225 protein-coding genes, 4 tRNA genes and 1 pseudogene (2 of these 230 cut by a window edge) are annotated in these 230686 nt (G+C 34.0%); 106 read left to right on the top strand and 124 right to left on the bottom strand.

Annotated features, from left to right (window positions below; translation table 11 throughout):
- Together C4F50_RS23875 and C4F50_RS23870 are read left to right on the top strand one after the other, a co-directional pair.
- Window positions 1–1542, top strand: the 3' portion of a protein-coding gene (locus tag C4F50_RS23875) for an ABC transporter ATP-binding protein (RefSeq protein WP_194141140.1). Its footprint begins 288 nt before the window's first position; 1542 of the gene's 1830 nt are visible here — the last part of the coding sequence; the start codon falls outside the window, past its left edge; it ends in the stop codon at window positions 1540–1542.
- Window positions 1543–1657: 115 nt separating this feature from the next.
- Complete coding sequence (locus tag C4F50_RS23870) at window positions 1658–2359, top strand: DUF2971 domain-containing protein (RefSeq protein ID WP_194141139.1); 702 nt, start codon at window positions 1658–1660, stop codon at window positions 2357–2359.
- A 228-nt stretch (window positions 2360–2587) separates the two neighbouring features.
- On the opposite strand, the gene C4F50_RS23865 is transcribed toward C4F50_RS23870, so the two are convergent.
- Genes C4F50_RS23865 through C4F50_RS23840 form a run of 6 tightly spaced genes read right to left on the bottom strand, consistent with a single transcriptional unit; the run spans window position 2588 to window position 9442 of the window.
- Complete coding sequence (locus C4F50_RS23865; protein ID WP_194141138.1) at window positions 2588–3310, bottom strand: CREC-EF hand family protein; 723 nt, start codon at window positions 3308–3310, stop codon at window positions 2588–2590.
- Between the two features lie 22 nt (window positions 3311–3332).
- Entirely contained in the window at window positions 3333–3986 is a 654-nt protein-coding gene (locus C4F50_RS23860) for a hypothetical protein (RefSeq protein ID WP_194141137.1), read from the bottom strand.
- On the bottom strand, window positions 3983–4645 hold the full coding sequence (locus C4F50_RS23855; RefSeq protein WP_194141136.1) for a hypothetical protein: 663 nt from the start codon (window positions 4643–4645) through the stop codon (window positions 3983–3985). Before C4F50_RS23855 ends, C4F50_RS23860 begins: the two co-directional genes overlap by 4 nt.
- Window positions 4642–5283 (bottom strand): hypothetical protein, encoded by a 642-nt coding sequence (locus C4F50_RS23850; RefSeq protein WP_194141135.1) that lies wholly within the window; start codon window positions 5281–5283, stop codon window positions 4642–4644. The genes C4F50_RS23855 and C4F50_RS23850 overlap by 4 nt, the downstream gene beginning before the upstream one ends.
- Window positions 5280–7748 (bottom strand): TonB-dependent receptor, encoded by a 2469-nt coding sequence (locus tag C4F50_RS23845; protein ID WP_194141134.1) that lies wholly within the window; start codon window positions 7746–7748, stop codon window positions 5280–5282. Before C4F50_RS23845 ends, C4F50_RS23850 begins: the two co-directional genes overlap by 4 nt.
- Window positions 7749–7759: 11 nt before the next feature.
- Window positions 7760–9442: a M23 family metallopeptidase gene (locus C4F50_RS23840; RefSeq protein WP_194141133.1), complete on the bottom strand. Its 1683-nt coding sequence runs from the start codon at window positions 9440–9442 to the stop codon at window positions 7760–7762.
- A 180-nt stretch (window positions 9443–9622) separates the two neighbouring features.
- Here C4F50_RS23840 and C4F50_RS23835 point away from each other — a divergent pair, with 180 nt between their 5' ends.
- The 3 genes from C4F50_RS23835 (at window position 9623) to rny (ending at window position 11980) form a co-directional block, all read left to right on the top strand.
- Window positions 9623–9913 (top strand): hypothetical protein, encoded by a 291-nt coding sequence (locus tag C4F50_RS23835; RefSeq protein ID WP_194141132.1) that lies wholly within the window; start codon window positions 9623–9625, stop codon window positions 9911–9913.
- Between the two features lie 4 nt (window positions 9914–9917).
- Entirely contained in the window at window positions 9918–10211 is a 294-nt protein-coding gene (locus tag C4F50_RS23830) for a cell division protein ZapA (RefSeq protein WP_194141131.1), read from the top strand.
- Between the two features lie 209 nt (window positions 10212–10420).
- Window positions 10421–11980, top strand: coding sequence for a ribonuclease Y (gene rny, locus C4F50_RS23825; protein ID WP_194141130.1), 1560 nt, complete (start codon window positions 10421–10423; stop codon window positions 11978–11980).
- 85 nt (window positions 11981–12065) lie between these two features.
- Here rny and C4F50_RS23820 read toward each other — a convergent pair whose 3' ends face one another.
- From C4F50_RS23820 to C4F50_RS23805, 4 genes are all read right to left on the bottom strand, one after another.
- Window positions 12066–13586, bottom strand: a complete 1521-nt coding sequence (locus C4F50_RS23820; RefSeq protein ID WP_194141129.1) for a sensor histidine kinase — start codon at window positions 13584–13586, stop codon at window positions 12066–12068.
- A 149-nt stretch (window positions 13587–13735) separates the two neighbouring features.
- Complete coding sequence (xerD, locus tag C4F50_RS23815; RefSeq protein ID WP_194141128.1) at window positions 13736–14632, bottom strand: site-specific tyrosine recombinase XerD; 897 nt, start codon at window positions 14630–14632, stop codon at window positions 13736–13738.
- A gap of 81 nt (window positions 14633–14713) precedes the next feature.
- Window positions 14714–15295, bottom strand: coding sequence for a porin family protein (locus C4F50_RS23810; RefSeq protein ID WP_194141127.1), 582 nt, complete (start codon window positions 15293–15295; stop codon window positions 14714–14716).
- A gap of 302 nt (window positions 15296–15597) precedes the next feature.
- Complete coding sequence (locus C4F50_RS23805) at window positions 15598–16212, bottom strand: porin family protein (RefSeq protein ID WP_194141126.1); 615 nt, start codon at window positions 16210–16212, stop codon at window positions 15598–15600.
- Between the two features lie 279 nt (window positions 16213–16491).
- Between C4F50_RS23805 and C4F50_RS23800 the strand changes: the two genes are divergently transcribed.
- The 3 genes from C4F50_RS23800 (at window position 16492) to C4F50_RS23790 (ending at window position 20217) form a co-directional block, all read left to right on the top strand.
- Window positions 16492–17052, top strand: a complete 561-nt coding sequence (locus C4F50_RS23800) for a porin family protein (protein ID WP_194141125.1) — start codon at window positions 16492–16494, stop codon at window positions 17050–17052.
- Between the two features lie 190 nt (window positions 17053–17242).
- On the top strand, window positions 17243–17656 hold the full coding sequence (aroQ, locus tag C4F50_RS23795) for a type II 3-dehydroquinate dehydratase (protein WP_194141124.1): 414 nt from the start codon (window positions 17243–17245) through the stop codon (window positions 17654–17656).
- A 71-nt stretch (window positions 17657–17727) separates the two neighbouring features.
- Complete coding sequence (locus C4F50_RS23790; protein WP_194141123.1) at window positions 17728–20217, top strand: DUF5686 and carboxypeptidase regulatory-like domain-containing protein; 2490 nt, start codon at window positions 17728–17730, stop codon at window positions 20215–20217.
- Between the two features lie 316 nt (window positions 20218–20533).
- On the opposite strand, the gene C4F50_RS23785 is transcribed toward C4F50_RS23790, so the two are convergent.
- The 4 genes from C4F50_RS23785 to C4F50_RS23770 all read right to left on the bottom strand — a co-directional run bounded on the left by C4F50_RS23785 (window position 20534) and on the right by C4F50_RS23770 (window position 23938).
- Window positions 20534–21412, bottom strand: coding sequence for a cation diffusion facilitator family transporter (locus C4F50_RS23785; RefSeq protein WP_194141122.1), 879 nt, complete (start codon window positions 21410–21412; stop codon window positions 20534–20536).
- An 89-nt stretch (window positions 21413–21501) separates the two neighbouring features.
- On the bottom strand, window positions 21502–22815 hold the full coding sequence (murA, locus tag C4F50_RS23780) for a UDP-N-acetylglucosamine 1-carboxyvinyltransferase (RefSeq protein ID WP_111285804.1): 1314 nt from the start codon (window positions 22813–22815) through the stop codon (window positions 21502–21504).
- A 94-nt stretch (window positions 22816–22909) separates the two neighbouring features.
- Window positions 22910–23638, bottom strand: coding sequence for a DUF4290 domain-containing protein (locus C4F50_RS23775; RefSeq protein ID WP_194141121.1), 729 nt, complete (start codon window positions 23636–23638; stop codon window positions 22910–22912).
- Between the two features lie 3 nt (window positions 23639–23641).
- Window positions 23642–23938, bottom strand: coding sequence for a DUF493 family protein (locus C4F50_RS23770; protein ID WP_042567278.1), 297 nt, complete (start codon window positions 23936–23938; stop codon window positions 23642–23644).
- Between the two features lie 274 nt (window positions 23939–24212).
- Between C4F50_RS23770 and C4F50_RS23765 the strand changes: the two genes are divergently transcribed.
- The 6 genes from C4F50_RS23765 to C4F50_RS23740 all read left to right on the top strand — a co-directional run bounded on the left by C4F50_RS23765 (window position 24213) and on the right by C4F50_RS23740 (window position 30712).
- The gene (locus tag C4F50_RS23765; RefSeq protein WP_194141120.1) at window positions 24213–25127 is read left to right on the top strand and encodes an alpha/beta hydrolase family protein; all 915 of its coding nucleotides are present in this window, start codon (window positions 24213–24215) and stop codon (window positions 25125–25127) included.
- A gap of 1002 nt (window positions 25128–26129) precedes the next feature.
- Window positions 26130–26663: an AAA family ATPase gene (locus C4F50_RS23760; RefSeq protein ID WP_194141119.1), complete on the top strand. Its 534-nt coding sequence runs from the start codon at window positions 26130–26132 to the stop codon at window positions 26661–26663.
- Between the two features lie 64 nt (window positions 26664–26727).
- Complete coding sequence (locus tag C4F50_RS23755; RefSeq protein ID WP_194141118.1) at window positions 26728–28623, top strand: RecQ family ATP-dependent DNA helicase; 1896 nt, start codon at window positions 26728–26730, stop codon at window positions 28621–28623.
- Window positions 28623–29570 (top strand): methionyl-tRNA formyltransferase, encoded by a 948-nt coding sequence (fmt, locus tag C4F50_RS23750; protein WP_194141117.1) that lies wholly within the window; start codon window positions 28623–28625, stop codon window positions 29568–29570. Before C4F50_RS23755 ends, fmt begins: the two co-directional genes overlap by 1 nt.
- A gap of 180 nt (window positions 29571–29750) precedes the next feature.
- The gene (locus C4F50_RS23745; RefSeq protein WP_194141116.1) at window positions 29751–30023 is read left to right on the top strand and encodes an HU family DNA-binding protein; all 273 of its coding nucleotides are present in this window, start codon (window positions 29751–29753) and stop codon (window positions 30021–30023) included.
- A gap of 128 nt (window positions 30024–30151) precedes the next feature.
- Window positions 30152–30712 carry a YqgE/AlgH family protein gene (locus C4F50_RS23740; RefSeq protein ID WP_194141115.1) on the top strand — a complete coding sequence of 187 codons (561 nt, stop codon included), beginning with the start codon at window positions 30152–30154 and terminating at the stop codon, window positions 30710–30712.
- Here C4F50_RS23740 and C4F50_RS23735 read toward each other — a convergent pair.
- Together C4F50_RS23735 and C4F50_RS23730 are read right to left on the bottom strand one after the other, a co-directional pair.
- On the bottom strand, window positions 30709–31548 hold the full coding sequence (locus C4F50_RS23735; protein ID WP_194141114.1) for an aminotransferase class IV: 840 nt from the start codon (window positions 31546–31548) through the stop codon (window positions 30709–30711). The two genes, C4F50_RS23740 and C4F50_RS23735, sit on opposite strands and share 4 nt — an antisense overlap.
- A 54-nt stretch (window positions 31549–31602) precedes the next feature.
- Window positions 31603–31995, bottom strand: a complete 393-nt coding sequence (locus C4F50_RS23730) for an START-like domain-containing protein (RefSeq protein ID WP_095952184.1) — start codon at window positions 31993–31995, stop codon at window positions 31603–31605.
- Between the two features lie 151 nt (window positions 31996–32146).
- Between C4F50_RS23730 and C4F50_RS23725 the strand changes: the two genes are divergently transcribed.
- The 3 genes from C4F50_RS23725 to C4F50_RS23715 all read left to right on the top strand — a co-directional run bounded on the left by C4F50_RS23725 (window position 32147) and on the right by C4F50_RS23715 (window position 34082).
- Window positions 32147–32220 (top strand) — tRNA-Met (locus C4F50_RS23725).
- Between the two features lie 110 nt (window positions 32221–32330).
- On the top strand, window positions 32331–33560 hold the full coding sequence (locus C4F50_RS23720; RefSeq protein ID WP_194141113.1) for a tyrosine-type recombinase/integrase: 1230 nt from the start codon (window positions 32331–32333) through the stop codon (window positions 33558–33560).
- A 63-nt stretch (window positions 33561–33623) separates the two neighbouring features.
- Window positions 33624–34082, top strand: coding sequence for a hypothetical protein (locus C4F50_RS23715; protein ID WP_194141112.1), 459 nt, complete (start codon window positions 33624–33626; stop codon window positions 34080–34082).
- Between the two features lie 59 nt (window positions 34083–34141).
- Here the strand turns inward: C4F50_RS23715 and C4F50_RS23710 are convergent, their stop codons facing one another.
- The 13 genes from C4F50_RS23710 to C4F50_RS23650 form a co-directional block, all read right to left on the bottom strand.
- Complete coding sequence (locus C4F50_RS23710) at window positions 34142–34759, bottom strand: hypothetical protein (protein ID WP_194141111.1); 618 nt, start codon at window positions 34757–34759, stop codon at window positions 34142–34144.
- Between the two features lie 2 nt (window positions 34760–34761).
- Entirely contained in the window at window positions 34762–35238 is a 477-nt protein-coding gene (locus tag C4F50_RS23705; protein WP_194141110.1) for a M15 family metallopeptidase, read from the bottom strand.
- A 2-nt stretch (window positions 35239–35240) separates the two neighbouring features.
- Window positions 35241–35741 carry a phage holin family protein gene (locus C4F50_RS23700; protein ID WP_194141109.1) on the bottom strand — a complete coding sequence of 167 codons (501 nt, stop codon included), beginning with the start codon at window positions 35739–35741 and terminating at the stop codon, window positions 35241–35243.
- 78 nt (window positions 35742–35819) lie between these two features.
- On the bottom strand, window positions 35820–36257 hold the full coding sequence (locus C4F50_RS23695; RefSeq protein ID WP_194141108.1) for a hypothetical protein: 438 nt from the start codon (window positions 36255–36257) through the stop codon (window positions 35820–35822).
- Complete coding sequence (locus C4F50_RS23690; RefSeq protein WP_194141107.1) at window positions 36242–36658, bottom strand: hypothetical protein; 417 nt, start codon at window positions 36656–36658, stop codon at window positions 36242–36244. The genes C4F50_RS23695 and C4F50_RS23690 overlap by 16 nt, the downstream gene beginning before the upstream one ends.
- 31 nt (window positions 36659–36689) lie before the next feature.
- Window positions 36690–37472 (bottom strand): leucine-rich repeat protein, encoded by a 783-nt coding sequence (locus C4F50_RS23685; protein ID WP_194141106.1) that lies wholly within the window; start codon window positions 37470–37472, stop codon window positions 36690–36692.
- Between the two features lie 2 nt (window positions 37473–37474).
- Window positions 37475–38617 (bottom strand): hypothetical protein, encoded by a 1143-nt coding sequence (locus tag C4F50_RS23680; protein ID WP_194141105.1) that lies wholly within the window; start codon window positions 38615–38617, stop codon window positions 37475–37477.
- A complete protein-coding gene (locus tag C4F50_RS23675; protein ID WP_194141104.1) occupies window positions 38614–39135 on the bottom strand; it encodes a DUF6712 family protein in 522 nt (173 codons plus the stop codon). The genes C4F50_RS23680 and C4F50_RS23675 overlap by 4 nt, the downstream gene beginning before the upstream one ends.
- A gap of 7 nt (window positions 39136–39142) precedes the next feature.
- Window positions 39143–40462 (bottom strand): hypothetical protein, encoded by a 1320-nt coding sequence (locus tag C4F50_RS23670; RefSeq protein ID WP_194141103.1) that lies wholly within the window; start codon window positions 40460–40462, stop codon window positions 39143–39145.
- Between the two features lie 18 nt (window positions 40463–40480).
- Complete coding sequence (locus tag C4F50_RS23665; protein WP_194141102.1) at window positions 40481–41290, bottom strand: hypothetical protein; 810 nt, start codon at window positions 41288–41290, stop codon at window positions 40481–40483.
- A complete protein-coding gene (locus tag C4F50_RS23660) occupies window positions 41268–41864 on the bottom strand; it encodes a hypothetical protein (protein WP_194141101.1) in 597 nt (198 codons plus the stop codon). The genes C4F50_RS23665 and C4F50_RS23660 overlap by 23 nt, the downstream gene beginning before the upstream one ends.
- A gap of 45 nt (window positions 41865–41909) precedes the next feature.
- On the bottom strand, window positions 41910–42971 hold the full coding sequence (locus C4F50_RS23655; RefSeq protein WP_194141100.1) for a hypothetical protein: 1062 nt from the start codon (window positions 42969–42971) through the stop codon (window positions 41910–41912).
- Between the two features lie 3 nt (window positions 42972–42974).
- Complete coding sequence (locus tag C4F50_RS23650; protein WP_194141099.1) at window positions 42975–44207, bottom strand: hypothetical protein; 1233 nt, start codon at window positions 44205–44207, stop codon at window positions 42975–42977.
- A gap of 158 nt (window positions 44208–44365) precedes the next feature.
- On the opposite strand from C4F50_RS23650, the gene C4F50_RS23645 reads away from it, so the two are divergent.
- Window positions 44366–44575: a hypothetical protein gene (locus C4F50_RS23645; protein WP_194141098.1), complete on the top strand. Its 210-nt coding sequence runs from the start codon at window positions 44366–44368 to the stop codon at window positions 44573–44575.
- Between the two features lie 261 nt (window positions 44576–44836).
- Here C4F50_RS23645 and C4F50_RS23640 read toward each other — a convergent pair whose 3' ends face one another.
- The 9 genes from C4F50_RS23640 to C4F50_RS23600 all read right to left on the bottom strand — a co-directional run bounded on the left by C4F50_RS23640 (window position 44837) and on the right by C4F50_RS23600 (window position 54911).
- Window positions 44837–45103, bottom strand: coding sequence for a hypothetical protein (locus C4F50_RS23640; RefSeq protein ID WP_194141097.1), 267 nt, complete (start codon window positions 45101–45103; stop codon window positions 44837–44839).
- Window positions 45091–47922 carry a hypothetical protein gene (locus C4F50_RS23635; protein ID WP_194141096.1) on the bottom strand — a complete coding sequence of 944 codons (2832 nt, stop codon included), beginning with the start codon at window positions 47920–47922 and terminating at the stop codon, window positions 45091–45093. The genes C4F50_RS23640 and C4F50_RS23635 overlap by 13 nt, the downstream gene beginning before the upstream one ends.
- A gap of 1 nt (window position 47923) precedes the next feature.
- The gene (locus C4F50_RS23630) at window positions 47924–50455 is read right to left on the bottom strand and encodes a hypothetical protein (protein WP_194141095.1); all 2532 of its coding nucleotides are present in this window, start codon (window positions 50453–50455) and stop codon (window positions 47924–47926) included.
- Window positions 50452–51609 carry a hypothetical protein gene (locus tag C4F50_RS23625; RefSeq protein ID WP_194141094.1) on the bottom strand — a complete coding sequence of 386 codons (1158 nt, stop codon included), beginning with the start codon at window positions 51607–51609 and terminating at the stop codon, window positions 50452–50454. Before C4F50_RS23625 ends, C4F50_RS23630 begins: the two co-directional genes overlap by 4 nt.
- 103 nt (window positions 51610–51712) lie before the next feature.
- Window positions 51713–52171, bottom strand: a complete 459-nt coding sequence (locus C4F50_RS23620; protein ID WP_194141093.1) for a hypothetical protein — start codon at window positions 52169–52171, stop codon at window positions 51713–51715.
- Window positions 52172–52220: 49 nt separating this feature from the next.
- Complete coding sequence (locus C4F50_RS23615) at window positions 52221–52670, bottom strand: hypothetical protein (RefSeq protein WP_194141092.1); 450 nt, start codon at window positions 52668–52670, stop codon at window positions 52221–52223.
- Window positions 52639–53256, bottom strand: a complete 618-nt coding sequence (locus tag C4F50_RS23610) for a hypothetical protein (protein ID WP_194141091.1) — start codon at window positions 53254–53256, stop codon at window positions 52639–52641. Before C4F50_RS23610 ends, C4F50_RS23615 begins: the two co-directional genes overlap by 32 nt.
- Window positions 53232–54452, bottom strand: coding sequence for a terminase large subunit domain-containing protein (locus C4F50_RS23605; RefSeq protein WP_194141090.1), 1221 nt, complete (start codon window positions 54450–54452; stop codon window positions 53232–53234). The genes C4F50_RS23610 and C4F50_RS23605 overlap by 25 nt, the downstream gene beginning before the upstream one ends.
- On the bottom strand, window positions 54453–54911 hold the full coding sequence (locus C4F50_RS23600) for a DNA-packaging protein (protein WP_194141089.1): 459 nt from the start codon (window positions 54909–54911) through the stop codon (window positions 54453–54455).
- A 223-nt stretch (window positions 54912–55134) separates the two neighbouring features.
- Here C4F50_RS23600 and C4F50_RS23595 point away from each other — a divergent pair, with 223 nt between their 5' ends.
- The 3 genes from C4F50_RS23595 to C4F50_RS23585 all read left to right on the top strand — a co-directional run bounded on the left by C4F50_RS23595 (window position 55135) and on the right by C4F50_RS23585 (window position 56037).
- Entirely contained in the window at window positions 55135–55431 is a 297-nt protein-coding gene (locus C4F50_RS23595; RefSeq protein ID WP_194141088.1) for a hypothetical protein, read from the top strand.
- A 71-nt stretch (window positions 55432–55502) separates the two neighbouring features.
- A complete protein-coding gene (locus C4F50_RS23590) occupies window positions 55503–55739 on the top strand; it encodes a hypothetical protein (RefSeq protein ID WP_194141087.1) in 237 nt (78 codons plus the stop codon).
- 103 nt (window positions 55740–55842) lie between these two features.
- Window positions 55843–56037, top strand: a complete 195-nt coding sequence (locus tag C4F50_RS23585; RefSeq protein ID WP_194141086.1) for a hypothetical protein — start codon at window positions 55843–55845, stop codon at window positions 56035–56037.
- Here C4F50_RS23585 and C4F50_RS23580 read toward each other — a convergent pair.
- The 24 genes from C4F50_RS23580 to C4F50_RS23465 all read right to left on the bottom strand — a co-directional run bounded on the left by C4F50_RS23580 (window position 56034) and on the right by C4F50_RS23465 (window position 71243).
- Window positions 56034–56228, bottom strand: coding sequence for a hypothetical protein (locus C4F50_RS23580; RefSeq protein ID WP_194141085.1), 195 nt, complete (start codon window positions 56226–56228; stop codon window positions 56034–56036). The two genes, C4F50_RS23585 and C4F50_RS23580, sit on opposite strands and share 4 nt — an antisense overlap.
- 92 nt (window positions 56229–56320) lie before the next feature.
- Complete coding sequence (locus C4F50_RS23575) at window positions 56321–56986, bottom strand: hypothetical protein (protein WP_194141084.1); 666 nt, start codon at window positions 56984–56986, stop codon at window positions 56321–56323.
- A gap of 21 nt (window positions 56987–57007) precedes the next feature.
- Window positions 57008–57817 (bottom strand): hypothetical protein, encoded by an 810-nt coding sequence (locus C4F50_RS23570; RefSeq protein ID WP_194141083.1) that lies wholly within the window; start codon window positions 57815–57817, stop codon window positions 57008–57010.
- A gap of 84 nt (window positions 57818–57901) precedes the next feature.
- Window positions 57902–58192 carry a hypothetical protein gene (locus tag C4F50_RS23565; protein ID WP_194141082.1) on the bottom strand — a complete coding sequence of 97 codons (291 nt, stop codon included), beginning with the start codon at window positions 58190–58192 and terminating at the stop codon, window positions 57902–57904.
- Entirely contained in the window at window positions 58189–58419 is a 231-nt protein-coding gene (locus C4F50_RS23560; RefSeq protein ID WP_194141081.1) for a hypothetical protein, read from the bottom strand. Before C4F50_RS23560 ends, C4F50_RS23565 begins: the two co-directional genes overlap by 4 nt.
- Before the next feature lie 10 nt (window positions 58420–58429).
- A complete protein-coding gene (locus C4F50_RS23555; RefSeq protein WP_194141080.1) occupies window positions 58430–58732 on the bottom strand; it encodes a hypothetical protein in 303 nt (100 codons plus the stop codon).
- A gap of 345 nt (window positions 58733–59077) precedes the next feature.
- Complete coding sequence (locus C4F50_RS23550) at window positions 59078–59713, bottom strand: hypothetical protein (RefSeq protein WP_228012125.1); 636 nt, start codon at window positions 59711–59713, stop codon at window positions 59078–59080.
- Window positions 59706–61175 (bottom strand): DNA cytosine methyltransferase, encoded by a 1470-nt coding sequence (locus C4F50_RS23545; RefSeq protein WP_228012124.1) that lies wholly within the window; start codon window positions 61173–61175, stop codon window positions 59706–59708. The genes C4F50_RS23550 and C4F50_RS23545 overlap by 8 nt, the downstream gene beginning before the upstream one ends.
- A gap of 2 nt (window positions 61176–61177) precedes the next feature.
- Window positions 61178–63811, bottom strand: coding sequence for a DNA methyltransferase (locus C4F50_RS23540; protein ID WP_194141079.1), 2634 nt, complete (start codon window positions 63809–63811; stop codon window positions 61178–61180).
- Window positions 63812–63813: 2 nt separating this feature from the next.
- Window positions 63814–64011 (bottom strand): hypothetical protein, encoded by a 198-nt coding sequence (locus tag C4F50_RS23535; RefSeq protein WP_194141078.1) that lies wholly within the window; start codon window positions 64009–64011, stop codon window positions 63814–63816.
- Window positions 64012–64017: 6 nt separating this feature from the next.
- Entirely contained in the window at window positions 64018–64896 is an 879-nt protein-coding gene (locus C4F50_RS23530; RefSeq protein WP_194141077.1) for a P-loop NTPase family protein, read from the bottom strand.
- On the bottom strand, window positions 64850–65629 hold the full coding sequence (locus C4F50_RS23525; RefSeq protein ID WP_194141076.1) for a hypothetical protein: 780 nt from the start codon (window positions 65627–65629) through the stop codon (window positions 64850–64852). The genes C4F50_RS23530 and C4F50_RS23525 overlap by 47 nt, the downstream gene beginning before the upstream one ends.
- A 311-nt stretch (window positions 65630–65940) precedes the next feature.
- The gene (locus C4F50_RS23520; protein WP_194141075.1) at window positions 65941–66510 is read right to left on the bottom strand and encodes a hypothetical protein; all 570 of its coding nucleotides are present in this window, start codon (window positions 66508–66510) and stop codon (window positions 65941–65943) included.
- A gap of 15 nt (window positions 66511–66525) precedes the next feature.
- On the bottom strand, window positions 66526–66822 hold the full coding sequence (locus tag C4F50_RS23515; RefSeq protein ID WP_194141074.1) for an HNH endonuclease signature motif containing protein: 297 nt from the start codon (window positions 66820–66822) through the stop codon (window positions 66526–66528).
- Window positions 66822–67307, bottom strand: coding sequence for a hypothetical protein (locus tag C4F50_RS23510; protein WP_194141073.1), 486 nt, complete (start codon window positions 67305–67307; stop codon window positions 66822–66824). The genes C4F50_RS23515 and C4F50_RS23510 overlap by 1 nt, the downstream gene beginning before the upstream one ends.
- Window positions 67307–68017 carry a lambda exonuclease family protein gene (locus C4F50_RS23505; protein WP_194141072.1) on the bottom strand — a complete coding sequence of 237 codons (711 nt, stop codon included), beginning with the start codon at window positions 68015–68017 and terminating at the stop codon, window positions 67307–67309. The genes C4F50_RS23510 and C4F50_RS23505 overlap by 1 nt, the downstream gene beginning before the upstream one ends.
- Entirely contained in the window at window positions 68001–68423 is a 423-nt protein-coding gene (locus tag C4F50_RS23500) for a hypothetical protein (RefSeq protein ID WP_194141071.1), read from the bottom strand. The genes C4F50_RS23505 and C4F50_RS23500 overlap by 17 nt, the downstream gene beginning before the upstream one ends.
- 3 nt (window positions 68424–68426) lie before the next feature.
- Entirely contained in the window at window positions 68427–69530 is a 1104-nt protein-coding gene (locus C4F50_RS23495; protein ID WP_194141070.1) for a hypothetical protein, read from the bottom strand.
- Window positions 69514–69765, bottom strand: a complete 252-nt coding sequence (locus tag C4F50_RS23490; protein WP_194141069.1) for a hypothetical protein — start codon at window positions 69763–69765, stop codon at window positions 69514–69516. The genes C4F50_RS23495 and C4F50_RS23490 overlap by 17 nt, the downstream gene beginning before the upstream one ends.
- A 126-nt stretch (window positions 69766–69891) precedes the next feature.
- Window positions 69892–70278 carry a hypothetical protein gene (locus C4F50_RS23485; RefSeq protein WP_194141068.1) on the bottom strand — a complete coding sequence of 129 codons (387 nt, stop codon included), beginning with the start codon at window positions 70276–70278 and terminating at the stop codon, window positions 69892–69894.
- A 1-nt stretch (window position 70279) separates the two neighbouring features.
- A complete protein-coding gene (locus C4F50_RS23480) occupies window positions 70280–70459 on the bottom strand; it encodes a hypothetical protein (protein ID WP_194141067.1) in 180 nt (59 codons plus the stop codon).
- Window positions 70447–70749, bottom strand: coding sequence for a hypothetical protein (locus tag C4F50_RS23475; RefSeq protein WP_194141066.1), 303 nt, complete (start codon window positions 70747–70749; stop codon window positions 70447–70449). Before C4F50_RS23475 ends, C4F50_RS23480 begins: the two co-directional genes overlap by 13 nt.
- A 76-nt stretch (window positions 70750–70825) precedes the next feature.
- Window positions 70826–71044, bottom strand: a complete 219-nt coding sequence (locus C4F50_RS23470) for a hypothetical protein (RefSeq protein ID WP_194141065.1) — start codon at window positions 71042–71044, stop codon at window positions 70826–70828.
- A complete protein-coding gene (locus C4F50_RS23465) occupies window positions 71031–71243 on the bottom strand; it encodes a hypothetical protein (RefSeq protein ID WP_194141064.1) in 213 nt (70 codons plus the stop codon). Before C4F50_RS23465 ends, C4F50_RS23470 begins: the two co-directional genes overlap by 14 nt.
- 129 nt (window positions 71244–71372) lie before the next feature.
- Here C4F50_RS23465 and C4F50_RS23460 point away from each other — a divergent pair, with 129 nt between their 5' ends.
- The 6 genes from C4F50_RS23460 (at window position 71373) to C4F50_RS23440 (ending at window position 74585) form a co-directional block, all read left to right on the top strand.
- Window positions 71373–72092, top strand: coding sequence for an XRE family transcriptional regulator (locus C4F50_RS23460; protein ID WP_194141063.1), 720 nt, complete (start codon window positions 71373–71375; stop codon window positions 72090–72092).
- A gap of 2 nt (window positions 72093–72094) precedes the next feature.
- Window positions 72095–72493 carry a hypothetical protein gene (locus tag C4F50_RS23455; protein ID WP_194141062.1) on the top strand — a complete coding sequence of 133 codons (399 nt, stop codon included), beginning with the start codon at window positions 72095–72097 and terminating at the stop codon, window positions 72491–72493.
- Window positions 72493–72762: a helix-turn-helix domain-containing protein gene (locus C4F50_RS25940; RefSeq protein ID WP_431357482.1), complete on the top strand. Its 270-nt coding sequence runs from the start codon at window positions 72493–72495 to the stop codon at window positions 72760–72762. Before C4F50_RS23455 ends, C4F50_RS25940 begins: the two co-directional genes overlap by 1 nt.
- Window positions 72763–73078: 316 nt before the next feature.
- Window positions 73079–73330, top strand: coding sequence for a hypothetical protein (locus tag C4F50_RS23450; RefSeq protein ID WP_194141061.1), 252 nt, complete (start codon window positions 73079–73081; stop codon window positions 73328–73330).
- A gap of 7 nt (window positions 73331–73337) precedes the next feature.
- Window positions 73338–73733, top strand: a complete 396-nt coding sequence (locus tag C4F50_RS23445) for an ACT domain-containing protein (RefSeq protein ID WP_194141060.1) — start codon at window positions 73338–73340, stop codon at window positions 73731–73733.
- 126 nt (window positions 73734–73859) lie between these two features.
- Window positions 73860–74585 (top strand): type 1 glutamine amidotransferase, encoded by a 726-nt coding sequence (locus C4F50_RS23440; protein ID WP_194141059.1) that lies wholly within the window; start codon window positions 73860–73862, stop codon window positions 74583–74585.
- Window positions 74586–74758: 173 nt separating this feature from the next.
- Here the strand turns inward: C4F50_RS23440 and C4F50_RS23435 are convergent, their stop codons facing one another.
- The 3 genes from C4F50_RS23435 to C4F50_RS23425 form a co-directional block, all read right to left on the bottom strand.
- Complete coding sequence (locus C4F50_RS23435; protein WP_194141058.1) at window positions 74759–75355, bottom strand: 5'-methylthioadenosine/S-adenosylhomocysteine nucleosidase family protein; 597 nt, start codon at window positions 75353–75355, stop codon at window positions 74759–74761.
- 62 nt (window positions 75356–75417) lie between these two features.
- Entirely contained in the window at window positions 75418–76194 is a 777-nt protein-coding gene (locus C4F50_RS23430; protein WP_194141057.1) for a TIGR03915 family putative DNA repair protein, read from the bottom strand.
- 5 nt (window positions 76195–76199) lie between these two features.
- Window positions 76200–77459 carry a putative DNA modification/repair radical SAM protein gene (locus C4F50_RS23425; RefSeq protein ID WP_194141056.1) on the bottom strand — a complete coding sequence of 420 codons (1260 nt, stop codon included), beginning with the start codon at window positions 77457–77459 and terminating at the stop codon, window positions 76200–76202.
- Window positions 77460–77717: 258 nt separating this feature from the next.
- Between C4F50_RS23425 and C4F50_RS23420 the strand changes: the two genes are divergently transcribed.
- The 5 genes and pseudogenes from C4F50_RS23420 (at window position 77718) to C4F50_RS25930 (ending at window position 80075) form a co-directional block, all read left to right on the top strand.
- Window positions 77718–78281, top strand: a complete 564-nt coding sequence (locus C4F50_RS23420; RefSeq protein ID WP_194141055.1) for a DUF6642 family protein — start codon at window positions 77718–77720, stop codon at window positions 78279–78281.
- A 2-nt stretch (window positions 78282–78283) separates the two neighbouring features.
- Window positions 78284–79204, top strand: a complete 921-nt coding sequence (locus tag C4F50_RS23415; RefSeq protein WP_194141054.1) for a helix-turn-helix domain-containing protein — start codon at window positions 78284–78286, stop codon at window positions 79202–79204.
- 72 nt (window positions 79205–79276) lie between these two features.
- Window positions 79277–79477 carry a hypothetical protein gene (locus C4F50_RS23410; protein ID WP_194141053.1) on the top strand — a complete coding sequence of 67 codons (201 nt, stop codon included), beginning with the start codon at window positions 79277–79279 and terminating at the stop codon, window positions 79475–79477.
- Window positions 79478–79496: 19 nt separating this feature from the next.
- A pseudogene (locus C4F50_RS25935) lies at window positions 79497–79727 on the top strand (pentapeptide repeat-containing protein); the annotation flags it as partial.
- Window positions 79728–79730: 3 nt separating this feature from the next.
- Window positions 79731–80075, top strand: a complete 345-nt coding sequence (locus C4F50_RS25930) for a pentapeptide repeat-containing protein (protein WP_431357484.1) — start codon at window positions 79731–79733, stop codon at window positions 80073–80075.
- A gap of 147 nt (window positions 80076–80222) precedes the next feature.
- Here the strand turns inward: C4F50_RS25930 and C4F50_RS23400 are convergent, their stop codons facing one another.
- The 4 genes from C4F50_RS23400 to C4F50_RS23385 form a co-directional block, all read right to left on the bottom strand.
- Window positions 80223–81797, bottom strand: coding sequence for a DUF5123 domain-containing protein (locus C4F50_RS23400; RefSeq protein WP_194141051.1), 1575 nt, complete (start codon window positions 81795–81797; stop codon window positions 80223–80225).
- Between the two features lie 37 nt (window positions 81798–81834).
- Window positions 81835–83637, bottom strand: coding sequence for a RagB/SusD family nutrient uptake outer membrane protein (locus tag C4F50_RS23395; protein ID WP_194141050.1), 1803 nt, complete (start codon window positions 83635–83637; stop codon window positions 81835–81837).
- A gap of 17 nt (window positions 83638–83654) precedes the next feature.
- Window positions 83655–86897: a SusC/RagA family TonB-linked outer membrane protein gene (locus tag C4F50_RS23390; protein WP_194141049.1), complete on the bottom strand. Its 3243-nt coding sequence runs from the start codon at window positions 86895–86897 to the stop codon at window positions 83655–83657.
- 617 nt (window positions 86898–87514) lie between these two features.
- On the bottom strand, window positions 87515–88681 hold the full coding sequence (locus tag C4F50_RS23385; protein WP_194141048.1) for an MFS transporter: 1167 nt from the start codon (window positions 88679–88681) through the stop codon (window positions 87515–87517).
- 102 nt (window positions 88682–88783) lie between these two features.
- Between C4F50_RS23385 and C4F50_RS23380 the strand changes: the two genes are divergently transcribed.
- From C4F50_RS23380 to C4F50_RS23345, 8 genes are all read left to right on the top strand, one after another.
- Entirely contained in the window at window positions 88784–89617 is an 834-nt protein-coding gene (locus C4F50_RS23380) for an AraC family transcriptional regulator (RefSeq protein WP_194141047.1), read from the top strand.
- 69 nt (window positions 89618–89686) lie between these two features.
- A complete protein-coding gene (locus tag C4F50_RS23375; RefSeq protein ID WP_194141046.1) occupies window positions 89687–90052 on the top strand; it encodes a hypothetical protein in 366 nt (121 codons plus the stop codon).
- Between the two features lie 150 nt (window positions 90053–90202).
- The gene (locus tag C4F50_RS23370) at window positions 90203–90724 is read left to right on the top strand and encodes a DUF3347 domain-containing protein (protein WP_194141045.1); all 522 of its coding nucleotides are present in this window, start codon (window positions 90203–90205) and stop codon (window positions 90722–90724) included.
- A gap of 2 nt (window positions 90725–90726) precedes the next feature.
- Complete coding sequence (locus C4F50_RS23365; protein WP_194141044.1) at window positions 90727–91287, top strand: helix-turn-helix domain-containing protein; 561 nt, start codon at window positions 90727–90729, stop codon at window positions 91285–91287.
- Window positions 91288–91655: 368 nt separating this feature from the next.
- Window positions 91656–94190: a heavy metal translocating P-type ATPase gene (locus C4F50_RS23360; protein WP_194141043.1), complete on the top strand. Its 2535-nt coding sequence runs from the start codon at window positions 91656–91658 to the stop codon at window positions 94188–94190.
- A 3-nt stretch (window positions 94191–94193) separates the two neighbouring features.
- A complete protein-coding gene (locus tag C4F50_RS23355) occupies window positions 94194–96437 on the top strand; it encodes a multicopper oxidase family protein (protein ID WP_194141042.1) in 2244 nt (747 codons plus the stop codon).
- Window positions 96438–96527: 90 nt separating this feature from the next.
- Complete coding sequence (locus C4F50_RS23350; protein ID WP_194141041.1) at window positions 96528–97193, top strand: hypothetical protein; 666 nt, start codon at window positions 96528–96530, stop codon at window positions 97191–97193.
- 55 nt (window positions 97194–97248) lie between these two features.
- Entirely contained in the window at window positions 97249–97563 is a 315-nt protein-coding gene (locus C4F50_RS23345; protein ID WP_194141040.1) for a hypothetical protein, read from the top strand.
- 276 nt (window positions 97564–97839) lie between these two features.
- Here C4F50_RS23345 and C4F50_RS23340 read toward each other — a convergent pair whose 3' ends face one another.
- Window positions 97840–98292, bottom strand: a complete 453-nt coding sequence (locus C4F50_RS23340) for a DUF4442 domain-containing protein (RefSeq protein WP_194141039.1) — start codon at window positions 98290–98292, stop codon at window positions 97840–97842.
- A 230-nt stretch (window positions 98293–98522) separates the two neighbouring features.
- Between C4F50_RS23340 and C4F50_RS23335 the strand changes: the two genes are divergently transcribed.
- The 6 genes from C4F50_RS23335 (at window position 98523) to C4F50_RS23310 (ending at window position 103381) form a co-directional block, all read left to right on the top strand.
- Complete coding sequence (locus C4F50_RS23335; RefSeq protein ID WP_228012123.1) at window positions 98523–99002, top strand: DUF4870 domain-containing protein; 480 nt, start codon at window positions 98523–98525, stop codon at window positions 99000–99002.
- A gap of 122 nt (window positions 99003–99124) precedes the next feature.
- Window positions 99125–99457, top strand: a complete 333-nt coding sequence (locus C4F50_RS23330) for a PadR family transcriptional regulator (protein ID WP_017498072.1) — start codon at window positions 99125–99127, stop codon at window positions 99455–99457.
- A 3-nt stretch (window positions 99458–99460) separates the two neighbouring features.
- Window positions 99461–101188: a PspC domain-containing protein gene (locus C4F50_RS23325; RefSeq protein WP_194141038.1), complete on the top strand. Its 1728-nt coding sequence runs from the start codon at window positions 99461–99463 to the stop codon at window positions 101186–101188.
- 3 nt (window positions 101189–101191) lie between these two features.
- Window positions 101192–101926 (top strand): head GIN domain-containing protein, encoded by a 735-nt coding sequence (locus tag C4F50_RS23320; protein ID WP_194141037.1) that lies wholly within the window; start codon window positions 101192–101194, stop codon window positions 101924–101926.
- Window positions 101927–102010: 84 nt separating this feature from the next.
- Window positions 102011–102844 (top strand): GIN domain-containing protein, encoded by an 834-nt coding sequence (locus C4F50_RS23315; protein WP_228012122.1) that lies wholly within the window; start codon window positions 102011–102013, stop codon window positions 102842–102844.
- 27 nt (window positions 102845–102871) lie between these two features.
- Complete coding sequence (locus C4F50_RS23310; RefSeq protein ID WP_194141036.1) at window positions 102872–103381, top strand: DUF6756 family protein; 510 nt, start codon at window positions 102872–102874, stop codon at window positions 103379–103381.
- Window positions 103382–103615: 234 nt separating this feature from the next.
- Here C4F50_RS23310 and trxB read toward each other — a convergent pair whose 3' ends face one another.
- The gene (gene trxB / locus C4F50_RS23305; protein WP_194141035.1) at window positions 103616–104563 is read right to left on the bottom strand and encodes a thioredoxin-disulfide reductase; all 948 of its coding nucleotides are present in this window, start codon (window positions 104561–104563) and stop codon (window positions 103616–103618) included.
- Between the two features lie 251 nt (window positions 104564–104814).
- Between trxB and C4F50_RS23300 the strand changes: the two genes are divergently transcribed.
- Window positions 104815–105831 carry a cytochrome-c peroxidase gene (locus tag C4F50_RS23300; protein ID WP_194141034.1) on the top strand — a complete coding sequence of 339 codons (1017 nt, stop codon included), beginning with the start codon at window positions 104815–104817 and terminating at the stop codon, window positions 105829–105831.
- 144 nt (window positions 105832–105975) lie between these two features.
- Here C4F50_RS23300 and C4F50_RS23295 read toward each other — a convergent pair.
- A tRNA-Pro gene (locus C4F50_RS23295) sits at window positions 105976–106050 on the bottom strand.
- Window positions 106051–106234: 184 nt separating this feature from the next.
- On the opposite strand from C4F50_RS23295, the gene C4F50_RS23290 reads away from it, so the two are divergent.
- Genes C4F50_RS23290 through C4F50_RS23265 form a run of 6 tightly spaced genes read left to right on the top strand, consistent with a single transcriptional unit; the run spans window position 106235 to window position 112469 of the window.
- The gene (locus C4F50_RS23290) at window positions 106235–106834 is read left to right on the top strand and encodes a CDP-alcohol phosphatidyltransferase family protein (protein WP_194141033.1); all 600 of its coding nucleotides are present in this window, start codon (window positions 106235–106237) and stop codon (window positions 106832–106834) included.
- Window positions 106835–106840: 6 nt separating this feature from the next.
- Window positions 106841–107677: a phosphatidate cytidylyltransferase gene (locus C4F50_RS23285; protein WP_194141032.1), complete on the top strand. Its 837-nt coding sequence runs from the start codon at window positions 106841–106843 to the stop codon at window positions 107675–107677.
- A complete protein-coding gene (locus C4F50_RS23280) occupies window positions 107678–108721 on the top strand; it encodes a patatin-like phospholipase family protein (protein ID WP_194141031.1) in 1044 nt (347 codons plus the stop codon).
- Entirely contained in the window at window positions 108718–109470 is a 753-nt protein-coding gene (locus C4F50_RS23275; RefSeq protein WP_194141030.1) for an SDR family NAD(P)-dependent oxidoreductase, read from the top strand. The genes C4F50_RS23280 and C4F50_RS23275 overlap by 4 nt, the downstream gene beginning before the upstream one ends.
- A complete protein-coding gene (locus tag C4F50_RS23270) occupies window positions 109463–110752 on the top strand; it encodes a dual specificity protein phosphatase family protein (protein WP_194141029.1) in 1290 nt (429 codons plus the stop codon). Before C4F50_RS23275 ends, C4F50_RS23270 begins: the two co-directional genes overlap by 8 nt.
- Window positions 110753–110765: 13 nt before the next feature.
- Window positions 110766–112469, top strand: coding sequence for an alpha/beta fold hydrolase (locus tag C4F50_RS23265; RefSeq protein WP_194141028.1), 1704 nt, complete (start codon window positions 110766–110768; stop codon window positions 112467–112469).
- A 102-nt stretch (window positions 112470–112571) separates the two neighbouring features.
- Here the strand turns inward: C4F50_RS23265 and C4F50_RS23260 are convergent, their stop codons facing one another.
- The gene (locus C4F50_RS23260; protein ID WP_194141027.1) at window positions 112572–114734 is read right to left on the bottom strand and encodes a hypothetical protein; all 2163 of its coding nucleotides are present in this window, start codon (window positions 114732–114734) and stop codon (window positions 112572–112574) included.
- 200 nt (window positions 114735–114934) lie between these two features.
- Here C4F50_RS23260 and C4F50_RS23255 point away from each other — a divergent pair, with 200 nt between their 5' ends.
- The 8 genes from C4F50_RS23255 (at window position 114935) to C4F50_RS23220 (ending at window position 122512) form a co-directional block, all read left to right on the top strand.
- Entirely contained in the window at window positions 114935–115330 is a 396-nt protein-coding gene (locus C4F50_RS23255; RefSeq protein WP_194141026.1) for a septal ring lytic transglycosylase RlpA family protein, read from the top strand.
- Between the two features lie 230 nt (window positions 115331–115560).
- Window positions 115561–116328 carry a ParA family protein gene (locus tag C4F50_RS23250; protein ID WP_194141025.1) on the top strand — a complete coding sequence of 256 codons (768 nt, stop codon included), beginning with the start codon at window positions 115561–115563 and terminating at the stop codon, window positions 116326–116328.
- Window positions 116329–116333: 5 nt separating this feature from the next.
- Window positions 116334–117236: a ParB/RepB/Spo0J family partition protein gene (locus C4F50_RS23245; RefSeq protein ID WP_194141024.1), complete on the top strand. Its 903-nt coding sequence runs from the start codon at window positions 116334–116336 to the stop codon at window positions 117234–117236.
- Window positions 117236–117796, top strand: a complete 561-nt coding sequence (locus C4F50_RS23240) for a DUF5683 domain-containing protein (RefSeq protein ID WP_194141023.1) — start codon at window positions 117236–117238, stop codon at window positions 117794–117796. The genes C4F50_RS23245 and C4F50_RS23240 overlap by 1 nt, the downstream gene beginning before the upstream one ends.
- A gap of 41 nt (window positions 117797–117837) precedes the next feature.
- Complete coding sequence (gene dapB, locus C4F50_RS23235; RefSeq protein WP_194141022.1) at window positions 117838–118536, top strand: 4-hydroxy-tetrahydrodipicolinate reductase; 699 nt, start codon at window positions 117838–117840, stop codon at window positions 118534–118536.
- A 70-nt stretch (window positions 118537–118606) separates the two neighbouring features.
- Complete coding sequence (lepB, locus tag C4F50_RS23230) at window positions 118607–120160, top strand: signal peptidase I (RefSeq protein WP_194141021.1); 1554 nt, start codon at window positions 118607–118609, stop codon at window positions 120158–120160.
- 90 nt (window positions 120161–120250) lie between these two features.
- Window positions 120251–121807 (top strand): signal peptidase I, encoded by a 1557-nt coding sequence (gene lepB, locus C4F50_RS23225; protein WP_194141020.1) that lies wholly within the window; start codon window positions 120251–120253, stop codon window positions 121805–121807.
- Window positions 121808–121894: 87 nt separating this feature from the next.
- A complete protein-coding gene (locus tag C4F50_RS23220) occupies window positions 121895–122512 on the top strand; it encodes a WbqC family protein (protein ID WP_194141019.1) in 618 nt (205 codons plus the stop codon).
- Window positions 122513–122676: 164 nt separating this feature from the next.
- Here C4F50_RS23220 and C4F50_RS23215 read toward each other — a convergent pair whose 3' ends face one another.
- The 6 genes from C4F50_RS23215 to C4F50_RS23190 all read right to left on the bottom strand — a co-directional run bounded on the left by C4F50_RS23215 (window position 122677) and on the right by C4F50_RS23190 (window position 128982).
- Window positions 122677–123723 carry an endonuclease/exonuclease/phosphatase family protein gene (locus C4F50_RS23215; RefSeq protein ID WP_194141018.1) on the bottom strand — a complete coding sequence of 349 codons (1047 nt, stop codon included), beginning with the start codon at window positions 123721–123723 and terminating at the stop codon, window positions 122677–122679.
- A gap of 16 nt (window positions 123724–123739) precedes the next feature.
- Window positions 123740–124603, bottom strand: coding sequence for a rhomboid family intramembrane serine protease (locus C4F50_RS23210; protein WP_194141017.1), 864 nt, complete (start codon window positions 124601–124603; stop codon window positions 123740–123742).
- A gap of 45 nt (window positions 124604–124648) precedes the next feature.
- The gene (locus tag C4F50_RS23205; protein ID WP_194141016.1) at window positions 124649–125461 is read right to left on the bottom strand and encodes a rhomboid family intramembrane serine protease; all 813 of its coding nucleotides are present in this window, start codon (window positions 125459–125461) and stop codon (window positions 124649–124651) included.
- Entirely contained in the window at window positions 125458–127380 is a 1923-nt protein-coding gene (gene mutL, locus C4F50_RS23200; protein ID WP_194141015.1) for a DNA mismatch repair endonuclease MutL, read from the bottom strand. Before mutL ends, C4F50_RS23205 begins: the two co-directional genes overlap by 4 nt.
- 164 nt (window positions 127381–127544) lie before the next feature.
- Window positions 127545–128117 carry a 6,7-dimethyl-8-ribityllumazine synthase gene (gene ribH / locus C4F50_RS23195; protein ID WP_194141014.1) on the bottom strand — a complete coding sequence of 191 codons (573 nt, stop codon included), beginning with the start codon at window positions 128115–128117 and terminating at the stop codon, window positions 127545–127547.
- Window positions 128118–128202: 85 nt separating this feature from the next.
- Window positions 128203–128982: a tetratricopeptide repeat protein gene (locus C4F50_RS23190; protein WP_194141013.1), complete on the bottom strand. Its 780-nt coding sequence runs from the start codon at window positions 128980–128982 to the stop codon at window positions 128203–128205.
- Window positions 128983–129288: 306 nt separating this feature from the next.
- Here C4F50_RS23190 and recF point away from each other — a divergent pair, with 306 nt between their 5' ends.
- The 3 genes from recF to C4F50_RS23175 all read left to right on the top strand — a co-directional run bounded on the left by recF (window position 129289) and on the right by C4F50_RS23175 (window position 132365).
- Entirely contained in the window at window positions 129289–130368 is a 1080-nt protein-coding gene (gene recF / locus C4F50_RS23185; RefSeq protein ID WP_194141012.1) for a DNA replication/repair protein RecF, read from the top strand.
- A gap of 115 nt (window positions 130369–130483) precedes the next feature.
- The gene (locus C4F50_RS23180) at window positions 130484–131161 is read left to right on the top strand and encodes a DUF2461 domain-containing protein (RefSeq protein WP_194141011.1); all 678 of its coding nucleotides are present in this window, start codon (window positions 130484–130486) and stop codon (window positions 131159–131161) included.
- 148 nt (window positions 131162–131309) lie between these two features.
- The gene (locus tag C4F50_RS23175) at window positions 131310–132365 is read left to right on the top strand and encodes a glycosyltransferase (RefSeq protein ID WP_194141010.1); all 1056 of its coding nucleotides are present in this window, start codon (window positions 131310–131312) and stop codon (window positions 132363–132365) included.
- Between the two features lie 204 nt (window positions 132366–132569).
- Here C4F50_RS23175 and C4F50_RS23170 read toward each other — a convergent pair whose 3' ends face one another.
- Window positions 132570–133298, bottom strand: a complete 729-nt coding sequence (locus C4F50_RS23170) for a hypothetical protein (protein WP_194141009.1) — start codon at window positions 133296–133298, stop codon at window positions 132570–132572.
- 28 nt (window positions 133299–133326) lie between these two features.
- Window positions 133327–134157 carry a hypothetical protein gene (locus tag C4F50_RS23165; protein ID WP_194141008.1) on the bottom strand — a complete coding sequence of 277 codons (831 nt, stop codon included), beginning with the start codon at window positions 134155–134157 and terminating at the stop codon, window positions 133327–133329.
- Between the two features lie 168 nt (window positions 134158–134325).
- On the opposite strand from C4F50_RS23165, the gene C4F50_RS23160 reads away from it, so the two are divergent.
- The 9 genes from C4F50_RS23160 to C4F50_RS23120 all read left to right on the top strand — a co-directional run bounded on the left by C4F50_RS23160 (window position 134326) and on the right by C4F50_RS23120 (window position 141419).
- A complete protein-coding gene (locus C4F50_RS23160; RefSeq protein WP_194141007.1) occupies window positions 134326–135429 on the top strand; it encodes a pyridoxal phosphate-dependent aminotransferase in 1104 nt (367 codons plus the stop codon).
- Window positions 135430–135474: 45 nt separating this feature from the next.
- Window positions 135475–136488: a UDP-N-acetylmuramate dehydrogenase gene (gene murB / locus C4F50_RS23155; protein ID WP_194141006.1), complete on the top strand. Its 1014-nt coding sequence runs from the start codon at window positions 135475–135477 to the stop codon at window positions 136486–136488.
- Between the two features lie 54 nt (window positions 136489–136542).
- The gene (locus C4F50_RS23150; RefSeq protein WP_194141005.1) at window positions 136543–137052 is read left to right on the top strand and encodes a hypothetical protein; all 510 of its coding nucleotides are present in this window, start codon (window positions 136543–136545) and stop codon (window positions 137050–137052) included.
- 4 nt (window positions 137053–137056) lie between these two features.
- Window positions 137057–137515, top strand: coding sequence for a GNAT family N-acetyltransferase (locus C4F50_RS23145; RefSeq protein ID WP_194141004.1), 459 nt, complete (start codon window positions 137057–137059; stop codon window positions 137513–137515).
- A gap of 10 nt (window positions 137516–137525) precedes the next feature.
- The gene (locus C4F50_RS23140; RefSeq protein ID WP_194141256.1) at window positions 137526–138140 is read left to right on the top strand and encodes an FMN-binding negative transcriptional regulator; all 615 of its coding nucleotides are present in this window, start codon (window positions 137526–137528) and stop codon (window positions 138138–138140) included.
- Window positions 138141–138225: 85 nt separating this feature from the next.
- Window positions 138226–139332 carry a glycosyltransferase gene (locus C4F50_RS23135; protein ID WP_194141003.1) on the top strand — a complete coding sequence of 369 codons (1107 nt, stop codon included), beginning with the start codon at window positions 138226–138228 and terminating at the stop codon, window positions 139330–139332.
- Window positions 139323–139874, top strand: coding sequence for an RNA polymerase sigma factor (locus tag C4F50_RS23130; protein ID WP_194141002.1), 552 nt, complete (start codon window positions 139323–139325; stop codon window positions 139872–139874). Before C4F50_RS23135 ends, C4F50_RS23130 begins: the two co-directional genes overlap by 10 nt.
- A gap of 152 nt (window positions 139875–140026) precedes the next feature.
- The gene (locus tag C4F50_RS23125; RefSeq protein WP_194141001.1) at window positions 140027–140848 is read left to right on the top strand and encodes an energy transducer TonB; all 822 of its coding nucleotides are present in this window, start codon (window positions 140027–140029) and stop codon (window positions 140846–140848) included.
- 190 nt (window positions 140849–141038) lie between these two features.
- Window positions 141039–141419: a PH domain-containing protein gene (locus C4F50_RS23120; protein WP_194141000.1), complete on the top strand. Its 381-nt coding sequence runs from the start codon at window positions 141039–141041 to the stop codon at window positions 141417–141419.
- 59 nt (window positions 141420–141478) lie between these two features.
- Here the strand turns inward: C4F50_RS23120 and C4F50_RS23115 are convergent, their stop codons facing one another.
- Window positions 141479–142351 (bottom strand): M48 family metalloprotease, encoded by an 873-nt coding sequence (locus C4F50_RS23115; RefSeq protein WP_194140999.1) that lies wholly within the window; start codon window positions 142349–142351, stop codon window positions 141479–141481.
- 329 nt (window positions 142352–142680) lie between these two features.
- Here C4F50_RS23115 and lipA point away from each other — a divergent pair, with 329 nt between their 5' ends.
- From lipA to C4F50_RS23100, 3 genes are all read left to right on the top strand, one after another.
- Window positions 142681–143547 carry a lipoyl synthase gene (lipA, locus tag C4F50_RS23110; RefSeq protein ID WP_194140998.1) on the top strand — a complete coding sequence of 289 codons (867 nt, stop codon included), beginning with the start codon at window positions 142681–142683 and terminating at the stop codon, window positions 143545–143547.
- Between the two features lie 89 nt (window positions 143548–143636).
- Complete coding sequence (gap, locus tag C4F50_RS23105) at window positions 143637–144635, top strand: type I glyceraldehyde-3-phosphate dehydrogenase (protein ID WP_194140997.1); 999 nt, start codon at window positions 143637–143639, stop codon at window positions 144633–144635.
- A gap of 25 nt (window positions 144636–144660) precedes the next feature.
- A complete protein-coding gene (locus C4F50_RS23100; protein ID WP_194140996.1) occupies window positions 144661–146832 on the top strand; it encodes a tetratricopeptide repeat-containing hybrid sensor histidine kinase/response regulator in 2172 nt (723 codons plus the stop codon).
- Between the two features lie 24 nt (window positions 146833–146856).
- On the opposite strand, the gene lpxK is transcribed toward C4F50_RS23100, so the two are convergent.
- Window positions 146857–147876, bottom strand: coding sequence for a tetraacyldisaccharide 4'-kinase (gene lpxK, locus C4F50_RS23095; RefSeq protein WP_194140995.1), 1020 nt, complete (start codon window positions 147874–147876; stop codon window positions 146857–146859).
- A gap of 414 nt (window positions 147877–148290) precedes the next feature.
- On the opposite strand from lpxK, the gene C4F50_RS23090 reads away from it, so the two are divergent.
- From C4F50_RS23090 to rluF, 8 genes are all read left to right on the top strand, one after another.
- Complete coding sequence (locus C4F50_RS23090) at window positions 148291–148452, top strand: hypothetical protein (RefSeq protein ID WP_194140994.1); 162 nt, start codon at window positions 148291–148293, stop codon at window positions 148450–148452.
- Window positions 148453–148572: 120 nt separating this feature from the next.
- On the top strand, window positions 148573–151059 hold the full coding sequence (locus C4F50_RS23085; protein WP_194140993.1) for an erythromycin esterase family protein: 2487 nt from the start codon (window positions 148573–148575) through the stop codon (window positions 151057–151059).
- Entirely contained in the window at window positions 151046–152236 is a 1191-nt protein-coding gene (locus tag C4F50_RS23080) for a lanthionine synthetase LanC family protein (protein WP_194140992.1), read from the top strand. Before C4F50_RS23085 ends, C4F50_RS23080 begins: the two co-directional genes overlap by 14 nt.
- 70 nt (window positions 152237–152306) lie before the next feature.
- Window positions 152307–155186 carry a lantibiotic dehydratase gene (locus C4F50_RS23075; protein ID WP_194140991.1) on the top strand — a complete coding sequence of 960 codons (2880 nt, stop codon included), beginning with the start codon at window positions 152307–152309 and terminating at the stop codon, window positions 155184–155186.
- Between the two features lie 52 nt (window positions 155187–155238).
- Complete coding sequence (locus tag C4F50_RS23070; protein ID WP_194140990.1) at window positions 155239–156333, top strand: Nif3-like dinuclear metal center hexameric protein; 1095 nt, start codon at window positions 155239–155241, stop codon at window positions 156331–156333.
- A gap of 3 nt (window positions 156334–156336) precedes the next feature.
- Window positions 156337–157116 (top strand): zinc ribbon domain-containing protein, encoded by a 780-nt coding sequence (locus C4F50_RS23065; protein ID WP_194140989.1) that lies wholly within the window; start codon window positions 156337–156339, stop codon window positions 157114–157116.
- A 190-nt stretch (window positions 157117–157306) separates the two neighbouring features.
- On the top strand, window positions 157307–158170 hold the full coding sequence (locus C4F50_RS23060; RefSeq protein ID WP_194140988.1) for an alpha/beta fold hydrolase: 864 nt from the start codon (window positions 157307–157309) through the stop codon (window positions 158168–158170).
- A 116-nt stretch (window positions 158171–158286) separates the two neighbouring features.
- Window positions 158287–159096 (top strand): 23S rRNA pseudouridine(2604) synthase RluF, encoded by an 810-nt coding sequence (rluF, locus tag C4F50_RS23055; protein ID WP_194140987.1) that lies wholly within the window; start codon window positions 158287–158289, stop codon window positions 159094–159096.
- A gap of 49 nt (window positions 159097–159145) precedes the next feature.
- Here rluF and C4F50_RS23050 read toward each other — a convergent pair whose 3' ends face one another.
- The 15 genes from C4F50_RS23050 to C4F50_RS22980 form a co-directional block, all read right to left on the bottom strand.
- On the bottom strand, window positions 159146–159892 hold the full coding sequence (locus tag C4F50_RS23050; protein ID WP_194140986.1) for a LytR/AlgR family response regulator transcription factor: 747 nt from the start codon (window positions 159890–159892) through the stop codon (window positions 159146–159148).
- Window positions 159885–161666, bottom strand: coding sequence for a tetratricopeptide repeat-containing sensor histidine kinase (locus C4F50_RS23045; RefSeq protein ID WP_228012121.1), 1782 nt, complete (start codon window positions 161664–161666; stop codon window positions 159885–159887). The genes C4F50_RS23050 and C4F50_RS23045 overlap by 8 nt, the downstream gene beginning before the upstream one ends.
- A 60-nt stretch (window positions 161667–161726) precedes the next feature.
- Entirely contained in the window at window positions 161727–162233 is a 507-nt protein-coding gene (locus C4F50_RS23040; protein ID WP_194140985.1) for a hypothetical protein, read from the bottom strand.
- A gap of 252 nt (window positions 162234–162485) precedes the next feature.
- The gene (locus C4F50_RS23035; protein WP_194140984.1) at window positions 162486–163886 is read right to left on the bottom strand and encodes a DUF4153 domain-containing protein; all 1401 of its coding nucleotides are present in this window, start codon (window positions 163884–163886) and stop codon (window positions 162486–162488) included.
- Window positions 163887–163963: 77 nt separating this feature from the next.
- Window positions 163964–164254, bottom strand: coding sequence for a winged helix-turn-helix domain-containing protein (locus C4F50_RS23030; protein ID WP_194140983.1), 291 nt, complete (start codon window positions 164252–164254; stop codon window positions 163964–163966).
- Between the two features lie 6 nt (window positions 164255–164260).
- On the bottom strand, window positions 164261–164875 hold the full coding sequence (locus tag C4F50_RS23025) for a hypothetical protein (RefSeq protein WP_194140982.1): 615 nt from the start codon (window positions 164873–164875) through the stop codon (window positions 164261–164263).
- Between the two features lie 109 nt (window positions 164876–164984).
- Entirely contained in the window at window positions 164985–167711 is a 2727-nt protein-coding gene (locus tag C4F50_RS25865) for an outer membrane beta-barrel protein (protein WP_194140981.1), read from the bottom strand.
- Window positions 167712–168172: 461 nt separating this feature from the next.
- The gene (locus C4F50_RS23015; RefSeq protein WP_194140980.1) at window positions 168173–169099 is read right to left on the bottom strand and encodes a magnesium transporter CorA family protein; all 927 of its coding nucleotides are present in this window, start codon (window positions 169097–169099) and stop codon (window positions 168173–168175) included.
- A gap of 423 nt (window positions 169100–169522) precedes the next feature.
- A complete protein-coding gene (locus C4F50_RS23010; protein ID WP_194140979.1) occupies window positions 169523–170410 on the bottom strand; it encodes a bifunctional 5,10-methylenetetrahydrofolate dehydrogenase/5,10-methenyltetrahydrofolate cyclohydrolase in 888 nt (295 codons plus the stop codon).
- A gap of 136 nt (window positions 170411–170546) precedes the next feature.
- Window positions 170547–171911 carry a signal recognition particle protein gene (gene ffh, locus C4F50_RS23005; RefSeq protein ID WP_194140978.1) on the bottom strand — a complete coding sequence of 455 codons (1365 nt, stop codon included), beginning with the start codon at window positions 171909–171911 and terminating at the stop codon, window positions 170547–170549.
- Window positions 171912–172266: 355 nt separating this feature from the next.
- Complete coding sequence (locus C4F50_RS23000) at window positions 172267–173949, bottom strand: MBOAT family O-acyltransferase (protein ID WP_194140977.1); 1683 nt, start codon at window positions 173947–173949, stop codon at window positions 172267–172269.
- Between the two features lie 10 nt (window positions 173950–173959).
- Window positions 173960–175282 (bottom strand): GDSL-type esterase/lipase family protein, encoded by a 1323-nt coding sequence (locus C4F50_RS22995; RefSeq protein WP_228012120.1) that lies wholly within the window; start codon window positions 175280–175282, stop codon window positions 173960–173962.
- A gap of 89 nt (window positions 175283–175371) precedes the next feature.
- Window positions 175372–176850 (bottom strand): SGNH/GDSL hydrolase family protein, encoded by a 1479-nt coding sequence (locus C4F50_RS22990; protein WP_194140975.1) that lies wholly within the window; start codon window positions 176848–176850, stop codon window positions 175372–175374.
- Window positions 176851–177132: 282 nt separating this feature from the next.
- A complete protein-coding gene (locus C4F50_RS22985; protein WP_194140974.1) occupies window positions 177133–178557 on the bottom strand; it encodes an HmuY family protein in 1425 nt (474 codons plus the stop codon).
- A gap of 17 nt (window positions 178558–178574) precedes the next feature.
- Window positions 178575–180692: a TonB-dependent receptor plug domain-containing protein gene (locus C4F50_RS22980; RefSeq protein WP_194140973.1), complete on the bottom strand. Its 2118-nt coding sequence runs from the start codon at window positions 180690–180692 to the stop codon at window positions 178575–178577.
- A gap of 105 nt (window positions 180693–180797) precedes the next feature.
- On the opposite strand from C4F50_RS22980, the gene C4F50_RS22975 reads away from it, so the two are divergent.
- Window positions 180798–181700, top strand: coding sequence for a DUF6607 family protein (locus tag C4F50_RS22975; protein WP_194140972.1), 903 nt, complete (start codon window positions 180798–180800; stop codon window positions 181698–181700).
- A gap of 147 nt (window positions 181701–181847) precedes the next feature.
- On the opposite strand, the gene C4F50_RS22970 is transcribed toward C4F50_RS22975, so the two are convergent.
- The 4 genes from C4F50_RS22970 to argS form a co-directional block, all read right to left on the bottom strand.
- Complete coding sequence (locus C4F50_RS22970) at window positions 181848–182552, bottom strand: hypothetical protein (RefSeq protein WP_194140971.1); 705 nt, start codon at window positions 182550–182552, stop codon at window positions 181848–181850.
- A 413-nt stretch (window positions 182553–182965) separates the two neighbouring features.
- Window positions 182966–184423: a SusD/RagB family nutrient-binding outer membrane lipoprotein gene (locus tag C4F50_RS22965; protein ID WP_194140970.1), complete on the bottom strand. Its 1458-nt coding sequence runs from the start codon at window positions 184421–184423 to the stop codon at window positions 182966–182968.
- Between the two features lie 16 nt (window positions 184424–184439).
- A complete protein-coding gene (locus C4F50_RS22960) occupies window positions 184440–187601 on the bottom strand; it encodes a SusC/RagA family TonB-linked outer membrane protein (protein ID WP_194140969.1) in 3162 nt (1053 codons plus the stop codon).
- A 452-nt stretch (window positions 187602–188053) separates the two neighbouring features.
- Window positions 188054–189835 (bottom strand): arginine--tRNA ligase, encoded by a 1782-nt coding sequence (argS, locus tag C4F50_RS22955; protein ID WP_194140968.1) that lies wholly within the window; start codon window positions 189833–189835, stop codon window positions 188054–188056.
- A gap of 332 nt (window positions 189836–190167) precedes the next feature.
- Here argS and C4F50_RS22950 point away from each other — a divergent pair, with 332 nt between their 5' ends.
- The gene (locus C4F50_RS22950; protein WP_194140967.1) at window positions 190168–192585 is read left to right on the top strand and encodes a TonB-dependent receptor; all 2418 of its coding nucleotides are present in this window, start codon (window positions 190168–190170) and stop codon (window positions 192583–192585) included.
- Between the two features lie 84 nt (window positions 192586–192669).
- Here C4F50_RS22950 and C4F50_RS22945 read toward each other — a convergent pair whose 3' ends face one another.
- The 3 genes from C4F50_RS22945 to C4F50_RS22935 all read right to left on the bottom strand — a co-directional run bounded on the left by C4F50_RS22945 (window position 192670) and on the right by C4F50_RS22935 (window position 195411).
- Complete coding sequence (locus C4F50_RS22945; protein ID WP_194140966.1) at window positions 192670–193344, bottom strand: copper homeostasis protein CutC; 675 nt, start codon at window positions 193342–193344, stop codon at window positions 192670–192672.
- Window positions 193345–193422: 78 nt separating this feature from the next.
- On the bottom strand, window positions 193423–193746 hold the full coding sequence (locus C4F50_RS22940) for a GIY-YIG nuclease family protein (protein WP_194140965.1): 324 nt from the start codon (window positions 193744–193746) through the stop codon (window positions 193423–193425).
- A 657-nt stretch (window positions 193747–194403) separates the two neighbouring features.
- Complete coding sequence (locus C4F50_RS22935; RefSeq protein ID WP_194140964.1) at window positions 194404–195411, bottom strand: 3-oxoacyl-ACP synthase III family protein; 1008 nt, start codon at window positions 195409–195411, stop codon at window positions 194404–194406.
- Window positions 195412–195676: 265 nt separating this feature from the next.
- Between C4F50_RS22935 and C4F50_RS22930 the strand changes: the two genes are divergently transcribed.
- Entirely contained in the window at window positions 195677–198088 is a 2412-nt protein-coding gene (locus C4F50_RS22930; RefSeq protein ID WP_194140963.1) for a S9 family peptidase, read from the top strand.
- A gap of 54 nt (window positions 198089–198142) precedes the next feature.
- On the opposite strand, the gene C4F50_RS22925 is transcribed toward C4F50_RS22930, so the two are convergent.
- From C4F50_RS22925 to C4F50_RS22915, 3 genes are all read right to left on the bottom strand, one after another.
- Entirely contained in the window at window positions 198143–199093 is a 951-nt protein-coding gene (locus C4F50_RS22925; protein ID WP_194140962.1) for an ABC transporter ATP-binding protein, read from the bottom strand.
- A 106-nt stretch (window positions 199094–199199) separates the two neighbouring features.
- Window positions 199200–199895: a YiaD family glycine zipper/OmpA-like lipoprotein gene (locus C4F50_RS22920; protein ID WP_194140961.1), complete on the bottom strand. Its 696-nt coding sequence runs from the start codon at window positions 199893–199895 to the stop codon at window positions 199200–199202.
- 19 nt (window positions 199896–199914) lie between these two features.
- Window positions 199915–200415, bottom strand: coding sequence for a lipocalin family protein (locus C4F50_RS22915; protein WP_194140960.1), 501 nt, complete (start codon window positions 200413–200415; stop codon window positions 199915–199917).
- A gap of 203 nt (window positions 200416–200618) precedes the next feature.
- On the opposite strand from C4F50_RS22915, the gene htpG reads away from it, so the two are divergent.
- The 5 genes from htpG (at window position 200619) to C4F50_RS22890 (ending at window position 206727) form a co-directional block, all read left to right on the top strand.
- On the top strand, window positions 200619–202502 hold the full coding sequence (gene htpG / locus C4F50_RS22910; RefSeq protein WP_194140959.1) for a molecular chaperone HtpG: 1884 nt from the start codon (window positions 200619–200621) through the stop codon (window positions 202500–202502).
- 245 nt (window positions 202503–202747) lie between these two features.
- Complete coding sequence (locus C4F50_RS22905) at window positions 202748–203419, top strand: hypothetical protein (protein ID WP_194140958.1); 672 nt, start codon at window positions 202748–202750, stop codon at window positions 203417–203419.
- A 179-nt stretch (window positions 203420–203598) separates the two neighbouring features.
- Window positions 203599–204864 (top strand): patatin-like phospholipase family protein, encoded by a 1266-nt coding sequence (locus tag C4F50_RS22900; protein ID WP_194140957.1) that lies wholly within the window; start codon window positions 203599–203601, stop codon window positions 204862–204864.
- A 160-nt stretch (window positions 204865–205024) separates the two neighbouring features.
- A complete protein-coding gene (locus tag C4F50_RS22895; protein WP_194140956.1) occupies window positions 205025–205843 on the top strand; it encodes a hypothetical protein in 819 nt (272 codons plus the stop codon).
- Between the two features lie 131 nt (window positions 205844–205974).
- Window positions 205975–206727, top strand: coding sequence for a DUF4369 domain-containing protein (locus tag C4F50_RS22890; protein ID WP_194140955.1), 753 nt, complete (start codon window positions 205975–205977; stop codon window positions 206725–206727).
- 177 nt (window positions 206728–206904) lie between these two features.
- Here C4F50_RS22890 and C4F50_RS22885 read toward each other — a convergent pair whose 3' ends face one another.
- The 9 genes from C4F50_RS22885 to idi all read right to left on the bottom strand — a co-directional run bounded on the left by C4F50_RS22885 (window position 206905) and on the right by idi (window position 211015).
- A complete protein-coding gene (locus C4F50_RS22885; protein ID WP_194140954.1) occupies window positions 206905–207066 on the bottom strand; it encodes a hypothetical protein in 162 nt (53 codons plus the stop codon).
- Window positions 207067–207171: 105 nt separating this feature from the next.
- A complete protein-coding gene (locus tag C4F50_RS22880; protein ID WP_194140953.1) occupies window positions 207172–207627 on the bottom strand; it encodes a DUF5362 family protein in 456 nt (151 codons plus the stop codon).
- 279 nt (window positions 207628–207906) lie between these two features.
- Window positions 207907–207983: transfer RNA gene (locus C4F50_RS22875), tRNA-Thr, on the bottom strand.
- A 103-nt stretch (window positions 207984–208086) separates the two neighbouring features.
- Window positions 208087–208160, bottom strand: a tRNA-Thr gene (locus C4F50_RS22870).
- A 76-nt stretch (window positions 208161–208236) separates the two neighbouring features.
- Complete coding sequence (locus C4F50_RS22865; RefSeq protein WP_194140952.1) at window positions 208237–208503, bottom strand: hypothetical protein; 267 nt, start codon at window positions 208501–208503, stop codon at window positions 208237–208239.
- A 57-nt stretch (window positions 208504–208560) separates the two neighbouring features.
- The gene (locus tag C4F50_RS22860) at window positions 208561–209529 is read right to left on the bottom strand and encodes a type I phosphomannose isomerase catalytic subunit (RefSeq protein ID WP_194140951.1); all 969 of its coding nucleotides are present in this window, start codon (window positions 209527–209529) and stop codon (window positions 208561–208563) included.
- 62 nt (window positions 209530–209591) lie between these two features.
- Window positions 209592–210050: a peroxiredoxin gene (locus tag C4F50_RS22855; RefSeq protein WP_194140950.1), complete on the bottom strand. Its 459-nt coding sequence runs from the start codon at window positions 210048–210050 to the stop codon at window positions 209592–209594.
- A 3-nt stretch (window positions 210051–210053) separates the two neighbouring features.
- Entirely contained in the window at window positions 210054–210464 is a 411-nt protein-coding gene (locus C4F50_RS22850) for a 6-carboxytetrahydropterin synthase (protein WP_194140949.1), read from the bottom strand.
- Between the two features lie 23 nt (window positions 210465–210487).
- Window positions 210488–211015 carry an isopentenyl-diphosphate Delta-isomerase gene (gene idi, locus C4F50_RS22845; protein WP_194140948.1) on the bottom strand — a complete coding sequence of 176 codons (528 nt, stop codon included), beginning with the start codon at window positions 211013–211015 and terminating at the stop codon, window positions 210488–210490.
- 293 nt (window positions 211016–211308) lie between these two features.
- On the opposite strand from idi, the gene msrB reads away from it, so the two are divergent.
- Window positions 211309–211869 carry a peptide-methionine (R)-S-oxide reductase MsrB gene (gene msrB / locus C4F50_RS22840; protein ID WP_228012119.1) on the top strand — a complete coding sequence of 187 codons (561 nt, stop codon included), beginning with the start codon at window positions 211309–211311 and terminating at the stop codon, window positions 211867–211869.
- Between the two features lie 14 nt (window positions 211870–211883).
- Window positions 211884–212489, top strand: a complete 606-nt coding sequence (msrA, locus tag C4F50_RS22835; RefSeq protein ID WP_194140947.1) for a peptide-methionine (S)-S-oxide reductase MsrA — start codon at window positions 211884–211886, stop codon at window positions 212487–212489.
- Between the two features lie 80 nt (window positions 212490–212569).
- On the opposite strand, the gene C4F50_RS22830 is transcribed toward msrA, so the two are convergent.
- Window positions 212570–213007, bottom strand: coding sequence for an META domain-containing protein (locus tag C4F50_RS22830; RefSeq protein ID WP_194140946.1), 438 nt, complete (start codon window positions 213005–213007; stop codon window positions 212570–212572).
- Window positions 213008–213253: 246 nt separating this feature from the next.
- Between C4F50_RS22830 and C4F50_RS22825 the strand changes: the two genes are divergently transcribed.
- From C4F50_RS22825 to C4F50_RS22805, 5 genes are all read left to right on the top strand, one after another.
- The gene (locus tag C4F50_RS22825) at window positions 213254–214663 is read left to right on the top strand and encodes an aminopeptidase P N-terminal domain-containing protein (protein ID WP_194140945.1); all 1410 of its coding nucleotides are present in this window, start codon (window positions 213254–213256) and stop codon (window positions 214661–214663) included.
- Window positions 214664–214695: 32 nt separating this feature from the next.
- Window positions 214696–215256, top strand: coding sequence for a hypothetical protein (locus C4F50_RS22820; RefSeq protein WP_194140944.1), 561 nt, complete (start codon window positions 214696–214698; stop codon window positions 215254–215256).
- Window positions 215257–215436: 180 nt separating this feature from the next.
- Window positions 215437–215898: a DKNYY domain-containing protein gene (locus tag C4F50_RS22815; protein WP_194140943.1), complete on the top strand. Its 462-nt coding sequence runs from the start codon at window positions 215437–215439 to the stop codon at window positions 215896–215898.
- A 40-nt stretch (window positions 215899–215938) separates the two neighbouring features.
- Window positions 215939–216613, top strand: coding sequence for a hypothetical protein (locus C4F50_RS22810; RefSeq protein WP_194140942.1), 675 nt, complete (start codon window positions 215939–215941; stop codon window positions 216611–216613).
- A gap of 68 nt (window positions 216614–216681) precedes the next feature.
- Complete coding sequence (locus tag C4F50_RS22805; protein WP_194140941.1) at window positions 216682–217641, top strand: quinone oxidoreductase family protein; 960 nt, start codon at window positions 216682–216684, stop codon at window positions 217639–217641.
- A gap of 140 nt (window positions 217642–217781) precedes the next feature.
- Here the strand turns inward: C4F50_RS22805 and C4F50_RS22800 are convergent, their stop codons facing one another.
- The 3 genes from C4F50_RS22800 to C4F50_RS22790 all read right to left on the bottom strand — a co-directional run bounded on the left by C4F50_RS22800 (window position 217782) and on the right by C4F50_RS22790 (window position 221231).
- Entirely contained in the window at window positions 217782–218870 is a 1089-nt protein-coding gene (locus tag C4F50_RS22800) for a DUF6630 family protein (RefSeq protein WP_194140940.1), read from the bottom strand.
- A gap of 24 nt (window positions 218871–218894) precedes the next feature.
- Entirely contained in the window at window positions 218895–219596 is a 702-nt protein-coding gene (locus C4F50_RS22795) for an SMI1/KNR4 family protein (RefSeq protein ID WP_194140939.1), read from the bottom strand.
- Between the two features lie 75 nt (window positions 219597–219671).
- On the bottom strand, window positions 219672–221231 hold the full coding sequence (locus tag C4F50_RS22790) for an NAD(P)/FAD-dependent oxidoreductase (protein WP_194140938.1): 1560 nt from the start codon (window positions 221229–221231) through the stop codon (window positions 219672–219674).
- Between the two features lie 445 nt (window positions 221232–221676).
- On the opposite strand from C4F50_RS22790, the gene C4F50_RS22785 reads away from it, so the two are divergent.
- Complete coding sequence (locus tag C4F50_RS22785; protein ID WP_194140937.1) at window positions 221677–221916, top strand: hypothetical protein; 240 nt, start codon at window positions 221677–221679, stop codon at window positions 221914–221916.
- 69 nt (window positions 221917–221985) lie between these two features.
- Here the strand turns inward: C4F50_RS22785 and recQ are convergent, their stop codons facing one another.
- Window positions 221986–224181, bottom strand: coding sequence for a DNA helicase RecQ (gene recQ / locus C4F50_RS22780; protein ID WP_194140936.1), 2196 nt, complete (start codon window positions 224179–224181; stop codon window positions 221986–221988).
- A gap of 86 nt (window positions 224182–224267) precedes the next feature.
- Between recQ and C4F50_RS22775 the strand changes: the two genes are divergently transcribed.
- From C4F50_RS22775 to lptB, 4 genes are all read left to right on the top strand, one after another.
- Complete coding sequence (locus C4F50_RS22775) at window positions 224268–225233, top strand: KpsF/GutQ family sugar-phosphate isomerase (protein WP_194140935.1); 966 nt, start codon at window positions 224268–224270, stop codon at window positions 225231–225233.
- Window positions 225233–226048, top strand: a complete 816-nt coding sequence (gene tatC, locus C4F50_RS22770; protein ID WP_194140934.1) for a twin-arginine translocase subunit TatC — start codon at window positions 225233–225235, stop codon at window positions 226046–226048. Before C4F50_RS22775 ends, tatC begins: the two co-directional genes overlap by 1 nt.
- Window positions 226041–226391, top strand: coding sequence for a carboxymuconolactone decarboxylase family protein (locus tag C4F50_RS22765; protein ID WP_194140933.1), 351 nt, complete (start codon window positions 226041–226043; stop codon window positions 226389–226391). The genes tatC and C4F50_RS22765 overlap by 8 nt, the downstream gene beginning before the upstream one ends.
- Before the next feature lie 222 nt (window positions 226392–226613).
- Window positions 226614–227354 carry an LPS export ABC transporter ATP-binding protein gene (gene lptB, locus C4F50_RS22760; RefSeq protein ID WP_194140932.1) on the top strand — a complete coding sequence of 247 codons (741 nt, stop codon included), beginning with the start codon at window positions 226614–226616 and terminating at the stop codon, window positions 227352–227354.
- 310 nt (window positions 227355–227664) lie between these two features.
- Here lptB and C4F50_RS22755 read toward each other — a convergent pair whose 3' ends face one another.
- Both C4F50_RS22755 and C4F50_RS22750 read right to left on the bottom strand, forming a co-directional pair.
- Window positions 227665–228522 carry a glycoside hydrolase family 25 protein gene (locus C4F50_RS22755; RefSeq protein WP_194140931.1) on the bottom strand — a complete coding sequence of 286 codons (858 nt, stop codon included), beginning with the start codon at window positions 228520–228522 and terminating at the stop codon, window positions 227665–227667.
- Between the two features lie 10 nt (window positions 228523–228532).
- A complete protein-coding gene (locus C4F50_RS22750) occupies window positions 228533–229243 on the bottom strand; it encodes a CDP-alcohol phosphatidyltransferase family protein (RefSeq protein WP_194140930.1) in 711 nt (236 codons plus the stop codon).
- 191 nt (window positions 229244–229434) lie between these two features.
- Between C4F50_RS22750 and C4F50_RS22745 the strand changes: the two genes are divergently transcribed.
- Window positions 229435–230502 carry a putative type IX sorting system protein PorV2 gene (locus C4F50_RS22745; RefSeq protein WP_489114253.1) on the top strand — a complete coding sequence of 356 codons (1068 nt, stop codon included), beginning with the start codon at window positions 229435–229437 and terminating at the stop codon, window positions 230500–230502.
- A 37-nt stretch (window positions 230503–230539) separates the two neighbouring features.
- On the top strand, window positions 230540–230686 hold the start of the coding sequence (locus tag C4F50_RS22740; protein ID WP_194140929.1) for a lipoprotein N-acyltransferase Lnb domain-containing protein. The gene runs 990 nt beyond the window's last position; only the first 147 of its 1137 coding nucleotides appear in the window; it begins with the start codon at window positions 230540–230542; its stop codon lies off the right edge, out of view.

Here is a 230686-nt window from a genome sequence, read left to right as displayed (position 1 = left end):
ATTATTAGTATATTTTTACTAAAAAACCTGGTAGATTATCTGGCCATGTTTTTTATTAATTTTTTAAGAAACGGAGTTTTAAGAGACATGCGTAACGCCATGTATAAAAAAACGCTGGAATTGCCTTTAGCATTTTATTCCGAAAAAAGAAAAGGAGACGTAATTTCCAGAATTTCCGCAGACGTAAACGAGGTACAAACATCGTTTTTAGCTATTTTGGAGCTAATCGTAAAGGAACCATTAACGATAGTTTTTACAATTGCAGCGATGCTTTTCATTAGTCCAAAACTTACTTTGTTTGTATTTATTTTTATTCCGGTTTCAGGCTACATCATTTCTTTGATCGGAAAACAGCTTAAAAAACAATCTTCAAAAGCACAACAGGAACAAGGTCATTTTCTTTCTACGATTGAAGAAACCATTGGAGGATTAAAAGTGGTAAAAGGTTATAATTCTGAAAATTATTTCAATACCATTTTTCAGAATTCAACCGAAAGATTTTTTAAATTATCAAACAGTATTGGAAACCGTCAAAACTTAGCTTCACCAGCCAGTGAATTTATGGGAATTACGGTAATTGCCATTTTACTTTGGTACGGCGGTCAAATGGTTTTGATTGACAAAACTCTTGACGGCGCTTCTTTTATTGCCTATATGGGATTGGCTTACAATATTCTTACACCTGCAAAAGCAATCTCTAAAGCTTCTTATGGAGTAAAAAGAGGAAATGCAGCAGCAGAACGCGTCTTAGAAGTTCTAGAGCAGGAAAATCCGATTACGGATAAAGAAAAAGCAATTGAAAAAGACTCTTTTGATCACAATATCGACATTCAAAACATCAACTTTAAATATGAAGAAGAAAATGTTTTAAAAGATTTCTCTCTTCAAATTAAAAAAGGACAAACTGTGGCTTTGGTGGGGCAATCTGGAAGCGGAAAAAGTACAATTGCCAATTTATTGACTCGTTTTTATGATGTAAACGAAGGAACAATTTCTATTGACGGAATCAACATCAAGGACATGACGTTACATTCTCTTCGCGGCTTAATGGGATTGGTTACTCAAGATAGTATTTTGTTTAATGATACTATTAAAGCAAATATTTCTTTAGGAAAACTAGACGCAACAGACGACGAAATTATCGAAGCTTTGAAAATTGCAAATGCATACGAGTTCGTAAAAGATCTTCCGAAAGGAATTTATACTAATATCGGAGACAGCGGTAACAAACTTTCTGGCGGACAAAAGCAGCGTTTATCTATTGCGCGTGCGGTATTAAAAAACCCTCCAATTATGATTTTGGATGAAGCAACATCGGCATTGGATACAGAAAGCGAAAAATTTGTACAGGTTGCGCTTGACAACATGATGCAGAAGAGAACTTCAATCGTAATTGCACACCGACTTTCTACAATTCAAAAAGCAGATGTTATTGTGGTAATGCAAAAAGGAAAAATCGTAGAACAAGGAACCCACGACGAACTTATTGAACGCAACGGAATGTATAATAAATTGGTTACTATGCAGTCTTTTGAATCGTAAAAAACGAATCGAATCCTAAATATCGGCACAGATTAAGGAAATATTAAACTCTGTTTAATTTCTTTAATCTGTGTTTATTTTTTATAACTTTAGGTTCGTTATTAATCTTTCAGGAATGTATCTTAACAACCCTAATCTAAATCTTCCAGACGATCCCGATACCATTGTTTGGAAATATCTTGACTTGTCAAAATTTCTTGATTTATTACTTTCGAAGAAACTATTCATGTCCCGGTCTGATAAATTTGAGGATCAATACGAAGGTACATTCAGCGAACCGACTTACGAAGAGATCAAAAAATTGGCCGCGGATAATCCGGAGTTTTTACAATATTATAAAACGCAAAGAGAGCAGGTTGCCGTAAGCAGCTGGCACATTAACGAATATGAATCTTTTGCGATGTGGCAGATTTTTACACAAAACAGCGAAGGAATCGCTATTCAGTCTACTATCAGCAGATTACAGAAAGCCGTAAAACCCGAAAATAACTTTGATCAATATATAGGCGAAGTCAATTATATCGATTACAAGAAAGAATACATTCCGTTTGATGATTTGTTCTTTCCGTTTTTATTCAAACGAAAAAGTTTTCAATACGAGCGCGAAGTACGTATTCTCACGGATACTTCAAAAAGCAATTTAAAATTAAACGACGGTTTAAAAATCAATGTAGACATCAATCAGCTGATCGAAAAAATTTACATTCACCCTAAATCCGAAAACTGGTATAAAAAACTCGTCATCGAATTGGTACAACGTTTGGGCTTTGATTTTGAAATCGAAAAATCGGATTTGGAAAGTGATATTTTGATCTGAGGGTTTGAGGTTCTGAGGTTCTGAGGTACTGAGGTTCTGAGGTTCTGAGGTTCTGAGGTTCTGAGGCGCTAAGTTTTTAAGGTTCTCAGATAATGAGTCTGTTTAGCTGCCGATTAAAGATTTTTTTCATTCTAAAAATAATAAAGCCTGTTAAAAAAGTTTTTTTTTAACAGGCTTTACATTTATATCTAAAGTCTTAGCATCTCAGAACCTTAGCACCTTAGAACCTTAAATAGGTTTATAACTTTTAACTTCCCATTTTTTAGAAGCGAGATCAATATAATTGTAGTGTAAAACGTCATTTTTATCGAATTGACCGTTTTGGTTGGTATCTTCAATAGTTCTAAAATACAAACGGTTTTTAGATTCTACCAAACTCCAGTCAACTAATTCCTGAAGATCTGCTGAGACTTTTGTAAAATTCTCTCCACTGACATTACTTAAATACAACGTTTTAATATCACCCGTATCTATTTTTCCGTCTTTATTGGTATCAGAATCTGTCAGCGTGTACACCATCACTTTGTTCTGTGTTCTATCTGCAACGGTTTTTAAATAAGTTGCTGTTAAGATCAAAACAGGTTTATCTGAAAGCGGTTTTATAGAATCGGAATCTATTTTTTGGAATTTTAAATTATGAAGGTAACCTGTGATTTCATATTCGCCTAAATTCGAAATATTAAAACTCACATCGTTTACGCTCGACGAACCAAATCTTGATTTTGCCCCTCTTTCGTAAACTCTCAAATCTCCAACGGGATGAATCAGGTAATTGGTACCTTCCATCTGAATCGGCAGATCTGCAATTTCAATCTGTGAAGAATCAGCTTTTACAGAAACGTTAGTTTTGTTACTGGCATCATAAATTACTTTTGGTTTCTGAACTTCTTCACGACAGCTTACTGCCATAGCAATGGAAGCAAAAGCGATATATTTAAAATACTTTTTCATTTACATTAATTCTATTCGATTATCAAATATACTCTTTTTGGTTGTAATTTTCTTTTTTATTGAATTTTACTAGGGCGAAGATGTTAATTAAAACGATTCCTAAATAACCTAAAAACAAAATCAAGTTATTCTTAACTAATGCTATAATGTTTTCAAATTGTTTTTTTCTTTCTTCTTCCAAAAGATCTTCCTCACTCATATCCAAGTATTGAAGACCACATACAAAATTCTTAACTTTAGATTTTTTAGGTTTAGGCATCATTAGAACCAAAAAATCATCTTTGTACGGCATATAATATGGCATTTTTTCAAGTTCAAGAATTTCTAAAACCTTAACATAAACCTCGTACTTTGCTTTTTTATCCAAATGAATTTTAATTCCATTTACGGTATCATTCTCCTTATTTAATTTTCTTAACGCAAATTGAAGGTTTTTTATTTTTTTATGTTCTAAATTTAAAGAATTATTAAAGTCAATAATTCGATAATTTCTTTTGACTGCTAAAAACTTCTCGGTCATAACAGAATCTGGGGGACTATAAAACTTTATAGCTCCTTCAATTCTAAAAGCATTTACTTTATAAAAATGATACAAACAAAACAATGGAATTAAAACCAGCGAAATCATTCCCAGAACGTAAAAAATTCTTCTTCTTTTTGTTCTTTCTTTTGTCATAAATAGCGCTGTCTGTTGAATTTTACTAAAACGAAAACATTAAGAAGTACAAGCCCAACAAACCCTAAAGAAATAAACTTCCATTTTTCTTTAACAAAAGCAGCCTGAAATTGAAAGGCTTCATCTTCTTTCTTCTGTTTGGCTTTAAAATAAGCTTCTTGTCTCATTAATTCTCCTGTACCACAATTCATACGAACATATGTAGTATCTTTTTTAACTTTTTTTGGTGTGTTTCTGGCGGCAAAAATGTAAACATCATTTCCATCTATTCCCCAAACTGGAGCTTCCACTTCATTTAAAATATCTATAGTTTTAATAAAAGTCTCATAGTGCATTTTAGGACCATAATGTAATTTTACTCCATTAATAGTATCTCTAGCCTTTATTAAATTCTGCAAATACAGTCTTACATTTTTAAGCTGCTCTTTTGTTTTCGATTCATTTTCATTAAAATCAAAAACTTTATATTCTCTTAGAGACGCAAATTTATACTTGGCAAAATAATCTTTCTCATATGGCATACTAATATTAATACTTCCATAAACTTTGAAAGCATCCACTTTATAAAAATGATACAAACAAAACAAAGGAATCAAAACCAAAGAAATCATTCCCGGAACGTAAAAAATTCTTCTTCTTTTTGTTCTTTCTTTTGTCATAAATAACGATGTCTATTTAGTCTTACTAAAGCAAAAATATTCACAATAGAGAGACAGAAATAACCTAAAAATAAAATCCAGTTCTTTTTTAGCAAAGCGATATTGCGTTCTAGTTGTGCTTTTCGTTCTTGTTCTAAAAAATATTCCTTATTAACTGCTTCATAACCGCATGTTATTAAATGTATTTTTCCCGAATATGTTTTTTTGGGTTTGGTCCTACCCAAGATATACATATCGTTATCAAATTGCACCCAGTTGGCCTCGGTTTCTTCTAAAGCAATATTTATGATTTCAACATAAGTATCATAATCCACTTTTGCACCGACGTGAACTTTAGCACCATTAATCGTGTCGTATTTTTTATATAAATCCCGAACAAAAAAACGCAGTTCCTTTAATTGACTCTTTTCTTTAGATTTTTCACTATTAAATCGAAACAATTTATATTTCCGTATTTTTTCAATTCCCTCTTTTTTAATATCTCCTTCTTTGCTTGGAAATGAAACACTAATAGAGCTGTAAACCTTAAAAGCATCAATTTTATAAAAATGATACAAACAAAACAAAGGAATCAAAACCAGAGAAATCATTCCTGGCACGTAAAAAAGCCGCTTTCTTTTTTTTTGTTTTTCGATCATAATCTCGCGTTCAGCTTGATATTAAAAACCCTCGAAGTCATATAATTCGGAATTGCATATTGGCTTTTTGAGTAAACGTCGCGCACCCAAGTATTGGTAATCGCGTTTTGATTATTAAACAAATTAAAAATCTCAACACCTACTGCCAATTCTTTAAAGTTTTTAAGCCAATTGGCTTTTTTTGCCGTTCTGGTACTCGCGTCGATAAAGACTTTTGAAAAACCAATATCGGCACGACGGTAATCTTTTAATCGGTTTTGATACAAATAAGGATCAGAATAAGCTGGAGCCCCACCCGGAAGTCCGGTATTGTAAACTAAATTCAGATATACTTTTACACTCGGTATGTTGGGCATATAATCCTGAAACAACATTGCAAACTTCAAACGCTGATCTGTCGGTCTGGCGATATACCCTTTGTCTTCATAATTTTCTTCGGTTTTCAAATACCCAAAACTAACCCAAGATTCGGTTCCGGGAACAAATTCTCCGTTCAGTCTAAAATCCAAACCTTGCGCGTATGCTTTTGCATTATTATTGGCCATGTAACGAATTCGGACATTATCTATAGAATAGACATTAACATCAGAAAGCGATTTATAATAGATTTCGGTTACCCATTTAAACGGGCGGTTCCACATTTTGAAGTTATAATCATTTCCTAAAACCACATTTATAGATTGCTGCGCTTTTACATTTGGATTTACTTCTCCATCCAAATCCCGAAGTTCTCTATAAAACGGAGGCTGGTAATACAATCCGCCTGAAAGCCTAAAAACCACATCTTTCTCCCAATCTGGTTTAATGGCAAACTGTCCTCTCGGACTTACCACAGTTTGCATTTTTCCTTCTTCTGCCGCTCCAGAAACATTCCAGCTTTGAAAACGCACTCCCAAAGAATACCAAATCTGACTGGAACCTAAATCAGACTGTTTATTCCATTGTGCGTAACCTGAAAATCGATTGATAGTATTAAAATTTGCAGCACGAACATTTTGATACGGTAAAAGCGGTCCCGTATAAGGTTCGTAAGGCTGATTATTTTTAGGAATAATCACAATTGGCGGATTAATTGAAAATCCCGCCGAGTCGATTACCTCCCATTCTACCACGCGATCGCGAATAGATTCTCTAGTATATTTTAAACCAAATTCTAACTGGCTTTCTTTCCAATCCTTAAAACCTTTCAATTCGATATTAGCAATTAAAGCATCTAAATCGTTTCGAGCATGATTTAACTGCGAACCAATACCGCGGGTAAATTCTACATCTTCTATACTTGTTGCTTCGTCTGCATTGGCATTTCCGAGACGGTATTGCGCCAAGATATCAAAATGCTCTTTTTCTGTAGTATGAAATAAAGAAGTGATTAATTTTAAGGTAAGATCGGGAGCTGCTCTGTAAGTTGTTTTAAGGGCTCCAAAATAAGTGTCGTATTGGTCTTTTTCCTGTCCCTCATAATAAATCGCCAGTGCCATCGGCTGGTCAATTGTTCCGAATTTTGTTTCGCGCGTTAATGGCCCATACAAATATTTGTTCTGCGAAATATTGCCCAGAAAACTCATCTGCCATTTTTCAGAAATATCATAGTTGACACTTGTCTGAGCGTCTACAAAAGTCGGCGTATAATTAGTTTGTGTATCTTGACTGTTTACCAATAAGCTGTTATTTCTATAACGAACTCCGGTTACGGCAGACCATTTTTTGTTTTTTGAAACCAAATCTACAGAAGCGCTTGCTCCCAAAAAACTGGCTTCAAGTGAAGCTCCAAATTCTGTTGGTTTTCTATAGGTAATATCTAAAACAGACGATAATTTATCACCAAATTTTGCCTGAAAACCGCCTGCAGAAAAATCTACGTTCTGCACTAAATCGGTATTGGTAAAACTCAAGCCCTCCTGCTGGCCCGATCGAATTAAAAACGGACGATAAACTTCGACTTCATTTACATAGACTAAGTTTTCGTCATAATTTCCGCCTCGAACCATGTATTGTGTACTGAATTCGTTGTTCGAATTTACTCCCGGCAGGGTTTTTAAAATATTCTCTATTCCTGCATTGGCTCCCGGAATCCTTTTTATTGTTGCAGGATCTATAGTTGTAATACCCTGAACTCGTTTTTTATTGCGAGACGAAACAAAAACTTCCCCCATTTGTTCTTCAGAATTGTTCATTACAGGATTAAAAACAAAAATTTCGTTTGGTTTTAATGTCACTGTCAAACTCATCATTTTTAGAGAAACGTGCGTAAAAATCAAGGAAACTTTTTTGTTTGCCGGAACTTCAATTTCAAAAAAACCATCAGCATCAGACTGAACGGTTTTCCCCTGCAAAGATACGTTCACATTTGCAACAGTATGTTTTTCCGAATCGACGATGATACCTTTGATACGCGCGTTTTGAGCTAATGTGATACAGCTGAAAAATAAAAATAGAAAAGCGAATATAAACCTATTACAATTCAAGGATTTGGAATTTATTTTTGTTGACTTCTAAAAAAATGAGTTTCAAAGATAGCAGTATTTCCTACATTATCAACAACTTCTACTTTTAAAAAGTTTTCGCCTTCAGTCAAATATTGGTCATCAAAAGTGTGTGTAATTTTTCTGGTTTTATTTTCATACTCAAATAATACCCAGCTTCCGTTTAAATATCCGTTGTACGATTTTATTCCAGACAATGAATCTCCAATGGTAAGCTCAATTTTCTTTTGATCACTAATCCATTTGCCTTCAACTGGTTTTGCGATTTTTATAACTGGTGCAATGGTATCTAACACCAAACCGTATTGCCCCAATACTTTTGATTTTGCGGTAAAAACATCTCCTTTTCTCAAAGTTCCGTAATAACTAGTGCCTTTTCCGATATAAACTTTTTCTCTTAATGATTCTGGATAAAGTGTGTCTTTTATCGTAATGGTAAAATTAGAATGGACTGGAACGGTATCGTCGTGAATATAGATTTTATTATTTCTAACATCAAAATTCAAATTAAAATCTTCGTAAAAAGTTCCAGCTGGAAAAAACACCGACATATTTCCTTTTTCAAAATTAGAATCTTTATTGGCTTTTATAAAATATTTTGATGTGCTGGGTGCAGCTTCTACAATTGGTGTTGCGGCATCAAACTCCACAGGTACATTTATCGAATTTAAATTTCCGAAATAATCCGAAACCTCAATTCTGTAAGTAGATGCCAGATTCGGTTCTGCTTTTACAATACCGCGCAGCGAATCTGTTTTGATGATACTCAATGCAAAAGGCGTTTTCATAAAAAGCTTCTGCACACGCTGACTGCTTTTTTTATATCTGGCATAATCAATAAAAGCATTGATGTATCGCATTTCATCAAAAGAATAGGTATTAAACTGGTAATTGTAATTTTGATTTCCGTTTAAAAAAGTCGAAACATTAAAAACACCGTTTTTATTATGCGAAACATCATCGGTATCAACAGCGTTTATCCCAAAACCAATTTTACCATTAGCTTTAACTTTCGATGCCAGATAAGTTCCGTCTTTTTGAAGCGCAAGATTTAACATCAAGGGCTGCTTAGAGAGATTTACCGTAGCATTATCTATCGGATAAACATACAAACTGGAAATAGTTGGCTTTTTGGTATCTTTTAATTCTTTATCAAAACCAAAAAACATCGGATTTATAACAAACTCGGTTTTGGTATCACGAAATTCGAAATGAAGGTGAGGCCCTTCTGACGAACCCGTATTTCCAGAAAGTCCGATAATCTGGCCTTTAGTAACCGGCAGTTCATCTGGTTTTAGAAACATTTCAATCTCATAGGCTTTCTCTTTATAATGCGTATTTTTTACATAATCTAAAATTGGCCCGACTGGAGTCTGCAAATGTCCATAAACCGAGGTATAACCATTTGGGTGTGTGATGTAGATGCATTTTCCGTTTCCAAAAGTCGAAATTTTAATTCTTGAGACATAACCATCGGCAACTGCGTACACGTTTAAGCCTTCTCTTTGATTGGTTTTTAAATCAAAACCAGCATGAAAATGATTGGGTCTTAATTCTCCAAAATTGCCCGAAAGCTGCATCGGAATATCTAAGGGTGGTCTAAAATAATCTTTGGGATATTGCGTCTGGGCAAAAATAAAATTACAAATCAAAAGGGTAAGGACAGAAAATCTCATAAACAACATTTTTGCTAAGATAAAAAATTAACAGGGTAAAACCGAGTAATATTTACGTAAAAACACAATTAACTGAAATTCATTAAATTGATTATTTTTAACGCAAAAAAATAGAGAAAATATTGCATTAATAAAAAGGAATACTAACTTTGTATGATTAAGTAATGAAAAGGATTTATAATGAGTGTAATTGCCGAAATAATTGATACTCTTGAATATAAAGTCGAAAAGCTTTTTGAAAAATCAAAAAGTTTGGAGAACAACAATCAGGTATTACGATTAGAATTAGCCAAAGCTGCGCAAATTATCCAGAAACAATCTGAAGAAATGGAAGCTTTGAAGAAGCAATATGAGACACTTAAAATCGCTAATTCGTTACTTGGCAGCGACAACAACAAAAGAGAGACAAAGCTTAAAATAAATACATTAATTCGCGAAATTGATCACTGTATAGCACAACTATCAGATTAACAACATGGACGGAAAGCTAAGAATCAAAATATCAATCGCAGACCGCGTTTACCCGTTAACGGTTGAACCTGCTCAAGAAGAAGGACTTAGAAGTGCTTCTAAAAAAATTGATGTGATGATCAAACAATTCGAAGAGAATTATGCCGTTCGTGACAAACAAGATGTTTTAGCTATGTGCGCCTTGCAATTTGCATCACAAGTAGAACAAAAACAAATTGACAACGCAATCGATGGAGATGAAACTATTGAACGAATTAAAAAATTAAATCTGCTTTTAGATCAATATCTCGAAAATTAAACGTTCTTTACAGAAACTAAGATACTGCCTACATTAGTTCACAATTGGTAAACTCAACACTAACAATTTAGAATGAGCAAATCGTCGCTACTATAGTATGCCCTCCTTCTGGCTGGGAAACTTGAACAGTGAGTTAGCTCAAAACTTGTCTTTACGAGTTTATTCAAGCAATTAATGTAGGCTTTTTTTATATATAAACCCTAACAAACATGGACATCATAACGATCATTATTGGTATTGTAGGTATTGCAGCAGGTTTTGCAATAGCTAAAATTATCGAGAAAAGTAATATTTCAAACTTAATCAAAAACGCTAAAAAGGAAGCTGCATCTATTTTAAAAGACGCTAATCTGGAAGCTGAAAATATTAAAAAAGATAAAATTCTTCAAGCAAAAGAGCGTTTTATTGAACTAAAATCTGAACACGAACAAGTTATTTTGGCACGCGATAAGAAAGTTGCTGAAGTAGAAAAACGTGTACGCGATAAAGAATCTCAAGTTTCTAACGAATTATCAAAAGCTAAAAAAGTAAACGACGATTTTGAAGCTAAAACAGCTGAATACAATAATAAAATCGAAGTTTTAGATAAAAAACAAGCTGAAGTTGACAAACTTCACAAAAGCCAGTTACAACAATTAGAAGTAATCTCTGGTCTTTCTGCAGAAGAAGCTAAAGAACAATTGGTAGAAGGTTTAAAAGCTGAAGCTAAAACCAAAGCCATGTCTCACATTCAGGAAACTATTGAAGAGGCTAAACTTACGGCGCAACAGGAAGCTAAGAAAATCATCATTAACACCATTCAAAGAGTTGGAACAGAAGAAGCAGTTGAAAATTGCGTTTCTGTATTCAACATTGAATCTGACGATGTAAAAGGCCGTATTATTGGTCGTGAAGGACGTAATATTAGAGCTCTTGAAGCTGCAACTGGAGTTGAAATCATTGTTGATGATACACCAGAAGCAATTATCCTTTCTTGTTTTGATCCGGTTCGTAGAGAAATTGCTCGTTTGTCTTTACACAAATTGGTAACTGACGGACGTATCCACCCGGCAAGAATTGAAGAAGTTGTAGCCAAAACAACCAAACAAATTGACGACGAAATTATAGAGGTTGGTAAACGTACTGTTATTGACTTAGGAATTCACGGTTTACATCCTGAATTGATAAAAGTAGTAGGTAGAATGAAATACCGTTCTTCTTACGGACAAAATTTATTACAGCACTCTAGAGAAGTTTCTAAACTTTGCGGTATTATGGCTGCTGAATTAGGACTGAATGTAAAATTAGCCAAAAGAGCTGGTTTACTTCACGATATCGGAAAAGTGCCAGATACAGAAAGTGACCTGCCTCACGCACTTTTAGGAATGCAATGGGCTGAAAAGTATGGTGAGAAAGAAGAGGTTTGCAACGCAATTGGAGCACACCACGATGAGATTGAAATGAAATCGCTTTTATCACCAATTATCCAGGTTTGTGATGCTATTTCTGGAGCAAGACCAGGTGCTAGACGTCAGGTTTTAGACTCTTACATTCAGCGTTTAAAAGATCTAGAAGATGTAGCTTACGGATTCAGCGGTGTGAAAAATGCTTACGCTATTCAAGCAGGTAGAGAACTTCGTGTTATTGTAGAAAGCGAAAAAGTTTCTGATGATAATGCTGCAAACTTATCATTCGAAATTTCTCAAAAAATACAAACAGAAATGACGTATCCTGGACAGGTAAAAGTTACTGTAATCAGAGAAACAAGAGCAGTTAATATTGCCAAGTAATCTCCTCTAAACATAAAAAAGAAAGGCTGTCAATTGACAGCCTTTCTTTTTTATATAAATAATTCTTTTTCTCTATTTATGAAAGTTACATATCATTAAAAATAATTTTAAAACTAGTCCCTACCCCAACTTCGCTTTCAACTTCAACAGTACCTTTCATCGCCTCAATTTGATTTCTGGTAATATACAGCCCAATCCCGCGGGCTTCTTCATGCCTGTGAAACGTTTTATACATTCCGAAAAGCAGATCTCCATACGTTTTCAAATCAATCCCCAAACCATTATCTGTAATTTTGAGTGATTTATAGCCCTCGGGTTCAATCGCAAAATCAAAAGTTATGACAGGATCTCGATCCGGATGCGCATACTTAATTGCGTTGGTTGTAAAATTCAGCAAAACACTTTCTAGATAAGCCGGATTAAAATTAATAGTCAAATATTGAGGTACATTGTTTACAATAGTCACGTTTCGCTGTTTATCATAGCCTTTTATCACCAAAATAGTTTTTTCGATATACTCAGACAGCTTAAGTTGTTCTACAGCAATATTGATATTACTTTGTGTTTTGACAATTTGAGTTAAATTTGAAATAGTTTCATTTAAGTCATTAGAAACAGTTCTCAAATGTTCTAACATTTCGGGCAGTGTTTCTTTGTGTGCATCTGCATCAATAAAATCCAAAATAGACTTTATATTACCTGCCTGAGTATTCAAATTATGCGAGACAATATGCGAGAAATTAAGCAGGCGGCTGTTTTGATCACTGTACAATTTCATGGTCTTTAAAAGATCCAATTCTTTTTCTTTCTGCAGCGAAACATCGGTATGCGTACCAATAACACGCAATGGCTTTCCGTTTTCATCACGCTTGATTACTTTACCCCGATCTAATATCCATTTGTAATTACCGCTGGAAGTCATTACACGGTGGTAATTTTCGTAATACGGAATCTCATTATCAAAGTGTTCTTGTATATCAGAATAGTATTTTGGCAGATCATCTGGATGCACGATTTTATCCCAGCGCTCCGGATCGTCAAAAATATCAGTCGATTCTAATTCTAAAATCCTAAGCGATAATGACGAATAAAAAACACGGTTTGTTACCAGATCCCAATCCCATACGCCGGTGGTAGAGGCATCGAGCGCAAATTGAAATCGTTCTTCAGAAATACGGAGTTTTTCTTCTTTATCTTTCAGTTCGGTTATATCAGAAACATGTCCATAAAAAACAACATCACCTGTTGGAAGCGATTCTGTTTTAGAACAGACTCTAAACCAACGGATTCCCTTTTTGGGCAGCAATGCTCTAAATTCTATTTCCCAAGTTTTGATTTCTTTTCTGGCTTTAACCAAAGATTGAAAAAACAATTCACGATCCTGAGGTAAAATCCGATCGTAAATTATAAATTTAATATCGTCTCTAAATTCCTCAAGGGAGAGCTCAAATATTTCATCTACAGATTTACTAACAAGAGGAAAAGAATAATTATTATTGGGATCTATGACAAACTGAAAAAGTAAGTCAGGCATTTCGGCCAGCAGTTTTCGGTAAAATTTATTCACCTCTAAGCAATCATCATTTCCATACAGATCAAAATACATACGCCCCTTTTTTATTAGATAAATCTTAAAACTTTCCCTTAAAAAACAAACAAAACAAACGTGATAATCTTTATTTTATTCTAATTAAAACAAAAATTTAACACAATATATCAATTTTAGCAATAGTATTCTTGATTTACTTTGTAAATCTATCTTCTTGGATGAAAACTGTTCATAATTTCTTTTAAAAATCGACGATCCAGATGCACGTAGATTTCTGTTGTTGTAATTGACTCGTGTCCAAGCATTAATTGAATGGAACGCAAATCTGCTCCATTTTCTAATAAGTGAGTTGCAAAAGAATGTCGAAGTGTATGCGGGCTTATATTTTTTTTCAAACCAATTTTTACGGCTAAATCTTTTATAATAGTAAAAATCATGGCACGGGTCAATTGATTTCCTCTTCGGTTTAAAAACAAGGTATCTTCACATCCTTTTTTTACATTAACATTAGGTCTAATTTCATTTTTATACAATTCGATATATTTTTGCGTAAGCCTGCCTATCGGAACAAAACGTTCTTTATTTCCTTTTCCGGTAATTTTTATAAAACCTTCTTCAAAAAACAAATCCGAAATTTTAAGCGAAATCAATTCAGAAACACGTAGTCCGCATCCGTACAAAGTTTCCAACATAGCACGGTTTCTTTCGCCTTCGTTCGTACTTAAATCAATAGCTTCTATCAACGCATCAATTTCTTCTACAACCAAAGTATCAGGAAGTTTACGTCCTGTTTTTGGAGATTCTATCAGCTCCAGCGGATTATCGTTTCTATAATCCTCAAAAACAAGGTAATTAAAAAAACTTTTGAGTCCCGAAATTATTCTAGCCTGAGATCTTGGGTTTACTTCTTTGGATACTGTGTAAATAAATTCCTGAACCGTCTCGTCTGTTATTTTTACAGGCGAAACTTCTATTTGATTGGTTTCTAAAAAAAGACACAATCGCTCAATATCAAAACCATAGTTCTCGATTGTATTTTTTGACAAACCTCGCTCAATTCTCAAATAAGACTGATAATCTTTTATGTACCGACTCCAATTCATACTCACAAAGTAAATCATTTTTTGGAACAAAAAAACCTTCCTGAATTCAGGAAGGTTTTTTATATTTTCTTTTGATGAAAATTAAAATTTATATGCTACAAAAATTGCTAAATTACCATTTTTTGAGCTGTCTATATAATCCTCAAAATCCTCATCATCATTATTATTATCATAAATACCTGTAAGACCTACAGTGTAACGAACTCCAGCTGAGAAGTTATCAGTAAAATTATACCCTGCCCCAAAATTAAATCCAAAGTCGGTAGATTTGTAAAAATCTTTTGCATCCTCTCCATCAATTTTAGCAGATAATAAGAATCCAATTTGTGGACCAGCTTCAACTGTAAATTGTTTTGTGATATAGAATTTAGCTAATACAGGAATATTAAGATAATTAAGTTTAGCATCATATTTTCCTAAAACATCCTCAAATCGAGCACCTTGAGCAGAATATAAAACCTCAGGCTGAATTGCTAATCTTTCAATAACTTTAATTTCTGCAAAACCTCCAACATGAAAACCAATTAAAGATTTTGTATCGTCTTCATATTCTCCTGTCAATGTTGAAACGTTAAGGCCTCCTTTTACTCCAAATCTAGTTTGCTGCGCATTTGTAAATGCAAACGCCATTACTGCGATAGCAGTTAAAATTATTTTTTTCATTCTAATTTGTTTTAGGGTTAAAATTAATTTACCCTCAAATATAAACTTATACTTATTAAAAAAATATTTGCATTTTAACAAATAAAGTTGTAAATATTAGAAAACAAGTAGGTTGCACACATCTAACGTTAAATAATTAAAATAAAAAATGACCTTTGTAATTTAGAAAAGCTTTTGATTATTACGCTGATAAAAAAATAAAACGTACAATTGAATCCTATATTAAGTGCCATCTTTCATTACAAAAAAAGCCCTTCTAGCATGAGAAGGGCAATTAAAAAAAATTAACTTTAATATAATTCTTAGAATTTGTATGCTACTGATAAAGAGAAACCGCTGTTATGCAATTTAAAATCGTTTCCTTCCTCAGTTTTTGCAATATTTGACAATCCTAAATTATATCGTACACCAGCTGATATGTTTTTTGAAATATCATATCCTGCACCAAAGTTTAAACCAAAATCAACAGATTTAAAAATGTCTTTTACATCTTCTGTTTCAGATTCATTTAGGTATTCATATTTACATTTTGCTGACACTAAAAACCCGATTTGTGGACCAACTTCAATATTAAATTTTTCAGCTGCATAATACTTAAACATAACTGGAACATTGATATACGATAAATTGTATTTTTCATCATACGTATAAATATCGCTAGCATATCCATCTTCATATTTAGTCTTTGCACCTTGTAAAGAATATAGAATCTCTGGTTGAATAGCAAATTTTTCAGAAAATTTGATTTCTGCAAATCCCCCAGCATTAAAACCAACCTTTGATTTCCAATCAAATCCATTATCATCTCCAGTAAAATTTGATAAACTTACACTTCCTTTAACTCCAAATTTAACCTCTTGAGCATTTGCCCATCCGAATGTCAATACTGCAATAGCAGCTAAAATAATTTTTTTCATAGTTATGAATTTATTTGATTATAATTGGCTCAAAAGTAAAACTGTACTTGTTAAAAAATACCCCCTTAAAGATTAAAAAGTATTAAAATAAGCCAAATCAATTTTTACGCATAACTCATTATAAACCAGTAAAATAAAGGCTTTAGCGGTTTTCAGACCCTTTGAAAATGGGAATTTTAGTAATTATTTTTCATAAACTATAAAACAATAAAATCACTAATAAAGTAGTTTTGAATTGTAAATGACATTAAAAAATACCAAACTTTTAAAAACACTTTTATGAAAAAGATAATTTTAGCGGCTGTTCTGTTCATTGCAACATCAGCGGCAGTACAAGCACAATTTTTACAAGTCGGAGTTAAAGCTGGGGTGAACTTTGCAAGTCAGACAGGAGACGCTTACATGCAGGATGTAGCTTTTGATAAAGATGGAATTACAAGTTTTCATGCAGGATTGGTTGCAGAGCTAAAACTTTTAGACCGCTTTTCTGTACAGCCAGAACTTTTGTACTCTACACAAGGAGCAACCTATAAAAATGCTATAAACGAATTTAAAAACGAATTGGGTTATATCTCTATCCCTGTAATGGCTAAATTTTATTTAACTGATTCCTTTAGTCTTGAAGTTGGTCCGCAGGCTTCCTTCTTAGTAAGCGAAAGAAACGAATTTGATGTAAAAGACGCCGAAACTTTTGAATTTGGACTTAATGCAGGATTAGGATTTAAGATCACTAAAAACTTTTTTATTCAAGGACGTTACGGTTTAGGTTTGACAGAAGCATCAAAAAATGCAGATGTTAAAAACTCAACAGTACAATTATCGGCTGGATTCCTTTTCTAAGACAATATCACATACTTTTATAAAAACCGTTCTATTAATTGGAGCGGTTTTTTTATTTTTACACTTTAGTGAAATGATTTTCTAAAAAATGTAAGTCATTTCAAATTACCAATTCAACAAACATTTAGCTTAATTAAACTTATAGAGCTTAATGGTTTAAAAAACGAAACTCACCATACACCCTTTAATTATGAAAATCTGCATTATCAACGGTCCGAATTTGAATCTTTTAGGAAAAAGAGAACCCGAAGTTTACGGAAGCCAGACCTTTGAAGACTATTTTAAAATCCTTGAAGAGAAATTTCCAAACATTGAACTTTCTTATTACCAAAGTAATATCGAAGGAGAATTAATTGGAAAAATTCAGGAAGTAGGTTTTACTTTTGACGGCATTATTTTGAATGCCGGTGCTTATACGCATACTTCAATTGGTTTGGGAGATGCTATGAAAGCAGTAACAACTCCAGTTATAGAAGTTCATATTTCTAATACTTATGCACGAGAAAGTTTTAGACATCAATCTTATTTATCAGGCAATGCAAAAGGAGTTATTTTAGGATTTGGCTTAAAAAGCTACGAATTAGCCATCCAATCATTCTTATAAGATTTTTTTTAACAAATAATTAATAATCTCCGTTTTTCCATCCTGTATTTTTGTTAGAGAAAATGTACTTTATGAAAAACCACATACTATTTGCCTTTTTACTTTTTTCACTTTTTTGCAGCGCCCAAATCAAAGGAACTATTACAGATGAAAAAGGAAATCCGCTTCCCTTTGTTTCTGTCTATGAAGAAAACACATACCGAGGAACAACATCAAATGAACAAGGAAACTACCAGCTACAGGTAAAAGATATCGGAAAAAATAAAATTGTTTTTCAGTATTTAGGTTTTAAAACTCAAAAAATAACTGTTGCTGCAGATTCAAAAAGCATTGTTTTAGATGTTAAAATGACTGAAGAAAGCTTCTCTCTCAATGAAGTTGTAATCGATCCTAAAAGCAATCCGGCCAATGCTATTATAAAAAAGGCGATTGCCCATAAAAAAGAAAATTCTGAAAAGACAGCCCGTTTTACTGCCGATTTTTATTCGAAAGGAATTTTGAAAGTCAAAGATCTACCAAAAAAAATATTGGGACAAAAAGTAGATCTGGGTGAAGATATGGCATCCAATCTTGATTCTACCGGGACAGGGATTTTGTATCTTTCTGAAACCCTTTCGCAGATAGCGTATGAAAAGCCCAATAAGCTAAAAGAAAAAATAATTGCGTCTAAAATTTCTGGTAACAGCAAAGGCTACAGCTACAATACAGCGAGTTTGTCTACCTATGATTTTTACGAAAACAGTATAGAGTTTAATATTAATTTGATTTCGCCAATTGCAGATAATGCATTCAGTTATTATAAATACCAACTCGAAGGAAGTTTTTTTGACGATAATAAACACCAGATTAACAAAATAAAGGTTACGCCAAAAAGAGATAAGGAACCTGTTTTTGAAGGTTACATTTATATTGTTGATGACAGTTATGCCATTTATGCCTTAGATCTGGATATAAAAGGTTATCGAATGAAGAATGAGTTTACCGAATTAATGTCTATCACGCAAAGCTTTAGTTATAATCAGAAGAATAAAATTTGGGCAAAAAATGTACAGACCCTTTCTTTTAATGCCGGGGCTTTTGGTGTGAAATTTTCTGGTCAGTTTAATTATGTCTACTCCAATTATGAATTCCCAGATTCGTTTGCTAAAAAAACGTTCGGTAATGAAATTGTGGCTTTTGACTTGAATGCGAATAAAAAAGACGATGCGTTTTGGAATGAAATTCGCCCGATTCCGTTAACAATAGAAGAAAGTATTGATTACACCAAAAAGGACAGTCTTTTGACCATTAGAAAATCAAAAAAATATACGGATTCTATAGACGCCAAAAATAATAAATTTAAAATCTGGGACATACTTCGCGGTTATGACTACAAAAACACATTCGACAAATATTCTTTTAAGTACGACGGATTATTGAACATTACTTCGCTCAGCTTTAATACTGTGCAGGGCTTTAATTTAGATTCTGGTTTTTCTTTCAAAAAATGGAATGAAGAAAATGGAAAAAGCAGTTCAATAAGCACGACTTTTAACTATGGTTTTTCTGATGAGCGTTTTCGTGTTACAGGCGAATTCAGTCATCGATTTAACACTATTAATTACGCAACCATTTCTGCTTCGGGCGGAACAAAAACCGAACAATTTAATAGCGCCGAACCGATAACCAAGTTTGTTAATTCTATAAGTTCTTTATTTTTTAAAGACAATTATATGAAATTGTATAATCTGGAATTTGCCCAGATTAATTATGCGCAGGATGTTGCAAATGGCGTAAACCTAAATGCAAAAATAGCTTACGAACAAAGAAAGCCTCTTTTTAACACGACTGATTATTCTTTCTTTAAAAGAGATGATATTTATTCTTCTAATAATCCGCTGGCACCCAATGATTTTAGCACTCCTGCTTTTGAGCAGCATCATTTAATGAAAGCGAGTCTGGCTGCAAGAATCAATTTTGGCAACAAATACATTTCAAGACCAGACGGAAGATATAATTTTAAAGACGATAAATATCCGACTGTATTTCTGGCTTTTGAAAAAGCGTTTGCCGGAACTGAGAAAAAATATGAATTTGAAAGAATCGGCGCTGCTGTTCAGTATGATTTATCCCTTGGTAATAAAGGAATCTTAGGAATGAATCTTAGAGCTGGAAAATTCTTTAATGCCGAAAATATTTCTTTTATAGATTATAGGCATTTTAACGGAAACCAAACGCATATTGGCACAAGCGGCCGTTATTTGAATGTTTTTAATTTAATGCCGTATTACACCAACAGCACCAATGATCGTTATTTTGAACTGCATTCAGAGTACAACGACACTGGTTTTATCATGAATAAATTACCTCTTTTGAATCTTCTAAAATCAACAATGAATATTGGTTTTCATGCTCTCGCCCTGCCGGACAGAAATCCTTATACTGAATTTACTGTTGGGTTAGATAATCTTGGTTTTGGCAAGTTTAAATTGTTTCGAATTGATTATGTGCATTCTTACCAAAGCGGCATCGAGCAAAATGGTGTTGTATTTGGCTTGAAGATTTTGAATGTGTTAGATTAGGTACAAAGTGGCAAAGGTTCAAAGGGACAAAGGAACAAAAGCATACACTTTGAGAAGTTGCTGGGAAACTTGAACTGCCGATTACATTATTACAAAATTAGATTTCTAAAATTTCTTATTACCGTAGATTGCGTTAGGGATAGAAGCGATATCCTTTTTGTTTTTTCTTTAAAAACAAAAAGATACAGCGGATAGCCCGGCCGAAGGTAACGCCCATAAAAAAATCCATTTACTCGTTAAAGAATAAATGGATTTTTTAAATTTAATCTTGGAAGCAAAACCTTTGAATCTTTGCGACTCTGCTCCTTTGAACCTTTTAACAGTGATAATCATCTGGTTCGATATGAATCAAGACATTTCCCAACTGTGGGATTTCCTCTTTTAATGTATCCTGAAGTTTGTGTGATAAATCATGGCCTTCTTTTACCGAAATCTTAGCCGAAACAATGGCATGAAGATCGACATGATATTTCATTCCGGCTTTTCGAATATAACATTTTTCGGTACCGAGAATTCCTTCTACTTTTAAGGATTTTACCCGAATTTCTTCTACTAAATCATCATTCATATTTTCATCCATGATTTCGCCAAGCGCCGGTCTAAAGATTTTATAACTATTATATAAAATAAAACATGCGGCAAAAAGTGCTGCCCAATCATCTGCTGACTCGTAGCCTTTGCCCATAATGAGCGCGATAGAAATTCCGATAAAAGCGGCAACAGAAGTAATCGCGTCGCTGCGATGATGCCACGCATCTGCGGCAAGAGAAGAACTATTGGTTTGTTTACTGCGTTTCATTACAACTCTAAAAGAATATTCTTTCCAGATTATGATGGCACCTAAGACAAACAGAGTCCAAGATTTTGGTAAATCATGCGAAGTTTTAATGTTAGCAATACTTTCATATCCGATAATAGTTGCCGAAGTAATCAAAAATCCAACAACCAAAAACGTAATTAAGGGTTCTGCGCGGCCATGTCCGTACGGATGGTTTTCATCTGCAGGTTTATTAGAATATTTGATTCCAAACAATACGAGACAAGACGAAAAAATATCCGTCGTTGACTCGATTGCATCGGCAATCAAGGCATAAGAATTGCCAAAAAAACCTGCTAAACCTTTTATCAAGGCTAAGCAGGTATTTCCGGCTATACTAAAGTATGTAGCTTTTATAGCTTTTTGTTCGTTTGTCATGTAGTGACATTTATTTTTTTGCCACGAATTGCACGAATTACACCAATTTTTATTTAAAATAAATCGTGCAGTCGCGGCTTGCTTTCTTTTTACGCTCTCACGATTTTTGCTCCAATTGCTCTTAAGCGCTCGTCGATACGCTCGTATCCACGGTCGATTTGCTCGATATTTTGAATGGTGCTTGTTCCTTTTGCAGAAAGCGCAGCAATTAATAATGAGATCCCCGCACGAATATCTGGCGATGACATTGTAGTTGCTTTCAATTGAGATTCAAAATTATGCCCCATAACCACAGCTCTATGCGGATCACATAACATGATTTTTGCTCCCATATCGATTAATTTGTCTACGAAGAACAAACGGCTTTCGAACATTTTTTGGTGAATCAAAACATCTCCTTTTGCCTGCGTTGCCACAACCAAAACAATACTTAATAAGTCTGGAGTAAATCCTGGCCAAGGTGCATCTGCAATGGTTAAGATAGAACCGTCGATATCTGTTTTCACTTCATATCCGTCTTTGTGAGCAGGAATGTAAATATCGTCGTTGCGTTTTTCGATTGTAATACCTAGTTTTCTAAATGTATTTGGTATTAAACCTAAGTTTTCCCAGCTTACATTTTTGATTGTGATTTCGCTCTTTGTCATAGCCGCAAGACCAATCCAAGAACCAATTTCGATCATATCAGGCAGGATTGTATGCTCGCATCCGCCTAGGCTTTCAACACCTTCGATAGTCAATAAATTAGAACCAACTCCAGTGATTTTTGCTCCCATAGAGTTAAGCATTTTACATAACTGTTGTAAGTAAGGCTCGCAAGCTGCATTGTAAACTGTTGTTTGTCCTTTTGCTAAAACTGCAGCCATTACAATATTTGCAGTTCCAGTTACAGAAGCTTCGTCAAGAAGCATGTCTGTTCCTTGTAATCCTTCTTCTGGAGATTCTACACCGTAAAAGTGATCTTCTCTATTGTATCTGAATTTTGCTCCAAGGTTGATAAACCCTTCAAAATGTGTATCTAATCTACGGCGGCCAATTTTATCTCCTCCTGGTTTTGGAATATATCCTTTTCCGAAACGAGCCAAAAGCGGCCCAACAATCATAATAGAACCACGAAGTGCGCCTCCTTCTTTCTTGAAAGCTTCGGTTTCTAAATAACCAACATTAACCTCATCTGCTTGAAAAGTAATAGAACCTGGTTCGTTACGTTGAATTTTTACCCCTAAATTGCCCAGCAAAGTGATCAATTTATTGATGTCTATAATATCAGGAATGTTATTAATTTTTACTTTATCTCCTGTTAGCAGCACGGCACATAATATCTGTAATGCCTCGTTTTTTGCTCCTTGCGGTGTGATTTCTCCTTTTAGAGGTGTTCCTCCTTCGATTTTAAAAATTCCCATAGATCTTGTTTAGGTTCTAAGGTTCTTAGATTCTGAGGTTCTAAGCTAAAAAAATCTTAGCATCTTAGCTCCTTAGTCTCTTAGCACCTTTTTTTTATTTCTGATTATTGTTTTTTTGAAATGTCTTTTTTTGACCGCCTTTGTTGTTGTTATTGTTTTTGCTGTTTTGAATTTTTGGCGGACCAGCTGGAGCCGTTTTATTAGACATACGCTTATTGGTACGCATTAAATCGGTCGTATTTAAAAGCTCTTCTGTACTTTCTAATAAGTTTATTCTGCCTCCTGATAATTCAAATAAATGCTCAAAAATCACATCGTCTTTTACGGTGTCTTTGTTCCAGCTCAAAAATGATTTCTTCATGTGGTTGGCAATAACCAGCACTAATGCATTTTTCATTTCGCCGTCTTCCCATTTATTGGCAACATCAATCATGTATTTAATGTTGTTGCCATAAAATCTGTATTTTGGAAAGTTTTGCGGATAGTGCAAAACATCTGGTTTTAGCTCTAAAACTTCTCTTGACGGAATCGGATAAGGCGATTCTACGTTCAGTTTAAAATCAGACATAATAAAAAGCTGATCCCAAAGTTTATGCTGAAAATCTGGAACATCACGCAAATGAGGGTTCAGACTTCCCATTACCTGAATAATATATTTCGCTGCTTTGTTACGCATTTCGTCGTCTTCAATAGCAGTCGCCTGATCGATCAATTTTTGTAAATGACGACCATATTCTGGAATAATTAAGCGTTGTCTTTCAGAATTGTATTCTAAGTTGAATACTACATCACTCGCTGCTTCTCTTTTATATTTTTCGTTCATAAGTTATAATGAAACTATACCCTCTATTGTAGAAACTTCTTTGTATTTGCCAATAACATCGTCAGAGCTGTTCATGGTTACATCTACAGAAACGCTGGTAAATTTACCGGTTTTAGATTTTGTTGTTTTAATAACTGCTCCCATACTATCAAAAGCTTTTTCGACACGCTCTACATTATCTGCAACAGATGGCACAATAAATTTGTACAAGTATTCTGCCGGCCAAGTATTTGCGTTATCTAACTCAACCTTTAATCTTTCGTAAAATTCAGCGGTATTTTTTTCTTTATCGTTCTCCATTCGTAATTAAAAATAAACGCAAATATACGTTTTTGATTTCAGATATTAGATTTTAGATTTTAGATTTTTTCTATTGAAAAGACTACTGTTTTTTAGTCCCGAATTTCATTAATTTACGTGAGTCCTATTATTGCAAATCTCTTCATTAAATTTCATTAATTTTTGGTTGCTTTTAAAATTTAAATTCGTGAAAATTCGCGAAATTCGTGGCAAACCTTTATATTTGAAAATACTTCGAAGCGCTGCGCCTTTACGAGATTAAAAACACATTACAATGAAAAAAATCGTCTTCTTACTTTTTACATTCTTTACTTTTTACAATAGCCAAGCGCAAGAAGTTAAAACATTGACTTATTTCCAAAACGATACTTTAAAACTAGATTTAGATTTATACCTGCCTAAAGTAAAAGCGGGAGAAAAAATCCCGTTGATTATGTTTGCTTTTGGCGGCGGGTTTTCTGGCGGCGAACGTACCAGCGAAAAAGACTTTGGGAAATTTATGGCTGAGAATGGTTATGCCGTTGCGAGCATTTCGTACAGTTTGTATATGAAAGGAAAAGATTTTGGCTGTAAAGGAACTTTGACCGAAAAAATAAAAGCGATTCAAATTGGCGTGAGTGATATGTGGCAGGCTACCGGATTTTTAATTGAAAATGCTGCAAAATACAATTTAGACACTTCTAAGATTTTTATTTCGGGAATAAGTGCGGGAGCAGAAATTGGTTTTCATGCCTCTTTTTGGGATTATAAACTGATGAATTTATACAAAAGCAACATTCCCGAAAACTTCAGATACAAAGGTTTTATCGGCGGTTCTGGCGCAATTCAGGACATCAATTTGATTACGAAAGAAAAAGCGATTCCGATGTTATTAGCACACGGAAGTAATGACGATACGGTTCCGTACAATGCGGGTTCACATCGCTCCTGCCCGACTAATGCTTCCGGCTGGCTGATTCTTTTTGGATCGTATGCGGTTTACAATCAGATGAATGATTTACATAAAGATATTGAACTAATTACTTTCTGTGGTGGCGGACATGAATTTTCGGGTTATCTTTTTCATGACGGAAAACAATATGTTTTAGATTTTGTGAATGATGTTTTGAAAGGAAAAAAATTTCAATCGCATTTGATTGTTCCTTCGAAGAAAAGTGTTAAGTCTGACAAATATTTGTTTTGTGATTAATTTTTAAAAAATGAAAAACATAGCATTTACAGTCACTTTACTATTCCATTTTTTTATCATTTTCACCTTAAAACTGCTGGACAATTTTTTTCTAATATTTTCAATCATCATCACTTTCGTAATTATTGGATTTACAATCAAATTTTTTTTCAAAAAAACAAAAACTAATCTCCATAATATAGGATCAGGAATTTTTTATGGTTCAACAACATCTTTAATCCTTCTTATACTGTTCAGTATTTGGCTAAACAGTAATTTTCCTAGATAAAACAATATTCGTTTAAAAATTAATTTGACTAATCGTAATTAGCATATGGCTTTTGTAGTTTGGCTAAAGCCAGATCGCCAAAAAATCATTGAATTCGTTGGTTAAAACCAACGGCAATTGATACAGTCTGTAGAATAAATTTGCGCACTTAATTTTAAAACTGATCCTTAGAAATAAAATTTTTACAGACAATCTATTTACACAAAACAATTGATTATCATCTGTAGACTCAATTTTCGGACTCAATTTAAAACTGCTCCAGCGGAGCAAAATATTTATAGACAATCTATTTACACAATACAATTAATTATCATCTCTAGACTCAATTTTCGGACTCAAATTAAAACTGCTCCGGCGGAGCAAAATATTTATAGGAAACGTAATTCACAAAAAGAAAAAAGCTCCAGCGGAGCGGCATCTAAATTGTTCAAAATTTGTCACTCTGCTGGAGCTCTATATTAATGATGAATATTTTTTCTACAGATATTTCGTCCCGCTGGGACTTTCTTCTTTTTGATAATTACATTTTTCAAAATAACTCCAAAAACAAAACCATGACTCTTTTTAGCCCTGATGGGAGCGGAAATCCTTTTGCTTTTTCCTTTAAAAAGCAAAAGATTGGAGCGGACAGCAGGAACGTCTGCCTGCAAAAAATGCGAAATCATTCGCTTAAAGCAAATATTATTTTTTATATATTAATAAGTTTAGGTAAATTTGCGCTTTATTTTTAGAAAGTGCAAAAAGAAATTATAGTCCTGCTTGGTGGACCTGGAACTGGAAAATCGACTCTTATTAACGAATTGGTGGCTCGCGGTTATTGCTGCTATCCTGAAATTTCGAGACAGGTAACCATGAAAGCGCAGCAAGAAGGCATTGAACAATTGTTTTTGGAACAGCCTCTTTTGTTTAGCGAAATGTTATTGGAAGGCCGTATTGATCAATACAAAAATGCTCTTGTTGAGCCTGATAATATTGTTTTTATCGACAGGGGAATTCCTGATGTGGTCGCTTATATGGATTATATCGGCGATGAATATCCTGCACATTTTACCAAAGCTTGTGAGGATTATAAATATACGAAAACTTTTATTTTACCACCGTGGGAAGAAATTTACCAAAGTGATGCAGAACGGTACGAAAATTTTGAGCAGGCAGTCTTAATTCAGAAACATCTTATTGAGACTTATAAAAAATATGGTTACGAACTAATTGAAGTTCCAAAAGATACGGTTGAAAACAGAATTCTTTATATCTTAGATAAAATTTAGCAAGGGTTTTAAAGTTGCAAAACTAGAAGCTGATTTCTAAATTTTTAACTTTAAAACTTAAGCCATGCTTGGAGCGCAGGATATTCTTCTAAAATACTGGAAACACGACAGTTTTAGGCCGCTGCAAAAGGAAATTATAGATTCTGTTTTGGATGGGCAGGATACTTTTGCTGTACTTCCGACGGGCGGTGGAAAATCGATTTGTTTTCAGGTTCCTGCTATGATGCAGGACGGTATTTGTCTGGTAATTTCTCCGTTGATTGCTTTGATGAAAGATCAGGTAATGAACCTTCAGAAAAGAGAAATTAAAGCAATTGCACTTACGGGAGGTATTCATACCGAAGAAATTATCGATCTTTTGGATAATTGCCAATTCGGAAATTATAAGTTTTTATATCTTTCTCCAGAACGTCTGCAATCGGATTGGATTCTGGAGCGCATCAAAAATCTTCCTATAAATTTAATTGCAGTTGACGAGGCACATTGTGTTTCGCAATGGGGTCATGATTTTAGACCGGCGTATCTTAAAATTTCGGAGTTAAAAAAGTACTTTCCTAAAATTCCGTTTCTGGCTTTGACGGCTACAGCAACTCCAAGGGTTATTGAAGACATTCGAACACAGCTGGAATTAAAAAATCCGAATCATTTTCAACAGTCTTTTGAGCGAAAAAATATCGCTTATATGGTTTTCGAGGTTGAAGACAAACTGTATCGTGTAGAGCAGATTTTGAAAAAAAATCCGAAACCTTCTATTATCTATGTTCGAAACCGCAAATCGTGTTTGAATATTTCTTCTCAGTTACAATCTTTAGGTTTTACGGCGACATATTATCATGGTGGTCTTTCGGCAAAAGAAAAAGACAAAAACATGCAGTTGTGGATGTCGGAGCAAGCGCAGGTTATTGTTGCTACAAATGCTTTTGGAATGGGGATTGACAAAGACAATGTAAAAACGGTTATCCATACGCAGCTTCCTGAAAACTTAGAAAATTATTATCAAGAATCTGGAAGAGCGGGACGAAACGGCGCAAAAGCTTTTTCGGTTTTACTTTATAACAATTCTGATGCGATACAAACAGAACAGCAGTTTTTGAATATTCTTCCTGATAAGAAGTTTTTAAAAACCATGTACGTTAAATTGTGTAACTATTTTCAGATTGCGTACGGCGAAGGTTTAGACGATACTTTTTCTTTTAAATTGAATCATTTCTGCAATAAATATGATTTTCCGACTTTGAAGACGTATAATGCGCTGCAGTTTTTAAATCAGCAGGGGATTATTACGATGTCTCAGGAATTTTCGGAAAAAATCAGCATTCAATTCATAATAGAATCAAAAGAAGTGATTCGATACATGAGTTTAAATCCCAATGATGAAGAAATTCTACTGGCTATTTTAAGGACGTATCCAGGGGTTTATGAAGTGAAGGCCAATTTGAATCTGGGTTTGATTGCTAAAAAATCGAATCACACCGAGGAACAAGTGGTGGCGCTTCTTGAAAAATTAAAGGAAAAAGAGATTATAGAATATAAGTCTAAAAACAATGACGCTACTATATTGTTTAATGAAGTACGCGAAGACGACCATACCATAAACAGGGTTTCTAAATATTTAGAAAAACAAAATCAGGTTAAAAAAGAACAGCTTTTGTCTGTTCTGCATTATATAAAGGACCAAAAAAGCTGTAAAAACAGATTGGTTCTGGATTATTTTGGTGAAGAAACCACTGAGAATTGCGGCATTTGTTCGTACTGTATTACTCAAAAAGGAAAAATTACAGAAACAGATTCTATCGCAGACAAGATTTTATCTTTACTCAAAACTGCTTCTTTTACTTCGAGAGAAATTCAGAATCAAATTAAAATGGATGCCAATGATATTATTTTGGTACTGCAGGAATTACTAGAAAACAATCACATTATTATACAAGCAAATAATAAATACACTTTAAAATCATAATGGATAAATTGAGAATTATTTTTATGGGAACGCCAGAATTTGCGGTTGGCATTTTGGATACCATTATTAAAAACAACTATGATGTTGTCGGCGTAATTACTGCGGCGGATAAACCTGCAGGACGCGGACAAAAAATAAAATATTCGGCTGTAAAAGAGTATGCTTTGGCAAACAACTTAAACTTATTACAGCCAACCAATTTAAAGGATGAAAATTTCTTAGCAGAACTAAAAGCCTTAAACGCTAACCTGCAAATTGTGGTTGCATTTAGAATGCTGCCAAAAGCGGTTTGGGAAATGCCATCGTTAGGAACTTTTAATCTGCACGCTTCTTTACTGCCGCAGTACAGAGGAGCCGCCCCTATTAACTGGGCAATTATTAATGGTGAAACCAAAACCGGGGTTACTACTTTCTTTATTGATGACAAAATTGATACAGGAGCGATGATTTTAAATTCTAAAATTGCAATTGAACCTCAAGAAACAGCAGGGCAATTACACGATCGATTAATGGTTTTAGGAAGCGAAACAGTTATTGATACTTTGAAAGTGATTGCAAACGGAAATGTTGCAACAACTATACAAGAAGAGAATTCGGATATTAAAACAGCCTACAAATTAAACAAAGAAAACTGCAAAATCGACTGGACAAAATCTGGGACTGAAATTAATAATTTGATTCGAGGACTGAGCCCATATCCAGCTTCATGGTGCTTTTTGAAAGATCAAAATGAAGAGTTGAACATCAAAATTTATGAGGCTCAATTTATTTCTGACTGCCATGCTTATGAAGTAGGAAAAATAATAAGCAATAAAAAAGAAATCAAGATTGCAATAAAAGACGGGTTTATGCAGTTATTAAGTCTACAATTTCCTGGGAAAAAGAGAATGCTGGCGTCCGAATTGTTAAACGGAGTTAGTTTTTCTGAAGTTGCAAAAGTTCATTAAGGTCAGTAAAACAGGGGTTTGTACTTGCTTTTTATCGATGAACAACAGCTGTTATGAACAAAAAAAGCAAGTTATTAACAATTTTTACTAAAATTAACGAAAACGCTTGCACGCAACGGATTTCCTACTAAATTTGTGTATTAACAATTTTTTTTAACCAACAATTAATAACTAATTATTATGAACAAATCAGAATTAATCGATGCTATCGCTGCTGATGCAGGAATTACAAAAGCTGCGGCAAAATTAGCTTTAGAGTCATTTTTAGGGAACGTAGGAGCTACTTTGAAAAAAGGAGGAAGAGTTTCTTTAGTAGGTTTTGGATCATGGTCAGTATCATCTAGAGCAGCTAGAGACGGAAGAAACCCACAAACAGGAAAAACGATTAAAATTGCAGCTAAAAACGTTGTGAAATTTAAAGCTGGAGCTGAATTAGAAGGTGCAGTGAACTAAGTAAGAAAGTTCTCTAAACTAATAATATAATTAAAACCCTCCTTGTGGAGGGTTTTTTTATGCGGTTTAACGATTTTTTTTGTGATTTTAAAAATTTTATGATTAAATTTAATAAAAATTGTAGCCGTATGATTTCAGAAAAATTAAAAAAAGGACACCTGCTTATTGCCGAGCCTTCAATAATTGGAGATTTATCTTTTAACAGATCGGTAATTTTATTAGCAGACCATAACAAAGAAGGATCAATTGGTTTTATCATTAATAAGCCTTTAAAATACACTATTAATGATCTAATACCAGAAATTGATGCCAACTTTAAGATATATAACGGAGGTCCTGTCGAGCAGGACAACCTTTATTTCATTCACAATATTCCTGACTTAATCCCGAATAGTGTCGAGATTTCGAACGGAATTTATTGGGGCGGTGATTTTGAGTCTACCAAAGATTTAATAAACGACGGATCTATCAGCAAGAATAATATTCGTTTTTTCTTAGGTTATACGGGCTGGGACGAAAATCAGCTGGAAAGTGAAATGCAGGGCAACTCTTGGATAATTGCTGATAATAATTACAAAAACAAAATTATCGGAAAATCGACCACTCATTTCTGGAAAGAACAGATTATTGAGCTTGGCGGCGATTATCTTATTTGGTCAAATGCACCTGAAAATCCATATCTGAATTAATTTTCAGAAATGGATTCATTTAGTTTCTGCAATAATAAATGAGCCAGATTATTTGTAAATTCTTTTTTTCGATATTTGGTTATCGGCTGTATCCCCATGATTACATTGGTAAGAAATAATTCGTCTGCTTTTTGAAGATCAAACGGCGAAATTATTTCTTCGCATATTTCTATGCCTTCTATTTTCTTTGCCAAAGCCAATATCTGTTTACGCATAACTCCGTTAAGGCATCCTTCAGAGACTGGAGGAGTAACTAGTTTTTTACCTGTAACCATAAAGATGTTTCCTTGAATCCCTTCAATTACATTTTTACTGTCATTAAGTAAAATACAATTTGCAAGGGCGTTTTCATGGGCAAAAATACTTGCTGTAACATTAATCATCTTATTAGTCGTTTTAATAGACGATAATAATTGTTTTGTTACATAAAAGTCTTTATACAAATCAACTTCGTACTCGCCAGTATTTAAAGCATAAGACTTATTTTCGAGCGGCATCGCATTGATCAAATACGAAATTTCATTGGTCTGAGGCAGATACAAACCGCCGTCATTTCTAAAAACAGTTATTCTAGCTCTTGCAGAAGATGCAATACCTTGTTCGGTGACCAATTTAAGAATCTCTTCTTCAAGAAACTCCATTGTAAAATTCATCGGAATCTGCATACGCACTACACGCATAGAAGCCATGAGTCTAAAATAATGATCTTCAAGAAACAAGATTTTTCCGTTTATTATTTTTACAGTTTCAAAGACACCGTCACCATATAAGAAAGCACGATTTTGAGTTAATACATTATTGTCCTGCTGTGCTGTGTTTCCGTTAAAATTAATCATAAAAAAACCCTGAATTTTGTTCAGGGCAAATATAAGGCATAAAATAGACTTTTACTAAACAGATCCTATAAGATGTTTAAGATCTGAGATCTGATTCTCCCACAACTGTTTAGCCTCTCCTATTTCTTCTTTATCAGCAAAATCTACCACCATAAGCGATACGTCTTTTGTTAGTTCGTCCACTAAAATATGCAGTTCAAAAAAGTATTCAGTGTCTTTACTGCTGTCGTCTACCCATTTGAATTTTACTTTTTCTCCTGTTTTTTTTGAAGCCAAACGTGCTTTTTCCTGAGAGTCATTCCAGATGAAAGTAAAAAACTCTCCTCTTGAATTTACATTATCTGCGAACCATTCAGACAAACCTGATGGAGTTGATATATATTGATACAATAATTGCGGCGAAGAATTGATCGGAAACTCGATTTCGTAACGTATTTTTGAATCCATGTGCTACTTTTAATTTTTTTGGAAATATAAGAATATATGTCCAAAAACAAAGCATATTTAAAAATATTTTTTTTTCTTCATTTTATGCTTGCGAGCTTTAATATTATTTCTATCTTTGCACCCGCAATCAGGAATTCATGATAGCAGTCTTGGCGAGGTAGCTCAGTTGGTTAGAGCGCAGGATTCATAACCCTGAGGTCACGGGTTCAACTCCCGTCCTCGCTACAAGTTCCGAAACCCACTCCCAAAAGGGGTTTCGGACTTTTTTTAAAACTCTTACGGCTAGTAATTACAGTTAATCGACAACCCTTTCGACAACCCTAAGTAATTACAAAATGGCAAAAAATCTATCATTTAATTGCTCCTATTCTGAAATATGGGTGCATCCAAAAAACTGGAAAACATTAACATCACAGAAGTCTTTACAGCTTGACTGGCGTGTTGAATGTAAATTTTATGACCCTCTTTTCAAAGAAAAGTACCCAAAAGGCTTTCCATTTAGAAAAAAAGCAAATCGTTTCAAAACGCTGGAAGAACGTAAAGCAGTAATTGAAACTTGGTTGGAAGAAATTCCAAAACTACTCGAACAAAAAGGCTACAATCCAATTACCAGAAAATACATGATTGAGGAAAAGCCGGAACCAGTTCCAGAAGATCGATCGCTAACCGAGATTTGTCCTGAAACACCTTTTCTAATTGCATTGGATTTAGCTCATAAAAGTATTAAAGTTGCCGAAAGCACTTATAATGACATAAAATATATGCTTGGCAAATTTAAACCCGCTGCAGAACAATTAAGATTTGATGAATTAAAAATTAGCGAAGTAAAAAGAAAACACATTAGATTCACTTTAGATCATCTGGAAGAAACCGAGACAACTTTCTCAGCTCATAAGTTTAATAAGTATCGTGGTTATCTCTCTACATTATTTAAAGAACTTATCGAATATGAAGCGATAGAAAGCGATGTGGTTTTACAGATCAAAAAAAGAAATCATGAAACTAAAATCCGTGAAATTCTTTCATATCAAGACCGAAAGAAAGTCAACACTTATTTAAAAGAAAACTTTCCAGACTTCTGGAGATTTACAATTTTATTCTTTCATTCAGGAGGCAGGATAACAGAACTTTTAAATTTGAGAGCTGAAGATGTTTTTCTAAACGAACAAAAATACAGAGTACTTATTAAAAAAGGCGCTCAATATAAATGGACTGATAGAATTATAAAAGATGTTGCTCTAGATTGTTGGACAAAATCTTTGCATGGAGCAAAGAAAGGCGATTTTGTTTTCTCAGTAGGATTGAAACCTGGTCCAGATAAAATAAGACGCGAACAAATTAACCGTCGTTGGAAAACACATGTAAAAGACAAATTAAATATAACAGCCGATTTTTACGCATTAAAACACTTAAACTTAGACGAAACGACATCGCTTCTTTCAATGGCCGATGCAGCCAAAATGGCATCACACACTTCAACTGCAATGATTCAAAAACACTACGCAGTTGGCGAACAAGATCGCCAAAACGAAAGATTGCGAACTTTACAAAACAAATTTGCGTAAAAATACCTGATTGTATTTTAAATTAAATTTATATAATTACAGCTAATCTTAAAAATATAAATTATGTCATTTGAAGTTACATCACTAGAAGAAAAAGGTATTTATACTTTATACCCAATGTATGAGTCTTTAGTAAAAGATTTAGAAGCGAAAGAGTTTTTATCTGATGAAGATCAAATAAAACTTAAGCATTTCAAAAATAACATTGCTGCAATTGAGAATTATGTTTCAGACAAATTACAGGCAGGAATAAGATGGTCTTTAGCAACTTTATTTCAAGAAGCCGGTATGAATCCAACTTTAATTTTAGAGTTTTATCCTGGAACTAAGAGTTATAAAAAATATGGAAAAGAAACTGTTGTAAATGTTGAGTATACTGAAGAAGACTTAAGGCAAATATTTGAAAGCATACGCAATGGATCGCCGAGAGTTACAGGAACATTAAAATATAAATCAGTACCAAGTTTTCAACCTGACGAATTAAATACCGGTGATATTTTTGGAATCCAATTTGTTGGATAAAAAAAGCAGCTCATTTACTGAGCTGCTTTCCAAACTAACCAAACCAAATACAAATAAAACTATTTCTTTTTCTCTATCTTCATTATCTGACTTTCTCCACATTGATCGAAAGTTTTTACAGTAAATACTTTTTTACCAAATAACCTGGTCTTTATTCCTAAAAATTTCCATTGGTGGCGCTCCCAATAAGCAACAGCATCAGACTTATTTTCAAATTGGCGATCTTGCACAACTACTTTTATTTTTTGTCCATCAAAAGAAACAACACCGCTTGTAATTAAGCAATTAACTGAATCGGACCATGTTTGCTGTTTTGGAATACTATTTTTTATTGCATCGACCAAACCAGTAACATCAGTTTCTTTTTTTGTAGTGTCACGGAATTTGAATGCGTTCGAAACAATACTTTCAATTCTGTTCAACTTTACTCCAGACGCTTCTAATTTATTTTTTAAATCAGAATTACCATACTGCAGATATTCTTTTATTTCATCTGGAGTTAAAACCTGACTGGTAAACCTTAAACTATCTGACTTTCTCAGCTGGCTTATGTTTTCAGATTGCCGGATATTTTCTTCTTTTTGATGTTGATAATCTTTAAAAAACCAAACCGCGACACAAGCGACCAAGATTAACCAAAGTATTTTTAAGTTTTGAACAATTGCAGATACTTGCATATTTAAAGTATTATATAGTTGTTTTTATCACGCTTTTTATTTTGAAGAACTCTCCAATCTCCAAAACCTTTCTTTTCGAAGTGCGGCATATCTTTAAAAGTTTTCCAATCTCCTCCCCAATTCCAGCCGTGTTTTTTGAAAACTTCTACACATTCCATCCAATCAGCTTTTTTATCTCCATCCCAATCAGCTTTCACATCCCAAGATGCCGTTTTCTGGTCAATTATTAAAGCAATATCGACCGCAAACGCATAATTATGGATCGACTGACCGCCTTTTGCATTGGTAACAATTTTACCTGGTTTTGTTCTACCTTGAGCGTAAAGAGCATCCTGCTCAACAAAAGTTCTCAAACCTTGTGTAATTCTAACTTGCGCACGGCCAGTTAAAACTTCATTACATTCATTTATAATAATTGTAACTTCGTCTCGTACACTTGGATGCAACTCATCAATTCTTTGTGCTGTAACTTTATCCATGATTATATTTTGTTATCGTTATTGTTTTCTACTGGAAGAGGCTCTTCCACTTTCTTTAAAAAGGCATGAACAATGCTCATAAGTCCTTTTCGAATTGAATTCAGTAACATGGTTACTATATCAACATCTTTTGGTTCTTTTCCGGTCCGCATTACATAAAAAGAAGTTATGATCGAGATTGCTTCTGCAACTACTAGAACTTTCAAAATAGCATCAGGCAAAGCTTTCATGTCATACCCCAAACCTTTAGCAGCTAATGCAACAACCATTGGAATAAATAAACACATTGTTTTTGACATTATTCCCTCTAACAGCCTAGCCATTGTAATTTTTACTTTTAATCTAAACGATTTACCAATACCAAAAAACGTATCAATCAACATTAAAATCAAAAGTATATTCACGACTTCGGTATTTATGTTCAAAAACAAAAACGCTCCGTAAATCACTCCTTTTATCTCATTTCCGTACTTGGAAAGTAACTCGTAAAAACTATGTTCCATTTTTTTCATAGTTGAAATTATTAATTTATACACACTCATTTTAATTCGACTAAGTAGAGTTCATCATAATAGTAGGTTTTAATTTTGTTTATAATAAAATCGATCTTGATCGGTTATTGCTTCATCACAATGATTTTTACCAAGTATCTTATCTAAGAATCTACGAAACCAAGTATCTTTTTCGTAAATGTGAACCAAGCCAGTAATTGCTGAAATAGTTTGATACCATTTTCCGTATTTAATCCTGCCTTTAACTCTCAAAACATCATTTAAAAGTTCCCCCGCTCCAGCACATGCAATACCATCCAAAGCAAGCGTAACACTTCTGACTATCGGAATTAATTGTTTAGAAAAAGAATAATCTCCCTTTAAAATATGTTTAACAAAAGTGTACAGAATACCGATAATAGCGAACACAATAAAAATTATACCTCCAAAAATCAGTATAAAAATTTCTTTAATTAATTTCCAAGGTTCTTTAATTAATTTCCAAAGTTCTTTCATGATAGTACCCATTTTTCAGGCTTTAACCAAAAAACAGTTTTATCAGTCGAATTTCCATCTTCATCTGTTAGAAAATCATTTTTGACAAAATGCAGTAAGCCATGTGGTATTTTCGCCCACTCTCTTTCATTATGTGTTAACTCTACAATATGCCCGTTTTCTTCTTTGGTAAAAGATAGCCCCAGACTTTCCACATACATATCCAAAGCCTTAACATCTGCATTTGACAAAGTTTTTTCAAACTGCGTTCCGTACAGAGTCATCGCGTCGTTATCATCTATCAAATAGTTTTCTAACTGATAAACACGTCCATACGGATATGACTTGAAACTCACAACTTTTGTGAAAATTTTAGAATATTTAAAGCCCGTACGACCATCGCCGTACATGCCTTTTTCAGTTGACTTTATCATTTGATATGGTATTTAATGATTTTAAAATTATTTAAACGTATATTATTGTTGCTCCTCGGGTTCCAGATGCATAGACAAGGTCACCGTCTGGACTTCCTGAGTTAATTGTCTGCAAAGCCACTGGAACAGTTATTGTACATCCTGTTTTTATCGTATTAAAATTAGCATCGTTGTTTAATGTAATACCAAGTTGAGTCAATTGAGGCGCATAGAATTCTAACAAGCTTGAACAGTTTTGCATTAGCCTGTACCCGGTAACCGTTTTGCATTTCGGCATATAAATTCTTTGTAATGAAGTGCAATTTTCAAAAGTTCCAGTATTCCCTGTTGCGGAAGCTGAATTACAAGTCACTAATTCAGGAAAATTGAACTCAACAATTTTGCTGCAACTTCTAAAACAAGCCTCTCCAATAGTTGTTACTTTAGGAGTGACTATAGTGGTTATTTTACTACTTCCAAGAAAAGACGCGATCCCTAAAGTTATACAGTTCCTTAATTCTGAGATAGCAGCTAAATTAGTAGTGCCGAAAAAAGCATTATTTCCGATACCGGTTATTAAATAATCCGTATCATAATAATAGGTTATCGCAGTATTACCATTGAACGCGTTAACAGGAATTACATAAGAACCTCCAGTTATTGCAAACTGTATATCACTGCCTACTATAGAGAAAACTTTTATTCTATAAGCTGCAATACCCAATTTTGCCGCTACTAATGCTGGCGTATTTAATGTTGCAGACACTCCTCCAATAAAAGTATTCGCAATTGCTTTTACTTTTCCGAAATAATACTTTTTACTTGTAACTCCCATACTTAGACATTTACACTTACCGTGTTAGAATTTAATTTTCTGACAAACATTCCAAAAACCAAATCGGCTGTAGCAACTGTAGGAGTTGGCGGCGCAACCCAACTAAACGGACTTGTAATTGACCAAGTAACTGTTACGCCTGGGTAAACGATAAAAGGAAAATTCAACTGATTATTTAAAGTTGCTGGAACGGTAATAGTGCAGTTAGCGGTAAATAAAACTGTTTTTCCGCTCCAAGCGTTTAAAACATTACTATTTCCAATAATTTCAATTTGCTCATCGATAACTTGTTTTCCCGTAATCAAATCATTAATCTGTTTTTGCAATTTTCCAAAAGCAGAGAGAACAGTATCCGTTGCGGTTATAGCTGTACCCACAGTAAATGAAACACCAGTTAAAACATATGACATTACCAAAGACAATGTTGAATATTTATTTACAACGCCCTCGGAAATATTATCTGTAGTTAAATTTGGAATTTGACTAAAATTTATTTTTCCAAACGAATCCAAACCAGCATAACCATTTGGCTGGTTTTTATTTACTTTATCTTCTTTACCATCTCCAATTACAGGTGGTGTTGGTTCATTAACTTCAGAATCTGTTACCAAAACAAAAGTTGCATCAATTGTGTTGTCAGGTCTAGGGTCAGCTGTTGGACTGGAAATACTTTCAGCGCCAGGTATTCTAATAAATGTATTTAAGTTGGTAGCAACGACTCTATCTAAACGTTGTTTTCCTGTTGAAGCTAAAGGAAATGTTATTTCAATATCACCTGTATTAATGTACTGGACGTTATTAATCAACCATTCCCAACCAGCCAAAAATGTTTTTTTTAATCCAGCATTTGTAATTCCGTTTTCTTTTGTGATCTGGTTGTAATATGGAAGATCAGATTCGAAATTTAAACTATTCCTTGTATAAATAACTGGTAATAGCGCATTTTGCAATGCTGCCAGACTGCTAAAAACTACTCCATCAACAGAATAATTTGAAAAAATGTCTAATCCGGAAAGTTCGAAAGAAGTATCATAAACGTTTACAATCTTCAATTTCCCAGACACAACATGCGGCATAAAGTTTTTGAAGTATGGTATTCCGTTTAAGGAAAATTTCTCAGCACTTATATTTAAAATAATTATCATTGTATCACTTTGGTTTTTGAAGCATATTTATAACTTGGCATGCAGCTGTTTGAATCATTCCAACTTGGATAATCTGCTATATTTCTTTCAATGAATTTTACAACATCAATCATCATTAAATTAGCCTCTTCGCGTTTTTTATACCAAGCGTTTTTCTTATTATCATCTGTGATCGGCGTTGAGTTTGGCGTTGCTTTAACAACAAATCCATGAGAGGTTGAGACTTCCCCAGAGCTCATTTTAAATCTTGCATAACAGAAGTACGAAAGAACAGTTGAAATGCCTTGAAAACTGTAAGTTCTGCCATTAAAAGGATATTCGCCACCGTCAATAAGTTTCTTCCATGCTGGCTCATCTTTCTTTGAAAGCAGATCAAAATAAAAATCTTCTTGAACCTTTGGTTTAAAATCGAACTCTTGAGCTTCGTTTATAAAAGTTTCAAATTCTCTTGAATCGTAACCAATTGCAACTTGTAATTTTGCTGCAACTATATCTTTTGTAATTAATAGTATGGCCATAATTGTATTATTCTTGAATTACAGTACTTAAAAGCAATTTTGATGTCTCAATAGGATATCCAAAAACATGATGAAGTAAAGCAACTCCCTGCGTGAATGTGATTTGTTTTGATAAAACTGTTTTTTGAACATTCATAACTCCATTTACCTTGTCACTTGACGGAACAGGATCCGTTTCTTCATCATAATTAACTGTACCATCGTCCAACAAAGAATATTGCTTAATGGTCCAGTTATTAGTTGGATTGATGTCGTATTTGTAGTTTCTAAAAAGTTCTTTAAAAAGCATTTCCAATTTTTCTTGATCTTTTGAGATTAAAGAATTATAAATTGACTGCGCTTTTATTAAATCTTCTCCAGAAGTATTTCCAAGTTTTCCAGCGACATAATCGACAAGTTGCGGAGGAATGTTCTTAAATGCTTTTCTAATGTAGTTTGCAGATGAAGTTTCGAAATGTGCATACTTTTCAGCCTTAACATCATTTTTAATTGTATCAAAGCGAATGTTTCCGTTTTTGTTTTGCTCATCATCCCAATCATCCTCAATAAGCAATTTGGAACTTGAATTTTCAAATCCAGATAAAGCTTTTACATTTTTCTCAAATGCTTCTTCATCCTGTTTGCTTTCAAATTTTCTGTGTCTAATAAAAGTAGCATCCTCGAAACTTCGTTTTGAAGTTCCATTGTAGTACAATCCTAATTGGCTTTCTGTATCCGCAAACGTGTAAGCTCTCTCAATTAAACTTTTTGGATAAGTATATTTTTTAGATAATTTGAAGAATTTAATTTGCCCTTTATAGTTTTCCCAACCTCCCGCTGCATCAACTTGAGCTTGAATTACATCTGGTCTTGGGTTGTAGACGTCAAAAATGTCTATTTCTTCTTTCTTCAAAGACTTACCCCATCCTTTAGGAGAAACTAAAATCTTCCCGCTGAAATCGTTACTATCTTTTTTCCCAACTTTGCAAAGTGTGTAAGGAATAATTTTAAAACTATCCTTTTCATAATTGGCATTGTAGCCTACATTAATGAAAACACCTTGATGTCTTGAAACAACTTCTGAAATATCAAACAATAAATCGTTTGGATTCTGAGGATCGAACTCATCTTCTGATAAATTGATGTTTGACATATCAACTTCAAAGCCCCCGCCACCTAAAAAGCTCTCATACAACCAAGCACATTGAAAAGCTGTAGGCGAATTATCAATCAAGTTTTCTACAATAAGCGATTTGAGGTTATCTTCGCCATCGAAAATAACCCCTAATCTTTTGTTATAAATCTCAATTCTTTCTTGCTTGTATTGTTCTACAACTTTAGACTTCATAAGTTTTATTTTGCTTTATTATTGACCTTGTTCAGCTTCCTCTAAAGCGATTTGCGCTGCTTCCATAACTTCAAATGCAGCTTCTTTTTCTTCATCAGTTCCAGAAGCCTCTAATTCTTTAAACTTCAAAGATGCTGTATCGAAATCTTCTTTTAGTTCATCGATAGTTTTCACTTTTGGCTTTAGTGATAATTCTATGATAACTACTAATTCGTTTAACTGTTCTGGAGTTAACTCTTTAACTTTTTTAGAAACTCCGGTTACTGTTGTTGCTTTACTTTGGATATTTAATTTTCCTAATAAAGAGATAGCTTCCTCAACAGTTACTTTATGTTCTCCAATAACTACAGATTCAGAATCTTGATCTGATTTATTTTTAGAATTTCCAGCTTCATCTGTGTTATCGTTTTCTACATATTCTTCAAGCAACTGTTCTAAGTTTTCCGGAACAACTCTAAACAATGATCTTCTGTTTGGATTTTTAGCTAAAATTCTAATAGCATCATCATCCGTTAAGTTATGTTTGCTGTAAACATCAGATGTACCTGGTACAGGAATAATTACACCATCGTTTAATTCAAATTTTGATTTTTCTTTTACTAGTTCCATTTTGTCAGGATTAAAGTTTTTTAATTTAGAAATGTAGCCACCTATTTTAGATGGACAACTGGAGCAAGTCTCTCCAAATATTTTGAAGTGAAGCTCGAAAACATGCTTTAAAAAAGGGATGCCGTTTTTATCGTTTCCACTTAAAGTTTGATAATTTGCATCCCTTATTTCTTTTAATGTTTCCTTTTGCTCTTCACTAAGGAGTGACTGGCGCAACATACTCGTTTGTTTCAATCCAAGTTTCAATCGCTTCAATACCTCCAGTCATTTTAAATAATTTAATTGCTGTAGATTCTTCTTCGCCCTCTTTGGTTGCAACTGCAATTTTGGTAACTCCAGAATCCGCTGCAGAATTGTAGTTGTCTTCTGTGATCTCCATCCCACTTTCAAGGCCAGCGATCTCATAACTTAATTCTCCACTAATTCCAGTATCAATCTTTTTAGAAAGAGTTACCACTCTTGCACCGTCAACCAACTCTTGAACACGCTCTCTCTCATCTTCTCCTTTGTAAGTGACAGTAAATCTGTCAGTATGAATATATCCGTTACTAAAGTCTTTAATTGACAAAGCATGTTCGATAGAACTTACTTTTTTGCCTCCAGCTGGATAAATTTTAGCTCCTGTTTTCAACACTAAAGCTGTTACAACTGTACCTCTATGAGATTTTTGAGTTGCCTCAACATCGATATCATCGTGATTGATGTACCACTTTTTAGAAACTCCTTGTTTTGGTCTGTGTCCACACTTTACAGCAAAGGCACCAGCTAATTTTTCGTCGCAATTTTCTGCCATGATTATAAGTTTAAAAAGGGAGCTTTAAACTCCCTTTGATTAATATTAAATAGCTGCTCTAAATGCGTATGGATTAACCATTTTAAAGTCAACTAAGTAGTTTGCTTTAATGTAGAAGCTCTCATCATCTCCTCCAATATACTCAAGAGTAATATCTTCTAAAGATGCAGCATCATCAACTCCTACTTGCAAATGCTCTTTTTTAGTGAACAACGCAAAGTGAGGTAAATGAATATGTGGAGTAGTTCCAGTCACGAAATCGTTTCTTCTCCAACGATCATATTGAACAATCGGAGTTAAAGATTCTCCATCGATCATTGGGTCTGTAATACCTTTTTGAGTTAAATCAACATTGCTTTGAATGCCGTAACCATTAGCACGCTTAACCCATTTTTGATAATTTTTAAACAATCTATTTGAAGTTAAGATTGTATCTCCCTCAAAATCGTAAACATCATCAAGCAATGATTCGTATAAATCCAAAGCATAAGTCGCATCAAGATTTAACTGATCTGTCATAGCTCCAGTATTTTTTGTTAACGGAATAAAACTTCCAGAAAACTCAGGTAATGTTTTCAAATACTGTAAAGTTGGTAACAAACCTTTATCAATGATGTCGTAGAATTTTGTTTTTCCAGCTTCATCCGTAAGAATGTCTTGAGCTGCAATATCTTTATCGCCCATCAATACAATTCTAAGTAAATCGGCTTTCATTGCTTTAGTTACTAAATCCTCAATAAAAACAGCAAGCTCAGTTCCTGTAAGGTCTTTTCTTGCATATCCATTGTTAAGGCCCCATTGAACAAAAGAATCTTCAAATTCGGTGAAGCAATATTTAATTTTAACTTCGGCCATCTTTGGATTCCATTTTTGCGAGAACGCAGGAAACTTTGGCGAAATACCTGTACCGCCACATCCTTGGGATGCAACTGTAACATATTCAAAGTTCTTCATTGCTGCAACTTGCTTACCTCCTTTAATACCAGGAACTATTGTAAAGAATTCAGACGTATCTTGTTGGAATACATCATTTTTCACAATTTCTTTTAAGCTCTGAATGTAAATATCAGATGTCGCTAAGTCTGTAAAATCGGCTACTAATCCCATTTCTTATTTATTATTTCTTTTTTTAATTGCCTCACGTGTTTCACGGGCTGCATCCGCGTCATAGGTGCTGGTGCCTTTACCTCTGTTCCCTTGTTCTGCTGGAGGGGCTTCATACTTTGACTTAATTCCTTTACCTAACAGGCTAATTTTTTTGTCAAATTTTTCAAACTGATCTGCAATTAGATCAAATCCAGCTTCGTTGTCTTTTTGTGTTTTTGCATATTGCTTTTGAAAAACAGAGAAAGAATTAGCCAATCTGTTAATTGAATTCATCACTTCAGAATTACTAGGCTCTTCATCCCCTCCACCTTGTGGAGCGTCTTTTATTTCTGTAATTGCCCCATCAACAGTTACAATTGCACTTCCATCAGGAAGTAAATGTTCGTTGTCTTTGACTTTGCTTCCAGTATCATCGACTACTTGATCGCCAACTTTTGGCTCTTCAGCTTCGGTGACAACAGTTACGATTGAGCCATCAGCCAGCGTGATGTCTATATCGAATGTTTCACCCTCTTTTTTATTGCTGAATTTCTTTTTTAGGTTGTCTAAAAAGCTCATATTAAAATTTATTAAGGATTTACGATTAGAATAATTAGCATATCGGTCAAAGAAGTCTTGAATAATCGCTGGTTTTTTTGAAATTGTATCAAAAATTTTGGGGTTGTTGTCTAAAAAAGTAGTTACAACAACACCTAAGTCGTTAGGGTTTGAAGAAAAAAGAGAATCAGTTGCCGCAGGATCATCAACCAAATCAACTGCTTTGAATTTTTCTAGTTGATGTAATACTTTAACCTTGCCATTTACTGGTTTTTCATAAGTTTGAGAAAATATATGAATTGAATTTCCAAACATATCAGGATTAGTGTCTGCCATATGCATGATGTAATCAAACATTTTAACTCCTTTGCCCTCAACTTCTGTTTGTTTGGTTATTGAATCCAAATGTAAATCTGCATACACATTGCCATCTTGAATGTTAAAATTTCTGTAACGGCCAATGTACGTTCCAAAAGAAGTACTACACATATTAGGATGTCCGAATCTGGATTTTATTCCTCCATCAGATTCGTTTCCAGTTTTTACTAAATCATTTAAAAACAGCTCATCGAAATAACTATCATTTTGATTGTCTCCAAATTGTGCTATACAAGTATTTTTTAAAATTCCATTTTCCTTATCAACATTAATGTTTGTTGATGAGAAATTAGGGAGCGCTTTGAAATATTTAGAATTCATACAGTAACATTTTTTGTTACCGTAAAATTACTTTAAAAAACTGCATTGGTTAGGTAATAAAAATTACCTATCTTTGTTTTATGATAGTATTATACGTAATCGGAGCATTATTTTTATTGCTTGGTTGCTATCTCTGGATTAAACTTGTTTTTGTTTTGATGAACAAAATCTATCGATTTGCTTTTATAAAAAAGATAAGAGAAAATGCAAATCCATACATTCAGGAACAAAAAGCCAGAATGAAAAATGATAGAGATTATGAAGAATATCAAACTTGGATGAGAAAAAAAGGAGATGGATTTCCGCTTGAAAAAATCATTACAAGCGATGAAAAACAAGCAATTGCAAAACTTAAAAAGTACCTATGAGTTAGGTACTTTTTTTATTTTGATAATTTGGAAACTATTTTTTTTATCATCTCCCAATGTATTTTGAAATCGGCTGAACAAAAATGATAAGCATCCATTTTACTACTTCCATCATTAATATAAAAATGAAACTTTTCAAAAATTTCGAGATTACGAATCCAGTTAGGATTTATCAAACCTAGTTTTGTAAGTTCTTTAATTTCTTTTGTTTTATGTTTTAGTTTTACGTACAGCATATTACAAATATAGTAACAATAATTGTTACCAAAGTTTTTTTGGACATTTATAATTTTTACTTCTAACAGCAGTTGAAAGAGGGCAACCGCAACCGCCCTCTTTTTTACTGCAATACATGCCTTGGATTTCCGAAATTGAGTAATCAGGAAGTATCGCTGTGTGTAATCCGAACTTAGCTGCAGGACATTTAATACATATTTCTGCGCGTTCTTTCGCTAATTCTAAATTTGCCACATCATCTCCCTGAAGATAATTACTCCATCCATTTAATATATCATCTAACTTGCCCATAAGTCTGCTCCGTCTACTATTTTTGCGTAATCTTCTTGCTCATAATTTATATCTGTGACTGCCGTAAATACTTTAGGTTTTGGCAGATTAAGATTTGCTTCCGCTACTTTAGCTCCCAAAAGATCATAATCAATTCCCTGAGAATTATTTGTATTACTGTACATCTGAATAACTGATGATGGCAGGAACTGGCTTGAAAAATCTATTCCAGAATTTGCATTCATCATTCGCAACAATCCTTTATTGTTTTTAGTCGCTTCGGCAGTGATAACTGATTCTCCTTTTGATAACATCGCTGGAATACTGTCGCTGGTTCCGGTACCTGGTCCGTCCAGATCAACCGCACCTTTTGCAAGTTTAACATCTGTTTTTGTAGAATTGATCTTAGATATGTTTGCCAAACCTGCAGCGACTACCACTCCCGCAGCAACTGCTCCAAGTGCTGGCCCTACAATAGGAATCCCTGCTAAAGATTGGTAAGCTTTAACTGCTCCCAGATATGTATCGATTGTTGCTTGAGCTGTCGCTGCAACTTTACCCGCTGCAGTTTCTTTACCAAGTAAATCCGCTAAACTTCCAAATGTACTTGACGCTACTGCTAATTTTGCGTTGTAATAATTTGCATCTAACTGCTTCTTTAAAGCATCATATTTTTTATTTATGATAACAGTATCAGCTCCTGTTTTTTCTGCAGCCGCAACTTCTGCCGTTCTGGCTCTCTCAAGATTAGCAACTAAACTTTGATATTCATTTTCTACTTTGAGTGCTAGAATATCGGCTTCGTTCTGTTCGTCAATAGCTTTCTTATCTTTATCTTCCTGTGCTTTCTGATCAATTAAAGCCCTCTTTTCTTCATCAAACTTATCATCGATTGCTTTAATTTGAGCGTTGTATTCTTCAGCATTGATAACTCCCTCTTCTAACCGTTTAGTTTGAAACGCTGCCTCGGCTTCAGATATCCTATTTAAACGGTCAAGTTCCTGTGTTACTAACTCGTCAGTTAAGAACTTATTTGCATCTAATCTAGTTTTGTTGTTGTCTAAATAAGCTTGTAGTTCCTGATCGGCCAAAGCTATAACAACATTTGTTTGAGCTTTTAAATATTCATTCTTGATGTTGTTTTGATCTGTCAACAACTTAAGCTTATCGATCTCAGTTTTCTTAGATGCATCAAACTCTTTTTGTGCGATATCTAATTTCTTATCGCGAATCTGCTCTTCATACTTCAATCCCTCTGCTAGAGATTTTGCGCGATTTCCCTGTTGAGAAATAAACAAATCAAGTTCCGCTTTTGCCTTACGTGCTGCATCATCTAATATTTTTTGTCGAGCTTCCTCTGCTTTTTTTGCATCTTCAATTGCTTTCTTACGTGCTGCCTCTCTCGCGGCCTCTTGATCTTCCAACAACTTATTTTGTTTGTTGATGTTTTTTTCTTGGTTAGAGTAAAACTCATTTTCAATATCTGTACTTGCAAGAATAGCTTTCTTCAAATTATCGAAAAGCTCATCTGTATTATTGGTTTTACTTTCAACGAATTCTTTATATGCAAATCCTCTCTTTTGAAGTTCCGCAAATTCCGCAGCAGTCAACTTAGCTTCGTTTTTAATCTGCAAAAGGGCAAGTCTCATTTGTTCATCTGCATTTGCTTTTCGCTGTTGAAAATCTTCTTCCTCTAATTTAGACGCTCTTTGAAGTAATGACAATCTCTCCTCTTCTGATTTGGTTCTGTCTTTTGCCTGAATGTTTAAACGGTTAATCTCGGCTCTATTCTTAGCCGTTGCAATCTCCTGACCCTCCATAGCATCTTCCAAATCCTGTTGAGCTTTTTTAAGCTTAACGGCTTCATCATAAGCTTCTCCCATTGATTTACCCATGTCCTTAAAACCTTTGATTGGGTCAGCTAGAAAAGAACCAATCTTTTTTAGAGTTCCTCCCAGATCACTCAATCCAGTAACAAAAGACATTATACCTTGCTGAACTACTTTTATAACTGCTCCAAGTCCTGCCATCGCCTGTTCGACAAAATCTACCACAGGAGTAAAGGTTTTCAAATAAGAAATTAATAAGGCGATTGCAATAACAAGTAAACCAATACCAGTTGCAGCAATAGCTAATGCAAATATTCTCATCGCTCCGGTACCTAAGTTGGTTGCGATGGTCATAGCTTTTTGAGCTAATGTCATCGATTCTGTTCCATCGGCAGCGTTTCGCATGTTTTGCGCTGTCTCAACAATATCATCTTTGATTGGCTGAAATAACTTTGAGGTTTGTTTAAGCGCATCTCCAATAACTTTTAGTTCTCCTCCGAACAATCCACTTTCTGCTATTGCATCTTTAATGGCCGTTGTATAATCTCCAATACCAATTTTTTGCTTTTCGAGTTCTGAAACATTCTCTTTTATAAACTTATCATTCTCATCAATTCTGGCATTTATCTGCTCCAGCAATTTGAGTTGTTCCTCATCTGCTAAGTTTAATTCATTTCGAATTTTCTTTAACTCTTCATTATTCTTTTTTGCATCATTGATCGATTTGTTTTCTTGATCTAATGCTAAAGTGATCTTTTCATTTACAGAAAGAAACTCTCGATCTACACTAAGTAGATTAACCAACTGTTTTTGATTCTGATTATAATCAGAAGAAAGTCTCGCGATCTTTGCTGACAACTGGACATAAGTATCACTTGAAGTATCTCCGGCTTTTTTTAATGCAGCCTGAGCTTCTCTTGATTGGTCAAGTTCTTTTTTTAATTGAGATGATTTTGAAATGATCGCATCAACATCAATATCTAATTCTATTATTCTTCTTCTTTCTGCCATCTTAAAAATCTTCTATAACATTTACAAATTGTGATACTACATTATCTTTTGATAGGTTTACAATCCATTGAACTACTGTTGTTCCAAACAATCCGTTTCCTTTGTATGGAACGTCAACTATCATATACTTTTCTGAAACTTGAATAGTAGATGGCAATGAAAAGTTATACAGATCATAACTTCCAAAAGTGATTTCATTAGGAAGCGGTAAATCTGTATCAAAATCAATTCTAATTGTTCTTGTATTAGTACTCACATCAATTGAAATATTTTGCATGTGTGTAATTGTGATAAATGTCAACTCAGGTTCTGGAGGAGTAAATGTGCATGTAGAATTATTTTCAAACATCACATGATTAGATTGAATTGACTGACCAATCAACTCTAAATTAAAATCCCAGAATCCACCAGATAAAACCGTAATAGTAATGGTGTTTGTTGTTGGATTTACTATAGCATTGAAATATCTTTCTGGACCAAATTCAGGTGGCGGTACTATTCCAAAAGAATTTGGCTGTCCGACAACCATTATTGTTACAGGTAAATCAGCATCAGTTTCAAAATGAATAATTACATCGCAACCTGAAGTTTCAATACTTGTTATGGTAATGTAAGTACCTGGATTAGTTTCTGGCGGTGCCATCGTCTTACGATAATCAACTTCTATAATCTCACATTTGGTTGGTTTGTTTTTTATGAAGTTTACGATCTTATTTACAATGTAGTAACTGGCCAGCTTATCAATATAAATCAAGTTCTTAAATGTGAAGTTAGCAACGTCTCTTGTGGTAAGATTAAAATTTGCTTCCAATGTTTTTGATTTATCCAATAGACTTTCCATTTCTGAATAATTATCATAAATGATTTCTTGAAAGTTTAATCGATAATAATTTTCAATTTGAATTGTATTTATCGTTGTCTCAGTATTCAAACTTTCAGAACCGATTGCAATCGGACTACCAAATGAATGCTCTTTACTTCGCAGAAAATAATATCTCCCTGTCAGCTCTTTATAATCAACTGTGTTATCATCTTTAATTTCTTTATTCCAGAATTTATAAGTACGCAAAAGCAATCCAGCAACATAAACTTTAAGCCTCTCCGGGCTGTAAATTTTTGAAGTCAGGATTGGATTTTCTTCGGCAAGGTTTTCATTTTTAACAGTTATGAAACCATCGTTATAACTTGAGTTCTCTTCATTATATCGATACTTGAAAATATTCTTTTGAGCATAGTTAGAAAAGATGTATTTCTCATTTGCTTTTCCATTGAACTTTCCAGACCAATCTTCAACTACCTCACTTTGCACAATCTCTTTTATTGTTCTAAAATCGATGTTGTTTGAGTATTTATCTTTGAACATTGTAAGTCCGAAAGACTGCATGATCTCATTTATAAAGTCCTTTGCTTTGAAATCCAAAAGAGCTTCTTCAAAATTTGCATCATAACCGACTACATAATCTAAAGTGGTGATCATAGAACCAGTAAGAGGATTATTCACACCTCCACCAATGTAACCAGACAAAGGAGAACTGATGTAAAGCTTATCACCTACAGCAACATTTATATTTGCAGTAGTTACAGCAGTATCAAATGATCCTGTTTCTTTTACTTCATCCGTTGAACTTCTTAATGTCCAGTTTAGAAAACTTGAAGTTCCTGCATTGTTTGAAAAATTTCCCGATGCTTTAATTCTAAATACTCCTGTTTGTTTTATTACTGTATAAGAATTATTATTAGATGCATAAGCATTATCAAAAGCATTTGGGAATATAATGGAGTAATAGAAATGAACATACTCAATACCGGTTCCCGTTGGAACAGCACTTGAATTTTGTCCAATCTCAGAATTCTGTGATGTGATTAGATTTACAATCGGCTCTAATGTTGGAACTGGTTTTGGAAATGTCATCCAGTGATTTAAAAACTTTTCGGATGAGAAAACAGATCCTGTGTACGTAAATCCAGTATATTGAAAAACCCTATCCCACAAGTAACTTGTTCTTGCACTTGGAAGTTGATAATCTATATTTAAAGCTCCCGTTGATGTGATATTGTTACCGTTATAATCGGCTATCATATACATGTAATTTAAATCTCCAGCGAAAGAAGCAATAACATTATCTAAGTTTTTAACGTGATTCAACTCGGATATGCCAACATTTGTTAACGTTAACCCCTCAATTCCTTTATAAAAATCAATGTTACCATCGTAAACATAAATCTCATATCCTTTACCATCTGTCATTTGAGTTATATTGCCCCAGCCTTTGTAAATCAAACATTCTCCAGTTATGGAATCAAACAAATCGACCACTGCTCTTTCGTATGGTAAATTGGATTGATTGCCGACCAAACCAACTCTATCTAAGTTTCGCACATTCTCAGCGCATGGAAGAGCAATGAACTTATTTGTAAAATTGGTTTGACGACTTGAGAACTTTGCCAGGTCATTCACTTGTTTAGTTTGAGCTACTGGCTTAGCATCTGAAAGCTTTATCAACTTTCCGTTTATGTAAAGCATGTAACTCATAACGTTTGCATGTATCTGGTTGGTAAATCAAACTCTACATAATAGCTATAAAGTTTCTTCTTAGGTTCTTTAACTTGAAATGAAGATGTTTTTAAACGAACTTCCATCCAGTCGTTAAGATTCGCTTTTGAAAATCTTTCACCAGTAAATAAGTATATTTTAGGACTGTCAATAATTCCCTCAAAAATTAAACGGTCACGGTCAGACAATCTCTCGGCTGCACATCTTATTGTTTCATCTCCCGTTTTTCCTGTCTGTAAAGTTGGCGAAGAGGTGTCTTCTAAATTGTAAAAATCATTTTCGATCTCTGAGCCATACTTTGCAGTTCTAGTAATGAAGTGACGTTTATCCATTAACCAATAATTGAAACGGCCGTTCTTGTTTAAGAATTTAACGTACACTCCGCAGCGGGCCTCTTCTTTGTATAATGTCAAGTTCAGATTCTGATTAATAACACCGATAAAAAACTGAAGATTGTTTTCTCCATCTACTAATGGTAAGAAGTTCTCAATGTTGATATCTGTTCGTCCGTCCGATACATACAGAGAATTGAACTTCCCTTTTGATAAAAACTGATGATCTAATCCGTTTGAATTATTCTTTAAAACAAATGGTGATGTCGGATTATTTGGATTATAGAAAGTAAATTCAAAAGGATAACCGGACCAGTATCTCAAATAGCATGAATTGTTCGAACGATCTTCTACTGGAGATAGAATGGCCAATTGGTTAGGAACAAATAATATTTGATTTTTCTTATAGTCGGTTATCTGGTCAACTCCAACATAAAACTTCAAATCTCTTGATACTGCTTCACTTGTTGTATCAACAAAGTTTATCCTGATTATTACCGTACCCTCCAAATAAAACCCATCTGACACATCATAAGTAAATGTATCAGAGTTCGTTTCGTCTAAATTGTGAGCTGTATCATCAGAGAAGTTTTTTGTATTGATCTCTGCTGCAATGTATTCTTGAAAGTTGAAATAGAAAGTTCCGTTTGGATGTGGATAAAGCAGCACGTCAATTCCTAAACCAACAATTTGAGCTGTGGCAGGAGCAATTGGCGAATCAGAGCTAAACTGTACAATATGATTATTGTACGCAGTAAGCAACTTATCCGTTGGAATGTCTTTTGAAAATACTATAGCCATTGTTTGATTGTGTTAAAAATTGAATACAGAACAAAAAACGCAATCCACATAACTGCGTAAATGGTTAAAATCACTTTAATTATATTTCTTCTAAATGCTCTCATTATGCTACTTCTCTAAAAATCTCTAAAACATCTACTTGGATTCTACTCATGAACACTTCGCCTAATTCATCCAGCATCTTAGCCAAATCGTTTGCAAGGAAATCATCTACTACTTCAGTTATCACTTTACCTTTGTTGTGTTCATTCGGAACTGTGATTCCCTCAGTCGCTATTTTTCTAGCAACTAGAAAAACAAACCCTTTTTTATTCTCTGCAAAGTCAGCTGGTAAAATACCTTTCTTATCAACCCACTCACTTATTTCGTCAAACGTTCCAGTATCTGGATTGTACGGCGGGAACTTTCCAGAAGCGCGACCGTTCTCCATGTAGTAAGAATGATCTGCGCCCCACATTATCATTTTGGTTGGTGTCACTTCTGGTTCTAATGAATCAGCATATAACCCAGAAGCACGAAGACCTAACTCATCGTATTTTGCAATAAGCTTAACTCTAAGCATCTCTAAATACTTATTGTAAATTGCTTCGTTATCTCTAGTGTTAAAAGCATTACTCATAATCGATACTGAATTTTATCTTTAATCCGTCCATATTGGTATCATAGATGTTTGACACTTCAATTTCACTCCATGCTGAAATGGACCATCCGTCACATTCCAAAAAGGCATTATAGATTCTTTCGGATTCGGCTTCTAAATTCTTAATGTGAGTTTCATATTTGTATTCGTAAGTCGGGTCACTAAACTTAGACCTAACAAGCAACACCATCTCCCCACTATATCTATAAGAAGTTATTGCGCCGTGCTTATTGATTGTGAAACCTCGATCTTTCCATAAAAGCAATAAGTACTTTTGGCGATCAGCAAACGGCAGCTCTTCATCTTTTTGGTAATCTCCAAGATTCTGCCAATCATCCTTACCATACTTAAAGTTCCACTTAGGTTCAGTGGTTAACGCATTAAGCTGTTCAACTATCTCTTTTAAGTTTTCTACTAGCATTTTCTTGTAATGTTTTGTTTATATCATATCTCTTCTTGTCAATGCACAACTTGCGGAATATCTTAGCGTAAGCAATCCTTAACCAGTCATCGCTTTTTAACAGATCACCTTTCGTTAATACATCAAGTGTCAAACTATATCCGAACTCCTGAAGTTCCTCCGCACCCGCATTCTTCTCTTCATCCGTAAGATCATTTGACAGTTCTTGAAACTCGATCTTAATCATCTCCGATACTTGTTTTGCAATCCATCCATAAACCGCAAATGCATTGAACATTTCAAGTTTGATGAAGTCCTTTTCAGTTATGCCGAAAACGATCTTAAACACCTCAAACATATTCTCATCAACAATGGCCATTCGCAATTCAATGATATCTGACCAAGACAAAAACCAAAAGTTATCCTGCTTCGGTTTAACAACCTTACTTTTAAACACGCCTCTTAATCTAAGTTGGCTGTTCAGCTTCAAACAATCCAGAACAGTATAATTGACGAAATCCCGAACCTCCTTAGATAGTCCAGAATACTGCGTCAACATCAATCTGCTGCTAAATACTTTATCTATGCTAACTTGCTTGTACCCCATGAGCCTTGTACTTTGTTTGTTTGGTAATAAGCGAAATAACCTCCCGCCTCATTTATGTGATCGAATCCAGTTGTTTTGTCTGGTTCGCCGTTCTTATATGCTTGCTGCTCTAATGCCTCTGTATATACTGGACATGTGTTTGTATTAACATAATATGTCGGTTCGCCTTTAGCTGGTTTAAATCCAATATTAACCGCGTTCACACGATCTTTAACAAATGGATTCTTCGACAGTTTTCTAACAACAAACTTGTTATCTTTTAATATCTGGATATCCGACTTCCCACTTGACTTTCTATTATCTCCACTCGCATCAGGATATATGACAATGCTGTGGTTTGGGAACTTCTCTTTTATAAGTCCGCACATCTCAGGTGTGTCATATGCATTCACTATCTCAGCAACTGCCGTCTTCTTAGTTCCGTCGATAACATGAACAACAGCATTCATTTTAGTAATATTGAAGTCCATTCCGATATGAAGTATATCATTGCTCTGAATGGTCCTGTTTGAATGGTTTGCAACCCTATTGAAGTTTCGATAAACGGTACCGCTTGTTAGGTTTACAAACTCGCCATTCAAATAAGCTTCTAACTGCTCTTCGGTGTAACTCATCATTAGAGTACTGATATAGCTTTCCGATATAAACGGGTTATTCTTCGTTTGTGCTTTAATAAGCTTTTTGTTCTCATGTGGATTCTTAACAAAGAAGTCGTATAAGAACTTGAAGCCCTCAGGCGTTGAAACAAAGTCCAAACTATTTGAAGCACCATCCGGCAGCGGAACACTTAACCTTGCAACTACTTTAATAAACACATCTTTCATGTGTGTAGTCGATAAGATGTCAGCCTCATCAATCAAACTATATCCGACCTCATAACCGATTATAGTATCTGGATTATCCATTGATCTTAAAATGATCTTACCGAACTGAGTTATAAACTCATGATCAGTTTTGTTAAGAACGTATTGAACTCCAAAATCAGAAAGTAACTTCTCAAACTTTGGATAAGCGATATCTTTAATCAAACCATACGTAGGCAGATAGTAAGCAACATCGATTCCTGGATAAGCAAGCTTTTTTAAACAAGTCTTAATTGCTCCAGCTTGAGACTTACCTGATCTGAAACCGCCAACAATACCCGTATGAATGAAATTGCTTTCAATAAATTCGGCTTGATGTTCTAACAGTTCCATTTACTTCTTATTCTTGATTATTGTAAACTCTATCGGTTTAATCTCTGTATCGTACTTGATATCTTTTCTTTCGATCAATCCCAGATCGCGGGCAATTATATTCGGATTAAATGCACCAACTGCAGCGCCCTCAAATTTTTGGGTGTAAATTATTTCTTCCACGCGTGTAATGACTTCGAAAAAGTCTTTGTAAGGCTCTTTTGTTTTATAGTTAATCCACGTCTGATTATCGATGTCAAGGAAGATTCTTAAGCCTGTTAAAGTGTATGGCGTTTCCGTTGGTATTAAAACTTTTTGATTCTTTGCCCCTTTGTAATCTACCTTATTCCATTTGCGTTTGTCGGTGGCCTCAAAGTATTCAACACAAGAAAGCCAAAGCATTTCTGGAGATGAAAAAAGCTTTTCTCTACCGTGCTTTGATCTTAATTTCCACCATTGATTATTTTTCGTCGCTGCCATTAATAAGAGTTTTGATCACAACAAATATACAATTTATAGTAACAATATTTGTTACCGTAGAAATTAATAAAATCAATCATATCAGCATTTAATATTCAACACTATAACAATAATTGTTACCAATAAATAAAAAATAAATGTTAAAATTGTTTCACGTAACAAATATGTTACGTATCTTTGTAGGGTAGAATTGAAACAATTATTAACAATTAAAATTTAAACAATGAAAAAAAGAAAATTAAGCTGGGCGTTAAGGTTAGAGAACCTTATTAGAAAACCAAAAGAGATGTTAGAAGATTGGTTTATATACTGGGTTAAGTATTCAATCGATGAGGAGTTAAATAAAAACATTTTCATGTATGATGAAAGCAACGAAATCCTAGATTACTTCTCAACAACATCAGCCGGATACCAAGTTGGAATGATCATCTTGATGGAAAACAAAAAGTTCTTAATCGAAAGAATTGAAGTAGATAAGAAATGTATTCACTGGGATTTATACGGAAAGGTAATTAACTAAATTTAAAACGAGAGGTCGAAAGGCCTCTCTTAAAAAAACTTAAAAGCATTATGAAAAGATATACTAAAAGAATGATAAAAAAACTAATGAGTTTCCTTTTGCATGATTACTTAGTTTCTTTTGTCGAACAGGAAATGAGTTTTCAAATTCAATTTGTAGAAAATGGAAAAACAATCACAACACATCAAATGTATGTTGTTCCACAGATCGGATGCAAAGTAGATGTAAACGATAGATTGTTTTTGGTTAAAGATATTATCTATTCTCCCTACGGGTCAGCAAACAAAGTAATAGGCAAGTTTATTTAGGGCCTTAATAAAAAAACCTCTCAATTACGAGAGGTTTTACCTTTTGTAGAAAGGAAACTTAATTATTAAAATTAAATTTGCGGTAAATGTAATCATTAATCTTATGGAACCAATCGATAAAATTATAAAAGTATTAGAGGATTTCGGCATGTCTGGCGTTAAAGCAGCCGAAGCTATGGGCATCACTCACGCAACTTTCAGACAAAAGAAAAACGAAAATTCAATACGTCACACTTTCAATGAAAAGAATTATCAAGATTTAGTTTTGTTTATAAAAAACAAGGCTTCGGAACTTTAATCTTTTTTAATCGTCCAGCCAACTGTACTTTTACTACAGGCATCAAAAACAGCATGCTGATACTTTCGACATTCTTCAAGCGTTATTTCTCCTGCTAAAAGCTTTTTAATAGCCTCTTGATGTTCATCATTAGCTTTTTCTATCGCAGGATCTGTTTCAAAGATGGTGCTTGTATACTTATACTTTTCCATGATTTGCTTTTTGCAAATTTACATCAGGAATATTTTAAATCGAAAGAATGGCATGTTAATAATTGTAACAAAAATATTTTCAAGAAATCTATTTACGGATTAAGCTTATTTTGTTTAAAAATAACTTCAAAACGTTTATTTATTTTCAAATAATCATTCTCATTTTTCATGAGAGAAAAATCAGAAATAATTTTGTCCTTTACTTTCAAATCTACGTATGGAGTAATAATTTTAATTTTTCTATTAAAATCTCTAATCATATCGGCTTCAGCTTCTTTTTGACTATTAGAGAACTGTACAGCGATGAATAACATTCCAGATACAACACCTAACACTAAAGGAACAAATTTTGATTTTCCTATTATTTTAACATATTTTAGTTTTTGTTTGTTTGCTTCGGTAATTTCCCTTTCAACATCATCAACACTCTCGATATCAGTTGCTTCATCAGCAATTCTTTTTTCTAAATACCCTCCCAACATATAAGAATAAATACATGCAGCGGTCAGAAATAAAGTTGAAAAAAACATTATAAAAGACATTATTAATGCATCATGATTTCTAGGTCCATGTGCCACTGAAATTATCATCCGGTCGTATAACGATTGAGAGATATTTTTATAAATGTTTGGTATATATTCGTATAAATTCTGAATGGAGTACCATCCCACTCCAACAATTACGGATACTACAACTTTTGCAAAAATTTTACTTGGAGTAAGCTCGTTCTTAAAATCATTAGAAATAATTTTTTTCATACTTTTTTCTTATTTATTCACCTATACAATACCCGATGTTACTCCATTCATAAAAAATATTCCTAATTGAGTTAACTCATATTTGTATCCAGTAGAATCTAGTCTTATCATTCCTAATGACCCTAATTTTTTTATACTTACATCATAATTTTCAGAATAATAAGTAGCATCGATTCTGTGATTTTGGTTTATGTTTTTTAAAAGCTCTAATGTTTTTGTGTCAAAATTTTTATACAATTTCCTAAATTGTTCATAAACATCCTCAATTTTTTTTTCTTTTTCAAGTAGCAAGTTGTATTGATTATTTACAGCTGCGTAACTACTTGTTGCAGATTCCAAGCTCTTTGACATTTCAGAAATATTATTGATGTGTTTTAACTCTAACTGCTCATTAATACCTTCTGCCTTAATAGCTGCATCAATACTCTTTTCAAGTTTAGCTTCTAATGTAGCAATCCTTTTATCTAAAGTTTTCTTATTCTCTAAAGTAAAAATTTGTTTCTTATCAATTTGTCTAACAATATAAGGCTCTGCAATTTTATAATAAAAATCGGTCAATGCTCTAGAAATCCCTAACAGAATAAAAGTTAGCATTAAACTGAAAAGAGAAATGCCAGTAATTTTCCAGAACTCAGGCCAAAAACATATTTCAGAAAAATATTTACGAACGTAATTAATTTTCCATTCCATTGTTCTTTTCGCGTCGAAACTAAAAAAAGCAAAAACAATATCCCAATGCTTAATAAGCCATACACTTAACATTGTTCCTATAAAAGGATTTCTGATTTTACTTTTGTAATTAGACAGAAATGAATCAATATAATCAGTCATATATTTTTATGTTTTTATATTACAAACATAAAAAAAAGCCACTAATATAGCGGCTATCGTTTTTAAATAATCTTTGTTTAAATTTTAAAATTCAATTTTGTTTATCAATTTATTCGCTTCAATAACCAATGGAACATGCTGGCCTCCATACTTCTCAAACTCCTTGACAATTCTTTTTAAAACATCTAACATGTCCGGCGAAGCTTCAATCAATTTAAAATTAGCTGAAACAATCTGCTCCCGTTCTTCTTGATTCTCTTCGGTCGTATCTTCGTCATCTATACACATTGTACAAACAACATTTCCGTCTTGATCGTAAATTGAAGTATCAGACCAACTATGCTCTACTACTTCCCATTTTCTTAATTCATTCATACATTTATGGGTTTAGAAGTATAAGGCAAACCACATTGATTACAACACCATGTTTGGCCTATACTGGATTCACATTTACATTTTTGCGAAAAGTCATATTTAAACTGTTCCGCATATTCTTCCATTGCTTTTAGAACTCTGTCACGAAAAAAAACTGAACTATGATCAACAAATAAATCATCTAATCCCGGGCAATGCTTAATTAATATTTGTTTTGCTGCTTCCATTTTTTAGTTTTTATTTAATGCCTAGCCATTCCGCAAAAGTCAAAGAAGAATCCGAATGCAGATAATCTCTATATCTCTGCTTTGATCTTGGGTTTTTCGGTTTAGGCGGTTTATAATTAAAAGTTTCTAAGTACTCCACTTTCCAAGTTGGGTGGCACGGTAACGGCATTAGCTTTTTATCGTCGTAAAACACCACACCAATATAGTTTCCTTTATCTTCTGTGATTACTCCTTTACGATCTGCAACAGTTACCTCTCTAAACATCTCAGCTGGCACACTGTATCGGTTTCTTATATATTCGAATTCTTCCATTACTATATTTTTAGCTTATTATTTAAATATAATTCTGAGCATTTAGCGCAAAGGCACTCATACTTATCATGGTACTTATCTTCAATTACAATCCGGCTCAAGCATTCTTCACTCCATCGAAACACTATACTGCAGTTTATGCAGCTGTAAAGTTTAATCTCTACTTCTATTGCTGGAGCCGGATTTTTAAAAACAATCTTCATTTATTACTTTTCTATCCATTGCCTTTTCCTTTCTCCACAACATACAAAGCAATCGCAATAATTGCCAGCAGTCCAATTCCCATTCTAACCCATTCTCTTACTGTAATTCCTAAAAATGTTTTCATGATTAAAGTTGTTTAGATTATTTATTTGCTTCATAAAAAGCCCTTGCAAATCCTTGAGAACACATACTTCGAATATCAGTATCACACTTTATAAATTCCCGCGCCCAATGAAACTCTGGAATTAAATCGACTGCTGATTTGTGGAAGTAAACAAGACCAGGCTTTTTTCTTTTACCTCTGATATATAATTTGTCATTCTTTGGCACATCTTCCCAATTCTTATAAATGGTTTCAGGAATGTTGAAGTTTCCCCAAAGAGCTGTTTTCTTTGTCCACGGGCTGCCAAACTCCCACGGCTGGTAAATCATTACTGGAGCGCCGATCACATCTTTTAATTTTCCCGTGGCCGGATTCTCCATGTACCAGAACTTTAACTTGTGGCCGTCCTGTTCACATTCTTTTATTACTCGGAAGCAGTGATTAACTAAGAACATCCCTTTTTCGATATCCTTTTCTTTATCGAATCCAACAGCAATTGAGAAGTGAGTACAAACCGGATTGCAAAGCACTCCGTAAACATTCGGCGGCGGATGATAGTTCTCAACTCCAATTTCAATTCCAACTTTGATAACTTCGTAATCTGGGTCTAAATGATAAAACAAACTATCGCTGCCGATATCCGCACACAGATGTAAAATGATTTTCTTACTCATACTGCATTACTTTAGATTTTGATTTAATTCTTTTTCTTAATATAGAGTTGTAGTTTTCTCTAATAATTGCTTTGGCCTGCCAAACATCTACAGCATTTCCAATGTGTTTTTTTTGCTGTGTCTGGTTTCCAGTAAGAATATAATTCTCAGGAAAACCTTGTATTTTTTTCAGCTCTGCAATCTTCAACATTCTTATGTAAATTTTTTGAATGCCGTTTAAAATCATAAACTCTTTTAGCTCCTTTACAATTTCAGAATCACTCTCTTTTATAAAATCTTTTGGATAGCCTCTTTCGGTCTGTAAAAGATAAATTGGCTTTTTATCTAATCTTGCAATTACCGTAAAACATGACTCATCTAATGATTTTGCTGTTCGTCCAAACTGAGTGTCCATAAGCCAATCTAAACACATTAAATTATGTTTAGGCGTTGTTGTAACCGTATTTGCTGAACTATCAACACTCGAAGTTGTGAGTTTAGAATAATCGTATTGCATATAATGTAATGCAAATCTATCTTTAGTTGTCAAAGTGTTACATGAATCGCCTATTGAGTGAGATCCTCCATTGCCATAATATGAAGTAAGAAAGTGAACTTCTTTATTAATTTCCTTTTTTGCTCCCTCCAGAATTCTTTTGTATGTTTTGTCTGATTTTACTTTTGCAAAAATGCAATTGCCTTTATCTTTTAGATCAAGTATATCTCGAACTGGTTTTCTCTTTTGTAAAGGAAACAATGAATTTTTATCTGGTTTTTTACTATGTGTTTGATCTGGCCATGATATAGGTAAACCTATTCTTGAGAACTGTATAAATAATCTTTCTCTTGATTGGTACGAACCAAAATCAGCTGCATTTAAAATACGTTTATCATAATTGAATCCTAAGGATTTAATCTCGTCAACCCATCTCACATAATCGGTTCCAGCTGTTTTAGATACTGGTTTCCCATTCTCATCTAATGGCCCCCAAGACATAAACTCACGAACGTTTTCAACATAGAAGTAATCAGGTTTCAAAGCCTCCAAATACATTTCCATGTGTTCAGCCAAACTCCTACTATCTGCATCTCTTGGCAATCCTCCTTTAGCTCTACTGAAATTTATACACTCTAAGCTAGCCCAAAAGTTAATTAAGCATTCTGGGAAAAATTTTCTTAATTCTTCCACAAACATTTTAAGTTTGAATACAACTTTAAAATCTCTGATATCCTCAGTAAAATGCAACGTGTGTGGATGGTTCGCTGCATGGCTATCAATCGCCACTTGATCGTGATTAACACATGCAGCAACAAACATATTTGTTATGTTCGAAAAGTGTATTCCTGTTGAGGTACCACCAGCTCCACAAAAAGTATCAATCCAAAAAATTAATAACTCATCTCTTTTATAAGTTCGTTTCACATAATTAATAAACATTGCTATTTGTTCTCTGAACTCTTTTTCTTCTTTAAAATCTATCATGCTTATAATTCAAATAAAGTTGGAACATTGATTTTGTACTCGATACCTTTTAAATAGAAAAGACCATCATCATAATAACTTGGATTCAATTCCGCTGAAATTGCTTTTCTTCCCATCTCAAGAGCCTTGTATGCAGTAGAGAATAAACCTCCAAACGGATCATCAACAACATCTCCTTTCATGGTAAAGCGATTGATTAATCTTTCGATAATGTCTAACTGAAGCGGGCAGATATGCTTTTCTTTTTTTCGATTTGCTTGGTTAGCGTTAAGCGTATGCATTCGATTTACATCCGTCCAAACCATTTCATTTGATGAGGTTGGCGGGATTGTCATAAACAATCGGCTGAGCTTTCCTGCTTTATCCAAGTCGCTGCAAACTTTCAAATGCTCTTGAAAATTGTAAACATTAGATTTGTCAAACTCCCTCCAGCGATTAAAGATTGTTTTCATCTCAGCAGTAGAAAGTTCCTGAGAACTCATAAATCTATCTCCAGATGATTTCCAATAAGCATGAGCATCTAGCTGCCAATTGTCAACAGGATAAATCTCTTCAATTGGCGAAAAATGATCAGTCTCACACTTGACACAACAAACAACATCATCAATAACTTTGATCTCTTTTTTGTCTTTTAGATCAACAATCTTTTGACAAGTGTTACAATAAACCTCGTGTTCATTTTTAGCTTTAATAACTGGTTCATCGGCATAAGCGTTATTCATTTCCGTTGGGCGCTTTCTGAAAAGAAGAATGTACTCAGGAAGTCCAACCCCCATTTTTGTGGCATCTTTACACTGTTCCGACCAACCCAAACGATAGGTTTGATTATTCTCGCGAACAACATCGGTTGTCACTGTGATCTTTCCTACTAAGTAGAATCCATGTTTTACAAAGTGCGAAACTGTTTTACCAGAGAAATCATCTATTGTAGTGAATGAAGTTCCGTTTTGGTATGAATAACGGATCCTGTCTTTAACATGGATTGCAGCGATTTTGCCAGGTTTCAATGTTCTTAAAAGATGAGGTGTTAAATAGTCCATCTGTTTAAAGAACTCTTCATTTCCGTTGTTATGCCCGAAGTCATTATAATTGTCTGAATACTCATAATGATCTCCAAAAGGAATTGAAGTCAAAATCATGTCGGTTGAATCATCGGCCATGTTCTCATGTACATGAACTGTATCATCATTAAAAACAGTTGCGTTTCCAATTGTAGCGCTTCTTTTATTTTTGAATATTTGTCTTTTCATATCAGCTGTAATTTTGTCTGTGTTAAGTCCATATTCACGGACCAGATTTATCATTTCAGTTTGAAGTTCAATGTGCTTTCTCCATTTATCTTTTAAGGTTTTCAAAACCTCACGTTCGTTGTTTGTAAAGATTACCCAGACATTAACTTCTTTTTCTTGCTTGAATCGGTAGAGCCTGTGAATACCTTGTATGAAGTCGTTAAACTTATAATCGATTCCCACATAAATCATGTTATTGCAATCCTTTTGAAAGTTGCAGCCCGAACCCGCAATCTTTGGTTTGGTACTTAGAATCTGATACATTGAATGTTTAAAGTCAATCAGCAGTTTTTCTTTCTCACTGTTCTTCTGGCTTCCAGTGACTGTGCGTAAATCGATATGCTCATCTGATTTAAATCTCTTTTCAATAGCATCGCGTTCTTTATCGATATGGTGCCAAAGAATCCAGTTACTGTATGGAGCATTTTCTTTTACGATCTGGTAGGCTTTTTCAACTCTGATATCAATCGATTCGTTTTTCTCTTTTGAAGTATCAGGAAGACTTTTAGTAAGGTCTTTAAACATTACAATTTTGCCGTCTTTATTTGTAATAACTCCCTCCGGGCTGTTATCGATTTCAACTTCATGGAAGTTTAGTTTCGGAAGATTGTAACCAGTATCATCATATCCTAAATCCGATGGTTTATTTATGAAAACCGCCCAAGAAGAAACCCATTTCCAAAACTCCTCTTTCTTATTTTCGTAAAGAGTAAGATGTCCAGCTTTCGTTGAATCTCTTTGAAAGAATCTAGTAAGCGCATGACCGCGGTCAATTACCCCCAAGAAGTCTGCATAATTCAATATCTCAATAAAATCATTTGGAGTTGGTGTAGCCGTTGCAACGAATCTATAATTGATCGTTCCGAAATGCTTTAAAACATAATTCGTTGTTTCAGTTTTAAGATTTCTTAAAATACTTGCTTCATCGAATGAAACACCTCCAAAGTATTCTGGCTTGATATCTCCTTTGCGAACACGCTCGTAGTTGGTAACATAAATTGCATTCTGCAGTATATCTACTTCGTCAGTATCAGTAATGTATTTTATATCGAAACCAGTTTTTAAAAGATCGTTATCATCTCGGAACTCTCCAACTACTCCCAACGGCATGCAGATCAAAAAAGGCTTTCCAGTTATTTCAATAATCAACCTGGCAATTTCCAGCTGCATTAATGTTTTACCAAGTCCGAAACTTGCAAATATTGCTCTGCGACCTCCAGCAATTGACCAATGAATTATGTCTTTTTGATGAGGTAATGCAATTGGATTGATTCTGTTTTTGTCAATGTCTACTCCGTAACTCTCAGCGATTACAATTTTGTTTTCTAAAAATTCTGTATAGATCATCGTTATGATTTTAAATTTGGTTTAAAGAAGAAAGCATATTCTTCTCTCAAAAATTCGACTTCTTTAAAGGTTAATTTGTGACTTGTTTTGATGTTTCCGATGTCGTTTTGAGTAATTGTAACTTCATCGCCATTATCTCTAAAAATGAAATAGGTGCATTCTTTTGAAATCGCTTTCACTATGTAAACTGAATCATCCATGACATTCTATTTTCGGAAAGACTTCCCTTTGAACTCGATGATATTAAACATCTCATAAATCCTATCCCATACACGCCCGCCGTATTTTTCGCCCAGCTCATCGATCGCTGCTTGAAGATCATTTTCATATCCCTCTTTATAGTTACAGATCATATAAGTTTTAGAACCTAGGCGATATCTTTCTTCAAGAATCTCTTTGAAAATATTAACTTTTCCATAGTTGCTTGCGGTACGCTCTGTTTTCAAATCATCAAAACATACAGTACGATGCCACATTAATTTTTCAAACTCTTTTCTTAGAATGGCAGCATCATCTCCAGTACACTTTTCAAACATTGTTACCGCTTCGTTTGCTGAATAAGTTTTGAAACCTAACTTTGGAATGCCTTTAAAAATTTTCTCAAACACTTCCATCGTTGAGGTTTTCCCGTTTCCGTATGGACCAATAATCAAAATTCCTTTGTCAAAACTTGGTTCAGATAATGTTGATAGATTGTCACATTTGAAAAAGCGTTCATCTTTTGTGAAATAATAAATGAGAGGCTCAAGGTTTTTTATTGTATTCTCAACTTTAATAAAAGGTCTGTTTTTTACCAACGGGAAGTTCGATTTAAACAGATTAAACAACTGTCTTGCAGTGATTGAAAATTCAACTTTTGGTTTTGGTTTCAAAAGTTTCTCAAAGTAACTAAGTTCATATTCTAACTGCTCTGGAGTTTGGCCGACTTGTTTTTTTTCGTACACTTCAATCTCCTTTTTTTGAGTTTCAGTTAACTTGTCCTGAACTAAAGACTTCAAGTAAGAGTATTTATTTACTCCTATTGAAATGATTTCAATTTTATCTGTTTCTGTTGAATCCTCCTGTTGGTTTTTCTGGCGCTCCATGTTGATAATTGTTTTTTAATTCAAAGAATCCTTTCCATCCTTTAGCCATTGACTGGTTCATAATTAAAATTGCAGTTTCTTCCAGTCCATTTGAAAGATTTGTAAGCTCAGTTAGTGATGCTTGTTCACTTTCGATTGATTTGTAATTGAACTTATGTTCTTTTGCTTTGTAAGCTTTCCACAACTGCCATTGAACTTTAAACTTTTCCGTTTCAAAAGGAAGATCAACTTCTGATTTTTGAACTTTGGCTTTTGCTTTTTTTGGTTTTCCACTTTCAACTTCATATACAGTTCCAATTTCAATTATTTTTTTCGCGGGTTCTTTTTCTTCTTTAACTTCTTCTTCATATATATCTACATCTTCTTTTTCATCTACAAGCTTAAAGTAAGCTTGATTCGAGCTTGGCTCAAGCTTGAGATTGTTTTTAAGCAAATCTCTAAAGACAGGTTTATGCGGGTTGTAATTTTCAGTTAAAGTGCCGTAATTGACTTTTATAAAATCAATAAGTAAAATTTTATCCTTTAAAACATTTATAAGAGTTGCAAAGCTCTCTTCGAATTTTTTCAGATTGAACTCAAAGCCATTATCAAACTCAAATAAGTCTTCATCAATATCCCAAACCCCTGACTTATCGCAATGTGTCCATATGTAATACCAAGTTAGCTTCAAGCTTGGTTCAAGCTTGCGGAAAGCTTTAGGTAGTATTTCGTTGTCAATAAAACGCTTTGCCATTTATTTGATATTTACTTTGTTTTTATTACTCGGATTAAACCGATGATTTGAGTTTTTATGAACTCTTTCATGACAATATTCACAAAGAGTAACCAACCAACACAGATGATCTAGTTCTGCTCCTACAATTGATTTTCCATTTACATAGTAAGTAATGTGATGAGTTTCTAATCTTATAATTGAATTGCATTCAATGCACTTAAAATTATCCCTAAGCCTCACTTTACTTTTCACCTCTTCCCAGTAAGGATTTGATTTAAGTGATTTCCTGTAATTGGTTGGTCTGCCCTTTTTGTGATTTAGTCTTGACATTACTTTTTCGCTACTTTCTTATTTCCTTTTAGCTGCTCAAAGAATGCTTTATTTCTTTCACTTGAATTAAACAAATCAGCAAGTTGATGATCTGGTATTTTAGATATCTTAGCAAGCCTTAAAACCCCATCAAACAATGTGTAGTAGTAGTAATTTCCATTAAAGGCCACTTCGTAGGTAGTTGCTGCATCAAGATTTATCTCAGTAATACCTTTTCTTACTTCCTGAGAAAGAGCTTCTATTTTGCTAAAACAAGCACTTACCGTTTCTTTTGCTCTTTTCTCAGATTCTTTTGCAACTTCGGTCTCTCTAGCGCGTTCAAGATGCTGGCTTTGATAAACAGGAAGATTTTGCTCTAACTCTGTGATGTATTCAGTTCGAATATGATCTTTCTCATAATCATCAAGCAAGCGAATTGTTTCTACTTGCTTAGGCATTGCGATGAAGTTTTCGCTAATGAATTTTTGAACATCTTCTGGAGAACTGAATTCTCCTAATACCTCTGGCACTTCACTTGTTTTAGCAGTAAACTCAATTACAGCTGGTAAATAATTTTTTACGATTTCCATGATTAAAATATTTAGTTAAAATTGTGTGTTAAGTCCGTCTTTCTCTTGATGACATTCTCGACATAATATTGTGATGTTTCCGACATTCCAACATTGTTCTGATTGGCCATTCTCTTTTGCTTTTTTAACCGATATATCATGCGAACAATCTAACCTGGTTCCAGATGCGTTTTTCCCGCATTGCTCACAAAAATTATATCTGTGTTCATCAAATTGCTTTTCCAATGCAGCTGCTTTTGCAACTCTCATTTTAGCTTCAATCTGCGCTGTTGTGAATTTTTCTCCTGTTGAGGTTTTATAAAGATTTGCCATTACTTAAATTCTACATCAATTGGTTGTTCTAAATCTTCATTTGGCAATGGTATCTGATATTGAAACATCTCCCATGCAAGTTGGCGGCATGCCTCATGATATTCTTCTTGGCCGAAAGTGGTATTCTTTGTAGTTGATTTTGGTTTTCGAATTGTCTCATGGGTTATTGGGTTTATTGCAACTTCTCCCGTCGAATCATCTATAACTTCTTCAAAACTTAGATTTGATTTTAAGAACTCATGAACATCAGATTCTAAATAGATATCTCCCCATTCTTCGCGAAGTATGTTTTTCCAATGCTCGACAATTACACCCCAGTAATAGCGGTTTTGCTTATTGCTTCTTTTGTTGTAATGGCGCTCAATGGTTACAGTTACTTTTTTCCCCTCATAAACTCCAATTGCATCAATTATTAAGTTTCTATTTCCAACAAACTTTCCGTTTTCAACTTCAGTTGTAACCGCTATTTTTCTAGGTGTAGGCATTATTCAAATGATTTAAGTCTTAATCTTTTTCTCTTAATTGCTTCTGTTAGCCGTTTTTCTAATTTTGCAATGTCGATGTCATTTCTTGGAATTTCAAGAACAAAAAGGCGCTTGTTTTCATTCTTGAATCGGGGATCATAACTAATGAAATACCAACTTTTTCTGTTTGTGATATACATGCTGCCTTGAATCTGCCAGTAGTACTTTGTACATTCTTTTTTGAAGTTGGATAAGGTCAAGTGTTCTAGATAATACAGATGAGTTTTACTGTCTGGACATTTTGTTTCAACTCCTTTTCCATCTCCAATTAATCCATCTGGCGTGCATCCAACATCGTTAGTTAATGGAACATACTCCTGATCTTCTCCATAGTTGTAAACCTCAATTCCAAACTGCTGCATAAACTTTTCGACAGCCTCAATCTCAGTATCTTTGCCATGCTCAACAGATTTTGTTGCGAGCTGTTTGTTTTCATTTGTTGTGACAACTTCAAGAACTTTCTCAGTAACATAAGTTATGGCTCCATCGGGAAATCCCTCCTTATCTTCATATCCCATCAGCCTCACAAATTCAGAAGCGGTAAACTTTCCTTTTCGGAGTTCGAGCCATTCTTCCTCTTTACTTTTTTGATTCATTTTATTAAGAGCGGATTCATGTTCCGCTCTTAATTCATCTAAATCAATCCCTGCTAAACTATTCTTCGTTAGCATCAAAAATGTTTATGTTAAGCTCATCAACATCAAACAATGGAATTTCATTTCCTCCAGTTGTTTTACTGCTACCGGTACATTTAATACTTACACCTTGACCGATTTTAGTATTCATCAAAGCTTGAATTAAAACAGTTTGTCCAGCTAGAAACGCTTTTTCTCCATCATGCAGCTTTGCCATGAAGTAAGTTGCTCCTTTTGCATCAGTAGCTTCTTTGAATCCTAAGAAGAAACATTCTACAGCTTCGTTTTTTTTTGCAATCCATTCTGATTTTTCCATATAGGAAACTGTCAATTTTCTACTAACACCCGCTTCTTTCAATGCTCCAATAGCATTTGTTGACGGCATGATAAAAGTTACTTCTCCATTTTTTGGAAATAATTCCGGCTTTACATTTGATTCCATTTGTTATTTGATATTTAAAATTTGATTATTGAATGCGATAATTGTTTTGTTTAGTCCATCTCGTATTGAGAGAAGTTCTTTTGCAATGGCTTGATCTTTAATTTCTGGAAAGTCAGCAGTAAAAAGCAAACTCTCGATGTACTGCATTGCTTTCTCCTTGTCTGGCTTAAGCTCTTCAATTCTTTTCTTCTCAGCTTCTTCTTTCTCCTTAGCTTCTTTATCAGCTTTTTCTTTAGCAATTCTGTCAGCTTCTGCTTTTTCCTTTACAGCAACTTCTTCTTTGCGTTTTTTCTCAGCTTCATCAATTGCTTTTTGCTTTTCGTCAAGTTCTTTTTGCTTTTTAGCATTTTCATCAGCAACACGTTTGTTTTCGGCATCAATTGCTTTTTGCTTCTCCTCACGTTCTTTAGCTTCTTTTTTATCAGATTCCTCTTTTGCTTTTTTTTGGGCTTCAAACTCAGCTTTTTCTTTTGCTAGTTTCTCATAAGCAAGTCTTGCCTCTTCTTTTTCTGTTAGAGACTTTACTTTGTCATCTAATTGTTGTTTCAGCAATTGAACTTTTGAAGCAAACTGTAACTCGAACTCTTCAAATTCACTGACATCAGTATTGTTTATTGATTCGTTCATTTCGACTTTAAAACTTTTAATTTTATCGAATAGCAAGCTTTCAATTTGACCTTTTTGTAGTTGATAAAATGTTTCGATTTTATTTTGAATAGCTTCTTTTCTCTCTTTTTCAGCTTTCTCCTTTTCTTCACGTTCCTTTTCCTTTGCGGCTTCATAGCGACGAACCTCCATTTGCTGCTTTTCTTCGTGAGGAAGAGTAATATCAATCAGATTTTTAGTTTCAGTACTCACTTCATTACGGACAATTTTAAGTTTTGAAGCAATAAGTGTTTCTTGCTTTTCAATTGTCGTTCTAGCTGTCACATACGCTGTTCTGCTTTTTTTTGCCTCTTCGTAGGTTTTATTATCAGTGATCGCGACAAAAGGATTTTCTTCAACTACTGCTTCTTGTTTTGCTTTCCATCCCTGCAACTCTGGAAGCATTGAAGCTTTTACTGATTCCAATGAGATTATTTCAGTTTTTTTAACTTGATTTTTCATTTGAATATTTATTAAAATTTGATTTATGAATGAATTTGTAACTTTCGATTGTTTCTTCTGAGCAGAAGCGCTCACTTCTTTGATTTACATGCCCGAATGAGTTTTTTTGATCTGGAATTACATTTCCGTTTCTATCAATCAACTCTAAAGTGTGTAATCCTGAATCTCTAACAACTTTTACTCTAAGGAAAAAGCCTGTGTCCGTTTTGTATATTTGATTTATTTTAATTGTCATGATCTATAATTTAAAAACTGTGTAAACTGTAACCCCTCCGACAACAAAACCAATAACAAAAGCGATTATAAATGCTATAACAAATAGGTTAAACATTCTGTTACCTCTTTCTGTATCTAAGCCCATTTATTTGATTTTTTCAAGTGCCATCTTAACTCTTACGGCATCGCGTTGATTAACATTTTTTACTTTATTGAAAAGCCAGTCTTTAAAAAATGCTTTTCTAATATTTGATTCTATATCCATAAAATCAGGGTCTTTAGTTTGCTGAAAACGAAACCTAATTTTTTCACTTAAAAGAAAATTTGAAATCAATTCACTAAGCTTTTCTTTGTCTGAAACTAGCAAGCTGAAAAAAGGATACTTTTCATCGTTAAATACCTTATAGCAGTTGAAAACAAAATGATCTTTTAATCTGTCAAATGATAAAAAAAGTAGGTCTGGATTGTCCTCAGAAAGTTTTTTACTTGTACTGAGGACTTTATAAATCTGTGCTTCGATTGATAATGACATGTTAATAAGGATTAGAGGTTATAAATTGCAGATCGTTTTTAATTTCATCCGCGTTACTTGTTTGGAGTTTGGCAGCCAGATCAGATATCGAACTGCAGACTGTAAAATCTTCTGTTTTATCAAACAACAATCTCAATGCTTGGGCTAAAACTTTCTTTTCTTTTTTAGTTAGTGCATCCATGATTCGTATTGTTTAATGTTGAGATTAACAACCTCGTAAGTAGTTGTTTTTGGTTGTTGCTTTAAGAGTGAAAGTCTTTCATCGTTAACTGGAATCAATTCACTTCTAAGTTCATTTAGTTGTTGAGCAACTTTTGCATGTCTTACTTTCATCACTTCAACCATTGAAAGATTGGTTTCTTGAGAATAAAAGTTCAATAATCTTGAACAAACCCATTTAAGTTTTTCGAAAGCCTTAATTTTTTTATTGATTGTTACGGCTTTATCTGTAATTTCTTCTAACTTTGTCATTCTATTTGTTTATTTATGCCCTGCAAGGCGTTAATAAAATTTGATCTAAAACCGTTCATGTCCGTGAGCGGTTTTTTTATTTGGTCAAACAAGCAACTGCTTTTAATTTAAGTTCTGGTGTCATTTCGAATCTGCCCTTTCGGGTGGAGTTGGAAGCTCCCAAACTATCCAACTCCATTTCTAAGTAACTCTTACGGCTAGTAATTGAACTTAATCCTTGTTTAAAAAGCTCTTCTTGAATATTTAAGTCTTGAAGCTGGCTTTTTATAAATTGTATTTTATCAGCCTTGTTCATCTGTAAAAATTTCAGATTCTTTTAATCCAGTAAACTTTACAATTGCTTCAATAGATCTCTTTTTTGTAAGGTTCTCGTGAATTGGGGATGATAAAATCCATCTTCGCATTGTGTAATAAGATTTATCTAACTCTAAAGCTATTTTCATCTTAACCTCATCGGTTCCTAATTTTTCCTTTGCTGCTGTTGTTAGTTCCATTTTTATTGCTATTTTTGACTAGTCATTTTCTATACAGCAAATATACTTCCATTTGGAAGTAAAAAACAAATATTTGGAAGTAAAATTTACTTCCAAATGGTAATTTATATCGATTCTAAATAAATGATAATGCACAGCATAGGAGAAAGAATAAAACAAAGTATGGAAAATAAAGGCTTCACGCCGTACAAACTACATAAACTGACGTCGGTTTCGCAGTCAACCATTGGAAGAATATTAAAAAACGAAAACGAACCAAATAGAAGTACAATAGAAGCAATCAGTAAGGTTTTGGAAGTAAATCCAGATTGGATTACTACCGGAGAAGGTGTAAAAGCCAAAAAATATACTGAAAATGAAGAGGAGGTAATTAAGAATAAAAACGGTAATAAATTCCAAGAACTGCCGAACGGCAAATTTATAATGACAGTTCCATTAGTGCCAGTTAGAGCTTACGCACAATATATAAGCGAATGTTCTGAGGTCGAATTAATCGACGGATATAATGAAGTTAATTTTTATGTTGACAAATATGCACGTGGAAATTATGTTGCATTTGAAATAAAGGGCGATAGCATGGATAATGGCGGACTTTATGACAATCCAGAGGGATGTATAACTTTGTGCCGAGAATTAAGCAGAATGCATTGGGATTCTTTAAGAGATTCAAAATACGGCTGGGTTATTGTACATAAAGACACGATTATTTGCAAAGACATTGTAGATCAGGATTTGGAAAAAGGTACTATAACATGTCACTCCAGAAATAAAAGTCCAGAATATCAAGATTTCAAAATTGAATTAAATGATGTGCTGCAAATATTCAAAGTAATCAAACGAACTTTTTAACTATGAAAAAAACTATTTCCATTCTAGTTGTAACATTTATGCTTTTCTCCTGTTCAAAAAACAATGAGCAAATTGAAGTTGTAAAAAACGACTTAATTAAAAAAAATGTATCTGAAAAAGAACTTGCAGAATTTAAATTTGACATCATTGATATTTTAGGCCAAGATGCAAACAAAGTGATGCATAGAAAGTTTTCAAAGTCTTACCAAGATTATTTTGATATGAAAAGTCTTGATGCAGCAAAGAACGAACTCAATAAAATGGATACTCTAGTAAAAGGATTTCCGAAAATAAAAGATAAGAAGTTTTATAGAGTACATGCTTACAGGCTGGCTGGAGACACTGTAGCAAACAGCATATATTTTATCACAGATAAAAATAAAATTTACGGAATTAAGTAATGAATGAAACTGATCTTAAAATATTCGAACTAATAAAGTTGCTACAAAGTTTAGGAACTATAAAATATGAGTACGATTTTGCGGATTCAGTTGGAATTTTAAAACAAACTCTAACAAAAATAAAAATGGGCACCGCTCATTTCAGGACAGAACACATTAAAAGAATTTGTGAAGTTTTTAATGTCAACGCAAACTGGATTTTTGGTTTAGAAAACAAGGTATTTAACAGCTTGAAAACCCAGAAAAATAAGGAGTTTCAAGAGCAGTGATGCCGACAACCCTAAGAGACATTAAAATCTCAAAAAAAATATAAAATAAACAAACAATAATCGTAAAGATATTGCTTTTAAAGGTGTTTACAAGCCATAAGTGAAAGGGTGTTGATTTCATAACCCTGAGGTCACGGGTTCAACTCCCGTCCTCGCTACAAACGGCAAAACCCTTAAACATATAGTTTAAGGGTTTTTTATTTAAACTATTCTGTCTTACAGCAAATTAAAGCCTAAAAAAACTGATCATAAGACCATAGAATTTCTAAGGAAGGCAATAAAAAATTTATTAGATTTACGACTCTAAATAAACATTATGGACATAGTTAAATTTAAAATCACATCAAAAACGATAAAAGTAGAAGTACGCAATTCGAATAATTATGTTTTTAATTTTAATACAGCCTTAGAGATCGAAAAAGAAGACAAAGATGTTTTATTAAAACTATACAATGCTCTGGATCTTCTTTTTAAAAAAGAAACTCATCCCGAAATCAAAAACTACATTTCGCCAAACCAGACTAATATACTGGATCAGATTTCTGATATTGACAATTTAGAAAAATAATCCAAGAATGTCAGGCGAAAAAAATCTTGAAAAGATCTTAAAGAACCTAAATCCCGTATTAAATGACGGCCGATATGTTTACTGCTGCGTAAAAAGCACAGAAAACATTCCTTTCGCAGCTATTTTATTTCTTTTTAAAGAAACAGAAGGAATAACCGTTATCTTAAAAAAAGAAGATGCTGACCAATTAAATCTGGAGTATTCTTATATTGCTGCCTGGATTACTTTTAACGTTCATTCTTCTTTAGAAGCAGTAGGAATGACTGCTGCATTCTCGGCCATTCTTGGTCAAGAAAACATAAGCTGTAATGTTGTGGCAGGCTATTATCACGATCACATTTTTATCGACCAAAAAGATGCTCAAAAAGCAATGAAAGCCTTATCTCATTTTCAATCCAATTAATCCATTCAAAAAAAAAGCAAAAGCTGTTTTTACTGGACCACTTTTAATTCAAAAAACTGTATCATCCAAATCTTATTCGTTACTTTTATTTTTGTTTGAAATAAATTTCAAACAAAAAAAAGACGAATGAATGTACATATTATACAGCACGAAGATTTTGAAGCTCCTGGGGCTTATTTAGAATGGGCTGTTTCTAGAAAACATGCTGTTACATTTTCAAAAGTTTATCTCGGGCAGCCTTTACCGGAAACTGTTACCAACATCGATTTACTTCTGATTATGGGCGGCCCGCAAAGTCCTGACACGACTATAGAAGAGTGCCCTCATTTTGATGCAAAGGCCGAAATTGATTTAATTCAAAACGCTGTCAAAAACAACAAAGCTGTTATTGGTGTCTGCCTTGGTTCGCAGCTTATTGGCGAAGCTTTAGGAGCATCATTTGAAAATAGTCCTGAAAAAGAAATCGGCGTGTTTCCAATTCAACTAACCGCAGACGGAATTACAGATCCTAAAATAAATCATTTTGGATCAGAACTAGCAGTTGGTCATTGGCATAACGATATGCCGGGTCTGACAGCGAAAAGTAAAATTCTTGCCTCAAGCAAAGGCTGTCCGAGACAAATTATTTCTTATTCTGATTTAGTATACGGTTTTCAATGTCATATGGAGCTAAATCCCGAGGTAGCAGAATTATTAATTGCCATAGATGAGGAATTTTTATCAACTAACACAAAACATCAATTTGTACAAAATCCTGATACAATTCGAAGTTTTGATTTTACTGAAATGAATCGGAAATTATTTGATTTTTTGGATAAATTAGAAGCTGCTTATCAAGAAAAACAATCGTAAATCATCGGCCTAAATTTTAAAAAAAGAACACAAGATTTTTATACCTAAAACACTCCAAATGCAAAAGTTCGCAAGGCTGTATCCAATAAAGCTTTGTGAACTTTGGATTTATATAAATCTTAAAAATAAAAGTCTTATATCCTTTGCGTTTAAAAATTATTCGAAATGCATCTCTAAATATTTTCTTTACTGAGTCCTAAAATTTTCCCGTAGGCGATGGCTGCTTTATGAACCTGAACCAGCCAGTCTTCTGCAGCATTATCATCAGCACCATCTGAGACATATTTTAAGCATAAAAACGGAATATCTTCTTTCATAGCAATCATGGCCAAAGCATACGCCTCCATATCTACAACCGTATATGCCGGAGAACAATGTCCCATTTCAAAATTGTCCCCCGTTCCGCAGATTCCTTCCGGTAATCCATCCATAAGCAAACCGTATTCGATAATCGGAGGTAATCCAGAGAGCGGCGTTTCATATTGCGCGTAACCCAAGCCTCTCACATCCATATCTCTTTGTACAAATTTGGTACAGCAGATAACAGCACCTTTTTGGAAACAAGTACTTCCCGCCGATCCGAGATTTATAATTATAGAAGGTTTCTTTTTGTGAATTGCTTTAGACAATTCGTACGCCGCATTTACTTTACCAATTCCTGTTATTAGAGTATTATAATCTGAGAAAACTTCGGCTGCTTCAGATTCTAGAGCAAAAGTGAATAGTATATCTTGAACAGCAAAAGACGCTTGTGAATTGATTTTTATCATTGATCTTAAAAATTTGTTACAACAAAAATACACGGAATCGATAAAGGTTACCCCAAGTCACATTAGTTTTTTATGTTTGGAATTTTCTCCACCAAATTTTTCCAATATCGTTTTGGCATATGCTGTATGTGCAGTTTCATGTTTTTTCTGGATTCTATATTGACACTGCTGAAATAACGACGCCAGAGATCCTGAAAAAATCCTTCCTGTTCATCGGCTATTTCAGCCAAAATTTGAGAAGAATTGGATTTCGAATCAAATTGAAGCTGTACTGTTTCAACATTTTCAAGATCATAATAAACCCCGTATTTATGTTTGGCATCATAGATAAGCCAGCGCTGATCGGCATATCTTTTCTTAAAATGGTCTTTAATAAGCGGCAGCACATCACAATCAGGTTCGATTATCGCATAATACAATTGGTCTTTTGTCAATTGAAAACGAATAAAAGCTTTCATCCTATGACTTTCTCTATGCGTCAAATGCGCCGCTTTTCTAACAGCCAGAACTTCGTTATTACTCAAATCTCCTTCAACATTTCCTGAACTTGCAAAGACATATTTTACAAACTGAAACAAAATCTCATCCATTTTATTTATTTCAGATAAAAAGGCGTGATAAACCATTTCAAGTCCACTGGCTGATAATCGTTTTTTCAATCCGTCAAATACCCGTTTTGCTTTTTCTATATCTGTTGCAACCATATGTAAATTTGAAAAAAGCAAACTATTTGAAGCATCTTCTTTTGCAAAAACAACGTCAGTAAATTTATACTCATAAATTTCGAACACCGCTGTCAGCCAGCCTTCATAAGTCGAATCGTAAACTACTTGTGTCATTTTAATTAGAATAAAGCAAGCTGGTTGGAAAAATTATTCTGATACTTACTTTTCTGAAAATTGAGAATATGATTTTTAATTTGAACAGAAGTTAAATCTTTCTGCAGGGAAAAAGGCGAAGCAAAAGCTAAAAAATACTTAGCCCTGCTGTAAGCAATACCAAGTTTTTTTAAATCGTAAGGCTGGAGTTTTTTGAATTTTCTAGCTTCTACAATTTTTTTCGCACTCAAAAAACCGATTCCAGGAATCCGCTGAATCAATTCTAATTCTGCGAGATTAATATCAACTGGAAATTGATGCAGATTTCGGAGCGCCCAGCCTAGTTTCGGATCAATATCTAAATCCAGATTCGGATGATCGAATCCCACTATTTCATTCACATTAAATCCATAAAAACGAACCAGCCAATCGGCCTGATACAAACGGTTTTCCCGAATCATGGGCACCGGCGTTCCAATCGCAGGAAGTCTTTCGTCATAACTAATCGGCACATAACCCGAATAATAGACACGGCGCATGTTCATCTGCTCATAAAAATAATTCGCCATTCCCAGAATTTCGAGATCATTTTCTTTTGTGGCTCCAATTACCATTTGCGTGCTCTGGCCTGCTGGTGCAAAAAGCGGGGTTTTGTAATTTCTTTTCTTTTCTTCTTTATACTCCGAAATTCCATTTTTAAGATACACCATTGGTTTAATCACGTCTTTGTGGTTTTTATCGGGAGCAAGCAGCTTAAGACTTTGTTCTGTAGGCATTTCTACATTGACACTCAAACGATCGGCATACATTCCCGCCTGCTGTAACAATTCGTCGCTTGCTCCAGGAATCGCTTTTAGATGAATATAACCATTAAAATTTTCTTCTAATCTTAGTTTTTTGGCAATCCTCACCAAACGCTCCATGGTATAATCTGGATTATCAAAAATTCCCGAACTTAAAAATAGACCTTCAATATAATTTCTTCGATAAAAACCGATCGTTAAATCTACAACTTCTTGAACTGTAAAAGCAGCGCGTTTAACATCATTGCTTTTTCTGCTGACACAATAAGCGCAGTCAAAAATACAATGATTGGTCAGCAGGATTTTAAGCAGCGAAACGCAGCGTCCGTCCTCTGTGTAGGCGTGACAAATTCCGTGAGCCGAGGCATTGCCCAACCCTTTGTCTTTATTCTGCCGGTTACTATTACTAGATGAACAGGAAACATCATATTTTGCCGCATCTGCTAAAATCGCCAGCTTTTCCATTACTCTTTCGTGTACCATTTTGACTTTTTTATTTGTTTTTGGAAGTGGTATTCAATAGTACAAAATTAGGAATTCGAAATGCGGGAGCACTGAGTATCATTGTTCTAAATTGTATCAATTTTATTTAACCCTAAAAACGACTATGCAGATCAGATTTCAAGATCAAGATTAAAAACAAGTTAAATTCTGTTTTCTATACCTGAATTTAATTCAGAAAAAAATACTTTTGCCAAACTCAGAACTAAATAACTTTTAAAAAATCAGAAACAGAATTGCATGGAGAATGAAAAATTTATTTTCTGTCTTGAAGGCGTAAAAGACATCGACGATCATACCCCGACTCATGTGGTAAAATGCCTTGAAGAATTGGCAATTGATCAAGGTATTGCGAGCATTCATAAAACTTGTGATACTATTGAAGGTCTCGAAGAGAGTTTAAACGTTTTACTTTATGAAGATCATAATTTTAAAGATTATGAGATTATTTACCTCGCCATGCCCGGTCAGCAGAATAACATCTGCCTTCACGATTATTATTACAGTATTGAAGAAATAGCCGAACTTTTTGAAGGAAAAATGAAAGGGAAAATCATTCATTTTGCCAATCTCAAAGTTTTGGATTTAAACGAAGAAGAAGCACAATATTTTCTAGACATTACAGGCGCAAGAGCAATTTCTGGCTATGGTTCTACTTATAATAAAATTGCGAGCTGCAGTACAATTGATAAAGCTTTTTTCAGCCTGTACCAAGAAAATGACAATCTAATTGAAGTGGTTGAAGACTTATATACCAAGCACTATAATTTGTGTAAATTACTTGATTTTAGATTGTATTATTAAAGATGAACAATAAATCGGCAGAAAAAATAAAAACCTACAGCCCAACAGGTTTTCGAGAGAAATTTCTAGGAGAAGACAATCCTATTCATTTGCTTTTTAAATCCAACTCTGATCATTTTTTCTGTCTTGAAATTGAAGAAATAATGCAGATTCAGCATCCCGTTCCGCCTTCAAAACATTCTTGCCATACTTTAATTTTTATTTCTTCTGGCCGGCATACAATGAAATTAGGCTATCAGGAATACACCACTACCGACAATGAAATAATTATAGTGCCGGCAGGTCAGATTTTTTCTCTTGATAATGTCAACAACATTCACAAAGGTTATATCTGCCAGTTTCATCCCGACATCTTAATTCGAAAATATGGAAGCCGTGAATTGCTTAATGAATTTGATTTTTTGAAAATTTCCGGAAATCCTAAAATCAGTCTTGCTCCTGAAGATGTCAGCACTATTACAAACGTCTTAGAACGTTTAAAAAAAGAATACTCAGAAACTGCTTTTACCGATTTAAATATTGTGCAGTCGTATCTTATTAGTTTGTTTTATGAAATGAACAAAAATGCTGTCAAAATTCCTAAAGGCATTTCGGCTGCCGAAGTGATTACAGGAAAATTTAAGGAACTAATACACGATCATATCAAAAGCCAGCATCAAGTTAATTATTACGCCTCAATGCTCAATGTCACGCCCAATCATTTGAATAAATGCATAAAGACTGTGACTGGAAAGTCTGCCGTTAAGTGGATTGATGAGAACATATTATTGGAAGCTAAATATTTACTTTTCCAAACGACACTTTCTGTAGGCGAAATCGCTTCTCAGGTAGGACACGAGGATCATTCTTACTTTTCTCGATTCTTTAAAAAACACGAGGGGATTACACCACTACAATACCGAAAATTGATTGATAAGTCCTAATTATTGATTATGTAATCCTATTAATTAAGTGGTTCTTTTTTGGAAATTTGCTCCTTCTAAAAAAAGCAACTTATGATTTATGTTTTTAAAACCTCTGTTGATTCACCCGCCAAATTTGATTCAGCAAAAACTTTATTGGATAAATTACTGCCCCACGCAGAATGGAATTTTGATCTCGAAGACTGTGACAATATTTTAAGAATTGACAGTGATCTTGAAATTTCAGAATCGCTGCTCCAAAATGACATCTTTGATTGTGTCGAATTAGAATAAAACAACCTCAACTTATAATTTTAGAATGGAAACAGCGCTTCATCAAAATAAAACTTTTGACACTATCGATTACTCTGATCAAAGGTTGTCTGATACTGAATTTGTCAACTGTGAATTCATAAATTGTAATTTTTCTAAAAGCGATTTTACTTCCATTGATTTTCTGGACTGCAGTTTTAAGAACTGCAATCTTTCTTTGGCTGTTTTAAGAAATACAGGGCTGAAAAACATCAAATTTACAGACTGTAAACTTATGGGGTTGGATTTTAGTGCCTGCAACAGCTTTTTGTTTACAGTAAGTTTTCAAGACTGCATTTTAGATTATTCTACTTTTATTTACAAAAAACTAAAGAAAACTGTTTTTGCCGATTGTTCACTAAAAGATGTCGATTTCTCTAACACCGATTTATCTTTGGCGGTTTTTAAAAACTGTGATCTTTCCAGCGCTGCTTTTGTAGATTGTATATTAGAAAAAACAGATTTTAGAACTTCCAGAAACTATGCTTTTGATCCTTCTGAAAACAAAATTAAAGGCACTAAAGTTTCGCACGCTGCACTTGCAGGCTTACTTCAGAAATTTGATTTAGCGATTGAATAGTTTTTTTAGTGTTCAGTGTTTTAGTGATCAGTGAAAAATTAAATTGAATTGAGGATTGAACACTAAAAAATGGAACACTGCCTACTTAAAAAAAGAGGGACACAAAATAAATTGTATCCCTCTTTCCTATTTATTAACCATGAATTTTTATTTAATCCAGCGTGGATCTCCTACTTTATTATCTTTTAAAGTTTGATTTCCAATTGTAAAGTCTCCCGTTGCTGCATTTGTAAATTGTGGATCTAATGCCGTTCCAGAAGTATCCGATTTAAGTGGAGATACAGGACTCGCTTGATTAAGCGTAGTTGCATTGTGATAATTATTATTTGCGAAAGTAGGAGGCGCTGTAGCTGCCTGATTTGCATATCTAGCCACTGTTTCTGCAAATAACGAATTTCTAACAATAGTAGCATTTGACACAAAACGTACATAAAGTATTTGATAACCACTTGCCGCAACTGTATTAGTAACCTTATATAAAGTACAGCTATCTATCAATATGTTACTTGTAAGACCACTACCCGTTAAAGTTGGCGCTGCATCTAGTCTAATAAATGCTCTAGCTGCTGCACAGTTATTAAAGGTGCTTTTAGTTAAACTAATATCGTCGACAAAAGAAGTTCTAAAATCAATAAACTCTCCAGTATTAGCAGTAACCATATTAGTTACAATAGAATTTTCTATAGCTATAGATTCTATTTTAGCTATTACACCAGTTGTTGTATTAGCAAACGATCCTAGATAATCATGGATGTTACAACCGCTTACTAGTAATTTACCATAGTTACCATTTTGATTATATTTTGCAAGATCTGTCTGTGTGCTGCTTCCGTTTAACTCCAGATCAATTAACGATAAAGAAGTTGCGCCCGAATTCATTGTAAATCTAACATTCAATTTTGGTTTATCACCTGCACGTAATCCTCTTATAGTTATCGGTTTATCTAATATAATTTCACCAGTAAATGCTTTATATTCACCAGGCATTAAAACCAAAGTAGCATCAGCAGCGGCTGCAGCGACTTTTGCATTCAAATCATCTTCTGGTTTTACTAATATCCCATTTCCGATATCAATTCCAGTTTTAAATGATCTTTCTCCTCTTTTCTTAGTCCCATTATACAGTGTTACAGTATAATCTGTTTCTGACGTAAGTCCAGTTACTAAAGCAACTCCCGCTGTTTTTTCAGCAGGTGTAATTACATGAATTACATTTCCTGGATTTGCAACAATTTGAGTCACAGTGCTGTTTGGAGTCCATCTTACTGTTACTTGTTTTGCCTCGATATCAGCATCTGCAATAGGCAGCATGATTTGTTCTGACAATGTTGTGGCCGTTACAGTAGACCATTTAGAATCTTCTAAACCAGCAGCATTAACAGCTTTTACCCTGATAGAATATACCGTTTCTCCTTCTAATGCCACTTGAATTGGAAGCTGCGAAGCGGTAACATTTACTGTTTTATAAATAGTTTTGAATTCAGGATCGTCTGCACTAAATTCTACTACATAATGATCTGCATTTTCGTCGCTTTTAACCGTCCAATTTAATTCAACTGTAGTTTGATTTCTAATGGTAGCTTTAAGACCAATTGGAGAAAATTCTCTTGAATTTCCTATGCCGTTTAACAACTCTTCATTATAACTTTCGCAGCTTGAAACTGCAATTGCAAGTAATAACAGGGTTATTAATCCTCTAAATACATATTTTGTTTTCATCATAATAACTTATAATTTATTATTAATTTTTTGAAAGATTTTAATAACCGTAATCATTTTTCAATTGACCATTGCTTCCGTCAATAAACACTTGCCAGATTGGCCAGAATTGTCTGTTATCAGGATTAACCCCTGCTTTGTACAATGAGTTTATTTTGGCATCTGCTGCTGTTCCTGTCCATGTCCAAGCTACCTGCGTATAAGCTGCTCCTGGATTTGCAGTTTCCCCTCTATTCAATCCATAGATATCAATAGATACATTGTCTGCTTGAAATTTATAGTACAAAGCTGCCGGCACATCAGCATATTCTCCAGTACGAGCTGATAAATTTGCCATTTTTACTTTGGCTTCGTCTAATTTTACTTTCAATAAATTCCAACGAATTAAATTTTGTTTACGCTCCATTTCACCTGTAAACTCATATTTGTTTTCGTTAACAATAGCATTAAACATTGCTTCTTTACTAGTTAATGCATCTACATATGCATCTACTTTAACAGCTTGAGCTGCTGCAGGAAATGATCTTCTGCGGATTTGTTTTAAGTAAGGAGCTGCGGCAGAAGCGCCTTCTAATTCGTTTGCTGTTTCAGCAGCAATAAGAAGCACCTCAGCATAACGCATGTACATTTTATTCACTCCGTCATCATTAGTAGAAGTCACATAACGTTTCATCCATTCGTAACGGTATTTACCAAAATACCATGTGTCTAGTGAGCCTAACTCTTGTTTAGCGATATTATTGGTTGCAGCACCGTATTTATAAGGTACACAAGTAACATCTCTTCTGGTATCAACTTGATCATAATCGTAGAAAACAAATGGCAGCGGACCTGCTACACCGCCTCGGTTAGCTCCATTAGCTTGAAATTGATCCTGAGCTGCAGTATGTTTTACAGCAAAAGTAAACAACATTCTACCACGCCCATCAGCAAAAGGAAGTTCCCAAAGAGATTCTCCTCCTGCAGTTGTATTTTCCTCATTGTATTTTCTCCATAATCCTTCAAAAGTAGATTCTAAACGAGCAGAACCGCTTTGAATTACTTCACGAGATTCTCTTAATGCCAATGCATACATAGCAGCAACTGAAAGTTCTGGATCATTGCTTCTTCTTACTCCGTCAGGATATTGCTGAAAACCACTTGCAGCCAATGCCAGACGTGCTCTAAAAGCTTTTACAAAAGCTTTATTAACATGCTCAACTGTACTTGTATAAGCCGTTTCATTTGGCCATGCTACTAATGTTGATGCTTCTCCTAAATCTGCGATTAATTGTTTGTAAATAACATCTCTGCTTGATTTAGCCAGATATAAAGTTTCTGAAGTAATAGGTTCAAAACGAGCAGGAACATCTCCCCAAGTTTTAAGTAAATCGGCATAGTAAATAGCTCTTAATGTTAAAGCTTCACCTAATAGCTGCCCCATTTCTGTTCCCGGTGATGGATTCCCGTATTGACGTATACCTTTAATACAAATATTAGCACGCTCAATACCAGAGAACATCATAGAATACGCATTATTAGTTGTGTTCATCTCTGTATTGCTTGGCTTTGCATCGTAAACACATAAATCTGCTTTATCCCCAGCGGTCTGCGAAGTATTGTACCATTCTACATCTGTATTAAGTCCATAATATGGTAAAAATCTTCCTCTGTAAGAGTTTGTTTCAGCAAACGGCACTTTTATTCCATCAATAGCTCCTTTTGCAAGTCCTGCTGTAGAGAAAATCAAAGCAGCATCTAAAGTTGATTCTGCCTTAGTATCCAAATAGTCATCTTCAAATTGCTGGCAGGAACTAAATAGACCCGAAATAATCAATCCTGCTATTATTATTTTATGTTTCATTTTGTGATAATTTAAAATTAGAAATTAAGATTCATCCCAAAAACCATTTGTCTGCTTCTTGGATAAGGACTTGAATCAACCCCTGGTGTAAGCGGATTTTTTCTTCTTGTAGAAACCTCAGGGTCAGAACCCGAGTAGTTTGTCCAAACAAAAACATTGCTAGCCGTCAAGTAGAATCTCAATTTAGAAACTCCAAGTTTAGATGTAAACATCTGAGGTGCTGTATATCCTAACGTTAAAGTATTTAATCTTAAAAAAGATGCATCTTCAACTGCCCAATCCGTAAATATGGCGCTTCTCATGTATGGAGACCACATTGTTGTGTTAGCATTAAGAGCTGTTAATGCAGTAGGATCTGTTACTAATTGACCAGAAACCGGATCCAAATTCGTCCATCTCTTTCCGTCAGCCATAGTAGAGTTTAAGTTTTTGTACTCTCCAGAAGCTGTAGCAGTAGAAAACTCAATTTTATCCGCATTGTATATTTCATTACCTATACTCCAGTTAAAAGCAGCCATTAAATCAAATCCATATGCATTTCCGTTAATAACAAAACCACCTGTACTTTTAGGGTTAACATTTCCAATAATTGTTTTGTCTTTTAAGTCTACTACACCATCACCATTAACATCTTTTAATTTCATGTCTCCTGGTTTAAGTGCACTTCCGTCTCCAACCAAAGTAGTAGAAGTAGGAGTGACACCACTTTTTAATATATATTTCCCTCCAACATAATCAAAGTCTGAAACTTCATATCTTCCATCATTTTTATAACCGTACATAGTTCCCAAAGAAGAACCTACTTCTATCAGGTAATCGTCTCCAATTTGAGAAGAAGCCCAGCCTGTAGCCTGGCCAAAATTATTCATCACACCCAATGAGTTGATACGGTTTTTGTTTACTGACATATTGAAAGAAAAATTCAATCCGTATTTTTCTTTTTCAATTGCTACAACGTTTAAAGTAGCCTCAAAACCTGTGTTTTGTGTTTCTCCCATATTACGGTATTGAAAATCATATCCTGATCCTGGAACTGGGAAATTGATTAACAAATCGCTCGTAATATTTTTATAAACATCAAAATTACCACTCAAACGATTTTTGAAAAATCCAAAATCCAAACCAAAATTCTGAGTTACTGTTGTTTCCCATTTCAAATCAGGATTAGGCATTGTTTTAGAAGGTGCCCAAACACTTGTAACGCCATTAATCCATGCTGTTGATGTTGATTGAAAAATCTGAACCTGTTGTCCCACTGGAATGTTATTATTTCCTGCTTCACCATAACTGGCTCTCACCTTTAAAAGATCGATCCAAGTTTTATCTTTTAAGAAACTTTCTTCAGAAATTTTCCATCCTGCTGCAAATGCAGGGAAATACCCCCAGCGATTTTGTTCTAAGAATTTACTAGATCCATCTGCACGAAATGTCGCTGATAAGATGTAACGGTTTTTATAATCATAATTAGCACGTCCAAAAAATGACAATAATCTATCGTCTGGGCTGTAGTAATTGTCTACAGCTTGCGGTGTGCCTTGTGTTGTTAATGTTTTTGCTTTATTAAAATCAAAAAACGTAGGGTATCCATGAATAGTTGACGTTACAGTATTAGAACTGTAATCAATACTTTCCTGCCCAAGAAGAGCTGTTAAATGATGATCTTCACCCATTATCTTTTTGAAATCATAATTCAATGTATTAGCATTTCTAAAACGTCTTTCTTTAGCATCAGACATAATCATGGCTGGCATATCTTGTAATGTAGCCGCCGGAGCATTTGCTACATAATAAGTCGTTAGTCCGTAAAAACGATAGTCCTGCGTATTAAAATTATCAAGACCTAAATCTACTTTCAGTTTTAAATTATCCACAATCTCCCATCCAAAACTTCCTAACATATTAAAGTTTTTACGAAACTGCTGACGCTCGTTATCAGAAACAGATTTAAAAGGATTGATCAAAACATCTGTTCCATCTCCAACTACATCTCCAGAGGTTAAACCTGCAACCGGAAGCGGTGCATAACCCACGATAGTACGCATACGCGAATCTGCTGAAGATTTCTCATTTTGCTCATTTACACCACCGCCATCAATCTCTGTATCAGAGTAACGCATTGTAAAACCAAGATCAATTTTATTACTCACTTTACTTTTTAAAGACAAGGCAAGGTTATTTCTTTTATAATCTGAACCAATCATAATCGCTTTTTCATCATAATGTGCGTAGTTAAAATTATAACTAAGCTTATCGCTGCCCCCTCTAATACCTAAATCACGACTTTGCACCTCTCCTGTACGTCCAAAAATTTGCTTTTGCCAATTATCCCCTTTTACACCTTTGTACATATCTTGATCCTCCCAATTTCCAAAATACTTCGTATAGGAAGACGGATTAGAAGCTACTTTTGTTCCTGACTGAGATAGCAATGCATATTCGTACTGCCATTTAGTATAATCGTCTGGAGACAAAACATCAATTTCTTTAGCCATCGTTTTCATTCCGTAAAACATGTTAAAGCTTACAGCAATTTTACCGTCTTTACCACTCTTTGTAGTAATCAAAATTACCCCGTTTGCACCACGAGATCCGTAGATTGCAGTCGAAGCAGCATCTTTTAAAACAGTCATTGTTTCAATATCAGATGAAGAAATATCATTCATACTGTTTATTGGAAATCCATCTACAATAATTAAAGGCGAAGCATCCTGCGTAAGAGAACCGCCTCCACGAACTCTAATTTTAATATCCGCATCCGGCGAACCTTCTGATGCAGTTACCTGCACCCCTGCAATTCTACCTGTTAAAGCTTCTGCGACATTTGCCACAGGAACTTTTTTCAAGTCGGTACCAGAAATAGTAGAAACAGCTCCAGTTAAATCCGATTTTTTAGAAGTTCCGTATCCGATTACTACAACTTCATTTAAGCTGTTAGCATCTTCGGCCATAGTAGCATCCACCTTTGTTTTTCCAGATGCAGAAACCTCAACTGTTTTAAATCCTATGAAAGAAAAACTCAATACCGCTTTAGGATTGGTCAGTTTAATTTTATAATGACCATCAAAATCAGTAGAAGTTCCGTTTTTTGTTCCTTTCTCCAAGACATTCACGCCTGGCAGAGAAAGTCCTGCAGCATCTTTCACGGTTCCCTCTATAGTTGTGGTCTGTGCATGAGTCTGATTTGTCATCAATAAGCACAGTAAGAAAACAAGTACCGAGCAGAAATTGGCTCTTTTGTTTAATAATTCTTTAAAGTTCATGGTTGATTGTTTAAGTTATTAATTGAATTTTTGAGTTGGTTTAAGTGGTTTTTTGTAGTAATTTTTTAATCATATATATGCTCTAGTTATTAATTTTCATTTAACAATTACTAAAGATTTCGCTCCCTGCGAGAGTTTAAAACAGAATTTTTACGCCCTCTCTACTTAATCGATTTCGAAGAACGAAAAAAAAAGTTGTAATCGATTACACAAACATAGATATTTTTTTGAAACGAAAAATAAAAATTCACAAAAAATTCATAAAAAAAATTATATATCAAAAATTATATCGCTTTTTTATATGACATGTATAATTTATATACCTTTAAAATATTAAATATATTTTTATTATTCAATCATTTGATTCGATTTTTGCAAAAAAAACAATCGATTACATCAAGATACATTACGGAATTATTAGGTGTTATTTTTACACTTAAAAAACATATTTTGGAATACAAAAAGAATCAACAGCTCTTGAAACAGCCTTTATTTTAAAGCGTATTTTCTGACTAAGGCAAGCTTTTAGATCATTTAAGCAGTTATAGAAAAACGTGAAAACAAAAAAAAGCCCTTAAACAAAAGTTAAGGGCTTCAAAAATAGGAGCGGAATTTATTTAAAGCGGCTGCAACTTTACCTCTTTACGATGCAATTTCATTAATATCAAAGTGATAAGCATTCCGATAATAGACATAACTACTCCGATTAAGTTTGGAGATGCATAACTAAATCCTGCAGTCAAAGGCAGTCCGCCTAAAAAAGCACCTAGTGCATTCCCTATATTAAAACTCCCCTGTAGCGAAGCAGAAGCGATCATCTCTGCCCCTTTTGCGGTTCGTATCATCAGCATTTGAATTGGCGCAATTACCGAAAATGAAATTGCCCCAGTCAAAAAAGTTAAAAATAAGGATACATATTGATGTGAGGAGAAAAAATAAACCAAAACCAAATCGATCGACATTACTAGCAATAATGCTAAAGTCGTTGGTGCAGGAGAAAAACGATCTGCTAGTTTACCCCCAATAAAATTCCCAACTACCATTCCGAATCCAGCTAAAATCAAAATTGTCGAAACATCTTCTGGAGCAAATTTCGACACCTTTATTAACAAAGGTGCAATATAACTGATCCATGCAAACAAACCGCCAAATCCGATTGCTGTGATACCAATAATGAGCCAGGCTTCTGTTCTTTTAAAAAACTGCAGCTGTGTTTTCATGTTCACACTTTCTCCTTTTTCAAGATTCGGCATCCATAAATAAATGGCTAAAAGGGTCAGAAAGCCCACTATCGCAATTAGAACAAAAGTATAACGCCAAATAAAATGGTGTCCTATATAGGTGCCAATTGGCACTCCGATCAAGTTTGCAATTGTTAATCCCGCAAACATTATCGAAATAGCCTGCGCCTCTTTTCCTTTGTCTGCCAAACGGCTGGCAACTACTGCTCCTACCCCAAAGAATGCTCCGTGCGGCAATCCAGAAAGAAATCGCGAAGCAAATAAGATATTATAATCTGGAGCAATAATAGACAAGGCATTAAAAACAGCCAGCATCAAAGCCAGAATTAAAAGCATTTTTTTTGGCGCATAATTACGGCCTGCAATTACCAAAAGCGGTGCACCAATAACAACTCCAAGCGCATAAGCCGAAATTAAGTATCCAGCAACCGGAATCGTAACTTTCATATCTGAAGCAATGTCTGGTAACAATCCCATCATTACAAATTCTGTAATTCCAATAGTTAACCCTCCCAAAGAGAGCGCAATAAGACTTTTTTTCATTTGATTAAATAAGTAAGGAAATAATTTTCTACAGTGCAAATTTAAGATCGTTACTGCTTAAATTAATTGTATATTTACGACATAATATTGTAAATATATGTTATGCCTAAATTAAATCAATTTAAGACCTTAATGATTGATGAATTTGAAGAAGAAAAATTTCATCTGCCGCCACATTCGCATACCTATTATGAAATCATATATATAAAGAAAGGAAGCGGCATTCATCATATCAATAACAACCTGCTTCACTATAAAGCGGGAGACTTATTTGTAATATCCCCAGATGATGAACATTATTTTGACATCAAAAAAAGTACTCGCTTTATTTTTATCAAATTCACGGATAATTATTTCAACTCCAAACAAAACTTAACCTGCGACGAATTCCTTATTCATACGCCAGAAAGTTTTATGCGCGATAAAATCTTAAAAGAAACTGTTTTAAAATTTGATGAGCCATGCAGAACAATTCTAAAAAACACTGTCGAAAACATTACCACTTATGACCATTATATTGATGTTGACAATTCACCGATTGTCTTTTATCAAATTCTCTCGATTTTTGGGTTAATTAAAGAAACTATTCGTTGTATGAACATGCACATGACTTCTACGCATATAGACAATGAGCAGATTTCCAATTATATTCATCAAAACATTTATAATCCGAAGCTAATTCAAATCAAAATGATTTCGGCTCATTTTAATATTGCACAAACCTATTTCAGCGCTTATTTTAAAAGGATATTTGCAATTAGTTACAGGGAATACATTCATAACTTACGAATGACTTTGATCGAAAAAAGATTCCACAACAATCAATTACCGATTAAACAAATTGCTTTCGAATTTGGCTTTACCGATGAAAGTCATTTAACCAATTATTTCAAAAAACGTAAAAACATGAAACCAACCGATTTTAAAAAACTCTAGTTATCGAAATCTTAAAAAACATTTCTTCGTCTATTTTTTAACTAAATTTGTATTTCAAAAACATTTTCATTGGCAGTAAAAGTCCGTATAGCATTTATTATTCTAACTCTTGGTTTCTTTTTGATTCCGATTGATGGCTTCGCATGCGGCAATAGCACCCCAAAGACTTCTGAGAAAAAACAACATGAATGCTGTAAAAAAGAATGTTGCAAAGAATCTGCCTCTTCTAAAAAAAAGAAACACAATTGCGACGGAAAATGCAATCATACGAATTGTACCTCTTCCGTTTTTCAGTTTAATATTCCAGCTGCAAACATTTTTGATTTTGAAACCAGCATTTTTAATTTCTCGATAGAAAAACCTATTACCTATTATAATGAAACCAATCTTTCTGATGGTTTTACTTCTATTTGGTTACGTCCCAAAATAACGTAATTGTATTTGCAACAGCCATAAATGCATTCTGTTAAGAATACAATTTATAGTAATCGTACAAAAACTTCTGCCCTTGCGTCTTTGCGAGAGCTAAATATCAAATAAGATTAACTTTAAAGAAAACAATATTCTTTTTAAAATTTATACACAATGAAAAAATCAATCATAGCAATAGCAACAGTAATTACTTTATTATTTTCTGCAAACACTATTCAGGCAAATCCAATAGACACCACAAACGAAATTGCAGAAGCAAGTCAGCTTCAATCGGTTTACGATGCTTATTTTACAGTAAAAGATGCCCTTATTAAGAGTGACAGCAAATTAACTTCGGCGAAAGCAGCAGCTTTATTAACTGCAATCACAGCAGTAAAAATGGACAAGTTAAAAAGCAGCGAACATACTGTTTGGATGAAAGTGGTAAAAAAATTAACAGCAGATGCCAAAAGCATTTCATCAACTACAGATCTAAAAAAGCAGCGTGAGACTTTTAAATCGCTTTCTAAAAATACTTATGACCTTATAAAAGTATCCAATCCGGAACAGCCAGTTTACAAACAATATTGCCCAATGGCCGATGCTGATTGGTTAAGCAAAGAAAAAGCAGTTAAAAACCCTTATTACGGTTCGTCTATGCTGACTTGCGGGAATGTGGTAGAAACGATTAAATAAACATGAAGCTTTACATCAAAAATATGGTGTGCAGCCGATGCATAATGGTAGTGAAGTCTGAGCTGGATAAACTCGGACTTCAAACTACTGCCGTTGAATTGGGCGAAGTGGAATTGAAAAAAGAAATCAGCGACAGCGAAAAAGAAATTCTTTTGCAAAATCTACAGCTTTTAGGTTTTGATTTAATTGATGATAAAAAAAGCAAAACGATTGAAAAAATTAAAAACCTCATCGTTGATTTAGTGCATCATAAAAACAATGATCTTAAAATTAACCTTTCTGATTATCTAGCAGAAAACTTAAATCAGGATTATAACTCTCTTAGTAATCTTTTTTCTGAAATTGAAAATACAACAATCGAAAAGTACTTCATCAGCCAGAAAATTGAAAAAGTAAAAGAATTATTGGTGTACGATGAACATTCTTTAAGTGAAATTGCCGATATGTTAAATTACAGCAACGTCGCACATTTAAGCAATCAATTCAAAAAAATTACTGGTTTAACCCCTACTTCTTTCAAACAATCGAAAGATAAAAATCGTATTAAAATCGAGAATTTGTAGTTGTTTAACCGCAAAGGTCTGCGCAAGCTTCGCAAAGTTTGTATTAGCCGCAGATTAAAGGATAAGAGGTTTTAAAAAATCAGTATTTATCTTTTTAAGCTGTGGCTAACTTATTATAGAATTATTTCGCAATTTATTCAGAACATAGCCCAAGGTTGAAACCTTGGGCTATATTTTTAATCTAGGTTTAAAAAGCTCTTTTAGACAGAGCTTTGCGAACTTTTTTAATCTCAAAACAGAAAAAAAACTTTGCGTGCTTTGCGGTTAAAAAAAATTTAGTAAATCTTACAAATCATTCTCAAAATTCTACAAACCGTTGTAAATCTTACTTCGGAAATTTGCATTGTAATACACTAAAAACAAAAACAATGACTCATCAATATATAATTTCAGGAATGTCTTGTAATGGATGCCGAACCAAAGTCGAAAAAACGCTGAACTCAATCGAAGGAATTGAAGCCGAAGTAACTTTAAATCCGCCAACGGCCACAATTACAATGGAAAAACACGTGCCGACCGAGAAATTTCAGGAAGTTTTATCTGAAGCTGGAAATTATACTATTAAAATGGATTCTCCTAAAAACCATTCTGAAACAACAGCTAAATCTTGCTGTTCAGGTCACCAAAAAGAGGATCACAATCATCCTAAAACAGCAACTAAAAAAATACATCAGCACAGCGCAAATGGTATTTATTATTGCCCAATGCATTGTGAAGGTGACAAAACGTATAATAAACCCGGAGACTGCCCAGTTTGCGGAATGGATCTAGTGCCGCAGGCGGCTGTAAGTGCAACGCAATTTACCTGCCCAATGCATCCCGAAATTGTTTCAAGCGAGCCAGGCGACTGCCCGATTTGCGGAATGGATTTGGTCCCGATGCAGGCTTCTGAAAGTGAAGAAAGCAAAACTTATGCTGATTTATGGCGAAAAATGAAAATCGCGATAGTATTTACACTTCCGATTTTTATTATTTCAATGTCAGAAATGATTCCGAATAATCCACTCTATAATATAATGTCTATTGAAAAATGGAATTGGGTTCAGCTTTTATTTTCGATCCCTGTTTTGTTTTACGCCGGACGAATCTTTTTTGTACGTGCTTACAAATCGATTTTAACTTGGAATCTAAACATGTTTACGCTAATAGGAATCGGAACCAGCGTGGCTTTTATTTTCAGTTTGACAGGAATGTTCTTTCCAGATATCTTTCCAGCCGAATTCAAATCGCATCACGGAACCATTCATTTGTATTTTGAGGCTGCGACCGTAATTATCACTTTGGTTTTATTGGGACAATTATTAGAAGCCAAAGCCCACGGACAAACCAACGGAGCTATAAAAGAATTATTGAAATTAGCACCGACAGAAGCCACTTTGGTCGAAAATGGAGTTGACCAAACGATTTCGATCCACAACATTAAAAAAGGTGATTTACTTCGTGTCAAACCGGGAGAAAAAATTCCGGTTGACGGAAAAATTACATCGGGCGAAAGTACCCTAGACGAATCTATGATTACGGGAGAACCTATTCCTGTTGACAAAAAAGCGGGCGATGCGGTAATTTCGGGAACCATAAACGGCACTAAATCGTTTGTAATGTCAGCCGAAAAAGTAGGTTCAGAAACGATGCTGTCTCAGATTATTCAAATGGTAAATGATGCCAGCCGTTCCCGTGCTCCAATTCAGAAATTGGCTGACCGCGTTTCTAAATATTTTGTACCGACCGTAGTTTTAATTGCAGTGCTGACTTTTATTCTCTGGGCAAAATTGGGTCCCGAACCTGCCTATGTCTACGGATTAATTAATGCGATTGCGGTTTTAATTATTGCCTGCCCCTGCGCTTTAGGATTGGCAACTCCGATGTCTGTCATGGTTGGAGTTGGGAAAGGCGCACAGCAGGGAATCTTGATTAAAAATGCCGAAGCGCTGGAAAACATGAATAAAATTGATGTTTTAATTACAGATAAAACAGGAACAATTACAGAAGGAAAACCTTCTGTCGAAAAAATTTATGCACTTGCTAATGATGAAGATTTTCTGCTTCAAAATATTGCTTCACTAAATCAACATAGCGAACATCCTTTGGCACAGGCTGTCGTTACTTTCGCGAAAGCAAAAAACATTTTAGCAAAAGAAGTTAGCGGTTTTGAGACCCTTACGGGGAAAGGCGTTTTAGGAACAATAGAAAATAAAAAGATTGCTTTAGGAAATAAAAAATTAATGGATGAAATTGGCGCTGCAATCCCTGAAGATTTTGAAAATCGTGTTACAGCCGAACAAAATTTAGGCAAAACGGTTTCGTACATCGCCATTGATAAAACAGTTTTAGGTTATGTGACTATTACCGACGCAGTAAAAGAAAACAGCGCAAAAGCGATTAAAGAATTAATTGATCAAGGCGTTGAAGTAATCATGCTGACAGGAGATAATTACAACACCGCAAAAGCAGTAGCCGATCATTTGCATTTGAGTTCGTTCAAAGCCGATTGTCTTCCAGAAGATAAATTGAAAGAAATTGAACGTTTGCAAGCCGAAGGAAAAATAGTCGCTATGGCGGGTGATGGAATCAACGATGCTCCGGCTTTGGCGCAATCGAATATCGGAATTGCAATGGGAACCGGAACTGATGTTGCGATAGAAAGTGCCAAAATTACTTTGGTAAAAGGAGATTTAAACGGAATTGTAAAAGCCAAAAACCTCAGCCGTGCTGTAATGTCGAACATTAAACAAAATTTGTTTTTTGCATTTATCTACAATACTTTGGGAGTGCCGATTGCAGCAGGAATTTTATATCCGTTTTTTGGAATCTTGCTTTCGCCGATGCTTGCTGCGGTTGCGATGAGTTTGAGTTCTGTTTCAGTAATTGTTAATGCTTTAAGATTGCGAAATCTAAAATTGTAATTTATGTCGAAAATCAAATATATACTCTTAATTTTTTTAATTGCTTTTCAGCTAAAAGCCCAAAAAGTAGTTCGTTACGATTTGCATGTTCGCGATACCATTGTAAATTTTTCTGGTAAAGAGAAACGCGCTCTTACCGTAAATGGACAAATTCCGATGCCGACTTTGACTTTTACAGAAGGCGATATTGCAGAAATCTATGTGCATAATGAGCTTAAAAATGAAGATACAGCCTTACATTGGCACGGATTATTTCTTCCCAACAAAGAAGACGGAGTTCCGTATCTTACTCAGATGCCCATTAAACCTGGTACAACACATAAATATACTTTTCCTATTATTCAGAACGGGACGTACTGGTATCACAGCCATTCGGGTTTACAGGAACAGATTGGTTTGTACGGGCTTTTTATCATCAACAAGAAAAATGGCGATCCGACTTTTAGAAAAGGAATAGACGATTTACCGACTGTTCCAGTTATTTTAAGCGAATGGACCGATCTAAAACCAGAAAATATTCAGCGAATGCTGCACAATGCCAACGATTGGTTTGCCATCAAAAAAGGAACCACTCAAAGTTATGCCGAAGCTGTAAAACAAGGAAATTTTGCGACCAAAGTGACTAATGAATGGAAACGCATGAATGCCATGGATGTGAGTGATGTTTATTACGAAAAGTTTCTGCTAAACGGAAAAAACGAGCAGCAGCTTTCTGATTTTAAACCCGGCTCAAAAGTACGTTTACGAATTGCCAATGGGGGCGCTTCGAGCTATTTCTGGCTGACGTATGGCGGCGGAAAAATTACTGTTGTAGCCAGCGACGGAAATGACGTGGAACCTGTAGAAGTAGATCGTCTCATTATTGCGGTTTCTGAAACCTATGATGTGGTGGTTACCATTCCCGAAGACAATAAATCTTTTGCTTTTTTGGCAACAGCCGAAGACAGAACAGGATCTGCTTCTTTATTTCTAGGAAACGGCCCGAAACAGCCCGTTCGTCATCTTTCGAAATTAAAATATTTTGAAGGCATGAAAATGATGAACGATATGATGAAAATGAACGGCGAAATGAACGATATGGGCATGAACATGTCCTTGAATAAAATGGACATGAATGCTGTAATGTATCCTGAAATTTCTGGCGAAGATGAAAGTACAAAACCTGCAATGGATCATTCCAATCATACTATGGAAGGAATGAAAATGCAAAGTGACAGCACAGAAACTGCTGAAATTGTGACTTTGAATTATGGAATGCTAAAATCTCCAACCAAAACAACGCTTCCAAAAGACGCTCCTGTAAAAGAATTGCGTTTTGAATTATCTGGAAATATGAACCGATATGTTTGGAGTCTGGACAATAAAGTAGTTTCTGAAACCGATAAAATCTTGATTAAAAAAGGAGAAATTGTTCGCATTACCTTATATAATGGTTCGATGATGCGCCATCCGATGCATTTACACGGACATGATTTCAGGGTTTTAAACGAACACGGCGATTATTCTCCTCTAAAAAATGTTCTGGATATTATGCCAATGGAAACCGACACCATTGAATTTGAAGCCAATGCAGATGGCGACTGGTTTTTTCATTGTCATATTTTGTATCATATGATGGCAGGAATGGGAAGAATTTTTAGTTATGAAAATTCAGCGCCAAACCCATTAATTCATCATCCTGAAATGGCTTACAAAATGCTGAAAATGGACGATCGTATGTTTCATTTTATGGCGGAAAATGATTTTGCTTCTAACGGAAATGATGGTGAAGCCATGTACAGCAATACACGATGGAGCATCGGAACGGAATGGCGTTTGGGCTACAACGACAAACATGGTTATGAAACCGAAACCCATATTGGTCGTTATATCGGAAAAAATCAATGGTTAATGCCTTTTATTGGTTTTGACTGGCGTTATAGAAAAATGGGAATGGACGAACAGGAACAAAATGTTTTTGGGCAAAAAAACACAAAAGACAATCGTTCTGTTTTTAGTGCCGGACTTGAATACTCTTTACCAATGCTCATAAAAGCGCAAGTCGAAGTATACACCGATGGAAATGTTCGTCTGCAATTGGAGCGAAAAGATATTCCGCTTGCAAAACGCCTTCGTATGAATTTAATGTGGAATACGGATAAAGAATATATGGCAGGTTTGAAATATATTGTTGCTAGAAATTTTGGTATCACAACACATTACGACAGCGATATGGGAATTGGTTTTGGGGTGAATTTGAATTATTGATTATCTGAACCATATAAGTTATTTAAGTTCATTTTTTGAATAGATTCTTATAAGCCGAAATAAATTATATCTTAGCTCAATATTCTAAAAATGAAAAAACTGTATTTTCCTCTATTTCTTGTTTTATCTTTAATTATACTAAGCTGTGAGAAACGTATTGATGAATTGAAATTTGAAAAAAATGTGATGTATGAAATTTTTCCGGCAATGATGGATTCTGTTTGGGTAAATGCTGTGCTGACTTATGTCCCGCCTCCACCGCCGGGAGTAGATCCGTCAGAATATAAATTGAATAAGCGAAATGAATCCAATAAACGATTCAATAAAGAATTAGCAGAATTAAAAAAAAAGAAATTCCCTGTTGATCTTGTTTTATTTGATAAAGCGGTTATAATAGACAATTCTAAAGAACTTCAGCAACATTTTAAAGATGCTGCTATTTTAAAAAATAATACTGTCGATACAATCGAATACAACTTTGACCGAAAAAAATTGGATGCATACAAAGCCTTTCATCTCAAATATGTATCAAAAATTCCCAAAGGAGATCAAAGACAGCTTTACAACAATTGCTGCTATACTATTCGCGGCATGCTTGTATTGAGCCGAATTCAGTTTGACTCTGAAAAAAAGTACGGTGTCCTTAGTGTCGGAATCGAATGCGGTCCTATGTGCGGCTATGGTTATCGAATCTACATCAAAAAAGTAAAAGATAAATGGGTCATTGATCAAATTCAAGATGCTTGGATTGCTTAATGGCATTAATTTTGAAAAGACAAATCAAAACATTTTACATCCATTCCCAAACTTTATGAACCAGATTCTTTTTCTTTTATTCCTGGCTTTGCCAATCATTTTTCAAATTGTATTTGGCAGAAAAGCCATTGCAGAAAGTATTAAATTAACTCTTTTTAAGGTCTGTTTAATTAGTTATTTTTCTCAATTTATATTTTTTATCATTGCTTACAGCCTGCTTTCTAGTGGACTTCGTTCAGAATCAAACGGACAAATTCACTGCGGAATGCCATTTTTGGCTTTAATAGTTTTAGAATTTTTGATCGCTATTTTTATATTGGTCATTATTTTAATTCAATATTCGATTAAGAGAAATTATGATCTGGAATAATCTTAACGGCATGAAAATATTTTTGTTTAAAAACAACAAAAAAAGAAAAAGCAAAAAAAGAATCTTGCTGCAAAAAAACGACAGATAAAAAAGATAAAAAATCGTGCTGTGTTAAGAAATAAACAGTCGCAATACGTATTAAAATGCAAAAGGCCTCAAATATTTGAGGCCTTTTTTATGGTCTTCTTTCGCCATGAATTCCACGAATTTTCACTAATTAGAAATGCTTAATGCATTTGTAAAAAATAATTCGTGAATTCGTGGCTGATAAAAAACCTATTTCACGCGAATACTCCATTCAAAATCCATTTCAGAAACTTGGATTCCTTCTTCATTAGTTCCGATAGACTTCATCCAGAAAGTCTGCCCTTCTCCCGTTTCTATTGTTTTCTTGATAGCATCAGCAATTAAATGTCCGTCATTGCAGACAAATGTTATACGGCCTGTTGCTTTTTTGGTAAAGTTTCCTTTATTGTTGGCTACTAACATCGAAATCTTTCGACCACTTTGCTGAATCTGAGAAATTACTAAAGCGCCGGTTGTCAACTCGGCTGCCATTGCCTGAACCGCAAAATACATCGAATTAAACGGATTCTGATTGATCCATCTGTGTTTTACCGTAACGGTACAGCTGGTTGCATCTATAGCTTTTACACGGACCCCGCAAATGAATGCTGAAGGCAGTTTGAAAAAGACGAATTTATTGAATTTGGATACCGAAAGTGCCATATAATTTGTTTTTTATGTAAAAATACAAAAAAACTATGCACGCACAATATATTCTTTACATATCCTAAAAAGAGCAGTAAATACAATACTTCCAAATGATTTTCAAGCATTTAAAGATTATCTCCTAATTTTATAAATGTTAATATTATGTTAATATTAGGTACTATGCAAAACAAGATACTAGTTTTTAGATATATATTTGCATAAGAAATTACTATATACTTTTAATCATGGAAACAACAACCCCACTCATCATGGAAAAAACATCAGAAAGAAACACAGCAGCATTTACTCATTTGAGTACTTTAAGTCAATACATAATTCCATTTGGCAATTATATATTTCCAGTTATCATCTGGTCAAGCTACAAAGACAAATCAGAATTTGCCGATCATCACGGAAAACAAGCATTGAATTTTCAATTGAGTTTATTGCTTTACACTTTGATTTTAGCCTTAATTGCAATTCCGATTTTCATATCGCTAGTATTACAAAACATTCCAATGGAAGCTGTTTTTAACGACGACGATTTCTACATCAGAAATTTCAATTTTCAAGGAAACATCGGCTTATTAAGCATTGGGATAACGGCTGTTTTACTTTTTGGATTGTTAAAATTTGTTGAATTCTTTTTAGTGATTTATGCTTCGATAAAAGCTTCAAACGGAGAATTGTACAAATATCCGCTTACGATTCCTTTTATTAAGTAATCGCTCAAAGGTTAAAAGTTATACGAGCTAATTCTAATAGAATAAATTCGAAATCAATCATCATCATCATCATCATCAATCAAAAAACGAATCGTTCAATCAAAAAAAAACAAAATGAAATTATGAACATTGAAAACACAAAAGCACAGATGCGCAAAGGTGTTCTTGAGTTTTGCATCTTATCTGTATTGAAAGAAAAAGATGCCTATACCTCTGAAATATTAGACACTCTAAAAAACGCAAAATTACTAGTTGTAGAGGGAACTGTTTATCCGTTGTTAACTAGGCTGAAAAATGACGGTCTGCTAAATTATCGCTGGGAAGAATCGACCTCAGGGCCGCCGCGAAAATATTACGGACTCACCGAGATAGGACAAACTTTTTTAAACGAACTTAGCGGCACTTGGACAGAATTGTCTGACGCTGTAAAACTAATCACCAATCAAAATCAATAAGTCATGAACAAAACAGTAAATATTAACTTAGGCGGTATGTTTTTTCACATTGATGAAGATGCATATTTAAAATTGACACGCTATTTTGACGCTATTAAACGATCATTAAACAATTCTTCTGGACAAGATGAAATTATTAAAGACATCGAAATGCGTGTTTCTGAATTACTAACAGAGAAACAAAAAAGCGAGAAACATGTTGTTGGACTGAAAGATGTTGACGAAGTGATTGCAGTAATGGGACAACCAGAAGATTACAGAATTGAAGACGAAGAAAGCCAATCTTTTAATGATTACAGCGCTAGAAAACATAAAAAATTATACCGTGACAAAGAAAAAGGTATGATCGGCGGTGTTGCAACGGGTCTGGGACATTATTTTGGAATTGATGCCGTATGGATTAAAATCATTTTCTTAATTTTTGTTTTTGCAGGTTTTGGAACTGGAATTTTAGCTTATTTCGTTCTTTGGATCGTTACTCCAGAAGCCGTTACCACTTCTGAAAAACTAGAAATGACAGGCGAACCGGTTACCATTTCGAATATCGAAAAAAAAGTTCGTGAAGAAATAGATTCATTGTCTGATAAATTTAAAAATGCAGATTATGACAAAATGGGAAACCAAGTAAAGTCGGGAGCTGAGAGAATAAGTAGCTCATTTGGAGACTTTATCATGACCGTGTTTAAAATCTTCGCTAAATTTTTGGGTATAATTTTAATCATGTCTGGAATCTCAGTTTTGATTACGCTTTTAATCGGGGTTTTTACTCTTGGAACAAATTTTTTTATTGATTTACCGTGGCAGAATTTTGTTGAAGCCGGAAACTTTACAGAATATCCAATCTGGTCTTTTGGTTTATTAATGTTTTTTGCAGTTGGGATTCCGTTTTTCTTTATGACTTTGTTAGGTTTTAAATTGTTGTCTCCAGAGTTAAAATCAATCGGAAACATAACCAAATATACGCTGCTGGCAGTTTGGATTATCGCAATTGCAATTGCTATAAGTATTGTTGTTAAACAAGCTACAGAAATCTCATACGACAATAAAATAGTAGAGAAAAAAGCAGTGGCAATCACTCCAAAAGACACTTTGTTTGTAAAATTCACATACAGTGATTATTATGCAAAGAGCATAAAAAATTACAGAGAGTTTGAATTTGTACAAGATTCTGCAAACAACGAATTAATTTATTCTAATGATGTACGTTTACACGTTTTACATACAGACGAATCGGCTCCATTTGTTCAAGTAGAAAAAAGCGCCAGAGGAAATTCTTTTGCAAATGCTAAAAAAAGAGCAGAAAAAATCATTTATAAGTTTCAGATTAACGGAAATCATTTAATTTTGGATAACTTTTTTCTGACAGATGTAAAAAACAAATTTAGAGGACAGGAAGTAGACATTTATCTATATCTACCAGAAGGACAACTATTTAAACCAGATAGTTCTATAAAAGATTTTTACAAATATGACGATGATTTTTTTGACTTAAACGACGACGGAAATTTCAACTACAAAGTTGAAGGCGCTAAAGTAAGATGTTTAAATTGTCCTACAAATGATCGCCAAGATGAGGAGGACTATGACACTACTGAAGAAGTAAATACTATTGACAACGATACGGTAAAAGAAGTATCTATTAAAATAAACGGAAAAGAAGTCTTAAACGGCAAAAAAACCAAAGGAAGATTAACCACTGACAAAAACGGAGTAATAATTAAAATTAACTAAACCATGATCAAAATAATCATTCATATTACGAAATTTATAATTGCCACTGTTACCGCTTTATTATTTGCTTCTTGCAACTTTAATTTTAATGCTATCGAAGGAAGCGGCAATGTTACTACAGAAAAAAGAACCGTACAAGGTGATTTTAAAAATGTTAAAGTCAGCAATGCAATCGACTTGGTTATCGAGCAGTCTGATTCAAAAGAAATTATTGTTGAGGCTGATGATAATCTGCAAAATGAAATTATCACTAAGGTTGAAAACGGGACCCTTATTATAAAATGCAAATACAGCTCTTTTAGAAATGTTACCATGAAAAAAGTAACTGTAAAAATGCCTGTAATTGACAAACTAGAAGCTTCGAGTGCATCAACAATACAAAGCAAAAATGTAATTCAAGGAGAAAACATAGAGCTGGAAACATCAAGCGCAGCAACAATGGATATAGACATGGAATCTGATAATATCTCTCTAGAATCGTCAAGCGGCAGTTCGATCAGTATTGAAGGAAAAGCATTGAAAATTAAAACTGCAGCATCAAGCGGTGCCAATATTAATGCCGATAAACTACTTGCTAATGAAGTAGATGCAGAAGCATCAAGCGGCGGAAGCGTAAATGTACATTCGATCGTTAGTCTAAAAGCTAAAGCATCGAGCGGCGGCAGCGTCAACTACACCGGATCTCCTAAAACTGTCGAAAAAACAGCTCAATCTGGAGGAAACGTTAACAAAAGCTAAACCACTTATGTGTTAAATATAAAAGAAATCATTCATCAAAAGTGGATGATTTTTTTATATTTGTCAAAATCAAATCTAGAATTAATGAAAAAAAGTACAGCGCTGCTCCTATTATTATTTGTTACCACTCTAACTTTTGCACAAAAAAGAGAAAAAATTAAGGGTTCTAAAATTGTAACTACTTCTATTAAAGAGGTTGGCAGTTTTAACGCTATTGAAGTTGATGATAATATTGAAGTGTATTTGGAACGCGGAGAGAAAAACGAAATTAAAATTGAAGCCGATGACAATCTTCACGATATTATCGGAATGGACTTAAGAGAAAACACACTTCGTTTATACACCAACAAAGAGTCTAGTATTTTTAAGAAATTGTCGGTTCGTGTTACTTATACCAAATCGCTGAATAAAGTAATTGCCAAAAACGAAGCTATTGTATATGCTATTCAGGAATTACAATTGGATGATATTACAATGAATTGCGTTGATTATTCAAAATTATTTTTGAATGTAAATGCCAAAAAATTCAGCTTAATTGCAGACGACAAATCTAAAACAGAATTAAATCTAAAGGCCGACGACGGAAGTCTGCAGCTGAGTAAAAATGCTTCAGTAAAAACATTGGTTTCTGCTATAAAATTTAAATGTGACCTCTACCAAAAAGGAAATGCCGCAGTAGAAGGAATTGCAGAAAAAGCGGTAATTCGTTTAGATAACAATTCGGTTTTTACAGGGACAAAATTTACTTTGAAAGAAGCAAACGTGACAGCAGAAAGTAATGCTACAGCAAGCATTTTTGCCGAAATCGCGCTTTCGCTTGCAGTTGGAGACAAATCAGAAGTTACGCTTTTTGGAAATCCTAAAATTGAGCTGACCCGTTTTACCGAAGAAGCGAAGTTGTTTAAAAAGATTAAGTAATCTGAGGTACTTCTAAGTCGTTTTATAATGAATAAAGAAAGGCACTTGCTCCGAAAAAACCAAAATGGATTAAGGCCAAAAATTGCAGAAATTATTTCTGAGCAAATGATTCTGGAAAAAGATTTCAGACCATTATCCATAAAAGAAGATTGGAAACAAATCGAAGAGAATATTTATCAAAAGTTCTGTCATTATAATCGAATAAGATCTACTTGGCTTTGGAATACTTTTAAACTGGATACCTTTTCTGCATCAAATTTAAGCAGCAGACCAGAGACTTATCTTGATCAATTAATCGAGGAAAGCGAAACGGTTTGGTACATCGTCAGCGAAACTGTTAATGAAAAAAATAAGTTTTGGTTTTATGAAGGAAAAATAAAAACAATTCAGAAAATCATTGACGAAAGCTGGCTCTATGATCTTTATATTGTGTCTAAAAAATACGAATGGTTAATCGCAATAAATCATCACGACACTCTAATTGCCACAGGAAATGTAATGCCTGATAAATTGAGACAGCTTAAAGTGGCGTACTAGGGTATTGAGGTGCTAAGGTATTAAGGTGCTAAGTTGCTAAGATTCTAAGGTTTAAGCGACAAGCTTATAAAGATTGAATTCTCATCTCGAGAATATTGGCGTGATTTCTCCTTTGTCGAAATGACACAAAATCAGATCAAACTTCATTTTAGAAAATAACTGACATAAAAAAAGTCCCGTATTGTACGGGACTTTTTTTTATAATAATTCAGGTTTCAAACCTGAAACTAAAATTTACTCTTGAGAAGCCAGATATCTTTCAGCATCCAAAGCTGCCATACAGCCAGTTCCTGCGGCAGTAATAGCCTGACGGTATACATGGTCTGCAGCATCTCCTGCAACAAAAACTCCTTCAACATTTGTTTTTGAAGTTCCAGGAGTGTTTATAATATAACCTGTTTCGTCAAGCGTGATGTAATCTTTAAAGATATCCGTGTTTGGTTTATGTCCAATTGCTACGAAAAATCCAGTTGCAGGAATTTCGATAACTTCACCTGTAGTTTTGTTTAAAGCTTTAATAGCGTGAACAACATTGTTATCACCTAAAACCTCAATAGTATCGTGGTTCATTAAAATCTCGATATTTTCGGTTTTGCGAACACGTTCTTCCATAATTTTCGAAGCTCTAAATTTTTCGCTTCTAACCAGCATCGTTACTTTTTTACAAAGTTTAGATAAATAGTGTGCTTCTTCGCAAGCAGAATCTCCCGCCCCAACAATTACAACTTCTTGGTTACGGTAGAAAAATCCGTCGCAAACCGCGCAGGCAGAAACTCCCCCACCCATATTTAAATAATGCTGCTCTGATGGTAATCCTAAATATTTGGCCGAAGCACCTGTCGAAATAATAACAGTTTCGCAGTGTAATTCGATAGAATCGTTTATCCAAACTTTATGGATTCCTCCAGAAAAATCAACTTTTGTTGCCCAGCCATCACGAATATCAGCGCCAAAACGTTTTGCTTGGTCTTGCAGCTGTACCATCATTTCTGGTCCCGTAACACCATCAACATAACCTGGAAAATTTTCTACTTCATTAGTTGTTGTCAACTGGCCTCCAGGCTGCATTCCCTGATATAAAACCGGATTCATGTTTGCTCTGGCTGCATAAATTGCCGCAGTATATCCTGCAGGGCCAGAACCTATAATAAGGCATTTAATTTTTTCGATTGTATCTGACATAATATGATTGTGTTAATAATGAGCACAAAAGTAAGTTTTTATTATCGAAGTTAGAAGCCCCTGTAATCAGTTTTTGCTATTCTAAAATAGATAATAAGCAAGCTTTTATTTGCTCATTATCCTCTCATATAAAATAAATTTTAATGGTAACCGAATTGATATCAGCGAAAAAGACGGAGACATGACAATAATCAGGTCTGTTATTTAGGTTTTATCCTACATTAGTTTAATAAAACCTAATTAAAATCAAAATGAAAAAAGTAATAGCAATTTTTGCAGGCCTCGCGTTAGTCTCTTGCAAGAAAGAATCTAGTGAGTACGATTTCTCGAAAACTCCAGAAGCTCCTAAATCAGAATTATTAACGAAAGCCGCCTCTTTTTTTAAATCAGTTTCGACATTACCTGACGAAAACATATCACAGGAAAAAATTGATTTAGGAAAAAAATTATACTACGACAAAGCCTTGTCAAAAAACGGAACAATCAGCTGTAATTCTTGTCACAATCTTGCAACATACGGAGTTGACAATAAATCTTTATCGGTGGGAGATACAAAAGAATTAGGAGTACGCAACTCGCCAACAGTTATTCATGCTTCGCTGCATTCTATGCAGTTTTGGGACGGCCGTGCCAAAAATGTAGAAGAACAAGCCAAAGGACCGTTACTAAATCCTGTTGAACACGGAATTCCGAATGCTTCGTTTTTAGAGAAAAAACTAAGAGCAATTCCAGAATACCAAGCTATGTTTAAAAAGGTATTTCCAAATGACAAAGAACCTATTACTTTCGACAATCTTGCTGATGCAATTGGTGCTTTTGAACGTAAACTGAATCCGAAAAGTAAATTTGATGATTATTTGGACGGGAACGAATCCGCGCTGAATGATCAGGAAAAAAAGGGACTGAACTCTTTTATAGAAAACGGCTGTATCTCGTGTCACAGCGGCGTGGCACTTGGAGGTCAGATGTTTCAGAAATTTGGTGTGCACGGAGATTACGCCAAACTTACCCGCAGCAAAAAAATCGACAAAGGTCTTTTTGAACTTACTAAAAAAGAAGGAGATCTGTATATGTTTAAAGTTCCAGGGTTAAGAAACATAGAAAAAACAGCTCCTTATTTTCATGATGGTTCCATTTCATCGTTGGATGAAGCGGTAAAACTTATGGGGAAATTGCAGCTCAACAAAGATATTTCTGATGAAGATGCCAGTAACATGACCGCTTTCTTAAAAACATTAACAGCCGATGTTGACGCAAAATACAAATGATGTAAGCAGTTTTTACGCAGCTAAACTATTTTTAAAATCCGCTTAAACCTGCAGAATATGAGTAAAATAAAACTTTACGTCTCTATTCAAATTTTAGAAATGCTAAAAAAAGAAAAAAGCCGAACAGAAATGTTCGGCTTTTTGTCGGGGTGGCAGGATTCGAACCTGCGGCCTCCTGCTCCCAAAGCAGGCGCGATAACCGGGCTACGCTACACCCCGTAAGCGGGTGCAAATATACAACTATTTTTGGCTTATCCAAAAACAAATTAAAAAATAAAAAATATTTTGTGTTTTTAGAAATCACGGGCTTTACAAATATTTATCTCGAATTATAAAAAAATCCAATCCGAAGTAAAAAACACCTTATATTTATAAGTTTTTTATTCATAATAAAACATTCTTAATGATTTCAGTTTATACTATTAAACCTCAGTTTCAAAAACTGCTCTCTCCTATTCTGCTTTTTCTACATAAAAGAAATATTACGCCCAATCAAATTACTATTGGCTCTTGCTTTTTCTCTCTTTTAATCGGGATCTTTTTTTGGTATGCAGATTACAACAATTTATTTTTTCTAGTGCTTCCAATTGGTTTGTTGTTAAGAATGGCCTTTAATGCATTAGACGGAATGATGGCTAAGAAGTATAATCTGACCAGTAAAGCAGGCGAAATGTTAAACGAAATGGGCGATGTTGTATCTGACTTATTTGTATTTTTTCCGTTGTTAAAGTATGAGCCCGAAGCTTTATACCTTGTAGTCTTATTTATTGCATTGAGTATTGTAAATGAATTTTCCGGCGTTATGGGTAAGGCTATTTCTGGAGTAAGAAGATACGACGGCCCAATGGGGAAAAGTGACAGAGCCTTACTGCTTGGTGTTTACGGAATTTTAAAATTTTGCGGCGTTGCGTTCTCTGCTTATTCAATTTGGATTTTTTCTGTTATTATTCTGTTACTGCTTATCAGCACTTATGTTCGAATCAATAAAACACTGAAATCGTAAAGTTTAATGAGCCAAGACAACCTTAATACGAATAAATATGCCGACGTACCGCTTAGAGTGAGAAGCTGGGCTGTTATTATAGTAATTTTTACAGCGGCAACAATGCATCCGATAGTAATGTATTCTTTTATTTGCTTTTTATCTTTTTGGGGAATGAAAGAGTTTTTATCTCTCTGCAAGCTTTATCATAAAACAACCGCAGTGCTTATTTTTCTGTTTTTGATACCCGAATATTTCTTGTTGTTTACCAAAAACTATCACGCTTTTATAACTTATACCAGTTTGTTTGCTGTTATACTTACAGCACTGCTTTTTTTTATTCATAAAATTTCAATTAAAAAAGGCCTTATTCTTTTTACAGGAATTTTTCTCTGCGGTTTTTCAGTAGGACATTTAGGATTTATATATAATTTTAATTTTCCTTACGCTAATCTTATAGGCATTCAACTTTTGATCCTTTTAGTTATTCCGACCGAGCTAAATGATGTGTTTCAATATTTAACAGGAAAAGCCTATGGCAAAAGAAAAATCACACCTGTTATAAGTCCAAACAAAACTTTAGAAGGTTTTCTGGGAGGTATATTTTTAACGACCATTTTATGCAATCTTCTCGGTTTGGTATTATTACACGATCAAAGCTTTCTCTTGTATAGCTTGATAGGAATTCTAATCGGTGTGCTGGGATTTTTAGGAGACATTTATATGTCCTACGTTAAAAGAGATGCAGGAGTCAAAGACACTGGAAATCTTATTCCAGGACATGGCGGATTATTGGATAGAATTGACAGTCTGATGTTTATTACGCCGATTTATTTTGGACTGCTTACTTATTTATTTTTATAGATGGATCAAGTCAATCGTAAATATAAAAGAGCAATGGTTTTTTCGGGCGGCGGAACCCGCTTTGCTATGTATTGTGGCATGTTTACCGCTTTTGAAGAAAAAGGGCTTGCTCCCGATCTGCTTATTGGCGTTTGCGGCGGTTCGATTGCGGCGGCAATCATCAACTCCTTTCCAACAAATAGGGAACGAAAAAACTATTTACAATCTAAGGAATTGTTTGAATTTGTGCAAAACACAAAATTGACAAAAGAAAGAAAGCTTCATCGGATTGGCTGGTATTCTTTAAAAAAAACTTATTCTAAAAAGAGAGCCCCTTTTATGGAAAATGTTTTTGACAATTATCTTGTCGATTTGCCTCAAGATATTAGTTTACAGCTGCCGTCACTTTCATCTCAATTTGCCAAAAATATACCTTGTATCATTGTTGGTTCCAAAATAGTATTGGATCCCTCGAATACCGGAAAAGAGAGACAAAATAAAAAACTCTACAACAAAGTATTATTTACCGACCCAATTACGGCGCAAAAAATTGATCTCGATAAAATTAAAATTCGATCCGAAAATTATGAATTAAGTGCAGTTGATCCTTCTATTGAAATTCTTACAGATGTTTCGCCCCATCTGGCCATGCGGATTTCAGTTTCGGATATGTTTTATGTAAAACCAGTACTTTATCAAAATCAGTATTATGCAGGAGGCGCGATCGACTTAACTCCTATAGAATTGGCATTCGAAGTTGCGGATGAAGTTATTTTAGAAAAGAAAAACAATTATACCCAAATAGAAGAATCTCTTGTAAGAGCCGTTTTAGGCTTTAGCGGCAACCAGCGTTTGAAAGAAATTGAAAACAGCACAGCTGCTTATTGGATTGATACCACAGACGCGACTCAAGTTTTAAACGGACATTACTGCCAGAAAAAAATTGATTGGAAAAATTTTGAAATAAAAATAGAGCTGCCAGAATCTTATGAAAAATTTGTAAACGATATGCAGCAACAATGGCAGTACGGATATGATAAAGCAATAAAAGAACTTCAACAATGAAAATTTTTATAACTGGCGGCACAACGGGAATAGGTCTGGCTATTGCAGTACAATATCTAGAAACAGGACATGAAGTAGGCATCTGCGGACGTGATCTCAAAAAGGTTGTACTAGAAAAAGAATATCCTCTTTTAAAAATGTATCAGCTTGATGTTTATGACAAAAAAAGGCTTGACCAAGCAGTTTCTGATTTTGCACATCAAAGTTTAGACATTATGATTGTTTCTGCAGGAAATTATTCTGACAGCGCACTGCACCAATTAACTTATGAAGAAAGTACCGAAATGCTGCGATGCAATATTGCCGGCGCTGTAAACTCTTTAGAAGTCGCCAGAGATCATATGTCTGCTAACAAAAAAGGAAGCATTGCCGTTATTGCCTCTGTTTCTGGACTGCTTAATTATCCAAAAGCTACTATTTACAGCAAAACCAAAAGAGCACTGATTCAGATTAGCGATGCTTATCGCAGGGCCTTAGAAAATTTTGGAATACAGGTAACTGTCGTAGCGCCTGGTTATGTAAATTCACCGCGCCTGCGAGAACTCAACAATGATGATTTATCAAAAAAACCTTTTGTGGTAGATTGTAGTTATGCGGCTTCTATAATCATAAAAGGAATTGAAGAAAAGAAAAAAAGGGTTGTTTTTCCTTCTAAAATGAAATACTTGATCGGTTTCCTTTCTATTCTTCCAACTCCGTTATTGACTTTTATAATGTTGAAAAGAGTAAAACGTCAAAAAAATGGATAAAAAAGCTTCTCTATCCAAACGGCTTTTATGGCTTGTGCTGAGTTATTTGTTATTTATAATAATTTATAATTCCAGCGCGTGGTATGCTTTTTATTTCCAAAAATCAGATTCGTTTGTATTTCACTTTGAAAAAAATATTCCTTTTTTAGAATGGATGATTGTTCCATACATGACAAGCGGGCTGTTATTTACACTGGTGTTTTTCTTTTGTTCTACACAAAAAGATTTAATGCTTTTAACAAAAAGAATAAACTTTACCACGATAGTTTCGGGACTTTTTTTCTTTCTTTTTCCGCTTAAATATTCTTTTATAAAACCACAAGCTGCGTCGAATTTTTTAAATCTTTTTTTTCAATTTTTAACCACTTGGGACAGCAATTACAATCAAGCCCCTTCACTGCATATTGGGTATGCCGTTATTTTTTGGTCTGTTATTACTAAAGAATTTAAAAACCCAAAATTGCGATTAATGCTCCAAATCTGGATTTTACTGTTATGTATTTCCACGCTGACAGTTTATCAGCATCATTTTATAGATATCATTACGGCTTTGCTTCTTTCTTGTATTACCTTTTTTATTTTTCCAGACAATACAGAACGCAATTATAAAATTGGTTTAGTGTACTCCTTTTTTAGTTTGTTATTTTTAACAGCCGCTTTATTAATTTATCAGTACATTTCCCATTACGGCTTATTACTCTTATGGATTTCTATTGCCGTCTTTCTTGTGGGAACTGCTTATACAAATTCAAATTCAAAATTTCTAAAAAGAGAAGACGGCAGTATAAGCTTTTTCAAAAAAATCTTTTATTTTCCTTATCTCATTACCTATAAAATACTATGGCTTTTTTGTAGAAAAAACAGAAAAAATCCAATAACCGAAATACTGCCGCAAATTTTTATCGGCGCCAAATTAAACGCTAAACAGGCAGCGTCTTTTATTAACGAACAAACTTACATCATTGATTTATGTGCCGAAGCCGAAGAAATTGGATACATCAGACATCAATCAAACTATTTTTCTAAACCTCTTTTAGACATCGGATCTATCAAACAAGAGGAATTAGAAACACTATTAAATTTATTAACGAGACTGCACACCGAAATAAAACCCGGCGAAAAAATCTTCATTCATTGCTTAATGGGGTATTCACGCAGTGTTTTTATAACAGTATTTTTTCTAAAAAGAATTCTCAATATAGAATTGGAAGAAGCAATTCCTATTGTCACAAAAAAACATTTGCAGTCCATATTCCCAAAATATCTATTAAATTCAAACTAATTAAATCAAAATCATGAAATCACAGACTTTTACCTCTTTTGACAAAGCCGAAATATATTACAAAGAGTGGGATTTTAAACCTTCTCAAAAAACCTTAATTGTACTTCATAGAGGTCACGAACATTCTGATCGTATGACAGAATTTGCAACAAACGAGAGATTTTCTAATTATAATATTTTCAGTTTCGACTTAAGAGGCCACGGACATACCAAAGAGCCTGTCTCTCCTGTTTTTATGGATTATGTTAGAGATATGGACGCCTTTGTACATTTCTTAAACAGCCAATACGAAATCAAAACAGAAGATATTTTTATAGTAGCAAACAGTATTACCGGCGTTATCGTATCGGCATGGGTACATGATTTTGCTCCTCGAATTGCAGGAATGGCATTGCTTGCCCCAGCTTTTGACATTAAACTTTATGTTCCTTTTGCAAAAGAATTTATTGCTCTAGGAACCAAATTAAACAAAAACCTTTCTGTAAAAAGTTATGTAAAAGCAAAGGTTCTAACCCACGACAAGACCCAGCAGGATTTATACAATTCTGATCCATTAATCACAAAAGCTATTCATGGAGAAATGCTGGTTAATTATCTAAACGAAAGTAAAAGAATTGTAGACGATGCAGAAGCGATAAATGTTCCTACTATCGTATTTTCGGCAGAAAAAGATTATGTGGCCCGCAACAGTACTCAAAAAAAATTCTTCATCAAACTTGAATCTACGCATAAAGAATTTGTGGAACTAAAAGATTTTTATCACGGAATTTTATTCGAAAAAGACCGAACCATCGCTTACGATCATATCAAAAGATTTATCGAAGAAAGTTTTGCTTTAACTATACCTCAAGCCTCTTTGAGCAGTGATAAATTTACAAAAGATGAATACCATAATATTTCTTTGAAAATGATATCACTTCCTGAACGTTTAAATTTTGCGTTTCAGAAATGGTCTATGGGCAAAATCGGTTTTGTGAGCAACGGAATGAAAATCGGCCAGGTCTATGGTTTTGACTCTGGTTTGTCTTTGGATTATGTTTATAAAAATACTCCCGCTGGAAAATTCGGTTTTGGTAAATTAATGGACAAATCTTATTTAAATGCAATTGGATGGCGAGGCATCAGGATTCGTAAACAACATTTATTGCGTCAAATTGAAGCCCAAATCGAAAGGTTACAAAAAGAAAACAGACCCGTAAAAATTCTCGATATTGCAGGCGGAACAGGAAACTATCTTTTTGATATTAAAAATAAATATCCTGAAGTCGAAATTGTAGTCAACGATTTTAAAAAATCAAATATTGAAGCGGGTGAAAAAGAGATGGCCGAAAAAGGAATTGACAAAATGCGTTTTACCAATTACAATTGCTTTGATCCTGAAACCTACAAAAAGATTGATTTTACTCCTAATATTACCATAATCTCAGGAATATTCGAATTGTTTGAAGACAATAAACTTGTAAGTAATGCCATATCTGGCGTGGTTTCTATTTCTGAACCAGACAGCGCGGTAATTTATACAGGCCAGCCGTGGCATCCGCAGCTTAAAATGATTGCATATGTTCTAAACAGTCATCAAGAAAAAGACTGGGTTATGCGACGCAGATCTCAAAGAGAACTGGACAATGTATTCCAATTTAATAAGATTACAAAACAAAACATGCTGATTGACGACTTTGGAATTTTTACAGTTTCAACAGGAACCGTAAACAAATAGTTTTTTAGAAAGGAAAAACACACTTGCTTTTTTTTAAAGTAAAAAACTCTGAAGATTAATAATCTTCAGAGTTTTTCTTTTTTTAATTTCTTACCACTAGTACTATTCCATACTTATATATGCTGGATATGATTCGCGATTAGGCAAAGTAAATTCTTCATCATAAGGCTGCAGACCAGTTTCGCTGTACAATGAAACACGTTTTGTGCCCGTTGCCGTACTTCCTCCATTATTATTAATAACGTTTTGAATATTTCCAGAACCTGCAAAACGGGTAATACACATTTTCTCCAATTTCACATTTGGACTATTGGGCACCTCAAAACCATTTTTCTTATTTACATTTCCATCTGTACCTGTAAAAACAGCATACGATCCCATTCCTATTGTGTGATGTTCTTTTACAGTATTAGCAACTTTAAATGCCGCATAACCATCAACCCTGCCTCCCTGACTGCTCCAGCTTTTCTGATTAGGAGCATCGTACGGAGGTTCATTTTGAAAGAAAAAGGTCCTGCCGCGTTCTCCCAGCCACAACACTTCGTACTCTTGAAAATGCTCCACAAATAAAGCATAAAGAGTAACATCATTTCCTGCAACAATAAGTCCGTTTTTGCATCTATCCCTTTTCCAGCGGGCATCACCACCTGTCTGCGAACCATGATCGGCACGCCACAACCAAAAATGATCCCCCACAACATTGTTACTGTTTAACTGCATCGAAACCTGAATCTGAATATTTTTGGACTGAACACCGCCTATTCTGCAGGTGATATCCGTCAATAGAATAGGATCTGCGGCATGATTCGATTTTGCTCCTTCATTACCAATTCTAATCTGATAAGTGGTACTGTTAAATGAATCCATTAAAATGCCTGCGATAATAATTCCGTCCTTGTCATCCGCAAAAATGCATCCCCAAGTATTTTTTTCAGTTGGTTCTAATGTTACCGAAGCAATTCCAGCCCCTAAAAGAATTGCATCTTTTTTATTGACTTGAAGAGGTGCATTTAATGCATAATGCCCCGGTGTAAAAAATATATTTTTTCCTGCTTTTAGCGCTGCGTTAATCTCAATATCTGTATCTCCCTCTTTAGCAACAAACCAGCTCGCAGTTAAATCCTGAACTTTTCCTTTACCCATATCAGTTTTTGTCCACGAAGTTCCAACTCTGTCTTGCTGCCAATCTGGAACAAATACTTTGTACTCGCCATCTTTATCAATAAAAAGAAAAGGTTTTTCTCTAATAATAGGTGTTGCCGCAATTGGCGAATTAGCTTCATCTTCTTGGGGCGCATTTACACAACCCTGCCAGACCATATTATAAGAACCGCCCATAGTTCCTGAACCAGCTGGAAAAACTGTATTTCTAGTATACCACTGCTGTTGTCCGCCCCAGTTTGGTCTTGCAGATGTATAATGAGTATCGGCAATAAAACCGCCGCTTCCCCAAAAATTAGTAGTTCCAATATCCGAAATATATTTCGAACTACTGTCAATAAGCAGTCTTCTGGCACTCGTTGACTGAGAAACAGTCCATGAAAAATCACGCATTACTTCAACATTTTCTACCGAACGCCAAAACGTACACGTTGCATTTGCACCGCCCGAAAGATGAGGTCTTGTAAATATTGCTCCTATTTTTACATCAGAAGGTACTTTTCCCAGACCTCCAATATGAGAGTAGAATCCTAATTCTATTGCGTTAGCCGCTGCCGATGACGCAGAACCAGAACCTCCCGAATCGTAAGTCTGTCCGTTTACGTTTGGCTTAAAATAATACGCCTGCCGTTTTGTGGTCCATTCACCGTTTGCGCCGCCCAAACCAATCGCATTAAAATGTGAATTTATTTCGTTTCTCGCCGTTTCTGCTTTTTCATATTTTCTATCATAGAAATACATATTCCCGCCAAAAATCTGATTTTCTAGCGAAATTACGATTGTAATATCGTTGCGGGTAACTTTATAATAGTTCTCGTATTTGGCCGCATTTGGTTTATTATCTGTAAAAGTCAATTTAGAAGTTGAACCCAGAGACACAAAATCTGATGCCAGCCGACTGCCTCCTCTTGTAATTACATAGCTCCCAGAAGAACCAAAAGCCGGCCACGATAAGGTTAGACTGTGTTTTTTCTTATTGTAAACAATTTTTCCTTCCACCTTATTCTCCTCATTTTTTTCATCCGTTAAATTTGGTGCTATAAAACTGCATAGTATCAGCATAACCATAAAAACAGTAAATACTGGGATTAACTTTTTAATCATAATCTTTTGGGTTTAATAGTAATTTTAAAGAGCCCAAAATAATCATAATCCTTAACCTAAAGGTTGCCTTTTCGTTCCAAATTTCTTATCAAAAACTATACAAAATGCAACATTTGTCCTTTAATAACATTAATATGCCTTCTTGAAAGAGCGCATCACTTATAAAAAGATTTTTTTTGCCGATTGTAAAAAAAATAGAAATGAAAAAGCTACTACTATTTATAATATTCCTTATTGCAGCAGCTGCCACTGCACAAGAAACACTCAAAGACTCCTGTAATAACAACATAAAATATGAGTTATATAAAACAAATGCACATGCCTCCTATTATCATGATAAATTTAATGGAAGAAAAACGGCAAGCGGCCGAATATTCAATAACAATGATTTAACAGCGGCCCACAGAAAATTCCCATTTGGAACAATGCTGAAAATTACAAACGAAATAAACAATAATTTTGTCATTGTAAAGATTACAGATAGAGGACCATTTGTTAAAGGAAGAGAAATTGACCTAAGCAAAAGAGCCTTTATGCAAATTGCTTCCAATAAAAAAAGCGGACTGGTTTATGTAAAAATTGAAATATTAAAATAAGATCTACTAAAACCTGTTTAAAGTTAAAATCAGATTCGTTTCTCTTTTACAACAGAAACACTAGTCAAATTCATCAAATTTAGTTTACAATTCTATTAACTGCTAAAAATTATTTTTGTGCCGAACACCCATGAAACCCCGATTAACCAAACCTTTCTTAAATGTTAACAAAATAGATTTTCAAAAACCATAAATAATTGTATTTTTACGGTTCAAAATTCAGAAAATAAATGGGCAAAATCATTGCTATTGCTAATCAAAAAGGAGGCGTTGGAAAGACTACTACATCTGTAAATCTTGCTGCCTCATTAGGTGTTTTAGAAAAAAAAGTATTGTTAATCGATGCTGATCCTCAAGCCAATGCTACATCTGGTCTTGGAATTGACGTAGAAACAGTTGAAACTGGGACTTATCAAATTCTTGAGCATACTGTAACACCAAAAGAAGCCGTTTTAAAATGTACAGCTCCAAATGTTGACGTGATTCCTGCTCACATTGACCTTGTTGCTATCGAAATTGAATTGGTTGACAAAGAAAACCGTGAGTATATGCTTAAAAAAGCATTAGAAGAAGCGAAAAAAGAATATGATTATATCATTATCGACTGCGCGCCTTCATTAGGTTTACTAACTTTGAATGCATTAACAGCTGCAGATTCTGTAGTTATCCCGATTCAGTGTGAGTATTTTGCTCTTGAAGGATTAGGAAAACTTTTAAACACAATTAAGAGTATCCAAAAAATACACAATCCCGATCTTGATATCGAAGGATTATTGTTAACCATGTACGATTCTAGGTTACGTTTGTCAAATCAGGTTGTAGAAGAAGTTCAAAAACACTTTAATGACATGGTTTTTGACACTGTAATTCAACGAAATGTAAAATTGAGCGAAGCCCCGAGTTTTGGTGAAAGTATCATTAATTATGATGCAACCAGCAAAGGAGCCGTTAACTATATCAATCTGGCTCAAGAAATTATAAAGAAAAACAGTAAATAGTTTTTATGACAAAAGTAATTAAAAAACAAGCCTTAGGAAGAGGGTTATCAGCCTTATTAAAAGATCCAGAAAACGACATCAAATCAGTAGAAGATAAAAATGCTGACAAAGTTGTTGGAAATATTATTGAGCTTGAAATAAGCGCTATCGAAATAAATCCGTTTCAGCCTAGAAGCAATTTTAATGAAGAATCATTACGCGAATTAGCCACTTCTATTAAAGAACTTGGTGTTATTCAACCTATTACTGTTCGTAAATTAGATTTCAATAAATACCAGTTAATCTCTGGAGAACGTCGTCTTCGCGCTTCCAGCATGGTGGGCTTAACGCACGTTCCTGCTTATATTCGTATCGCGAATGACAATGAATCATTGGTTATGGCCTTGGTTGAAAATATTCAGCGTCATGACTTAGATCCAATTGAGATTGCTCTTTCATACCAGCGTTTAATTGACGAAATTCAGTTAACTCAAGAACAAATGAGTGACCGCGTTGGTAAAAAACGTTCTACAATTGCCAATTATCTGCGTCTTTTAAAACTAGATCCGATTATCCAGACTGGAATTCGTGATGGTTTTATCAGTATGGGGCACGGTAGAGCGATTATTAATATTGATGATTTAGACGTTCAAACTGATATTTACCAAAAAATCGTCAGCCAGAATTTATCTGTTCGTGAAACGGAGGCTTTGGTAAAAAATTACCACGAAGGAAACCAGCCAAAGGCAGACGGAAAACCTAAAGCAGAATCTGCATTTATAGTTAGAGAAACTCAAAAAAACACTTTTAACGATTATTTTGGTTCAAAAGTTGATATAAAAGTCGCTGGCAACGGAAAAGGAAAAATCACAATTCCATTTAATTCTGAAGCCGACTTTAATAGAATTATGAAATTAATAAACGGATAGTGAATAAGATTGTCCCCATCAGTATATTGTTCTTTATAATAGGAACCGTTTCTCTTTTTGCTCAGGTAAAAAAAGACACGGTTTTGGTCGTAAAAGACACTACTGCAATACCTGAGATAGATCCGCTTACCCCTGCAAAAGCAGCTTTTTATTCTGCAATTCTGCCAGGTCTGGGTCAGGCATACAACAAAAAATATTGGAAAATACCACTAGTTTACGGAGCAATTGGCACCAGTTTGTATTTTTATATTGACAACAATAAAAAATACAACCAATACCGAGATGCTTACAAAAGAAGATTAGAAGGCTTTAATGATGATAATTACCAATTTCTTGATGACAGCAGACTTATTGCCGGACAGAAATTTTATCAGAGAAACAGAGACTTATCTGCTTTATTTGTCGTTGGCTTTTATGTACTAAATATTATAGATGCCAATGTTGACGCCGCTTTAATTCAGTTTAATGTAAACGAAAGATTATCGATGCGTCCAGAAATTTATCCCAACGATGTAACATTTAGACCCAACGTTGGACTAACCTTTAATTATAAGTTTTAATAGACGCCATTCTATTAAAAAAAATCAAAAAAAATATCATAATGAAAATTGCGCTTTTAGGATACGGTAAAATGGGTAAAGTAATTGAAAGAATTGCTTTAGAAAGAGGTCATGAAATAGTATTAAAGAAAGATGAATTTAATACCTACGATGGACTTTCGACAGCAGCAGTTGCTATCGATTTCAGTGTTCCTACTGCAGCAGTAAACAATATTTCTGCCGCTTTTAATTCTGGCGTTCCCGTAGTTTCCGGAACAACCGGCTGGCTGGAGCATTATGACGAAATGATTGCGTTATGTAAAGAAAAAAACGGAGGTTTTATCTCTAGTTCTAACTTTAGTTTAGGCGTAAATATTTTCTTTGGATTAAACGAATATTTAGCCAAATTAATGGCTCCATTTGATTCTTATAATGTTTCGATGGAAGAAATCCACCACATTCACAAACTAGATGCACCAAGCGGTACTGCCATTTCTTTAGCGCAAGGCGTAATCGAAAACAGCAGTTATGACAGCTGGGCTCTGGACGAAACAAAAGAAAATACGATTCGCATTGAAGCTAAAAGAATTGGAGAAGTTCCAGGAACACACACTGTAAATTATGATTCTGCTATTGACAGCATCGAAATAAAACATACTGCCCACAATCGTGAAGGTTTTGCTCTTGGTGCCGTTATCGCTGCCGAATGGCTTGCGGGCAAACAAGGAATTTTTACAATGAAAGATGTTTTAAACCTATAATAAATTGACAAAAATTTAGGAACATTATTAGAATTAAAACCTAAATTTAAAATTTAAAAAATATACTATTATGACATTTTATGCTTGGTTCGTATTTTTCTTAGCGGTTCAAATCATCCATTTTTTAGGAACTTGGAAATTATATCAAACAGCAGGAAGAAAAAGCTGGGAAGCTGCAATTCCGATTTATAATGCTATTGTTTTAATGAAAATCATTAACCGCCCGACTTGGTGGACGCTTTTGCTTTTTATTCCGATTATCAATCTAATTATGTTTCCGGTTGTCTGGGTAGAAACATTAAAAACTTTTGGCAAAAAATCGACTTTAGACACTTTACTAGGTTTATTTACACTTGGTTTTTACATCTATTATGTTAATTACACTCAAAAATTAGAGTATCACAAAGACCGTAAATTAACTCCCGAAAACAAAACAGGCGATACCATCAGCTCCTTACTATTTGCAATTATTGTAGCAACTCTGGTTCATACTTATGTAGTACAGCCTTACACTATCCCTACTTCCTCTTTAGAAAAATCATTATTAATTGGTGATTTCTTATTTGTTAGTAAATTAAACTATGGGCCTCGAGTTCCTATGACAACTGTTGCACTGCCAATGGTTCACGATTCGATCCCGATGACCAAAAGCAAATCATACCTAAGCTGGCCTCAATTGCCTTACCTTAGACTTCCTGCGATACAAAAAATAAAACGAAGTGACATTGTCGTTTTCAACTGGCCTGTCGATACCGTACATTATTTCTTTGAACCAAAAGGACGTCCAGGTGTTATTAAACCAATTGATAAAAAATCAAATTACGTAAAAAGATGTGTTGGTATTCCTGGCGACAGCTTATCAATAAGAGATGGATTTGTTTTTATCAACGGAAAAAAATTAGTTTTACCAGAAAGAGCAAAACCACAATATTCGTATTCAGTAGCTTTAGACGGAAAAACCCCTATCGATTTTGAAAGTCTTCTTAGAGAATTAGATATTACTGACGGAGCTGGTTTTAAAACCGAAAAAAGAGATACTTTGTACTTTAGAGCTTTAACAGAAGCGAGTGCCGAACGTCTAAAAAACACTCCTGGAATTACTGCCGTAAAAAGAGAAATTGACAGAGGAAACGACAATGCTATTTTTCCGCACATCAATAAATGGAGCCAAGACAATTTTGGACCTATTTACATTCCTGAAGCCGGAAAAACGGTAGCTTTGACGAATGAATCACTTCCTTTTTACAAAGACATCATCACCAATTATGAAGGTAATAAACTAGAAATACAAGGCTCTAAATTTATTATCAACGGAAAACCAGAAACCACATATACTTTTAAACAAAATTATTATTGGATGATGGGAGACAACCGTCACAATTCTGAGGATTCTCGTTATTGGGGTTATGTTCCAGAAAACCATATTGTTGGAAAACCGGTTTTCATCTGGTTAAGCTGGGATACAAATGGAAAAGGAATTAACAAAATTAGATGGAGCAGAGTTTTTACTACTGTTGATGGCGAAGGCCAGCCGCAATCTTACTTTAAATATTTCTTAATTGTTCTGGCATTATTCTTTGTTGGAGATTATTTCTGGAAGAAAAGAAGAGAAAATAAAGCATAATTAACAAATTACATTTTTGTTTCAGGTTTCAAGTTTCAAGTTTATGCAAACCTGAAACTTGAAACCTGATTTTTTTTAAACTACATCCATATGACGTTTTACCTTTGGTTCGTATTTTTTCTAGCTGTACAAATTATTCATTTCTTAGGAACTTGGAAACTGTATCAAGCCGCTGGAAGAAAAAGCTGGGAAGCTGCAATTCCGGTTTACAACGCTATTGTTTTAATGAAAATCATACACCGCCCTACTTGGTGGACTATTTTATTATTTATTCCGATTATCAACTTAATAATGTTTCCTGTTGTTTGGGTTGAAACATTAAAAACCTTTGGCAAAGACAGTACTTTAGACACTCTGTTAGGAATTTTTACGTTAGGTTTTTATGTTTACTACGTTAATTACACGCAAAAATTACAATATAAAACCGAAAGAAACCTTAAGGCCGAAAACAAAACGTCTGATACTATAAGTTCTTTACTTTTTGCTATTATAGTGGCAACTTTAGTACACACTTATGTGGTGCAGCCCTTTACTATTCCTACACCCTCACTAGAAAAATCATTACTAGTTGGAGATTTTCTATTTGTCAGTAAATTAAATTACGGCCCTAGAGTTCCGATGACAACCGTTGCGCTGCCAATGGTTCACGATTCTATTCCTTTGACTAAGAAAAAATCCTATTTAAGCTGGCCTCAATTGCCTTATTTAAGACTTCCGGCATTCGAAAAAATAAACCGCTGCGATATTGTTGTTTTTAACTGGCCGGTAGACACCGTTCATTATTTTTTTGAACCAAAAGGAAGACCCGGCGTTATTAAACCGATCGACAAAAAATCAAACTATGTAAAAAGATGCGTGGGTATTCCTGGAGACAGTTTGTCTATTAAAGATGGAATTGTTTTTATCAACGGAAAAAAATTAATCTTGCCAGAAAGAGCTAAACCACAGTTTGCTTACGCAGCAGCACTAGATGGAAAAACACCAATTGATTTTGAAAGTGTATTAAAAGAGCTTGATATTGATCTTAACGGAGTTGGTTTTAGAAGCGAAAAAAAAGACACCATTTTCTTTAATGCAGTAACAGAAGCAAATGCACAGCGTTTGAAAACCATACCTGGAATCATTTCTTTAGACAGAATATTTGACAAAGGAAATAATAATGCCGTATTTCCACACATCAACAAAGGAACTCAGGATAACATGGGGCCTATTTATATTCCAGAAGCAGGAAAAACAGTGGCACTTACAAACGAATCACTTCCTTATTACCAAGAAATAATTACCAATTACGAAGGAAATACATTAGAACTAAAAGATTCAAAATTTATCATCAACGGAAAACCTGTCGCGACTTACACCTTCAAACAAAATTATTATTGGATGATGGGAGACAACCGCCACAATTCTGAAGACAGCCGTTATTGGGGATATGTTCCAGAAAACCACATCGTTGGAAAACCTGTTTTTATCTGGATGAGCTGGGATAGTAACAGAAAAGGAATTAATAAAATTCGATGGGATAGAGTTTTCACTACCGTAAATGGCGAAGGCCAGCCTCAATCGTATTTCAAATATTTCCTAATTTTGCTAGCACTTTATTTTGTCGGCGAGTTTTTCTGGAAAAGAAGAAAAAACAACAAAGTATAAAAAATGTTATTTTTGTTTCAGGTTTCAAACCTCACGTGTAATGAATGAACTTGAAACCTGAAACTTGAAATTTTAAACAAAATAAAAATGAATTCCTTACTACTTCCTACCTACTTTCCTTCAATTAGTCATTTTGCTGTTATAGCGCAATCTGACAAAATTACTTTTGAAATGGAAGATAATTTTCAGAAGCAGACCAATAGAAACAGAACGTATATCTATAGTCCTAACGGAATTCAATTATTAAATATACCTGTTAAGCATTCTAAAAATGCGCATCAAAAAACAAAAGACATTTTGATCGAAAATGATTTTGACTGGCAGAAACAGCATTTTAAATCGCTGGAAGCTGCTTACAGAAGTTCTCCTTTCTTTGAGTACTTTGAAGACGATATCGTTCCTGTATTCGAGAAAAAACACGAGTTTTTAATGGATTTAAACCTCGAAGTTTTTGATATCGTAACAAAATGTCTTCGAATGAAAATAGAGTTTGGAAAAACTACAGAATATTTTCATGAAACGCCCGACTTTAAAGATTTCAGATATCTGGCGAACGGAAAAAAAGATCCTAATTCTTTCGAAAAATATACTCAGGTTTTTGATGACAAACACGGATTCATCAATAACTTAAGTGTTTTGGATTTACTTTTTAACGAAGGTAAATTTGCAATGGATTATTTGAAAACGCAAAACATAATAATTTAGCGTCTAACATCATTGAAGGAATAGATTCATTATAAAATTTTAATGAAAATTTATTTGAATTAATAAAAAGTTAGAAAATACAATTGCGTAATCGAGGTTCTAAATTTTCAATACCTGCCTTGGGAGGATTTTGAATTTATAATAAATTGAAATTTTCCTAAACTTTATTCCATAGAAAGCCTTGTCATGATCGGATAATGATCTGAATTTTCGAAATCAGAGAAACTTTCGAACTGCTTTACTTTCATTTTACTGTCTGTAAAAATATAGTCAATTCTGGCAGGATAATAACGGAATTTATAAGTAGCACCAAAACCAGCACCTGCTTCTTCAAAAGCATCTTTAAGTTTTCCTTTTATGCTTCGGTACACATATGAAAACGGACTGTTATTCATATCACCGCAGATGATGATCGGATATTTGCATTTTTTAATATGCTCTTTAAAAATCTCGGCTTGCTCTTGCTGTTGTCTAAAACCTTTACTGATTCTGTTGTAAATGAGCTGCGATTTTTTCTGGTTGACATTGTCAATATCATTCGAAATTTCGTTTACATCTGGAGAAATCCTAATAGACTGCAAGTGCATATTATAAACACGTATAATATCTTTTCCGCGTTTAATATCGGCATAAACTACATTGTTATCCGATTTTGGAAAAACGATATTTCCTTCTTCTATAATTGGGAATTTAGAAAAAATGGCCTGACCGGTTTTAATCTTTTTTCCGTCAATAAAAATATAACGGTGCGGATAGACTTTTAAATCTAAATGAGCAGAATTAGAATATTCCTGAATACATAAAATATCCGGATCTTCCTGGTCTATAAAAGTCTTTATGTTTAATGGAATATCATCGCGGTCCAGCCATTTAAAAACATTAAAAAGACGCACGTTATAACTCATTACCGAAAAGTCTTTTTCGCCTTGAACATATTCTTTAGCAGCAAACTTATAAAACTTGCTGATAAAAGTAATTCCAGTCAACAATACTAAACCAGATAAAATAAGACGTTTTTTAAACTGAATTCCCCAATAGACAAAGAAGAACCCGTTTAACACGAAAAAGGCCGGCATAAACAACGTAAGCACCGATAAAAGCGGAAAACTTTTAGGTGCTAAGAATGGCAGAATATAAATACTAAATGTCAGGACAGTCAGTACAATATTCAAAAAGAACATAATCTTATTAAACCAAGAAAGGTTTTTCATATTTTCCTCCTACAAGTTATTTTCCAGCTTTAAATAAAAACTCTTTTTCTTCTTTTGTCAGGCAATCGTAGCCCGATTGGCTGATTTTATCCAAAATTTCATCAATCTGCTGCTGCGTTTTGTCTTTTGTAACAATTCTAGATGTTGGTCTTTCTGTAGGTTTTTTGTAATTTTTATGAACTTTTGTAAATGGGGTCGAAGGAGATTTTCTAAAAAGATTGGTGAAAAAGTCCAATATTTTAGAAACAATGATACTAAGGTCTGTACCGTTTTGTAATAATTTAATATAAGCAAATCCGAAGAAAGCACCTGCAAGATGCGATATATGTCCGCCCATATTCCCTGAACGAAACTGCACTAAATCTAAAATTAAAATTACGCCCGTAATATGCCAGAGTTTTACGTTTCCAAATAGAAACAAACGGACATTCATTAATGGAGAATAGGTTGTTACGGCAACTAAAATTGCCATTATCGCCGCAGATGCGCCAACTATAGAACCATAAATATTAGAAAAATAGAAGCTTAATGAAAAAACTACTCCAGCAAAAAGAGCACTTAAGATGTATAAACCCAAATATTGCTTTTGAGTAAAAAAAGTTAGAAACAAATTGCTTGCAAAATTTAAAACCATCATGTTAAATAACAAATGCCAAAAATCAAAATGAAAAAAAGCATACGTTAAAAATGTCCAAGGCTTAAATATAAAAATCTGAGGATCTGAAGACAGAGCCAGCCAACTAGGATAATCAAATCCACCTTTAAATCCGGGCCAGAAAAAAATCAAAGAAATAAGAAAGCAAGCCACATTCCAGTAAATAACACGTATTGCAATCCCGCCTAATCTATACTGCAGTTTTAAATCGTCTAAAATATTCATAAAAAGCCTTTTTGTATTTTTAGAATTCGAACTTAAAGTTAAAAATTAATTCCAACGATTGTTGTTAAACTGATTTTTTTTCCAATACCACATCATCAAAAACCCTGTAAGCGCACCGCCGACATGAGCAAAGTGTGCAATTCCAGTTCCGCCTGAACCAAACAATGAACTTCCTTTAAAACCTAAAAATAAATCGACTGCCAAGATTCCAGGAACAAAATATTTTGCCTTGATTGGCACAGGGATAAACATTAAAGCCAACTCAGCATTAGGAAACATAAATGCAAAAGCTGTAAGTAAGCCATAAATAGCCCCAGAAGCACCTAAAACTGGTGATCGTGTAATTCCATTAGCTTCAGCTAAAATATTGTACTGTTCTTGTGTACAATGTGCATTATCTAAAATAGTTGCTATTTCTCCAGGCATCATTCTACTATTAGCATCAAACAAAGACCCAAGATCCGTATTTAAAATTAAATGTAAATCTGTTTTAGACAAATTCAAATCAGCTACAGAATTTAAAAGAGATTGAAGCTGTAAATAATTTACTCCTGTATGAAGTAAAGCTGCCCCTAAACCACAAGAAATATAGAAAAACAAGAACTTCTTTCCACCCCAGAAATGCTCTAATGCAGACCCAAAGCTGTACAAAGCAAACATATTAAATAATATATGCATAACATTTGGCCATTCTGCATGCATGAACATATGCGTTAGAGGCTGCCAGATTCTAAAATTATCACTCTCTGGATAATAAAGCATCAAATAATTATACGAAATTGGAACTTGTTGAGAACCAATAAAAAATATTATATTTATAATTAGCAGTTGTTTAACTACCGGAGTGATATTCATCATAAGGCAAACTTTTTATCTATATCTTCAACACGCATGGTAATGAAGGTAGGTTTTTGAAAAGGTGAAATATTTGGATCTTTACAGGCAAATAATCCGTTTACCAGATTGTCCTGTTCTTTTTCGGTTAAATAAGATCCCGTTTTAACCGCTAAACTTTTGGCCATTGACTTAGCAATAGTATCGTTCTGACTGTAACTGCTTGCCGGGATTCCGTCTTGCAGATCACTTAACAACTGTTCGATTACCAGCGAAACCTCACTTTCTGTGATATTTACCGGAATTCCAGAAATCACAACATGATCGTTTTTGGATTCGTCAAAAACAAATCCGGTTGTTTCTAATGAAGGTTTTAATTCTTCGATTAATTTCATTTCGCTTGACGAATAAAATAAATCTAACGGAAACAACAATTGCTGGCTTGACGCTTGATTTACGGTCATGTTCAGCAGGAATTGTTCGTACAAAATACGCTGGTGCGCACGCTGCTGGTCTACGATTACCATTCCGGACTTAATAGGCGAAACGATGTATTTTTTATGAATTTGATATGTTTTTTGAACCGCTTGTTCTACCTCATCATCATTAAACAAAGAGGATGTAACTTCTTCGTTTTCGAATGTAAAAGGCGAACTTTCGATGCTTTCAGGATTTTCGACATCCAATCCTACGTATAAACTTTCCCAGCTTGCAGTCGGCTCTACTCTTTTGGAATAACCAGAATAAGAAGAACCCGAAGAAGCTCCAGATGAAACAGAACTGTAACTGGATCCGCCAGAACTTGCTTTACTGTAATGCTGATTGGTCTTATCATCTGTAAACGGATTAAACGTTCCGTCTACCTGAATTGTAGGTACTTCCGCCTCTAAATCTTTGTAATGATAAGGAGTATCTAAATTGGCGTCGCGGTCAAAATCTAATACAGGCGAAACATTAAACTGCCCTAAACTGTGTTTTATCGAGGCACGTAAAATAGCATACAAAGCCTGTTCATCATCAAACTTAATTTCTGTTTTAGTCGGATGAATATTGATATCTATTGTATTTGGCGGTACTTGCAGAAATAAGAAATAACTAGGCTGCGAACCGTCTTTCAGCAATCCGTCGTACGCTGCCATAACGGCGTGATGCAGATACCCGCTTTTAATAAAACGGTCGTTTACAAAAAAGAACTGCTCTCCTCTGTTTTTCTTGGCAAATTCTGGCTTACAGACAAAACCCTGAACGTTTATAATTTCGGTATCTTCATTTACAGGAACCAGCTTTTCGTTGGTTTTTCCAGACATAATCCCCACAATTCTCTGGCGATAACCTGCTGCAGGAAGATTATACATTTCGCTTCCGTTATGATAAAAAGTAAAGTGAATATTTGGATGTGCTAAAGCGACACGCTGAAATTCATCCATAACATGACGAAATTCGACGGTATCCGATTTTAAGAAATTACGGCGTGCGGGAATATTAAAAAACAAGTTTTTGACTGCAAACGAAGTTCCTTTTGGCAAAACCGCCACTTCTTGAGAGATAAATTTACTGCCTTCAATTATAATATGGGTTCCAAGTTCGTCCTGATCCTGTTTGGTTTTCATCTCCATGTGCGCGATCGCTGCAATAGAAGCCAAAGCTTCGCCGCGGAAACCTTTGGTCCCCAGTGAAAACAAATCTTCGGCCTGACGAATTTTTGAAGTCGCATGACGCGCAAAACACAAACGGGCATCGGTAACATTCATTCCTACACCATTATCAATAACTTGAACTAAAGATTTACCCGCATCTTTTATAATCAATTTAATGTCTGTTGCTTTTGCATCTACCGCATTTTCTAACAACTCTTTGACAACAGAAGCTGGTCTTTGAACCACTTCTCCGGCAGCAATTTGGTTAGCAACGTGATCTGGAAGCAATTGAATAATACTCGACATTAAGCAAAAATAATTTAAAGGTTAGGTTAAGTTTTTTGTAAACCAAGAAGCACAAATTTAGTAAATTTTGGTTTGGTTTCAGAATAACAGCTATCATAAAAAAAACAAAAAACCTATACTATTAGGACACAGTATAGGTTTTAGTATTTTTAAAACAAATGTGTTTATTCTTTTTCGATTTTTATTGGAGTGTCTTCAATTTGAATAGCTCCAGAAGCTAATAAAGGCTGAGTGAAAGAATGCGTCATAGAAGCCTGCTGGCGAATGTAAGCCATTTTAATTGCTGCAATTGCCGCTTCTGTTCCTTTGTTACCGTGAACACCGCCGCTTCTGTCTATAGACTGCTGGATGTTGTTATCGGTCAAAACGCAAAAAATTACTGGTATATCCGTTTGTACATTTAAATCTTTAATTCCCTGCGTAACCCCTTCACAAACAAAATCAAAATGTTTTGTCTGACCTTGAATAACGCAGCCAATTACGATAACGGCATCTACGTTTTGCGTTTGAAGCATTTTTTTTGCTCCATAAATAAGTTCAAAACTTCCTGGAACATTCCAGCGGATAATTTGCTGCGCTGGAACATCACAATCGATCAACGCTTCAAAAGCGCCGTTGTAAAGTCCTTCTGTTATAGTATCATTCCATTCAGAAACAACAATCCCAAATCGAAAGTCTTTCGCATTTGGGATTGTGTTTTTATCGTATTCAGATAGATTTTTATTTTCAGTAGCCATCTCTATATTTTAGATTTAAGTTTTTTAAATTTAAGATTGCTAAAATACGAATCTAAAATCTAAAATCTTAACTCTACAATTAAAATTATTGTGCTAATCCGATGAAAGCATCAATAGTTGCTGCTTCTGGAGTTGCATCGTAATTTTCTTTAATATCATTAAAATATTTCAAAGCATCTTCTTTTTGGCCTAAAGCCAAAGCAGTTTTTCCAGCTTTTAGTAAGAAACGAGGCGTTGTAAAATCATTTTTGTTAGAACCAGCAGCTTTTACATAATAGTCTAAAGCTTCTTTCTGTTGATTTTTTTGAGAGTAAGCGTCACCAATAGCTCCTTTTGCCAATGCACTTAAAATAACATCTTCTGATTTAAATTCTCCTAAATATTTGATAGCATCATCATATTTTCCAGTATTTAAATAAGCCATACCAGCGTAGTAGTTTGCTAAATTTCCTGCATCTGTTCCAGAATATTCGTCAGCGATTTTTACAAATCCGAATTTACCCTCTGAACCATTTAATGACAATTTGTATAAAGAATCGCTAGAAACACCGTTTAAAGCTTTTTCAAAGTTTTGCTGCGCAACAAACATTTCGCTAGCAGCTTCTTCTTGTTTAGGATTTGCAACAAATTTTTGATAAGCTAAATATCCAATTGTAGCAATTGCAACACCAGCAACTAAACCAATAATGATTTTTTGATTTTTAGCCACCCAATCCTCAGTCTTTGAAGCTGTCTCATCTAATTTTGAAAAAACGCCAGCTGTTGTGCTGTCTTTTTCGTCAATAACTACTTGTTGCTCTTCAGTAACTTCTTTAACTTCCTTCTCCTTTGGTGTCTTATATCCTCTTTTATTGTAAGTTGCCATTTAAAAATTATTTAGTGAACGGCAAAAATAAAATTTTTATTGAAATTGACGTAAAAAATTTCAATTTTATCACTATTTTAAAAGAAATATTTTGCATTTGCTTTTACGCTTTCGCGAAAGCATTAAAAACGAATCAGTTAAAAACGACGGAATACCCAATGACAGCAATGCTTTTCGGATAATTTTTATACTAAATTTCAAACGGCGTTTTAGAGGCGTCCAAAAGACTATTTTGACATCAATTTCTAAAAGTATTAAACTTCGTTAAGAATCTTCCTTTTTGTACCTTTGTAGTTTCTCTTAAAAATGCATTTAAACAAAATCTCCTTATTTAATTATAAAAACTTTTCTGAGGCAAGTTTCGAATTTGACCACAAAATCAATTGTTTTGTCGGCAAGAACGGGATCGGAAAAACAAATGTATTAGATGCCATTTACCATCTGGCTTACGGAAAAAGTTATTTTAATCCGCTTGCAGTGCAGAACATTAAGCACGGCGAAGAGTTTTTTGTAATTGACGCTGCATTAGAAAAAAACGAAAGAACCGAACAAATTGTCTGCAGCTTAAAAAAGGGACAAAAAAAAGTCTTAAAACGAAACGGAAAAGCATACGATAAATTCTCGGATCATATTGGTTTTATTCCGCTTGTTATTATTTCGCCGGCTGATCGCGATTTAATCGTAGAAGGAAGCGAAACCCGTCGTAAATTTATGGACAGTGTAATTTCGCAGCTGGACTCCGCTTATCTGCATCAGCTGATTCAATACCAAAAAATAATTGTGCAGCGAAATGCGCTCTTAAAATACTTTGCCTTAAATCATGTTTTTGACAACGATACTTTGTCTATATACAATGAGCAGCTGCAGGAATATGGAAAATCGATTTTTGAAAAACGAAAAGATTTCCTGGAGCAATTTATACCTATATTTAATAAACACCATCACGACATAACGGGATCTGAAGAAAGTGTGCAGTTGGTTTATGAAAGCCATTTGTTTGAAAAAGACCTATTAACGCTTTTACAGGAAAACATTAATAAAGACCGAGCACTGCATTATACTAGTGTTGGGATTCATAAAGACGATTTGTCTTTTGAAATTGACTCGCATCCGATCAAGAAATTTGGATCGCAGGGACAACAGAAGTCTTTTTTGATTGCTCTAAAGCTCGCACAGTTTGAATTTCTAAAAAAACAAAGCGGCGTTAAACCTCTTCTTTTATTTGATGATATTTTTGATAAATTGGACGAAACCCGTGTGGCCAAAATTATCGAAATGGTAAACAGCGAAACCTTTGGGCAGCTTTTTATATCAGATACGCATCCTGAAAGAACAGAAGCGATTGTAAAATCGACCCATCAAACGTATAAAATATTTAATTTGTGATTTTTTTGATTTGCAAGAAATTGTTTAGAATTAAATAACTTTAGAAATGAATTCGTGTAATTCACGGCAAACTTTCTTCAAATAAATCAGTAAATTAGCAACAAAAACACCGGATATGCTTACAAAAGAATCATTGCAATTTTTAGACGATTTAAAAAAGAACAATAATAGAGAATGGTTTCAGGAAAACAAAAAACGTTACGAAATCTTCAAAAAAGACTACCACCAACTGGTAAGTGATTTTTTGGACGCAATGAAACCGCTTGATCCTTCGTTAGAATTGTTAGAAATCAAAGACTGTACTTTTAGAATTAACCGTGATATTCGATTTTCTAAAGACAAATCTCCCTACAAAGCACATTTGGGCGTTTGGCTTTCGTCGGGTGCAAAAGGTGCGAATCGTTCCGGCTATTATATTCACATAGAAAAGGGAGCGAGTTTTATTGCCGGCGGATTTTATTCTCCTGATGCCGACGAACTTAAAAAAGTTCGCAAAGAAATTGCTTTTTTTCATGAAGATCTTGAAGCCATTTTGGCCGACAAAAACTTCAAAAAAGAATTTGGAAGTTTAGAAGTAAATGAAAGCAATTCGCTTAAAAGCATGCCTAGAGGTTACGAAAAAGATCATCCGGCTATTGAGTTTTTAAAATTAAAAAGTTTTACCGTTTCTCAAAAATTCGACATCTCAGAAGTGACTCAGAAAGATTTTGTTTCTAAAATGAGTAAGAAACTAATTGTTCTAAAACCTTTAAACGAATTCATCAACCGCGCTTTAGAGACGGAGGAATTTTAAAACAAGAAAAATTGCCACGAATTCACGAATTATTATAAATCATTTTGGTTGAAATAAATTCCTGAATTCGCGGCGAAAAAATATTTCATCGTTTTAAAATTTAATTCGTGGAAATTCGTGAAATTCGTGGCGAAATTTAATTCATAGAATGAAACGAAAAATACTTTTTCTGGGAGAATCTTACCGCGCAGATGCCATAACTTGGATGAACGGTCTGAAACAATTTGGCGATTTTGAAATTATAACATGGGAATTACAGACTCCAAACAATTCTAAAATCAACAGGCTGAAACGTATCTTAGAGTATTTCTTCTCCCCTCTTTCCATTCGAAAAATTATTAGAACCGAAAAACCAGATATGGTAATTGCCGAAAGAACGACCAGTTACGGTTTTTTAGCCGCATTGTCAGGATCTAAAACAATTGCTGTTGCACAACAGGGACGAACCGATTTATGGCCAGAAGGTTCTTTATTGTATCCTTTAAAAAAAATCATTCAGAAATACGCCTTCAAAAAAGCACATTTAATTCATGCTTGGGGACCAGTTATGACTATTTCGATGAAAGCAGTTGGCGTTGACATGACCAAAGTTTTGGTTCTTCCAAAGGGAATAGATTTTTCGCGTTTTACGCCTTCCATAAATACTTCAAATAAAATTGAAGCGATTGTTACGCGTTCGCTGCAGCCGGAATACAGACACGATTCTATTTTAAAAGCATTTGGAATTTTGAATCAAAAAGGAATTGATTTTTCGCTGACGATTGTGGGCGACGGAACACGTTTGCAATTCCTGAAAGATTTGTCCAAAGAATTACAAATTGAAAACAAGGTGACTTTTACAGGAAGAATTCCGAATACCGAACTTCCTAATCTTTTACAACAATCGAACATTTACATCAGCATGCCGATTACCGAAGGCGTTTCTGCTTCTTTATTTGAAGCCATGGCCTGCAATTGTTATCCTGTAGTTTCTGACATTGCCGGAAATCAAAGCTGGATCAAACACCGCGAAAACGGACAGTTAATTGAAATTGACAATGTCGAAATGCTTGCCGAAGAACTTATTTGGTCTTTTAAAAATACAGAATCCCGAAATCAAGCTATTATGCAAAACAGGAAATTTGTAGAAGAAAATGCTAATTATGACGTTAACATGAAAGTGATTTCGGAGAAATATCATGAATTACTCGATTCTCTACAATAGTTTAACCGCAAAGAACACAAAGTTTTTCGTCACGCTCATAAAAAATCTGATTTAAAGCAGATTATTTTTTTTTATAAAATACCCCTGTAAACTCAAGCCCTAATTTTCAACTTTTGATACCTGTTTTGGCGAATTTGTTTCTTGCTAATTATTGTGTACCCAAGATTGAAACTTGGCTGTATTTTCTAAATCTTTGCTTGAAACTCAACTTTTATTTTTTGGATAGGCTAAAGAAACTTTTTTCTTATATTCATTGTAAAGGACGTAATGAAGCTTTTGATTTTCTTTTACAATAAACAGATTTCCTTGTAAGCTTGGAATTAAAATCTTACAGTTTGACCATTCAATCCATTTTTCATCTTCAATGCATTCTTTTATTATTTCTTCCGGTTCTGTCTTTTCTGTATTTTTCCATACATAATTATATGATCTCCATTCTTTATCAAAAGAAGCTGCTAATTGATGGTAAAGCATTTTATCTTTATCATCTTGTAAAATTCCATTACTTGGAATTAAGCGAATTGAATCTCCTTCTCTATAGATATAAAAAACTCCCAAGTCTTTAATATACTCTTCTTCATCAGATCTTTGCATTCCACAATAAAAACCAACAAAACGAACATCTTCTACAATTATACGCACATGCTCATTGTCCACTAACACATATGTACCTGAAGTAAAGACATTACAGCCGTTAAGACATTTAATTGATTCATCAGATAAGAATGTTCCATCCAGCTTAAATGTTAAAAAACGACCATAAGATGATTCTTTTGCTTTTGTCAAAGAATACTCTTTAACATCTGAATATCCCAATACATCTTTTGTTTCCCATTTTCCTGCTATATCTATTTGAGCAAATGCAGATACTGCAAAAAATAAATTCAGAATTAAACAAAAGACAATTTGAATCTTACGAATTGATCTTGACATAATTACGGATTATATTATTAATTCAAACTTAACAGCCTACAGTAGTAAAAACACCAACCGGTCTAACAACTTCTTCTTTACCAGCCTCTTTTGACAAATATAATGTAGGACTCGAAACATTATAATGAGCTGCCGTATCAATTATTAAATCTAGTTTGGAATCGCCATCAATATCTCCTGCAAAAATTATTTTAATAATTTGATCATCAAAATTTTTCTTTTCTACCAAAAGTGTTTTAGTTGCTTTTCCATTACTATTTGCTGTTAAATACAATTTATAATCAGACAGCACAAATGCATCAGAATCCTCGCTTTCCTTTTTCTTTTTTCCTGTTGCAGACAATATATATTGAACTCCTAAAAATTGAAATTCAAAATTTCCCTGAGGATAAATCTTTTCAGGAAGCTTTACAGCCTCAACCTTTTTATCAATAAAATAAGGATATTTTTCTATCAAAATTACGCAAGTATCTTTTTCTGCAACACTAACTTCCCATCCTGTGTGTTCACTTTCGTCTTCATCAAGAACAGGATCATAGGCGCTTTTTATGGCAATATTCGTTTTTAAAAATGTGTAATTGTCATGATTCTTAAAAAGCCCGAACCACGTTTTCTTTTCTAAATCCGGATCAACCTCACCTCTATGAAAAACTCCAAGATTTAAAATCGGAATCTTCAGGATACTGTCAACAGGAAAAGAATAATCTTCTGTTTCTACAACAGCCACTTCATTTTTTGATTCTTTGACAATATCTTTATGACTTATTTTAGTTGTCTTTATTTCTGGTTTTGAATTATTACAGCTTATAAATTGAAAAACTAAGATTAAAAAAAACAGCGCCTTAAATAATGATTTCATTTTGATTCTTTAGATATTTTTACCAAACATACAAAAGTTAAAAACAAAACCTTACAAAAAATAGCGGCCAAAATAATTCGCTAAAAAATCCAGTTCGTAACTTTCTATCAATCCTAACGACTTATTTAAAAATAACGAATTGTCTAATTTTAATTCTTAAGTAGTAATATGAACAACAGAAGAAATTGGTTAAAACAAATCACTTTAGGCGCAGTCGGGATAAGCTTTTTACAATTTGAAACATTTGCAAATGCTCCGGTTCAAGATGCAGTAATAGAATCTTTAGAAAAAACGCCTGTATTATTACGATCTAATGAAAATCCCTATGGGCCCTCTCCAGCGGCACGCATTGCAATGGAAAAGAGCATCAAGAGCAGTAATCGCTACGGCTGGAATCTTTCTGAAGAATTAATTGCCTTAATTGCTAAAAAGAATAATGTTTCAGACAGCAACATTTTATTAGGCGCGGGGTCAACAGAAATTCTAGATTTGGTTCTTCAATACACGGCTTTAACAAAAGGTAATTTTATACTTGCCGAGACTACTTTTAACTATTGGACATTCCCTTCTGATAAATTAGGAATAAAAAAAATTACTGTTCCGCTGACTCCAGATAAAAAACATGATTTAGCAGCAATACTAAAAGCAATTGATGCAGACACCAGAATGATTTACATCTGTAATCCTAATAATCCGACAGGTACTATATGCGATTACGAAGAGCTGGTTTCTTTTGTAAAAGAAGCCTCTAAAAAAGCGATTGTTTTTGTTGACGAAGCCTATATCGATTTTACAAAAGAAAAATCATTAAGCAGTTTGGTAATTGAAAACAAAAATTTAATTATCACCAAAACATTTTCAAAAATGTATGGTTTAGCCGGCGCGCGTATTGGTTATGCCCTTGCAGCCAAATCTACTATTGAAGAACTGAGTAATTTAAAATCTTCTCCCAATTTATCTGTTAGTGCAACTGCAGCGGCCGCAGCTATAGCATCTTTAAACGATGAAAAATTTGTACAGCAAGTAAAATCCTTAAACGAAGAAGCAAAAAAATATACCATTACAGCACTCACCAGATTAAATTTAACCTGTATCCCTTCTCACGCCAACTTTATCTATTTTTCTTTGGACAATTATAAAAAAGATTTCTTTAAGCAATTAGAAGATCATAATATAATGGGAACAAAAATTTATGAGGAAAATGGAAAATGGACTAGAATTACAATCGGCACCATGAAAGAAATGGAACAATTTATTGAAGCGATAAAATAAATTATAATCCTTACTTTTGAACTCATATTATAAAGCCTTTTATTTATGGAGATCCAATCCAATTTTTCTTTAAAAAACTACAATACTTTTGGCATTGAAGCCAGTGCTAAACAATTTGTTGCTGTTCATTCGATTAGTGAATTGAAAACAGTTTTAGCAGCAAACAAAAACGAGAAAAAATTCATTCTTGGCGGCGGCAGTAATATGCTTTTAACCAAAGATATTGATGCACTTGTTATTCACATTGATTTAAAAGGCAAAAAAATAACCCAAGAAGACGATGATTTTGTCTGGGTCGAAAGTCAGGCTGGAGAAACATGGCACGATTTCGTTTTGTATACTATCGACAATAATTTCGGCGGTTTAGAAAATATGTCGCTTATTCCAGGAAATGTGGGTACAACTCCCGTTCAAAATATTGGCGCTTATGGAACTGAAATCAAAGACACTTTTGTTTCGTGCGAAGCAATGAATATTACCACTCAGGAAATAAGAACTTTTACTAATGAAGAGTGTAATTTTGGCTATCGCGAAAGTATTTTTAAACATGAAGTAAAAGACGAATATATAATTACCTCGGTTATTTTTAAACTGACCAAACGCAATCACAAAATCAATACTTCTTACGGAGATATTTTGGCTGAATTGGCAAAAAACAACATTAGCGAACCTACTTTAAAAGACGTGAGTAATGCTGTAATTGCTATTAGACAAAGTAAACTGCCGGATCCAAAGGAATTAGGAAACAGCGGGAGTTTCTTTAAAAATCCAATTGTTTTAAAATCTGAGTTTGAGAAAATCCACCAGAAATTTCCAGAAATGAAATTTTATGAAGTTTCTGAAACAGAAGTAAAAGTCCCTGCAGGCTGGCTGATAGAACAGGCTGGTTTCAAAGGAAAACGTTTTGGTGATGCCGGAGTTCATAAAAATCAGGCACTGGTTTTGGTAAATTATGGAAATGCAACGGGCCAGGAAATTCTAGCCGTTTCTAAAGAAGTTCAAAAGACTGTTTTTGAAAAATTCGGCATTCAGATCGAAGCGGAAGTAAATGTGATTTAATTTTCTTACATTACATCCTCAAAACGGTATAATAATTTCACCCATTAAATCGGAATGAAAAAATTAAATTTTGGAATTATACTAATTCAATTCTTCGGAGTTGTTTTTCTGATTAATGGTATCCTGCAGCTTCGATTATTTACTGCTGCAGAAAAGATAAGCTGTGCAAAAAAACATCTGAAAAGCCAAAATACAGCAGAATGGATGAAAATGTTCCCGACAAAAGAAGCTATAAATGATTTTTGGCCCAGTGTCTTTATCTGGATATTTTTTGCGCTTTTGATCGGTATTTTTATCATTTCTTATTTGAACTGGAAAAGTAAAATTTCCTCATTAAACACGATCTTAGTCGCCATAGTATTGTATGTACTTTTGAGATTTAAATTTTTCAGACGGGAAATTATATCGCTTCCCTTTCGGCCTCTCAGGAATTTCGTTTCTAATGATTATGGTATTCAATGTCTGATCGAAGGGATAATTTTTACACTTATCGGATTAACTCTTTTATACTTTAGCACGTCTTCAAGGTTATTCGGTTCCAAAAACGATCCGCTAGAAAATTAAAAACATGAACGCCAATTTTTCCATAGAAGTAATAAATCCAAACGATAAAAAAGCGACCGCTATAATCGACGAATTGTCCGAGAACCTATTGATGCGTTTTGGAAGCGACGGAAGAAATTCATTTATCGATTGGGAAAACGACAATTTAAAATTCGTTTTTGCAGTTGCTGCAATGGATTCCGAAATAGTGGGCTGCGGTGCGATTAGACCTATTGCAGAAAATACAGCTGAAATTAAAAGAATGTACGCTAAATATTCTGGCAGTAAAATCGGGAAAAGGATTTTGGATTTTTTAGAAAGCAAAGCAAAACAACTTAATTATACCAATCTGGTTTTGGAAACACGCCTTAAAAACGAACAAGCCATACTGTTTTATAAAAAGCAGGGCTATACTGTAATCCCAAATTATGGGAAGTACCTCAATCGTCCCGAAGCAGTATGTCTGGGAAAATCTTTACTATAAAAACACCATCATGTATATTCCTAATTTGTATAAAAACGAGAACCCAGAAGAAATCAGAGCTTTTCTAAAAGAAAACAGTTTTGGAATTCTAATTAATCAGACCAACGGAAAATTGACCGCCACTCATATTCCGATAGAACTGGAGGTCAACGCCGACGGAAAAGAAATTTTGCAGGGACACATTTCTAAATTAAATCCGCAGGCAGACGGTTTTAAAGAAAACGATCAGGTTTTGGCTGTTTTTACAGGACCGCACAGCTATATTTCTTCTTCTTGGTACGATCATGAAAATGTTCCGACTTGGAATTACACCGCCGTACATGTTTACGGAAGAATTAAAATTGTCGATTACGAGACTGCTGTAACACAATTAAAAAAATTGGTCGACAAATATGAGGCAGGTTCTGAAAATCCGGTGCGTGTTGAAGATTTATCAGAAAAAACAATGCGCGAAGCCAGAGGGATTTTTGGTTTTGAAATAGAAATCGAAGAAATCCAAGCAGTCAAAAAACTCTCTCAAAACCGTGATGATTCTAATTATCAAAACATAATTTCGGAATTAGAAAAAACAAAAAACCCTCAGGCTATTGCTGTTGCAAAAGAAATGTCAAAATGCCGAAAGTAAATCGTTTTTACTTATTGGTTTTTACGAATTCATAAGTACATTTGCAGTCGCAGAGCGTGAAAATTAATAGAATCAAATAAATCAGATGCTTATATACATATTTTACTTTTTTATTGCTATTGTTGTTGTTCAACTTTTTTATTATCTCGGGATTTTTGGCAAGTTTGCTTTTAGCAAACCGCAGCAAATTACACCCAAAAACATTCCGGTTTCTGTAATAGTCTGTGCTAAAAATGAAGAAGAAAACGTAAAAAAATACGTACCGCTTCTGGCAGAGCAAAATTATCCTGATTTTGAAATTGTCTTGATTGACGATGCCTCCAGTGATGAAACTCTTGAAGTTTTTGAAGAATTTGAAAAACAATATTCAAATATCCGCCTGGTTAAGGTAGAGAATAACGAAGCTTTTTGGGGAAATAAAAAATATGCCCTTACGCTTGGAATCAAAGCTGCAAAAAAAGAATATTTATTGTTTACCGATGCCGACTGTTATCCTTCTTCTAAAGATTGGATCACAACCATGACTTCGCAATTTACAACCGATAAAACTATTGTTTTGGGTTACGGCGGTTACGAAAAAGCAGAGCGCTCGTTTTTAAATAAAATCATTCGTTTTGAAACTGTCATGACGGCGCTTCAATATTTTTCCTGGGCAAAAGCTGGACTTCCTTATATGGGAGTGGGACGAAATTTAGCTTACAAAAAAGAAGAATTTTTTAATGTAAACGGTTTTATTGATCACATTCAGATTCGCTCCGGTGATGATGATTTGTTTATCAATCAAGCTGCTAATAAAGCCAATACTACCCTTTCTTATATGCCAGAAAGTTTTACTTATTCTGAACCTAAAAAAACATTTAGAGAATGGTTTACCCAAAAAAGAAGACATATTTCTACTGCAGAACATTATAAGTTTTTTGACAAAATGCAGTTAAGTTTATTTTTCTTGTCACAATTATTTTTCTTTTTATTAGTTATCATACTGCTGTCTTTTCAATTTCAATGGATCGCTGTCTTGGCTATTTTAGCAACACGATACACGGTAGTCTGGTCTGTAGTAGGATGCTCTGCAGGCAAACTAAAAGAAAATGATTTAAAATTCTGGTTTCCGGTTGTAGAGATAGCGCTTATATTAACGCAAATTAATATCTTTATAACTAATATTTTCTCAAAACCAGTATATTGGAAATAAATTCTAAAATAGAAAAAGCAAAAAAAGGCGATCAAATCGCCTTTACTTTTTTATTAGATCATTATTGGAATGAGGTGTACGGTTTTATGCTTAAACGAACCGAAAACGAAACAACCGCAGAAGACATTACAATAGAAACTTTTTCTAAAGCATTTGACAAAATTGCTTCTTACAATACAGAATTTCAATTCAATACCTGGCTTATTGCTATTGCAAAAAATGTCTACATAGATTTACTTCGAAAAAAGAAAACCAATCTTTTTATAGAAATTACCGACAACGAAGACCAGCAGGCATACAACATAGCCGACCCTACTCCATCTGCAGAAGATGCCTTAATTAAAGAGCAGAATCTTTCTCGTCTGCTTTTATGCATCAAAGAACTCAAACCCCATTATCAGGAAGTTATTCAGCTTCGTTATTTTCAGGAAATGTCTTATCAGGAAATTGCTGTTAAGATAAACGAACCCTTAAGCAGTGTAAAAGTAAAACTTTTGCGTGCTAAAAAATTATTAGCAGAAATTATCGAACGTAACAGATAATTTATTATCTTTAATAAAAGAACACAATATTCTTTTATATGTTCTTAAAAAGATAATTATTTCACACATTAAAACTACAATCGTATATTGTAGCCCAACCCAAAACTTATTGCTTATGATTTAAAGTTACTTAACCTTAAAACCCAAAAATTATGTCTAAATTAAGCCTTTACGAAACCAAGTGGACTGATCTTGTTTTCGAAAATAAAAACAAAGAGTACGGAGCGTATCAATTACGCCAAGAGAATGCTAAGACTACTGTCACTGCTCTATTTATGGGTTTATTGTTAATAACTGCTGTGAGCAGCATACCTGTTTTGATCAATCAATTCAGAACTGAGCCGATTGAAAGTGAGCCAACAATTATTGACAAACCGATTACGCCTGTAATTATTGATCAGCTTGTTATACCAACTCCTCCGGCACCAGTAACACCACCTGCGCAGCAAAGCAAAACAACTGTTACCGATGCACACCAGTTAGTAAATCCTGTAGTGACCAAAACTGCAAATGCGGTACAAGATATTGCGCCAAACACTGATAACGTACCAGCTGTTGACAACGCAAATACAGGAGACGGACCTGCTACTACCAATCCAATACCTGGAGGCAGTGCAGGAAATGGAGACATCATCGCGCCTCCAACAAATGTTCCGTACACTCCAGCTGTTTTGGACAAAATGCCTGAATTTCCAGGTGGAATCCAGAATTTCTACAATTATGTTGGAAAAAATTTTCACAGACCAGAATTGGATGAAGAAAAAACACTTAGAGTGTATGTTTCTTTTATCGTGGAAAGAGACGGGTCTCTAACAGATATTGTAGTTAAAAACGATCCTGGCTACGGAATGGGAAAAGAAGCCATTAGAGTTTTAAAATCATTAAAAACAAAATGGTCGCCTGGAATGCTTGACGGAAAAGCAGTACGTACAGCATACAATCTTCCAATTACTATAAAAACAGAAGTAGAATAATAAAAAAAGCAGAACTTAGGTTCTGCTTTTTTTATTACTTTATTTAACGAACCGCTAAGAGGTTAAGTTAATTTAAGAGATTCATTATAAATCTTAATTAACTTAACCTCTTAATGATTTAAAAATTATTCTGTTTTACTACTTTTACTAGACCTAAGTCAATTCATTATAAAATTAAAAACTAAAAACAATGGGATTATTTTCTGCTATTCTTGGCAATGCAGGCGCTGTAAGTCAAGAAGATTTAATTAAAAAATACGGTCAGCTTTTGACCAATAACGAAGAAATCGAAATGGGTTTTAAACTTATTCGCGATACTTTTATCTTCACAAACAAAAGATTAATTCTTGTAGATGTACAAGGTCTTACAGGAAGCAAAACAGAATACAAATCTATTGCTTACAAAAGCATTACAAGATTCAGCATAGAAACTGCAGGAACGTTTGATCTTGATGCCGAATTAAAAATATGGGTTTCCAGCGAATTAAATCCAAGTATTGTAAAACAATTCAACAAATCAGTTAATGTTTATGATGTGCAGAAAGTACTTGCATTTCATGTATTAGGATAAAAAAAGAACCCCGGCAAACTATAAATCTGCCGGGGTTTATACATTTATTTAAAGATTTTTTACTTCTTCTTTGCAGTAGTTTTTTTCTTCGTAGTCGTTGCTGCTTTTTTAGTCGTTGTCACTGGCACAGTGTTTACAATTTTTTGCTGTACGTAGGCTTTGTACACACCATCTTTTTCTGCTCTCGCTTTAGCATCGTCTGCTCTTTTCTTAGAATCTGGATGCGAACTCATCATTTGATCAATAAATGATGCCTCTGCACCTTCACTCATTTTGGCTAAAATTCTAAATGCAGATTCTTCCGCATTTACATTGTAACCGTTTTTCTTCATAAAATTATAAGCAAACAAATCTGCTTCAGACTCTTGCTTACGGCTGTATTTACTGTCAATAATAGCACTTCCTATTTTACCTAACTGACTGTCTGTAACAGTTGCTACTGTAGCAGATTGAGAAGCGGCACCGTCTAGTAAAGCTTCTTTTTGGTAAGCTGCTCTAATAGCATCTCTCGAATCATTGTTAATAACGTGGCCGATTTCGTGGCCGATTACCGCGATTAATTCATTATCATCCATGATATCCATCAAACCTGAATATACACGAACACTTCCGTCTGCAGTTGCAAAAGCATTTACTTCTTTTATTTTGTATACTTTATAATTCAATGCAACCCCATCTGTTGTAGCGTGTTTTCCAAATACTCTGTTCAATCTTAAAGTGTAACCATCTGTAGGTCCGGCAATTTCATGTTCAGCATCTAATTTATCTACTGCTTCTTTAGACAATTTTGCTGCATCGGCATTACTAAATGTAAAACCTGCCACTCCTTTTTGAACTGCTCCGATAGCTTTTTCCCCAAAATTAATTTGAGCATTTGTTTTAGTTAACCCAAAAGTTATCAAAATCCCTAATACAATAAACGTCTTTTTCATAGTTATTATTAATTACAATTTAACACCAAATGTATTACATCTCAGGACAAATTTCGTTCCCAAAATTTATTTTTTCTAACATTTAAAGGTATAAATTTTAAACGATTAAAAATCAGCTTCATACCATAATTATCAATTCTTTTTTAATTCAATTTCACAAAAAACATTTTATCAGCACAAATAATAATCTATAAACAGTATTTTAACAATAAAAAAACATTATACTCAATCTCATTTTTAACAAATAGCGGTTTATACCTTTAAAATAAAACTTAAAGAAATCACCAAATAAACTACATTCCGTATCTTTGTCTTTTGAATATTGATATATGGAAACAGTCGTTGAAAATATACCACCTGCAAAACCGAAATGGTTAAAGGTTAAACTTCCAATTGGACAGAAATATACCGAACTTAGAGGTTTGGTTGACAAATACAGCTTAAATACAATTTGCACCTCTGGCAGCTGCCCAAATATGGGGGAATGCTGGGGCGAAGGAACAGCTACTTTTATGATTTTAGGAAATGTCTGTACACGTTCCTGCGGATTCTGCGGCGTTAAAACCGGAAGACCAGAAACGGTAGATTGGGACGAACCAGAAAAAGTGGCCCGTTCTATTAAAATCATGAATATTAAGCATGCCGTTATTACAAGCGTTGATAGAGACGACTTGAAAGACGGAGGCTCTATTATCTGGATGGAAACTGTACGCGCTATTCGCAGAATGAATCCGAATACTACTTTAGAAACGTTGATTCCTGATTTTCAAGGAATGGAGCGAAACATAGATCGTATTGTAGAAGCAAATCCAGAAGTGGTTTCACACAATATGGAAACTGTTCGCCGATTAACACGTGAAGTTAGAATTCAGGCAAAATACGATCGCAGCTTAGAAGTACTGCGTTATCTGAAAGAAAAAGGAATTAACAGAACCAAATCTGGAATCATGCTGGGACTTGGAGAAACAGAAGAAGAAGTTTTTCAGACCATGACGGATTTAAAAAAGGCCAATGTTGATATTGTAACCATTGGACAATATTTACAGCCAACCAAGAAACATCTTCCTGTAAAAGAATTTATTACTCCTGAACAATTTGCCCGATACGAAAAATTCGGACTTGATCTAGGATTCAGACATGTTGAAAGCGGACCATTAGTTCGTTCTTCTTATAAAGCACAAAAACATATTTTATAAATTAAGTTTAATCGTTTAGTTGGCAGTAGTTTAATCGTTTATACTAAACGATTAAACGATTGCAACGATTAAACAAACACATAAAATAATTGAAAACAAGAATTGCTATTAATGGGTTTGGAAGAATTGGAAGAAATTTATTTCGCCTGCTTTTAAACCACCCTGAAATTGAAGTCGTTGCGATCAACGATATTGCAGACAATAAAACGATGTCGCATTTAATAAAATACGACAGTATACATGGAGTACTGCCTTTTCAGGTAAGTTTTGATGAAAACGGAATTATCGTAGACGGACGTCATTTTTTCTTTTTTCATGAAAAAAATATCATAAATTTAGATTGGAAATCTCATCAGGTTGATTTTGTAATTGAGTCAACTGGCAAATACAAAACACACGAAGACTTAAATCTTCACTTAGAAGCTGGAGCTCAAAAAGTTATTTTATCGGCGCCATCAGAAGTTGATACTATAAAGACAATCGTTTTAGGAGTAAATGAAAATATTTTAGAGGGTTTTGAAGATATTGTTTCTAATGCAAGCTGCACCACAAACAATGCTGCACCGATGATCAAAATCATCGAAGAATTGTGCGGTATAGAGCAGGCTTACATTACAACGATACATTCTTACACGACAGACCAAAGCCTTCACGACCAGCCGCATAAGGATTTACGCAGGGCGAGAGGTGCAAGTCAGTCGATTGTTCCAACAACTACAGGAGCAGCTAAGGCATTAACAAAAATTTTTCCTAAATTGCATAACAAAATCGGAGGTTGTGGTATTCGCGTACCCGTTCCAGACGGTTCATTGACAGATATTACCTTCAATGTAAAACGTGCAGTAAGCATTGAAGAAATTAATAAAGCATTTAAAGAAGCCTCAAAAACAAATTTAAAAGGAATATTAGATTATACAGAAGATCCGATTGTTTCGGTCGATGTGATTGGCAATACACATTCTTGTTTATTTGATGCACAGCTTACTTCGGTTATCGATAAAATGGTAAAAGTAGTAGGTTGGTACGATAACGAAATTGGCTATTCATCACGATTGATAGATTTGATCTTACTATTAAGCAAAAAATAAGATTCATTGTAAAGCATGGCCATACATGAAATACTATCTTTTTATTGTTGTTTGTTTTTTTACTTCGTTTTTGTATTCTCAAGCCAACAAGAATACAGACAGTGTTTCCTATTATAACAAACTGGCAAATGCCAATCTTAACAATAAAAAATACAACCAGGCGGTTCTTTACACCAAAAAATCAATTCATTTCTGCGAACTGCATGGTAAAAAAGAGAATCTTGCCAACCAGACTTTTAAGCTGGGAAAAATTTATTACAACCAGCAGAAGTATGAAGAGGCTTTAAAAAACTTTCATAAAACAGTTTCTTTTTATGACACCTTAAAACCAAACTGCTCCAAAGTACTTGCTTTGCACTATATTGGCGTGACCAATACTGCCAAAGGAGATTATAAAACTGCTGCAGTTTATTACACAAAAGCCCAAGACCTTCTAAAACAGCTTAACATTGTTGATCATGCCGAAGTTTTGGATTATCAAACCGCCTTGGCCTTTAAAGCCAACAAAGATTTGGTGCTTGCTGCTAAGACTTTCCGAAAAATAACCAAAAAGCCAGACAACGCTTCCCTATTGCAAACCAAAACAGATGCTTATTATCAGCTTGGTTTAATTGAAACACAGCTGAAACGAAATGACTCTGCTATTATTTATTTTGATAATGCATTAGATTATAACGCTAAATCCAATAATCTTGCGCAAAAATCTAAAATTATTTTGGGAATAAGCCAATACTACAAAAAAAACAGAAACTTTGATTTGGCGTATTCTTATTTGGATGAACATTATCAGATCGAAAATTACCTTTTAAAATTAAAAAATGCCAAAATCGATCTTAATGAATTTGAAAAGTTTAAAAAAACGCAGTCTTTAAATAATACTATTAAGCGGGAAAGCGAAGAAAAAATACAGCTTAAAACTTATCGGTACTCTAAACTGGTCAGCATTCTTGCGATTGCCTTAATTTCGATTTTATCGCTTTTAAGTCTGGCATTATACAAAAACAATATCATTAGAACTCAAAATAATTTACTGCTTCGGGAGAAAAATAAAGAATTAATATTGGCCAAAAACAAAGCCGAAAAAGCTTCAAAAGCACGGTCAGAATTTTTGTCGACTGTAAGTCATGAACTCCGGACGCCGTTAAATGCTATTAACGGAATCACTCATATTTTACTTGAAGATAATCCGAAGAAAAAACAACTGAAATATTTAGAATCTCTTAAATTTTCTGGAAATTATCTTACTACTTTTATCAACGAAATTCTTGAAATCAACAAAATAGATTCGACTAAAGTTGAAATAGAAAACATAAGTTTTAACCTAAAAGAGCTTCTGTTTAACATTCAAAGTTCTCTCAAAGAATTAGCGACAGCCAATAAAAACTATTTCAATCTAGAAATAGACAAAGCAATTCCAGACAATTTAATTGGCGATCCTACCAAATTATCCCAGATCATCCTGAATTTAATCAATAATGCTTTAAAGTTCACACAGAACGGCCACGTAAGTGTTATTGCAAAACTATACGCTCAGGAAGAAGAAAATGCAACCATTTATTTTGAAATTGTAGATACTGGAATCGGAATTCCAGAAGATAAACTGCAATCTGTTTTTGAAAGTTTTTCGCAAGGTTCCATTGAAGTCAATAGAAAATATGGCGGTACCGGGCTTGGTCTCACTATTGTAAAAAAACTAATTGAACTCTTGGGAGGCGAAATCAAATTAAAAAGTGAAGTTGGAAAAGGCTCTACTTTTACCTTTAAATTAAATTTTGCAATTAATAACGAACCGCTGGAAGTAGTCGAAGAAGTAAAACCTTACAATGATAAACAATTGAAACACAAATCAATATTACTGATTGAGGACAACAAAATCAATCAGATGATTACACGTAAAATGCTCGAAAACAAATCTATTACCTGCGAAATTATTGATAACGGAGAAGAAGCGGTTGATTTGCTTAAAGTTAAACGTTTTGATATGATTTTGATGGATGTACATTTACCAGGTATCAACGGAACGACAGCCACAAAACTGATTCGAGAGTTTGATAAAACGACTCCAATTATTGCTTTAACAGCCATTTCGCTTGACGAAAATAGGGACATGCTGCTTTCTTTCGGAATGGATGATGTGATTACAAAACCTTTTGTTCCAGACGAATTCTATAGTACAATAGCCAAGTTTTTTGATTAACTAAGGTTTTAAGGTTCTAAGAAACTAAGGCTCTAAGTTTTTTTTGACAAACTCTAAAATTGACTTATCAAAGTTTTGATGGTTATTAATAAAAGTACTTTTGATTGGCAGATAAAATAATGACGAAAGATTAGAATCTTTAAGACGTACAAAATCTTTTTCTGTCGTTATAATTTTCTTATTCTCTGCTTTATTTTGAATTTCTTTTAAATCGCTTTCTGAAAAATGGTGATGATCTGGAAAAGTCAGACATTCATCGCTTTCATTTTTTAAATAATTAAAAAACGGCTGGGGTTTTGCAATACCCGCTAAGAGAGTTTTTGATTCGTTTTGGATTGCAGTAACTGCTGTTTTTTCTTTTTCATTAAAAACAAAATCATCATAATCGATAAAGGTAAAATACAATTCCTGCGATGCTTCTAATTTTAATTTTTGATTAATTTGAATTTGCTGTTCTTCAGATAAATCTTTCGGGCATTTGGTTACGATTACAATATTAGCGCGTCTGGCTCCGCTCCTGCTCTCGCGCAGATTACCTGTTGGAAGCATAAAATCGTCTGCATACAAATCATCATAAGAAGTCAGCAAAATATAAAATCCTGCTTTTACTTTTCGGTGCTGATACGCATCGTCCAGCAGTATAATTTCTGGTTTTGTATTATTCGAAAGCAATTCCTGAATTCCGTTGGTACGATTGGCATCGACTGCAACCATCACATTTGGAAACTTTTGATAAAACTGAAAAGGTTCATCACCTAAAATTTCAGCATTAGCATGCTCATCAGCCAAAACAAAACCTTCTGACTTTCTTTTGTAACCGCGGCTTAAGGTTGCAATTTTATACTGATCTGATAATAATCGAATCAGATATTCTATTTGAGGTGTTTTTCCAGTTCCTCCAACGCTGAGATTTCCAACTGCAATAACAGGAAGATCAAATGAAGTTGATTTTAAAATTCCTTTATCAAAAAGAAAATTACGGATTGAAGTAATGAATCCGTATAAAACGGCAAAGGGAAAAAGTATATAGCGGAGTAATTTCATAAGTTCACGAAATTACAAAACATTCCTTATCTATTTTAAACATTTCTTTTTGAAATACTCGTTTAAATTCAAAAAATCTTTTGAGCTAAAGTAATAAGAAATAATTTATGTAGATAAATCATCGAAAAAAAAGACTTTAAAAAGAGGTAAGTTTAGCCTTACTTTGAAAATAAAAAACCAATAGTTATTTTTTATTCTCAAAAATCAATGTTTTAACAAAAACTAACAGCAATTACTACATATTTAATAAAAATTAAAAAAAACAGAAAAAAAATACTGCAAAATAATTTTTTAATATGTTATTTTTAGAACGAATTTTCTTTAACTAATTTAATACTCCCAAGTGCACGTGGTGAAGTTTTACTAGCAAGAAATCAAAATAACCTAACATTATTAACATCTAAAAAATTTAAGATGAAAAAACTAAAATTAGAAAATTTAAAAGTTAAAGTACTTACTAAAGAAGAACAAAAAAACGTTAATGGCGGTAAAGAGCAAGAACAATTCTTATCAATAGGAACTACTTGCAGTCTTAGAAATTCTTGCGAAAGAGTTTGTGGACCTATCATTGCATAATTAAAACAGTAATGTTTTAAATTAAATGAAGGCTGTCTTTTATAGATAGCCTTCAGCTTTTATTTTATTAAAAATAAAATTCAATAGAATCCAGATTAGAAAACACCCCCAAATAATACCATGAAATTTATTTTTACTTTATTCTTCAGCTTACTTATTCATTTTAGTTTTTCACAAAAAAAAATATCTGGTGAATTTTCCGAAATCAATAAAAATGATTATTCTTTCTTAGATTCGAAAATTAAAGACAACAAAATAATATTGTTGGGAGAACAATCACACGGTGATGGCGCCACTTTTGATGAAAAAACAGCCCTTATCAAATATCTACATGAAAAACAGCGATACAATATCATTGTTTTTGAAAGCGGTTTATATGATCAGTATAAAGCGTTTGAGGAATATTCTAAGAAAAAAACTCCAATTTCTATATTTGATCAAAGCACTTTAGATATATGGTCGGACACACAATCTTTTCAAAATTTACTTTCTTATATTGACGAAAGAGCTAAACAAAAAGATACTATAAAAATTTTGGGATTTGACAATCAAGAAGGTTTACTTTTTTCAAATCATTTTATGAATGACTTAATACAACTTCTTGAAAACAGAAAAATCGAAATTCCTAAAAACAGCTTAACAAGAATAGAAAAAGCATTTGTATACAGAGACTTAACCAATATTGCTTCAAATAAAAAAGATTCTTTAGAACTGTATCAGGATTATGATTTGATTTTACATTCGCTGCAAAAAATCAGCAATCCTAGTTTTCACGAAAAAATCATGAAACAAGTTTTTATCAGCAAAATTTCTGATGCTGGTTTTGACATTATGCAATTGCAAAAACAAAAAATTGCAGTTCAAAACCCGAGAGATGAACAGATGGCTGAAAATTTGATTTTTTTGTCTCAAATGTATCCAGACCAGAAAATGATCTGTTGGGGAGCCTCTTATCATTTTGGAAAAAACATTAACGAAACAGAATATACAGAAGTAACTGAAGATTATCTGCAGCAACAATCAAAATTGGAATTAAAATCTACTGGTTTTACAGATTATATTCCTGGAAGTGGAGCAAAACTTCTTGAAGGAGCTTTGCCCATGGGTGGTTTACTAAAAAACTATTTTAAAGATCAAATTTATAGTATTGCCTTTTCTTCTTATGAGGGACAATACGGATTGGTAGACGGAAAGGTTTTTCCAATTCTTACACCTCCTAAAAACAGTATAGAGCAACAACTTGTAACCGAAGGGCACTATAAAACTTTTGTAGAATTTGACCAGCGAGATCCTAATTCTTTTTATTGTTCGGCATTTGGCAATATCCCAATAAAAGCCAAATGGAGCAGTATTTTTGATGGAATATTATTCCTCAAAAAATCATATCAGCCCGAGACCAGAACATTTGAAAAAGAAGCATTTTCAGACAATCAAAAAGATGTTTTTATTGTAACTGGAAAAATTCATGATTATAAAAATAGTCAGACAATTGCCCATGCAGATATTTCTATTTTAAAAACAAATAAAAGCATTCTTGCAAATAAAGAAGGATTGTTTCGTCTGGTTATTGAAAAAGAAGATTTTGATAAAAAAATTGCTATAGCTGCTTTGGGATATATTTCGGATACTATTTCTATAAAAAAATTAATTGACAGTAATCGTCAAAATGTCAAAATCAAACTAAAACAGTTTTATTTTAATGGAATTAATTTAGACGAAGTTGTAGTCAATTCAAATTTAAAACCATTATCTGCTGAAGAAATTCTTGTCAAAGTCCAAAACAATCTTGCACTTAATTATTATACGGAACCATACAATCAAACTTTTTATTATCGAAATGAGGTGATTAAAAAAGATGAAATTCTCTCTCATGATGAATCTGTTATTGCAACCTATAATACCTCGGGAATGAAAGGCATCAATAATCCTGATGAAAAAATGTTTGGAGAAATATTACAGACTAGGGAAGTTGTCAAAAATTTGTCAAAAAACAAATACAGCGGCATAAATACTTTTGCTTTTCTTTTTGATCGGGATCTTATTCTTAGCAAGTCAAATGTTTTGTACAAACCTGGATCTTATACACTGAAAAAAGAAGGTATTGTAATTTACAATGATCAGAAAGTTTATAAAATAAGTTTTTATAATAATTCGCCAGATACTTATTCTACTGGTTATGGCTATCCGGCTCCAAAAAAATCATCTGGTTTTTTATATATCGATACCCAGACATTTGCTGTCTTAAAATATGAACACTGCGTATCCAGAGAAGCTTTTGAGGTTAAAAATCAAACTGATAAAACGGCGCAAATGAATCATAAAATTATTATTACTTATAAATTAACCGAAGGAAAGTATTTTATAAAATATTTGTATGTGATTGACAAGTCTATTATTACTTCAACAAAAGACAATTCTTTTTTATATGATACCTACAACGTTAGCAATTTAATGTCTTCCGAAATTAAAACTGTAAACAGTCAAAAAATAAATCGTCCTCTTTTAAAAATCAATTTGAACACTACTATAACCGAAAATTCAGAATACTGGAAAACCAATAGCTTTATATTACCCGACGAGAAAATTATTTTTGATGGATGCAACTAACAATACATTAACGCAAAATCGAATGGATCTTATTATTTCAAATATTGAACCGCACATATGGAAATCAACAGCTTCAGAAAAGCGAATCGGAGCTCTTGATGGTCTTTCTGGAATTGCATTATTCTATCATTATTTGATACAAATTGAACCTCGTGAGGAATATCAAAATAAATTATTTTCAATAATTGACCAAATTAGCGACTTAATTTCAGAAGAAGTCTATAACTCTTCTTTGTGTTCTGGAATGGCCGGCTACGGGTGGGTTTTATCAAAAATAAAAAATCAGAATATAGAAATTGAAGATGAATATTTTGAAGCTCTAGACGATATATTAGAAGAGGCATTGCGAGAAGAAACTGAAAAAAATTATTATGATTTTCTGCATGGGGCTCTCGGCATTGCACTGTATTTTATCGAAAGATATAAAGACAAAAAAGAAGAAAAAACAAAACGTATTCTTTTAGAATTTTCAAATACATTAATAGACAAAATAAACCATAATCCAGAAAGTATCTTTTTGAGCAATTCAGAAAATCCAAATCAAAAATGCATTTATTTTGGTTTAGCACATGGTCTAGCCGGAACGCTTAATTTCTTGATTTTTTTAGAAAAAATTATACATCAGGAAAACCAAACTGCTGCTCCCTCAATAATTAAAATAATAGATTTTATGAATCTATATAAAATTTATGATGAAGAATCGCAACAATTTTACCCAAGTCAAGTTCTTACAAATGATTCTAGCATTGCTAAAGCACGTTTAGGCTGGTGCCAGGGTGATTTAGGAATAGCAAATGCAATTCTTAATTCAGGTATTTTTTTAAATGACGAAAAACTAAAAAAATATGCTGATGTGTTATTAAAAACGACCACTAAAATAAATGTAAAACAATCTTTGGTTAACGATTTTGCACTGTGTCATGGTTCTTCTGGGATAATTTTACAATATTTTATTGCTGCAAAAAAAACAAATCAGTCTTTTCAAGAAATTACATCAATTTGGTTTGAAAACCTCAAACAACAAACTGAAAATTATACTGAATTTAAGTCATTCTTTATCGATAAGTATATAAACGAAACAAATATTTTAAATGGTTCCGCTGGTTTAGCACTAACCTTGTTAACTCTAGAAAATCAGATTTCACCTGATTGGACCGAATGTTTAAATTTATATTAAAGCTTAAAATTCTATCGTAAAAACATTCTGTATTATTGTTTTTTTTAATTGCCCCTTTAAAATTTAAAAAATGAAATTCTTTAATAAAATTGTCAAAAGAGTAGTCTCATTTCCCATAGAATCTTACGATGAAAACGGAGATACTATTTCGAATTTCTTTTCGAGAAACAACTTATTTCAGCTTTCTATTTTATTTGCATCCCGAAGTTTGTACAATGATGTAAAAAAAAATAAACTTGAAAAAACAAATTTGTCGTTAGAAAAATACTTTTCGAGAGCACATTTTAATCCAATTCCTTTTGGCTTTTTTACCAGTATTGGCACGACAGAATGGAGCGATACTACTTCACTTTCAAAATCAAAAACACTCGAAGTAAAAACAGAATTTGATAATTTTTATATTACAGAAAAAACAGCCCTTTTAGAATACCAGCAATGGAAGGAGCATAACTATTTTATCAATCCGTCTATTCATTTTTTAAATCCAGAAAAAATAAGTTTTTACAAATCTCAAAAACTTCCGATTGGTTCTTATGAAACAAAATATGTTGAAATAGATTATGATGAAGACATTCAATGGCTGATGGATCGATTTGAAAACGGCGCCAGCATTGATGCAGTCACAAATGATTTACTAAAAAATGATTTTTCAATACAGGAAATAGATGATTTTTTAATGGAAATAATTCATGCAGGACTTATAATCTCTGAAACAACTTTTTATCCTTACAGTAAAACAATCTACAATCATCCCGATTTTTCTAAGCTCGTAAACAAAAACATACATGAGTTAAAGAACGAAAGTGATATTGCTCAATTTTCTGAAGCATATGTTGAGGAACAGGATTCTTTTTTATCAGACAAAGAGATTCAGAGTACATATTCGCATTCTATTACATTGTTTGAAAAAGAAAATGATTTTCTAAGTACTAAAATACAAGAACAATTAATTAAGTATGTAAAATTTAATTACAATTACAATAACAGCCATACTCCTATTACCAATGCATTACTTGAATTTGGCAATAAATTTTATCATAGTTATAATGATGGTTTTATTCCGTTAAGCAAAGTTTTTAATCCTTATTCAGGATTAAAATATACTAGTATTAAGTTAAAAACAGAAAGCAGGATTCATTCTGACATAATGACCAAAATTCTCACTGCAGCTTCTAGAGATCTACATCTTCAGAATACAAAAGAAATTGAATTTAAGAGAAATCAGCTTCCAGCAACATTCAATGTTGTATTTGAAGTACTGAACTGCAAAAAAACTGGAAAAGAAATTATTTATTGCAAGTCCGTTACAGGTACTTCTGCCATTAATTTATTATCGCGTTTTAATCATGTTTCCGAATCTCTTTGTCAGGACATTGCACATTTTGAAAAAGAGGTTTATGCTGGAAAAATTATTGCCGAGGTAAATATGATTGCTAGACCACGAGCTTTAAACATTGTTTCATCACATCAATATTATGATTATAATATTCCTATAAACACGGTTCACTCCAATAATTCAAATCCGATTTTATTGTCCGACATTTATATGAAATTCAATGGATCTCGTTTTATTCTGGTTTCAAAAAAACATCAAAAAGAAGTCATTCCCAGAGTAACTTCATCCATTAACAATGCCCTTTCAGATTCAGAAGCATATCGCTTTCTGGCAGATTTACAATCTCAAAATAATGAAATTCATCATATAAACTTCAATTTAAATTATTACAAAAACGTCTTGATTCAGTATGTGCCGCGAATTTATCTAGAAGATGACATTTTACTTTATCCAGCTCAGATACTGCTCATAAATGACAATTACACTATTGATGGATTCAAAAAGAAAGTACTGGAAACTATCCAAAAAAATAATTTCAGTAAAAAAGTATCCTTAACCGATACCAAAGGAGATATCATTATAGATGTTGAAAATGACGAGCAATTAAAAATTTTGTTCTCCAAATTGAAAACAACAAATACAATATATGTTTCAGAATGTTTGTATGAATCATTTCTTCCTGCTATTTCGCGTGAAAAAAAACATTATGCCCATGAGTTTGCAGCCAGCATTAAAAACACAGAATTTATAAATACTCAATCTGCTTTTGTACTTCCAGAAAACAATGTTTCGATTCCTCAAAACATTCCGATAGTTTCCAATTGGCTCTACTTTAATTTGCAATGCAATATTTATGGACAGAATGAGCTGCTTACAATTATTAACGATACTATTCTTTCGCAAAAAAGTATAGAGAAATTCTTCTATGTACGATATGATTATCCTGAAAATCATTTACGAGTTCGGTTCCAAACAGAATCGCAAGAAGTAAAAGATTATATTATAAAAAAAATCCATGAATTAAAGTTACGAAACATAATTCTCAACTATACCATTTTACCATATGAACAAGAAATGTACCGATATGGTGGAAATGAATTAATGCAGCTGACCGAACAAATATTTTATTTGGACAGTCTTGATACCATCACAAATAGTATTAAAAAAGATCAAGACAGCAACGAAACCATTTGCAGCTCTATATTTAAAATAAAAGAGTTCCTGCAATTTTTTGATTTTCAAATAGACGAAATGATCCGTTTCTGCGAAATCAATATCGATCAATTTTCAAATGAATTTGTTTTAGCTGCAGATCTAAAAAAAGAGCTTAATAAAAAATTTGCCGAAATAAAAAATTCTTTAGGAGAAGCTAGTGTAACAAACTTTCTTGATTTTTCTGATTTAAAAACACAAGTCGGCAATGTTTTGAATAAAAGCAATTTAGTAAAATCAAATTACCTTGTAGATCTTATTCATATGAGTATGAATAGACTTTACGATAACGATCAGCGTTATCAAGAATTCAAAAGCTACTATTTTGCAAAATTATATTTTAACAAATTAAAATTTACTCAAAAAAACAATCACGATAAAAGCGTTCACATCTTCAATTGAAATAGTACAAAAATCAATTACTTTTGTTTTTATCTAAATTTTTAAATAAAAAATGAAAATAAAAGAAATCCTGTCGGTTCTAGAAGAAATGGCTCCTTTGGCTTATGCCGAAGATTTTGACAATGTCGGGCTTTTAGTCGGAAATTCTGAAACCGAAAGCACTGGCGTTTTAGTCTGCCACGATGCTCTAGAAAATGTAATTGATGAAGCTATTGCTAAAAACTGTAATTTGGTGGTTTGCTTTCACCCTATTTTATTTTCGGGAATTAAAAAAATTACAGGTAAAAACTATGTCGAACGTGCTATTTTAAAAGCAATCAAAAATGACATTGCTATTTATGCCGTTCATACTGCGCTTGACAATCATTCGCAAGGCGTTAATAAAATTTTCTGCGATGCCTTAGGATTGATTAATAGCAAAGTTTTGGTTCCGAAAAATAATTTCATCCAGAAACTAGTCACTTTTACCGTTCCGGATAATGCAGACAAAGTGCGAAATGCTTTGTTTGAAGCCGGCGCAGGAAGAATTGGCAACTATGACAACTGCAGTTTTAATACGCAGGGATTTTTTACTTTTCAGGGAAATGAAGACAGCAATCCGGTAATTGGCGAAAAAGGAAAACTGCATACGGGAGAAGAAATCAAAATTGAAGTTGTCTTTGAAAAACATTTGCAATCCCGAATTTTAAAAGCTCTTTTTGCAAATCATATTTATGAAGAAGTGGCTTATGAAATTTATGATTTAAAGAATGCGCATCAAAACATTGGTCTGGGAATGATCGGCGAATTTGAAAATGAAATGGACGAAAAGGATTTTCTTCAGTTTGTAAAAGGCAGAATGCAGGCAGACGGAATTCGCCATTCTGAATTTTTAAACAAAAAAATCAAAAAAGTTGCTGTTTTGGGAGGTTCTGGAAGTTTTGCTATAAAAAACGCAATTCAGTCTGGAGCAGATGCTTTTTTGACTACAGATTTGAAGTACCATCAGTTTTATGAGGCTGAAAATAAGTTACTTTTGGCCGATATTGGTCATTTTGAGAGCGAACGCTATACAAAAAATTATATTGTTGAGTATCTTCGAAAAAAAATTCTTAATTTTGCAATCATTTTATCGGAAGAAAATACAAATCCAGTTAAGTACTTATAGAATATGACGAATACGAAAGAATTAAGTGTTGAGGACAAGTTAAGAGCAATATATGATTTACAGCTTATTGACTCTAGAATTGACGAAATCAGAAACGTTAGAGGAGAACTTCCTTTAGAGGTTGAAGATTTAGAAGATGAAGTTGCGGGCTTAAGCACACGTTCAGAAAAACTGAAAGGTGAACTTGAAGTAATTGAGGAGCAAATCAAAGCAAAGAAAAATGCTATTGATGAGCATAAAGAGGTGATCAAAAAATACACTAAACAACAAGAATCTGTTCGTAATAACAGAGAATTTAATTCTTTGACAAAAGAGGTTGAATTTCAAGAATTAGAAATTCAATTGGCTGAAAAGCAAATCAAAGAAATGAAAGCTTCTATCGAGCACAAAAAAGAAGTTATTTCTAATTTAAAAGAAAAACTTGATGCTAAAAGCTCTCATTTGAAACATAAAAAATCTGAATTGGATGCAATTATGGCTGAAACTCAAAAAGAAGAATTATTCTTGACTGAGAAATCTGCTGAGTTTGCTGCACAAATCGAAGACAGATTATTGGCTGCTTACACAAGAATCAGAACTAGTGTTCGTAACGGATTGGCTGTAGTTTCTATTGAAAGAGGAGCCTCTGCAGGATCTTTCTTCACGATTCCACCACAAACACAAGTAGAAATTGCTTCAAGAAAAAAAATCATTACTGATGAGCATTCTGGAAGAATTTTAGTTGATACTGCTTTAGCAGATGAAGAAAAAGAAAAAATGGAACAATTGTTCACAAAATTCTAAATATCAAATCCCGATTTAAATCGGGATTTTTTTTTGTCTTTTTTTTTGCCACGACCCGAGCGATAGCGAACTGGCGCAGCAATTGCACTAATTTTCACTAATCATTTTGTACATAATAATGTGAATAAAAAATTCGCATTAATTTGTGCAATTCGCGGCAGACCTTTTACCTTTAGAAAAAATTTTAGTTTTGGGAATTAAAAAAGGAATTCGTTTTATCACATTAAAATCCGTTGGCTCCTACATTAACTTTTTGAGTTACGTACGCCCTCAAAAAGCTGTTGAGCTTTCGTATGCGCTTTTCAGCCAGCCTAGACTGGGCAGATTAAAAAAAGAAAAGCTTCCTAAAATCTTAAGAAATACCCAAACAGAAACGTTTCATCATAACGAACATCATTTTCAAACCTACATCTGGAAAGGAAACGAAACCAAAATTCTACTGGTTCACGGCTGGGAAAGTAATTCTTCGCGCTGGAAAAAGACATTACCACATCTTCAAAAATCAGGAAGTACCATTATAGCACTCGATGCACCTGCACATGGACAAAGCAGCGGAAAAGAATTTAATGTTCCGTTGTATGCCGAATTTATAAACAAAGCGGTAGAAAAATACCAGCCCGAAATTATAATCGGTCATTCTATTGGCGGTAATGCCTGTGTTTATCACCAATATTTATTTCCAAATACAAGCATTAATAAAATGGTGGTTCTTGGCGCTCCGTCAGATTTAAAAACCTTGATCGACAATTATGTATCGATGCTGAGCTTAAACTCCAAAATGTTTTCACTGCTTGAAAACCGTTTTTTAACTCATTTTAATTTTAAACTCGAAGATTTTTCAGGACAAAAATTTGCAACAGGAATTACAATTCCAGGGTTTGTTGCACACGACGTCTCAGATAAAATTGTAGCATTTGAAGAAGGAAAAAAAATAGCCAGCAACTGGAAAAACAGCCAGTTTATTGAAACCACAGGTTTGGGACACGGAATGCATGACGAAGAATTGTATGATAAAGTACTTGAGTTTCTTTTTTCTGAAGGTTCAAGTTCATAGCCGCAAAGGCTCAAAGGCACAACGTTTTTTTTATGAAGCAGATTAATTTCCTTTGTCAGGCTGAGCGAAGTCGAAGCTCATTCTAAGAAGTCCTAAATTTTATTTACTTTTGCAGTATGGAAGAAAATCTAAAACGTCTCAATAAATTTATTGGAGAAACCGGTTATTGTTCTCGTCGTGAAGCCGATAAATTAATCGAAGAAGGACGCGTGACGATAAATGGTGCTGTACCTGAAATGGGAACTAAAGTTTCGCCAGATGATGAAGTGCGCATAGACGGAAAGTTAATTGTAGAAAAGCACGAAAAACTGGTTTATCTGGCTTTTAATAAACCTGTCGGAATTGAGTGTACTACTAATTTAGAAGTGCGAAACAATATTGTTGATTATATTAATTACCCAAAACGTATTTTCCCGATCGGGAGATTGGATAAAGCCAGTGAGGGTTTAATTTTTATGACTAATGACGGAGATATTGTAAACAAAATTCTTCGTGCAAGAAACAATCACGAAAAAGAATATACGGTTACGGTAAACAAACCGATTACAGAACGTTTTATACAAAGAATGGGAAATGGAGTTCCAATTTTGGATACTGTAACTCGAAAATGTAAAGTGGAGCAGATCAGCAAAAACACTTTCAAGATTATTTTGACACAAGGTCTGAATCGTCAGATTCGTAGAATGTGCGAATATTTGGGCTATGAGGTAACTGCTTTAAAACGTATTCGAATCATAAATATTTCGCTGGATGTTCCTGTTGGACGCTACCGTGATTTGTCTGATAATGAAATTAAAGAGTTAAACCAATTAATAGCACCTTCTAGTAAAACAGAAGAAGCAAGTTTGCCAAAACCCGAAATTCCGAGCAGAAGGACTACTTTTATCAATAAAAATGATCCTCGCTTTAGAAGAAAAAGAGATTAAATAATAAAGGGCACTAAATTTAGCGCCCTTTTTCTTTTATGAATTCAATTTATCTCAGTACTATAAACTTACTGATTACATCTTTATATTTTTCGCTCAGCGTTACATGGTGGTTCCCTTTTAAAACAATCAGATTATCACCCAAAACGATTTCCATAATTTTACTAGCATTTACAATAAAATTGCGATGGGTTCTAATAAACTGTGTCGGATCTAAAAGTTCCATTATTTTGGTCAGCGAAATAAGAATTACAAACTTTTCTGTATCGGTTATGATATTGCAATAACGATCTTCTACTTCGATGTACACGATATCTTCCATATAAACCTTTTTTAAGGCTTTCTTTTTTTTGATGAAGAGCGAATCGTTGCTTACAACCGTATTTTGATCTTCGCTATGAAAAACATTTAACTGTTCGTAGAATTTCTCTACAGCCATTTCCATAGCGTATAGAATTTCCAATTCATTAAAAGGCTTCATCAAAAAACTAAACGGTTTGGTGAGTTTGGCTCTCTCAAAAATCTGACGATCTTTAGACGAAGTTAAAAACACAAAAGGTTTTACACTGTTAGGAACAATATTTATCGTTTCCGCAAAAGTAATTCCATCTGGTTTTCCGTCCAGAAAAACATCAATCACCACAATATCGACAACATTGTTATAAAACATTGTAAGCGCTTCATTATAAGTAGATGCAATACCGACAATATTATAATTATTATCTGTAAGTACTTTTACGAGTGCATCACTTTCTGCTGCCGTGTCTTCAATAATCAGTACATTTATATTATCCATGATTTTTAAACTTTTGTAATGCAATAATAATTTTTGTTCCTACGCCCTCTTCACTTTCTATGTCCAATTTACCGCCATTTTTGTGAATCATGCTTTTACACAATTGTAATCCGAGACCAGTCCCAATGATATCGTCATTTTTCTTTTTAGAAAGCAGTACTGTATCTTTCAGCAATTCTTCTCTTGTTGCATTATTCATTCCTAAACCTGTATCCTCTATGACCAAATAGCAAAACTCTTCTGTTGAAGGTTTTGAATAAATAGAAATAGATCCGTTTTCTTTAGAGAATTTAATTGCATTGTCCAGAAAATTACGAATCGTAATTTTCACAGAATCCATATCCGCAAACACATAATCTGAACTATCAACATTGCTTTTAAAATCAATGTTTTTATTCAGCATTAAAGGTTTATAGTTGTACTCCACATGTTTTACAATCGACGACAGATGCAAAGATTCCTGATAAAAATAAGCTTGTTTCGTTTGTAACAAAGCCCAATTGAGCAGATTATCTAGTAAATTATAAGCACCGTTTGCAATTGTACTATTATTATGAAGCAAAACATCGAGTTCTGAAAAGTTTTTACTCTCCAGACTTTCCAACAATTTGCTGTTGCTTGTTTTTAAAGCATTTACAGACGAACGCAAATCATGACTTACGATAGAAAACAATTTATCTTTTGTCGCATTTAACTCATCTAATTCGTTTTTCTGCTTTAAAATAATTTTACTGCTTCTAATTTTCTGTCTGTAAAAATAAACTCCGGTTCCAAACAAAATCAGCAATAAAGCCGAAGAAATGATAAACCCATTTCTTTCGGCAATTTTTGCTTTATTTTCGGCGGCAAGAACATTGACTTCTTTTTGTTTTTGCTGTACCGCAAACTTTTTTTCCAAATCTGCAATTGCCCAAACTTTATTTTGATCGTTTAAAGAATCTTTCCAAGCTTCGTATTCTTTTCTGTAAACCAAAGCCTGGGAAAAATTCTTTCTGTTTTCTTCAACTACAGCCATGTTTAAGGTGGCAGTACGTTTAAGCTCAAAAGATTTTATTTTTTTGGAAAGTTCATAAGCTTTCTTAAAATAGGGAATTGCCTGACTGTCCTTGTATTGATCATAATAAAAAGTAGCAATATCCATGTAAGAACCAACAAGCAATAAACTATCTTTTTCTATTTCTTGCAGTTTGGCACTTTTAAATAAATACTGTTCCGCTTTGTCAAATCTTTCCAGATGTAGATAACATAGGCCAATATTATGCAGGACAGTACTATTTTTAATATCGGAAGAAAAGCTTTCTGAAATTTTTTCAACTTGTTGAAAAAATTGTAAAGCTGCATTATACTGCTTCTGTTGCAATGCAATTTCTCCTAATTTTAATTTTACTTTATGATGAAACAGAAAATTTTCTGAAATTTCACCAAACTCTTTTCTAGATTCTCCAAGCAGTTTTTTTTCCTGAAAACTAATTCCTCTAAAATAATGACTATAATCTATCAGCTCTTTATTTTTTGAACTGCTTATTGTCTTCATTGAATAGACTAGCGTCGAATCCCAATTACTATCTCTAAAAAAACTTTGAGCTTTATCAAAATTGGCGTCCTCCTTAAATTGTTCTGATTTTGCTTTAATTTCTTTATAAATCAAAGATTCTTCATTTCGCTGTATCTGAGAAAAAAGACAAACAGAAAAGAGTAGTAATAATGGAGTAATAAACAATTTAATTCTAATCATTTTACTGCTATGCATTATTTCACCTAATAGTAATAACATTAATGCAACATCGTGTTAGCAATGTTGTATTTCAATTTTAAGAATGGATTTAATTTATATTTACCCATGCTGTACATTAGTTTCAGTTCCACGAGACGAAACTGGATCTATATCCCACAAAAATGTTTGAATTGTTTTTATAGTAGCAAATGTATCTTTTCCATAAGGATACGGTTTAGCTTTAAAACTTGTTTCATAAACATCAAAATCTGGTTCTGGATCATCCAATATATCATAAGCTATAAAAAACTGAAGCTGACGCTGTCCATCAAGATCTATATACCAATTTTGATAAATATCAAAATCTAATTCATCTTCTTTATGGTCTTCATCGTCTTTTTGTCCTTTCGGTTTACGAGCAACCAAAAAAACAGCCCTAACTTGAAACGTTCCATCCTTCATTAATGTAGCCTGAACAATTGGAGAAAAAGGGATTGGTGATTTATTCTCCGGAAAACTTACCGGTAATTTTTTTGTTATTCTATTTATACTTTCAGGTTTCATTTTTTCACCTGGAGGATAAATTTTGTCTGTTGGAGAAAGCGGTTTAGGGGTAATGTTTGACATGGTGATTGTTTTTGGGTTAAATTAATAGAATAATAAAAATCTTATGATTTACTTTAATTTCTTACAGTAAAAGCAAAAAAAAGCAAGATTTTCAAGAATCAAATATAATAAAGATTTTCCTATAACTTTTAATAAACAATCGTTAAATAGCATAAATAATCAGACAAACAACTTAAATTAACGTTTTTGAAACAAATGGTTAAAAAAAATCCCATCTCGAAAGATGGGAATCCAAACAAAAACAATTCTTACTTATTCTCTTTTCTCAATAAACTCATAATACAAAGCCTTAGATAGAAAGGTGCTGTTTTGGTAAGATCGAATCTGCTTTTCTCGCATTACTTCGTTTATTTCTCCATTCAAATGATTTTTAGCAAAGTAAGCTCTACGGGCTTCATCGTTAAAATTTAAGCCGCTTAAGAAAACAGGCTCTAGGCCTTTGTTTACAGAAATATTATAATTTGTTACTATATTTCCCCAATTAATATAGCTGCAAAGCAAAATGGTTCCATAAAAATACCACACCATTTGATTGAATAGAAAAGCATTCGTTTTTTGTTTTACGATTTTATAAAAAGTTAGAATAAGTCCGATGATCGCTAAAATTAAGAAAGCATAAACCCCAAGACGTTTGTAGGTCAGTCCGAAAAAGGACACGTATTCAGTATTTTTAGCAAATGCGCTAATGATTAAGACAATATTTAAGACAATCCAGAGCTTGGCAAGCTTTTTAAGCGATGTTGCTTCTGGATCAAAATTAAAGCCTCCTTTAAAGTAAAACAGAATTACACCAACCGCCATCAGAATCGAAAATATAACGGCATTTACTCTTTCATGAGTATCTGCGCTTAACTCCGACATTTTTATTACTGTGTTTTTGATTTCAAAAAACTGCTCGTAATTATAAGTTCCAATAAATACCAGAAGCATGAGGTTTAAAAGTACCAATGTTACAACGCCGCTTTTTCTTTCAAAATCAAGATCTAAAAAAGAAAAGGTGCTTTCCTTTTTTATTTGAGAGACATTGGAAAACTCGTTATTAAGCATTGAATTGTATTGATAACAAGGTTCTGGAACCCAATAATTCCAGAAGCTAAACGAAATGTAAAATCCTAAAATCGAGATCAAGATCAGCTCTGGTAAATCGATATCTAAGGTATAGTCTGTAAATAATGACGAAAAGTGACTGCTCCCAAACGAATAGACAATAAAAAATAAACCTAAGAAAATAACTGGGATCACAACAAATGCCACGAGCTTTTTGGCAAAATCGTTATGAATTTTTCGTTCTGGAAGCCATTGATTGAATATAAAAATGCGGCCTAGAGAGGTAACTGCGTTTAAAAATATTAGTGGAAAGATCTGAAGAATTTTAAGTTCACCGTCCTGCGTTTTAAATTGCAGAAACAGAACAGATAAAGCAAAAGCCAGAAAAGAGGCAAAATCGCCGTACCAGGCAAAAGCAAACGAAGATAAAATAGAAGTTACGACTAAAACCAGATGAGATCGTTTTACGAATTTTTCCTGAAAACAGTAACTAACTAGTAATGTAAGTATTACTCCAAAAATAGAAAGATTTATTCCAGGAGTCTCATTGTAAAAAAGCAGTGTAAAGACCAAACTGCTGACGAAAATAATTTGATGTTTTTTCATGGCTATTGTATTTTTGTTTTTATTTTTAATTGAAAGTACTTTGTATTTCAAAGTTTTTAGGCAAAAAAATTTAGTTCTTAAGATTTCATTAGTTTTTCCAGATAAGATAAGTGTTCTTTAAAAGCTGCGCGTCCCAAATCGGTCACTTTATAAGATGTTTTGGGCTTTTTACCCACAAATTCTTTTTTAACCTCGATATATGCCGCTTTTTCCAGCGCAGAAGAATGACTTGCTAAATTACCATCCGTGATGTCCAAAAGCGTTTTCATCTCGGTAAAGTCTACCCAGTCGTTGACCATCAGAACGGACATTATACCCAGTCTGACACGGCTTTCAAAATCTTTATTTAATTTATCAATGATTCCCATTGGCGGTTATTTGTATTTTTTGAACATCACTAAGCCATATAAAATATGCAGTATTCCGAATCCTAAAATCCAGAAAATAAGACCATATCCTATATAAAAAAGCGAAATACATCCTAATATCAGTTCTGAAAAGCCAAGGTATTTTATATCTGAGAATGTATACTTTTCGGCATTTATTACAGCAAGACCATAAAATATTAAAGTTGCTGGTGCGATAAATCCGTAGATCCCATGATAAATTAAACCTAGACAAAATATACCTCCCGCTGCAAGCGGTACGGCTAAATTAAATAACATTTTTTTAGTTGCGGATGTCCAAATTGGTAAATTGTATTTTTTACTTTTTCTGATTGTAAAGAATATCCCAAATGTTAAAGCAAATAACAGCACTATTAAGGCAACAAGAATTAAATGAGAAACCAAATTATCAGAAAGAACAACGTCTTGTCCTCTAAAATATCCTATTCCACGAGTCTCAAGTAACATATAGGTATATAATCCGCCTATTAAAGCAGCAAGTCCGGCAAAAACTCCCGAAAGTCCGCTTAAGGATATAAATCTTGAAGAGCGCTCCATCATGGAACGAATATGTGCTAAATCTTCTTGGTGCTTTTGATTCATAATTAAAGTACTTTGCAGTACAAAGTTATTATTTATTTTGGAACAACAATAAAAAAAGGCCACTTTTTTAAAGAAAGTGACCTTAGTCTTATGTTACTCGTAAAAACTACTAATAATGTGTCCCAAAATTTTGAAATTTGTACAGTAACGAAAACATGACATAACGCTTTAAAACATTGCTTTCTGAATCAATAACAGATGTTGGCGTAATTGTTCGCGAAGTACCCAGATTTTGATTCAGCAGATCATACACTTTGACTTTGACCGTAAATTGTTCTTTAGCAAATCTGTAGGATAAACTAGTGTTCCACAAATAGAAATCTTTTTTGTAGGGTCCAGAAATGTTAGAATTATAAGTATATCCAAAGTCATTTCCAAAAACCCAATTCTTAGGCCAAAAGCTTGTCATTTCGATATTACAATTATGAGTTGTATTTGAAGTTGAACTTAAGAAAGTATTGCTATATCTAGTGTCATTATAGGCAAAATTATAGGATGGTCTGATGCTTAATAAATCTCCGTAATCATATGCAAATGCTAAAGTTGGATTCAGTCTAAATGTTTTTGCCTCATACAGCTCGCCATTTGTAAAACCTTTATCTAAATTATAATTGCTAGACATGTTTACACTCAGTCTAAAAGTATTTGCCTCTTGCTTTATGGTTTTATTCCATTCTCCTCTCAAAAGTATATTGTAAGTACCATCTACATTATCAAAAGTTAAAATTTGCTTTCCAGAGCTGTTATAGACAGAAGCGCCCACAATCTGATTGTCATAATATGCTGAAAAAAAACTAATGTTGTAAGTTGAACCCGATTGAAAATTATAACTAGAAAAACTTCCGTGTAAAGAATGAAAAGTTGCCGCTTTTAGATCTGGATTTCCTGTTCTAACAATCAAAGGATTATCTAAATTAGCCACTGCCAAAACCTGGTTTTCTGTTGGAATTGCAAATTTGTAATCATAAGTCATAAATAGGGTTTGTGTTTTTGTGATTTTATAACTGGTATAAATTGATCCATTTGGTATAAAATAATTTTTACTCAAATCAGTTGTTTCCTTTAGATATACTGCATGATTTTCAGTCTTGATAACAGAAGTTCCTGTAGCTACTGTTGCATTAAATTTCTTCGTACGAAAGGTAAAACCTGCTTTAGGGTTTACTTGAAAACTATTAAATGAACTAAAATTACTTAGTGACTCATTAAAAACATCATATTCTACAGCTTGACCATTGCGATCAAATGTTTTTTTGTCATCTGCTCTTTTTTCAAAATCTGTAATTACTGAAAAATTCACGGTCAATAAATTGGATACCGGCTCAGTATATTGAAGAGTTCCTGTATATTTATCTCTGTCATTTTTCTGGATAACATTTTGGTTACGCAAATCGTCAGGACTTGTTCCCTGAGAAAAAACTGTTACTGAATTTACCCTTGTATCTGAATCGTTACGTGAATTATCGTTTTGAAAAGAAGCCGTAAAGTATCGTCCTTCTTTCTTACTATTCGACATGATCGTAATATTATTTCTGAAATTAGTATTATTACTTTCACTTGTATTAAAAGAAGTATTGGAATTGACTAACTGCCTATTCTCATCCCAAGTTTTTTTATCGAAATTATCTGCAGATGCCCCTTTTCCTATATCAATGTTTGGTGTAAAAAAAACTCTTATGGAAGGAGAGACTTTAAAGTCAAAACTTAAATTTGCATTATGCCTATTAAGGTCCCGATGACTTTTTGAATTTGATTCAGCTGTTAAAGAACCTGTTGGAAGTAAAGTAAGCACAGACGTTCTATTTGTATTGTCCAAATTAGAATTGGTGAAATAATAATTTAAATCAGTATGACCTTCTTTAAACCATTCATCAGCGTAATTTACCCCAATCATATTCGATTTTGTTATGCCGCCACCGCCAGCTGAAGCACCACGTGCGCCATCGTTTCTTCCGCCTCCCATATTATCAAAAACATCATCCATAGTAAAACCACTGGAATTAATATTATTGGAAGAAGCCAAAAAACTAATGCGTTTTTTATCTTCAAAATAACTCATTAAAAGACTGCTTTCGTATCGATCTGCGCTGCCGTACCCGCCCAATACTTTGCCAAAAAAGCCTTTATTCTTCTCTTCATCAATTGTAAAGTTCATTGACACATTATCTGATGTTGCAGTTTGTTTGGTAAATTCCTGCTCCTTGGTTTTTGTGGCTGAAACTTGTATTTTATTTATCAACTCAGCTGGAAGGTTTTGCAGTGCTATTTTTCCATCTGCATCAAAAAAAGGTTTTCCGTTTACTAATACTTGGTTGACCTCTTTTCCGTTTACTGTTATTTTTTTATCCATATCAACAGTTACTCCTGGCAATTGTTTCAACAAGGCTTCTACATTAGCATCTGGACGTACTTTAAATGACGAAGCATTAAATTCTATAGTATCATTTTTTATACGGATGGGCGGAGCTTCTCTTTTTATAACAACTTCCTTCAACTCAATTTCACTTTTTAAAAGTTTAATAACTCCTAAATCCATATTTTGAGTGAGTTTTTCGATAGCATTAGAAAATTCCTGATATCCTTCTCCCGAAATTTTTAGAATTACATTTTGAAATTTTTCTTTGACTGCTAATTGAAAGAGTCCGTTTTTATCTGAAAGTGTATAAGAAACTACCGAAGAATCTTTTGAATGGATCAAATAAATGGTTGCGGCTTCGATGGCTGCATCTTTTTCAGTAAAAATTTTACCACTGATAACGACATTTTTTTGTGCAAAAGAAGCCGCACTGTGTAAGAGAAAAACAAAAAAACCTAGTGTTTTTATCCTGTTTCTCACTGCGGAAAATTTATTTAAAAGAACTAAATCATGAAAAAAAAATGTAGTGAAGTGTAGAGTTTTAATCATAAATATCTGCTGTATTTGTTTTAAAAGGCTTTTAACTATTTCATTTTATAGGGCCAAACTTACTTTTTAAAATCTCAAATAAATCAAAACTAAATGTTAAAAAAAAGTAAGGAAAATCAAATAATCAGCTAATTTTTTACTTATTCAAACCGTAAATTTTGAATATTTTAAGATATGATGTAATTGAATAAAATATTCGATATCGCTGCGGCTGCGTGAGGGATAGGAACTAGCTGCCGAAGCAGCGTGGATAGCCCGACCCCGAACCGTTGAGAGGGCGAATAAGCGCAAAGTAGATCTGCCCTCTCGACGGTTCGGGGTCACGCCCAAATTATAAAAACGAAAAAAGCCTATTCTTAACGAACAGGCTTTTAGAAACATTTTAATTTATTTTAGAACCATCTTCTGCGTTTGAATAACATAACTCCGAAAACGGAAAGAAGAATGGATACGAAAAGTAAAATCCAGATTCCGTATTTGCTTTCTTCCAGGCCGTTCGGCACATTCATTCCGTAGAGACTGGCGATTAATGTCGGAATCATTAATATGATAGAAATAGAGGTCATTTGTTTCATCATATTGTTCATATTATTTGAAATTACAGAGGCGTAGGCATCCATCATTCCAGTCAAGATATTGCTGTAGATATTGGCAGTGTCCTGTGCCTGATTTAATTCGATCTCGACATCTTCGAGCAGGTCTTGATCATAATTGGCTTTGTGTGCTTTAAGGTTTTTGATTCTTTGAAATAAAACGTCGTTGGCTTTTAAAGAGGTGATGAAGAATACAAAACATTTTTCGATTTGAAGCAAGGCCTGCAATTCTTCGTTTTTGATGGATTTCTCTAAATTGTCTTCGGCGAGTTTGATTTTTTGATTGATTTGCTTTAGATATTTTAAATACCAAACGCTTGACGAAAGCAGGAGTCTTAAAACTAAATTGAAATTGTCTTCGATCTCAATATTCTTACGCTGTGAATATTGTACAAAATCTGGAATAATTTCTGTTTTGTTAAAAGTGATGCTGACACAGATATCGTCTTTAAAAATTAACCCAAGCGGTACGGTATGAAAGGGAACTTTGACGTCGCCGCTTTTTACAGGAATACGCATAATGATAAGTGTCCAGCCGTCTTCGATTTCGATACGCGGTCTTTCGTCGATATCTTCGATATCATTGTAGAATGCTTCGGGAATCTGAAGTTCTTCTAATAAATATGTTTTTTCTGTTTCTGTAGGAGATTCGATGTGAATCCAGCAGTCTGCTGTCCATTTTGGAATTTCAACTAATCCGTTGTTGTTGGTGTAAAAGGCTTTCATTCTAGATACTACGAGTTTATTGCAGCACCTTGAAATCTCAATTGCTGCTTTTAATTAGATACTAACGAATAATAATCGTCCATTGTGGAGAAGTGTTTTTTAAGTGGTGCAAAAGTATCCTTTATTTTTACAAGGAAAAAGTTTAAAGTATTAATTATATATTAAAATGGGTTAAAGAAATGAGAAGTGTTCAGTATTCAGTATTCAGTGTTCCGTTTTTAGTATTCAGTTAAATACAGATTCTTGAAAAATACAAATAATTTTAACCGCAAAGTGCGCAAATATTTTTTTAGTGAATCGTCATAAAACACAAAGTTCGCAAAGCTTTATATTGATTTGGCTTTGCGAACTTTGTGTTTATAAAAAAAATCTTTGCGAACTTTGCGGTTAATAAGACTTTACAAAATATGTTTTAAAACAATATTATTTGTTTTTTGCGCTTCTCATTTTTCGTGCTAAAAGTGTATTTTTCAAAAGCATTGCAATGGTCATTGGCCCTACTCCTCCTGGAACTGGTGTAATAAAGGATGCTTTTTTGCTTACGCCGTCAAAATCAACGTCTCCTTTAATTACATATCCCTTTGGATTTGATGCGTCGTCTACGCGCGTAATTCCAACGTCTATAATTACAACTCCGTCTTTTACCATATCGCCTTTTAAAAATTCTGGAACTCCCAATGCAGTGATAATGATATCTGCATTTTTTGTGAATTCTGCTAAGTTTTTGGTACGGCTGTGTGTAAGTGTAACGGTAGAATCTCCTGGATTTCCTTTACGGCTCATCAAAATACTCATCGGACGTCCTACAATGTGGCTTCTTCCGATTACTACGGTATGTTTTCCCGCAGTTTCTACTTTGTAACGTTCTAGCAATTGCATGATTCCGAATGGTGTTGCTGGAATAAAAGTTTCCATTTCAAGAGCCATTCTACCAAAATTTGTTGGATGAAAACCGTCTACATCTTTCTCAGGATCGATTGCTAATAAAATCTTTTCTTCGTCGATGTGTTTTGGCAAAGGCAATTGTACGATGTATCCGTCTAGGTTATCGTCTTCGTTTAACTCTTTAATTTTTGCCAGTAATTCGTCCTCAGTAATGGTTTCTGGTAAAGCAACTAGAGTTGAGTCAAAACCAATCTCTTGGCAAGATTTTACTTTACTTCCTACGTAAGTTAAACTTGCACCATTGTTTCCTACCAAGACCGCTGCTAAGTGAGGCACTTTTCCTCCGGCTGCTTTTATGGATTGAACTTCGGCTGCGATTTCGCTTTTAATGTCGTTAGATGTTTTTTTACCGTCTAGTAGCTGCATTGTTTGTTGTTATTGTTTTTGTTTGAGGTTTCAGGTTTCAAGTTTCAGGTTAAACGAAACTCCTGTTTATGATATTAAAAAAGTTTCAAATTTCAGTCTCCTAATGAAACCTGAAACTTGAAACTTTTATTATTTTTTATCTCGGCATTCCTCCTGGCATTCCACCCGGCATACCTTTCATTCCCCCCATCATCTTCATTAAGTTTTTTCCGCCTGGGCCCTGCATCATTTTCATCATCTTGCTCATTTGGTCAAACTGTTTCATGAGTTGGTTTACCTGCTCGACTTTTGTTCCAGAACCTTTTGCAATTCTGGCTTTTCTTTTCACGTCGATTAAAGCAGGTTTGCTTCTTTCTGCTGGTGTCATCGAGTAGATAATGGCTTCGATGTGTTTGAATGCATCGTCTTCTATTTCTACATCTTTCATGGCTTTTGAAGCACCTGGAATCATTCCTACCAAGTCTTTCATATTACCCATTTTTTTCACTTGCTGAATCTGCGTTAGGAAATCGTCAAAACCAAATTCGTTTTTAGCGATTTTCTTCTGTAGTTTTCTTGCTTCTTCTTCGTCAAATTGTTCCTGAGCTCTCTCAACAAGAGACACAACGTCTCCCATTCCTAAGATACGCTCGGCCATACGTTCTGGATAGAAAACATCAATTGCTTCCATTTTCTCACCAGTACCAACAAATTTAATTGGTTTGTTTACGATTGATTTGATAGAAAGTGCTGCTCCACCACGAGTATCACCGTCTAACTTGGTTAAGATAACTCCGTCAAAGTTTAAGATATCATTGAACGCTTTTGCTGTATTTACAGCATCTTGTCCTGTCATAGAGTCTACAACAAACAAGGTTTCTTGCGGCTGAATTGCTTTGTGTACACGTGCAATTTCGTCCATCATTTCCTGGTCTACTGCCAAACGTCCTGCTGTATCGACAATTACAACATTGAAACCGTTTGCTTTGGCGTGTTTGATTGCGTTTTGTGCAATTTCTACAGGATTTTTATTTTCTGGCTCTGAGTATACCTCAACACCAATTTGATCTCCTACAACATGCAGCTGATTGATCGCCGCCGGACGGTAGATATCACAGGCTACAAGAAGTGGTTTTTTATTTTTCTTTGTTTTTAAGAAATTCGCTAGTTTTCCAGAGAATGTTGTTTTACCAGAACCTTGAAGTCCTGACATTAAAATAACTGTCGGATTTCCTGAAAGGTTTACTCCAGCAACATCTCCACCCATTAATTCGGTAAGTTCGTCTTTAACTAATTTTACCAATAATTGTCCTGGCTGTAATGTTGTAAGTACGTCTTGACCAATTGCTTTGTCTTTTACTTTTGCTGTAAAATCTTTAGCAATTTTAAAGTTAACATCGGCATCCAATAATGCACGACGAACTTCTTTTAAGGTATCGGCAACGTTTACTTCTGTAATTTTACCGTGTCCTTTTAATATATGGAACGCTTTATCTAACTTATCGCTTAAATTATCAAACATATCATTTTGTTTATTTGAAGTGCAAAGATAATCTAATTAGACATTTCAGGCAATTTATTTTTAAGGTTCATAGCCGCATTTTAAGGTCCATAGCCGCAAAGGCTCAAAGGCACAAAATTTTTTCTGCCGATAATTACACAAATTATTTTTCCTCTCGCAGATTTAGCAGATTGTGCATATCTATTTTAAAAAATCACCAGTAAAATCTGCCGAATCTGCTAAATCTGCGAGAGAATAAAAAAAATCAGCCGATTTTAAATCATTTTAATCCTTTAATCTGTGGCAATAAATAAAAAAGCGCAAAGAATAAACCTTTGCGCTTTTGTGCCTTTGCGGCTATAAACCTTTTTAAAATTTAAAACTGGAAATAAATAAAAGGCTGCGATCCTGCAACTGCGGTTGCGTAAACGATCCAGTATACAAATCCTAAGATTATTGCTTTTATTAGTAATGGTGTTTTATCAAAAACAGATTTCATTCCGTTGGTAAAACTTTCTGGAAGAAAATGCCAAACGTAACCGAATAACATTAATCCGAAAACATTTTTATAACCAAGTACAATTGTTTTCCAAAGTTCTGGTTCGAATGTTAATTGACCAATAGTATTGATGACTTGTAAAGCGGTTTCGAAATCTCTTGCTCTAAAAAAGATCCAGCAGAAAACTACGAAATGGAACGTGATCAGGATAGAGAAAAACCTCCACAAGAAGTTTGTTTTTTTATCTTTTTGGGATGGAAAGAATTCCATAAAAATTTTATGAACCGCCAATGCCAATCCGTGTAAAGCTCCCCAAACGATAAACTGTGCTCCCGCTCCGTGCCATAATCCTCCTAAAAGCATTGTGGTAAACAAATTGAAATTGGTTACCAATGTCTGCTTTCTTTTGCTTGAGAGTAAAAATGATAAACAGAATATAAGAATACTGCTGACCGCTACAATTAAGGGAATTATACTAGTTGTATAATTTGAAATTCCCCATAATAACAATCCGAAGAAGAATAAACTTGGAAACAAATATCCTGCAAATGATCCTGATCGATTTCCTCCAATAGAAATGTATAAAAAGTCTTTTAGCCAAGTAGAAAGCGAAATGTGCCATCTTCTCCAGAAATCGGTAATCGAAGTTGATTTATATGGTGTTCTAAAGTTTTCAGGCAATTTAAACCCTAACAATAATGCGATACCAATTGCCATATCCGAATATCCAGAGAAATCGCAATAAATCTGAATGGCATATCCGTAAGAAGCCATTAAGTTTTCGAATGATGTATAACTTAACGGGGTATCAAAAACACGATCAACGAAGTTTACCGAAATATAATTCGAGATTACTGTTTTCTTTATTAATCCTCCAATAATTAAAAACAAAGCATTGTTTACGTCTTGCTTGGTCAGATTTAATTTTTGATAAATCTGAGGCAGGAAATCTTTTGCACGTACAATAGGCCCTGCAACTAACTGAGGAAAGAAGGAAACGAAAAATAAATATTCGATATAATTTTTGGTCGGCTTAATTTCTTCACGATAAATTTCAATGATATAACTCATCGATTGAAAAGTATAAAACGAAATTCCGACAGGAAGAAACACATTGTGCAGTGCAAAATTTCCGTTGAACATATCGTTAAACGTTACAATCAAAAAGTTCATGTATTTGAAATAGCCTAAAAGTGCCAAATTCAAGATCACACTTATAACCAAATACAGTTTCTTGACTCCGTCTCGGCTTTCTTTGTAAATAATCTGGCTCAAACCATAATCTACGACAGAGGAAAGCAGCAGTAACAAAAAGTAAATACCGCTTGATTTGTAATAAAAGAAAAGTGAAAAAAGAATAACGTATGTTAACCTTAAATAAAATGTCTTGCGTAAAAAACCGTACACAAAATAAAAAACCAGAAATAAACCTAAGAATAAACCGGTATTAAATAAAAGTTTTTCGTCTGGATTGTAAACAAACCAGCTCTCAACTTGTTCCATCGTAATTGCACCAAAATTTTCAATAAACCAGTTATTGATGCTTTCTATTGTTGTCAATGTTATCTTTTTAGTTTTTATAATTATCGTACGCTTTTACTAAAGCCTCGGTAAACATTTTTCCTTGTTTTTCGTATCCTTTTTTAGAATAATGCACCCAATCCGGGCCGATTAATCCTTGGGTTTTTAGTTCCTGAATACCGCTCATACCGCCAAATTCGTCGTACAGGTCCCAAACTGCAAAGCCTTCTTTTTTGGCACTTTCAATAATATCTTTTGTATAATCTTGAATGTAGGTATTGGGTTTTCTTCTCAGCAGAGAGGGCGGCGGTGTCATTATGATGATCGGAGCGTCTATTTTTTGTGCCCGAACATTGCTGATAAACTCTCGCAGTTCTCTGATGTATTTACCAGATTCCATTTTATCGTAACTCTCGTTTGTTCCTAGAGAAAAAACAAGTAAATCTGGATGTAATGCTTTTAACTGCTCAAAAAATAACGGATATTTATTATAATCTGAATATTTGGCTCCATTCACTCCAATGCCGCTGTAAATTATTCCAGGAGCGTCTTTTTCTAAAACCAACCCGTTTAATTCAAAATCAGAAGCTTCTTTATTTGGAATAAGAAATATTCTGCTTAACGGTCCTTTTGAATTGTAATAATGTGAAAAAGAATCGGCTTGAATATCTAAAGAAACAAACTCGGACATTGAAATCGTTTTGGGCCTTGTTTCGTTTGTCGAAATTCTTAAAGTCCTTCCTGCTCGAATATTGGTTGACTTTAAATTATTTTCTCTTTTAATTTCGGCTACAGAAACATTATATTTATCGGCAATGGTACCCAGAACTTCGCCTTTTTTAATTTTATGTGTAATTACTTTCCGCTCTGTAGTCTGAATTGAATTTATTTTGGACGAAACGGCCAGATCGAACATGTTTTTATTTTGCGGCGTAATAATTTTGATTGTATTAAATTTATACGCTACATCTTTTACATTCATTTCTATAACAAATCCGCCGCTATTCCGCCAAAGTGCAATACCGCTCAAACCAACTGGATTATTCTTGTGGGGCAAGATATTACGATAACTTTCCCAAGTTCTGTTTGATTTGAAACGCTCGTTGTAAGAGCCATTTGTCTTGGCCAGCTGATACGGAAAAACTAGTCCGCGACCTGCATTTCCAAACTGATACTGTAAACGTTTCCTGATTTCATTAGTCATCAAATCTCCTTGAATATGAGAATCCCCAATATGCACAATATTGATTTTCTCATTTTTATGACTTTCATTTTCTTTTAATTGCTTAAAAAAAACGTCTAATGCTTTCGCATTGTAAATCGGATCATCAAAAGGAGTCTCTATTGAGGCTGTATCCGCTTTTTGAATCATATTTTTCGGAATTGAATTTGAGTCTGTTTTGGGCGTCTTATCGTTTGTTGAAAAAAAGAGGCAACAAAAGAAAATAATTAGTTTATGGGTCATAGGCTGTCGTTTGTTACGGAAACGGAATCGGCTTTTGCTTTCCTCACTGCTTTTCGTTTACTCACACCGGCATCTCTTTTTTCTCTGAGTATTTTATATTCGTCGTATCCTTTACTTAATTGTTCGTATAATAAATTCCCGATGGCTTTTGCACCGCGCTGGTTAAAGTGGGTATAATCTTTATTGGCTTTTGCAGGCGATTCGTCAACCCATTTGATCATAGAGCCGTCGCCTCCCATTAAAGTGTATAAATTTACAAAACCAGACTGTGTTTCTAAGGCATAATGTTTCTGCGCTTTCATTAACGGAACTACTGCCGAATCGGTTTTCATTTCCATATCGTATTTGGTCGATTTATCAGCCGTAGAGACAATTAAGATCGAAACTCCAGGGAAAGATTCTTTAATTTTATTTACTGTTTTTGTCATTCCTTTTTCGTACCAAGAATAGTTTTTGGTGCCGTAATTTAGAACATTAGTTCCATAATGCAAAATCACCAAATCGTATTTCAGACTATTATTAAAAGCCTGCATCACGTCGGCATTGAACATCGAAATTGGAAGTCCCGAATTCCCTCTCTGAGAGAAGTTATCGACATGAACACCGCTGCCGTTATCAAAATTAAATCCGTAAATCGGAATAGAATCGGCGTGGATAAAATTAGCTTTGAAAGATTTTAAACTTCCAGATGAAACTTTTAAGGTGTTTACTAAACTGTTTGGTGACAAGGTTTTTTTAATTGTATCTTTTCCGATAATAAAATTTACATTTCCAGTTCTAGACGAACGTCCGTAATATAAGGTCGGATTATCTAAAGAAGTAGAGAATTTATTCAATCCCGCTTCGAACTGAATCCAAGTAGTATTGCCTCCGTTATTGGCAAAAAACACATGACCATTTACACCAAAAGGACTAATTGGTTTCTTCACATTTAAATAGGACTGGGTTTTCCAGTTTTTAGAATATTGTGCTTTTACAGAACCGCGAGAAGCTGCAGACTCAGAAGTAATAGAAACAAAACCCACTCCGTTTCCTCCAAAACGTTCTTGATACTTCATACGAACATCTTGCACGATCAAATCACCGTCGGTCATAGAATCTCCGTAATAGGCAATTCTAACTTTGTTCTGCGGATTTTTTTCTAACTGATACAATCTTTCATAAAAATGAATCAGATATTGATAGCCTTTGTAGTTTTCAAAAGTCTCAGCCGGATATTCGATTCCGCCTGTTTCATCATAAACAATTTTTTGTTTATTAAGTAATCTTTCGCTTTTGGCAACGCTGTCTTCATCAAGAGCCAAAGAATCCTCAGCAACAGATTCTAAAAGCAGACTGTCGATTAAAATATTTTTAGAATCGAGTTTACTCTCCGAAAATATTTTGTCGGGCAAGATTTGTTTGAAACCAATAAAAGCGACAAGCGCTAAAGCTACAATTGCAAAAGACTGAAAAAAATAAGATTTTGTATTCACCTAATAATTATAATAAATATTGAAGACTGTACTCAAAAATTAAACCAATTAAATTAATGTTAATTTATTACAGAAAAAATTTGTGCAAAGATAGAATAACATTTTGTTTCTAATTCATTTTAACAAGAAACTAGAACAAAAAAAAGAGGCTAGATAAATCTAACCTCCTTATCAAAAAAAAATAAAAAAAACAAAGCTAATGATTAACTAAATTTTGAATGCATCGCATTGTATTTTAGAATGAAATAATCTTTATTGTTTTTAGATTTTTCATTTTTTAAATTATTTTAAGATAGCAGATTCCAGAGTAACATTACCTCTTTCACTTGCTTCATTTAACATAGTAAGGAATCTTACTTTATAGTAGTTTCCTGCTGCATCTTTTATAACATAAAAACGATCCGTTCTGATGCTTGGTAAAGTAGTTGGTCCCCCGCCATTTCTCCAGTTTGCACCAATTATTCTTTGATCTGTTTCAGAAACTTTAAAGTTATCTTCAACAACTTTTGCTTTTGTAAAATCAGCATATGATCCACCAGCAGAAACTAAAACTTGATAAACTTTAGCACCTCCTCTTGAGTTTGTAGTAATGAAATCAGCGTAACCATATGTTACATCACCACTGCCCATGTTTAAATAATTAGTAAATACAGTAAAGTTTAAATCCCATTTCTCTTTTGCAGGCTCAACCGAAACAGTGTTTCCAGAAGTTAGACTAAAAAATGTAAAATTATAAGCAGCATCTTTAGAAATAGTTTTTTCTGTAAAAGTAGCAGATGCTAAGTCTGCATATTGAATTTTATATCCTGTACCGTTTCTTAAAATTCTAACTTTTTTCCATCCTCTTGAATCTCCATCAACTTCAACTCCACCAGTTCCTGCAGCTTTAGTTCCTACAGCTGCTCCCATATTAACTAGATAAACTTTGTTATCAGCATCAGTAGCGGAAACTTCAGCAATAGCAGTTCCAATTCCTGCACCGGCACCAGCTAAAACTCCAGTTGGGTTATCAACAAATCCATTAGAAGCTGCTGTTGTTCCTGCACCTACACTTACATTACTATCAATTTCCTGTGGCAGAGTAATATCAGAAGTTTCAAGTTTTTTAACCGCCATTTTAACTGACCCGTTTATTATAACTCTAAAATCACTTCCTGAATAGAATCCAAAATCCCAAGCAGCTCTGTTTACTGATTTAGAAATACCAGAACTTAAATCAAGATATAATTGATTTGGCTGATTTGGCCCCCCAACACTTGCTGCTAAAACGCCTCCCGTATAAGCCGTTTCATTAAAGTTTACCTGAATCGTCTTGTTCTCACCCAAAATAGCATTAATACTATTGCTGCTAATAGTGAAAACTACATTTTTAACTTCTCCTTCGATAGCTTCTTTTAGTTTTTTGAAAGTAAAACTAACTGAAGTAGCACCTTTTTCAAAAGGAACTACAATAGTTTTTGCAGCTACAGCAGGAACAGTAGAGAAATCAGTTCCTTCTACAACAGCGTTCTCTGTGTAGGTCAAAGTTACAGAACCTGCTGTTACTGTTGCTGTTGCAAAATTAATTACAACTGGAGTTTCTGCAGCAGTCAAATTTAACGAAGCCGATGCAAAAGCAACTCCATTAAGTTCAACTGTGTTGTTATCATCACTTGAGCAAGATGCTAATGACAACACGAAAAGTGATAAAAATAATAGTTTTTTCATTTTATTGTAGTTTATGTTTAAAGATTAAGATTATACGAAAGTTTAATAAAATAAGAGCGTCCATAAGCTAACATCAGCTCTGAGGAACCTGCATGACCAGCAGTCTGGTTGGTATTGGTTTGTCTAACATTAGTGACATTACAAATGTTTCTAGCTCCTATGGTAGCTTCTAATTGATTTTTAAAGAACCCTTGACGGACAGAAGCATCCAACCAATGACTTGGTTCAATATCGGATAAAATATAAGCAGAAGTACCTTCTATAAATTGCTGTGTTTTTCCGTTATATTTATAATATGCTGAAAAAGTAGTTTTCCACTTCGGAAGTTGATATGAAACACTGCTATTAACATTAAAAGAATACAAGAATTTGTCATCAGAGCTAAACACTTGGTTTTCTATCTTTCTTGAAACACCAACAACTGCCGCTCCAAGATTAAAGTTTAGATTGCCGATGCTGAATTGATTCATCGTAGAAAAATTCCACATTTTGTATTTGCTAATATTGATATATTGATATTCCGGATTTCCTGTATCTGGATTAAAGCGTATCAATGCCATATCAATTCTATCATTTACATCGAGATAACTTCCAGAAAATGTGTTAAAAACTCTCAGACCAGAGTCAAAAGATGTTGATTTTTTTAAACTAGCTTCATACGAAATGCTTGTCTCTGGAATTAAATTTTCATTTCCAACAAAAAAGTGCCCATCAAAGATTAATTTTGAGTACAATTCCTCAAAAGTGGGTGTTCTAAATGATGTACCAACCGACCCCCTAAGTTCAATACCTCTACTAAATAAATATCTTAAATTAAGTGACGATGCGTACTGATCTTTAAATCTCGATTGTGCAGAAAATCTAAGTCCTGGACGAATTGAAAATCTTTCTGTTGCCATAATCTCTGAGGAAGCAAAAAAATCGTAGTTTTCAAGAGTTTTTCTAATAGGAACAAAAGCATTATTCCCTTCTTGAATCAAAGAATATCCTTGATTATTTACAAATTCATATCCGATTTGAAGATCGTATTTTTTATTAACAAAAAAATTGCTTAAAGTACCCGTTGAGTAAAGAACTTCCATTGACTGATCTTTTACAGTAACGTTTTCTTTCTCATTTTTATTCTGAAAATAATATTTAAAATCTTCTACATTACGCTCTTGCTTTTGATGTGAAAGCGAAACATTATAATTCAATCTGCTAAAAAGCTTTCCTGTTGCATTTAAATTATGAAAATATCTGTTAGTAAAATATCTCATATCATCAGAGTAAGTATAAGTCCCCAATACTGGATTATATCCCGACTGCACAGTAGCATTATAATAATCAACGTCTTCGTCTAAATATTCAAACTTATAGAAAATTTTAAATGATCCTTTATTGTAAGCGATTAAAGCATTTCCATTAAGCTGTTCTTTAGGAAGCCATCTGTAACCTCGAGTTTGATCGTTTATATTATAGTCTTTTCCATTTTTATCATCTAAGAAACCTTGAAAATCATTACGAGTTGCTCCAATACTTACAAACCAATGATCGTTAATAGTATGAGCAGCTCTTAAAGATTGTATATGACGCCCTTTATCAAAAAGAGCATATTCATCTTTTACCGTTTCTTCTTGAACATACGCATTTATATTCCACTTATTTTGAGAAGATTTTTTGGTTATTATGTTTAAAACACCGCTGACAGCATTGGCACCATAAATCACTCCCATTGAACCTTCTACAATTTCAATTCGCTCAACATCGTTTAAATTAATCTGAGATAAATCCGTATTATTTCCTAAACCAGCTTCATTTACTAATGGTATATTATCTACCAGGATTTTAAAATACTGCGCATCTAATCCAAACAAGGATACTGTTGATCGTCCGCTTGTTCCACTTGGTCTGACCGTAATATTTAAGTATTGATTTAACACATCAGATAAATTATTCGCTGCTAAATTCTGGATATCCTTACTAGAGATTACACGAACATTATAAACCGATTTTTTTATAGATTGAGGTTCAAATTGTCCGGTAACTACAACTTCTGATAACTCTTTTGCATTTACACTATCCTTTTGTTTTTCTTGAGCAGAAAGCTGCACAGAGTACACAAAAGCAATAAGTAAGATATTTTTTATTTTCATTATTTTTATTCAGTCTTAATAATCGAGGCAAATATATAACTATTTTTAATTGTTCTAAATTAAATTTATATATTTGCGAAAAATTTAAAAACAAAACAATAAGTTATGATTTCAAAAAGCCTCTTTTTGTCAGCCGCGATGGCTCTTACGTGTGGTCTTGGATTTAGTCAGGACAAAAAACAACAGGACATAAAATCAATCAAATCTATGTGCGGATGTTATGAAGTGAAATTTAATTTTACAGAAACATTCTCTTATCCTAAAGATTCTCTTACTTACAAACCATCTGAAACAAAACACGAAGCTGCTTTAGAATGGGTTCAGTTATTAGAAGATACTCCTAACAAAATCGTTATGCAGCATTTACTAATTGTAAGCGACGATATGATCATCAAACACTGGAGACAAGATTGGCTATACGAAAACACAGACTTATATTCTTTTGACAAAGGAAATTCTTGGAAATACAAAAAATTAGACAAGAAAGCGGTAAAAGGACAATGGACTCAAAAAGTATATCAAGTAGACGACAGTCCGAGATACGAGGGATCTTCGACTTGGGTTCATGTTGACGGACAAGATTACTGGGCAAACGTTGCCGATGCACCGCTTCCTAGAAGAGAGCAGACAAAACGTAATGATTATAATGTTTTAAAAAGAAGAAACATCCACGAAATCACTGCAACTGGATGGAATCATGAGCAAGACAACGACAAATTGGTTCGTGACGATGCTGGAAAAGATGTTTTATTAGCGCAAGAAAAAGGGTTTGATGTTTACACAAAAGTTCCAGACATCAAATGTCAGGCCGCTCAAAAATGGTGGGCTGCTAACAATGTGCTTTGGAAAAATGTTCGCGACAAATGGCAGACTTTATTTGACAGACATCAAGACTTAAACTTAGAGGCTAAAGTAGAAAGAAAAGCACTTTATTCTCTTTTATTTGATTTAAAACCAGATACTGCAAAAGCAGAAACAGATAAAATTATTGACAAATTTGTTAAATAATTACATTAGAATTAGTTGATAAAAAAAGCCGATAGTTTCTAAAACCATCGGCTTTTTTATTGCTATAACTTCTAGTCCTTAAATAGCGATACAAAAAAAGCCGATAGTCTAAAAACTACCGGCTTTAAATTATCTTTAAGCAAAGATTTATTGTACACACTCAGAATAAGTAAGAGAGTGTTTTGTCAAATCTCCCCATTTTGGCTCTGGATTTTCTGAGATTAACTTATCACAGTTTTTCCACAACTCAGCAAATTCTTTTTTGTATTCTTTTTTCTTTAATAAGAAAGCAGGCTCATTTTTCTTAGCTACATAAAATGATTTTGCATCACCTCCAACAAATTTTACACCACCAACTCCAAATGATGCCGTTTCTTTTGCATAAGGGTCGCAGTAAATTTTAAACTCTTTACTAAAAGCAGGATTAAGAAGCTGCATTAATAATTTAGTCTGTTTCTTTTTAATTTTTACATCAGTAGTTTCAAAATAAGCATAACCTTCTTTTAAGTACTCTTGGTTTAATTTATCATCATTCCATTTTTGAAAATCTGAAATGAAATCTAATTTTTTTGTTAATTTATCAAGACCACTTGGAGGTAAGTACATAAATTTAATGTCTTCTGGTTTCAATTTGTGTTTTTTTCCAGCAGCATCCTGCAATTTGATATATTCAATTAATCCTTTCTCTCTATCAATATCTTTGATAGTCCCGCTGATTTCAGTTCCGTCAGTCAAAGTAATGTAAGCTGTTTTACTGTGAGAAAATCCATAAGAAGGAGCGATTAAGTCCTGTGCATTCATTATACCGAATGCAAAAAGTAACATCATTAATAAAGTAATTTTTTTACTCATTGTATTTTTGGGTTTATGTTTTGTGCCTACTCTTTTCGATTTTCGGCTTCCTCGACTATTCATACACTTTTATTAATAAACATTAAATCAGTAACTTAAAAGCTCATTAAATAAAAACTCACTGGTTATTTTCAAAGTGTAAACATAATTATAAAAACGACACTTACAAATCTTGTTAATAGTTTTTTACGCGAAAATTCATGCACTATAATTTTTTAAATAAACCCGAAATTAAAACACAACAATTAAGAATATTTATCTGACAGATATAAAAAAAGGACTCGATATTTTATCGAGTCCTCTCTTTAGAATCAAACTGTAATTCTTTTAAATCTCAAAAGAACAAAAGCAAAGATTATACTTCATCGTTTATCCATACTTTATAAAACTCATTTTTGATTCAAAAAATACTATTATCTAGTACCTCCAGCCCACCAAACATTTTCTTTATAAACATATGTTCCATCTCCGAATGCCGCTTTTACATTCTTATTTGCCGAGACATCAGAGTTTCCGTAAGTCAATCTAAGCGGAAACTTATCTATGTTAAGCGGGTTTTCTAATTGAATTGGATGTGCTGCAACTGATCCGTACATTGCCAATAAACGTCTATAATCATTATAAGCTTCAACACATTCATTTTCGTAGAATGACAGATATTTTTGTACAGCAATTTCTTTTAATAGAGCAGCATTAGTCGTAATGCCTAATCCTGCAACATATCCTGCAGCATTTGTAGACGAAAAATTAATAACCTCGTCTTTGTTAAAAGCAGCGTTTACTGCTGCAGTTAAACTAGCTGTGCTTATAACTGCGACTGAATTTCTTGCCTCTGCTTCAGCCTTAATAAACAATAGTTCATGGTAGCTTAACATAAATATTGGATTAGCTTTATTTATTAATGCTGAATATGAATAATTTTGACTTTGTGGACTCACACCATTTATAAAAAATTCATATGTAAAAGGTGCTCCTGTTGATTTTTGAATTTTTTCAAAATAACCATCAGCACGTGGATCATTTGCTCTTGCATTTAATTTATCAAATAAACTTTTACTTGCAAATAGATATCCTCTCTCATTATCTAATTGGTAATAAGGATTTGGAATGCCATCGTTTTTCATTTTAAATTCTTCATCTTTACTTGTAAAAGATTTACTCACATAAGATAATACCTTTGTGTAATCAGGCTGTCTAAAAGAAAGACGCAACGTATAACGTGCCAATAAACCATTTGCCGCTTTAATCCATTTTGTTTTGTTACCTTGATATATTAAATCTTGAGTTCCTAAACTTGCATAGGTTGATGTCTTTCCTAAATTAACAATTGCATCTTCTAAAGTTGCAAAAACAATTTTGTAAAGATCTTCCTGACGGTCCAATTTAGGTTGAAAAACAACTCCGGGCTGAAAAGCCTCTGAAAAAGGAACATCTCCATACATATCAGTTAATAAAGCTAAATTATAAGCATATAAAACTTGCGCTATTCCCAATGTAGCATAGTTACCTTTTTCCTCTCCAGTTGTACATTTTTCAATTATTAACTTTAGATTATACATTGTCTGATATTGACTGTTCCAAGAGTTGTTATAAGTAGTCTGACTTATAGGCTCACCATTTCTTGTTTCAGCATTATACATTTGACCACTGCCCCCTGCGTTTAATTCTACATAAATACCAGTGTAGAAAGATAAATCTGAACCGATGTTACCAAATGTAGTACTTGTCATAGCGTCAGTAATAGAAAAACGAGTTGGTACATCTGTTGGATTGTTTACATTTTTGTTGATATCGTCCATCTTATCCTCTGAACAAGAATTTAATAAAATTGACGTGATCACTAAAAGTAATATCACTTTATATTTTTTCATGATTTTTTGAATTATATTAATTGATTGTTAGATTCATTCCAACTCCAATACTAGTTGTTTGCGGAATAGATAATCTCTCAAAACCTCCTGCCATGTTGTTATTTCCTTGTGATGACTCTGGATCTAAATTTGGCATTTTAGCCCATAACAAAACGTTTCTTGCAAATGCAGAAAAACGCATATCAAATCTTGTTATAAATTTTGGAAGAGTATAACCTAAAGAAAGTTCTCTAAGCTTTACGAAAGAAGCATCATATACTGCAGTTTCTGCAATGTTAGAATATACTGTGTAGGTAGCTTCTTTTGTTGCCGCTTTTGTGTTTACTTCTCCAGTTGCTGTTACACCTTTCTGAACCAGTAATTCATCACGGTTTCCTGTTTTCGTACTTAACCCGTAAGTATCTAACAATGAGTTTGTCCCACTATAAATTTTCCCTCCGTTTTTCCAGTCAAAAGTAGCAGCAAGAGTTATTTTTTTGTATCTGAAAGAAGTTGTTCCTCCTAAATTGAATTTTGGAGCTACTTCGCCAAGTGATTTAGTTTCACCAGCTATTGCTAATCCATTATTATCAACTAGAATATTTCCTTTATCATCTCTTTTAAAAGATGTTCCGTAAATAACTGGAAAACGTTCTCCAATACTTGCTCTAATTTGCGGAGTAACAAATCCTCCTAAGAAAATATTTGGCACTCCCTCTTTTAATTCGTCAACAAAGTTGTCTATTTGTGTATAATTTGCAGAGATTGTCCAATCAAAATCAGTAGTTCTTACTGGACTAATACTTACGATTAACTCATGACTGTTAGTATGAATTTTTCCTCCATTCATCATTAAAGAAGAAGCTCCAGTTGAACCAGCTAATGGCACTGAAAAAATTTGATCTATTACGTTTTGTCTAGCATACGTATAATCTATACTTACACGATCACTAAATAATCTCACTTCTGCACCTAATTCATAAGATCTTGTATTTTGAGGTTTCAAGTTTGGATCATACATTACATTATTTGGTGTGTATGAATTTACCCCGCCAATAGGATAGCTTACAGGGGCAGTTCCCCAAAAGCCACCTCCGTAAGTAGGTACAGAATAATAATTGGCTTTATAATTTCCTGCTTGACCTACCTCAGCCCAAGACCCTCTAAGTTTAGCAAAAGATAATATTGAGTTTCCTTTTAAAGCCTCTAATTCAGTTAATACTAAGCCTAATGATACTGAAGGATACAGAAATGAGCGATTGTTTCTTGGCATTGATGATACAATATCATTTCGTATAGTACCACCTAAATAAATGAAGTTTCTGTATGAAAAGTTTACGTTTCCGAATAAACCAAAAGTTCGATTATTATTGATTTCATCTGTAGCAACAGTTTGCTGTGTATTAGCTAGATTAGCCCAACCACCAAAATTAAGATTATTACCAATCATATCATATACTTTTTCATACCTGTCGTTAATTTCATTCCCAACCAAAGCTGTTAAGTTTAAGTCTTCTGATATTTTATATTCATAATTTGCCGTGAATAATGAATTAATTGTTCGTGATGAAATTCCATAAATATATAAGTGACCTGCCGTAGTTTGTTTGTTACCATACTCTTCTATATTTCTATAATTAGTGGTATAGGTATCCGCTCCAAGCTGGTAACGGAAGCTAATTTTATGTTGGTCGTCTACCGCGATTTTTGGCATAAATTCAACATAGCTGTTCCCATAAAAACGCTCTGTTTGTTCGTCAAATATATTGTGCTTAGCTGCCCAATAAGGATTGTTAAACCCTGTTGTTCTGTAGTAAATTTGCTTATAAGGGTCGCTTGGATTTTCAAATCCGTTTCCTTTTAAATCGTAGCTGATCGGGCTTGCAAATGCACCTGCAACAGATGAATCATTTGCACCTGTAGCCTTTTGAATTTTAGTCGTAACATAATTACCCACAAATCCAGTTTTCCACTCTTCACTTAATTTTGTACTGAACGATGCTTTGGCATTATATCGATCCATTCCTGTTTCAGATACAAAACCATCCTGATTTGACGAACCTAAAGTAAATGCATAGCTGCTTTTATCATTTGTTTGTGTTATACTAAAAGAATTGTTGACTGTTATTCCGGTTTTAAAGAAATCACCAAAATTATCGTACACTCTAGGAGTTACCCACGGATCTAAGCCAGCTGCAGCTCTTTGTGGCACATAATATTTACCTGCATATACTGTTGCGTCCATGCCATTCAAAGTATTAGCAACACTTCCTCCATATTTCGCATCATTTGGTAAATCAGAAATTTTTGGACCCCAAGACAAAGAATTTGTTGGATCGTATGTACCTTTAGTTCCTTGTGCATATTCATTTTGAAAATCAATCTTTCTGGAAATGTTATCTACAGTAATAGAACTGTTGAAATTTATAGTAGGTTTACCATTTTTAGAAGCCCCTCTTCCGCTTTTAGTTGTAATTACAATTACTCCATTTGAAGCCCTAAGCCCATAAATTGCTGAAGCAGCTTGTCCTTTTAGAATGTTGATCGATTCAATATCGTTTGGGTCAATATCAACCGCTCTGTTAGCGCTATCTGATCCACTAACGCTATTTCCTGTACTGTAATCAGCTTGTGATGCCACAGGCATACCATCAATTACATATAAAGGAGTATTATTTCCTGTGAAAGAACGAGCTCCACGAATTACAATTTGAGAGGAAGCTCCTGGAGCACCACTAGAAGGAGTGACTTGTACACCTGCTAATTTTCCTTGGAGAGCCCCAGCTAAACTGTTATTATTCCCTCTTGTTAATTCGGTAGCTTTAACTTCTTGAGTAGCATATCCTAATGCTTTTTTTTCTTTTTTAACTCCTAAAGCTGTAACAACAACTCCATCAAGCTCCTGAGCAGCTGCATCAACCATTTTTACATTGATTGTAACAGAGCTAGCTAACATTTCCTGCGTTTTCAAGCCAATATAACTAAATACTAAAGTTTGATTTGGCGATGCTTTTATGGTATACTTTCCATCGAAATCTGTTTGAACTCCCGTTTTTGTACCTTTTATAAGCACATTTGCCCCCGGAATCGGGCCATTTGCATCTGACACCTTTCCTGAAATTGCTCTTTCTTGCGCAAAATTTAATTGCGTTGTTATGACAAACAGCATAACCAAGAACCCCGTAATTTTCTTTCTCATTTATAGTCCTTTTTTAATTTTAGGGGCGCAACTTATAAAATTAAATTATTTTTAACAAGATTTTACTGTCATTTAACATTTTAATATTTGGTAATTTGTTAAAACGATGGTGAGAAAAACTTATGAGGCATAAAAAAACCATCTTGATAAGTTAGATGGTTTTATTTCCCTTTGTTTTTTTTACTAAAAGCTTACTAATTCAAAATAGTTAAAAACAAATATGGGATCAAAAATTGCCTCTCTTTTCAGAATCAAAACAGACAACTTTATAATTCTTTTTATGCAAAAAATCGATTTATGTTAATAATACTAACAATAAATACTACGGAATAATTTGTAACAAAAATAAGACGGAAATAAAACGTGGAATACCCTTAAAAGCCTAAAAAACAATAAAAAAAGCCAATAGTTTTACAACTATTGGCTTTTCAATTTTTATTTATTTCTATTAACTACATTCGCTCTGGAACTTCAATTCCTAATAATTCAAAGGCAGATTTAATTATCTCTGCAACTTTTTGAGAAAGCTGTACTCTGAATATCTTTTTAGTCAAATCTACTTCTCCTAAAATATGAACTGATTGATAGAACGAATTATATTCTTTTACTAAGTCATAAGTATAATTAGCAATCAATGCGGGACTGTGATTTTGAGCTGCATTTTGAATTATTTCTGGAAAAAGTTCGATTTGTTTTACCAATTCTTTTTCTTTTTCATGCATTACTTCGAGTTCATTCAATGTAACATTGTAATCAAAATCGGCTTTGCGAATTATCGACTGAATCCTAGCGTAAGTATATTGAATAAAAGGCCCTGTATTTCCAGCAAAATCAACAGACTCTTCTGGATTAAACATAATACGTTTCTTAGGATCAATTTTTAAGATATAATATTTCAATGCTCCTAAACCAATTGTTTTGTACAATTTGGCTTTTTCTTCTGCCGAATAGCTGTCTAATTTCCCTAAATCTTCAGAGATTTGTTTGGCCGTATCCGTCATATCCTGCATCAAATCATCTGCATCGACAACAGTTCCTTCACGGCTTTTCATTTTTCCAGACGGAAGATCAACCATCCCGTATGATAAATGGTATAAATTTGAAGCCCAGTCAAAACCAAGTTTTTTTAGAATTAAGAATAAAACTTTAAAATGATGATCTTGTTCGTTACCAACAGTATAAATCATTCCGCCTACATCGGGCATATCTTTTACACGCTGAATTGCTGTTCCGATATCCTGCGTCATGTAAACAGCAGTGCCATCAGAACGCAGTACAATTTTACGATCCAGACCTTCAGCTGTCAAATCGATCCAAACAGAACCATCGGGATCTTTTTCAAAAACACCTTTATCAAGACCTACCTGTACAACATCTTTTCCTAGTAAGTAAGTGTTGCTTTCGTAGTAATATCTATCAAAATTAACTCCAAGATTAGCATAAGTAGTTTCAAAACCAGCATAAACCCATTGGTTCATTTTGTTCCAAAGCTCCATTACTTTTTCGTCACCAGCTTCCCATTTCTTAAGCATATCTTGAGCTTCGATAATAATTGGAGCTTGTTTTTTTGCTTCGTCTTCTGTTTTTCCGGCTTCAATCAAACTGTTAATTTCAGTTTTGTAAGCTTTATCAAATTCTACATAATATTTTCCAACCAATTTATCTCCTTTTAGACCAGAAGTCTCTGGAGTTTCTCCGTTTCCGAATTTTTCCCAAGCCAGCATCGATTTACAGATATGAATTCCTCTATCGTTGATGATTTGCGTTTTATAGACTTTTTTACCCGAAGCTTTTAAAATCTCTGCAACAGAATATCCTAACAGATTGTTACGAACGTGGCCTAAATGCAGAGGCTTATTGGTATTTGGTGAAGAATATTCTACCATTACCGCTTTTTCTTCTGGATTTGGAGTTACAAAACCGTACTGCTTTTGATCTTTGATTCCATTAAAGAAATTTAAGTAGTAATTATCAGAGATTACAATATTTAAGAAACCCGAAACTACGTTAAAACGTGCCACTTCAGAAAAATTTTCTACAAGGTAATTTCCAATTTTATTTCCCAGTTCAACAGGATTACTCTTAGTCACTTTTAGTAAGGGAAAAATTACCATTGTTATATCGCCTTCAAACTCTTTTCTAGTAGTTTGAAACTCAATTTTATCAACAGTAACATCAAATAATGCCTGTATTGCTTTTTGTATAGAAGGTGTTAGAATTTGTGCTAATGACATGTAAACTTAATTTTAAAGTGAGCAAAGATACTGCTTATTCATCAATTACAGAAAATCAAAAACATATTAAATTCAGCAAAACAATTTGAATTTGATAAAAACTCAATGTTTCTGGTTATTAAAATTATCAAAAAACCAAAAGCTTAAAGTGTTATAAAACAGCAGTTCTAAAAATTTTTATAAAATTTTCTAAAATTTAGTGTAACATATTCTAAATACAAGAGTCTTAATAGGGACTTCAAATTTTATTTGAGGCTAATCAAAAAAAAATAAAAAAAGCAAAAACTAACAAAATCATCATCAATCAAATCAAATCAATCACCTAACTAATCATGAAATTAAAATTCTTTCTGCTTGCATTACTGGGGGTATTTGCAGCAGCACAAGCCCAGAACACCGGATCGGTTTCTGGGAAAATTACAGAAAAGTCGAATAAAGCACCAATATCTTATGCAAGCGTTTCTTTAAAAGAAAACGGCAAAGTTGTAGCTGGAGTAAATACCGATGACAACGGAGACTTTTCATTTAAAAACATCGCTTTAAAAAGTTACACGATCGAAATTCAATATATTGGATTTAGAAAATACATCGGTTCTGTAATTTTAAGCGAAAACAAAAAAGCGGCAACTGTAAACGCAGCTCTTGAAGAAGAAGCAACACAGTTGAAAGGCGTAAATATTGTAGCTGAACGCTCAACAATCGAACAAAAAATCGATAGAAAAGTAGTAAACGTCGGAAAAGATTTAACTACTGCGGGAGCCTCTGCATCGGACATTATGAACAATATTCCGTCTGTGAATGTAGACCAGGACGGTAAACTTTCGCTTCGCGGGAACGACAATGTCCGTGTATTAATCGATGGAAGACCAAGTAATATTGACCCAGCGCAGTTGCTGAAACAGATTCCATCAACATCAATCAAAAAAATTGAGCTGATTACCAATCCAAGTGCCAAATACAATCCAGAAGGAATGTCTGGTATCATCAATATCATTTTGCATAAAAATGCTAATACTGGTTTTAACGGAAGTTACAGCGGAGGTATCACTTTTGGAGAAACGGCTAAGTTTAACCAATCTTTAGATTTGAACTACAAAACCGGAAAAGTAAACTTTTTTGGAAATGCTGGAAACAACTCTGGAAAATACTTTAATGATGGTTTTATCGAAAGATCAGATCGAACTGTTACTCAAAAATTAGATATTGTTAACGACAATGAATCCTACTTGTATAAAATTGGTATGGATTATTTAATAGATGATCACAATACTTTGTCTATCTACACGAATCAAAATAAATCAACTGGAAATGGTATAGTGAATACTGACATTGATTATATTAATTCTCCAGATAACATTGCTAATATGTATCAAAAATCAAGATATCAAGGACCTAATAAAACTGGAACTTATAACTTGGCTTACAAACATATCTTTAAAAAAGAAGGACACACTTTAGATTTTGAAGGAAACTACAGTGACACGAAGGAAAGTCAAAATGCAAATTTTGACAATCAAATCACAACGACTAATAACACTCAAAGTTCAGATATTTATAATGATTTCTTGACTAACAACCGAAAACTAAGTACTGTAAACATTGACTATGTAAATCCGTTAAACGAAAAAACCACTCTTGAAGCTGGAGCTGAGGCAAGATTAACAAGAACTGACAATGATTACAGCCGAATAAACGATCAAAACCCGTCGCAGAACTTAATCTCTAATTATACTTATGATACTGATATCTATTCTGCGTATGTAACTTTTGGACAAAAATTCAAAAAAATCAGTTATCAATTAGGTCTTCGTGGTGAAAGTTATAAAATGCAGGCAAATTTAAATCATGGCGAAACTAAGTACGACGATGATTATCTTACCTTATATCCTTCTGCTTATTTGACTTATAACGTAAATGAGAAAAACACTTTACAATTAAGCTACAGCCGTCGTGTTGACCGTCCGAGTTTAGGACAGACAAAACCAATTCGTGAGTTTTCTACTCCGTTAGTAACTTCGATAGGAAATCCAGATCTAAGACCTCAGTTTACTAATTCTGTAGAAGTAAATTATACTAAAACTCTTGAAAAAGGAAGCTTTACAGCTGGTGTTTTTGTGAGAAGCATCAATGATCAAATCAGCAGAATTTTATACCCAGATCCAACCGATCCAAGTGGAAATAAACAAATTATGTCTTACACAAACTTTGACCACAATACCGCTTATGGATTTGAAGTGTCAATGAATTATAAAATTACAAAATGGTGGGACATCCAGCCATCTATTGATTTTTCAAGTATAAATCAAGAAGGAGTTGTGTCTAAATTTAGCGAAGACAATAATCAAATTATCGCAGAAAACAGAAAGGTAACTGTTGCAGCATTTAACGGACGTATGAACTCGAACTTCAAAGCAAATAAACGTTTAAGTTTCTTACTTTTCGGATTCTACAGAGGTGCTGTTGACGGGGTTCAAAATAATAGTCACGAGATGTATAAAATGGATATTGGTTCACGTTATACATTGTTAGATAACAAAATGAATATCAGTGTACGTTTCAATGACGTTTTCAACACTATGAAATATGCGTTTGATACTGAGTATCCGTACGGCCAAACAGGTCAGTTTACATGGGAAAGCCAAACGGTATATTTAGGATTAACCTATAACTTTGGAAGCAGTAAAATCAAAAAATTACAGCGTAAACAAAGAGATGACAATACTAATAAAGGCGGCGGAGGAATGTTCTAATCTTCCTTTATTACTTATTTTTTTAGAATACTTGTAGAAAAGGAAAATCCTGAAGTTATGCCAAACTTCAGGATTTTTTTTATTTTATAAATATTCCAAAATTGCTTTTATTTCTTTAGGATCTGCCGTTTCAGAATCTGTAGTAATGGCCGACGTATGAAAGTAAGTTTCTTCTTTTAATTTTTCTTCTATTAACTGAACATTAGTAGAACGCAGCCCGCCTCCGGGCATTATCACAATTCTTTCGTCAGCCAATTTTTGAATTTTTTCTAAAACTTTAATTCCTTCTAAAACATTTGCACCTTGTCCTGAAGTAAGAATAGTATTAAAACCGCATTCTATAACATCTTCCAAAGATTCTTCAACGTCTTTTACGACATCAAAAGCACGGTGAAAAGTACACGAAAGCGGATGTGCCAGCTGGACCAACTCCTTGTTTTGTTTTTTATTTACTTTTCCATTTTCTTTCAGAATCCCAAAAACAAAACCATCCACACCCAATTTTTTCAATTGCTTAATATCTTGTTTCATTTCTGTTAGTTCTTCATCAGAATACATAAAATCCCCGCCTCTTGGTCTGATAATTACATGCATTTTAATATTTAGACTCTCCCGAACTTTTACAACCAAAATAGAGTTTGGAGTTGTTCCTCCAAGTTTCATGTTTTCGCATAATTCAATTCTGTCCGCACCATTTTCTTGCGCAATTATGGCAGATTCGTAGTTAAAGCAAGCTATTTCGAGTTGATTTTTTTTCATTTTATCTTAATTTAAAGGGGCTTTGACCTCAGTAAAAATCAAATCTTATTCTTAGTGAAATCGGGGACTAATTTACTACTAAACATTCTTTTTATTAAAATTATTATGAGTTGTTTTATTTAAGCATTTCGAAAGTTTTTTCAAATCTTCCCATTTGTCTATAATAATAGCTTCTTTCTTTTTCCGACTCCATCCTTTAACCTGCTTTTCAAATAAAATCGCGTGATTGATATCATTAAATTCTGTACAAAAAACCAATTCAACTGGTCTTTTATTATAAGTATAACTTTCTTGATTTGTACCGTAAGTATGTTCATTCAATCTTCTATTAATATTGTTAGTTACTCCTGTGTAATAACTTCCATCGGAACATTTTAAAATATACACATAATATAATTTCATAATTCTCTATAATTAAAAAATAAAAGTAAGAAAAATAATTCAAAACAATATGCTTTTAGATTTTACCTTGAACCGAATCAAAGGGAGATCCAACTGGAACGCGGGCTTCGACTCCGCTCAGCCTGACAATCTGAATCTAACAGCAAAAAATAAACACAATATTCATGTCAACCTGAGCGGAGTCGAAAGGCGATCCAATTATAACGCGGGACTTCGACTCCCCTCAGCCTGACAATCTGAATCTAACAGCAAAAAATAAACGCAATATTCATGTCACCCTGAGCGGAGTCGAACGGCATTCCAATTGGAACACGGGCTTCGACTCCGCTCAGCCTGACAATCTGAATCTAATAGCAAAAAATAAACACAATATTCATGTCAACCTGAGCGGAGCCGAAGGGCATTCCAATTGGAACGCGGGCTTCGACTCCGCTCAGCATGACAATCTGAATCAAACGGCAAAAAACAAACGCAATATTCATGTCACCCTGAGCGGAGTCGAAGGGCATCCCAATTGGAACGCGGGGCTTCGACTCCGCCCAGCCTCACAACGATTGCGCTCAACTTGACAAACGTCTTGCATCACTCAAAAAAAAAGAAATAAAAAAACCTGCTCCAAAAAGAAGCAGGTCTGAATATAATATTAATATAATTATTTTACCATTTTATAATAGCACTCGCCCAAGTAAAACCACTTCCGAAGGCTGCTAAAACAACAGTATCTCCAGATTTAATTTTTCCCTGCTCCCAAGCTTCGGTCAAAGCGATCGGAATAGAGGCCGCAGTGGTATTTCCGTATTTCTGGATATTATTATGAACTTGATCGTCGGTCAGTTTGAATTTATTCTGAATGAATTGAGAAATTCTCAAATTAGCCTGATGCGGAATCAGCATGTCAATATCAGAAACCTGCAAACCATTTGCTTCCAAACCTTCATTGATTACTTCTGCAAAACGAACTACTGCATTTTTAAATACAAACTGCCCGTTCATATAAGGATAATAACTTTCGTCATTCGGGTCATTGTCAGCCAAAATATCGGTTACCCAACGCGCTCCCATTCCCGGTGCCTGCAATGCCAATTCTTCTGCATGCTGTCCTTCAGAATGTAAGTGTGTCGATAAAATTCCTTTTGACAAATCTTCTTCACGGCTTAAAACTGCCGCTCCTGCTCCATCACCAAAAATTACCGAAACACCGCGTCCGCGTGTTGTCATATCTAAACCTGTTGAGTGAACCTCTGAACCAATTACCAAAATGTTCTTATACATTCCTGTTTTAATATATTGGTCTGCTACCGAAATAGCGTAAACAAAACCAGAACATTGATTTCTAACATCTAAAGCCCCTACAGTTTTCAGTCCTAAATCTCTCTGCACTAAAACTCCAGGACCTGGAAAATAATAATCTGGACTTAAGGTAGCAAAAACTACAAAGTCAATATCTTCTTTGGCAACGCCAGAACGTTCTATGGCAATTTTAGCTGCTTTTACTCCCATCGACGTTGTAGTGTCTTCTCCACGAATAATGTGTCTTCTTTCCTGAATTCCGGTTCTTTCTTGAATCCATTCATCATTGGTATCCATTATCTTAGACAAATCATCGTTAGTCACCACATTAGAAGGGACATAATATCCTAAACCAGCTATTTTCGAATGATACATACTCTTTTATTATTTATTAAAAAATTGGATTGCAAATTTACGCATACTTTAAAACATAAGCATACAAATTACCATTTTTTTCGTAATCAGCAATTTAATATCTACTAATAATTACCTCTATTGTTTCTTTTTTAATTCAAAAAAAGCAAAAAAAACTTCTAAAACATAAAAAGAATTAAATTAGCGCTTTAATTTGTAACAAGTCTAAATGACCTGAGACAAACATTTAATAATACCACTTTTTTTAAACCCAAAAATTCAAATTATGAAATTAAAAGTTACGCTATTTTTATTTCTAAACTTTGGTTTTTTTGCACTTGCACAAGAAAACCTTACTTACCAAAAACCCTCAAAATCAATACTCGATCTTGCAGATTACGAAAAAGCTCCTACGGTGGCTACAGATACAAAAAATGAGAATATACTCTTTATGTACCGCAACACCTACAAAACTTTAGACGATCTAAATCAAGATGAGCTTCGACTAGCTGGCTTAAGAATTAATCCGACTACTAATATTTCGAGTACAGTAACTTATATTACCAATCTGAAACTTCGCAAGGTTAGCGGTAAAAATGAAATTCAGGTTGCCGGATTACCGCAAAATCCAAAAATCAGTAATATTCTATGGTCCCCAAACGACAAGAAAATTTTATTTTCTCATACAACTGCTACAGGAGTTGAACTTTGGGTTTTGGACGTAGCTTCTGCGCAAGCAACAAGATTAACAGAAGCAACTGTAAATGCAAATCTAGGAAATCCGTTTAGCTGGCTTCCTGACAATGAAACAATCTTAGTAAAAATGCTTCCAAAAAACAGACAGCCTTTACTAGACTCTAAGAAAGATTTACCAACGGGGCCAATTGTTTCTACTACATCTGGAGAAAAATCACAAAACAGAACATACCCAGATATGTTGAAAAACAAAAATGATGAAATCAATTTTGAAAATGCTATTACTTCCGAATTATACAAAGTAAGCCTCAACGGAAATGCTGTCTTATTTAAAGAAGCAGCAATGTTTTCTGGCGAAAAAATTTCTCCAGATGGTAATTACATTATGCTTACTACCATTCACAAACCTTTTTCGTATGTAGTTCCTTTGTATCGTTTTCCTTCTAAAACCGTTGTTTACGACATTAGAGGAAAAGAAATCAAAACGGTAAACGAAGTACCGCTTTTCGAAATCATGCCTAAAGGTTTTATGGCAGTTCGAAAAGGAAAAAGAGAAATGGCTTGGAGAAATGACAAACCTGCCACTTTATACTATGCTGTTGCATTAGACGAAGGAAATCCTGCCAACAAAGTAGAATATAGAGACGAATTGTTTTTATGGGAAGCTCCATTTACTGCCGAACCGGTTTCTTTTACCAAAACACCACAACGTTTCAATGATATTGTTTGGGGTACTGACAATCTCGCTGTTCTATCAGATCAATGGTACGACACTCGTAATACCAAAACGTATTTGATAAATCCTTCAAATCCAGCACAAGCACCTAAAGTAATTACCGATAGAAATTACCAAGATGTATATTCTGATCCAGGTAATTTTCAAACTAAGAAAAACCAATACAACAAACACATCTTACTTTTAGAAAAAGATAATGCCTACCGTATTGCTGAAGGATATACCAAAGAAGGGCAATTTCCTTATATTGATGAATTTAACACCAAAACACTTCAAGCCAAACGACTTTACACTTCTTCGTACAAGGACAAAAAAGAAGATTTGATTGAAATTGATGATGTTAAATCTGGAAAAATTTTAGTGCAAATTCAATCTAAAAGTGAATATCCAAATTACTATATAAGAAACATTTACAAGAAAAACAGCTTAACTCCGATCACCGATTTCAAGAATCCTTTTGAAAGCATTAAAAATGTGAGCAAAGAGGTGATTAAATACAAACGTAAAGACGGTCTTGAATTATCGGGAACATTATATCTGCCAGCTGGTTACGATAAAGCAAAAAAAGAAAAACTGCCTTTGTTAATCTGGGCTTATCCAGCTGAGTACAAAGACAGAAACAGTGCTTCACAATCTACTCAAAACTCAAACGAGTTTACCCTTCCTTACTACGGATCATTCGTGTATTGGGTAACCAAAGGATATGTAGTTTTAGACGACGCTGCATTCCCGATTATTGGAGAAGGAACAACAGAACCAAATGACAACTTTATTTCACAATTAGTAGACAATGCTGCAGCTGCAATTGACGCTGTTGATGCTTTGGGTTACATCAACCGTAAAAAAGTGGCTGTCGGAGGTCATTCTTACGGTGCTTTTATGACCGCAAATTTATTGACACATTCTAATCTTTTTGCGTGCGGAATTGCTCGAAGCGGTGCTTACAATAGAACTTTGACTCCATTCGGGTTCCAAACAGAACAACGTAATTACTGGGAAGTTCCAGAGGTTTACAATACCATGTCTCCTTTTATGAATGCGGATAAAATGAAAACACCTATTTTATTAGTACACGGAGAAGCAGATAATAACCCAGGAACTTTTACATTGCAGACAGAACGTTATTTTCAAGCTTTAAAAGGTTTGGGAGCTAATGCTAGAATGGTAATTCTGCCAAAAGAATCTCACGGATATGCCGCTAAAGAAAACATCCTGCACTTATTATGGGAACAAGATCAGTTTTTAGAAAAATATTTGAAAAACTAATACTTCACATTCTACAAAAAGAAAACCCGTTAATTAAATTAACGGGTTTCTTTTTTATAAATAATTCAAAGCCAAGAAAACTTCCTGCTCCAGCGGTAAATCAATTTCGCTTTCAAAAAAGATCAACTGTCTTTTGTAAACCGCTTCGATCAGATAGTGGCTTCCTCTAAAATACGTTTTTCTGATTTTAACCAAAAGTTTCGATTCTGAAACCATTTTAAATTGATGCGGATAGACTAAAGTTTTATGATTTTCATCTTCGTAAGACAATAATAAATGAGTCGGAATTTCATTTACTTCTCCAAACAAAGAGGCAACGTATTTAGTCTGCGGGTTTTCATAAATTCGATTTGGATCGTCTTTTATAACCACTTCTCCATTTCGCATCACAATGGCCTGATCTGCAAACGACAAAGCATCTGTGCTGTCATGGGTCGCAATAATACAGGTAATTTGTTTTTGTTTTAAGTAACGGAATAAATTACGGCGAAGCGCATTTTTTCTAAAAGCATCAATCTGGCTAAAAGGCTCATCCAACAGAATTACTTCTGGCTCCAGGGCCAAAACCCTGATTAAAGCGACACGCTGCTGTTGTCCCCCGCTTAGAAATTTAGTTTTAACATTAGCAAACTGTTCCATTTCTACCATTTCTAATAATTCCTGAACACGAAGTTTTTTCATATTCGCAAAACCATTAGAAAGAAATTTTCCAACATTCTCTGCCACTGTTTCATAAGGAGACAAATCAAAATCCTGCGCAAGGTATTTCATGTAAGGCATCCCGGGAATCAAATTGAATTTTGGTCCCAGAACAGGCTTGTCTCCGTAAAAAATCTGTCCTTCATCCAAATCATACAATCCATAAATCAGTTTGAGCAGCGTGCTTTTTCCGCAGCCGCTTTCGCCAATAATCGAAATGTTCTGACCTTTCTCTATGGTAAAAGAAATGTTTTTAATGACAGGATTTTCGGTATACGAAAATGATATATTTTGAATGTCGAGCATGAGTTACAATTGAGACGTCAAATTTACGATGTTTAATTTCTAAAGTCAAAAAAAAGCTGCTTCAAATATGAAACAGCTTTTTTTTATAATTTATTTTGTCTGAAAATTATTTTCCAGCTTCAGCTTTTGCGTCATTTACCATTTTGTCATTTGCTGTAATTGAGAATTCAACACGACGGTTTTGCGCTCTTCCTTCTGGAGTTTCGTTTGTTGCAATTGGATCAGCAATTCCTAAACCTGAAGTTTTAAAACGACTTGACTTTAACCCTTTAGAAACTAAATAAGCCTGCACAGAAGCTGCTCTTTGTCCTGAAAGTGTTAAGTTATATTCTGGTTTTCCTGTACTGTCAGTATATCCAAAAATCTGAATATCAGTATCTCCATATTCGTTAAATACAGGTACCAATTTATCTAAATTCGCTTTTGCCTGAGCAGTCAAAGTTGATTTATTAGTGTCAAAACGAACTGAATTTTCATTTAAAGTTAAGTGGATTCCTTCTCCAACTCTTTCTACAGAAGCACCTGGTAAAGCCTGATCGATCTGACGAGCTTGTTTATCCATTTTGTTTCCAATAAGAGCTCCGGTTCCACCACCAACAGCTGCTCCAATCGCAGCTCCTAATGCAGCATTGCCGCCTTTCCCTAAATTATTTCCTAAAACAGCTCCAATAACACCTCCTGCAACTACTCCAATCCCAGCTCCTTTTTGTGTATTATTTGCATTCTTTACTGAGTCACAGCTTGTAAAAAAGCTTGTTAATACTAGTAAAGTACTTAAACCTAAAACAGTTATCTTTCTCATTTTTTATATCTTTAAAATATTAATTAGCTCTTTGAAATTGGTACGTCACATCTTTAACCTGACCGCCGACATTGATATTATCTACTAACTGAAAAGAAGATTCAGTTACACCGGCAACTTTTAATAAATAACCGTCTCTAACCTTTTTCGCTTTTTCACCAGCATCAAGAATTTTAAGAACCAAAAGTCCCTGATCATTGATACTCCAAACAATTGGCGAACTAAATGAAGTACAACTTGGCGATGTTAAATTCATTGTACCTTTATTATTATTTGAAATAAAACTCCAAGTACTGCCAATAAAACATTTTGAATCGGCTAGATCAAAAGAATTTACTTTGATATAGTCAGACCCTGGATAAGATACATTTGTAAGAACCCAGTTTCCTTTTAATGCTACTTGAGTCTTTCTGTCAAGTTTAGTTGAAAGTGTTGTAGCCTCAGTTGAAGCTGTCGACGAAGCCGATTTACACGCAAAAAACATAGCGGCAATCAAGCATATAAAAATACTCTTCTTCATTTTGTACAATTTTTTATAGATTAATAACTTGCCTTTTTAACAATTATTGTACCACAAATATACGATTCATTAAGGAATTTTATGTTTTACAATCTATTTATTTTCTTTCAAAATTAACATTTCCGACATTTTGTCACCCAAAAAACAATTGGTATTCTATTTGACTAAATGAAAATCATCACATTAAAATAAAAATTAAAAATATGGCAACAGGTAAAATTAATGTTTCAGTAGAAAACATTTTTCCTTTAATTAAAAAGTTCTTATACAGCGACCATGAAATCTTCTTACGTGAGCTTGTTTCTAACGGTACCGATGCTACTCTAAAATTAAAACATCTTATCAGCATTGGCGAAGCTAAAGTAGAATATGGCAATCCGATCATTGAAGTTAAAGTGGACAAAGAAGGAAAAAAAATCCACATTATTGATCAAGGTTTGGGTATGACTGCTGATGAAGTTGAAAAATACATCAATCAAGTCGCTTTTTCTGGAGCTGAAGAATTCTTAGACAAATACAAAGATTCTGCTAAGGATTCTGGAATTATTGGTCATTTTGGTCTTGGTTTCTATTCTGCTTTTATGGTTGCAGAAAAAGTTGAAATCATTACAAAATCGTACAAAGACGAACCAGCCGCACACTGGACTTGTGACGGAAGTCCTGAGTTTACTCTTGAACCAGCTGACAAAACTTCACGCGGAACAGAAATCATTCTGCATATCGCAGAAGATTCTTTAGAATTCTTAGAAGATTCTAAAATCAGCGGTCTATTAAACAAATACAATAAATTCATGCCTATTCCGATTAAATTCGGAACTAGAACAGAGACACTTCCTAAACCAGAAGATGCTCCAGAAGATTATGTTAATGAAACTGTTGAAACAGACAACATCATCAACAACCCAAATCCAGCGTGGACCAAGCAGCCTTCTGAATTATCTGATGAAGATTACAAAAGCTTCTACAGAGAATTATATCCAATGCAGTTTGAGGAGCCTTTATTCAACATTCATTTAAATGTAGATTATCCTTTTAACTTAACTGGAATCTTGTATTTCCCTAAATTAGGAAATGACATGCAGATCCAGAAAGATAAAATTCAACTGTACCAAAATCAAGTTTATGTAACTGATAATGTAGAAGGAATTGTTCCTGAATTTTTAACAATGCTTAAAGGTGTTATTGATTCTCCAGACATTCCGTTAAACGTTTCTCGTTCTGGATTACAAGCCGACGGTGCGGTTAAGAAAATCTCGAACTACATCACTCGTAAAGTTGCTGATAAATTAAAAGCATTATTTAATGAAAATCGTGCTGATTTTGAGGCAAAATGGAACGACATTAAAATCGTTTTAGAATACGGAATGCTTTCTGAAGATAAATTCTATGAAAAAGCGGGCGCATTTGTTTTGTACCCAACGGTTGACGATAAGTATTTTACGCTTGACGAATTAAAAGAAAACCTAAAAGAAAATCAAACTGATAAAGACGGTAAACTAGTTGTTCTTTATGCTGGAAACAAAGATGCACAACACTCTTATATAGAAGCAGCAAAAGAAAAAGGGTACGAAGTACTGCTTTTAGATTCTCCTATTATTTCGCATTTAATTCAGAAAATAGAAGGCGACAACAGCGATTTAACTTTTGTACGTGTCGATTCTGATCACGTTGATAATTTGATCAAAAAAGAAGAAAATGCCATTTCTAAATTGTCTGATGATGAGAAAGCAGCTTTAAAAACTTCTTTAGAAGCTTATATTCCAAAAGCTTATACAGTTCAATTAGAAGCTATGGACAGTCAGGCAGCACCTTTCATTATTACACAGCCAGAATTTATGCGCAGAATGAAAGAAATGAGTCAGACTGGCGGCGGCGGTATGTTCGGAATGGGCAATATGCCGGAAATGTACAATCTAGTTGTAAACACCAACTCTGATTTGGCTTCCAATATTTTGAATACCGAAGACAAAACACACCAAGAACATCTGGTAAAACAAGCTTTGGATTTGGCTAAATTATCACAAAACCTATTAAAAGGTGAAGCGCTTACAGCTTTTGTAAAAAGAAGCTTTGAGATGATCAAATAATATTTAGGTTTACCAAACCTAAACATAACTCTAAAGCCCTGCAAGTTTAACTTGCAGGGCTTTTTTTTGGGCCAGCCTATTAAAAAAACAATTATTTGCATTTTAGATCAGCGCAAATAATTAACTTTAAACTTATATTTTTCAAGCACTTAAGAAAACTATTCGCACATTCTAAATCTTATTCATAAAAACAATGGGAGCCCGCCAAAAATCCTAAACAGAGTAGGCAGACAAATATTAATACTATGTTCTACGTAAGATTAAACAGATTAAGAATCATGAAAAATGGTGACTTAATAGGAAAAGGAGAAATTCAATTTATGAGTTTTATCAATCAATCGTCCGATAGTTTTCCAAATCTGAATGAGTTTTTTGAAACTAATGACGAAGCAAGAAAAAAAGAAATTATAAAAGATTCTGTCTCCAACGTCATTCAGTCCAGAATTCTAATGACTATTCACAAAGTAAAAGACAAAAGCCTTATCACTTTTGGCGATACTGGTTATATTGTTTACAAAAGCGAAAAGATCCCAAAAGATTTCAGCTGGCAGATTATTGGAGTTGAATTGGACAAAAAAACACGTGATAATGCTGGATTGATTAAGGCCGTTCTAACCGATTCGAATATAAATGTGATTACAAAAGGAATAGAAGTGCTGGCTAAAACAAGTAATCCTATAAGTGGTGCCGTTGTGGAACTTTCTAAATTAGTCGTCGGAATAATTTTAGACATTGCAAAAAACAAGAAAGACGATCAGGTCGGGTATTATCTAAGTTCTTTTATTGAAAAATTAGATTATCCAAACGGAATCAGAGACCGACAAGATGTACCTGATTTAACAGGGAATATGTTTGTAGACTATTCTATTTTTGGCTATGATGATTATGCTGTAAAAGCTGTTGAAGCACTACAATAAAAATTATAAAACTATAGTATCCATAAATCCCGCAAATTAAGTTTTACGGGATTTTTTTGGTTTTAAAAACTATGTTTCAAAAAAGGGGAATTCTCCCCTTTTATCAAAACCATACTTTATATAATTTTGATTTTCAATATTTTACAAATAAAAATAGTACCATCAAAATTCTAGAAATCATGGACAAGAAAAAATTTACTGAAAATGGAGAAGTTCTAGCAATTTTAAAAGATTTAAAACAACAGATTAAGGACAAGAAATTCTCTGACATAACAGACAAAAACAATTACCAGTATGTTGATCTTGTTCAGGAAGGTGGCGGCGTTCTCGGAATTGCCTTAGTAGGATACGTCTATATTCTAGAACAGGTTGGAATTCGTTTTTTGAGTCTGGCCGGAACTTCTGCAGGAAGTATTAATACTATTTTGATGGCTGCTGCCGGAACTTGCGACATTCAAAAATCCGAATGGATTTTGGATTGTTTGTGTAATAAAAATTTATACGATTTTGTAGACGGCGACCGCGACGCCAAAGAGTTTATAGATACCCTGCTAAGTGACGCAGGCAACTTAAAATTGGTTCTGAAAGGATGTCAGGTTGTAGACAATTTTAAAGATGATCTGGGCTTAAACCCTGGAAACAATTTTCATCAATGGATGACAAATCTGCTTTCTCAAAAAGGAATAAAAAACTATGGCGACTTAAAAGCATTACGTCAAAAAGGCGTTTCAGAAAAAAATCAATTATACCGCTTGGACAAACCCAATCCTGGTGAAAAAGAAAATTATACACGCACAGATCATTGGAGCGAACTGGCCATTATTGCTGCCGATATTACTACAGAAAGTAAAATTATTTTTCCAAAAATGATTGATCTTTTTTATGCGAATCCAGAAGTACAGAATCCCGCAGATTTTGTTCGCGCTTCAATGTCGATTCCGCTTTTCTTTTCTCCTTTTAAAATAAAAAATATTCCGACCGGAATTGAGGCTTGGAATAAATGGAATGAAGCAACTTGTTTGAGAACATCTGTTCCGTCTGAAGTCATGTTTATGGACGGCGGTATTATTTCTAATTTTCCGATAGATATTTTTCATGAAAACAACAATGTTCCAGCTTCCCCTACTTTTGGAATCAAATTAGGATACGATAAAAACGAAATCAATACCAACGAAAAAATATCCAACGTGATCAGTTCCCTTTTTGATACAGCGAGATACGGCTACGATTCTGAGTTTTTAAGAAAAAATCCAGATTTTAAAAATCTTATTGGATATATTGACACTGGAAGCCATCATTGGCTCAATTTCAATCTAACCGAAGATGCCAAAATTGATTTATTCATTCGCGGCGCTCAAAAAGCAGCAGAGTTTTTAACCCGTTTTAATTGGGAAGAATATAAAAAAATCCGAAAAGCGAAGAGCGATTACTATAAATCTGTTTAAATATTTTATCCCTTTTTTATATTGTTTTAATTAGATAATTTTCAGCTGAAATCGGCGTTACAATATACTACAAGAGGTCTTAATCCAGATTTCTAATTTGTAATTCGATTTTTTTATTACATTTGAATACCCTTTTTATCTAACCAAAAACAAAAACACTATGAAAAAAACTGTTATTTCTTTAACCGCTGTTTTTGCAGCAGCATTACTGTATGTTTCTTGTTCCAACGATGACAACAAAAACATTACAACATCAGATTATACAATGGTAGGTGCTTCTACAGCGATCGATGCCGCTAACGAAATGGATGTAAATACAGCTCTTTCTGTAACCACTACTCCTAATACCACAAAACCTGCTGAAACACCAGTTGGTAATTGCACTACAATAACCGTAAGCGGTACTACTTATCCAAGAATCTTTACGGTAGATTTTGGAACTTCAGGCTGTCTTGACGGAAACCTTACAAGAAAAGGAAAATTAGAAATCACTCTTACTGGACCTGTTACTACTACAGGAAGCAAAATGACCATTAAAAGAATTGATTATTCTATAAACAATTTAAAACTAGAAGGAACCATAGAATACACCAATACCACTACCGTTGCAACTGTACCACAATGGACAAGAAAAGCAACTAATGGTAAATTAACCGATACTCAAGGCAGAGTCTACCTAAATTCTGGCACGTATACTACCAAACAAACCGCAGGCGTTGACACTCCATATGTTTTATCGGATAATGTTTATGAAGTTCCTGAAGGAGCACATACCGTAACCGCAGGAGACGGAACAGTACTGACACTGACTGTTCAAGAAACGCTTATTAAAAAATATTCTTGTCTTTTTATCTCTAAAGGAAAAGTAAAAATTCAGGGAGGAATATTAAACGGAGTTATTGATTACGGAAACAACGACTGTGATCCTAAATACGTTTATACACACGAGAACGGAAGCAGTATTGAGCTTTCGCTGTAAGCAAATGATTTCAAAAGATTTAGAAATCCCAATTTAGAAATAGATTGGGATTTATTTTTTTCAAAAATAAAACAGCAGTCTCTATACATTTAAACAATTTTCTTTATTTTGCAGCAAAATCTAAAAAACCAATGAAAAAAACTATTATTGCCTTTGCTGCCATTTTACTTGTAATGGCTTGCAGCAAAAAAGAATCTACTGACGGTCTTCATATCACAGGAAACATTAAAGGACTTAAAAACGGAACTCTTTATATTCAAAGAATTGTAGATACTTCTCTTGTTGTAATTGACAGCATTAAAATTGACGGAAATTCTACTTTTGAAACTAACATCAAATTAGATTCTCCAGAAATGCTTTACCTATTTTTGGACCGCGGTGTAACCAATTCGTTAGACAATAATATTTTATTCTTTGCTGAGCCAGGAAATATTAATATCGAAACCAACCTTGACAATTATATCTCAAGTGCAAAAATAACTGGTTCTAAAAATCAGGAATTATATGAGCAGTTTCAAAAAATAAATTCTCGTTTTATCGACGAAAATCTTTCTATGGTAGAGCCGCGTTTTAAAGCCATTAAAAGACAAGATCAAAAAGCTCTGGACAGCCTTACTCTTAAAGAAGAGTCTAATATTAAAAGAAAGTATTTGTACGCAACCAACTTTGCTTTAAATAATAAAGATTACGAAATCGCGCCTTACATTGCTTTATCTCAAATTTACGATATCAATGTTAAGTTTCTGGACACAATTGAGAAATCAATGAGCCCAAAAGTAGCAAAATCATTATACGGAAAGAAATTGACTAAATATGTAGCTGACATTAAAAAACAACAGGAATCTGCTCCGGCAACTCCTGCAGCTGCACCAGCACAAGAATAATTGCAGTTTTAAATATTTACAAAAAGTCCTGAATTTTCAGGGCTTTTTTTATATCCATTTTTTATAAAAAAAACAAAGCTCAACCCAGAGCAGCCAAATAAAAATTAATATGACAATATAACTATACTGCCGCTTTTATAATGCATCCTTAGACAACTCAACAGATTTGTCAATACCTCAAGCATCGCTGTTTTCTAATCCTTTTTTTGCATTATAACCAAACTTATACAAAAAATATACAGAAAAAAAATATCCCGTCAGAATCAGATAAAAAACATTCAAAGCAGTTCCGAAATTATTCATCAGCTCTCCTGTTCCCAAGACTGACTTTCCTTCCATTGGCGCTTTATTAGTTTTGGATAATCTAATTTGAAATTTAACCGCATAAAAAAAGCCCTGATACAAATTATATCAGGACTTGGAGTCTTGCGTTATATTATTTTATTATCTGCCAAATAAACCGCCTAAAACAGCAAAGACAATTATCAAACCATATAAAGCTAAAAGAACCAAAACAAAGATTCCGATAAATTTATAATGTGATTTTAAATATTGAAATGAAGTTGTCAGCGCTTCAGAATCATTTTCTCTAAACGCTTTTTTTGCATTTGAAGCAAACTTATGCAAATAATACACTGGGAAGAAATAAATTGCCGCCATAGCAAAATAAATAAAACCCATCATAAAGCCCAAACTGCCTCCTTGTATTCCTCCTCCAAATACCCCTCCAAATGCTGAGAATAATGTTCCTGCGAAAACCGCAATAATTAATAAAAGACCAATTCCTACATAGCCGAGGATTGACAAGAAATAAGCCCATTTTGCTATTTCTTTAACAAAGTCTTTTGCAGCAAGGTCAAGCTGCAAATCAAATTTTTCGAAAACTGATGTTTCTTCCATTAGGTGTTTATGTTTTTGGTTAAAAAACAAACATAGGAAAAATATTCTAAAAATTTCACTTTGTTTAAATTCCAATTTTCAAATTTCAAACTTGAAGCCTAAAACTGAAACGATACTAAATGTTATCTTTTTTTTAATGCCAAATTATCTTTAACGGCAAAATGTGCAAAGGTAAAAGCGCAAAGTCCGCAATGCTTAAAAAAACTTTGCGGACTTTGCGGTTCAATTTTATATATAATTTTAGGACATAAAAAAACCACCACAAATTGTGATGGTTTTTGGAGCCGATAGAGGGACTCGAACCCACGACCTGCTGATTACAAATCAGCTGCTCTAGCCAGCTGAGCTACATCGGCGTATTTTATTTTACAGATTTTAGTTTGATTTTTTAAGTTTCAAAACAAACCTGCCTTCATTTTTAAGTAAAAAACCATTCGCAAAAGCGAATGGTTTCCGTTGAGCCGATAGAGGGACTCGAACCCACGACCTGCTGATTACAAATCAGCTGCTCTAGCCAGCTGAGCTACATCGGCCTCATTACGGGTGCAAATATAAAGCGGTTTTTCGTTTCTCCAAAATAAATTTGCACTTTTTTATACTTTTTTTTGCTTATAATGCGTTGATTTTTTCAATCAATTGATTAGCAGTTTGTTCTAACTCTACATTAATTTGCTTAAAGTGCGCTTTTTTGTTTTCAACGTTCTTTGCGTTTACTTTTGTGATCAAAGTATCAAATGCAGCAATAGCTTCATCGATCAAAGCATTCGTTTCTGGAGTTGGATTTCCTTCTGTTGACATCTCAAACAAGTAAACTGCCTCAATAATATCTCCTAATACGAAGTTGATGTCTTTCTTTAAATTCTTAACGTTTGCCATTTTTTTTATTATTTTAATTTGCGTCTGCAAAAGTACATATAATCTTTATATTTACTGCTATGAAATGTAAATTTCTAAAATTGAAGCTTTTCCGCTCAAAACAAATGCATTTATCGCAGCAGGAACCAAAACAGTATCTCCTTGTTTATAGATTTGTTTCAAACCATTATATTCTATTTCAAAACTTCCTTCGATACACATATAAACAGTAAATGTCTCGCCAGATTTTACCGTTTCAATTTTTCCGTCCAGCGGTACAAAATTGGTTGTAAAATAAGGACAATCCACAACTGTATTCGAAGAATTAATTTCTGATGTGTATTTTTTCTGAGTATCTACTTTATTATAGTTAATAGCGTCAAGAGCCAGATCAACGTGAAGTTCACGCTTATTTCCCTGCGCATCAACACGGTCAAAATCATAAAGACGATATGTAATATCAGATGTCTGCTGAATTTCGGCAACAACCAATCCCGCCCCAATGGCATGAACTGTTCCTGTTTCTAGAAAGAACACATCTCCTGATTTTGCCTTTACGTCATCCAAAATAGAAACTAAGGTATTATCTTCTAAATGTTTTAAATATTCTTCTTTACTAGAATTCTCTTTAAAACCAACAATAATCCTAGCATCGGCATCGGCTTGCATTACGTACCACATTTCGGTTTTCCCAAAAGAATTATGACGTTCTTTTGCCAGTTTATCGTTTGGATGCACTTGTATAGAAAGATCTTCTCTAGCATCTAGATATTTGAAAAGAAGCGGAAATTGTTTTCCGAAACGCTCGTATACTTTTGTTCCTAAAATTTCATTTGGTGTTTCATTAATAAGTTCCATTAACGATTTTCCTTTGAAATCTCCATTTGCCACCACGCTCACATCTCCCTCAACGGTAGACAATTCCCAGCTTTCGCCAGTAATTTTAGAGGTGATTGGTTTGTTTAACAATGTTTTGAGTTTTTCTCCTCCCCAAATTCTTTCTTTTAGAATTGGCTCAAATTGTAAAGGGTAAAATTCTGGTTTCATATTTTAATTTTAAGGCTAATATCTACATTAATTTAATGAATGATTAATACTGTTTTTTGAATCTACAGTACTAATTCTTTTATTATTTCGAGGGCTTTAGGAATATGTTTTGCCGCATTTATACTATCAAAAATATAAATAACAACTCCATTTCGGTCTATAACATACGTTACTCTTCCCGGCAGAAGTCCAAACAAATTATTTTTAACACCAAAAAGCTGTCTTAATCTTTTGTCCTGGTCAGACAATAAAATAAAGGGCAGATTGAGTTTATTGGCAAATTTATTATGCGACTTAACACTGTCGCTGCTAATCCCGATTACCTCGGCTCCTAAATCTTTAAAATCTTCGTATTGGTCTCTAAAACTGCAGGCTTCAGTAGTACAACCTGGTGTATTATCTTTTGGATAAAAATAAATCACCAATGGTTTTCTTCCTAAAACATTCTTGCTTTCAAAAATTTCTCCGTGATTGTCTTTTGCAGTAAAATTCGGAACTATATCTCCTATTTTTAATGACATTTTTTATTCTCCTTTATAAGTTACAAAATTGCGATCCGTTTCATGCAGTACAATTTCTAAATCAAAATCGGACTGAATTCTTTTTTTAATTTTATTCCATATCACAACAGCAATATTTTCTGCGGTTGGATTTAAATCTTGAAATTCTGGAACATCCAGATTCAGATTTTTGTGATCAAACGGAATTTCTACTTCTTCTCGTATAATATCCGCTAATACTTTCACATCGAGGACAAAACCAGTTTCGGGGTCAATTTTTCCTGTAACACTTACTGTTAAACCATAATTATGACCGTGAAAATTGGCATTGTTGCATTTTCCAAAAACAGCATCGTTTTTTTCAAATGACCAATCTTTTCTATGTAGTCGATGAGCAGCATTAAAATGTGCTTTTCTTGATATGGTTACTCTCATTTAGGTTTGTTTGGTTAGTCTGGTTAAAGCTTATGATCTTCTAAATAATGATAGAATTCGTCAAAAATAATTTTAAACCAAACGGTATATATTTCGGGCTGTTTTTCTATGTCTGATTTTACATCTTCTATTTTCATCCATTTCCAATCTTCAACCTCTTCTGTATTGATGTTCGGATTTTCATTAAAATAACCAATCATCACATGATCCAATTCGTGCTCGGTCAAACCATTATCAAATGGTGCTTTATAAATAAAATGAAACAGTTCTTTCAAATCTGTTTTAAAACCCATTTCTTCAAATAATCTTCTGCTTCCAGCCTCAATATTGCTTTCGCCTTCGCGCTGGTGGCTGCAGCAGGTATTGGTCCAAAGCAGCGGCGAGTGATATTTTTGATGCGCTCTTTGCTGCAGCATAATTTCATTCTGATCGTTTAAAACAAAAACTGAAAAAGCGCGGTGCAAAAGTGCTTTTTCATGCGCTTCCAGCTTTGGCATCAAACCAATCTGCTCATCATTTTGGTTTACTAATATTACGTTTTCTTCTATCATAAGGCTTATTAATCAAGCAAAAATACGAAAAAAGAAATGGCATGAAAATCCAAACCAGCTTTGTACTGTTCTTAGCATTGAAACCAATCTTTATTTTATTGATTTACAATATGCTAATTTCTTTTAATTTTTAAAAGCCGTTAAAATTAAGACATAAAAACTACAATGCGCAATTTTACGTAACTAATAAAAAGTTAAAACACACTTAAAAAAATCTGAATTGTTTCTAATTTGATATTTCGCGCTCAATCTCGTTGTATCTTTGAATCAAGAAGTTAAAAAACTGAATAATTATGCCACTCAAACTCCGATCTCAAGTCTACAGTCTTTTTGTTTTATTTTCTTTTTTTATGTTTCAGGCATGCGCTCAGACTACGAAAAATAAAACCGAAAAAAAATCCATCACTGCCAGTCAAATAGAAAAACCCGGGAATCCTTATTATTCGAATACCGATACTACAAAACTAAATGTAAGTGATGCGGAATGGAAAAAAGTATTACCCGAAGACGTTTATGCCGTAATGCGTGAAGCAGATACCGAAAGACCTTTTACTGGTAAATACTGGAATACTAATGAAAAAGGAACATATTACTGTGCTTCTTGCGGGAATAAACTTTTTCGTTCTACAGCAAAATTTGCCAGCAGCTGCGGATGGCCTAGTTTCTTTGAACAAAACAATAAAAACAGCATTGTTTTTAAAGAGGATAACTCAATTGGGATGGAGCGTACCGAAACGCTTTGCGGCCGTTGCGGCGGTCATTTGGGACATATCTTTGATGATGGTCCTGAACCAACGGGAAAACGCTACTGCATGAATTCGATTGCGCTTGATTTTATTCCTGATTCTAAATAAAAAAAAATCTCCTTATGAAAAATATACTCTTAATATGTTTTTTGGCGCTTTCGCTAAAGGGCATTTCGCAAAATAAAAAATCAAATCTCGAAACCATTACACTCGGCGGCGGCTGTTATTGGTGTGTTGAAGCAGTTTATGAAAATCTGGACGGTGTCAAATCGGTTGTTTCTGGTTTTTCTGGCGGAAAAATTGCTAATCCTTCTTACGAAGAAGTTTGTACAGGAACAACAGGTCATGCAGAAGTGGTTCAGATTACTTATGATAAAACTATAACCAATATTAATGAAATCTTTAAAGTATTCTTTACCGTTCACGATCCGACAACTTTAAACAGACAAGGCGCAGATGTGGGGACGCAATACCGTTCGGTAATTTTTTACAAAAATGAAGAACAGAAAAAAGCAGCTCAAAGCATTATTGCAGAATTGAATAAAGCAAAAGTGTACAACAGCCCGATTGTGACAAAAGTTGAACCTTTTAAAGCATTTTACAAAGCCGAAGACGATCATCAAAATTATTATGCAAACAATAAAAACCAGCCGTATTGCAAAATGGTGATTCAGCCGAAATTGGAGAAATTTGAAAAGGTTTTTAAAGATAAACTGAAAAAGAAATAAGACGCTTTAATAAAGTGCATGTAAAACAAAAGGCAGCTGAATAATTTCAGCTGCCTTTGTTTTTAATCCGAAATACAAAACTATTGTTTTGCTATTTTTTTAAAGCGCATCATCGGCACATCGCCCTGAATCAGATTTAATTTTCCGTCTTTATCAATTTCGTAGCTTGTAATTTTTTTCATTTGCTGTAAAAACTGCTCTTCTCCTCCACCCTCACAAAACATCATGGTTGCAGGACCTGGTTCTCCAAAAGTCAATAAATTTTCGTTTAAAGTGTAAGGTGCTCTGTAACCGTTGCATCCGTTATTACCATAAACTTGTTTTTCTTTTTGATCAAAAGTGATCTGTGGTTTTTTATTTGGATACAATCCCTCAAAAGCAATTCTTGGCCCCGAAATATATTCCAGCTCCCAAGTGGTACCGTAAAGATTTCCTGAACTTTTGGTTTCTTGCGACGTTTTACAGGAAGCAAATAATAAAGTTAAAACAGAAAGAAATGCAAGTGTGTATTTTTTCATAAAAGTTCTTTTTAAAGATTACTATAATTTGTTTTTTGAAGATCAAAAACATTCTTTCAATATTCATGCCCTTATTACAGATTTTAAGCGTTAAATTTTCATTTCTAACCCTTATTTTCTAACTCTAAGTTACAGCTTTTTCTTTACTATTCTACCAATCAAACCATTAAAGAACAAAATACGCTTTCATTTTTTTTGTACTTTGCAGTGATCAAAAAACAAAAATCATCACCAAAAACAAACAAAATGAAACAATTCCTATTATTGTTTGCCTTCTTGTTTACAATCGCTCCGATTGAGGCACAAGAAAACTTACCAACGGATTACCTTACTAAAGAATTCCACAAAGGACGCCGCGAAGCTTTTAGAAACCTTATGCCTCCTAATTCTGTTGCGGTCGTTTTTTCGTATCCAGAAAGAGTTTTTTCGCAAGACATCAACTACAACTATCACGCAAATCCTGATCTGTATTATTTAACAGGATATAAAGAGCCTGATGCGGTTTTAGTTCTTTTTAAAGAAAGCCAAACAACAGGAAATGACACATATAATGAAGTTCTTTTTGTGAGAGAAAGAAATGCAGCACAAGAAACCTGGACCGGAAGACGATTGGGTGTCGAAGGTGTCAAAGCAAAACTTGGTTTTACAGCTGTGTACAACGGAAAAGGCTTTAGCAGTTTTGCAATTGATTTTAAAAAATTCAGTAAACTAATTTACGATAAAATTCCAACAGATCTTTCTGGAAACAATAACCCAGGTCATCTTCATGCCCTACTTCAAACTTTTAAGGCAAAAGCCGGCATTATTCAGGAAGATAAAACTGCTGTTGATCTGTTTATCAAAATCACTACTGACCTGCGCGAAATAAAAACGCCGGAAGAAATGGTTTTGATGCGCAAAACAGTAACGCTTTCCTGCATTGCACACAATGAAGTTATGAAAGCTGTCGGTCCCAACATGAGCGAAAATGAAGCTGACGGAATTCACGCTTATATTCACAGACATTATGGTGCCGAAGACGAGGGCTATCCGCCAATTGTAGGCGCTGGTGCAAACGGCTGTATTTTACACTATGGAGAAAACAATGCCTCGAAAATGGACAACCAATTATTATTGATGGATGTTGGCTCAGAATATCACGGTTATTCTGCCGATGTAACCAGAACAGTTCCGGCTAACGGAAAATTTTCTGAAGAACAAAAAGCCATTTATCAAATCGTTTATGATGCGCAGGAAGAAGTTTTTAAACTTTGTAAAGAAGGAACGCCTTTTCAAGACATAAACAAAAAGGCAAAAGAAGTAATCGCAAACGGATTGATCAAACTTGGCATTATTACAAATGCAAAAGAAGTAAGCAAATATTATCCGCACAGCTGCTCCCATTTTCTTGGATTAGATGTTCATGACAAGGGAAACTATATGAGTAAATTAAAAGAAAACATGATTATTACTGTTGAACCCGGCATTTATATTCCGGCAAACAGTAATTGCGATAAAAAATGGTGGAATATAGGCGTGCGTATCGAAGACGATATTTTGATCCAAAAAGATTCCTTCGAAAATCTTTCGGCAGCATCTCCAAGAAAATGGCAGGAAGTAGAAGCTTTAGCGAAGCAAAAGAGCACTTTTAATGACATGAAATTTCCAAAAATATAATTTGAATATTCGCCTAAATACTAAATCAAACAATGAAAACATTTTTTAAATTGATTGTACTGTCCTTGCTTTTTGCCGCATGCAATCAAAATACGAAGTCCGAAATTGAGAATACTAAAGAGAAAGATACGGTCTCAAAAACCGAAAAAACTGTATCAGAACCAGCTGCTACTATTACAGAACAGCAAAATCAAAATAAGGATTTAGAAGAATTATCTGCAATAGAACTTCTTAAACCGCAAAGCAAAAATGTATTTAAAAAATATGGGATAGAGTTTACCGGCAATTGTTACGCCTGCGATCTGGCAGTTTTATCGATAACAAAGAAACAGATTAAAATGACTAATGTCTGTAATGACCAAGTAACTCAGGAGGATGAAATTATCGAATTTTCGGAATCTGATAACGTAGTACAATTTAAAACCAAGCGCAATAATTTCACATTAACAAAAATTGATAAAGCACCTGTTTACGAATTGAAGATTACAGGAGATACTACTAAAATTAAAGATCTGAGAATTTCAAAATATTACACAACACATCAAATGCTTGATAAGTTTGAGGAACATGACTGCGGTGATTTTCAGGGATAAAAAGTCCTGTGAATATAATAGTAACACTCCAAAACAAATATGACCAGACTTAAAACTATTTTATCTTTCGGATTTCTATTCTGTTTTTTGACCGTTTGCAATAGTCAATCCCAAAATAAAAAGCAGAATAGCACACATAATGTTTATTCAGAGAGTGGTTCCAAACTTTGCAAATGTCCCATGCAGTTTGACCTAAAAGACAGCATAAAACTGACGCATATCAAAAATCAGTTTTATAGAAGTGAAACCGGACATCTTTACGAAAAAACAATCGCCGCAAAAGAAATAAAAAACAAACTGACAGATTTTACTTATTTCAACGGATCTCTTTTTCAACAAATAGACCCAATCACTTTTCGACCGCTTGACGGCTGGTATGCAAAAGACCAAAACTATGTTTATTTCTATAGACCTACGAGCGGCGGTATGCAGCTTTCGAAAATCAACAACGCAGATCCTAAGACTTTCAAGCTGCTTTCGGGACATTATAGATATGCCAAAGACAAAAATTATTTCTATGACGAAAGTGAAGTTATTTCCGGCTTTACTCCTTCTAAAACAAATCTCAAACTAGATCGTAAAAAGCGAGTATCTGAAATGAGCTGCGACACAAAAAAATTTAAATTTGAAGTTGTTGATTAAGAAAATAAACTAGTAAAAAATAAAAAATCAATTCAGGAGAATGAAAACGAAACGATATTCATTGCTGTTATTCTTTACATTGCTAATAGCGTGCAACAGCCGCAACGAAAAAGTAAAAGAAGCTGCAAAAACAATTACCAAAGACACTAGCGCAGTAGTAGAAACAAAAAAGAAACCGGACGACAAGTCGGTTTATGATTCAAAATTTATTGAAAAAGAAAATATCTTAATCAATGGAAACAAAGTAATCGTATCAAAACAGGAATTTGAATCTATTTACACTAAAATTGATTCGACCAAAACGCAGATCTGGGAATGCGGCAGTCCCTTTGAGTGGCTGGATGAAAAATGGATGATTAAAACTTATGGCCAGAAAACTTCTGACATGGGAACGTTTAAAACATTTAATGGAGAGATTACAACCATTTATACCCAAAATATCCAGTTTGCAACCAACAACCATATTGTATTGTTTGACACCGGTTTTGCAGATCAAAATTCTTTTAAAATTATTTCGCACAACATAACATTAGATAAAAACACCACATTAAAAGAATTCAGAAAGAAGTTTCCGAATGCAGAAATGGAAAAAACAGAAAATGAGAATGAAGTACGGTTTAGATTTTATTTGGACAAAGTAACTGACGATGCTTTTCTATTTTATTTTAAAGATGGAAAACTAAATTATGTTACTTTGTGGTGGCTTTTATGTTAAAGCCTATTCACATGAATATTTACCAACTTCAATTTTTACTTATTTTGCATCCCTTAATGTAATTCAAAATGAAAGCACTTACTTTTTCTACTTTTGGAAATTCTGATGTTTTAGAATATATAGAAATCCCGAATCCCGAATTAAAACCCGACGAAATTTTAGTCGAAATGAAAGCGATCGGTTTGAATTTTGCCGATGTTTACCGTCGAAAAGGAAATTATCATCTTAAAGGAAATCCGCCTTTTATTGCCGGTTACGAAGGCGCCGGAATTGTTATTGACGCCAATACCAATTCTGAGTTTAAAATTGGAGATCGTATTGCCTTCGCGGATGTTCCTTTTGCCAATGCGGAGTTAGTTGCCGTAAATGTAAACCACGTTTTACCTTTGCCAGATGCTATTTCTTTTGAGACCGCAGCTTCAATTCTACTGCAGGGTTTAACAGCACATTATTTAGCCACAGACAGTCACAAAACAACAGCAGGCGAAACGGTTTTAATTCACGCTGCCGCTGGCGGAGTTGGTCAGTTTCTAACACAAATCAGTAAATCTTTGGGCGCAAAAGTAATTGGCTTAACCTCATCTGCAGAAAAAGCAAAAGCCGCAATCGAACAAGGTGCCGATCACGTTTTATTATACAATGACGATTGGAAATCGGAACTTTTTAAAATAATACCCAAAGGTGTTGATGTAGTTTACGATAGTATCGGAAGCACTTTGGCAGAAAGTTTTGAAGTTACCAAAGAATGCGGTCAGGTTGTTTTCTTCGGAATGGCAGGCGGTGATCCCGCACTTGTAGATCCGAGAATGCTGATGGACGGCTCGAAAACCTTAACCGGAGGCGATTTATGGAGTTATTTAAATTCTAAAGAAGAAAGAATCAAGAGAGCCAGTCAACTATTCAATTGGATTATCGAAGGAAAATTAAAGCTTTCACCGCCAACATCTTTCAAATTATCAGAAGGAAAACTGGCTCACGATTATCTCGAAAGCCGAAAAAGTACAGGGAAGATTATTTTGATTCCTTGATATTTAGTTTTCAGTCTCAGTTTTTCACAATCTTGTCACACTGACGAAGGAAAGATTCCACTAGGAACTCTACACTGACTGTCATAATCTTTGTCGAATTTCTTATGTGATCCTTCCTTCGTCAGTATGACAAATAGTAACTACAACTGGTTTATTTCAATCTTAGTCAATTGAGACAATTCTAAAATTCTGCCTACGTCATCTTTATTAGCTACAAAAAACAAATAATTATCGCCGTAAGTATCGTATGTCATTAATTCAAGATCATGTTTTTCTAATGCCGATTGAATGTACGGAAACAAATCATGGCTGTAGGTTTCTTCAGGATATTCGAAGTTTAAATCCTCGCCTATCATTTCAGATATAAAATATTCTGCATCTTCGGGGTCAAATTTCCAATCGCTGTTCCAAGCATCTATCGTTTCAAAAAAGGCAAAATGACCTTCTACTTTATCGTAATATTCTTTGGTCTCTTTCTTGAAATCCTTGAACAATTTTTTAGATTGTTTTTTAAGTTCTTTTTCTTCGATATTTCCTCTAGAAACCAACTGAATAAACTCTTCAAAAGTCGCTTCAGTAATTGTTTCTTCTTCAATCAGATTTTCTGCAGAAGGAAGTGCTACTGTTGTAGGAATTTCAATATTCAAATACTGACAGATTCCCTGCAGCACCAATTTAAAATCTTTAATGCCAATTTCCTGAGTTTCGTTTTTTGGATTGGTAAAATCGAGATATTCTGTATCTAATAATCCTTTGGTGTAGTCTGTAAAATGCGTGCTGGAATACAAAATCCTGAAATCGTTTGTTTCTAAACTGTTCGTAGCACAAAAAAAGATTATAAAGTTATTGAGAACCCGTTTAAAATATTTTTTCACTTCGGCACTTGGAGCAGAATAAAACTGAATATGAATAAAATCATACTCTAGTCCTTCTTGAATATTTTCTTCTGGAACAGGACCGATATTAATCTTTTTATAAAGTTCATTTAAGACTTCATACGAATTCTTAAACCCCGCTTTTTTAATTTCAGCGTGCCCTTCATCGTGGTCAAAAGAACCTGGGAAATAAAATAAATTAACAGTCACATTTTCCTGAATCCCTTTTACTTTGAACTCAAAACTTCCCTGTTCGTTATATAAATACGAATAAATCGGATCGATAACATCAAACGAGATTATAGACTCAGGATCATTATTTCTGTTGAATAAATTTGAAAAAAAGTTTTTCATGTAAGTGGCGTTTAGAGTGGAGTATTATTCATTTGAATATTTAAAACTTTTATTCATTTTATCAAAAAGAATCACTTCGTTAACAATGGATTCTAACTCGTGATCGGTCAACAATCCTCTTGCGGATTCTTTTATTTTTGGCGAAACATTTATTTCATAATCAATAATTTCGCGGGTCAAAATTTCTTCCAAAATTTCATTTTGACGCGTGGTTAAATATTTCTTATGAGATCTAAAAACCGATTCGATATCGCTTCGAAACTCTTCGTCGCTAAGTTCGTTGTAAATATCTTTTTTGGACATATCGATCAATAAGACTTTAAAGATAAAATCCTGCAGGTTTTTTGCCAGATAATCCACTTCATTCATATCATGCCAGACAAATACGATCGGTACATCTCCATTATTTTCTTCGTTTAAGAAAAAACAATAATGATCGCCGCCGCCGCTTTTTGCAAATGGAATAAACCTAAATTCGGGATTTATATTGCGATAATCTTCAGGATCTCTTAAATCTTCAATTTCCTGGGCAACAGATTTCAAATTCAAAGATTCAAAATCATAAGAATGCAGTAATAAAGGCGGGTTATTTTTTAAGGTTGGATACACTTCTGTATACCAATTTGGCCCGTATTCGCCGACATCCAGCATACTATCGGCATCTAATTGTTTGTATAAAAGCGGATAACTAAATCCGTATTTTGTTTCTATTTCTTGTATGGTCATCTTTGGGGAATATTCTATTAGAATTAGAATACTAAGATAACAAATCTTTTACTACACAAAAAATGCGAATCCCAATTATTTCAAGGATTCCGCGATCATCAAGGCACATTTTTCGCCATCGATTGCTGCAGAAATGATTCCGCCGGCATAACCTGCACCTTCTCCGCAAGGATACAATCCTTTAATCTGCAAATGCTCTAAAGTCATGGAATCTCTCGGAATTCTAACCGGTGACGAAGTTCTGCTTTCTGGAGCATGCAAAATAGCTTCATTGGTTAAATAACCGCGCATTGATTTTCCGAATTCTTTAAAACCTTCGCGTAAGATCTGCGATAAAAATCCCGGAAAAACCTGCCCCATTTCTACAGAAGTCGTACCCGGAACATATGACGTTTTCGGAATATCTGCTGAAACTTTATTTTGTGTAAAATCAATCATTCTTTGTGCCGGAACTTTTTGAGTCTGCCCCGCCAAATGCCATGCTTTTTGTTCGATACTTTTTTGGAATTCCATTCCGGCCAAAGCACCAAATTTTGCAAAAGGCTTAAAATCTTCCAGTTTTAATTCAATTACAATTCCAGAATTTGCCGTTGCCTGATCACGTTTAGACGGCGACCATCCGTTGGTAACCACTTCTCCCGGACTTGTTGCACAAGGCGCAATCACACCACCCGGACACATGCAAAAAGAATACATGCCGCGGCCGTTAACTTGTTTTACAATAGAATACGGTGCTGGAGGTAAATGTTCGCCTCTGTAATCGCAACTGTATTGAATACTGTCTATTAATTCCTGAGAATGCTCTGCACGAACTCCTAAAGCAAAAGGTTTTGCTTCTATAAAAATTTTCTTTTTATCTAATAATTCAAAAATATCGCGAGCCGAATGTCCCGTTGCCAAAATCAGTTTATTAGCATTGATGGTATCTCCGTTTTGCGTTACGACGCCATCGACTTCATTGTTTTTTACTAAAATATCTGTAACTCTGGTATCAAACAAAACCTGACCGCCAAACTCGATAATTTTGTTTCGAATGTCTTCAATAATTTTAGGCAGTTTATTGGTTCCAATATGCGGATGCGCTTCAATCAAAATATCTTCTGAAGCTCCAAAAGCAACCAAAAGCTCTAAAATTCGGGTTACATCACCACGTTTTTTAGAACGGGTATACAATTTTCCGTCTGAGTATGTTCCCGCGCCGCCTTCGCCAAAACAATAGTTAGAGTCTTCGTTAACGATATGCTCTCTATTAATTGCTTTCAAATCGCGTCGACGTCCGCGAACGTCTTTTCCGCGTTCCAGTACAATTGGTTTCAGTCCTAATTCAATTAATTGCAAAGCCGCAAAAAGCCCAGCCGGACCTGCCCCAACTACAATTACTTCCTGTGCTTTAGAAACATCTCTATACAAAGGCAGCTCAATTTTAGTTTCCTGAAAAGGTTCGCCTTGTAAATAAATAAGAACTTTCAAATTGATTTTAATTGCCTTTTGACGCGCATCTATAGAGCGTTTCAAAATAGAAACATGCTGTATTTCTTTTACAGAAACTTTAATTTGTTTAGACAAATGGTCTCTTAAAAGTGATTCGTTTGCAGCAATTTCTGGCGTTACCTGAAGTAAAAGTTCTCTTGGCATTGTATCTTATTTATTCTATTAGCTTTTCTTTCTATGAAAAGAAGATGCAAAAATACTATTTTGAACTGACTTTATATAATTAACCGCAAAGTACGCTAAGATTTAATTTTACTTTACGGATCGAAAACACAAAGTTCGCAAAGCTAGATCGACACAAAGCTTTGCGAACTTTGTATTTTTATAAAACCGTACCTTTAAAAAATCTTAGCGCACTTTGCGGTTAATTATATAGCAGCTTTTCTCTTTTTCGTAAAATCTTTAATATTCATTTTAAGCCACAGATTACTTTGGATTAAAAAGACTTCTTTGAAGAAAAGATAGACGCACTGCAGTGTGTCTCTACAGAAAAAAACTTAGAACCTTAGCATCTCAGAACCTCAGTACCTTTTTTTTAAAAATAGACTTTGTACCTTTGCCTCTCTGAACCTTTGCACCTTTAAAAAAAATGTCTAGAAAAATAAAATTGATTTGGGATTTTCGTGGTCCGGCTTCTGCGAAAACAGCCGAACATCACGAGATTCATTTGAAAGAATATATCGCTATAGAAAAATTACCTTTAAATATTACTGGTTTTAATATTCTAAATGATATGCACGCCACAGCATTTATGGTGGTAACCGATGAAAATATGATTCAAGTAAGAGATGCCCTGAAACCGCATCGCGGGGAAGTTTATTCTGAGTAAGATGTGAAATGAAAAATGTGAGATGTTTGTATCGAAAAATACATTTTACATCTCACATTTAACTTATAACTAGTTAGCAACTTCACTAATAAACTTGATACGCATCAAACGCAGTTCATCGATATCATAATCGCCGTCGAATTCTTTAAGCGCATCTTCGATTTTATCTGATTCTGATTCCATAAAGTAATCATGAATTTCTTCCTGCTGATCGTCGTCAAGCATATCATCGATCCAATATTTGATATTCAACTTGGTGCCAGAATAAACAATTTGTTCCATTTCTTTTATTAAAGCATCCATCGAAAGTCCTTTCGCAGAAGCGATATCTTTTAAAGAAAGTTTTCTATCTATATTCTGAATGATGTATAATTTGTTTGCAGAATTGACTCCTGTAGATTTTACAACTAGATCGTCTGGACGAATAATGTCGTTATCTTCTACATATCGACTTATTAAGGCAACAAATTCGCTTCCGTATTTTTTAGCTTTTCCTTCACCTACACCGTGAATATTATACAGTTCGGCAATTGTAATAGGATATTTAAGCGCCATGTCTTCAAGAGAAGGATCTTGAAAAACTACAAATGGAGGAACACCTAATTTTTTAGCTACTTTTTTACGAAGTTCACGAAGCATTCCTGTCAGAACTTCATCGGCAGTACCAGAAGCCTTAGAGCCTGTAACAATTGCTTCGTCGTCTGCTTCACTGTATTCGTGGTCTTCGGACATCATAAAAGAAACTGGATTTTTAATATAATCCAATCCTTTGTCTGTAATTTTAATAATTCCGTAAGTCTCAATATCTTTAGACAAATAACTAGAAACTAAGACTTGTCTTAAGAGTGCCATCCAATATTTTTCGTCATGATCAGATCCTGAACCAAAGTAAGGCTGTGTATCTGTTTTATGCGCTTTAATAACCGCATTAACGCGACCTATTAAGGTAAATACAATTTCTTTTGATTTGTAAATATGTTTGGTATCACGAACGACTTCAAGCAATTTAACAACTTGATCTTTGGCTTCGATCTTATTTTTCGGATTACGCACGTTGTCATCCATATCAGCACCTTCGCCTGTTTCGCTGTCAAATTCTTCACCAAAATAATGCAGCAGGAATTTTCTGCGCGACATTGAGGTTTCGGCGTAAGCCACTACTTCCTGTAAAAGAGCAAATCCAATTTCTTGTTCAGCAACTGGTTTTCCAGACATAAATTTCTCCAGCTTTTCTACATCCTTATAAGAATAGTAAGCCAGACAATGTCCTTCTCCTCCATCACGGCCGGCACGTCCGGTTTCCTGATAATAACTTTCTAATGATTTTGGAATATCGTGGTGAATTACAAATCGAACATCCGGTTTGTCAATTCCCATTCCGAAAGCGATTGTTGCCACAACGACATCAACATCTTCCATCAAAAACATGTCCTGATGTTTGGCGCGGGTTTTAGCATCTAAACCTGCGTGATAAGGAACAGCACTGATTCCGTTAACCTGTAAAACCTCAGCAATAGATTCTACTTTTTTACGGCTAAGACAGTAAATGATTCCAGATTTTCCTTTATGCTGTTTGATGAATCGAATAATATCCGATTCTATATTTTTAGTTTTGGTACGAACTTCGTAATACAAATTAGGCCTGTTAAAAGATGCCTTGAAAGTATTAGCATCTGACATGTCCAGGTTTTTAAGAATATCTTCCTGAACTTTTGGAGTAGCCGTTGCAGTAAGACCAATAATGGGCACTTTGCCCAGCTGTTTAATAATATGTCTCAGATTACGATACTCGGGCCTAAAATCATGCCCCCATTCTGAGATACAATGCGCTTCGTCAATAGCCACAAACGAAATTGGCACACTTTGCAAAAAAGCGACATACTCTTCTTTTGTTAAAGATTCGGGAGCAACATATAAAAGCTTTGTCAATCCAGAAGTAATATCTTTTTTTACCTGAGCAATTTCTGTTTTCGTAAGAGAGGAATTCAACACATGCGCAACTCCATTTTCTGAAGAAAGGCTTCGAATCGCATCAACTTGATTTTTCATCAAAGCAATCAATGGAGAAACAACAATTGCTGTTCCATCCTGAATTAAAGCGGGTAATTGATAACAAAGAGACTTTCCACCACCAGTAGGCATAATTACGAAAGTATTTGTCTTACCTAAAATACTCGTAATGACTTGCTCTTGCAAGCCCTTAAATTGGCTAAAGCCGAAATACTTCTTTAATTCTTTATGTATTTCAATTTCGTTTGAATTCATTCTTTATATTAATGGTAATTTGTATAAATTTGCAACACATAAAGATACAACTTTCTTTTATACATACAAATTTTAAATATTCTGTTTTGATTACAAAAGAAAATATATTGGCGATAGCCAAAAAAACAATATTATCTGAAAGTGAAGCAATTACAAAATTAATTGATTTTCTGGACGAAAATTTCTACGAAGCAGTTCAGCGGATTTACGAAACAAAAGGGCGGCTGATCGTTACCGGAATCGGAAAAAGCGCCATCATTGCTCAAAAAATGGTTGCTACTTTTAACTCTACCGGCACTCCATCCATGTTCCTTCACGCTTCAGAAGCAATTCACGGCGATTTAGGAATGATCCAAAATGATGATATTATTATCTGTATTTCAAAAAGCGGTAACAGTCCTGAAATTAAAGTTTTGGTTCCGTTATTAAAAAGATTCGGGAATACTTTGATTGCAATTACAGGAAACGTAACTTCCTTTTTAGCAAAAGGTTCTGATTATGTTTTAAATACTACTGTTGACATGGAGGCATGCCCGATCAATCTGGCACCTACAAACAGTACAACCGCGCAGCTTGTAATGGGCGATGCTCTAGCGGTATGCCTTATGGAAATGCGTGATTTTAAACCCGAAGATTTTGCGGTGTATCACCCAGGAGGCGCATTGGGCAAAAAATTACTGCTCCGCGTAAAAGACATGATCGAGCATTCTCTAAAACCAATGGTAACAGCAGACACTTCTATCAAAAAAGCCATATTTGAAATCTCTGAGAAAAGATTGGGCGTAACGGCTGTTCTTGAAGATGAAAAAATTATCGGAATTATTACCGATGGAGATATCCGAAGAATGCTGAACGACAGAGATTCTATTGCCGACTTAACAGCTAAAGATATTATGACTAAAAATCCAAAAATGGTTTCTTCTGAAACAATGGCGGTTGATGCGCTGAACATTTTAGAAGATTACTCTATCACACAGTTAATTGTTTCTGATGAAGGAACATACAAAGGCGTTTTACACTTACATGACATTTTAAAAGAAGGAATCATATAATGGCAAAGAAAAACCTTGGCGAGATGTCATTTTTAGACCATCTTGAAGAATTAAGATGGCTTTTGGTCAGAAGCACAGTTGCAGTTATCGTAATGGGAATTGTGACGTATTTTTTTAGTGATTATTTATTTGATGAAATAATACTAGCTCCAACAAAACCTTCATTTTTTACCTATGTTTGGTTTTGCGATCTATCGCACCAATTGGGTTTTGCTGACAGTATCTGCATCACCGAATTGAACTTTATTATTCAGAATACAGAGATGGAAGGTCAGGTTAATATTTTCGTCTGGATGTGTATCCTAGTCGGATTTATTACCAGTTTCCCTTATATTTTATATGAAATATGGAAGTTTATAAGCCCGGCTTTGTACGAGAAAGAACGTAAAAACGCAAAGTTGTTTATTTTTTCTTCTTCACTGCTTTTCTTTTTAGGAGTAATATTCGGGTATTTTGTCGTGATTCCGATGTCGGTAAATTTTGTCGCTACTTTCTCTGTGAGTAAAGTAGTGGTAAATCAGTTTACCATTGAGTCTTACATGGGAATGGTTAAAACGAGTGTTCTGGCCAGTGGTTTATTCTTCGAGCTTCCGATTATTATCTATTTCTTAACTAAACTGGGACTGGTTACTCCTGAATTTTTAAGAAAGTATTGGAAATATGCGGTTGTAATTATTTTAATTGTTGCCGCTATTGTAACACCTCCAGATGTTGTAAGTCAGACCATTGTAGCAATACCAATGTTGATTATCTACGAAATAAGCATCTTGATTTCGAAAATTGTCTATAAAAATAAATTAAAAGAAAATGTCTGATATCGTTCAAGAATTTAACGACTATCGTTCTAAAATGAACGAAAAATTACTAGCTGACAATAACAAAATTGTAAAGCGAATTTTTAATCTTGACACCAATGCATATGCTGCAGGCGCTCTTGATGTAAAAACAAAAGAACTTTTAGGTTTGGTTGCTTCTGCTGTATTGCGTTGTGATGACTGCGTAAAATATCATTTAGAAACCAGCTATAAAGAAGGCGTTACTAAAGAAGAAATGATGGAGGCAATGGGAATTGCAACTCTTGTCGGCGGTACCATTGTAGTACCACACTTAAGAAGAGCTTACGAATTCTGGGAAGCTCTTGAAGAGAATGGCAATTAGGAAATGTACCAATTTGATGATTAGATAATTTCTTGAAATGATCTAATTATTTAATTCTGAAATACAAATTCTAAATTTTGAAAATGCAATAATTTGTTAATTGATTCATCGGATTGATTATTTTACATTTATTTTGCCTTTCATATCAAATTATAAAATTGAATTTGAGTTAGTTTTTCAATTATCTCATTTTCTAATTATCTAATTATCTAATTGAACTAAATGAAGCTAAGAGCTGATAATTTAATAAAAACCTATAAAGGACGAAGCGTTGTAAAAGGAATTTCTGTTGAGGTAAACCAAGGAGAAATCGTGGGACTTTTGGGACCAAATGGTGCTGGAAAAACAACTTCTTTTTACATGATCGTAGGATTGGTAAAACCAAATCAAGGAAATATTTATCTTGACGATTTGAACATTACCGATTATCCAATGTACAAACGTGCACAACAAGGAATTGGATATCTGGCACAAGAGGCTTCTGTTTTTAGAAAACTAAGCATTGAAGATAATATTCTAAGCGTTTTACAATTAACAAACCTTTCTAAAGAGGCTCAAATTGCTAAAATGGAAAGTTTAATCGAAGAATTCAGTTTAGAACATATTCGCACTAACCGAGGTGATTTACTTTCTGGAGGAGAACGCCGTCGTACCGAAATTGCTCGCGCATTGGCGACTGATCCAAAATTTATTTTATTGGATGAGCCTTTCGCGGGAGTTGACCCGGTTGCAGTTGAAGATATTCAGCGAATTGTAGCCCAGCTAAAAAATAAAAACATTGGAATTCTGATTACCGATCACAACGTTCAGGAAACATTAGCGATTACCGACAAAACATACTTAATGTTCGAAGGAGGAATTCTTAAAGCCGGAATTCCAGAAGAATTGGTTGAAGATGAAATGGTTCGCCGTGTTTATCTTGGACAAAACTTCGAGCTTCGTAAGAAGAAATTGGAATTCTAAAAAAAATAATCAGTGTTCAGTTTTTTAGTGATCAGTTTGAAAAATGGAATTTTAAGATAAGTAATCAGTATTTAGTCTTTTAGTCATCAGTTTGAAAAACGGAATTTTAAGATAAGTAATCAGTATTTAGTCTTTTAGTGATCCGTTTGAAAAACGGAATTTTAAGATAAGTAATCAGTATTTAGTCTTTTAGTGATCCGTTTGAAAAACTGGAATTCTAAAAAAGTAATCATTGTTCAGTTTTTTAGTGTTCAGTCTTTTAGTGATTAGTTTGAAACTGAATACTAAAAGACTGAACACTGAACACTTTCTACTCGACCGTAATAAACTGCAATTGTTGTAAATCTCCGTTATAGATATTAACATCAACACGATGTTCGATCCCCGGCAAAGAAGCTTTTTCTGTAAACTGCCAAAACAGCCAGTCGTCTTCAATTTTTTCTCTATAGAAATTGTAGTTGGCAATCCAGAAGAGATATTCACTGAACTCTTCTTTCAAAAAATCAGAATAATATCTTTCTCCCGAATAAATAATCGGGCGAACCTGATAATGTTTTTCTACCTTGGTTAACCAACGCTTCAAACCTACTTTTAAACTATCCAAAGATTGATTTTTAGGTAGTTTTTCGATATCCAATACCGGCGGAAGATCTCCTTTTTCCAGCTTTACGGTTTTAATAAAAAGTGCAGCCTGCTCCAAAGAATTTTCGTTTGGACGATAATAATGATAGGCGCCGCGCATAATTTTTTCTTCTTTGGCTCCTTCCCAATTTCTTTTAAACTGACGATCGACTCTGTCATTTCCAGCGGTTGCACGAATAAAGACAAATTGAACGGGATATTTTTCGTCCAGAACTTCAACCTCATCCCAATCGACTTTTCCCTGAAACTCCGATACATCGATTCCGATTACTTTTCCTTTATGATTTTCGAGAACTCGAATATTTCGAACATCTGATAAGTGTTTATCAACTGCATCTTCGTCTAGAGTCTTTTCTGTTTTAAAACCTAAATAGTATGCCAAACCTTTGCGATAATGATAGATCAACGCAATAAACAATACAGCGAAAAAAAGTAATGATAACCTCTGAAAAACCCGGCCCAAAAATGATCTTCCTGAGTTTGATTTTCTTGAAGTTGTTTTACGGTAAGTCGTTTTTCTTGCCATTGAAATAAAACTACTTTTTCAAGAACAAATTATTAATAATTGACAGTAACACATAAAAAACGATAATTAACGGAATTGCAATGTATTGAAGAAAGACAATCATTACAATACAAACTGCCAAAAAGAATATTTGAAGTGCATTTTCTTTTAAGCTGAATTTCTTAATTTTTAACGCGAACAACGGAATTTCTGCATTCAAAATATAGGCACTGCATAATGTTATGACTAATAAAACCCATTGATTGGTTAAAATTTCCAGCATCATTAAAGAGTCTGAAAACTTAATAACCAACGGAAGGCTTAAAACAAATAAAGCATTTGCGGGTGTTGGCAGCCCAATAAAAGAATCGGTCTGACGTGTATCGATATTAAAATTAGCCAGTCGGTAACAAGAGCCTAAAGTAATAATAAATCCTAAAAACGGAATCGCTGGATTTGTTCCTAATTCGTGTCCGCTGTTTGCAAACATCGTATACATAACATAACCTGGAGTCACGCCGCTGGTAACCATATCTGCCAAAGAATCTAATTGTAACCCAAGCTCACCGGATACTTTGAATAAACGGGCAAAAAAACCATCAAAAAAATCAAAAAAGATTCCTAAACCAACCATGTAAAAGGCCATTAAATAATCTTCTTGCGAAACAAATACAATTGCTGCACAACCGCAGAAAAGGTTAATTAATGTAATTATGTTGGGAATGTGTTTTTTAATATTCATGTTTTAAAATTTTGATAATGGCAGAGAACAAATTTAGCATAATAACTACATGCAAAACGAGTTTTTGAAAGAGTTTTTTATTTTGAAGTCTTCGTTTTAGAATATTTCTGAAAAGGAATCATTTACATGCGCAAAATATTATATTTTTGAAAAAAAATAAAAGCAGGCCTCGATCTGCAAAAAACTATATCTTGAAGAAAATCTTTGCATTTTTATTGTTTTGGAGTTTTACGTTCCAATATGCACAAACTGTTCGAAAATACTCGAATGAATTTATGAATATTGGCGTTGATGCTGCTGCTCTCGGTATGGCGAGCGCTGTAACGGCATCTACCAATGATGTAAATGCAGTTTACTGGAATCCAGCTGGCTTAACTAATCTCGAAGATCATCAAATTGCTTTAATGCATGCTAGTTATTTTGCCAATATTGCCCAATACGATTACATTGGCTACGCAAGTCCGATTGATGATAGAAGTGCTTGGGGAATTTCGATGATTCGTTTTGGTGTTGATGATATTATGGACACCACACAATTAATCGACAGTCAAGGAAATATTGATTACAACCGAATTCGTTTGTTTTCTACTGCCGATTATGGTTTTACATTTTCGTATGCCAGAAAACTTCCTGTAGACGGTTTTCAATATGGAGTAAATGCTAAAGTTATCCGAAGAATAATCGGTAAATTTGCCAATTCTTGGGGATTCGGTTTCGACATTGGACTTCAATTTGAAAGAAACGATTGGAAATTTGGTTTGATGCTTCGCGATATTACCACAACTTATAATATCTGGAATATCGACGAAAAAGAGTACGAGAAAATCGCTAATGCTATTCCGGGAGAAAATAACGAACTGCCAGAAAGTACCGAGATTACTTTGCCAAAAGCGCAATTAGGAGTTTCAAAAAGATTTGATTTTCACAATGATTACAGTTTGGTAACTTCTGCCAATTTAAACATGCGATTTGAGCAGACAAACGATATTATTTCAACAAAAGCAGTCAGTATTGATCCTGCTGTAGGTTTTGAATTCGGTTATACAGATCTTGTTTTCTTGAGAGCCGGTGCAGGAAATTTTCAGAATGTAACTCAACTCGACAACACTGAAAAATTGAATTTCCAGCCTAATATCGGATTGGGTTTTAGGTATAAAGGGATTCAGGTAGATTATGCACTGACGGATTTAGGAAATCAGAGTACAGCTCTTTACTCGAATATTTTTTCTTTAAAAGTAGATTTAGGTATCTTTAGATAGTATCGCGAAATCAATAAATTCTAAAAAAATTAAAAACATGAAAAAGTTCCTTTTCAAAAAAGCTCTTTTTATTTTAGTATCCTTAACTAGTTTTATTGGTTTCAGCCAGAGTCTGCCGTTGTCTAAAGACGCAAAAATAAGTGTCTTAACCTGCGGATTGGGAAATGAAACTTATTCTTATTTT

This window comes from Flavobacterium hungaricum (assembly GCF_015182285.1).
Classification (GTDB): domain Bacteria; phylum Bacteroidota; class Bacteroidia; order Flavobacteriales; family Flavobacteriaceae; genus Flavobacterium; species Flavobacterium hungaricum.
The sequence above is the reverse complement of the archived record's forward strand: the minus strand, read 5'-3'. Positions and strand labels throughout refer to the sequence as shown.

Excerpts from the sequence above, each read along its gene's own strand:
- C4F50_RS23870 (WP_194141139.1), top strand. The coding sequence starts at position 1,658 with ATGTATCTTAACAACCCTAATCTAAATCTTCCAGACGATCCCGATACC.
- C4F50_RS23865 (WP_194141138.1), bottom strand. The coding sequence starts at position 3,310 with ATGAAAAAGTATTTTAAATATATCGCTTTTGCTTCCATTGCTATGGCA.
- C4F50_RS23860 (WP_194141137.1), bottom strand. The coding sequence starts at position 3,986 with ATGACAAAAGAAAGAACAAAAAGAAGAAGAATTTTTTACGTTCTGGGA.
- C4F50_RS23855 (WP_194141136.1), bottom strand. The coding sequence starts at position 4,645 with ATGACAAAAGAAAGAACAAAAAGAAGAAGAATTTTTTACGTTCCGGGA.
- C4F50_RS23850 (WP_194141135.1), bottom strand. The coding sequence starts at position 5,283 with ATGATCGAAAAACAAAAAAAAAGAAAGCGGCTTTTTTACGTGCCAGGA.
- C4F50_RS23840 (WP_194141133.1), bottom strand. The coding sequence starts at position 9,442 with ATGAGATTTTCTGTCCTTACCCTTTTGATTTGTAATTTTATTTTTGCC.
- C4F50_RS23835 (WP_194141132.1), top strand. The coding sequence starts at position 9,623 with ATGAGTGTAATTGCCGAAATAATTGATACTCTTGAATATAAAGTCGAA.
- C4F50_RS23830 (WP_194141131.1), top strand. The coding sequence starts at position 9,918 with ATGGACGGAAAGCTAAGAATCAAAATATCAATCGCAGACCGCGTTTAC.
- rny (WP_194141130.1), top strand. The coding sequence starts at position 10,421 with ATGGACATCATAACGATCATTATTGGTATTGTAGGTATTGCAGCAGGT.
- C4F50_RS23820 (WP_194141129.1), bottom strand. The coding sequence starts at position 13,586 with ATGTATTTTGATCTGTATGGAAATGATGATTGCTTAGAGGTGAATAAA.
- xerD (WP_194141128.1), bottom strand. The coding sequence starts at position 14,632 with ATGAATTGGAGTCGGTACATAAAAGATTATCAGTCTTATTTGAGAATT.
- C4F50_RS23810 (WP_194141127.1), bottom strand. The coding sequence starts at position 15,295 with ATGAAAAAAATAATTTTAACTGCTATCGCAGTAATGGCGTTTGCATTT.
- C4F50_RS23805 (WP_194141126.1), bottom strand. The coding sequence starts at position 16,212 with ATGAAAAAAATTATTTTAGCTGCTATTGCAGTATTGACATTCGGATGG.
- C4F50_RS23800 (WP_194141125.1), top strand. The coding sequence starts at position 16,492 with ATGAAAAAGATAATTTTAGCGGCTGTTCTGTTCATTGCAACATCAGCG.
- aroQ (WP_194141124.1), top strand. The coding sequence starts at position 17,243 with ATGAAAATCTGCATTATCAACGGTCCGAATTTGAATCTTTTAGGAAAA.
- C4F50_RS23790 (WP_194141123.1), top strand. The coding sequence starts at position 17,728 with ATGAAAAACCACATACTATTTGCCTTTTTACTTTTTTCACTTTTTTGC.
- C4F50_RS23785 (WP_194141122.1), bottom strand. The coding sequence starts at position 21,412 with ATGACAAACGAACAAAAAGCTATAAAAGCTACATACTTTAGTATAGCC.
- murA (WP_111285804.1), bottom strand. The coding sequence starts at position 22,815 with ATGGGAATTTTTAAAATCGAAGGAGGAACACCTCTAAAAGGAGAAATC.
- C4F50_RS23775 (WP_194141121.1), bottom strand. The coding sequence starts at position 23,638 with ATGAACGAAAAATATAAAAGAGAAGCAGCGAGTGATGTAGTATTCAAC.
- C4F50_RS23770 (WP_042567278.1), bottom strand. The coding sequence starts at position 23,938 with ATGGAGAACGATAAAGAAAAAAATACCGCTGAATTTTACGAAAGATTA.
- C4F50_RS23765 (WP_194141120.1), top strand. The coding sequence starts at position 24,213 with ATGAAAAAAATCGTCTTCTTACTTTTTACATTCTTTACTTTTTACAAT.
- C4F50_RS23755 (WP_194141118.1), top strand. The coding sequence starts at position 26,728 with ATGCTTGGAGCGCAGGATATTCTTCTAAAATACTGGAAACACGACAGT.
- fmt (WP_194141117.1), top strand. The coding sequence starts at position 28,623 with ATGGATAAATTGAGAATTATTTTTATGGGAACGCCAGAATTTGCGGTT.
- C4F50_RS23745 (WP_194141116.1), top strand. The coding sequence starts at position 29,751 with ATGAACAAATCAGAATTAATCGATGCTATCGCTGCTGATGCAGGAATT.
- C4F50_RS23740 (WP_194141115.1), top strand. The coding sequence starts at position 30,152 with ATGATTTCAGAAAAATTAAAAAAAGGACACCTGCTTATTGCCGAGCCT.
- C4F50_RS23735 (WP_194141114.1), bottom strand. The coding sequence starts at position 31,548 with ATGATTAATTTTAACGGAAACACAGCACAGCAGGACAATAATGTATTA.
- C4F50_RS23730 (WP_095952184.1), bottom strand. The coding sequence starts at position 31,995 with ATGGATTCAAAAATACGTTACGAAATCGAGTTTCCGATCAATTCTTCG.
- C4F50_RS23720 (WP_194141113.1), top strand. The coding sequence starts at position 32,331 with ATGGCAAAAAATCTATCATTTAATTGCTCCTATTCTGAAATATGGGTG.
- C4F50_RS23715 (WP_194141112.1), top strand. The coding sequence starts at position 33,624 with ATGTCATTTGAAGTTACATCACTAGAAGAAAAAGGTATTTATACTTTA.
- C4F50_RS23710 (WP_194141111.1), bottom strand. The coding sequence starts at position 34,759 with ATGCAAGTATCTGCAATTGTTCAAAACTTAAAAATACTTTGGTTAATC.
- C4F50_RS23705 (WP_194141110.1), bottom strand. The coding sequence starts at position 35,238 with ATGGATAAAGTTACAGCACAAAGAATTGATGAGTTGCATCCAAGTGTA.
- C4F50_RS23700 (WP_194141109.1), bottom strand. The coding sequence starts at position 35,741 with ATGGAACATAGTTTTTACGAGTTACTTTCCAAGTACGGAAATGAGATA.
- C4F50_RS23695 (WP_194141108.1), bottom strand. The coding sequence starts at position 36,257 with ATGGGTACTATCATGAAAGAACTTTGGAAATTAATTAAAGAACCTTGG.
- C4F50_RS23690 (WP_194141107.1), bottom strand. The coding sequence starts at position 36,658 with ATGATAAAGTCAACTGAAAAAGGCATGTACGGCGATGGTCGTACGGGC.
- C4F50_RS23685 (WP_194141106.1), bottom strand. The coding sequence starts at position 37,472 with ATGGGAGTTACAAGTAAAAAGTATTATTTCGGAAAAGTAAAAGCAATT.
- C4F50_RS23680 (WP_194141105.1), bottom strand. The coding sequence starts at position 38,617 with ATGATAATTATTTTAAATATAAGTGCTGAGAAATTTTCCTTAAACGGA.
- C4F50_RS23675 (WP_194141104.1), bottom strand. The coding sequence starts at position 39,135 with ATGGCCATACTATTAATTACAAAAGATATAGTTGCAGCAAAATTACAA.
- C4F50_RS23670 (WP_194141103.1), bottom strand. The coding sequence starts at position 40,462 with ATGAAGTCTAAAGTTGTAGAACAATACAAGCAAGAAAGAATTGAGATT.
- C4F50_RS23665 (WP_194141102.1), bottom strand. The coding sequence starts at position 41,290 with ATGTTGCGCCAGTCACTCCTTAGTGAAGAGCAAAAGGAAACATTAAAA.
- C4F50_RS23660 (WP_194141101.1), bottom strand. The coding sequence starts at position 41,864 with ATGGCAGAAAATTGCGACGAAAAATTAGCTGGTGCCTTTGCTGTAAAG.
- C4F50_RS23655 (WP_194141100.1), bottom strand. The coding sequence starts at position 42,971 with ATGGGATTAGTAGCCGATTTTACAGACTTAGCGACATCTGATATTTAC.
- C4F50_RS23650 (WP_194141099.1), bottom strand. The coding sequence starts at position 44,207 with ATGAATTCTAAATATTTCAAAGCGCTCCCTAATTTCTCATCAACAAAC.
- C4F50_RS23645 (WP_194141098.1), top strand. The coding sequence starts at position 44,366 with ATGAACAAAATCTATCGATTTGCTTTTATAAAAAAGATAAGAGAAAAT.
- C4F50_RS23640 (WP_194141097.1), bottom strand. The coding sequence starts at position 45,103 with ATGGGCAAGTTAGATGATATATTAAATGGATGGAGTAATTATCTTCAG.
- C4F50_RS23635 (WP_194141096.1), bottom strand. The coding sequence starts at position 47,922 with ATGGCAGAAAGAAGAAGAATAATAGAATTAGATATTGATGTTGATGCG.
- C4F50_RS23630 (WP_194141095.1), bottom strand. The coding sequence starts at position 50,455 with ATGAGTTACATGCTTTACATAAACGGAAAGTTGATAAAGCTTTCAGAT.
- C4F50_RS23625 (WP_194141094.1), bottom strand. The coding sequence starts at position 51,609 with ATGGCTATAGTATTTTCAAAAGACATTCCAACGGATAAGTTGCTTACT.
- C4F50_RS23620 (WP_194141093.1), bottom strand. The coding sequence starts at position 52,171 with ATGCTTAGAGTTAAGCTTATTGCAAAATACGATGAGTTAGGTCTTCGT.
- C4F50_RS23615 (WP_194141092.1), bottom strand. The coding sequence starts at position 52,670 with ATGCTAGTAGAAAACTTAAAAGAGATAGTTGAACAGCTTAATGCGTTA.
- C4F50_RS23610 (WP_194141091.1), bottom strand. The coding sequence starts at position 53,256 with ATGGGGTACAAGCAAGTTAGCATAGATAAAGTATTTAGCAGCAGATTG.
- C4F50_RS23605 (WP_194141090.1), bottom strand. The coding sequence starts at position 54,452 with ATGGAACTGTTAGAACATCAAGCCGAATTTATTGAAAGCAATTTCATT.
- C4F50_RS23600 (WP_194141089.1), bottom strand. The coding sequence starts at position 54,911 with ATGGCAGCGACGAAAAATAATCAATGGTGGAAATTAAGATCAAAGCAC.
- C4F50_RS23595 (WP_194141088.1), top strand. The coding sequence starts at position 55,135 with ATGAAAAAAAGAAAATTAAGCTGGGCGTTAAGGTTAGAGAACCTTATT.
- C4F50_RS23590 (WP_194141087.1), top strand. The coding sequence starts at position 55,503 with ATGATAAAAAAACTAATGAGTTTCCTTTTGCATGATTACTTAGTTTCT.
- C4F50_RS23585 (WP_194141086.1), top strand. The coding sequence starts at position 55,843 with ATGGAACCAATCGATAAAATTATAAAAGTATTAGAGGATTTCGGCATG.
- C4F50_RS23580 (WP_194141085.1), bottom strand. The coding sequence starts at position 56,228 with ATGGAAAAGTATAAGTATACAAGCACCATCTTTGAAACAGATCCTGCG.
- C4F50_RS23575 (WP_194141084.1), bottom strand. The coding sequence starts at position 56,986 with ATGAAAAAAATTATTTCTAATGATTTTAAGAACGAGCTTACTCCAAGT.
- C4F50_RS23570 (WP_194141083.1), bottom strand. The coding sequence starts at position 57,817 with ATGACTGATTATATTGATTCATTTCTGTCTAATTACAAAAGTAAAATC.
- C4F50_RS23565 (WP_194141082.1), bottom strand. The coding sequence starts at position 58,192 with ATGAATGAATTAAGAAAATGGGAAGTAGTAGAGCATAGTTGGTCTGAT.
- C4F50_RS23560 (WP_194141081.1), bottom strand. The coding sequence starts at position 58,419 with ATGGAAGCAGCAAAACAAATATTAATTAAGCATTGCCCGGGATTAGAT.
- C4F50_RS23555 (WP_194141080.1), bottom strand. The coding sequence starts at position 58,732 with ATGGAAGAATTCGAATATATAAGAAACCGATACAGTGTGCCAGCTGAG.
- C4F50_RS23550 (WP_228012125.1), bottom strand. The coding sequence starts at position 59,713 with ATGAGTAAGAAAATCATTTTACATCTGTGTGCGGATATCGGCAGCGAT.
- C4F50_RS23545 (WP_228012124.1), bottom strand. The coding sequence starts at position 61,175 with ATGATAGATTTTAAAGAAGAAAAAGAGTTCAGAGAACAAATAGCAATG.
- C4F50_RS23540 (WP_194141079.1), bottom strand. The coding sequence starts at position 63,811 with ATGATCTATACAGAATTTTTAGAAAACAAAATTGTAATCGCTGAGAGT.
- C4F50_RS23535 (WP_194141078.1), bottom strand. The coding sequence starts at position 64,011 with ATGGATGATTCAGTTTACATAGTGAAAGCGATTTCAAAAGAATGCACC.
- C4F50_RS23530 (WP_194141077.1), bottom strand. The coding sequence starts at position 64,896 with ATGGAGCGCCAGAAAAACCAACAGGAGGATTCAACAGAAACAGATAAA.
- C4F50_RS23525 (WP_194141076.1), bottom strand. The coding sequence starts at position 65,629 with ATGGCAAAGCGTTTTATTGACAACGAAATACTACCTAAAGCTTTCCGC.
- C4F50_RS23520 (WP_194141075.1), bottom strand. The coding sequence starts at position 66,510 with ATGGAAATCGTAAAAAATTATTTACCAGCTGTAATTGAGTTTACTGCT.
- C4F50_RS23515 (WP_194141074.1), bottom strand. The coding sequence starts at position 66,822 with ATGGCAAATCTTTATAAAACCTCAACAGGAGAAAAATTCACAACAGCG.
- C4F50_RS23510 (WP_194141073.1), bottom strand. The coding sequence starts at position 67,307 with ATGCCTACACCTAGAAAAATAGCGGTTACAACTGAAGTTGAAAACGGA.
- C4F50_RS23505 (WP_194141072.1), bottom strand. The coding sequence starts at position 68,017 with ATGCTAACGAAGAATAGTTTAGCAGGGATTGATTTAGATGAATTAAGA.
- C4F50_RS23500 (WP_194141071.1), bottom strand. The coding sequence starts at position 68,423 with ATGGAATCAAATGTAAAGCCGGAATTATTTCCAAAAAATGGAGAAGTA.
- C4F50_RS23495 (WP_194141070.1), bottom strand. The coding sequence starts at position 69,530 with ATGAAAAATCAAGTTAAAAAAACTGAAATAATCTCATTGGAATCAGTA.
- C4F50_RS23490 (WP_194141069.1), bottom strand. The coding sequence starts at position 69,765 with ATGACAATTAAAATAAATCAAATATACAAAACGGACACAGGCTTTTTC.
- C4F50_RS23485 (WP_194141068.1), bottom strand. The coding sequence starts at position 70,278 with ATGTCATTATCAATCGAAGCACAGATTTATAAAGTCCTCAGTACAAGT.
- C4F50_RS23480 (WP_194141067.1), bottom strand. The coding sequence starts at position 70,459 with ATGGATGCACTAACTAAAAAAGAAAAGAAAGTTTTAGCCCAAGCATTG.
- C4F50_RS23475 (WP_194141066.1), bottom strand. The coding sequence starts at position 70,749 with ATGACAAAGTTAGAAGAAATTACAGATAAAGCCGTAACAATCAATAAA.
- C4F50_RS23470 (WP_194141065.1), bottom strand. The coding sequence starts at position 71,044 with ATGAACAAGGCTGATAAAATACAATTTATAAAAAGCCAGCTTCAAGAC.
- C4F50_RS23465 (WP_194141064.1), bottom strand. The coding sequence starts at position 71,243 with ATGGAACTAACAACAGCAGCAAAGGAAAAATTAGGAACCGATGAGGTT.
- C4F50_RS23460 (WP_194141063.1), top strand. The coding sequence starts at position 71,373 with ATGCACAGCATAGGAGAAAGAATAAAACAAAGTATGGAAAATAAAGGC.
- C4F50_RS23455 (WP_194141062.1), top strand. The coding sequence starts at position 72,095 with ATGAAAAAAACTATTTCCATTCTAGTTGTAACATTTATGCTTTTCTCC.
- C4F50_RS25940 (WP_431357482.1), top strand. The coding sequence starts at position 72,493 with ATGAATGAAACTGATCTTAAAATATTCGAACTAATAAAGTTGCTACAA.
- C4F50_RS23450 (WP_194141061.1), top strand. The coding sequence starts at position 73,079 with ATGGACATAGTTAAATTTAAAATCACATCAAAAACGATAAAAGTAGAA.
- C4F50_RS23445 (WP_194141060.1), top strand. The coding sequence starts at position 73,338 with ATGTCAGGCGAAAAAAATCTTGAAAAGATCTTAAAGAACCTAAATCCC.
- C4F50_RS23440 (WP_194141059.1), top strand. The coding sequence starts at position 73,860 with ATGAATGTACATATTATACAGCACGAAGATTTTGAAGCTCCTGGGGCT.
- C4F50_RS23435 (WP_194141058.1), bottom strand. The coding sequence starts at position 75,355 with ATGATAAAAATCAATTCACAAGCGTCTTTTGCTGTTCAAGATATACTA.
- C4F50_RS23430 (WP_194141057.1), bottom strand. The coding sequence starts at position 76,194 with ATGACACAAGTAGTTTACGATTCGACTTATGAAGGCTGGCTGACAGCG.
- C4F50_RS23425 (WP_194141056.1), bottom strand. The coding sequence starts at position 77,459 with ATGGTACACGAAAGAGTAATGGAAAAGCTGGCGATTTTAGCAGATGCG.
- C4F50_RS23420 (WP_194141055.1), top strand. The coding sequence starts at position 77,718 with ATGGAGAATGAAAAATTTATTTTCTGTCTTGAAGGCGTAAAAGACATC.
- C4F50_RS23415 (WP_194141054.1), top strand. The coding sequence starts at position 78,284 with ATGAACAATAAATCGGCAGAAAAAATAAAAACCTACAGCCCAACAGGT.
- C4F50_RS23410 (WP_194141053.1), top strand. The coding sequence starts at position 79,277 with ATGATTTATGTTTTTAAAACCTCTGTTGATTCACCCGCCAAATTTGAT.
- C4F50_RS25930 (WP_431357484.1), top strand. The coding sequence starts at position 79,731 with ATGGGGTTGGATTTTAGTGCCTGCAACAGCTTTTTGTTTACAGTAAGT.
- C4F50_RS23400 (WP_194141051.1), bottom strand. The coding sequence starts at position 81,797 with ATGATGAAAACAAAATATGTATTTAGAGGATTAATAACCCTGTTATTA.
- C4F50_RS23395 (WP_194141050.1), bottom strand. The coding sequence starts at position 83,637 with ATGAAACATAAAATAATAATAGCAGGATTGATTATTTCGGGTCTATTT.
- C4F50_RS23390 (WP_194141049.1), bottom strand. The coding sequence starts at position 86,897 with ATGAACTTTAAAGAATTATTAAACAAAAGAGCCAATTTCTGCTCGGTA.
- C4F50_RS23385 (WP_194141048.1), bottom strand. The coding sequence starts at position 88,681 with ATGAAAAAAAGTCTTATTGCGCTCTCTTTGGGAGGGTTAACTATTGGA.
- C4F50_RS23380 (WP_194141047.1), top strand. The coding sequence starts at position 88,784 with ATGCCTAAATTAAATCAATTTAAGACCTTAATGATTGATGAATTTGAA.
- C4F50_RS23370 (WP_194141045.1), top strand. The coding sequence starts at position 90,203 with ATGAAAAAATCAATCATAGCAATAGCAACAGTAATTACTTTATTATTT.
- C4F50_RS23365 (WP_194141044.1), top strand. The coding sequence starts at position 90,727 with ATGAAGCTTTACATCAAAAATATGGTGTGCAGCCGATGCATAATGGTA.
- C4F50_RS23360 (WP_194141043.1), top strand. The coding sequence starts at position 91,656 with ATGACTCATCAATATATAATTTCAGGAATGTCTTGTAATGGATGCCGA.
- C4F50_RS23355 (WP_194141042.1), top strand. The coding sequence starts at position 94,194 with ATGTCGAAAATCAAATATATACTCTTAATTTTTTTAATTGCTTTTCAG.
- C4F50_RS23350 (WP_194141041.1), top strand. The coding sequence starts at position 96,528 with ATGAAAAAACTGTATTTTCCTCTATTTCTTGTTTTATCTTTAATTATA.
- C4F50_RS23345 (WP_194141040.1), top strand. The coding sequence starts at position 97,249 with ATGAACCAGATTCTTTTTCTTTTATTCCTGGCTTTGCCAATCATTTTT.
- C4F50_RS23340 (WP_194141039.1), bottom strand. The coding sequence starts at position 98,292 with ATGGCACTTTCGGTATCCAAATTCAATAAATTCGTCTTTTTCAAACTG.
- C4F50_RS23335 (WP_228012123.1), top strand. The coding sequence starts at position 98,523 with ATGGAAACAACAACCCCACTCATCATGGAAAAAACATCAGAAAGAAAC.
- C4F50_RS23330 (WP_017498072.1), top strand. The coding sequence starts at position 99,125 with ATGAACATTGAAAACACAAAAGCACAGATGCGCAAAGGTGTTCTTGAG.
- C4F50_RS23325 (WP_194141038.1), top strand. The coding sequence starts at position 99,461 with ATGAACAAAACAGTAAATATTAACTTAGGCGGTATGTTTTTTCACATT.
- C4F50_RS23320 (WP_194141037.1), top strand. The coding sequence starts at position 101,192 with ATGATCAAAATAATCATTCATATTACGAAATTTATAATTGCCACTGTT.
- C4F50_RS23315 (WP_228012122.1), top strand. The coding sequence starts at position 102,011 with ATGAAAAAAAGTACAGCGCTGCTCCTATTATTATTTGTTACCACTCTA.
- C4F50_RS23310 (WP_194141036.1), top strand. The coding sequence starts at position 102,872 with ATGAATAAAGAAAGGCACTTGCTCCGAAAAAACCAAAATGGATTAAGG.
- trxB (WP_194141035.1), bottom strand. The coding sequence starts at position 104,563 with ATGTCAGATACAATCGAAAAAATTAAATGCCTTATTATAGGTTCTGGC.
- C4F50_RS23300 (WP_194141034.1), top strand. The coding sequence starts at position 104,815 with ATGAAAAAAGTAATAGCAATTTTTGCAGGCCTCGCGTTAGTCTCTTGC.
- C4F50_RS23290 (WP_194141033.1), top strand. The coding sequence starts at position 106,235 with ATGATTTCAGTTTATACTATTAAACCTCAGTTTCAAAAACTGCTCTCT.
- C4F50_RS23285 (WP_194141032.1), top strand. The coding sequence starts at position 106,841 with ATGAGCCAAGACAACCTTAATACGAATAAATATGCCGACGTACCGCTT.
- C4F50_RS23280 (WP_194141031.1), top strand. The coding sequence starts at position 107,678 with ATGGATCAAGTCAATCGTAAATATAAAAGAGCAATGGTTTTTTCGGGC.
- C4F50_RS23275 (WP_194141030.1), top strand. The coding sequence starts at position 108,718 with ATGAAAATTTTTATAACTGGCGGCACAACGGGAATAGGTCTGGCTATT.
- C4F50_RS23270 (WP_194141029.1), top strand. The coding sequence starts at position 109,463 with ATGGATAAAAAAGCTTCTCTATCCAAACGGCTTTTATGGCTTGTGCTG.
- C4F50_RS23265 (WP_194141028.1), top strand. The coding sequence starts at position 110,766 with ATGAAATCACAGACTTTTACCTCTTTTGACAAAGCCGAAATATATTAC.
- C4F50_RS23260 (WP_194141027.1), bottom strand. The coding sequence starts at position 114,734 with ATGATTAAAAAGTTAATCCCAGTATTTACTGTTTTTATGGTTATGCTG.
- C4F50_RS23255 (WP_194141026.1), top strand. The coding sequence starts at position 114,935 with ATGAAAAAGCTACTACTATTTATAATATTCCTTATTGCAGCAGCTGCC.
- C4F50_RS23250 (WP_194141025.1), top strand. The coding sequence starts at position 115,561 with ATGGGCAAAATCATTGCTATTGCTAATCAAAAAGGAGGCGTTGGAAAG.
- C4F50_RS23245 (WP_194141024.1), top strand. The coding sequence starts at position 116,334 with ATGACAAAAGTAATTAAAAAACAAGCCTTAGGAAGAGGGTTATCAGCC.
- dapB (WP_194141022.1), top strand. The coding sequence starts at position 117,838 with ATGAAAATTGCGCTTTTAGGATACGGTAAAATGGGTAAAGTAATTGAA.
- lepB (WP_194141021.1), top strand. The coding sequence starts at position 118,607 with ATGACATTTTATGCTTGGTTCGTATTTTTCTTAGCGGTTCAAATCATC.
- lepB (WP_194141020.1), top strand. The coding sequence starts at position 120,251 with ATGACGTTTTACCTTTGGTTCGTATTTTTTCTAGCTGTACAAATTATT.
- C4F50_RS23220 (WP_194141019.1), top strand. The coding sequence starts at position 121,895 with ATGAATTCCTTACTACTTCCTACCTACTTTCCTTCAATTAGTCATTTT.
- C4F50_RS23215 (WP_194141018.1), bottom strand. The coding sequence starts at position 123,723 with ATGAAAAACCTTTCTTGGTTTAATAAGATTATGTTCTTTTTGAATATT.
- C4F50_RS23210 (WP_194141017.1), bottom strand. The coding sequence starts at position 124,603 with ATGAATATTTTAGACGATTTAAAACTGCAGTATAGATTAGGCGGGATT.
- C4F50_RS23205 (WP_194141016.1), bottom strand. The coding sequence starts at position 125,461 with ATGATGAATATCACTCCGGTAGTTAAACAACTGCTAATTATAAATATA.
- mutL (WP_194141015.1), bottom strand. The coding sequence starts at position 127,380 with ATGTCGAGTATTATTCAATTGCTTCCAGATCACGTTGCTAACCAAATT.
- ribH (WP_194141014.1), bottom strand. The coding sequence starts at position 128,117 with ATGGCTACTGAAAATAAAAATCTATCTGAATACGATAAAAACACAATC.
- C4F50_RS23190 (WP_194141013.1), bottom strand. The coding sequence starts at position 128,982 with ATGGCAACTTACAATAAAAGAGGATATAAGACACCAAAGGAGAAGGAA.
- recF (WP_194141012.1), top strand. The coding sequence starts at position 129,289 with ATGCATTTAAACAAAATCTCCTTATTTAATTATAAAAACTTTTCTGAG.
- C4F50_RS23180 (WP_194141011.1), top strand. The coding sequence starts at position 130,484 with ATGCTTACAAAAGAATCATTGCAATTTTTAGACGATTTAAAAAAGAAC.
- C4F50_RS23175 (WP_194141010.1), top strand. The coding sequence starts at position 131,310 with ATGAAACGAAAAATACTTTTTCTGGGAGAATCTTACCGCGCAGATGCC.
- C4F50_RS23170 (WP_194141009.1), bottom strand. The coding sequence starts at position 133,298 with ATGTCAAGATCAATTCGTAAGATTCAAATTGTCTTTTGTTTAATTCTG.
- C4F50_RS23165 (WP_194141008.1), bottom strand. The coding sequence starts at position 134,157 with ATGAAATCATTATTTAAGGCGCTGTTTTTTTTAATCTTAGTTTTTCAA.
- C4F50_RS23160 (WP_194141007.1), top strand. The coding sequence starts at position 134,326 with ATGAACAACAGAAGAAATTGGTTAAAACAAATCACTTTAGGCGCAGTC.
- murB (WP_194141006.1), top strand. The coding sequence starts at position 135,475 with ATGGAGATCCAATCCAATTTTTCTTTAAAAAACTACAATACTTTTGGC.
- C4F50_RS23150 (WP_194141005.1), top strand. The coding sequence starts at position 136,543 with ATGAAAAAATTAAATTTTGGAATTATACTAATTCAATTCTTCGGAGTT.
- C4F50_RS23145 (WP_194141004.1), top strand. The coding sequence starts at position 137,057 with ATGAACGCCAATTTTTCCATAGAAGTAATAAATCCAAACGATAAAAAA.
- C4F50_RS23140 (WP_194141256.1), top strand. The coding sequence starts at position 137,526 with ATGTATATTCCTAATTTGTATAAAAACGAGAACCCAGAAGAAATCAGA.
- C4F50_RS23135 (WP_194141003.1), top strand. The coding sequence starts at position 138,226 with ATGCTTATATACATATTTTACTTTTTTATTGCTATTGTTGTTGTTCAA.
- C4F50_RS23125 (WP_194141001.1), top strand. The coding sequence starts at position 140,027 with ATGTCTAAATTAAGCCTTTACGAAACCAAGTGGACTGATCTTGTTTTC.
- C4F50_RS23120 (WP_194141000.1), top strand. The coding sequence starts at position 141,039 with ATGGGATTATTTTCTGCTATTCTTGGCAATGCAGGCGCTGTAAGTCAA.
- C4F50_RS23115 (WP_194140999.1), bottom strand. The coding sequence starts at position 142,351 with ATGAAAAAGACGTTTATTGTATTAGGGATTTTGATAACTTTTGGGTTA.
- lipA (WP_194140998.1), top strand. The coding sequence starts at position 142,681 with ATGGAAACAGTCGTTGAAAATATACCACCTGCAAAACCGAAATGGTTA.
- C4F50_RS23100 (WP_194140996.1), top strand. The coding sequence starts at position 144,661 with ATGAAATACTATCTTTTTATTGTTGTTTGTTTTTTTACTTCGTTTTTG.
- lpxK (WP_194140995.1), bottom strand. The coding sequence starts at position 147,876 with ATGAAATTACTCCGCTATATACTTTTTCCCTTTGCCGTTTTATACGGA.
- C4F50_RS23090 (WP_194140994.1), top strand. The coding sequence starts at position 148,291 with ATGAAAAAACTAAAATTAGAAAATTTAAAAGTTAAAGTACTTACTAAA.
- C4F50_RS23085 (WP_194140993.1), top strand. The coding sequence starts at position 148,573 with ATGAAATTTATTTTTACTTTATTCTTCAGCTTACTTATTCATTTTAGT.
- C4F50_RS23080 (WP_194140992.1), top strand. The coding sequence starts at position 151,046 with ATGGATGCAACTAACAATACATTAACGCAAAATCGAATGGATCTTATT.
- C4F50_RS23075 (WP_194140991.1), top strand. The coding sequence starts at position 152,307 with ATGAAATTCTTTAATAAAATTGTCAAAAGAGTAGTCTCATTTCCCATA.
- C4F50_RS23070 (WP_194140990.1), top strand. The coding sequence starts at position 155,239 with ATGAAAATAAAAGAAATCCTGTCGGTTCTAGAAGAAATGGCTCCTTTG.
- C4F50_RS23065 (WP_194140989.1), top strand. The coding sequence starts at position 156,337 with ATGACGAATACGAAAGAATTAAGTGTTGAGGACAAGTTAAGAGCAATA.
- rluF (WP_194140987.1), top strand. The coding sequence starts at position 158,287 with ATGGAAGAAAATCTAAAACGTCTCAATAAATTTATTGGAGAAACCGGT.
- C4F50_RS23050 (WP_194140986.1), bottom strand. The coding sequence starts at position 159,892 with ATGGATAATATAAATGTACTGATTATTGAAGACACGGCAGCAGAAAGT.
- C4F50_RS23045 (WP_228012121.1), bottom strand. The coding sequence starts at position 161,666 with ATGTTATTACTATTAGGTGAAATAATGCATAGCAGTAAAATGATTAGA.
- C4F50_RS23040 (WP_194140985.1), bottom strand. The coding sequence starts at position 162,233 with ATGTCAAACATTACCCCTAAACCGCTTTCTCCAACAGACAAAATTTAT.
- C4F50_RS23035 (WP_194140984.1), bottom strand. The coding sequence starts at position 163,886 with ATGAAAAAACATCAAATTATTTTCGTCAGCAGTTTGGTCTTTACACTG.
- C4F50_RS23030 (WP_194140983.1), bottom strand. The coding sequence starts at position 164,254 with ATGGGAATCATTGATAAATTAAATAAAGATTTTGAAAGCCGTGTCAGA.
- C4F50_RS23025 (WP_194140982.1), bottom strand. The coding sequence starts at position 164,875 with ATGAATCAAAAGCACCAAGAAGATTTAGCACATATTCGTTCCATGATG.
- C4F50_RS23015 (WP_194140980.1), bottom strand. The coding sequence starts at position 169,099 with ATGAAAGCCTTTTACACCAACAACAACGGATTAGTTGAAATTCCAAAA.
- C4F50_RS23010 (WP_194140979.1), bottom strand. The coding sequence starts at position 170,410 with ATGCAGCTACTAGACGGTAAAAAAACATCTAACGACATTAAAAGCGAA.
- ffh (WP_194140978.1), bottom strand. The coding sequence starts at position 171,911 with ATGTTTGATAATTTAAGCGATAAGTTAGATAAAGCGTTCCATATATTA.
- C4F50_RS22995 (WP_228012120.1), bottom strand. The coding sequence starts at position 175,282 with ATGATTCAAAAAGCGGATACAGCCTCAATAGAGACTCCTTTTGATGAT.
- C4F50_RS22985 (WP_194140974.1), bottom strand. The coding sequence starts at position 178,557 with ATGAAAAAACTATTATTTTTATCACTTTTCGTGTTGTCATTAGCATCT.
- C4F50_RS22980 (WP_194140973.1), bottom strand. The coding sequence starts at position 180,692 with ATGAAAATAAAAAATATCTTACTTATTGCTTTTGTGTACTCTGTGCAG.
- C4F50_RS22975 (WP_194140972.1), top strand. The coding sequence starts at position 180,798 with ATGATTTCAAAAAGCCTCTTTTTGTCAGCCGCGATGGCTCTTACGTGT.
- C4F50_RS22970 (WP_194140971.1), bottom strand. The coding sequence starts at position 182,552 with ATGAGTAAAAAAATTACTTTATTAATGATGTTACTTTTTGCATTCGGT.
- C4F50_RS22965 (WP_194140970.1), bottom strand. The coding sequence starts at position 184,423 with ATGAAAAAATATAAAGTGATATTACTTTTAGTGATCACGTCAATTTTA.
- C4F50_RS22960 (WP_194140969.1), bottom strand. The coding sequence starts at position 187,601 with ATGAGAAAGAAAATTACGGGGTTCTTGGTTATGCTGTTTGTCATAACA.
- argS (WP_194140968.1), bottom strand. The coding sequence starts at position 189,835 with ATGTCATTAGCACAAATTCTAACACCTTCTATACAAAAAGCAATACAG.
- C4F50_RS22950 (WP_194140967.1), top strand. The coding sequence starts at position 190,168 with ATGAAATTAAAATTCTTTCTGCTTGCATTACTGGGGGTATTTGCAGCA.
- C4F50_RS22945 (WP_194140966.1), bottom strand. The coding sequence starts at position 193,344 with ATGAAAAAAAATCAACTCGAAATAGCTTGCTTTAACTACGAATCTGCC.
- C4F50_RS22940 (WP_194140965.1), bottom strand. The coding sequence starts at position 193,746 with ATGAAATTATATTATGTGTATATTTTAAAATGTTCCGATGGAAGTTAT.
- C4F50_RS22935 (WP_194140964.1), bottom strand. The coding sequence starts at position 195,411 with ATGTATCATTCGAAAATAGCTGGTTTAGGATATTATGTCCCTTCTAAT.
- C4F50_RS22930 (WP_194140963.1), top strand. The coding sequence starts at position 195,677 with ATGAAATTAAAAGTTACGCTATTTTTATTTCTAAACTTTGGTTTTTTT.
- C4F50_RS22925 (WP_194140962.1), bottom strand. The coding sequence starts at position 199,093 with ATGCTCGACATTCAAAATATATCATTTTCGTATACCGAAAATCCTGTC.
- C4F50_RS22920 (WP_194140961.1), bottom strand. The coding sequence starts at position 199,895 with ATGAGAAAGATAACTGTTTTAGGTTTAAGTACTTTACTAGTATTAACA.
- C4F50_RS22915 (WP_194140960.1), bottom strand. The coding sequence starts at position 200,415 with ATGAAGAAGAGTATTTTTATATGCTTGATTGCCGCTATGTTTTTTGCG.
- htpG (WP_194140959.1), top strand. The coding sequence starts at position 200,619 with ATGGCAACAGGTAAAATTAATGTTTCAGTAGAAAACATTTTTCCTTTA.
- C4F50_RS22905 (WP_194140958.1), top strand. The coding sequence starts at position 202,748 with ATGTTCTACGTAAGATTAAACAGATTAAGAATCATGAAAAATGGTGAC.
- C4F50_RS22900 (WP_194140957.1), top strand. The coding sequence starts at position 203,599 with ATGGACAAGAAAAAATTTACTGAAAATGGAGAAGTTCTAGCAATTTTA.
- C4F50_RS22895 (WP_194140956.1), top strand. The coding sequence starts at position 205,025 with ATGAAAAAAACTGTTATTTCTTTAACCGCTGTTTTTGCAGCAGCATTA.
- C4F50_RS22890 (WP_194140955.1), top strand. The coding sequence starts at position 205,975 with ATGAAAAAAACTATTATTGCCTTTGCTGCCATTTTACTTGTAATGGCT.
- C4F50_RS22885 (WP_194140954.1), bottom strand. The coding sequence starts at position 207,066 with ATGGAAGGAAAGTCAGTCTTGGGAACAGGAGAGCTGATGAATAATTTC.
- C4F50_RS22880 (WP_194140953.1), bottom strand. The coding sequence starts at position 207,627 with ATGGAAGAAACATCAGTTTTCGAAAAATTTGATTTGCAGCTTGACCTT.
- C4F50_RS22865 (WP_194140952.1), bottom strand. The coding sequence starts at position 208,503 with ATGGCAAACGTTAAGAATTTAAAGAAAGACATCAACTTCGTATTAGGA.
- C4F50_RS22860 (WP_194140951.1), bottom strand. The coding sequence starts at position 209,529 with ATGAAACCAGAATTTTACCCTTTACAATTTGAGCCAATTCTAAAAGAA.
- C4F50_RS22855 (WP_194140950.1), bottom strand. The coding sequence starts at position 210,050 with ATGTCATTAAAAATAGGAGATATAGTTCCGAATTTTACTGCAAAAGAC.
- C4F50_RS22850 (WP_194140949.1), bottom strand. The coding sequence starts at position 210,464 with ATGAGAGTAACCATATCAAGAAAAGCACATTTTAATGCTGCTCATCGA.
- idi (WP_194140948.1), bottom strand. The coding sequence starts at position 211,015 with ATGATAGAAGAAAACGTAATATTAGTAAACCAAAATGATGAGCAGATT.
- msrB (WP_228012119.1), top strand. The coding sequence starts at position 211,309 with ATGCCACTCAAACTCCGATCTCAAGTCTACAGTCTTTTTGTTTTATTT.
- msrA (WP_194140947.1), top strand. The coding sequence starts at position 211,884 with ATGAAAAATATACTCTTAATATGTTTTTTGGCGCTTTCGCTAAAGGGC.
- C4F50_RS22830 (WP_194140946.1), bottom strand. The coding sequence starts at position 213,007 with ATGAAAAAATACACACTTGCATTTCTTTCTGTTTTAACTTTATTATTT.
- C4F50_RS22825 (WP_194140945.1), top strand. The coding sequence starts at position 213,254 with ATGAAACAATTCCTATTATTGTTTGCCTTCTTGTTTACAATCGCTCCG.
- C4F50_RS22820 (WP_194140944.1), top strand. The coding sequence starts at position 214,696 with ATGAAAACATTTTTTAAATTGATTGTACTGTCCTTGCTTTTTGCCGCA.
- C4F50_RS22815 (WP_194140943.1), top strand. The coding sequence starts at position 215,437 with ATGCAGTTTGACCTAAAAGACAGCATAAAACTGACGCATATCAAAAAT.
- C4F50_RS22810 (WP_194140942.1), top strand. The coding sequence starts at position 215,939 with ATGAAAACGAAACGATATTCATTGCTGTTATTCTTTACATTGCTAATA.
- C4F50_RS22805 (WP_194140941.1), top strand. The coding sequence starts at position 216,682 with ATGAAAGCACTTACTTTTTCTACTTTTGGAAATTCTGATGTTTTAGAA.
- C4F50_RS22800 (WP_194140940.1), bottom strand. The coding sequence starts at position 218,870 with ATGAAAAACTTTTTTTCAAATTTATTCAACAGAAATAATGATCCTGAG.
- C4F50_RS22795 (WP_194140939.1), bottom strand. The coding sequence starts at position 219,596 with ATGACCATACAAGAAATAGAAACAAAATACGGATTTAGTTATCCGCTT.
- C4F50_RS22790 (WP_194140938.1), bottom strand. The coding sequence starts at position 221,231 with ATGCCAAGAGAACTTTTACTTCAGGTAACGCCAGAAATTGCTGCAAAC.
- C4F50_RS22785 (WP_194140937.1), top strand. The coding sequence starts at position 221,677 with ATGTCTAGAAAAATAAAATTGATTTGGGATTTTCGTGGTCCGGCTTCT.
- recQ (WP_194140936.1), bottom strand. The coding sequence starts at position 224,181 with ATGAATTCAAACGAAATTGAAATACATAAAGAATTAAAGAAGTATTTC.
- tatC (WP_194140934.1), top strand. The coding sequence starts at position 225,233 with ATGGCAAAGAAAAACCTTGGCGAGATGTCATTTTTAGACCATCTTGAA.
- C4F50_RS22765 (WP_194140933.1), top strand. The coding sequence starts at position 226,041 with ATGTCTGATATCGTTCAAGAATTTAACGACTATCGTTCTAAAATGAAC.
- lptB (WP_194140932.1), top strand. The coding sequence starts at position 226,614 with ATGAAGCTAAGAGCTGATAATTTAATAAAAACCTATAAAGGACGAAGC.
- C4F50_RS22755 (WP_194140931.1), bottom strand. The coding sequence starts at position 228,522 with ATGGCAAGAAAAACGACTTACCGTAAAACAACTTCAAGAAAATCAAAC.
- C4F50_RS22750 (WP_194140930.1), bottom strand. The coding sequence starts at position 229,243 with ATGAATATTAAAAAACACATTCCCAACATAATTACATTAATTAACCTT.